The organism is Streptomyces sp. NPDC005955 (assembly GCF_042871255.1).
Taxonomy (GTDB): Bacteria; Actinomycetota; Actinomycetes; order Streptomycetales; family Streptomycetaceae; genus Streptomyces.
In genome coordinates this window covers 114212-317454 of sequence record NZ_JBIAIF010000008.1, presented here as the reverse complement: position 1 = coordinate 317454, position 203243 = coordinate 114212, and the positions used below count along the sequence as shown (strand labels likewise).

At 72.6% G+C, this 203243-nt stretch carries 178 protein-coding genes (1 of these 178 cut by a window edge); 101 read left to right on the top strand and 77 right to left on the bottom strand.

The genetic code is table 11. From position 1 onward, the window contains the following. Nucleotides 1-124: 124 nt before the first annotated feature. A complete protein-coding gene (locus tag ACFYOU_RS21630; RefSeq protein ID WP_391307648.1) occupies nt 125-1819 on the bottom strand; it encodes an ATP-binding cassette domain-containing protein in 1695 nt (564 codons plus the stop codon). Beyond that, nucleotides 1809-3494, bottom strand: coding sequence for an ATP-binding cassette domain-containing protein (locus ACFYOU_RS21625; RefSeq protein ID WP_391307647.1), 1686 nt, complete (start codon nt 3492-3494; stop codon nt 1809-1811). The genes ACFYOU_RS21630 and ACFYOU_RS21625 overlap by 11 nt, the downstream gene beginning before the upstream one ends. 407 nt (nt 3495-3901) lie before the next feature. Here ACFYOU_RS21625 and ACFYOU_RS21620 point away from each other — a divergent pair, with 407 nt between their 5' ends. Next, nucleotides 3902-5821 carry an SIP domain-containing protein gene (locus tag ACFYOU_RS21620; protein WP_391307645.1) on the top strand — a complete coding sequence of 640 codons (1920 nt, stop codon included), beginning with the start codon at nt 3902-3904 and terminating at the stop codon, nt 5819-5821. A gap of 39 nt (nt 5822-5860) precedes the next feature. On the opposite strand, the gene ACFYOU_RS21615 is transcribed toward ACFYOU_RS21620, so the two are convergent. Beyond that, nucleotides 5861-7165: an erythromycin esterase family protein gene (locus tag ACFYOU_RS21615; RefSeq protein ID WP_391307643.1), complete on the bottom strand. Its 1305-nt coding sequence runs from the start codon at nt 7163-7165 to the stop codon at nt 5861-5863. Between the two features lie 107 nt (nt 7166-7272). Then, nucleotides 7273-7839: a DUF1062 domain-containing protein gene (locus tag ACFYOU_RS21610; RefSeq protein WP_391307641.1), complete on the bottom strand. Its 567-nt coding sequence runs from the start codon at nt 7837-7839 to the stop codon at nt 7273-7275. Nucleotides 7840-8396: 557 nt separating this feature from the next. On the opposite strand from ACFYOU_RS21610, the gene ACFYOU_RS21605 reads away from it, so the two are divergent. The 7 genes from ACFYOU_RS21605 to ACFYOU_RS21575 all read left to right on the top strand — a co-directional run bounded on the left by ACFYOU_RS21605 (nt 8397) and on the right by ACFYOU_RS21575 (nt 13304). Beyond that, nucleotides 8397-8546 (top strand): hypothetical protein, encoded by a 150-nt coding sequence (locus ACFYOU_RS21605; protein ID WP_389763670.1) that lies wholly within the window; start codon nt 8397-8399, stop codon nt 8544-8546. A 41-nt stretch (nt 8547-8587) separates the two neighbouring features. Then, nucleotides 8588-9121 carry a sigma-70 family RNA polymerase sigma factor gene (locus tag ACFYOU_RS21600; protein WP_391307638.1) on the top strand — a complete coding sequence of 178 codons (534 nt, stop codon included), beginning with the start codon at nt 8588-8590 and terminating at the stop codon, nt 9119-9121. After that, nucleotides 9114-9947, top strand: coding sequence for a hypothetical protein (locus ACFYOU_RS21595; RefSeq protein WP_391307636.1), 834 nt, complete (start codon nt 9114-9116; stop codon nt 9945-9947). Before ACFYOU_RS21600 ends, ACFYOU_RS21595 begins: the two co-directional genes overlap by 8 nt. 275 nt (nt 9948-10222) lie before the next feature. Further along, nucleotides 10223-10597, top strand: coding sequence for a hypothetical protein (locus ACFYOU_RS21590; RefSeq protein ID WP_391307634.1), 375 nt, complete (start codon nt 10223-10225; stop codon nt 10595-10597). 85 nt (nt 10598-10682) lie between these two features. Beyond that, complete coding sequence (locus tag ACFYOU_RS21585) at nt 10683-11141, top strand: MarR family transcriptional regulator (protein WP_391307632.1); 459 nt, start codon at nt 10683-10685, stop codon at nt 11139-11141. Nucleotides 11142-11386: 245 nt separating this feature from the next. Continuing rightward, nucleotides 11387-12034, top strand: a complete 648-nt coding sequence (locus ACFYOU_RS21580) for an isochorismatase family protein (protein WP_391307630.1) — start codon at nt 11387-11389, stop codon at nt 12032-12034. Between the two features lie 160 nt (nt 12035-12194). Beyond that, on the top strand, nt 12195-13304 hold the full coding sequence (locus ACFYOU_RS21575) for a WD40 repeat domain-containing protein (protein ID WP_391307628.1): 1110 nt from the start codon (nt 12195-12197) through the stop codon (nt 13302-13304). 77 nt (nt 13305-13381) lie between these two features. On the opposite strand, the gene ACFYOU_RS21570 is transcribed toward ACFYOU_RS21575, so the two are convergent. Next, the gene (locus ACFYOU_RS21570) at nt 13382-13816 is read right to left on the bottom strand and encodes a cold shock domain-containing protein (RefSeq protein WP_391307626.1); all 435 of its coding nucleotides are present in this window, start codon (nt 13814-13816) and stop codon (nt 13382-13384) included. A 273-nt stretch (nt 13817-14089) separates the two neighbouring features. Between ACFYOU_RS21570 and ACFYOU_RS21565 the strand changes: the two genes are divergently transcribed. Further along, a complete protein-coding gene (locus ACFYOU_RS21565; protein WP_391307668.1) occupies nt 14090-15793 on the top strand; it encodes a transporter substrate-binding domain-containing protein in 1704 nt (567 codons plus the stop codon). 16 nt (nt 15794-15809) lie between these two features. Here the strand turns inward: ACFYOU_RS21565 and ACFYOU_RS21560 are convergent, their stop codons facing one another. The 3 genes from ACFYOU_RS21560 to ACFYOU_RS21550 all read right to left on the bottom strand — a co-directional run bounded on the left by ACFYOU_RS21560 (nt 15810) and on the right by ACFYOU_RS21550 (nt 18572). Further along, nucleotides 15810-16421, bottom strand: coding sequence for a disulfide bond formation protein DsbA (locus ACFYOU_RS21560; RefSeq protein ID WP_391307624.1), 612 nt, complete (start codon nt 16419-16421; stop codon nt 15810-15812). A gap of 88 nt (nt 16422-16509) precedes the next feature. Then, nucleotides 16510-17157, bottom strand: coding sequence for a nitroreductase family protein (locus ACFYOU_RS21555; RefSeq protein WP_389763654.1), 648 nt, complete (start codon nt 17155-17157; stop codon nt 16510-16512). 53 nt (nt 17158-17210) lie between these two features. Then, entirely contained in the window at nt 17211-18572 is a 1362-nt protein-coding gene (locus ACFYOU_RS21550; RefSeq protein WP_391307622.1) for an MFS transporter, read from the bottom strand. Between the two features lie 143 nt (nt 18573-18715). Here ACFYOU_RS21550 and ACFYOU_RS21545 point away from each other — a divergent pair, with 143 nt between their 5' ends. Beyond that, entirely contained in the window at nt 18716-19180 is a 465-nt protein-coding gene (locus ACFYOU_RS21545) for a MarR family transcriptional regulator (RefSeq protein WP_391307620.1), read from the top strand. A gap of 33 nt (nt 19181-19213) precedes the next feature. Here ACFYOU_RS21545 and ACFYOU_RS21540 read toward each other — a convergent pair whose 3' ends face one another. Beyond that, on the bottom strand, nt 19214-20035 hold the full coding sequence (locus tag ACFYOU_RS21540; RefSeq protein ID WP_391307618.1) for an NmrA family NAD(P)-binding protein: 822 nt from the start codon (nt 20033-20035) through the stop codon (nt 19214-19216). A gap of 164 nt (nt 20036-20199) precedes the next feature. Here ACFYOU_RS21540 and ACFYOU_RS21535 point away from each other — a divergent pair, with 164 nt between their 5' ends. The 6 genes from ACFYOU_RS21535 to ACFYOU_RS21510 all read left to right on the top strand — a co-directional run bounded on the left by ACFYOU_RS21535 (nt 20200) and on the right by ACFYOU_RS21510 (nt 25604). After that, nucleotides 20200-21042 carry an aldo/keto reductase gene (locus ACFYOU_RS21535; RefSeq protein ID WP_391307616.1) on the top strand — a complete coding sequence of 281 codons (843 nt, stop codon included), beginning with the start codon at nt 20200-20202 and terminating at the stop codon, nt 21040-21042. Between the two features lie 124 nt (nt 21043-21166). Continuing rightward, nucleotides 21167-21568 carry a hypothetical protein gene (locus ACFYOU_RS21530; protein WP_391307614.1) on the top strand — a complete coding sequence of 134 codons (402 nt, stop codon included), beginning with the start codon at nt 21167-21169 and terminating at the stop codon, nt 21566-21568. A gap of 228 nt (nt 21569-21796) precedes the next feature. Beyond that, on the top strand, nt 21797-22777 hold the full coding sequence (locus tag ACFYOU_RS21525; RefSeq protein ID WP_391307666.1) for an ABC transporter substrate-binding protein: 981 nt from the start codon (nt 21797-21799) through the stop codon (nt 22775-22777). A 79-nt stretch (nt 22778-22856) separates the two neighbouring features. Next, entirely contained in the window at nt 22857-23819 is a 963-nt protein-coding gene (locus tag ACFYOU_RS21520; RefSeq protein WP_391307612.1) for an iron chelate uptake ABC transporter family permease subunit, read from the top strand. Next, nucleotides 23812-24849: an iron chelate uptake ABC transporter family permease subunit gene (locus ACFYOU_RS21515; RefSeq protein WP_391307610.1), complete on the top strand. Its 1038-nt coding sequence runs from the start codon at nt 23812-23814 to the stop codon at nt 24847-24849. The genes ACFYOU_RS21520 and ACFYOU_RS21515 overlap by 8 nt, the downstream gene beginning before the upstream one ends. After that, nucleotides 24846-25604 carry an ABC transporter ATP-binding protein gene (locus ACFYOU_RS21510; RefSeq protein ID WP_385493273.1) on the top strand — a complete coding sequence of 253 codons (759 nt, stop codon included), beginning with the start codon at nt 24846-24848 and terminating at the stop codon, nt 25602-25604. The genes ACFYOU_RS21515 and ACFYOU_RS21510 overlap by 4 nt, the downstream gene beginning before the upstream one ends. On the opposite strand, the gene ACFYOU_RS21505 is transcribed toward ACFYOU_RS21510, so the two are convergent. Then, nucleotides 25595-26512, bottom strand: coding sequence for a helix-turn-helix domain-containing protein (locus ACFYOU_RS21505; RefSeq protein ID WP_391307608.1), 918 nt, complete (start codon nt 26510-26512; stop codon nt 25595-25597). The two genes, ACFYOU_RS21510 and ACFYOU_RS21505, sit on opposite strands and share 10 nt — an antisense overlap. A 164-nt stretch (nt 26513-26676) precedes the next feature. On the opposite strand from ACFYOU_RS21505, the gene ACFYOU_RS21500 reads away from it, so the two are divergent. Then, nucleotides 26677-27318: an NAD(P)H-binding protein gene (locus tag ACFYOU_RS21500; protein ID WP_391307606.1), complete on the top strand. Its 642-nt coding sequence runs from the start codon at nt 26677-26679 to the stop codon at nt 27316-27318. Nucleotides 27319-27402: 84 nt separating this feature from the next. On the opposite strand, the gene ACFYOU_RS21495 is transcribed toward ACFYOU_RS21500, so the two are convergent. The 5 genes from ACFYOU_RS21495 to ACFYOU_RS21475 form a co-directional block, all read right to left on the bottom strand. After that, entirely contained in the window at nt 27403-29268 is a 1866-nt protein-coding gene (locus ACFYOU_RS21495) for an SIP domain-containing protein (RefSeq protein ID WP_391307604.1), read from the bottom strand. 6 nt (nt 29269-29274) lie between these two features. Further along, complete coding sequence (locus ACFYOU_RS21490) at nt 29275-30180, bottom strand: ATP-binding cassette domain-containing protein (protein ID WP_391307602.1); 906 nt, start codon at nt 30178-30180, stop codon at nt 29275-29277. Between the two features lie 23 nt (nt 30181-30203). After that, entirely contained in the window at nt 30204-31262 is a 1059-nt protein-coding gene (locus tag ACFYOU_RS21485) for an iron chelate uptake ABC transporter family permease subunit (RefSeq protein ID WP_391307664.1), read from the bottom strand. A gap of 65 nt (nt 31263-31327) precedes the next feature. Beyond that, the gene (locus ACFYOU_RS21480; protein WP_391307599.1) at nt 31328-32416 is read right to left on the bottom strand and encodes an iron chelate uptake ABC transporter family permease subunit; all 1089 of its coding nucleotides are present in this window, start codon (nt 32414-32416) and stop codon (nt 31328-31330) included. Nucleotides 32417-32519: 103 nt separating this feature from the next. Further along, nucleotides 32520-33563, bottom strand: coding sequence for an ABC transporter substrate-binding protein (locus ACFYOU_RS21475; RefSeq protein ID WP_391307598.1), 1044 nt, complete (start codon nt 33561-33563; stop codon nt 32520-32522). Between the two features lie 166 nt (nt 33564-33729). Here ACFYOU_RS21475 and ACFYOU_RS21470 point away from each other — a divergent pair, with 166 nt between their 5' ends. Then, nucleotides 33730-34491 (top strand): helix-turn-helix domain-containing protein, encoded by a 762-nt coding sequence (locus ACFYOU_RS21470; RefSeq protein ID WP_391307596.1) that lies wholly within the window; start codon nt 33730-33732, stop codon nt 34489-34491. 70 nt (nt 34492-34561) lie between these two features. Here the strand turns inward: ACFYOU_RS21470 and ACFYOU_RS21465 are convergent, their stop codons facing one another. Continuing rightward, on the bottom strand, nt 34562-35302 hold the full coding sequence (locus tag ACFYOU_RS21465; protein ID WP_391307594.1) for a MerR family transcriptional regulator: 741 nt from the start codon (nt 35300-35302) through the stop codon (nt 34562-34564). Nucleotides 35303-35458: 156 nt separating this feature from the next. On the opposite strand from ACFYOU_RS21465, the gene ACFYOU_RS21460 reads away from it, so the two are divergent. The 3 genes from ACFYOU_RS21460 (at nt 35459) to ACFYOU_RS21450 (ending at nt 38838) form a co-directional block, all read left to right on the top strand. Further along, nucleotides 35459-37840, top strand: a complete 2382-nt coding sequence (locus ACFYOU_RS21460) for an ATP-binding cassette domain-containing protein (protein ID WP_391307592.1) — start codon at nt 35459-35461, stop codon at nt 37838-37840. Nucleotides 37841-38031: 191 nt separating this feature from the next. Further along, a complete protein-coding gene (locus ACFYOU_RS21455) occupies nt 38032-38511 on the top strand; it encodes a winged helix-turn-helix transcriptional regulator (protein ID WP_391307590.1) in 480 nt (159 codons plus the stop codon). A gap of 135 nt (nt 38512-38646) precedes the next feature. Next, entirely contained in the window at nt 38647-38838 is a 192-nt protein-coding gene (locus tag ACFYOU_RS21450) for a hypothetical protein (RefSeq protein ID WP_385493258.1), read from the top strand. 178 nt (nt 38839-39016) lie between these two features. Here the strand turns inward: ACFYOU_RS21450 and ACFYOU_RS21445 are convergent, their stop codons facing one another. Both ACFYOU_RS21445 and ACFYOU_RS21440 read right to left on the bottom strand, forming a co-directional pair. Beyond that, nucleotides 39017-39676: a DsbA family protein gene (locus tag ACFYOU_RS21445; protein ID WP_391307588.1), complete on the bottom strand. Its 660-nt coding sequence runs from the start codon at nt 39674-39676 to the stop codon at nt 39017-39019. Between the two features lie 86 nt (nt 39677-39762). Continuing rightward, nucleotides 39763-40845: an FAD-dependent oxidoreductase gene (locus tag ACFYOU_RS21440; RefSeq protein ID WP_391307587.1), complete on the bottom strand. Its 1083-nt coding sequence runs from the start codon at nt 40843-40845 to the stop codon at nt 39763-39765. A 264-nt stretch (nt 40846-41109) separates the two neighbouring features. Here ACFYOU_RS21440 and ACFYOU_RS21435 point away from each other — a divergent pair, with 264 nt between their 5' ends. Next, nucleotides 41110-42009: a LysR family transcriptional regulator gene (locus ACFYOU_RS21435; RefSeq protein WP_389763612.1), complete on the top strand. Its 900-nt coding sequence runs from the start codon at nt 41110-41112 to the stop codon at nt 42007-42009. 31 nt (nt 42010-42040) lie between these two features. Here the strand turns inward: ACFYOU_RS21435 and ACFYOU_RS21430 are convergent, their stop codons facing one another. The 6 genes from ACFYOU_RS21430 to leuA form a co-directional block, all read right to left on the bottom strand. After that, nucleotides 42041-43501 (bottom strand): AMP-binding protein, encoded by a 1461-nt coding sequence (locus ACFYOU_RS21430; RefSeq protein ID WP_391307586.1) that lies wholly within the window; start codon nt 43499-43501, stop codon nt 42041-42043. Nucleotides 43502-43565: 64 nt separating this feature from the next. Beyond that, on the bottom strand, nt 43566-44504 hold the full coding sequence (locus ACFYOU_RS21425) for a DUF6282 family protein (RefSeq protein ID WP_391307584.1): 939 nt from the start codon (nt 44502-44504) through the stop codon (nt 43566-43568). Further along, the gene (gene leuD, locus ACFYOU_RS21420) at nt 44477-45079 is read right to left on the bottom strand and encodes a 3-isopropylmalate dehydratase small subunit (RefSeq protein WP_391307582.1); all 603 of its coding nucleotides are present in this window, start codon (nt 45077-45079) and stop codon (nt 44477-44479) included. Before leuD ends, ACFYOU_RS21425 begins: the two co-directional genes overlap by 28 nt. Further along, entirely contained in the window at nt 45076-46521 is a 1446-nt protein-coding gene (gene leuC / locus ACFYOU_RS21415) for a 3-isopropylmalate dehydratase large subunit (RefSeq protein WP_391307580.1), read from the bottom strand. The genes leuD and leuC overlap by 4 nt, the downstream gene beginning before the upstream one ends. 67 nt (nt 46522-46588) lie before the next feature. Continuing rightward, nucleotides 46589-47278 (bottom strand): methyltransferase domain-containing protein, encoded by a 690-nt coding sequence (locus tag ACFYOU_RS21410; protein WP_391307578.1) that lies wholly within the window; start codon nt 47276-47278, stop codon nt 46589-46591. A 68-nt stretch (nt 47279-47346) separates the two neighbouring features. Then, a complete protein-coding gene (gene leuA / locus ACFYOU_RS21405; protein WP_391307576.1) occupies nt 47347-49140 on the bottom strand; it encodes a 2-isopropylmalate synthase in 1794 nt (597 codons plus the stop codon). Nucleotides 49141-49448: 308 nt separating this feature from the next. On the opposite strand from leuA, the gene ACFYOU_RS21400 reads away from it, so the two are divergent. Continuing rightward, entirely contained in the window at nt 49449-50705 is a 1257-nt protein-coding gene (locus ACFYOU_RS21400; RefSeq protein ID WP_391307575.1) for a DNA glycosylase AlkZ-like family protein, read from the top strand. Between the two features lie 21 nt (nt 50706-50726). Here ACFYOU_RS21400 and ACFYOU_RS21395 read toward each other — a convergent pair whose 3' ends face one another. Beyond that, on the bottom strand, nt 50727-51587 hold the full coding sequence (locus ACFYOU_RS21395) for a response regulator transcription factor (protein ID WP_389763597.1): 861 nt from the start codon (nt 51585-51587) through the stop codon (nt 50727-50729). A 175-nt stretch (nt 51588-51762) separates the two neighbouring features. Between ACFYOU_RS21395 and ACFYOU_RS21390 the strand changes: the two genes are divergently transcribed. Further along, nucleotides 51763-53439 (top strand): AMP-binding protein, encoded by a 1677-nt coding sequence (locus tag ACFYOU_RS21390; RefSeq protein ID WP_391307573.1) that lies wholly within the window; start codon nt 51763-51765, stop codon nt 53437-53439. Continuing rightward, nucleotides 53436-55079 (top strand): AMP-binding protein, encoded by a 1644-nt coding sequence (locus ACFYOU_RS21385; protein WP_391307572.1) that lies wholly within the window; start codon nt 53436-53438, stop codon nt 55077-55079. Before ACFYOU_RS21390 ends, ACFYOU_RS21385 begins: the two co-directional genes overlap by 4 nt. A gap of 88 nt (nt 55080-55167) precedes the next feature. On the opposite strand, the gene ACFYOU_RS21380 is transcribed toward ACFYOU_RS21385, so the two are convergent. The 6 genes from ACFYOU_RS21380 to ACFYOU_RS21355 all read right to left on the bottom strand — a co-directional run bounded on the left by ACFYOU_RS21380 (nt 55168) and on the right by ACFYOU_RS21355 (nt 62912). Next, nucleotides 55168-55980, bottom strand: a complete 813-nt coding sequence (locus ACFYOU_RS21380; protein WP_391307570.1) for a hypothetical protein — start codon at nt 55978-55980, stop codon at nt 55168-55170. A 390-nt stretch (nt 55981-56370) separates the two neighbouring features. Continuing rightward, entirely contained in the window at nt 56371-57816 is a 1446-nt protein-coding gene (locus ACFYOU_RS21375) for a glyceraldehyde-3-phosphate dehydrogenase (RefSeq protein ID WP_391307569.1), read from the bottom strand. A gap of 159 nt (nt 57817-57975) precedes the next feature. Next, nucleotides 57976-60204, bottom strand: coding sequence for an alpha-N-acetylglucosaminidase TIM-barrel domain-containing protein (locus ACFYOU_RS21370; protein ID WP_391307567.1), 2229 nt, complete (start codon nt 60202-60204; stop codon nt 57976-57978). A 151-nt stretch (nt 60205-60355) separates the two neighbouring features. After that, nucleotides 60356-61003: a hypothetical protein gene (locus tag ACFYOU_RS21365; RefSeq protein ID WP_391307565.1), complete on the bottom strand. Its 648-nt coding sequence runs from the start codon at nt 61001-61003 to the stop codon at nt 60356-60358. A 57-nt stretch (nt 61004-61060) separates the two neighbouring features. After that, nucleotides 61061-61660, bottom strand: coding sequence for a histidine phosphatase family protein (locus ACFYOU_RS21360; protein WP_391307563.1), 600 nt, complete (start codon nt 61658-61660; stop codon nt 61061-61063). A 43-nt stretch (nt 61661-61703) separates the two neighbouring features. Continuing rightward, nucleotides 61704-62912: a pyridoxal phosphate-dependent aminotransferase gene (locus ACFYOU_RS21355; protein WP_385490639.1), complete on the bottom strand. Its 1209-nt coding sequence runs from the start codon at nt 62910-62912 to the stop codon at nt 61704-61706. A gap of 128 nt (nt 62913-63040) precedes the next feature. Between ACFYOU_RS21355 and ACFYOU_RS21350 the strand changes: the two genes are divergently transcribed. From ACFYOU_RS21350 to ACFYOU_RS21340, 3 genes are all read left to right on the top strand, one after another. After that, a complete protein-coding gene (locus ACFYOU_RS21350) occupies nt 63041-63721 on the top strand; it encodes a winged helix-turn-helix transcriptional regulator (RefSeq protein ID WP_391307561.1) in 681 nt (226 codons plus the stop codon). 97 nt (nt 63722-63818) lie between these two features. After that, entirely contained in the window at nt 63819-64481 is a 663-nt protein-coding gene (locus tag ACFYOU_RS21345) for a TetR family transcriptional regulator (RefSeq protein ID WP_391307559.1), read from the top strand. A gap of 202 nt (nt 64482-64683) precedes the next feature. After that, on the top strand, nt 64684-65541 hold the full coding sequence (locus tag ACFYOU_RS21340; RefSeq protein ID WP_391307557.1) for a lipase family alpha/beta hydrolase: 858 nt from the start codon (nt 64684-64686) through the stop codon (nt 65539-65541). Between the two features lie 30 nt (nt 65542-65571). Here ACFYOU_RS21340 and ACFYOU_RS21335 read toward each other — a convergent pair whose 3' ends face one another. Further along, nucleotides 65572-66735 carry an agmatine deiminase family protein gene (locus ACFYOU_RS21335; protein ID WP_391307555.1) on the bottom strand — a complete coding sequence of 388 codons (1164 nt, stop codon included), beginning with the start codon at nt 66733-66735 and terminating at the stop codon, nt 65572-65574. Between the two features lie 204 nt (nt 66736-66939). On the opposite strand from ACFYOU_RS21335, the gene ACFYOU_RS21330 reads away from it, so the two are divergent. Together ACFYOU_RS21330 and ACFYOU_RS21325 are read left to right on the top strand one after the other, a co-directional pair. Further along, nucleotides 66940-67521, top strand: a complete 582-nt coding sequence (locus tag ACFYOU_RS21330) for a TetR family transcriptional regulator (RefSeq protein WP_391307553.1) — start codon at nt 66940-66942, stop codon at nt 67519-67521. A gap of 51 nt (nt 67522-67572) precedes the next feature. Next, nucleotides 67573-68004, top strand: coding sequence for a DUF3995 domain-containing protein (locus ACFYOU_RS21325; protein WP_391307551.1), 432 nt, complete (start codon nt 67573-67575; stop codon nt 68002-68004). Between the two features lie 42 nt (nt 68005-68046). Here the strand turns inward: ACFYOU_RS21325 and ACFYOU_RS21320 are convergent, their stop codons facing one another. The 3 genes from ACFYOU_RS21320 to ACFYOU_RS21310 form a co-directional block, all read right to left on the bottom strand. Next, complete coding sequence (locus ACFYOU_RS21320) at nt 68047-68616, bottom strand: hypothetical protein (protein ID WP_391307549.1); 570 nt, start codon at nt 68614-68616, stop codon at nt 68047-68049. 90 nt (nt 68617-68706) lie between these two features. After that, nucleotides 68707-73392 carry a hypothetical protein gene (locus tag ACFYOU_RS21315; RefSeq protein ID WP_391307548.1) on the bottom strand — a complete coding sequence of 1562 codons (4686 nt, stop codon included), beginning with the start codon at nt 73390-73392 and terminating at the stop codon, nt 68707-68709. A gap of 32 nt (nt 73393-73424) precedes the next feature. Beyond that, complete coding sequence (locus ACFYOU_RS21310) at nt 73425-73730, bottom strand: trypco2 family protein (protein WP_391307547.1); 306 nt, start codon at nt 73728-73730, stop codon at nt 73425-73427. Nucleotides 73731-73813: 83 nt separating this feature from the next. Here ACFYOU_RS21310 and ACFYOU_RS21305 point away from each other — a divergent pair, with 83 nt between their 5' ends. Beyond that, entirely contained in the window at nt 73814-74263 is a 450-nt protein-coding gene (locus ACFYOU_RS21305; protein ID WP_391307545.1) for an NUDIX domain-containing protein, read from the top strand. 70 nt (nt 74264-74333) lie between these two features. Here the strand turns inward: ACFYOU_RS21305 and ACFYOU_RS21300 are convergent, their stop codons facing one another. Together ACFYOU_RS21300 and ACFYOU_RS21295 are read right to left on the bottom strand one after the other, a co-directional pair. Beyond that, nucleotides 74334-76241 carry a KedN5 family methylcobalamin-dependent radical SAM C-methyltransferase gene (locus ACFYOU_RS21300; RefSeq protein WP_391307543.1) on the bottom strand — a complete coding sequence of 636 codons (1908 nt, stop codon included), beginning with the start codon at nt 76239-76241 and terminating at the stop codon, nt 74334-74336. A gap of 218 nt (nt 76242-76459) precedes the next feature. Further along, a complete protein-coding gene (locus ACFYOU_RS21295; RefSeq protein ID WP_389763562.1) occupies nt 76460-76687 on the bottom strand; it encodes an MbtH family protein in 228 nt (75 codons plus the stop codon). A 105-nt stretch (nt 76688-76792) separates the two neighbouring features. On the opposite strand from ACFYOU_RS21295, the gene ACFYOU_RS21290 reads away from it, so the two are divergent. After that, complete coding sequence (locus tag ACFYOU_RS21290) at nt 76793-77200, top strand: adenylyl-sulfate kinase (RefSeq protein ID WP_391307541.1); 408 nt, start codon at nt 76793-76795, stop codon at nt 77198-77200. Here the strand turns inward: ACFYOU_RS21290 and ACFYOU_RS21285 are convergent. Continuing rightward, nucleotides 77188-77319 (bottom strand): hypothetical protein, encoded by a 132-nt coding sequence (locus ACFYOU_RS21285; RefSeq protein ID WP_389763560.1) that lies wholly within the window; start codon nt 77317-77319, stop codon nt 77188-77190. The two genes, ACFYOU_RS21290 and ACFYOU_RS21285, sit on opposite strands and share 13 nt — an antisense overlap. A 75-nt stretch (nt 77320-77394) precedes the next feature. Here ACFYOU_RS21285 and ACFYOU_RS21280 point away from each other — a divergent pair, with 75 nt between their 5' ends. Further along, the gene (locus ACFYOU_RS21280) at nt 77395-77805 is read left to right on the top strand and encodes a DUF6027 family protein (RefSeq protein WP_389763558.1); all 411 of its coding nucleotides are present in this window, start codon (nt 77395-77397) and stop codon (nt 77803-77805) included. Nucleotides 77806-77824: 19 nt separating this feature from the next. Here ACFYOU_RS21280 and ACFYOU_RS21275 read toward each other — a convergent pair whose 3' ends face one another. Genes ACFYOU_RS21275 through ACFYOU_RS21245 form a run of 7 tightly spaced genes read right to left on the bottom strand, consistent with a single transcriptional unit; the run spans nt 77825 to nt 85808 of the window. Beyond that, the gene (locus ACFYOU_RS21275; RefSeq protein WP_391307538.1) at nt 77825-78778 is read right to left on the bottom strand and encodes an arginine deiminase family protein; all 954 of its coding nucleotides are present in this window, start codon (nt 78776-78778) and stop codon (nt 77825-77827) included. Next, nucleotides 78753-80006 (bottom strand): sulfotransferase, encoded by a 1254-nt coding sequence (locus tag ACFYOU_RS21270; protein WP_389763554.1) that lies wholly within the window; start codon nt 80004-80006, stop codon nt 78753-78755. The genes ACFYOU_RS21275 and ACFYOU_RS21270 overlap by 26 nt, the downstream gene beginning before the upstream one ends. Further along, nucleotides 79999-81930 (bottom strand): methyltransferase domain-containing protein, encoded by a 1932-nt coding sequence (locus ACFYOU_RS21265; RefSeq protein WP_391307536.1) that lies wholly within the window; start codon nt 81928-81930, stop codon nt 79999-80001. The genes ACFYOU_RS21270 and ACFYOU_RS21265 overlap by 8 nt, the downstream gene beginning before the upstream one ends. Then, nucleotides 81927-82379 (bottom strand): rubrerythrin family protein, encoded by a 453-nt coding sequence (locus tag ACFYOU_RS21260; protein WP_389763550.1) that lies wholly within the window; start codon nt 82377-82379, stop codon nt 81927-81929. Before ACFYOU_RS21260 ends, ACFYOU_RS21265 begins: the two co-directional genes overlap by 4 nt. Nucleotide 82380: 1 nt before the next feature. Then, nucleotides 82381-83124 carry a methyltransferase domain-containing protein gene (locus ACFYOU_RS21255; RefSeq protein WP_391307535.1) on the bottom strand — a complete coding sequence of 248 codons (744 nt, stop codon included), beginning with the start codon at nt 83122-83124 and terminating at the stop codon, nt 82381-82383. Continuing rightward, nucleotides 83121-84140, bottom strand: a complete 1020-nt coding sequence (locus ACFYOU_RS21250) for a sulfotransferase (protein ID WP_391307533.1) — start codon at nt 84138-84140, stop codon at nt 83121-83123. Before ACFYOU_RS21250 ends, ACFYOU_RS21255 begins: the two co-directional genes overlap by 4 nt. A gap of 3 nt (nt 84141-84143) precedes the next feature. Next, nucleotides 84144-85808, bottom strand: coding sequence for a radical SAM protein (locus ACFYOU_RS21245; protein ID WP_391307531.1), 1665 nt, complete (start codon nt 85806-85808; stop codon nt 84144-84146). Between the two features lie 177 nt (nt 85809-85985). On the opposite strand from ACFYOU_RS21245, the gene ACFYOU_RS21240 reads away from it, so the two are divergent. Then, nucleotides 85986-87140: a sulfatase gene (locus ACFYOU_RS21240; RefSeq protein WP_389763541.1), complete on the top strand. Its 1155-nt coding sequence runs from the start codon at nt 85986-85988 to the stop codon at nt 87138-87140. Beyond that, nucleotides 87137-88492, top strand: coding sequence for an MFS transporter (locus ACFYOU_RS21235; RefSeq protein ID WP_391307528.1), 1356 nt, complete (start codon nt 87137-87139; stop codon nt 88490-88492). Before ACFYOU_RS21240 ends, ACFYOU_RS21235 begins: the two co-directional genes overlap by 4 nt. Here the strand turns inward: ACFYOU_RS21235 and ACFYOU_RS21230 are convergent. Then, nucleotides 88400-89389 carry a ParB N-terminal domain-containing protein gene (locus ACFYOU_RS21230; protein WP_391307527.1) on the bottom strand — a complete coding sequence of 330 codons (990 nt, stop codon included), beginning with the start codon at nt 89387-89389 and terminating at the stop codon, nt 88400-88402. The genes ACFYOU_RS21235 and ACFYOU_RS21230 overlap by 93 nt on opposite strands. A 355-nt stretch (nt 89390-89744) precedes the next feature. Between ACFYOU_RS21230 and ACFYOU_RS21225 the strand changes: the two genes are divergently transcribed. Genes ACFYOU_RS21225 through ACFYOU_RS21200 form a run of 6 tightly spaced genes read left to right on the top strand, consistent with a single transcriptional unit; the run spans nt 89745 to nt 102687 of the window. Further along, the gene (locus ACFYOU_RS21225; protein WP_391307662.1) at nt 89745-91415 is read left to right on the top strand and encodes an amino acid adenylation domain-containing protein; all 1671 of its coding nucleotides are present in this window, start codon (nt 89745-89747) and stop codon (nt 91413-91415) included. Further along, nucleotides 91412-92680 (top strand): FAD-dependent oxidoreductase, encoded by a 1269-nt coding sequence (locus tag ACFYOU_RS21220; protein ID WP_391307525.1) that lies wholly within the window; start codon nt 91412-91414, stop codon nt 92678-92680. The genes ACFYOU_RS21225 and ACFYOU_RS21220 overlap by 4 nt, the downstream gene beginning before the upstream one ends. Beyond that, nucleotides 92674-93246, top strand: coding sequence for a DUF6875 domain-containing protein (locus ACFYOU_RS21215; protein WP_391307523.1), 573 nt, complete (start codon nt 92674-92676; stop codon nt 93244-93246). The genes ACFYOU_RS21220 and ACFYOU_RS21215 overlap by 7 nt, the downstream gene beginning before the upstream one ends. Next, nucleotides 93243-100583 carry an amino acid adenylation domain-containing protein gene (locus ACFYOU_RS21210; protein ID WP_391307522.1) on the top strand — a complete coding sequence of 2447 codons (7341 nt, stop codon included), beginning with the start codon at nt 93243-93245 and terminating at the stop codon, nt 100581-100583. The genes ACFYOU_RS21215 and ACFYOU_RS21210 overlap by 4 nt, the downstream gene beginning before the upstream one ends. A gap of 2 nt (nt 100584-100585) precedes the next feature. Beyond that, a complete protein-coding gene (locus tag ACFYOU_RS21205) occupies nt 100586-101569 on the top strand; it encodes a methyltransferase (protein WP_391307520.1) in 984 nt (327 codons plus the stop codon). Beyond that, complete coding sequence (locus ACFYOU_RS21200; RefSeq protein ID WP_391307519.1) at nt 101566-102687, top strand: cytochrome P450; 1122 nt, start codon at nt 101566-101568, stop codon at nt 102685-102687. The genes ACFYOU_RS21205 and ACFYOU_RS21200 overlap by 4 nt, the downstream gene beginning before the upstream one ends. Before the next feature lie 63 nt (nt 102688-102750). Here the strand turns inward: ACFYOU_RS21200 and ACFYOU_RS21195 are convergent, their stop codons facing one another. Genes ACFYOU_RS21195 through ACFYOU_RS21185 form a run of 3 tightly spaced genes read right to left on the bottom strand, consistent with a single transcriptional unit; the run spans nt 102751 to nt 104236 of the window. Continuing rightward, nucleotides 102751-103584 carry an SDR family NAD(P)-dependent oxidoreductase gene (locus tag ACFYOU_RS21195; RefSeq protein ID WP_391307517.1) on the bottom strand — a complete coding sequence of 278 codons (834 nt, stop codon included), beginning with the start codon at nt 103582-103584 and terminating at the stop codon, nt 102751-102753. Continuing rightward, the gene (locus ACFYOU_RS21190) at nt 103581-103829 is read right to left on the bottom strand and encodes a hypothetical protein (RefSeq protein WP_391307515.1); all 249 of its coding nucleotides are present in this window, start codon (nt 103827-103829) and stop codon (nt 103581-103583) included. Before ACFYOU_RS21190 ends, ACFYOU_RS21195 begins: the two co-directional genes overlap by 4 nt. Before the next feature lie 8 nt (nt 103830-103837). Beyond that, nucleotides 103838-104236, bottom strand: coding sequence for a VOC family protein (locus ACFYOU_RS21185; protein ID WP_391307513.1), 399 nt, complete (start codon nt 104234-104236; stop codon nt 103838-103840). Between the two features lie 125 nt (nt 104237-104361). Here ACFYOU_RS21185 and ACFYOU_RS21180 point away from each other — a divergent pair, with 125 nt between their 5' ends. Further along, nucleotides 104362-105252 (top strand): LysR substrate-binding domain-containing protein, encoded by an 891-nt coding sequence (locus ACFYOU_RS21180; RefSeq protein ID WP_391307511.1) that lies wholly within the window; start codon nt 104362-104364, stop codon nt 105250-105252. Between the two features lie 140 nt (nt 105253-105392). Here ACFYOU_RS21180 and ACFYOU_RS21175 read toward each other — a convergent pair whose 3' ends face one another. The 5 genes from ACFYOU_RS21175 to ispH all read right to left on the bottom strand — a co-directional run bounded on the left by ACFYOU_RS21175 (nt 105393) and on the right by ispH (nt 112490). Then, a complete protein-coding gene (locus ACFYOU_RS21175; protein WP_391307509.1) occupies nt 105393-106871 on the bottom strand; it encodes a prenyltransferase/squalene oxidase repeat-containing protein in 1479 nt (492 codons plus the stop codon). A gap of 222 nt (nt 106872-107093) precedes the next feature. After that, the gene (locus ACFYOU_RS21170) at nt 107094-108182 is read right to left on the bottom strand and encodes a polyprenyl synthetase family protein (RefSeq protein ID WP_391307507.1); all 1089 of its coding nucleotides are present in this window, start codon (nt 108180-108182) and stop codon (nt 107094-107096) included. Next, a complete protein-coding gene (ispG, locus tag ACFYOU_RS21165) occupies nt 108179-109321 on the bottom strand; it encodes a flavodoxin-dependent (E)-4-hydroxy-3-methylbut-2-enyl-diphosphate synthase (protein WP_391307505.1) in 1143 nt (380 codons plus the stop codon). The genes ACFYOU_RS21170 and ispG overlap by 4 nt, the downstream gene beginning before the upstream one ends. After that, nucleotides 109318-111177, bottom strand: coding sequence for a 1-deoxy-D-xylulose-5-phosphate synthase (locus ACFYOU_RS21160; RefSeq protein ID WP_391307504.1), 1860 nt, complete (start codon nt 111175-111177; stop codon nt 109318-109320). Before ACFYOU_RS21160 ends, ispG begins: the two co-directional genes overlap by 4 nt. Beyond that, nucleotides 111174-112490, bottom strand: a complete 1317-nt coding sequence (ispH, locus tag ACFYOU_RS21155; RefSeq protein ID WP_391307502.1) for a 4-hydroxy-3-methylbut-2-enyl diphosphate reductase — start codon at nt 112488-112490, stop codon at nt 111174-111176. The genes ACFYOU_RS21160 and ispH overlap by 4 nt, the downstream gene beginning before the upstream one ends. A gap of 270 nt (nt 112491-112760) precedes the next feature. On the opposite strand from ispH, the gene ACFYOU_RS21150 reads away from it, so the two are divergent. The 4 genes from ACFYOU_RS21150 (at nt 112761) to ACFYOU_RS21135 (ending at nt 116907) form a co-directional block, all read left to right on the top strand. Beyond that, complete coding sequence (locus ACFYOU_RS21150) at nt 112761-114101, top strand: hypothetical protein (protein ID WP_391307500.1); 1341 nt, start codon at nt 112761-112763, stop codon at nt 114099-114101. A gap of 894 nt (nt 114102-114995) precedes the next feature. Next, nucleotides 114996-115934, top strand: a complete 939-nt coding sequence (locus tag ACFYOU_RS21145; RefSeq protein WP_391307498.1) for a HipA family kinase — start codon at nt 114996-114998, stop codon at nt 115932-115934. Nucleotides 115935-116007: 73 nt separating this feature from the next. Continuing rightward, on the top strand, nt 116008-116313 hold the full coding sequence (locus ACFYOU_RS21140; RefSeq protein ID WP_391307496.1) for a SelT/SelW/SelH family protein: 306 nt from the start codon (nt 116008-116010) through the stop codon (nt 116311-116313). Nucleotides 116314-116589: 276 nt separating this feature from the next. Then, nucleotides 116590-116907, top strand: a complete 318-nt coding sequence (locus ACFYOU_RS21135) for a DUF5955 family protein (protein WP_389763499.1) — start codon at nt 116590-116592, stop codon at nt 116905-116907. A 41-nt stretch (nt 116908-116948) separates the two neighbouring features. On the opposite strand, the gene ACFYOU_RS21130 is transcribed toward ACFYOU_RS21135, so the two are convergent. Then, a complete protein-coding gene (locus ACFYOU_RS21130) occupies nt 116949-117761 on the bottom strand; it encodes an IclR family transcriptional regulator C-terminal domain-containing protein (RefSeq protein ID WP_391307495.1) in 813 nt (270 codons plus the stop codon). 159 nt (nt 117762-117920) lie between these two features. Then, nucleotides 117921-118127 (bottom strand): hypothetical protein, encoded by a 207-nt coding sequence (locus ACFYOU_RS21125; RefSeq protein WP_391307493.1) that lies wholly within the window; start codon nt 118125-118127, stop codon nt 117921-117923. 179 nt (nt 118128-118306) lie between these two features. Here ACFYOU_RS21125 and ACFYOU_RS21120 point away from each other — a divergent pair, with 179 nt between their 5' ends. Beyond that, nucleotides 118307-119563 carry a histidine kinase gene (locus ACFYOU_RS21120; RefSeq protein ID WP_391307492.1) on the top strand — a complete coding sequence of 419 codons (1257 nt, stop codon included), beginning with the start codon at nt 118307-118309 and terminating at the stop codon, nt 119561-119563. Continuing rightward, nucleotides 119560-120231: a response regulator gene (locus ACFYOU_RS21115; RefSeq protein WP_391307490.1), complete on the top strand. Its 672-nt coding sequence runs from the start codon at nt 119560-119562 to the stop codon at nt 120229-120231. The genes ACFYOU_RS21120 and ACFYOU_RS21115 overlap by 4 nt, the downstream gene beginning before the upstream one ends. 15 nt (nt 120232-120246) lie before the next feature. Here the strand turns inward: ACFYOU_RS21115 and ACFYOU_RS21110 are convergent, their stop codons facing one another. Then, nucleotides 120247-121251, bottom strand: a complete 1005-nt coding sequence (locus ACFYOU_RS21110) for a Gfo/Idh/MocA family oxidoreductase (protein ID WP_391307488.1) — start codon at nt 121249-121251, stop codon at nt 120247-120249. Between the two features lie 102 nt (nt 121252-121353). Here ACFYOU_RS21110 and ACFYOU_RS21105 point away from each other — a divergent pair, with 102 nt between their 5' ends. From ACFYOU_RS21105 to ACFYOU_RS21065, 9 genes are all read left to right on the top strand, one after another. Then, entirely contained in the window at nt 121354-122118 is a 765-nt protein-coding gene (locus ACFYOU_RS21105; protein ID WP_391307486.1) for a UTRA domain-containing protein, read from the top strand. Between the two features lie 360 nt (nt 122119-122478). Then, on the top strand, nt 122479-123492 hold the full coding sequence (locus tag ACFYOU_RS21100) for a substrate-binding domain-containing protein (RefSeq protein ID WP_391307485.1): 1014 nt from the start codon (nt 122479-122481) through the stop codon (nt 123490-123492). Further along, complete coding sequence (locus ACFYOU_RS21095) at nt 123489-124547, top strand: ABC transporter permease (protein WP_389763483.1); 1059 nt, start codon at nt 123489-123491, stop codon at nt 124545-124547. The genes ACFYOU_RS21100 and ACFYOU_RS21095 overlap by 4 nt, the downstream gene beginning before the upstream one ends. Then, complete coding sequence (locus ACFYOU_RS21090; RefSeq protein WP_391307482.1) at nt 124544-125428, top strand: ATP-binding cassette domain-containing protein; 885 nt, start codon at nt 124544-124546, stop codon at nt 125426-125428. The genes ACFYOU_RS21095 and ACFYOU_RS21090 overlap by 4 nt, the downstream gene beginning before the upstream one ends. Nucleotides 125429-125559: 131 nt before the next feature. Then, nucleotides 125560-126702 carry an ROK family glucokinase gene (locus ACFYOU_RS21085; protein ID WP_385490781.1) on the top strand — a complete coding sequence of 381 codons (1143 nt, stop codon included), beginning with the start codon at nt 125560-125562 and terminating at the stop codon, nt 126700-126702. Between the two features lie 2 nt (nt 126703-126704). After that, nucleotides 126705-127280, top strand: a complete 576-nt coding sequence (locus tag ACFYOU_RS21080; protein WP_389763477.1) for a sugar kinase — start codon at nt 126705-126707, stop codon at nt 127278-127280. Nucleotides 127281-127385: 105 nt separating this feature from the next. Next, a complete protein-coding gene (locus tag ACFYOU_RS21075; protein ID WP_391307480.1) occupies nt 127386-130367 on the top strand; it encodes an SNF2-related protein in 2982 nt (993 codons plus the stop codon). Beyond that, a complete protein-coding gene (locus tag ACFYOU_RS21070; RefSeq protein WP_391307478.1) occupies nt 130364-132022 on the top strand; it encodes an SWIM zinc finger family protein in 1659 nt (552 codons plus the stop codon). The genes ACFYOU_RS21075 and ACFYOU_RS21070 overlap by 4 nt, the downstream gene beginning before the upstream one ends. Before the next feature lie 240 nt (nt 132023-132262). Continuing rightward, complete coding sequence (locus ACFYOU_RS21065; RefSeq protein ID WP_391307476.1) at nt 132263-136018, top strand: DUF11 domain-containing protein; 3756 nt, start codon at nt 132263-132265, stop codon at nt 136016-136018. 86 nt (nt 136019-136104) lie between these two features. Here the strand turns inward: ACFYOU_RS21065 and ACFYOU_RS21060 are convergent, their stop codons facing one another. Next, complete coding sequence (locus tag ACFYOU_RS21060) at nt 136105-136812, bottom strand: L,D-transpeptidase family protein (protein WP_391307475.1); 708 nt, start codon at nt 136810-136812, stop codon at nt 136105-136107. Between the two features lie 387 nt (nt 136813-137199). Between ACFYOU_RS21060 and ACFYOU_RS21055 the strand changes: the two genes are divergently transcribed. Both ACFYOU_RS21055 and ACFYOU_RS21050 read left to right on the top strand, forming a co-directional pair. Then, nucleotides 137200-137973: a methyltransferase domain-containing protein gene (locus ACFYOU_RS21055; protein WP_391307473.1), complete on the top strand. Its 774-nt coding sequence runs from the start codon at nt 137200-137202 to the stop codon at nt 137971-137973. A gap of 312 nt (nt 137974-138285) precedes the next feature. Further along, the gene (locus ACFYOU_RS21050; protein WP_391307471.1) at nt 138286-139554 is read left to right on the top strand and encodes a molybdopterin-dependent oxidoreductase; all 1269 of its coding nucleotides are present in this window, start codon (nt 138286-138288) and stop codon (nt 139552-139554) included. A gap of 46 nt (nt 139555-139600) precedes the next feature. Here ACFYOU_RS21050 and ACFYOU_RS21045 read toward each other — a convergent pair whose 3' ends face one another. Beyond that, complete coding sequence (locus tag ACFYOU_RS21045; RefSeq protein WP_391307470.1) at nt 139601-140575, bottom strand: zinc-binding dehydrogenase; 975 nt, start codon at nt 140573-140575, stop codon at nt 139601-139603. A 93-nt stretch (nt 140576-140668) separates the two neighbouring features. Between ACFYOU_RS21045 and ACFYOU_RS21040 the strand changes: the two genes are divergently transcribed. From ACFYOU_RS21040 to ACFYOU_RS20985, 12 genes are all read left to right on the top strand, one after another. Then, nucleotides 140669-141310, top strand: a complete 642-nt coding sequence (locus ACFYOU_RS21040; RefSeq protein ID WP_389763459.1) for a TetR/AcrR family transcriptional regulator — start codon at nt 140669-140671, stop codon at nt 141308-141310. Nucleotides 141311-141478: 168 nt separating this feature from the next. Continuing rightward, entirely contained in the window at nt 141479-142327 is an 849-nt protein-coding gene (locus ACFYOU_RS21035; protein WP_391307469.1) for an IclR family transcriptional regulator C-terminal domain-containing protein, read from the top strand. Between the two features lie 392 nt (nt 142328-142719). Next, on the top strand, nt 142720-143439 hold the full coding sequence (locus ACFYOU_RS21030) for an aspartate/glutamate racemase family protein (RefSeq protein WP_385490808.1): 720 nt from the start codon (nt 142720-142722) through the stop codon (nt 143437-143439). 49 nt (nt 143440-143488) lie between these two features. Beyond that, nucleotides 143489-144472, top strand: coding sequence for a membrane dipeptidase (locus ACFYOU_RS21025; RefSeq protein WP_389763453.1), 984 nt, complete (start codon nt 143489-143491; stop codon nt 144470-144472). 87 nt (nt 144473-144559) lie between these two features. Continuing rightward, the gene (locus tag ACFYOU_RS21020) at nt 144560-146167 is read left to right on the top strand and encodes an FAD-dependent oxidoreductase (protein ID WP_391307466.1); all 1608 of its coding nucleotides are present in this window, start codon (nt 144560-144562) and stop codon (nt 146165-146167) included. Continuing rightward, complete coding sequence (locus ACFYOU_RS21015; RefSeq protein WP_391307464.1) at nt 146164-147810, top strand: ABC transporter substrate-binding protein; 1647 nt, start codon at nt 146164-146166, stop codon at nt 147808-147810. Before ACFYOU_RS21020 ends, ACFYOU_RS21015 begins: the two co-directional genes overlap by 4 nt. A gap of 13 nt (nt 147811-147823) precedes the next feature. After that, nucleotides 147824-148774: an ABC transporter permease subunit gene (locus ACFYOU_RS21010; RefSeq protein ID WP_391307462.1), complete on the top strand. Its 951-nt coding sequence runs from the start codon at nt 147824-147826 to the stop codon at nt 148772-148774. Between the two features lie 19 nt (nt 148775-148793). Continuing rightward, on the top strand, nt 148794-149741 hold the full coding sequence (locus tag ACFYOU_RS21005) for an ABC transporter permease (RefSeq protein ID WP_389763445.1): 948 nt from the start codon (nt 148794-148796) through the stop codon (nt 149739-149741). A 15-nt stretch (nt 149742-149756) separates the two neighbouring features. Continuing rightward, a complete protein-coding gene (locus ACFYOU_RS21000) occupies nt 149757-150797 on the top strand; it encodes an ABC transporter ATP-binding protein (protein WP_389763442.1) in 1041 nt (346 codons plus the stop codon). Next, nucleotides 150794-151849: an oligopeptide/dipeptide ABC transporter ATP-binding protein gene (locus ACFYOU_RS20995; RefSeq protein WP_391307459.1), complete on the top strand. Its 1056-nt coding sequence runs from the start codon at nt 150794-150796 to the stop codon at nt 151847-151849. Before ACFYOU_RS21000 ends, ACFYOU_RS20995 begins: the two co-directional genes overlap by 4 nt. After that, complete coding sequence (locus tag ACFYOU_RS20990; protein ID WP_391307458.1) at nt 151846-153324, top strand: aldehyde dehydrogenase family protein; 1479 nt, start codon at nt 151846-151848, stop codon at nt 153322-153324. Before ACFYOU_RS20995 ends, ACFYOU_RS20990 begins: the two co-directional genes overlap by 4 nt. 45 nt (nt 153325-153369) lie before the next feature. Further along, nucleotides 153370-153687, top strand: a complete 318-nt coding sequence (locus tag ACFYOU_RS20985; RefSeq protein WP_389763435.1) for a muconolactone Delta-isomerase — start codon at nt 153370-153372, stop codon at nt 153685-153687. Between the two features lie 22 nt (nt 153688-153709). On the opposite strand, the gene ACFYOU_RS20980 is transcribed toward ACFYOU_RS20985, so the two are convergent. After that, nucleotides 153710-154594: an ANTAR domain-containing protein gene (locus tag ACFYOU_RS20980; protein WP_391307456.1), complete on the bottom strand. Its 885-nt coding sequence runs from the start codon at nt 154592-154594 to the stop codon at nt 153710-153712. 334 nt (nt 154595-154928) lie between these two features. On the opposite strand from ACFYOU_RS20980, the gene ACFYOU_RS20975 reads away from it, so the two are divergent. Next, complete coding sequence (locus ACFYOU_RS20975; protein ID WP_391307454.1) at nt 154929-155414, top strand: STAS domain-containing protein; 486 nt, start codon at nt 154929-154931, stop codon at nt 155412-155414. A gap of 226 nt (nt 155415-155640) precedes the next feature. Here ACFYOU_RS20975 and ACFYOU_RS20970 read toward each other — a convergent pair whose 3' ends face one another. Beyond that, the gene (locus ACFYOU_RS20970; RefSeq protein WP_391307452.1) at nt 155641-156834 is read right to left on the bottom strand and encodes an alpha/beta hydrolase family protein; all 1194 of its coding nucleotides are present in this window, start codon (nt 156832-156834) and stop codon (nt 155641-155643) included. 368 nt (nt 156835-157202) lie between these two features. Here ACFYOU_RS20970 and ACFYOU_RS20965 point away from each other — a divergent pair, with 368 nt between their 5' ends. From ACFYOU_RS20965 to ACFYOU_RS20945, 5 genes are all read left to right on the top strand, one after another. Continuing rightward, nucleotides 157203-158945, top strand: a complete 1743-nt coding sequence (locus tag ACFYOU_RS20965) for a dihydroxyacetone kinase subunit DhaK (RefSeq protein ID WP_391307451.1) — start codon at nt 157203-157205, stop codon at nt 158943-158945. A gap of 122 nt (nt 158946-159067) precedes the next feature. Continuing rightward, nucleotides 159068-159316: a DUF5133 domain-containing protein gene (locus ACFYOU_RS20960; RefSeq protein ID WP_391307450.1), complete on the top strand. Its 249-nt coding sequence runs from the start codon at nt 159068-159070 to the stop codon at nt 159314-159316. Nucleotides 159317-159463: 147 nt separating this feature from the next. Further along, complete coding sequence (gene pcaC / locus ACFYOU_RS20955) at nt 159464-160756, top strand: 4-carboxymuconolactone decarboxylase (protein ID WP_389763423.1); 1293 nt, start codon at nt 159464-159466, stop codon at nt 160754-160756. A 47-nt stretch (nt 160757-160803) separates the two neighbouring features. After that, the gene (locus ACFYOU_RS20950; protein WP_391307448.1) at nt 160804-161436 is read left to right on the top strand and encodes an MBL fold metallo-hydrolase; all 633 of its coding nucleotides are present in this window, start codon (nt 160804-160806) and stop codon (nt 161434-161436) included. Between the two features lie 39 nt (nt 161437-161475). Next, entirely contained in the window at nt 161476-162255 is a 780-nt protein-coding gene (locus ACFYOU_RS20945) for an exodeoxyribonuclease III (protein WP_391307446.1), read from the top strand. Nucleotides 162256-162312: 57 nt separating this feature from the next. On the opposite strand, the gene ACFYOU_RS20940 is transcribed toward ACFYOU_RS20945, so the two are convergent. Next, nucleotides 162313-164118, bottom strand: a complete 1806-nt coding sequence (locus ACFYOU_RS20940; RefSeq protein WP_391307660.1) for a GDSL-type esterase/lipase family protein — start codon at nt 164116-164118, stop codon at nt 162313-162315. Between the two features lie 239 nt (nt 164119-164357). Between ACFYOU_RS20940 and ACFYOU_RS20935 the strand changes: the two genes are divergently transcribed. From ACFYOU_RS20935 to ACFYOU_RS20915, 5 genes are all read left to right on the top strand, one after another. Further along, a complete protein-coding gene (locus ACFYOU_RS20935; protein ID WP_391307444.1) occupies nt 164358-164798 on the top strand; it encodes a DUF6278 family protein in 441 nt (146 codons plus the stop codon). A gap of 139 nt (nt 164799-164937) precedes the next feature. After that, nucleotides 164938-165681, top strand: a complete 744-nt coding sequence (locus ACFYOU_RS20930) for an amino acid ABC transporter ATP-binding protein (RefSeq protein ID WP_387011128.1) — start codon at nt 164938-164940, stop codon at nt 165679-165681. Nucleotides 165682-165692: 11 nt separating this feature from the next. Beyond that, nucleotides 165693-166628 (top strand): transporter substrate-binding domain-containing protein, encoded by a 936-nt coding sequence (locus ACFYOU_RS20925; protein WP_391307441.1) that lies wholly within the window; start codon nt 165693-165695, stop codon nt 166626-166628. A gap of 11 nt (nt 166629-166639) precedes the next feature. Further along, a complete protein-coding gene (locus tag ACFYOU_RS20920) occupies nt 166640-167284 on the top strand; it encodes an amino acid ABC transporter permease (RefSeq protein WP_389763413.1) in 645 nt (214 codons plus the stop codon). Further along, entirely contained in the window at nt 167281-168195 is a 915-nt protein-coding gene (locus ACFYOU_RS20915) for an amino acid ABC transporter permease (protein ID WP_389763411.1), read from the top strand. The genes ACFYOU_RS20920 and ACFYOU_RS20915 overlap by 4 nt, the downstream gene beginning before the upstream one ends. 280 nt (nt 168196-168475) lie before the next feature. Here the strand turns inward: ACFYOU_RS20915 and ACFYOU_RS20910 are convergent, their stop codons facing one another. From ACFYOU_RS20910 to ACFYOU_RS20890, 5 genes are all read right to left on the bottom strand, one after another. Beyond that, a complete protein-coding gene (locus ACFYOU_RS20910) occupies nt 168476-171010 on the bottom strand; it encodes an AAA family ATPase (protein WP_391307439.1) in 2535 nt (844 codons plus the stop codon). A 121-nt stretch (nt 171011-171131) separates the two neighbouring features. After that, complete coding sequence (locus ACFYOU_RS20905) at nt 171132-172388, bottom strand: Ig-like domain-containing protein (protein WP_391307437.1); 1257 nt, start codon at nt 172386-172388, stop codon at nt 171132-171134. Between the two features lie 156 nt (nt 172389-172544). Beyond that, nucleotides 172545-172865, bottom strand: coding sequence for a hypothetical protein (locus ACFYOU_RS20900; protein ID WP_391307435.1), 321 nt, complete (start codon nt 172863-172865; stop codon nt 172545-172547). Between the two features lie 119 nt (nt 172866-172984). Further along, a complete protein-coding gene (locus ACFYOU_RS20895) occupies nt 172985-173173 on the bottom strand; it encodes a hypothetical protein (RefSeq protein WP_391307433.1) in 189 nt (62 codons plus the stop codon). Further along, nucleotides 173170-173598, bottom strand: a complete 429-nt coding sequence (locus ACFYOU_RS20890; RefSeq protein ID WP_391307431.1) for a hypothetical protein — start codon at nt 173596-173598, stop codon at nt 173170-173172. Before ACFYOU_RS20890 ends, ACFYOU_RS20895 begins: the two co-directional genes overlap by 4 nt. 157 nt (nt 173599-173755) lie before the next feature. Between ACFYOU_RS20890 and ACFYOU_RS20885 the strand changes: the two genes are divergently transcribed. The 3 genes from ACFYOU_RS20885 to ACFYOU_RS20875 all read left to right on the top strand — a co-directional run bounded on the left by ACFYOU_RS20885 (nt 173756) and on the right by ACFYOU_RS20875 (nt 176501). Beyond that, a complete protein-coding gene (locus ACFYOU_RS20885; RefSeq protein ID WP_391307430.1) occupies nt 173756-175015 on the top strand; it encodes a hypothetical protein in 1260 nt (419 codons plus the stop codon). A 29-nt stretch (nt 175016-175044) separates the two neighbouring features. Next, a complete protein-coding gene (locus ACFYOU_RS20880; RefSeq protein ID WP_391307658.1) occupies nt 175045-175575 on the top strand; it encodes a GNAT family N-acetyltransferase in 531 nt (176 codons plus the stop codon). Nucleotides 175576-175709: 134 nt separating this feature from the next. Next, the gene (locus tag ACFYOU_RS20875) at nt 175710-176501 is read left to right on the top strand and encodes a methyltransferase domain-containing protein (protein ID WP_391307428.1); all 792 of its coding nucleotides are present in this window, start codon (nt 175710-175712) and stop codon (nt 176499-176501) included. A 51-nt stretch (nt 176502-176552) separates the two neighbouring features. Here ACFYOU_RS20875 and ACFYOU_RS20870 read toward each other — a convergent pair whose 3' ends face one another. Further along, nucleotides 176553-177311 (bottom strand): hypothetical protein, encoded by a 759-nt coding sequence (locus ACFYOU_RS20870; RefSeq protein WP_391307426.1) that lies wholly within the window; start codon nt 177309-177311, stop codon nt 176553-176555. Between the two features lie 142 nt (nt 177312-177453). Here ACFYOU_RS20870 and ggt point away from each other — a divergent pair, with 142 nt between their 5' ends. Continuing rightward, a complete protein-coding gene (gene ggt, locus ACFYOU_RS20865) occupies nt 177454-179283 on the top strand; it encodes a gamma-glutamyltransferase (protein WP_391307424.1) in 1830 nt (609 codons plus the stop codon). 99 nt (nt 179284-179382) lie between these two features. On the opposite strand, the gene map is transcribed toward ggt, so the two are convergent. Further along, nucleotides 179383-180150, bottom strand: coding sequence for a type I methionyl aminopeptidase (map, locus tag ACFYOU_RS20860; RefSeq protein ID WP_391307422.1), 768 nt, complete (start codon nt 180148-180150; stop codon nt 179383-179385). Between the two features lie 32 nt (nt 180151-180182). Between map and ACFYOU_RS20855 the strand changes: the two genes are divergently transcribed. From ACFYOU_RS20855 to ACFYOU_RS20830, 6 genes are all read left to right on the top strand, one after another. Then, nucleotides 180183-180434 carry a helix-turn-helix domain-containing protein gene (locus ACFYOU_RS20855; protein ID WP_391307420.1) on the top strand — a complete coding sequence of 84 codons (252 nt, stop codon included), beginning with the start codon at nt 180183-180185 and terminating at the stop codon, nt 180432-180434. 464 nt (nt 180435-180898) lie between these two features. Then, nucleotides 180899-182797, top strand: coding sequence for a hypothetical protein (locus ACFYOU_RS20850; protein WP_391307418.1), 1899 nt, complete (start codon nt 180899-180901; stop codon nt 182795-182797). Nucleotides 182798-183047: 250 nt separating this feature from the next. Beyond that, on the top strand, nt 183048-183890 hold the full coding sequence (locus tag ACFYOU_RS20845; protein ID WP_389763387.1) for a nitrilase-related carbon-nitrogen hydrolase: 843 nt from the start codon (nt 183048-183050) through the stop codon (nt 183888-183890). Then, complete coding sequence (locus ACFYOU_RS20840) at nt 183887-185170, top strand: aminotransferase class III-fold pyridoxal phosphate-dependent enzyme (RefSeq protein WP_391307416.1); 1284 nt, start codon at nt 183887-183889, stop codon at nt 185168-185170. The genes ACFYOU_RS20845 and ACFYOU_RS20840 overlap by 4 nt, the downstream gene beginning before the upstream one ends. Nucleotides 185171-185183: 13 nt before the next feature. Beyond that, nucleotides 185184-186584 (top strand): dihydropyrimidinase, encoded by a 1401-nt coding sequence (gene hydA, locus ACFYOU_RS20835; RefSeq protein WP_391307414.1) that lies wholly within the window; start codon nt 185184-185186, stop codon nt 186582-186584. Between the two features lie 27 nt (nt 186585-186611). Beyond that, entirely contained in the window at nt 186612-187613 is a 1002-nt protein-coding gene (locus ACFYOU_RS20830) for a TIGR03842 family LLM class F420-dependent oxidoreductase (RefSeq protein ID WP_389763381.1), read from the top strand. Between the two features lie 16 nt (nt 187614-187629). Here ACFYOU_RS20830 and ACFYOU_RS20825 read toward each other — a convergent pair whose 3' ends face one another. The 7 genes from ACFYOU_RS20825 to ACFYOU_RS20795 all read right to left on the bottom strand — a co-directional run bounded on the left by ACFYOU_RS20825 (nt 187630) and on the right by ACFYOU_RS20795 (nt 193635). Beyond that, nucleotides 187630-188700, bottom strand: coding sequence for an LLM class flavin-dependent oxidoreductase (locus tag ACFYOU_RS20825; protein WP_389763378.1), 1071 nt, complete (start codon nt 188698-188700; stop codon nt 187630-187632). A 3-nt stretch (nt 188701-188703) separates the two neighbouring features. Next, the gene (locus ACFYOU_RS20820) at nt 188704-189570 is read right to left on the bottom strand and encodes an ABC transporter substrate-binding protein (protein ID WP_389763376.1); all 867 of its coding nucleotides are present in this window, start codon (nt 189568-189570) and stop codon (nt 188704-188706) included. After that, entirely contained in the window at nt 189567-190364 is a 798-nt protein-coding gene (locus ACFYOU_RS20815; RefSeq protein ID WP_391307411.1) for an ATP-binding cassette domain-containing protein, read from the bottom strand. The genes ACFYOU_RS20820 and ACFYOU_RS20815 overlap by 4 nt, the downstream gene beginning before the upstream one ends. Then, nucleotides 190361-191191 (bottom strand): ABC transporter permease, encoded by an 831-nt coding sequence (locus ACFYOU_RS20810; protein ID WP_389763372.1) that lies wholly within the window; start codon nt 191189-191191, stop codon nt 190361-190363. Before ACFYOU_RS20810 ends, ACFYOU_RS20815 begins: the two co-directional genes overlap by 4 nt. Further along, nucleotides 191188-192198 carry an ABC transporter substrate-binding protein gene (locus ACFYOU_RS20805; protein ID WP_391307409.1) on the bottom strand — a complete coding sequence of 337 codons (1011 nt, stop codon included), beginning with the start codon at nt 192196-192198 and terminating at the stop codon, nt 191188-191190. The genes ACFYOU_RS20810 and ACFYOU_RS20805 overlap by 4 nt, the downstream gene beginning before the upstream one ends. After that, nucleotides 192195-193214, bottom strand: coding sequence for an ABC transporter substrate-binding protein (locus ACFYOU_RS20800; protein ID WP_391307407.1), 1020 nt, complete (start codon nt 193212-193214; stop codon nt 192195-192197). Before ACFYOU_RS20800 ends, ACFYOU_RS20805 begins: the two co-directional genes overlap by 4 nt. Nucleotides 193215-193527: 313 nt before the next feature. Continuing rightward, complete coding sequence (locus ACFYOU_RS20795) at nt 193528-193635, bottom strand: putative leader peptide (protein WP_389763366.1); 108 nt, start codon at nt 193633-193635, stop codon at nt 193528-193530. 344 nt (nt 193636-193979) lie between these two features. Here ACFYOU_RS20795 and ACFYOU_RS20790 point away from each other — a divergent pair, with 344 nt between their 5' ends. After that, a complete protein-coding gene (locus ACFYOU_RS20790; RefSeq protein WP_389763364.1) occupies nt 193980-194726 on the top strand; it encodes an IclR family transcriptional regulator in 747 nt (248 codons plus the stop codon). A 383-nt stretch (nt 194727-195109) separates the two neighbouring features. Here ACFYOU_RS20790 and ACFYOU_RS20785 read toward each other — a convergent pair whose 3' ends face one another. Continuing rightward, nucleotides 195110-195844 (bottom strand): alpha/beta fold hydrolase, encoded by a 735-nt coding sequence (locus ACFYOU_RS20785; RefSeq protein ID WP_391307405.1) that lies wholly within the window; start codon nt 195842-195844, stop codon nt 195110-195112. Nucleotides 195845-196060: 216 nt separating this feature from the next. On the opposite strand from ACFYOU_RS20785, the gene ACFYOU_RS20780 reads away from it, so the two are divergent. From ACFYOU_RS20780 to ACFYOU_RS20745, 8 genes are all read left to right on the top strand, one after another. Then, the gene (locus tag ACFYOU_RS20780; RefSeq protein ID WP_391307403.1) at nt 196061-196741 is read left to right on the top strand and encodes a DUF4232 domain-containing protein; all 681 of its coding nucleotides are present in this window, start codon (nt 196061-196063) and stop codon (nt 196739-196741) included. Between the two features lie 156 nt (nt 196742-196897). Next, nucleotides 196898-197725, top strand: a complete 828-nt coding sequence (locus ACFYOU_RS20775; protein ID WP_391307402.1) for an inositol monophosphatase family protein — start codon at nt 196898-196900, stop codon at nt 197723-197725. A gap of 71 nt (nt 197726-197796) precedes the next feature. Continuing rightward, the gene (locus ACFYOU_RS20770) at nt 197797-199218 is read left to right on the top strand and encodes an FAD-dependent oxidoreductase (protein WP_391307400.1); all 1422 of its coding nucleotides are present in this window, start codon (nt 197797-197799) and stop codon (nt 199216-199218) included. Nucleotides 199219-199412: 194 nt separating this feature from the next. Further along, on the top strand, nt 199413-199568 hold the full coding sequence (locus ACFYOU_RS20765) for a hypothetical protein (protein WP_391307399.1): 156 nt from the start codon (nt 199413-199415) through the stop codon (nt 199566-199568). A gap of 140 nt (nt 199569-199708) precedes the next feature. Next, nucleotides 199709-200968 (top strand): hypothetical protein, encoded by a 1260-nt coding sequence (locus ACFYOU_RS20760; protein ID WP_391307398.1) that lies wholly within the window; start codon nt 199709-199711, stop codon nt 200966-200968. Beyond that, complete coding sequence (locus ACFYOU_RS20755) at nt 200965-201477, top strand: hypothetical protein (RefSeq protein WP_391307396.1); 513 nt, start codon at nt 200965-200967, stop codon at nt 201475-201477. Before ACFYOU_RS20760 ends, ACFYOU_RS20755 begins: the two co-directional genes overlap by 4 nt. A 56-nt stretch (nt 201478-201533) precedes the next feature. Beyond that, nucleotides 201534-202829, top strand: a complete 1296-nt coding sequence (locus tag ACFYOU_RS20750) for an MFS transporter (protein WP_391307394.1) — start codon at nt 201534-201536, stop codon at nt 202827-202829. Nucleotides 202830-202926: 97 nt separating this feature from the next. Next, on the top strand, nt 202927-203243 hold the start of the coding sequence (locus ACFYOU_RS20745) for an AlkA N-terminal domain-containing protein (protein ID WP_391307656.1). 1162 nt of this gene lie beyond the right edge of the window; 317 of the gene's 1479 nt are visible here — the first part of the coding sequence; it begins with the start codon at nt 202927-202929; the stop codon falls past the right edge of the window.

Genomic DNA, 203243 nt, shown 5'->3' with positions numbered 1-203243 from the left:
GGCGTCGGCCGCCGACGCCAGCAACTCCCCCCCCCCCCCCCGGGGCGCGCCCCCCCCGGGGCGCGCCCCCCCCCCGGGGGGCGCCGCCCCCCCCCCCCCCCGGGGGCTCCCGCCGCCCCCGCCGTCAGCGGTCCGCCACCGTACCCGCGGGCATCGTCAGCACCCGGCGGCCCCGGGCGATCGTCTCCGCCCGGTGCGCGATCACCACCAGCGCCCGGTCCCCCGCGGCGGCGGCCAACGCCGACTCGATCCGCCCGGCCGTCTCCCGGTCCACCCCCGCCGTGGCCTCGTCCAGCACCAGCACCGCCGGATCGGCCAGCACCGCCCGGGCCAGCGCCACCAACTGCCGCTCCCCGCCGGACAGCGAGCCCGGCCCGACCGCGGTGTCCAGGCCCTCGGGCAGCGCATCGACCCACTCCACGAGCCCCAACTCGGCCAGCACGGCACGGACCCGCTGCGGGTCCGGCCGCCCCGGGACCATCGCCAGGTTCTCGCCCACCGTCCCCGCGACCAGGGCCACGTCCTGCGGCACGAGCGCCACCGCCGCCCGGAGCGCCACCGGGTCCAGCACGGCCAACTCCTGCCCGGCGAACGTCACATCACCGCGGTCCGGTGCGTACAGTCCGGCGAGCAGTTTGCCCACCGTCGACTTGCCCGCCCCGGTCGGTCCGACCACCACCAAGCGCTCCCCGGGCGCCACGGTCAGCGACAGCCCGTCCACCACCGCCGCCCCGGTCCCGTAGCCGAACGTGACCTCCGACAGCACCAGCGCCCCGCGGGCGACGGGCTCCGATCGCGGCCGGGGCAGCGCGACCCGCTCGCCCCGGGGCGCGGTCGCCCGCAGCAGGTCCAGCAGCCGCGCCAGCCGCACATGGGCCTCCCTGCCCTCGCCCACCGACCCCGCGAGGTCCTCGAAACGGCCCAGCAGCTCCCGGGTGGCGAGCACGAACACGACGGCGACCCCCACGCTCAGTCGCCCCTGACCCACCAGGACCGCACCCGCCACCAGCAGCCCCGCGAGACAGACCGCTTGGATCAACGCCAGGTAGTCCAGGACCAGTTCGGTGCGCACCTGGTGCTCCCGGGCGGCCCGCAGCCGCTCGTTGTCGGCCCGGAAGCGCTCCAGCCACCGGGGCACCGCCCCCGTGATCCGTAGCTGCTCCTGGGCGGGCAGCGACTCCGAGAACCGGGCCGAGACCTCCGTCTCCGCCTCCGCCACCGCCGCGTAGGCGGGTCCGGCCCGACGGTGGAACCGCCGCACGATCAGCACCGCCGGCGGCAGGAAGGCCACCAGCAGCAGGGCCGTCAGCACCAGCGAGTGCGCCGCCAGCATCACCACCGTGAACAGCAGCACCAGCGCCGCGGACACCAGGTCCGGCAGCGTCCCCCCGACGAACGACGCCAAGCCGTTCAGCTCCCCGGTGAGGCGGCGCAGCAACTCGCCCCCGCGGTGCGCCTCCACGAACCTGAGCGGCGCCCCGGCCACCACCGCCGTGGCCCGCTCCCGCAGTCCCGCCAGCACCGCCTCACCGACGCGGATCAGCCAGAGGCGGGACGCCCAGGTCAGCAGCCCGGTCGCCAGCACCAGCACCAACAGCAGCAGCACCCGCGCGGTCAGCGACCCCCGGTCACCGGACCCGGCGGCGTCCACGACCCGACCGATCACCGCGGTCACCGCGACGGCCAGCGCCGCAGTGGCCAGATGGAGGACCACGGCCACCGCGAGCGCCCGGCGGTGGCCCCGCAGGAAGGGTGCGGCCCGCCGGAACACCCGCTGCTGGTCCGGAAGTTCGCTCAGCAGGAAGGGGTCAGTGGGCACGGGTGGATTCCTCGGCGTCGGGTGCGGACGCGCCGGCGACCGGCCCGGACGACAACCGGACCTCCCGGTCGGCGAGCGCCCGCACGGCGGGGGAGTGGGTGGCGAACACGACGACGGAGCCCTCGGTCGCCCGGCGCAACCGGGCCAGGACCTCCTGCTCGGTGGCCCCGTCCAGGGCGGAGGTCACGTCGTCGAGCAGCAGGACCGGGCCGGGGCGCAGCAGCGCCCGGGTCAGTGCCACCAGTTGGCGCTGGCCTCCCGACAGGCCCCGGCCCCGTTCGCCGACCTCGGTGTCCCACCCGTCGCGGAGACGGTCGAGCACCCGGTCGAGACCGGAGTCGTGGGCGGCCGCGTCGAGGGCGGACCGCGGGTGGTCGCCGCCCAGCAGCAGGTTGTCCAGGACGGTGCCGTGCAGCAGCAGCGGCCCCTCCGGCACCAGAGCGACCGTGGCGTACAGGTCGTCCGGGTCCGCGTCGTCCAGCGGGACCCCGGCGAGTTCCACCGTGCCGTCGGCGGGGACCAGCCGGGCCAGCGCGCGCAGCAGGGTGCTCTTGCCGCAGCCGGTGGGCCCGGTCAGCGCGATCCACTCGCCGGGCACCGCCGTGAGGTCCAGCGGCCCGATCGGTGCCCGCCCGGGGTGCCGGACCGTCAGCCCGCGCACCCGCAGCCCGCCGGAGCGGGGCAGCGCCGGGCACGGGCGCGGCCGGGGCGGCAGGGCGAGGACCTCCCCGATGCGTCCCGCCGCGACGAGCGCTTCGGCGCGCTCGCCCAGCCGTGCGGTCATCACGGTGACGGCCAGGGACACCGTGCCCATCCACAGGACGAAGGTCGTCAGCGCGCCGACAGTGAGCCGGCCGTCCTGGACCGCCAGGCCGCCCGCCCACAGTCCGGCCGCCACCGCGAACAACGGCACCACGGTCGCCGCCGCCTCCCACGGCGCGCCGACCGCGGCCAGCCGCCGGGTGCGCCGGGTGACCTCCGCACTGTGCCGGTGGTGCCGGTCCACCAACTGCCCCTCCGCGCCGACCCCGCGCAGCGGCAGCAGCGACGACAACAGCTCCTCGGCCGCCGATGACCTCCGCCCGTGCGCTGCGGCGAGGGCCCGCGCGCGGCGCGCGTAGCGGGGCGGGAACACCCGGTTGAGCAACAGCAGCACCGGCACGGTCAGGGCGGCCACCACCAGCAGCAGCGGGTCGAGCCCGGCGATCGCCGGCACCAGGACGACCCCGGTGATCCCGATCACCACCCAGGCGGTCAGTCCGTGCACCCACGTCAGGACGGTGTCCACGTCCCGGGTGGCCCGGTCCGTCAGATCACCGAAGCCGTCCGTGCGGCGCCGCACGGTGTCCGTGTCGAGGGAGAGGATCGCCCCCAGCAGCCGCACCCGCAGCCAGGTCCCGGCCCGGGCCTCGGCGAGGTTGGTCCACAGCTGCCAGCCCCGCATCCCCGCGTACTCCACGCCGGCGGCGGCGACGAACGCGGCGGCCCACCAGGCCGCGGTCCCCACCGCTCCTTCGACTCCGGCGTCGAGGGAGCGGCCCAGCAGCCAGGGCAGGGCCAGGAAGGCGCACTGGCGCAGCGCCGCCCAGCAGACGGATCGCACGAGGTCGCCGCGGACCCGTGACAGGCACTGCCGCAACAGTCGGGGCGGGGGCACGGCGGGACGCTGGCTCACGTGGCGGATCATCCTCGGGGCGCGGGAACGGGGTACGGGTGGCCCCGGCGGTGTCACGGGCCGGGGCCACCGCCGTTCACCGTAGGAGCGGGCCGTCCGCCGTGGTCCAAGGGACAGCGCCGACCCGTCGAAGCGGGCGGCCGACTCGTGGCCCGGGCCCGGCGGAGGCTTCCGGGTGGCACGGACCGGACCCGCCGGTTGGATCGGCCGGCCCTCGCTGCGCCTAGCCTGGTCGGCGGGTCGGACGGCCCGCGTCGCCCCGGTGCCCTGCGGTCACCGTGCGGCGGGGGCCGTCCGTCACGGGACACCGGCCCGCCCGTCCCGCGCAGGTGGCCGGCCCCGGGCCGCACCGGTACCGCGGCGACCCCCGTTCGACAGCGCCCCACCCCCAGGCCAAGGAGCCCCGAATGCCAGCGCGCAGCCCCCGTCCGGTCGCCACCTTCCCCATCGTGCTCAGGGAACTGACCGTGCTGCGGGTCAGGGACCTCACCCCCGGGATGCGCCGGGTGACGCTGGGCGGCCCGCAGCTCGGCGCGTTCCGCAGCGGCGACATCGAACTGCCCGCGCTGCGCACGGAGGGCTTCGACGACCACGTGAAGTTCTTCTTCGGCGAGCCCGGCGAGCCCGGTGGGCCCCACGCGCGGCCGGTGCTGCCCCGGCAGAAGGTCGGCAGCCTCGACTGGCCCGAGGACGAGCGGCCGATCGCCAAGGACTACACACCGGTCCGGTTCGACCCGGAGGCGGGGGAGATCGACTTCGACTTCGTCCGCCACGAGGGCGGCATCGCCTCCACCTGGGCGGAGCAGGTCGAGCCCGGCGCCGTCACCTGGATCGCGGGCCCCAAGATGTCCCACGGTCACCCCGAGAACAGCGACTGGCTGCTGGCGATCGGTGACGAGACCGCGCTCCCCGCGATCGGCCGCTGGCTCGCGGAGATGCCGGCGGGGACCCGCGCCCGGGTCCTGGTGGAGGTGGGCGAGGACAGCCACCGTCAGGAGCTGCCCACCCGGGCGGACGCCGAGATCACCTGGCTGTCCCGCGGGGGCGCCCCGGCCGGCAGCACCGACCTCCTGGAACGGGCGCTGCGGGACCTGGAGTGGCTGCCGGGCACCGTGTTCGTCTGGGTGGCGGGGGAGACGCTGACGCTCAAGGGCATCCGCCGCCACCTCACCCTGGAGCGGCAGGTCCCCCGGGAGCAGCTGGACATCACCGGTTACTGGCGCCGGACCGCCCCCGTACCCGCGCCGGACGGGGCCCCGGACGCCGTCGGTGACGCGGAGCCGGCCGACGCCGCCGCGGAACCCGACGAGTCCGCGGCGCACGAGCGGCTGCACGAACTCACCGACCTGGCCCCGGGGTACGCGATCCGCGCGGCGGTGACCCTCGGACTGTTCGACCTGGTGCACCACGGGCTGCGGGACCCCGCCGAACTGGCCCGCCGCTGCGGGGCCGATCCGGAGGTGTTCGCTGCGCTGCTCGCCTATCTGGTGGGCATCGACGTCCTCGACTCCGGCCCGGACGGCGTGCGCCTCACGGAGGTCGGCGAGGAACTCGTCGAGGACGACCACTCGGCCGACGAGTACCGGCTCGACGGGGCGCAGGCCGCGTTGGACCTCTCGCTGTCCGGTCTGCTCGACGCCGTCCGGGGGCGGGGCGGGCGGCAGTTGACGGCGTCCGGTGTCCCGCTGGCCGAGGCGATGCGCGAGGACGAACGCCTCGGCGGCTCCGCGCGGACCCTCATCGAGGAGGAGGCGCTGTGGTTCGCACCCGGAGTGGTCACCGCGCATGACTGGGCCGCGGCGGGCACCCTCACGGCCGCCGGTCACGGAGTCGGTTCCCTGGCGAACGCGTTGCTCAAGGCGGTGCCGGGGCTGCGGATGCGGATCGCGGCGCTGCCCTCCGCGCTGCGCGTGCTGAGGGAGCAGGTCCTCGACACGGACGCCCTGCCCCGGATCGACCTCGTCCCGCAGACCGGGCCGGTGCCCGGCGGCAGCGACACGGTCCTGCTGTCGCGGCTGCTGGACTGGTTGCCCGACGAGGACGCCGTGCACGCCTTGCGGGAGGCCGCCGAGGGGTTGCGGGAGGGCGGCACCCTGGTTCTGGTCGAGCAGGTCAGGCCCGAGGGCACGGCGGGCGACCCGGCGGCCTTCTCCGATCTGGACACGGCCCTGCACCACCTCCGGCTCACCTGTGCCTTCGGCTCGGGCGTGCGCACGGCCAGCGCCCTGTCCGCGCTCGCGGCCCGCGCCGGGCTCGGCGTCCGCGCGAGTCACGACGTGGGCTGGGACCACCGTCTGCTGGTCCTGGACCCGGTCGGCGGGGCGTAGGACGCCGCTGCCCGGGCGCCGGGCGCCGGGCGCCGGTCGTCACGGGCGCGTCGTCGCCGGTGGCTCCCGGTGGCCGAGGAGGCGGGCGGGCGTCACGTGCCGTCGGTGGACCAGGACGTCGAACCACTCCGCCAGCGAACCGCCGGTCATGTGGTGCCCGCTGTCGTCGTCGGGGTCGTACGCCGGGCCGACGGTCCGCAAGGTCGCGGTCCCGGCCAGCCAGTCGGCGACCGGCTGCGGAGCGTCCGCGTGAAGGTCCAGCAGGTAGTCACCCGTGGAGTCGTCGTCCAGCACCGACTCCGCCAGCGACGGTGCGGGCCCGGGCACCCGGTGGGGCGGGGCGTCGGTGTACGTGGCGAGTTCGCCGCGACCGAAGGTGAACCCGATCGACAGGTACCGGTCTCCGAGTCCGTCCTGGAGGTGGCTGCCCGCGTTGCGGGACGCGCTCGCCGGGTTCGGCGGGAAGCTGATGGTCCGCGTGGGTGCCTTGGCGGCGTGCGAGCCGGAGGTCCAGAACAGCGTGCGGTGCCCCGTGTGCCGGTGCCACCATGCGACGTTCTCGGCGAACGCCCGTTCGTAGGCGGCCATGTTGTGCGGGTCCAGCGGATCGTCGTCGTGGTCGTGGAGTTCGTAGTACTGGACGATCACCCGGGCGTGTTGCAGGGCCCACGCATGGCCGTCGTGGCCCGGCGCCCCGGCCACCAGGGCGTGCGCGGCTCGGGCCAGGTCGACCCACCGCCGCCGGTCCGGCAGCGCCCGGAACCGTCGGGTGTGGGCCGACACCTCGCCCCGCGGGCGGAGGTCCGCGTAACAGGCCGCCAACTCGTCCAGCAGTTCCGGGGCGGCCCGTTGTACGTAGTCGGTCACCGTGTCGTAGGTCGAGGGCCCCGTTTCGTGCGGGCTGACCCCGACGAAGCGGACGGGGGCGGCCCGCCCGAGAGGGGGACGGGTCTCGTTGAACGCGCGCATCCATCGGACGAGGGCGAGCACCTCCTCGGTACGGGAGAACGGCTCCGCGGCGCTCAGCAGTGCCTCGGGGTCCCCGGCTCCGGTGCGCACGTAGGCGTCGAGTCGGACGCCGAGCGTCCAGTCCTGGTCGAAGGCGACGGCACGGAACCCGGCCGTACCGATCAGCAGGGCGGCGATGCGCGCCTGGAGCGCGAAGACCTCGTGCGCCCCGCGGGTCCCCGCGCCGTATCCCACCACGGCCGTCCGTTCGGTGAGCACGTCCAGGAGCGGTCGCAGGTCGTCCAGGGGTGCCAAGGGGTCCACGGTGGTCAGGGGGCGCGCCGTGTCCCTGATCCAGTTCCGCACCGCGGTGCGTCGTTCCGGCGGGGTCGTCATGGGGCCACTCTCGGACCTCAAGATCGGTTGAGGTCAACCCCGTCGGGCGCGCGGCGGGGCCCGCCCGGCGGTTCGGTACCGTCGGACGGGCCCCGGGGCGGAACGGCTCAGTGTTTGAGCAGGAAGGTGAAGTCGTGGGCGAGCTTGCCGCTCAGGCGAACCGCCGACACGAGCTTCCCCCGGACGATCAGCCGCTCGACCTCGGCTCGCGGAAGGCGGAAGCCCTCGGCGATCAGGCGTACCGGCCGCACGGGTATCCGTGCGGCGAAGCGCACCGCGACCTCGATCGCCTCGCCCGCCGGCGCCCCGCCCTCCGGTCGATCCGGCCCGCTGCTGCCGTCGAGGCGCCACGCGCCGTCCCAGTCGAGGGCGAGGCGGTTGCGGCGCCGTACGGCAGGGTCCTGGAGCAACTCGGCTGCCAGGGAGGCGTCGTTGGCGTGCAGCAGGTTCAGCAGGTCGGGGCGTACGGAACGCACGGTGACCCGTTCCAGGACGGTGATCTTGGTGGTGTCCCCGCACTCGGTGCACCGTGCGAGGAGCCACGCGTCGAGGAGCTTGTGATGGGCGTTGACACGGAACTTGCCGCTCGTCCGGAAGCGCCCGGAGGGGCACCGGTGGCAACGGCGGAGGACGATCGGTGGGCAGGTGGGTACGACCACCCAGTTCTTGGACACAGAGATGCACCGGTTCCGGTGAGAAGACCGCAGCGAAAAGGAGCACGGCGCACTGGTGCACCGCGCGACGGATCAGCGCTCGGGGGTTCTCACTTGGTGTACAACGGCACGTCCTTGACGGGGGGACCACGGGCGGCAGCACGGTAACGGCTCACGAGGGCGCGGTTCCACGGGTTTTCCGGCGGGCGGCGCAGCCCCACGGGCGGAACGGCCGCCTCCCCCGACTGTGATTCAGATCACTCTCTGTTCGGAGGGGGGAGTGGGTGAACGTTGCGCAAACGGGCCGGAGTTGCCCGGGGTGTCCGCCGACCGGCTGGTCGGAGCCCGGGCGTCCGAGGGGCAACGAAGATCAACGTTGCAGGGCAAACCCCGGATGCCGATCAGTAATGGGCAAAACCTGGAAGATCCCCATGGCAAAGTCGAATTGCCTTTGCACACCTCGCTGTTCAGATCAGTCCTGCATGGTGACGTGCGCAGTGCAGCGCACCTCCGACGGGCGACTCCAGGGCGAACAGGGAGCGACCGCCGGTCGACAGGTGAGGGGAACAGAACCGTTCATGACCACGAGACTTGCCGCGGACACCAGCAGGGCGGCCGACCCGGTCGGGGTGCCGCGACGACGCACCACGGCCCCGCTCCACGAGGCCGCACCGGCCGGCGGCGTGACCCGCGCCGGCCGTGACCGGGACGGAGGGGAAGGCCGGTGATACAGAACCACGGCCCCCGCACCCCTCGCCGCGTCACGCCGATGCCCCAGCCGCCGCCGATCGACTTCTCGGCGTTCCACCAGATGCACCGCCCGTCCTACCTCCGCTACGCACGCGCCTTCCTGCGCAACCACGCGGACGCGGAGGAGGTCGTCGACGCCACCTTCGAACGGCTGCTGACCAAATGGGCCCAGGTCCTGAGCAGCGACAACCCCGACCGGTACGCCTGGGCCGTGCTGCGCAACCACGTCGCCGACCACCTGCGGCGCGGACACCGGAACGTCCAGCCCCTCGACGAGGCGGCCTTCGACACGGTCGCCCTGCGCACCAGCATCGACCGCTTCGCCCAACTGGAGGAATCCCTCACCCTCATGGGGGCCGTCCGCCAACTGCCCGAACGGCAACAGGACGTCACCGTCCTGCGCTACCTCCTCGACCTGCCCACCGACCGCATCGCCTACGAACTCGGCATCTCCCAGGCCGCCGTGCGCTCCAGCGACCGGCACGCCCGGCGTAGGTTGCGGGAGATACTGGGCCCCGACCGCTCCACCATGGGGGGAGGCTCCGATGCGTGACGACCTGCTGGACCGCTTGTCCCGGGCCCGTCTCGTCGACGACGGACCCTGCACCCGTGCGGACATCGCCGCCGCCGAGGCGCGGATCGTGGCCCGCGCCCTCGACCGGTCCGGTACCGCGGCGGCGGAGACGTGCGCCGCCCGCCCGGACGAGGACCGGCGGGCCGCTTCCGGCCAGTTGACCACCCTGTGCGAGACGGTCGTCACCCATGCCGCGTTCGACCGACTGGAGGAGTTCCTCGCCCAGGCGATGCCCGAACCGGACGGGGCGCTGCTCCTCGGGTGCTTGCTGCAACTGACCGACGGCGACGAGGCCGCCCGCTTCTGGTGGCAGTACGCGGCCGGTGCGGGGGAGCGCACCGCCGGGTACTGCCTCTACCTGCACCACCTGTCCCTCGGCGAGGTCGCGCCGGCCAGCTGGTGGTACGTCCAGCAGAAGGCTCCGGCCCGGTCGGCGGAACCGGTCCGCGAGCCGGCCGCCCGGCTGCCGACCGAACTGTCCGAGGTGCTGCGCGGCCTCGGGGCGGCGGACGCCAGCTTGGACACCACCCTCCGTGTCCTGAACGCGCTGCGGGTCAGGGCGGGCTGGCGGGTTCCGGCAGTGGTCTGCGCGGTGTTGGACTACATACCCGCCGCGGTGGCGTGGGTCGACGAGGACGTCGAACTCCCCTTGCCGGAGCCGGGGTTCACCGAACGCATCCGCAGGCTGACCGAAGAGCCGCCGCGGTCCGACGACGCCACCCGCGGGGAATCCGACCTACCGGCCCGGCCCCGTTCCCTACCCGGTGGCATCGCCTCCGCGGCCCGTCGGCGGTGCGCCCGGTAGCCCCGGCGCCCGGCGCGAACGGGGCGCCTGCCCCCCAGTCCGCCGACGGCCCCGCCCCCGTGACGGACGCGGACTCCTCGCGGTCGACGGGTCGGGGCGGGGGCGGGTCCGGCCGGGGCTGGTCCGGACGGGCGGCGGCCAGTCGACTGATCACCCGGCCGACGTCGTGCCACTGGTCCTGCACGGGTCCGTCGTGGCAGCGTGGTCGGGTCAACTCGCCGAGGACGGCGGGAGGTCCCCGGCCGCGGCCGGTTACGGAAGGGACGGAACGCCCGATGGCGGCAGGTACCGAGACGGCGTACTTCAGTGCGACGCACACGGAGCGTGATCTCCCGCCCGGCCACCCCTGTGCGGGCGTGGCGCACAGTCACCTGTGGACCGTCACCCTGGAGACCGTGCCCCCGAACGGCGCCGCCGAGGACCCGGGCGACCGGGGCCGGGTCGGGTGCGCCGAGTTCGCCGCATGGGCCCAGCGACGTCTGGACGGCACCCACCTCAACGCCGTCGCCGTCGAGCTGTGCCACCGGGCGGGCCCCGAGGAGCTGGCCCGCTGGGTGTACCGGCAGTGGTCGCCCCGGCTGCCGGTGCGGGAGGTCCGGGTCCAGGGCCCGTACAGCGGGAGCTACGGCCCGGCGGTCCTCGCCTCCTGACCGCGCGGGCCCCCTGGACGCCCAGGAGCCCCCCCGGCCTCCCGTCTGCGAGGATGATGCGTACGCAAGCAAGGAGGAGGCAGCGGTGTCGGGTGCGGAGCCGGTGGTGTCCCGGGGGTTCAAGGTCGGCGTGTGGCGGGCCTACATGGAGGTCCACCACGAGGTGCTGACCGCCATCGAACGGGAGCTGGCGCAGCGGCACCGGCTGTCCGTCAGCGAGTTCGACGTCCTGGTGAACATCCCGCTGGACGGGACCCGGCTCAAGGACCTCAAGCAGCGGGTCGTCCTCACCCAGAGCGCGATCAGCCGTCTCTTCGACCGCCTCGCCGAACGGGGGCTGGTGGTCCGCAGCCCGCTGGCCGAGGACCAGCGCGGTGCGGTGGTCAAGCTGACGGAGGAGGGGCGCAAGGTGCTGCGCGCCGCCGTCCGCACCAACACCGAGGTGGTGGAGCGGACCTTCGCCGGCAAGCTGTCCACCGAGGAGCTGCGTGCGCTGCACGGCATCGTGACCCGACTGAAGGGGGCGGACGCCCCCGACGCCTGACGCCCCCCGACGCCTGCCCCCCGACCTCGGGCACGTCCGGTGCGTGAATGGCCCGACGCCTGACAGGTCCGCCGGGTGACGCGTCCGGCGCGTGACGCGGCGGACGCGCGTGACCCAGATCACCCGTCGATGTCGACGGACCGCGGGAATGACTCCCCACCCTTCAGGGTTATGGTGCTTGCGCAAGCAACAAAAAGCGCCAAGCCGGGACCGCCTCGACGGCCCCACCCAAGGAACGGGACACCATGAGCAGCAACAGCTACCTCACCCACCGCCTGACCCCCGAGAACACCGGGATCCTGCTGGTCGACCACCAGGCGGGCTTGATCCTCGGCGTGCAGGACCACGACCAGAACGAGGTCCGCCGCAACGCCCAGGCCCTCGCCCGCACGGCCAAGGTCTTCGGCCTCCCCGTCGTCGCCACCACCTCCGCCCCACGGGGACCCAACGGCCCCCTCCTGCCCGAACTGGTCGCCGAGCTGCCCGAGGGCGCCCCGATCATCCACCGCAGCGGCGAGGTCGACGCCTTCGACGACCCGAGGTTCGACGAGGCCGTTCGTGCCATGAACCGGCCCAACCTCGTCATCGCGGGTGTGATCACGGACGTCTGCTTGATGTTCGCCTCGCTGTCCGCCCTCGGCCGCGGCTACCAGGTCCACTCGGTGACGGACGCCTCCGGCACCACGAACAAGCTGGCCCGTGAGACCTCGCTGCTCCGCCTCCAGAACGCGGGCGCGACCCTCAACAGCACGGTCGGGGTCATCTCCGAGCTGCTGCGCGACTGGAAGAACCCCGGCGGCCCCGGCACCGCCGACATCTTCAGCAGCCTGGCCATGCCGTTCTACGGCGCGGTGATGGCCAGCCACTCCTCCGCGAGCGGCAACCAGGGCTGAACCCGGCGCCCGGCGCTTCCCGCACGGCCGACGAAGTCCGTGCGGGAAGCGCCGGGCCCGCCCGTCGTCGCAGCCACTGTGCATCGACGGGTTGCCCAAATCCCTCCAGGGGCACTACACATGACGTGACGTCAGACCTGCCGAGGGAGCAACGACCGTAGTGGCCAACCCGAATCTGCTGCAAGGGGCCCACGTACTGGCCTTCCGGATCTTCCGGGTACGCCTGCTCTGGGCCCTGATCCTGGCGCTGGCCCTGTTCCGGGTGCTCACCGTGGCCCAGGCCGTGCTCGGCGCGCTGGGTGTTGCGGTCGCGCTGATGGTCGTCCGGTGGCGCATCCGGAAGGCCCTGGCGCCGAAGTTCAGCGCGGTGTGCCGGGTCCCGACACCCGGCCGGACCCTCCTCGCCTACGCCGGCGCACAGCGGGTGATCCGGGTCGGCGACCCGGCGACCGGGAACGTTCACCGGATGCTGTGGGGCCACCGGGGATGGGTGAACGCCCTGTGCACGGTCGAGATCGACGACCGGACCCTCCTGGCCTCCGGCGGGAACGACCGCACGGTACGCCTGTGGGACCCGGACACCGGGGAACAGGTCGCCGTCCTCCAGGGCGCCCGAGCCGCAGTGGTCGGCGTGTGCGGCACCCGGTCCGGCGGCCGGCCCCTGGTGGTGGGCGGCGCCCAGGACGGCACCCTCCACGTGTGGCGAGCGGACACGGGTGAGGCCGTCCACTCCCTGCCGTCCGGGGCGGGCGAGATCCTGGCCGTCTGCGCGGTCGAATCCGAGGGGCGGGAACTCTTCGCCTCCGCCCATGCGGACGGCACGGTACGCCTGTGGGACCCCGATGGGGGTCAGCAGATCCGGGTCCTCACCGGACACGAGGGTTGGCCCAACGACCTGTGCCCGATCCGGACCGCCGACGGCGTCCTGCTCGCCTCGGCCGGCGCCGACCAGACGGTAAGGCTCTGGAACCCCGCCACCGGCGAACACGTGCGCTCGATGCGGGACGACTTCGGCTGGCTGCACGCGCTGTGCGAGGTCACCGTCGACGGCCGTCCCCTCCTTGCCTCCGGCGGCGACGGCCCCGGGGTGAAGCTCTGGGACCCGGACACCGGGGAACACCTCAGCACGATCGGCGGGGCGGCCCACCTCTTCGGACCGTTCGGCTGCGGCTGGGTCCGCACGCTCTGCCAGATCGAGGTCGACGGCGTCCCCCGGATCGCCACCGGCGGGTACGACAAGCGGGTGGAGACCTGGCACCTCACGACCTGACGGTGCCCGGCCGGCGGTACGACGCACGTCGGGCCGGGTACGGAGAACCGCACCCGGCCCGACGGTACGGCGATCGATCAGCCCTCGGTCCAGCCGTGGTTCTTGCCGAACTGGAGCAGGCCGCGCCGGATCTGGAGGATCTGGTCCCCGGTCAACGAGGGCGCCGAGGACAGCAGCACCTCGGTGACGTCATGGACGAACTCCTCAGCCGTGAGCACGTCGCACAGCGTGTCGTCGTCCACCTGGACCTGACGGGTGACGCCCGAACCGGACGCCCCCGCACCGCGCAGGGGGGCCGGGACGACCGCTCCCTCGGCGAGCCGCACGTCCGAGGCCTTCGGACCGCGCTCCCCCTCCTCGATCACGAACTCGACCGTGAGCCCCGGGCGCATCTGCTGCTCCGGGATCAGTAGGTCATTGACGTGTACGAAAACGTCCTCGCCGCCGTTGTCGGGCGCGATGAACCCGTACCCGCGCAAACCGTCGAAACGCACCACATTACCGGCAACCATGCCGTCACCCCCACAGAAGACCGGGCCACGTGCCCGGGCGAACACCACAGGTGAGGGAGCGTACGCGAGTGGCGGCGGCGTGTACACACAGCGCGGGAGAACCGGCTGTGCGCACCCCCACCCGTGTGGCAGAGTCGGGCGCGGCGCCGACCGGGCCCGCCCGGCACGGCGCCGACCCGGTCCGGAGGCGTTCCGCGGGGGCGATGAGGGGGCCATGTGGCGCGGGTGATCGACGACCGCTTCGAACTGCTCGACCGGCTCGGTGGCGGCGGCATGGGTTTGGTGTGGCGGGCGCGTGACCTGGCCCTGCACCGCGAGGTGGCACTCAAGGAGGTGCGTCCGCCCGACCCCGCGCTCGCCGCCCACGACCCGGACATCGCCCGCATCCGGCGCGCCCGGGTGCTCCGCGAGGCCCGGGCGCTCGCCCGCATCGTGCACCCGCACGTGGTGACCATCCACCACATCGTGGACGGCGGCGAGGACACGTATCCGTGGCTCGTCATGGAACTCGTCACCGGCGGTTCGCTCCAGGACCGCTTCGACCGCGGCCCCCTGACCCCCGCCGAGGCGGCCGGCATCGGTCGCGGCGTCCTGGCGGGACTGCGGGCGGCGCACGCGGCGGACATCCAGCACCGGGACATCAAGCCGCCCAACATCCTGCTGCGGCCCGACGGGAGCCCGGTCCTCACCGACTTCGGCATCGCGGCCGTCACCGGCGCCACCGTGCTCACCGCCGCCGACTCCTTCATCGGCACCCCCGACTACATGGCGCCCGAACGGGTCGCGGGCGAGGACGGCGGCCCCGCCGCCGACCTGTGGTCGCTCGCCATGACCCTGTACGTCGCCGTCGAAGGGCACCATCCGCTGCGGCGCGGCAGTACCCTGGCCACCCTCGCTGCGGTGCTCAGCGAGGACGTACCGCCGCCGCGCTCCGCCGGAGCGCTGACCGGGGCCCTGACCTCCGTCCTGGTGCGGGACCCGTCGCAGCGACCCGATGCGGCAGCGCTGGACCGGATGTTGGCCACGGCGCAGCACGCTCCTCCGACGGCCCCCGCAGCGGACCGCGCGACGTGCCAACTGGTCCCGCCCCGACCGACCGCACACCCTTCGGCGCCGCCCACGGAGCAGGTGCCGCCGCCCGCGGTCCGGCGCAGGCCGGCGCTGCTCTACGCCTCGGCGCTCGGCGCCGCCGCACTGGCCGGCGCCCTGTTGTGGGCGCAGTTACCCCTGGGCGGGGGCGGGACGGAGGGCGGGAAGTCATCCGATTCCAGCCGCCGGCAGATCAACATCGGCATCAAGACGGACCTGCCGGGCGTCGGATTCAGTGAGCCGGACGCAGACCCCACCGGCTTCGATGTGGACACGGCCAAGTACGTCGCCGAGGAACTGGGCTACGCGCCGAACGAGATCACGTGGGTGAGCGTGTCCGGCGCCGAGCGTGAAGAGTCGCTCCAGGACCGCTCGGTCGACCTGGTCGTCGCCGCATTCACCATCAGCGAGAAGCGGGAGGAGGTCGTCGACTTCGCGGGGCCCTACCTGATCGCCCATCAGGACGTGCTGACCCGCGCCGACGACCTCTCCATCTCCTCGGCGTCGGCCCTCAACGGCAAGAAGATCTGCTCGGTGACCGGTTCCACTTCCGCGCGGAACATGGAGACGCAGATCGCCCCCGGGGCGCAGGTCGTGACCCGCCCGGACTACGACGACTGCCTCACGGACCTGGCGCAGGGGATCGTGGACGCGGTCACCTCCGACGACGTGCTCCTCGCCGGATACGCTGCCGAGACACCGGACGCCTTCCGGCTCGGCGGCTTCCGGCTGACCGAGGAGCGTTACGGCGTCGGCCTCCCGAAGGACAGCCCCCACAAGCCCAGGGTCCAGGCCGCGTTGAAGGAGATGGTGAACGACGGACACTGGGAGAAGTCGCTGAAGAGGAACCTCCCGCTGTTGACGACGGCCACCCGGCCGTCCCTCTGAGCGGGACCGCGCCCGCTCAGCCGAACCGGGGCCCGTCGGGGTACGCGCGCTTCAACTCGTGGAACCCGGGAACCCCCGCCAACAGCAGGTAGCCGTCCCACAGGCGTCCCGCAGCCTCTCCGGTGGGGGCCGGCGAGACGACCGGGCCGAAGAACCCGGTGCGTCGACCGTCCGCCCCGGTGACCGCCAGCACCGGGGTGCCCACGTCGGGACCGACCAGCGCCATGGCCTCGGCGTGCGAGGAGCGGACGCTCCCGTCGTACGCCGTGGACCAGGCGGCCTCGGCGAGCTCCGGGGGCAGACCGGCATCGGTGAGGGCACCCACCAGGTTCCCCCAGTCCCCGTGCAGATGGAACCGGGTGCCCATCGCGGTGAACAACGCGCCGAGCGCCTGCGGACCGTACTGCTGCTCGGTCGCGGCGCACACCCGTACGGACGCCCACAGGTAGTCCCCCCAGTCGCCCTCCGGGTCGTCCTCCCGGTGTTCGTTGAGCACCGACAGGCTCATCACCCGCCAGCGGACGGTCACCGGGCGCACCCGGCCCACCTCCACCAGCCAACGCGAGGTGATCCAGGTGTAGGGACAGACCGGGTCGAACCAGAAGTCGACGGTGCGCGGTTCGGTCATCCGAGCGGCTCCTCGTGTTCCGGGACGGCCCCCGCGGCCCCCTGCCGAGGCTACCTCCGCGCCGCCCGCCCCACCGTGCCGGGCGCGGTCACCACCGGTCCCAGTGCAGGACCTGGTCGCGGGGGACCCGACGGGCCGGTTTGAAGTCGGTTCCCAGGGTGAAGGCGAGCGGAATGAACGCGGCCAGCATCACCTCCTCGTACGGCACCCCGAGGGCGTCGGCGAGTTCTTCCTCCAGCGGCCCCTGCGCCGTGGTCCAGACGGTGCCGAGCCCGCGCGCCCGTGCGGCGAGCATGAAGCTCCACACCGCGGGCAGGATCGACCCCCAGGTGCCGGACTGGTCGAGGACGGAGGCGTGGTCGGTGCGCCCCTCGATCGCCGGGATGACGAACGCGGGTACCCGGTGGACGTTCTCGTAGAGGTGCCGCAGGCCGTCCGAGATCCGTTCCATGGAGCCGGGGTGGGCGTACATGCGTTGCACGTCCCGTTCGGTGAGCGGTTGCCCGCTCGCGGTCGTCAGCGCCCGGCGGAAGACGTCCCCGACCACGCGACGCCGCTGCGGATCGGTGACGACGACGAAGTGCCAGCGCTGGCGGTTGCGGCCGGTCGGTGCCTGCGTCGCCAGGTCCACGCACTCCTCGATCAGGGTGCGCGGGACCGGGCGGTCCAGATCGAGCCGCTTGCGCACGGCGCGGGTGGTCGACAGCAGCTCGTCGGGGGTGAGTTCCAGGGTCACGGTGGTCTCCTCGGTGATCGGCCGGTCGGTGCCGGCGCGGGTGGTGGCGTCGGTCAGCCGGCGGCCCGGGCCCCGGTGGGAGTGGTGCGGGCCCGCAGGCCGAAGTGCGCCACTGCCGCTCCGAGCAGGGAGAAGCCGCCGGCGACGAGGAAGGCGAGCCGGTAGCCGTCGGGGCCCGGACCGCCCGTGGCGAGCAACGAGGCCAGCACGGCGACCCCGATGCCGGCGCCGATCTGGACGGACGAGGTGATCAACCCGGACGCCAGGCCCTGTTGTCCGTCGGGCAGGGCGCCGACGGCCGCGATGTTGAGGCTGGGGAAGGAGAGCCCGTTGCCCACCCCGTGCACCAGCAGCGCCGGGAGGAGCACGGAGGCGTAGTCGGCCGCGGCGTCCGCCCGGAGGAAGAGCAGGATGCCGGCGGCCTGCACCAGCATCCCCACCGCCGCCGTCCGTCCGAGTCCCCAACGGTCGATCGGTCGTCCGGCGAAGCGGGCGGTCACCACGATGGCCAGCCCCATCGGGACGATGCCCAGACCGGTCGACAGGGCTCCGTAGCCCTGCACTTGTTGCAGGTGCAGGACGGCGGCGAACTGCCAGCCGATCGTTGCGCAGGCCCAGGCCACCGCGGCCAGGTTGGCGGTGGCCAGGGTGCGCGACCGGAACACCCGCAACGGGACCAGGGGGAGTCGCTGCCGGTGCTCGACCGCCACGAAGGCGATCAGGAACAGGGCGGCGAGCACGCCCGCCCCGCCACTGGTCTCGGTCAGCGCGTACACCAGGAGCAGCACTCCGGCGGTGACGGTGGCCGCCCCCGCCACGTCGAAGCGTCGGGCCTCGGCGGGCAGCGGTCCGTCCTTCGGCAGCACCCTCGGTGCGAGGAGCAGGACCAGCAGGGCGATCGGCACCGGGACGAAGAACACCAGCCGCCAACTGACCTCGGTCAGCAGTCCGGAGGCCACGAGCCCGCCGCTGTACCCGGTGGCGCCGGCCAACGCGTAGACGCCCAGCGCGCGGTTGCGCCCGGCGCCCTCGGTGAACGTGGTGGTGATCAGGGACAGGGCTGCGGGGGCGGTCAGCGCGGCGGCCAGCCCCTTGACCACCCGCGTGACGACCAGTGACCACCCCTCGGAGAGGAGCCCCCCGACCAGGCTCGCGCCCGCGAAGACCGCCAGGGACAGCAGGAACACCCGGCGACGGCCCAGGAGGTCCGCCACCCGGCCGCCCAGCAGCAGGAAGCCGCCGTAGGTGACCGCGTACCCGGACACGAGCCATTGCAGCGTCCCCTCGGACAGGGACAGGTCCCGTCCCACGGCGGGCAGGGCCACCCCCATCAGCGACAGGTCCATGGCGTCCAGGAACACCGCGGTACAGAGCAGCGCCAGGACCGCCCGCTCGTTGCCGCCGGGTCCGTTCATGGTCGACCTCCATCTGATCGCCAATCATCTGCGGGAAGATGATTGGCGATCATACGAAGATGACGGGTGGTGTGCAAACGATCTGTGGGCAGACGGTTCCTGATAGGGTCGCCGCGAACGAGGAGCACAGGAGGAGGGGCCGCATGGCGTCCAGGACCGCGGACCGCGCACAGGTCGCCTATTTCCCGAGGCTCGCCGCCCAGCGGTTGGACATCGCGCTGTGCCGGGCCTCCGCAGCGGTGGCCCGGGCCGCCGACGCCCGGACGGACGAACTCGGCCTCGGCGTCGGGCACCACCTGGTGCTCAAGATGCTCGCGGAGGTCGGCCCCTGTTCACAGCGCGTCCTCAGCGACGAACTGCGCATCGACCGCAGCGTCATGGTCGGCCTCTGCGACGCCCTGGAGCAGGCCGGCCACGTACGGCGCGAGCGGGACGCCGAGGACCGTCGCGCCTACGCCGTCACCCTCACCGACCCGGGGCGCGAGGTGCTGGCCCGCGCCGAAGGCGCCCTTCCCGGATTCCTGGACGGCACCTTCCAGGCGCTCGTTCCCGAGGAGCGCGAGCAACTGTCCTTCCTGCTGCGCAAGTTGCTTCAGGTCCACCCCTGATCGGGTGCGCCGCGGCGGTGCGGGGGCTCGTCGTCAACCGCCGAAGGCGGCCCGGTTCTCCCGGACCCACTCGGCGAAGGTGCGGGCCGGCTTTCCGGTGACCTCCTCCACGGTGGGCAGCACGGTGCGACCGGCCGCCGGCGGCCGGGTCCGCATCGTCACGAAGAACTCGACGTCCTCCTCGGAGAACCCCTGTGCGCGCCAGCCGGTGACGATCTCGTCCCGGCTCAACTCGACGTACCGGACCTCGCGCCCCAGCACCTCGGAGATCACCCGCACCTTCTCCGGTGCCGTCAACGCCTCGGGGCCGGTCAGCCAGTACTCCTTCCCGCTGTGTCCCCCGGTGGTCAGGGCCGTGGCCGCCACCGCAGCGATGTCCGCCTCGTGCACCAGCGAACTCGCGACGTCCGGGAACCCCTCGCGGACGACGCCCTCCGTCCGCACCGACTCGCCCCACTCCAGGGCGTTCGACATGAACTCCACCGGCGCGAGGTACGTGTACTCCATGCCGCTGGCCTCGACGGCCGCGTCCAGCTCCGTCTTCTCCGTGCCGCCCTTGAGGACGGTCACCCGGCGCACACCGGCCCGCACCGCGGCGTCCACGATCCGCGGCCCGTTGTCCAACGGGGCGTAGTCGTCCCCGAAACTGATCAGGTGGGCCGCCGCCACCCCGGCGAAGAGCGCGGGCAGCGCGGCCGTGACGGACAGGTTCCCGGCCGCCACCTCCGCGCCGTCCGGGAGGTTCGCCCGCCGGGGGTCACGGGTCAGGGCGCGGACCCGGTGGCCGGCGGTGAGCAGCCGTTCCACCAGGGGTCGGCCGACATGGCCGGTGGCGCCGGAGACGAAGAGGGTCATGAGGATCTCCTTAGGTCGTGGCGCTCACGCTAGAGGCAGTTGCGGACAGGTTGTGTCCGCAATCGGCGCCGGAGTCCACGGGACCCGATCCGCACTCACCCGCACCCGTTCCCGTCAACTCCGTTGATAGCGTGGGCTCTTGACCGAAAGGACCAACGCGGCACATGACATCCACCACGTATCGCATCGGCGGGGACCTGGACGTGCGACGCCTCGGGTTCGGGGCCATGCACCTGTCGACGGAGCCGGGCCCGGACCGGGACGCCTCGCTCGCCGTCGCCCGCAGGGCCGTCGAACTCGGCGTCACCCTGATCGACACCGCGCACCTGTACGGCGAAGGGGCCAACGAGGAACTGTTGGCCGAGGCCCTGCACCCGTACCCGGACGGACTGCTCCTCACCACCAAGATCGGTATCGCCCGGACCGGGCCCGGCGGGGACTGGAAGTACGACGGACGCCCCGCCGTCCTGCGCGGGCAGGTCGAGCAGGCGCTGCGCCGACTGCGCGTCGAACGGATCGAACTGCTCCAACTGCACCGCATCGACCCGGATACACCGCTCGCCGAGCAGGTCGGCACCCTGCGCGAGCTACGGACCGAGGGCAAGGTCGGCCGCATCGGGCTGTCCGAGGTGACGGTCGCCGAGCTCGACGGGGCGCGGGAGGTCGTCGACATCGCGAGCGTGCAGAACCGCTACAACCTGCTCGACCGCGCGCACGAGCCCGTGCTCACCGCCTGCGAGGCGGCGGGCATCGCGTTCCTGCCCTGGCGCACGGTCGCCTGGGGCGACTCCGGGAAGCACGCCGAGGTCGCCGCGGTGGCGGCCGAACTCGACGCCACGCCCACCCAGGTGGCACTGGCCTGGCTGCTCGGCCGCTCCCCGGTCGTCCTCCCGATCCCGGGCACCTCGAAGATCGCCCACCTGGAGGAGAACCTCGCCGCGGAACGGCTCGTGCTGTCCCCGGCCCACCGCACCCGCCTCGACCGACTGGCCGCCCCGACCGGCTGAGGTCGCGAACGAGGACACCGGGACGCCGCAGCACCCGAGCACCGGAGCCGTGACCCGAAGCCGGCGTCCCGGCGCGGCGGTCGACGCCCGTGCCGGTGTCAGTGGCGGCTGCGACCGTGGCGGCATGAACCCGTTGACCCTGCTCGACCTCGACCGGGCCCTGCGCGAGAGTTGGGCCGCCGACACCTGCTCGCCCGACGACCTGGCCGACTGGCAGCCGGAGAATCCGGCCTGCGGCCACTGCGACATCACGTCCCTGATCGTCAACGACGTCTTCGGCGGTGACCTCCTCTGCGGCGAGGTCGCCCTCGAAGAGGGCACCCCGCGCGGCCACCACTGGTGGAACCGGCTGCCCAGCGGGGTGGAACTCGACCTGACGCGCGAGCAGTTCCGCAACGGCCAGACCATCACCGTCCCCCGCGTCATCGTCCGTCCGCCGGGCCCGCTGCCCCGCCGCTGGGACGACTACCTCCTGCTGCGCGAGCGCGTCGGCAGGCACCTCGGTCCGCTGCCCGAACCCGTCTGAGCCGAGGCCCGGCGAGTCGAGATCGCCACCACCTCGGAGTCGGGTCGCCTTCACCCGATTTCCCGCTCTTTATGGGGACGTAGCTGGTCGTGGTGCGCCTTAGGGGGGAGGTGGGGGAGAAGGGGGATGAGGTTAGGTTAGGCTAAGTGAAGTTTTGAATCTTCGCAGCCGCACCGCCGGGCGGTGCGGCTGCCTATGTGGTCCTGGGAGTCGTTCGTCGTGCGTTCCATGCGTTTCCGCCAGTCCATCGTGGTGACCAGTGCGGTCCTGTGTGCAGGTGTGGTGCTGAGCGCCTGTGGAGAGTCCGGCGGGGGCTCCGACTCGGGCAAGAGCGAGGGTGACGTCACCGTCACGACCGCGAAGGGCGAGCTGAAGGTTCCCCTGAAGCCCACCAAGGTCGCCGCGCTCGACAACACCTCGTTCGCGACGCTCAAGGCGTTCGGTGTGAAGCCCGTCGCGGTGCCGAAGGCGCTGCTGCCGAACGAGGGCTTCGAGGACTGGAAAAACGATTCTTCTATCAAGGACGTGGGCACCCACCGCGAGCCCAAGTTCGAGGAGCTGAACGCCGCCGAGCCGAACCTGATCATCGGCGGCTACCGGTTCACCGACCACCACGACAAGCTGTCCAAGATCGCCAAGACGGTGGACATCGCCCCGTCCGACGAGGCGAAGGGCGGCTACGTCGCCTCGCTGAAGACCCAGACCGAGACCCTCGGCAAGATCTTCGGCCAGGAGGCCAAGGCCAAGGAGATCGTCGCGGCCCTGAACAAGGCCGAGAAGTCGGCCGCCGACGCCACCAAGGGCGAGACCGTGTTCCTCGCGGTCGCCAGCGCCGGCAAGATCGACAACGGTGCCAGCCGCATCGGCCGCCTCGCCGAGCCGCTGAACCTCAAGAACGTGATCAGCGCCGAGGGCGAGGACAGCACCTCCGTGCACAACGACTCCGGGCTCGCCCCCGAGACGGTCGCCAAGCTGAACCCCGACTGGGTCATCATGCTGGACCGGGACGCGGCCGTGGGCACCGAGGACGGCTCCGAGGCCGTCGCCGCGAAGAAGGTCGTGGACGGCATGGAGGCGTGGGACAAGACCACCTTCCGCAAGCAGGACCAGGTCGTCTACCTGGCGAGCGACTTCTACGTGACCGAGGGCGCCCAGGCGTACACCGAGGCGTTCGACATGGTGGCGACCGCGTTCAACGCGGCCGGCTGACACTCCACCTCGACGCGGCCCCGGCCTCCCCCGGGGCCGCGTCGTCCCCTTCCCCCGGACCATTCATCCCGGAAGCCCCATGCGCCGACTTCCCCTGCTCCTGGCCACGCTCTGCGTGCTCGCCCTGATCACGGCCTCGCTGTTCATCGGCGGGTACGACATCGACCTGCGCGCCCTGTTCACCGACCCCGAAGCCCGGCGGATGTTCCTGATCTCCCGGGTCCCGCGCACGCTCGCCCTGGTACTCGCCGCCGCCGCGATGGCGGTCTCCGGCGTGATCATGCAGATGCTTGTGCAGAATCGTTTCGTCGAGCCCACGACCACGGGCACCAGCGAATGGGCGGCCCTGGGCGTCCTGCTGCTCACGATCACCGTGCCGGCCGCGTCACCGATGGTGAAGATGGGCGCCGCCAGTGCCTTCGCCTTCGTCGGTGCGGTCGTCTTCTTGTTCGTCCTCGGCCGGATCGCGCTCAAATCGCAGGTCATCGTGCCGATCGTCGGCATCATGCTGGGTGCCCTGGTGAGCGCGGTGACGCTGTACATCGCCTCGTCCACCAATCTGCTCCAGATGCTCGCCACCTGGCGCTCGGGCGGATTCAGCTCGGTGGTGCGCGGCACCTACGAGCCGTTGTGGGTGGTCGGCGCCATCGTCGTCGGCCTGTACCTGGCGGCCGACCGCTTCACCATCGCCGGACTCGGCCGGGACACCGCCACCAGCCTGGGCCTGCCCTACCGGCGCATCATGTTCATCGGGCTCGTCATGGTCGCCCTCGCCACCGGCGTGACCACGGTCGTCGTCGGGTTCATCCCCTTCCTGGGGCTGATCGTGCCGAACCTGGTCTCCATGGCACGCGGCGACGACGTCCGCAGCAACCTGCCGTGGGTGGTGCTCAGCAGCGTCGCCCTGATGATCGCCTGCGATCTCGTCGGGCGGGTCGTCGTCTTCCCCCTGGAGATCCCGGCGACGGTGGTGCTCGGGGCCGTCGGTGCGGTCGTCTTCGTCGCGATGATCCTGCGTCAGCGAGGGAAGGTCCATGTCTGAGAGTCCCGCACGGACCGCGCCCCCGCTGGGCGCCGCCGGCGACCGTCACCCGGCGAAGCCCGCCCCGCCCGCCCGGCCGAAGCTGCCCGCCGCGGCCCGGCTGGCCATCGCGGGCGTGCTCGCCGCTGTCGCGGTGTTCTGCTTCCTCTTCCTCTTCATCAAGGGGTCCTTCGACTTCGCCTTCGAGCGGCGCCTGACCATGCTGGGCACGATGGCGGTGGTCGCGTTCGCGCAGGCGGTGGGCACGGTGGTGTTCCAGACCATCACCCACAACCGCATCCTCACCCCCTCGATCATGGGCTTCGACGCCGTCTACATCCTGATGCAGACCCTGCTGGTGTCGGTCTTCGGGGGAAGCGTGCTCGCCGCGACGGACGGCATGCCGAAGCTGATCACCCAGACCCTGTTGATGGTCGGCTTCACGATGCTGCTGTTCGGCTGGCTGTTCAACGGACGCAAGGGCAGCATCCACGTCCTGCTGCTGGTCGGCGTGGTGCTGGGGCTCGCCTTCCGGAGCCTGTCGGACTTCCTCCAACGGCTGCTGTCACCCGCCGAGTACGACGTGCTGTCGGCGCGGTTGTTCGGCCGGCTCAGCAGCGCCGAGGCGGAGTACCTGCCCCTGGCGGGCGGCGTGTGCCTGATCGTCGGCGCCGTCGTCTGGCAGCGCCGCTACCGGCTCGACACCCTGCTGCTGGGTCGGGACGCCGCCACGAACCTCGGCATCGCGCACAAGCGTGAGCTCTCGTTGATGCTGCTGTTGATCTCCCTGCTGGTCGCGATGTCGACCGCGCTCGCGGGGCCCATGACCTTCTTCGGCTTCGTCACGGCGATGCTCGCCTACCAGATGTCGGGCACCCACCGGCACGTCATCGTGCTGCCGATGGCGTTCCTGATCGGGCTGATCACCCTGGCGGGCGGGCAGTTCATCATGGAACACGTCTTCTACGCCTCCGGCATGCTCACCGTCGTCATCGAGTTCCTCGGCGGGGCGATCTTCCTCGTCCACCTGCTCAGGAAGGGCACCCTGTGATCGAGTTCACCGACATCCGCAAGACGTACGGTGACGACACCGTGCTCGGTCCGGTCTCCGGGCAGATCCCGGCGGGCGGCATCACCTCGCTGGTCGGCCCCAACGGGGCCGGCAAGTCCACCCTGCTGACCATCATCGGCCGGCTCGCCGAGCCGACCTCGGGCACGGTGACCGTCGACGGCCTCGACGTGCACCGCGCCAAGTCGCAGGACGTGGCCCGGACCCTGTCCATCCTCCGCCAGGAGAACCACTTCACCGCCCGGGTGACGGTACGGGAACTGGTCTCCTTCGGACGCTTCCCGCACAGCCGCGGCCGGCTGACCCCCGAGTGCGTCGCCCAGGTGGACGACGCCTTGGACTTCCTGCACCTCGGCGACCTCCAGCACCGCTACCTCGACCAGCTCTCCGGCGGCCAGCGCCAGCGTGCCTACGTGGCGATGGTGCTGGCCCAGGACACCCGGTACGTGCTGCTCGACGAGCCGCTCAACAACCTCGACATGAAGCACTCCGTGCGGATGATGAGCCAGTTGCGGCGCGCGGCGGACGAGCTCGGCAAGACCGTGGTCCTGATCGTGCACGACATCAACTTCGCCGCCACCTACTCCGATCGGATCATCGCCCTGCGCGACGGTCGGATCGCGGCCTCCGACACCGTGGACGCGATGATGCGGGCCGAGGTGCTGACCGAGGTGTTCGACACTCCCGTGCAGGTCCACGAGGTCGACGGGAAGCGGACCGCCGTCTACTACCGCTGAGACGCCGACCCCCGGGTCCCACCGCTGCGGACGGCGGCCCGGAAGTCGCCCGGGGTCCGCCCGGTGCGGTGGTGGAAGAACTTGCTGAAGTGCGTGGGGCTGGGGAAGCCCAACCGGTCGGCGATGCGGGACGCGGGGTCGTCGCTGTGGGCGAGGAGGCGCTTGGCCTCCAGGACGACCCGACGGTCGATGAACTCCTTGGCGCCGGTTCCGGTGGCGGCGAGGGCGGCCCGGGACAGGGTGCGGGGCGAGTAGCCGAGCAGGCCCGCGTAGTCCGCCACCCGCCGGGTGCGCGCGAAGTGCTCCTCGACCGCGTTCCGGAACCGCAGATGGGTCTCGTCGGGTCCGGGGGAGGGGGCGTCGTCGGCTCCGGCGAGGTGGGACAGCCGCAGCACGAGGACGGCCAGGAGATGGCGCAGCGTCGCCGTGTGCGCCGCCAGCGGCAGGTGCCCGAAGGCACGGAACTCCTGGTCGAGGTGGGCCACCGCCAGGTCCAGGGCCGGTGCGTCCGCGGCGTCGGGGGTGCGGACGGCGGGGCCGTGGACGTCGTCCAGCCGGGCACCGACCGCGGTGGCCCCGTCCAGGAAGTCCTGCTGGAAGAGGACGAGGGTGCCTTCGGCGGCGGTGAGGTCACCCCACTGCTGGACCTGACCCGGGCGCACCCACAGCCAGGACCCGCGGCGCAGGGTGTGCGCGGCGAAGTCGACGGTGTGCCGCAGGGTGCCCGAGGCGACGGTGAGCAGATGGTGGAAGCCGACGCGTTGCGGCGCCGTGAAACGGTCCGGACCGGCGCGGGCGCGCAGCTCGGCCAGGGACAGGACCTCGATGCCGGGGGGCGTCCCGGCGGGCGCGGCGAAGGACACCTCCGCAATGTCGGCTGTGCCGTCCTGTCGGTTTTTGGCCATCATGAGTCCCCAGCGTACCCAGAAGGTCCCAGCTGGCGGGCCTAGCGTGGAGACATCGGCTCGATCCGCTCGAACGTGATGACGGAAAACGGCGGGCCGAAGCCAAGGCCGACCGGGTGCCGGCTCGGGCCCGGGCGGTCGAGGACCGGAATCTGGAGGAGCTCGTCATGAAGATCGTTCTGTTCGGTGCCACCGGCATGATCGGAAGCCGGATAGCCGCCGAGGCCGTCCGCCGGGGACACCGGGTCGTCGCCGTGTCCCGTTCCGGGCGGGCCCCGCTCGACGACCCGCAGCTGAACGCCGTCGCTGCGGACGCCGGCTCGGCCGGGACGGTCGCCGGCCTGGTCAGGGGGGCCGACGCGGTGGCCTCCGCACTGGTCCCGCTCCGCGACGGCTCCGATCCGCGCGCGCCGTTCACCGCGCTGTACGACGCCTTCCTCGACGGGGTGCGCTCCGGAGGGGTCACCCGGGTGGTGATCGTCGGCGGAGCGGGGTCGCTCCGGGTGGCCGGGGACACCGCGCTGAAGGACACTCCCGACTTCCCCGTCGCGTACCGGCCCGAGGCCGGCGCCCACAGTGCGCTGCTGGACGGCCTGCGCACGGTCGAGGACCTGGAGTGGACCTCCGTGTCGCCCGCCGCGCTCATCGCCCCCGGCGAGCGGACGGGTGACTTCCGCGTCGGCGGCGACGGCCTCCTCACGGACGCCGAGGGCAACAGCCACATCAGCGCGGAGGACTTCGCCGCCGCCTTCGTCGACGAGATCGAGAAGGCCGAGCACCCCAGGGCCCGCATCAGCGTCGCCTACTGACCCGGCACGGTCCGCGCCCCCGGCAGCCGGCTGCCCGGGTCCCCGTCCGGCCGTGCGGGCGACCGTCCCGGGCGGACCGCCGGATCAGTCCCGCGGGCCGAGGGCGTGGAGGGTGTAGCCCCAGCCGATCGTGGTGCGCTCCACCAGGCGCAGGCCCGCGGCGTCGAACAGGGCACGGTGCCCCTCGCGGTCCCGTGCACCGCCGCCGTGCAGCGCGAAGTCGATCAGGTCGTCCTCGTAGTCGTGCTCGTCCGCCACCGCCGGGTCGAGCACGTCGCCGAACACCAGGACCCGGCCGCCCGGGTGCAGCCCGGCCGCCGCCTGGCGCAGTACGTGGACCGCGTCGACGTCGGTGAGGGAGCGCAGCGCATCGGCCAGCAGCACCGCGTCGGTGGGCACCGGGCGGGCGCCGAACAGGCTGCCCGCCTCGTACGCGATGCGCTCGTGCGCCGGGTACGCCCGACGGAAGGCATCGATCTCCGAGGGGGCGGCGACCACCGTGGCCCGCAGCGCGGGGTGGACCTTGACCAGGGCGGCGGCGAAGCTGCCGGGGGCCGGACCCGAGACGGTCACCGTGGACAGCCCGGCGAACGCGGAGGCGGCGGCGAGGGCGCCCGCGACGTACACGGCTTCCCGTGCCTCGTGCGCGGTGCGGGCGGCGAGCAGCGCGGGGTCGTCCTGGACGTGCCGGGCGTAGTCGGCGCCGAACCAGCGGGCGTGGTCGCCCCGCCCGGTGCGCACCGCGGACAGCAGCGACAGGGCGCCGCCGAGTTCACGCCGGGCGGGCAGTCCGTCGAGGTCCAGGGCGTCGATGACGTGTTCGTCCTCCAGTGCGCGCCCCAGGTCGGTGAGCCGGTAGCGGCCGTCGTCGAGCCGTTCGGTCAGGTCGACGGAGGCCAGGAAGCGCACCAGTTTGCCGAGCCCGACCGGGTCGGTGCCGGTGGCCGCGGCCAGTTCGGCGACGGTGCGCGCTCGTTCGCCGAACGCGGTCGCCAGCCCGACGGTCACCGCGGTCCGGGCGGCGAACGCGGGGAGCACCTCGGTGAGTTCGTGGAACCGCTGCGCCTCGTTCCCGCCCCCTTCGGCGTCCACCGGTGAGGCGCCGGGCTGCACGGAGCCGGGGTCGTCGACGGTGACCTGCCGGCGGCGCCAGTAGCCGGTGACGTCGACCTGCTCCTTGGCCAGTGCCTTCTCGTTCCTCAGCCACCGTCTGATCGGGGTGAGGGTGAGCGATTCGCCGGCGACCCAGGCGAACACCGTCCCGTCCCACCACGGGGCCTGCCGGACGGCGTCGAACAGCAGGGTGGTCGTGCCCGGTTCGGCGCCGTCGCGGCTGAGCCAGGTCACCGTCACCCCGTCCGGGAGGGGGAGGTCCTGCCGGTGGTCGGGGTGGCCGACCTCGATGAACACCTGACCGCGGGCGCCGGTCGGCCACTGCTCCAGCCAGCGGCCGATCGCCGGCAGCGCGGTCTCGTCACCCGCCACCAACGTCCAGTCGGCCCCCTCGGGGTGCAGCGAGGAGGACTTGGGTCCGGCGATCTGCACCCGTTCACCGGGCCGCACCCGGGAGGCCCAGGTCGAAGCCGGTCCGACGCCGTGGTTGACGAAGTCGACGTCCAGTTCACCGGCGACGGGGTCCCAGCGCCGCACGGTGTACGTGCGGGACACCAGGTGGGCGTCGTCGCGGGGCCAGTGCAGCAGCCCGTCGGCCTGGGTCGGTCCGACGACCGTCTCGGCGTCGGGGTGGGGGAGCAGGACCTTGAACTCGTCGTCGAACCCGTCCGAGCGGAACGCCGCCACCGGGTAGCCGTTCGCCGCGGTGTGGGCGGCCAGTTCGGGGCCGCCCAGGGTGACCCGGCGCATCCCGGGCGTCACGTCCGTCACGCGCAGGACGTCCAGGGTGCGGGTGGTGATGGGGAAGACCTCTAGCTGCCTCAGGCTCTGTGCCACGGGTTCTCACTTCTCCGGACGGGTGTCGGCGGCGGTGGCGCCGGACCCGGCGGGTCCGGTCGGGTGGAGGGGCGCGGTGCGCGGGTCGAGCGGCACCACGGTCGGGGTGCCGGTGACGGGGTCGGGAACGACGAGGCAGCGCAGTCCGAAGACCCGCTCGACCAGTTCCTCGGTGATGACCTCGTCCGGGGTGCCGGTGGTGACGACGACGCCGTCACGCAGGACGACGAGGTGATCGGCGTAGCGGGCGGCCTGGTTCAGGTCGTGCAGCACCGCCACGATCGTCTTGCCCTCGTCGTGGAAGGTGCGGAACAACTCCATCAGCTCGTACTGGTGGGCGATGTCCAGGAACGTGGTCGGTTCGTCCAGCAGCACGATCGGCGTCTGCTGGGCGAGGAGCATCGCCACCCAGACCCGCTGGCGCTGCCCGCCCGACAACTCGTCGACCAACCGCCCCGACAGTTCCGTCAGTCGGGTCGCCCGCAGCGCCGCTTCGACGGCCTCCTCGTCGGACCGGCGCCAGTGCTGCACCAGGCCCTGGTGGGGTGCGCGCCCCCGGGCCACGAGGTCCGCGACCCGGATCCCGTCGGGCACCAGGGAGGTCTGCGGCAGCAGGCCCATCCGACGGGCGACCTCCTTGGACCGGTAGGTGCTGATCGCCTTCCCGTCCAGCAGCACGCGCCCCGCCGAGGGCGTCAGCACCCGGGCGAGGGTGCGCAGCAGGGTGGACTTGCCGCAGCCGTTCGGACCGATGACCGCGGTGAACGATCCGTCCGGGATGCGCACCGAGAGGCCTTCGGAGACCACGGCCCCGTCATAGCCGGTCGTCGCCTCGTCGACGACGAGCCTGGACCGGGTCGGGGCCGTACCGGCGGAGCCGTCGGCGCGTTCGTGGTCGGGTGTGGGGGTCATGTGCTCGTTCTCTTCGGGTGGGGTCATCGGGGTGCGCCGTACTGACGCCGGGACTCGTGGACCAGGAGGCGGATCAGGTACAGCCCGCCCAGGCACACGGTGATCAGACCGACCGGGACGGGCCGGTAGGACCGGGCCACGAGCAGCGCCAGGACGTGGGCCGCGCTGAGCAGGGCCGCCCCCATCGCGGCTGCCGGGAGCAGCCGCACCCCGGGCGAGCGGGTGAGCCGCCGGGCCAACTGCGGGGCGACCAGGGCGATGAAGCCGATCGGCCCGGCGGCGGCGGTCACCAGTGCCGTCGTCGCGACGCCGACCACCAGCAGGGCCGGTCGGACGGCTCCGACCCGGACGCCCTGGGTGACGGCCGCGTCGTCGCCGAGCTCCAGGTGGCGCAGCGACGGGGCGAGGAGCGCCGCGGCCAGCACGATCAGTGCGGTGACGACCAGCGAGAGGGACATGCCGTTCCACGTCACACGGGTGAGGGACCCGGCGCCCCAGAACCCGACGGTCATGGCGTCGGCGAGGTCGGCCCGGGAGATCAGATAGGCGTTGACCGAGCCGAGCAGCGCCGACACCCCGATGCCCACGATGATCAGCCGGAAGCCCTGCACCCCGCGCCGGTGGGCCAGGACGTACACCAGGAGGGCGGTGGCCAGTCCGCCCGCCACCGCAGCGCCGGCGACGGACCAGTAGGCCCCGCCGCCGAACACCAGGAGGGACAGGAGCACGGCGGTGTAGGAGCCGGCGTCGAAACCGATCACGTCCGGCGAGCCCAGGGGGTTGCGGGTCAGCGACTGGAAGACCGCCCCGCCGACGCCCAGCAGGGCACCGAACACGAGGGCCGCGGTGACCACCGGCAACCGCCACTCCACCACGACGGTCCGGGGGAACTCCGCACCGGAACCGGTGAGCGCGGCGACGACCTCGCCGATCGTCAACTCGTAGTCGCCGAAGCGCAGCGCCACCACGGCCAGCACCAGTGCGACGAGGAACAGGGTCGCGGTCACCGCGGTCTGCCGCACCCCGAGGCGCGCCGAGAACCACCGGCACCGCACGCTCCGGTTCGCGTACCCGAAGTCCACGCGTCCCGAGCCGCGCGCGCCGGCCCCCGGGGTCGTTCCGGCGGGGTCCCGTACGGTGTGCGTGTTCACAGCCCGCTCGCCTTCCGCCGCCGTACCAGGGCGATCAGCGCGGGCGCGCCGATCACCGAGGTGAGGATGCCGGCCTCGATCTCCCCGGGGCGGGCGATCACCCGCCCGAGGACGTCCGCGGCGAGCACCAGGGCCGGGCCGGCCAGTGCGCAGTACGCGGTGATCCACCGCTGGTCGGGTCCGACGAACCACCGCACCACGTGCGGCACCATCAGGCCCACGAAGGCGATGCCCCCGGTCAACGCCGTTGCACCGCCCGCCAGCAGGGTCACCGCGAGGACGCCCAGCACCCGGGTGCGCAGCACCTTCGCGCCCAGCGAGAGCGCGAGGTCGTCGCCGAGGGCCATCGAGTTCAGCGCACCCGAGACCGCCACCGCGACCAGCAGGCCGAGGACGAGGAACGGGGCGACCGCCACCGTGTCGTCCAGGCCGGTGCGGGCGAGGGAGCCGAGCCCCCAGTTGCGGATCGAACGGAAGGTCTCCGGGTCGATCAGGGTCAGGAAGGTGCTGAACCCGTTCAGCACCGCGCCCAGTGCGACTCCCGCCAGCACAAGGGTCACGGGCGAGGCGGTGCCCCGCCCTGCCGAGCCGATCAGGTACACCAGGACCGTCCCGGCCGCCGCCCCCAGGAACGCGAACCAGACGTACCCGGTGATCCCGGACAGCCCGAAGAACCCCACCCCGAGGGTGACGGCGAACCCCGCACCCGCGTTGACGCCCAGGATGCCGGGGTCGGCCAGCGGATTGCGGGTCAGCGCCTGGATCGCGGCGCCCGCCACGGCCAGTGCCGCGCCCGCCGCGATGCCGGCGACCGTGCGCGGGATCCGGAGGGACCAGACGACGACCGATGCCTCGGACCCGTCGCGGTGCCGGAGCCCCCGCCACACCTGTTCCACGGAGAGGGGGTTGGCGCCGATGGTCAGGCTCGCCAGCACCGTCACCGCCAGGACCAGCAGGAGCAGGACGAGACCGGGGACGCGGCGGGAGGTGTCGGCCTGCGGTGCGGGGCGCAGGGGGGTGCCGGGCGGGTGGGCCCGGGCCCGGCCGGCGGTGGCGCGGGGGGTGGGCCGGTGGACGGTCGTCATGCGGGCGGAACCGCCGGACGGCGCCCGCGCACTGCGGTGCCGCGGCGTCCTGGGCGTCCGGGGAGGCCGGTCTCCGTCGACCGGCCGCCCGCCACGGCCTGCCTCAACGGATCGCCTTTCCACCGAACTCGGCCAGCTGCTCGATCAGCCAGGGCACGCTCAGCACGCTCTGCACGTTGAGGCCCCAGGCGAAGTGGTTGGTGCCCGCCTCCTTGTCCTGCGGGTTGATCACGGCACGTCCGTCGGCCACCGCGGGCACCGCCTTGACCAGGGGCGCGTCGACGAAGTACGCGGGGTCGGCAGAGGTGCTGAGCAGCAGGAAGTCGGCGTCGATGAGCCCGACGAGTTCGTCGCTGATCGTGCCGTCCTTGGTGAACTTCGCGGCGGCCCCGGGCAGGACGAAGCCCAGTTGTTCGAAGAGCCGGGCGGTGTCGGAGCCGGGGGAGCTGGCGTAGTACGGGCCGTACTTCTCGTCGTAGACGATGATGTGCGTGGCGCTCTTGCCCCGGAACTCGGGGTGTTCGGCACGGGTCTTCGCCACGCTCCGCTCCGCCGTCTCGACGGCCTTGACCGCCGCGTCGCTCAGGTCCAGGGTGTCGCCCAGTTTCCGGGTGAGCTCCTGCCAGGTCAGCTCGCCCTGGGGTGCGTAGAGCACGGGGGCGATCGCGCTGAGCTTGTCGAACCGCGCCTGGTCGAAGGTCTCGTAGGCGGCGAGGGCGACGATGAGGTCCGGCGAGGCGGCGGCCACCGACTCGGCCGACACCTCCGTACCCGCTTCGGCGTCCCAGAGCTTCGCGATGCCGGTGACGGCGTCGTCGTCGAGCCAGGGGTTGCGGTCCACGGTCGAGGGCGCGAAGACGGGCGTGCCGCCGAGCGCGATCAGCGCATCGGTGTCGAGGGTGTTCGCGGTGACGATCGCGATGCGTTCGGGGCGCCGGTCGAGCGTGGTGTCACCGAACGGCGTCTTCAGGGTGAGCGGGTACGCGGTCGCGCCTTCGGCGGCGGGGAGGTCGGTGGCGGCGGCGCCCGAGCTCCCGGGGGTCCGGTCGGCGCCCCGGTCGTCCGGGGCCGCGCACCCCGTGACCAGGACCAGGCCGGCGATCACGGCGCCGATCAGGCGGGAGGTGCGGGTACGGGGCGTGCGCATGACTTTCATGGGGCCTTTCAGATGCGGGTGCCCCGGGTCGGATCGGTGCGACGGCCGGCCGGACAGGGCGGCGGGGGCTGCCAACTATGGTTAGCCTTACCTATGTGATGGCTCCAGTGCGAAAAGCGACAACCTCGATGCGGATCCTGACAAGCGGGGTGGACGGGTGACGGTGCGCAGGAGGGGGACGGGGGGTCGTGCGAGCCTCTCCTCGCTCGACTTCCCCTTGCACATCCCGGGCGTCGACATCCCCGAGCAGGTCCACCACGACGAGCACATGGCGCTGTGGCAGATCCGGGGCAGCACCCTCGTGCAGTGCGGGGAGACCACCGTCGAGATCACCGAGGGCGAGGTCATCTGGTTGCCCGCGGGCACCCGACACGCACTGGAGGTCCGGGCGAACTCCGTGCTGTTCCCGCTCTCCATCTCGATGGACGAGATCGCGACCGTGCTCACCGACATCACCGTGGTGTCGATCCGCAACGACGAGAAGATCTACTTCCTCGCCCTCCACCAGAGCCAGAGCACGATCATCCAACCGTCCGCGAACATCCAGCGGCAGGTGCTGTCGATCCTCGAACGCCGGGTGCTGGCCCCCGACGACCTGCCGCTGCCGACCAGCCCCGGCGCCGCGGCCGTGGCGGGCGCCCTGCTGTTCAACCCGGGTGACGACCGGCGCATCCTCGACTGGGCCCGCGAAGTGCGGACCAGCGGTCGCAGCCTGGAACGGGCCTTCGTCGCGGAGACCGGGCTGACGTTCGGGCAGTGGCGCACCCGGAGCCGGATGTACGCCGCGGCCCGGCTGCTGCGCGCCGGCTCGTCGGTGGTCTCGGTGAGCCAACGCGTGGGCTACGAGGACCCCAGCAGCTTCGCCCGCGCCTTCCGCGACTTCTACGACATGAGCCCCACCGAGTACACCGCACGGTGAGGGCCGGGCGGCACGCCCCCGGACGGGGCGGCACGCCCCCGGACGCGACCACCGCTGCGGGGCGGCCGGTTCAGTCCGTCGCCGGACCGGCCGCCGGGGCGAGGTCGAGGAGGTCCACGTACCCGGCGAGCCGGGTGGCCGCGTGGAGCATCGACACGCCCCGGCCGGTCAGCCGGTCCCGCCAGTCGTCGAGGGCGGCCGACAGCGCCCGGGTCCCACCGGCCGTGCGGACCTGCTGGACCACGGTGGCGATGTGGCCCAACGGGTAGCCGCCCCGTCTCAGGAGGTGGGCGAGCTCGGCGTCCCGGACGTCGGGGGCGCCGTAGGTGCGGTGCCCGGTGATCGGCTCGCGCTCGGGCGCCAGGACGCCCGCCGCCTCCCAGTTGCGCAGGGTCGCCGCGGTGACCCCCAGCCGGTGGGCGAGCGCACCGACGCTGAAGGGCTCGCGGTGCGCGGGCGCGGGCGGAGCGTCACCGGAGGTGGAGGTCAGGTGTTTCACCGCCGCGCCGACCGCGTCCAGCGTCGCCCGGTCGCGGAGCAGTTGGGCGTGGCCGCGGTCCACGGCCGTCAGCGCCGCGTCGAGGTCACCCGCGTGGAGCGAGCACATGATCTGCCCGGCCACGGTGTGACCGTGCGCCGCGACGAGTGCCAGATAGGCCCGGAGGGCCGCGGCGTGCACCGCCGTGTAGGTCCGGTAGCCGGTCGGGGTGCGGGCGGCCAGCGGGAGGAATCCGTCCCGCTCGTAGTTGCGGACCGCCTGGGTCGAGATCCCGTGCTCACGGGCCAGGTCGGACGGGCGCAGATAGTCCATGGTTGGAGACTCTCACGAATCCTTCCAGCGGCTTTCTCCGCAAAGTCTCAACCGTTCTTGCAGGTCTACGCTTGAGGTCACGAGCAGGGCAGATCAGGACAGCGCCGCCCTCCCCGTGCGACCGGGGCGCGCCGCGCGACTCACCGGGGAGGGACCATGACGGTCGGCAGGATCGACCCACAGCCGCCCGCGTTGCACATCGCGGACGGCCACGACCTGATCCGCGTGCAGGGCGCACGTGAGAACAACCTCAAGAACGTCAGCGTGGAGATCCCGAAGCGCCGACTGACGGTGTTCACCGGGGTCTCCGGCTCGGGCAAGAGCTCCTTGGTCTTCCGCACGATCGCCGCGGAGTCGCAACGGCTGATCAACGAGACCTACAGCGCCTTCGTCCAGGGCTTCATGCCGACCCAGGGCCGGCCCGACGTCGACCACCTCGACGGACTGACGACCGCGATCGTCGTCGACCAGCAGCCGATGGGCTCCAGCCCCCGCTCCACGATCGGCACCGCCACCGACGCGGGCGCCCTGCTGCGCATCCTGTTCAGTCGGATCGCCCAGCCGCACATCGGCTCCCAACGGGCGTTCGCCTTCAACATCGCCTCCGCCGAGGCGACGGGCACGCTGGTGGTGAACGGCAAGAAGACCGAAAGGGGCTTCAGCGTCGTCGGCGGCATGTGCCCGGCTTGCGAGGGCCTGGGCACCGTCACCGACATCGACCCCACCGGGCTCTACGACGACGCGCTGTCGCTCGCCGACGGCGCGATCACCGTCCCCGGCTGGAAGGCGGACGGCTGGGTGGTCCGGTCGTTCACCGAATCCGGCTTCCTCGACCCGCACCGTCCGATCCGCGACTACACCGCCGACCAACTCCACGACTTCCTCCACCGCGACCCCGTCAAGATCAAGGTGAACGGGCTCACCACCACCTACGAGGGGCTGCTCGCCCGGGTGCGGAAGTCGTTCCTCACCAAGGACAAGGACACGCTGCGACCCCACGTACGCGCCTTCGTCGACCGCGCGGTGACGTTCTCCGCCTGTCCCGCCTGCCACGGCACCCGGCTCAGCGAGACCACCCGTTCGGCGAGGATCGACGGCGTCAACATCGCCGACGCCTGCGCCCTCCAGATCAGCGAGCTGGCCGCCTGGGTCCGCGGCATCGACGAGCCGTCCGTCGCGACCCTGTTGGAAGTGCTCGGCGCGACGCTCGACTCCTTCGTCGGCATCGGGCTGGGTTACCTCTCGCTCGACCGGGCGTCGAGCAGCCTGTCGGGCGGCGAGGCCCAGCGCACCAAGATGGTGCGCCACCTGGGTTCGGCACTCACCGAGGTCACCTACGTCTTCGACGAACCCACCGTCGGTCTGCACCCGCACGACGTCCAGCGGATGAACGACCTGCTCGTCCGACTGCGGAACAAGGGCAACACCGTTCTGGTCGTGGAGCACGAGCCGGAGACGATCCTGATCGCCGACCACGTGGTCGACGTCGGACCGGGGGCCGGCGCGGCGGGCGGCGAGGTGGTCTTCGAGGGCGCCGTCGAGGAACTGCGCACCAGCGGCACGCTGACGGGACGACACCTGGACGACCGGGGCTCACTCAAGCCGTCGGTGCGCACGCCCGACGGGGTGCTGGAGGTGCGCGGCGCGAACTCCCACAACCTGCGTGACGTCGACGTCGACATCCCGCTCGGCGTGCTCACGGTGGTCACCGGCGTCGCGGGCTCCGGCAAGAGTTCACTGATCAGCGGTTCGGTGGCCGGTCGGGACGGGGTGGTGACGGTGGGCCAGGGGCCCATCAAGGGCTCCCGGCGCAGCAACCCGGCGACCTACACCGGCATGCTCGACCCGATCCGCACGTCCTTCGCCCGGGCCAACGGGGTGAAGCCGGCACTCTTCAGCCCCAACTCCGAGGGCGCCTGCCCCGGTTGCAAGGGCGCCGGCCTCGTCTACACCGACCTGGCGATCATGGCCGGGGTCGCCACCACCTGCGAGGACTGCGAGGGGAAGCGGTTCCCGCCGTCGGTGCTGGGGCACCGCCTCGGCGGTCGCGACATCAGCGAGGTGTTCGCGATGACGGTGGTCGAGGCCGAGGAGTTCTTCGGCGCGGGCGAGGCCCGCACACCGGCCGCCCGGGCGGTCCTCACCCGGCTCGTCGACGTGGGGCTGGGCTACCTCAGCCTCGGCCAGCCGCTCACCACCCTGTCCGGGGGCGAGCGACAGCGCCTCAAACTGGCCGCTCACCTGTCGGGCGCGGGCCGGGACCGGGTCTACGTACTCGACGAGCCGACCAGTGGGCTGCACCTCGCCGATGTCGAACGACTGCTTGGCCTGCTGGACCGGCTGGTCGACTCGGGCAGGTCGGTCATCGTCGTCGAGCACCACCAGGCCGTCATGGCGCACGCCGACTGGATCATCGACCTCGGCCCCGGCGCCGGCCGCGACGGCGGCCGGATCGTCTTCGAGGGCACCCCGGCCGCGCTGGTGGCCGCCCGCTCCACCCTCACCGGCGCACACCTCGCGGACTACGTCGCCGGCTGAGAGCGCGCCGCGGTGCTCGACCACCCCGGTTCCGGGACCCGTCCGGCCCGCGCCCCGGGTCTCCCCGTGTGGGAGGACGCGGCGAGGGCCGAGGGGTGTTGCTCCGAAACGGCGGCCAGGGGGACAGTGGAGACATGAATCCAACGGGTGTTCGACTCGATGCTCATGCCGACAGTGAACCCGGCCCCGGCGTGGCTCACCAAACGGAAACCCACGCCCGACCCCCCTCGGCGGACCGGCCCGCGCGGCCCCGGGACGGCGACGGGGACTGGGACGAGGAGTTGGTGCCGGACGAGCGGGGGCGCACCGAGGCCCCGGAAGCGGACTGTCCGGTCGAGGTGGCCCTCGCCGCGATCGCGGGCCGCTGGACCACGCTCATCCTGCGCGAGCTGATGCACGGTCCGCACTCCTTCGGTGACCTGCGCGACCGGTTACCCAGCATCAGCCCCAAGGTGCTCGCCGAACGACTGCGGGTGCTCGGAGAGCGGGAGCTCCTGGTCCAGGACCGGCTGCTCGGCTTCCCGGTCCGCACCCGCTACCACCTCACCCCGGCGGGCAGGGCCCTGCGCCCCCTGCTCGTCGAGCTGTACAGCACCGGGACCAACGTCCAGGCGCTGCGCGCGCAACGGGCCGACGGAGCGACGGAGCCGGCCGGGCCGAGCGGATCGTGACCCGGTGCCAGGAGCCGGCCCGGGCCACCGTGAATCAGGTCAACCCGCGTGGAACCTGGACGGTCTTCTCGTCGTCAGGGGCGAGTGAGGGGGCCGCCCTAACGGAATTCCGACGGACGGGGGAAGATCGGCGTCATGAACACCGCAGAGACATCCGGCCATCCACCGATCTACGAGCGCTTGGTTCAGGAACGTGGTGACGTCCTGTTAGAGACCCGGAAGGCCGCCGAGGAGGCCCAGCGCACGGCGCGGCAGGCCTTGGACTGGAGCGGACTGCGGCGCTCCCAGGCAGAGAGGGAGGAGCGCGCGTTTTCCCCGTTCGGCTGAGTGGAGCCGACCGGTCGGCACCGCGTCCCCGGGCCGTCCCACCAGCCAGGGCCCACCGTGTGACGCACGGGTCGAACGGCCCCGCCCGGCACGATCTGCGCGGGCGGGGCCGTACCCGTCGGAACCGGTCACCGTGGCGGACCGGCGGCGGGCACCCGCCGCGGTTCCCCGGTGCCGGTCACCGGTCGGCGTCCGCGCGGGCCCGCGCCAGCGCATCGAGCAGCGCGGCGCCCTCCTGCGCCCCCTCCACCACGTGCCGGCCGTCGATGACGAGGGTCGGCACCGAACGGATTCCGCCCGCCCGCGCCGCGTCCAACTGCGCCGTCACCTCCGGTACGCCCTCGGGGCCCGCCAACATGCCGAGCACCCGCTCGGCGTCCAGCTCCGGTGCGGCCGCCGCGGCGAGCACCTCGGGCCGGGTGAGGTCGCGGCCGTCGGTGAAGTAGGCCGCGAACAGACGTTCCTTGACCGCCGCCTGGGCCCCTTCGGTCCCGGCCAGCCACAGCACCCGGTGGGCGTCGAAGGTGTTGCCGATCAGCGCGCGGTCGAAGTCCATCGTGATGCCCTCGTCCGCGGCCACCCGCGTGGTGTGGGTCAGGACGGCTTCGGCCCGCGGCCCCAACCGCTCCCCGAGGTAGTCGCGGGTCGGGGTGCCGCTGCGCGGGGCACCGGGGTCGAGCTGGAACGCCCGGTGGACGACCCGGACCTGGTCGGCCCCCGGGAAGGAGTCCAGCGCCCGGTCCAGACGACGCTTGCCGATGTAGCACCAGGGGCAGACGAGGTCGGCGTAGACCTCGACGGTGATCGTTCCGTCGGACGGGCGGGGCTGCGTGCTCATCGTGTTCCTCGGGTCTCTCATGTGCTTCGTGCGCTTCGTGCGCTTCGTGCGCTTCGTGTGCGTGGTGTGCTGGGTGTGGGTCGTGCTCACTCCCCGAGCCCGAAGGTCTCGGAGAAGCGGCCGAGCATCAGGTCCGCGCCCTTGTACTGGGCGGTCGTCTCGGGCCCCAGCAGTTCCCCGCCGGGCATCTCGGTCGCGCCGCCGTCCGGGCCGAGCGGCAGGAGGAGGACCGGCGGACCGGGTTCGTAGCGTGTCAGGTCCGTACCGCCCCCGATCAGGGTGGTGATGTTCTGCGCGATCACTTCGGCGTGCCGCATCGCGGCGCCGGCCCGCTTGGGCTCGGCCACGTCGGTGATGTCACCGAGGGCGAAGACCGTGCGCTGGCCCTTCACCTGGAGGGTGGGCGTCACCTCCACCTGGCCGCCGACGAGCCGTGCGTCGGCGAGCGCCCCGGCGAGGTACCCGGTGGCGGGGGTGACCCCGTGGGTCCGGAACCAGATCTGAGCGGTCACCTCGGTGCCCGCCCGGGTGGTGACGGTGAACTCCTCCGCCGTGCCCGCCGCGGTCGGCGGTTCCTGGGCGAGCGCGTCCCCGAGCAGCAGCTCGACCCCGAGCTCGTCGAGCTGGCGCAGGATCTCCGCGCGGAACGGTGCGGAGTAGCCGCCGAGGACGGCCGGTGCCGGGTCGATGAGGACGACCCGCTTCTCCGGCCACTTCGCCTTGATCTCGCCGGCGAACTCCAGGCCGACGGGCCCCGCCCCGAGGAGCAGCACCCGGTCCGCCCGCGCGAGGCGTGCCCGGGTGGCGTCGAACTTCGCCAGGGTGGCGGAGGAGTCGTCCAGGTCGCTCTTGGCGGGGAAGGGGTAGCCGGAGCCGGTGGCCAAGACGAGGTAGTCGGCGTCCAGGGTCGTGCCGGAGGCCAGTGCGACCCGCCCGGGCTCGACGCGCACGGCACGGTCCCGCACGATGCGTCCCCTGTTCAGGAGCTTGTCGTACGGCAGGAAGATCCGTGGCGCGAAATCGGCGTCGACCGCGGCGCGCAGGGCGCCCACGTTGTGCAGGAAGGCGTCCTTGGACTCGACGAGGGTCACATCGGTGACCCCGTCCAGTGCCTTGGCCGCGGCGCTGCCGCCGTATCCGCCGCCGATGATCACGACTCTGGGGGACATGGGGTCTCCAGTACGGGGTTCGAGGGTGTTCGCTCGGAGGGATAAAACTCTACGGCTGTTGAGTTTTATTCCATTCCGGTGCCGGCCCTTCGACTGCTGGCCCCTTCGGTGCCGCTCCGCTGTGTCCCGGTCCGGTGCGTGGGGGTGCGCGCGGGGCGCCCCCGCCGTGCGCGGGCGCGGGCGCCGGGTGGTGCCCGGGGTGCGCGTGGGCGCAGTACGGGAAGACCCCGGTTACCACGAGCGAGGGGTTGTTAACGTTGCGCAGTGGAGTTGCGCACGCTTGAGTACTTCGTCGCCGTCGCGGAAGAAGGCTCCTTCACCAAGGCCGCCGCGCGCTGCCACGTGGTCCAGCCCGCGATCAGCCAGCAGATCCAGGGTTTGGAGAAGGAACTGGGCGAGCTGCTCTTCGAGCGGCTGCACCGACGCGTCGTCCTCACCAGCGGCGGGCTCGCCCTGCTGCCGCACGCCCGGGCCTGTCTGGCTGCCGCGGCGGCAGCCGCCGTGGAGTTCTCCGGTCGCGCGGGTCTCCTCGGCGGCTCCCTCGTCCTGGGGACCGTCGGAGGGCTGGAAGGCACCTGCGTCCCGGAGCTGCTGGGGGAGTACTACCGGCGCCATCCGGCCGTGGCCGTGAACCTCGTGGGGGCGTCGAGCCCGTCCCTGTTGGCCGGGCTGCGCAACGGAACCCTGGACGCGGCAGTCATGGCGGCCCCGAGGAACGATCCGTCGCAGACCATCGGAACCCGGGTGCTGTTGCGGGACCGGATCGTCGCGGTGCTGCCGGCCGGGAGCCGGGCGCCCGGTGAGGCGATGACCCTCCACGAGGTCTCCGAGGCGCCGATCATCACCTACGGCCCCGACAGCGGCGTCCGTGGATTCATCGGCGATGCCTTCGCCGCGCACGGGCTGCGGCTGAACGTGGTCTGTGCGACGAACAGCGTCGCCCTCCAACTCGCCCTGGTCACCCAGCACATCGGCATCGCCCTGGCCCCCTGTTCCAGCCCCGTGCTCGCGGCCGACCGACGTGTCGTCGTGGTGCCGTTGACCCCCGCCATCTCCTTCGACAAGGTCTTCGCCTGGCGGTTGGACCGGCCCCCGAGCGTGCCGTTGAGCGCCTTCTTCGACCTGTGGGCCGAACTGCCCGGGTGCCGCACCGAGGTGCCTTGAGGCCGGAGCCGAGCGCACCGCCGGGATCGGTTCACGGTGTGCGTTGCGCGGCCCAGCTCCGTCGGACGAGGGGCTTGTCCGGTTTGCCGACGACGGTGCGCGGCACCGATTCCACCTCCCGGACCACACCGTTCACGCCCAACTCCCGCAGGACCGCCCGCACCTGGGCGACCGCGGCGCCGGCCGCGGCAGCCGTCGAGGCCCGCACCGCGACGAGGACGTCCGGCCCGTAGACCTCCGGTTCGGGCAGGACGCTCACGGATTCGGCGACTGCCGGGCAGCGTTCGGCGATGAGCGCGTCCAGCACCGGAGCGGCGAGCGGGCCGTGCGCGGACTTGACGGCGTCGGTCGTCCTTCCCAGGATGCGGTACGAGCCGTCCGCGGCGCGCTGGGCGATGTCGCCGGTCCAGAACTCCCCGTCCCGGAAGGTGACGGCATGGGCCGCGTCGTCGTGGAGGTACCCCTCACTGGTGCAGTCGGAGGACAGCACCAGGACGCCCAGGTCCGGTGCCGGGTCCGCGCCGAGGGGGGCGAGCCGGGCCGTCACCCCGTCGACGGGGTGCATGCCCGTCGCGCTCTGCACGACGTCGTCCATGTTGCCCAGGGCGAGGCCGAACTCGGTGGAGCCGTAGACCTGCCTGAGGTGGATGTGCAGGGTCTGCGCGCAGGACTCCATCAGGGCGGGACTGACGTACGCGCCACCGCACAGGGGCCTGCGCAGGGCCGGCAGTTCGACGGGGCGCGTCCGCGCCGCCTCGATCAACTCCGCGTAGTGGTGGGGGAGCGCACTCATCAGGGTGACGCGGTGTCGCGCGAGGTGTGCGAGCAGTTCGCCCGGGGGCGTCCGGGGGTCGGCCAGGATCAGGCGGGCGCCCGCCAGGAGGGCGGCGAAGACGTGCAGGTCCGTGGCGTGCGCCACGTCCAGGGTGTGCCGGCACAGGACGACGTCCGACTCCGTGATCCCGACGTCGGCCACCCACCGCAGTCGCTCGCGGACGAACGGCCCCTGTTTCCACGACACCAGCTTGGGGAGCCCGGTGGAACCGGAGGTCCACAGCCGGCGGAAGACCCGGTCCGGGTGCCCGGTCGCCAGCGGCGCGGAAGCCGGGTCGGCCGTCACCAGGTCGGCGAGGTCGACCCGCGGCGCAGCCGTCCCGTCGGCGTCCGGGTGAGGGGGGCCGACCCAGAGCACCGGTCGGGTGAGGGCGAGCGCACGGTCGAGGGCCGGGCGGTCGACATCGGCCAACACGGGTACGTAGCAGGCGCGTAGGGCGGCCACGGCCAGGATGAACGCCACGTGGTCGGGGGTCTGGGGCAACCGGTGGCTGACCACGGTGTCCCCGGGGCCGACCCCTCGGGCGCTCAGCCCCGCTCCCATGGCGGCGGTGCGTGCGATCAACTGGGCGTAGGTGCAGGTCTCTCCGTCGGTGGTCTCCACCGCCGGCGCGTCGGGGCGGCCGGCGGCGATGCCCCGGATGGTCTCGAACAGCATGGGCGTTCCGTTTCCTCAGCGGTGGTCCGGTCTGGTCGACGAGGTCGTGGGACGGTGCCGCAGGTCAGGGCAGCAACAGGTCCCGGGTGGTGGTGGTCATCAGGGTGGCTGCGGCCCGCGCCCCGACGTTTCGCTCCAACTCCCGCAGCCAGGGGGCGACGGCCTCGGCCGGTGCCGGGAACCCGCGGTGTCCCAGGTCCCCGCCGAAGACGAGCAGCGGCAGCGGATAACAGCGCGTCAGCCCGAGGCTGGAGTCCTCCGGAGGGCCGAGCAGGTCGGGCACCACGCCCAGTTCGCAGTGGGCGCCGAGCGCGCGGAACGCGTCGGCGGTCTCCTCCCGCCAGCGCAGGAACGCCAGTTTGGGATGGTTGACCAGCAGCCGTCGCACGCCGCGCCGCCGGGCCTCGGCGAACACCACCAAGGTGTCGGCGGTGCTCAGATGGCCGCTGGCCAGCACCAGGTCGTGAGCGGCCACGGCATCGAGCACCTCGTACCACTGCGCCCGCAGCCGCCCGTCCTCGGTGACGTCGACGGGGCGCAGTTCGACGTGCCGGTGGACGGCCAGTTCCGGGGCCGCCGCTGCCGCCCGGTGGGCGCGGGACGACAGGGTGGGCAGCCACACCATCCGACCGCCGAGCGCCGCGGCCACCCGGACCGCGTCGGGATTGGCCCCGCCGACGCAGCTGTTGAGCACCACCCCGCCGTACGTGCCCGGGCCGGCCGCCGCGGCCCTCGCGGCCGTACCGCCCTCGTGCGCCTTGAGGACGAGGGTGCTGAACCCCAGGGCCCGCATCGCGGCGACGGTCTCGCGGTCGTCGCCGTGACGGGGCATCAGGCTGGGGGCGGAGTGCACGTGCAGGTCCGCCATGCCCTGTGCCCAGTCGGGCATCGTCGGCGTCCCGCTGCGCACCCGGTCGCCCTCGGTGTCGGTGTCGGTGTCGGTCGGGGTGGCCGGGACTCCGGGCCGGCGGCGGTTCACCCGGTCCGACCGGTGGGGAGCCACGGCGGGCGCCCCCGTTCGTACGCACGGATGTCGGGGTCGAGCAGCAGGGCGAGGTCGAGGAGTCCCAGGCCGTTGACGAGTCGGTGGTGGGCGCAGTCGTCGAGGCGGAACGGCGCACCGCTCACCCCGGCCGCCGCGCAGTCGACGGTCCGGTCGACGACGCTGACGGTGATCTCGGCCCGTGCGTCCTCGGTCGTCGCCCGCAGCAGCGCGTCGGCGACGGCGGCGGACACGTGGACGGGTACCAGACCGGCGTTGGGCAGGTTGTTGCGGAAGATGTCCCCGAACCCGGGGGCGACGACGGCGGTGAAGCCGAAGTCGCGCAGGGCCCAGGCGGCGTGTTCGCGGGAGGAGCCGCAGCCGAAGTTCGGCCCGGCGACCAGGACGCTGGCCCCCCGGCGTTCGGGCCGGTTGGTGATGAAGGACGGGTCCTGCCGCCAGTGTGAGAACAGCGCGTCGCCGTACCCCGTGCGGGTGGTCCGCTTGAGCCAGGCGGCCGGGACGATCTGGTCCGTGTCGACGTCGGACCTCGGCAGCGGCATGGCCCGGCCGGTCAGGGTGGTCAGCGGCTTCATCGAGCACCTCCGAGCGGTCGGCCACCCCGGGGGTCGAGGTCGGCGGCGGCGGACAGGCGTCCCGTCAGGGCGGTCGCCGCCGCGGTCTCGGGGGAGACCAGATGGGTGCGGGCACCCGGCCCCTGACGGCCTTCGAAGTTGCGGTTCGAGGTGGAGGCGCTGCGCAGTCCCGGCGCGACGGTGTCCCCGTTGATGCCGACGCACATGGAGCAGCCCGGTGAGCGCCACTCGAATCCGGCGGCCGTGAAGACCCGGTCGAGGCCCTCCGCCTCCGCCTGTCGTTTGACCGCCGCGGACCCCGGCACGACCAGCGCGCGCACCGAGGGGGCGACCCGGCGGTCCCGCAGCACCGCCGCGGCGGCGCGCAGGTCCTCGATGCGACCGTTGGTGCAGGACCCGATGAAGACGACGTCGACGGGTATGTCACGCATCGCCGTGCCCGGGCGCAGCCCCATGAACTCCAGTGCCCGCTCGGCGGCGCCGCGCTCCACCGGGTCCGCCATGCCGGCGGGGTCGGGCACATGCGCGTCGATCGACGTGGTCTGGCCCGGGTTGGTGCCCCAACTCACCTGCGGGGCGATCGCCGAGACGTCGACGCCCACCTCCCGGTCGAAGCGGGCGTCGTCATCGCTGCGCAGCGTCCGCCAGTGGTCCAGGGCCCGTTCCCACAGCCGTCCGCGGGGGGAGCGTTCACGCCCTTCGAGGTAGTGGAAGGTGGTGTCGTCGGGAGCGATCAGCCCGCTGCGGGCGCCGGCTTCGACCGCCATGTTGCAGACGGTCATCCGGCCCTCCATGGAGAGCGCCCGGATCGCCGGGCCGCGGAACTCGATGAGCGTGCCGACCCCGGCCCGGGTGCCGGTGCGGGCGATGAGGGCGAGGACCAGGTCCTTGGCCGAGACCCCGACGGGCGGGGTGCCCTCGACGGTCACCGCCATCGTGCGCGGCCGGGCCGTGCGCAGTGTCTGCGTGGCCAGGACGTGTTCGACCTCGCTCGTTCCGATGCCGAACGCGACCGCTCCGAAGGCCCCGTGCGTGGCCGTGTGGCTGTCCCCGCACACGATGGTCATCCCGGGCTGGGTCAACCCCATCTGCGGGCCGATGACATGGACGATGCCCTGCCCGGGGGAGCCGAAGGGGTGCAGTTCGATGCCGGCCCCGCGGCAGTTGTCCGTCTGGAGCTGCAACTGTCGGCGTCCACCGGCGTCCACCGGCGACCCCTCGCCCCCGGCGGTGGACGTCGGCACCTGGTGGTCGGCGGTGGCCACGCAGAGGTCGGGCCGTCGCACCCGGCGCCCGGCGAGCCTCAGTCCTTCGAACGCCTGGGGCGAGCTGACCTCGTGGAGGAGGTGCAGATCGACGTAGAGCAGATCGTCCAGACCGTCCGTACCGCGCTCGACGAGGTGCTGCTCCCAGATCCTGTCGACCAGTGTGCTGCCTTGCACGCCGTTCCTCGCTTTCCGGAGGGTCGGAGGGTCCACGGACTGCGCGGCGTACCCGTCACCCGGAGGTTCACGGGGTCACCCAGCCCGCATAGGTCACGAAGCGCCAGTCCTTGGCGAGGCAGTCGACCTCGGTGAAGCCGGCGTCCCTCAGCCACCCCAACTGGGTGTCGAGGTCGACGGGGACGTCGAACTTCATGCGTTCCCGGCCCGCGGCCCACTCCGCGTCGGGCGTACCGGAACGGAGCACATGGGCCTCGTGCATCCGGTCGTACATCTCCTCCAGCCACGGCTGCGCCCCCAACAACTGCTCGACGTGGACGAAGACGCCCCCGGGGCCCAGGTGCTGCCGGATGCGGGCGAACAGCCGTCGCTTCTCCTCGTGGGGGAGGTGGTGGATCGCGAGCCCCGAGACGATCGCGTCGTACCGTCCCTGCGGCAGCGGGTCCACCAGGTCCCGTACCAGCACCGTGACCCGTTGCTCCGGCGCGAACCTGCCGCGTGCCTGGGCGAGCATCGCGTCGGACCGGTCCATCAGCGTCACGTCGGCGTCCGGGAGCCGCTCCAGCAGTCGGGCGCTGAGCAGTCCGGTGCCCGCTCCCAGGTCGAGCACGCGCGGTCGGTCCCCGACGGTCATGGCCACGGCCTGGACGGCGCTGTCGTACAACAGGTCGAAGGACGGGATCAACTGGCGGCGCAGCGAGTCGAAGGTGGTGGGGTCCCAGAGGTCGTTCCCCCGGATGGCGAAGTTCTGCGACACGGTGTCTTCCGTTCTGTGGGGGCGGGCCGTGCACCGGCTGCCCGGCGGGGTACGGGGGGCGGCTCGGATCAGGCGGGGTGGGCGCGGTTGAGGGCGGCGAAGGCGGCTTGGAGGTCCGCGGCGTCCGGGTCCGACGCCATGCCCACGCCCCAGTACCGCTCGGGCACCGGGTGCTCCCGGTCCTCCCGGGCGACCGAGACGTCCAGATAGACGACGGCCCGCCCCGCTCGGCGGCCCGGTGTCGCGTCCTCGACGCGGTCCACCACCCGTAGGTGCGTGCCGACGGTGGCCAGGGCGCCCACGAGGGCGTCGAGGGGGGAGTTCCCCTCGGCCACGAGTTCCGTCTTGTCGCCGTCCAGGCTGACGCGGAAGAGGTGCGCACCGCCGGGACCGTCGGCGGGGCCGTGGTGGCGCAGCAGGCTCAGCGGCCCGTCCGGTTCCACGTACGCCCCGTGGAACAGGTCCCGCAGCCGTTCGGGCGGGACCTCGCCGCCGGTCCGATCGGTGTACGCCTGCACCAGTCGGGAGAACTCCGCCCGGAGGCCGAGGGGCAGGGTCAGCCCGTGCTCCTCCTTCATCACGTGGGCCGTGCCGCCCTTGCCGGACTGGGAGTTGACCCGGACCACCGCCCGGTAGCTGCGGCCCACGTCCTTCGGGTCGACGGGCAGATAGGGGACCTGCCAGGGCACCGGTGCCGTCGGGTCGTCCCCCGTCCCGGCGGCGGCCTGGGCCTGAAGCCCCTTGCTGATGGCGTCCTGGTGACCGCCGGAGAAGGCCGTGAACACCAGGTCCCCCGCATAGGGGTGCCGTTCGTGCACCGGCAGGCCGGTGCACTGCTCCATGGTCCGGCGGACGTCGTCGATGTCGGAGAAGTCGAGTTCGGGGTCGACGCCCCGGCTGAACAGGTTCATGCCCAGCGTGACCAGACAGACGTTGCCGGTGCGTTCCCCGTTGCCGAAGAGGCAGCCCTCGATCCGGTCCGCTCCCGCCAGGTGTCCCAGTTCGGCCGCGGCCACCGCCGTGCCCCGGTCGTTGTGCGGGTGCAGGGAGAGGACCACGCAGTCGCGTCGGACCAGGTTGCGGCTCATCCACTCCACCGAGTCCGCGTACACGTTCGGCGTCGCCATCTCCACCGTGGCGGGCAGACACACGGTGGCCGGGCGCTCCGGCGTGGGCCGCCAGATGTCCAGCACCTCGTTGCACACCTCGGCGGCGAACCCCAACTCGGTGGCGGTGTACGACTCCGGTGAGTACTGGAGCCGGAGGTCGGCCGACCCGCGCTCGGCGTGCTCCGCGACGCGCCGCGCCGCCGAGGTCGCCAGGGCCTTCACCCCCTCGCGGCCCTGCCGGAACACCACCCGCCGTTGCAGCGCCGAGGTCGGGTTGTAGATGTGGACGGTCGCCTTCGGGGCGCCGGCGACGGCCGCGAAGGTGAGGTCGATGAGTTCGGGACGGCAGGGGGACAGCACCTGGATGCGCACGTCCTCCGGAATCGCCCCCTCCTCGATGATCGACCTGATGAAGGTCCGATCCGCCCTGCTGGCCGCGGGGAACCCGACTTCGATCTCCTTGAACCCCATGCGCACCAACAGGTCGAAGACGCGCCTCTTGCGCGCGGGCGACATGGGATCGGCGAGGGCCTGGTTCCCGTCGCGCAGATCCACCGCGCACCACATGGGGGCGCGCACGGCGACCGCTTCGGGCCAGGTCCGGTCGGGCAGCGAGATCGGCTCCACCTCGTCGAAGTAGGGCCGGTACCGGTGCACGGGCATTCCGCTCGCCCGCTGGGTGTTCCACCGGGCCGACCGGTGTGCGGGGGAACCCCCGGAGCGGGGTGGTGACATCAACTGCTCTGCTTCCATGGACACTCCATGCCGTGTTGGCGCGCATCCCGGCCGAACCGTCGAGCCCGGCCGAGGGGCCGACGACTCGAACGGAGAAGGGGGGACGGGAGGTGCGGGGGCATCTGCGCTGGGCCCAGGCCGACCGGGGCCCTTGTGGGGCCTGAGGACGATTCTCCTCGCCCGGGGACGGCCGGACCAATACATTCCGGTACTCGCAGCGCTCAGGGAAACTGATGCGTGACGCCCCCGGACACCGCACGGCCACCGATCGGCGAAGCGTCCCCTCTAGGACAGTGGCTGTCCGCAAGTCGCGTTAGCGTGCTGCCATGACGACGAAGAGGAACAGCGACGGCCCGGGCGGCGCGGCGGGAGCACCCCGACGGACACCCGCCGGCACGGACCGCGGCGGCGCACCCGCGACGGCGTCCGCAGCGCCCCGACGCCCCCGCCCCACCGGCCGCCGCCGCACGGTGGACGCCCCCCTGCTGAGCGATCGCGCGCTCAACCGGGCCACCCTCGCCCGTCAGCACCTCCTGACCCCGGCGGCCCCCGGCACCCTCGGCACCGCCGACGCCCTGTCCCACCTCCTCGGTCTCCAGGCCCAGAACGTCAAGCCGCCCTACTACGGCCTCGCCGCCCGGATCGACGGCTTCGACCCCGCGGACCTGTCCGCCCTGATGGCCGACCGCGCGGCCGTCCGGATGGTCACCCTGCGCTCGACCGTCCACACCCACACCGCGGCCGACGCGCTCGCGCTGCGCCCCTTCGCCCAGGGCGCCCTCGACCGGGAACTGACCGCCTTCCGCAAGGGGCTCGTCGGGGTCGACCTCGACCGGCTGACCGCACTGAGCCGGGAACTCGTCGAGGCGGAGCCCCGCACCCCGGCCCAACTGCGGGCGGAACTCCTGGTGCACTGGCCGGACGCCGACCCCTTGGCGCTCACGATCGCCGCGCGCTGCCGACTGCCCCTCGTCCAGGTCACCCCGCGCGGCCTGTGGCGCCGCAGCGGCCGGGTCGCGCTCACCACCGTCGAACGGTGGCTCGGCCGCGCCACCGGGCCCGCGCCGGTCGAGGAGGTCGTCCGCCGCTACCTCGCCGCCTTCGGGCCCGCCTCGGTCAAGGACATGCAGACCTGGGCCGGGGTGACCCGACTGCGGGACGCCTTCGAACGGCTCCGCCCCGCGTTGCTGACCTTCCGCGACGCCCGGGGCACCGAACTCTTCGACCTGCCCGACGCGCCCCGCCCCGACGAGGACGTCGAGGCCCCGCCCCGGCTGCTGCCCGAGTACGACAACCTGCTGCTCTCGCACGCCGACCGCACCCGACTGGTGCCCGCCGAGGTCAAGGGCCTGACCTGGCGGGGCAACCACTCCTACTGCGTGCTCCTGGCCGACGGACTGGTGGCGGGCGTGTGGAAGCTGGAGGAGACGGGGGCCGCGGCGGTGCTCACCGTCGAACCCTTCGCCCCGCTGACCGACGTGCAGCGCGCGGGCGTGCTCGCCGAGGGGGCGCGCCTGCTGAGGCTGCTCGCCGAACCCTCCGCCGACCAGGACGTGCGCTTCGGGACGGTACGACACCCCTGACGCCCCGCCCGGGGCGCGGCCTCAGGGCAGCAGCCCGGCCCGCCGCGCCTCGACCACCGCCTCCAGCCGCGTGGCCGCCCCGAGCTTGCGCATCGCCGAACGCAGGTACGCCTTCACCGTCTCCGGTCGCAGCCCGAGACGTTCCCCGGCGACCGCATTGGTCACCCCCGACGCCACGCAGGTGAGCACGTCCACCTCCCGCGGAGTCAGCGCCACCGGGGCGCTCGCCGCGGGCGTCTTGGTGGCGGCGGCGCCCGGCGCACCGGCGAGCAGCCCGCACGCGGCGAGCAGTTCGGCGCGCAGCACGGGATCACCGATGCGCGGGGCCAGCGCGCGCAAGGCGCCGTGCGCCTCCCTGACCTGCTCCCACGCCGCCGCCCTGGCGCCCTCGTCACCCGTTCGGGGTTCCGCCGAGGCCAACAGCGCCCGGGCCTCGTCCCGCACCACCAGCGCCTGTTCCACGTCGCGCGCCGCCGCGACCGCCGCTCCCAGCGTCCGGTCGCCCAACGGCTGGGCGGCCCGCAACGCCCCGTAGAGCACCCCCCGCACCCGGCGCCGCACCACGATCGGCACCGCCAGCACCGACCGCAGCCCCTCCACCCGGACCGGCTCGTCGTACTCGTGGCTGATCTGCCGGGAGGAGCGGTAGTCGGTCACCGCGCACGGGTGGGACCTGGCCAGCGCCTTGCCGCCGAGGCCGTTGCCCAGCGACACCACCAGCGCCCGCAGCGAGGCCGTCGACGTCCCCGACAACTGCTGGATGCGGACCTGCCGCCCGCCCGCCTCGATCAGCCCGCCGAACGCCACCGGCAGCCCGGTCGTCCGACGCAGCCTCAGCAACGCCGCCCCGATCTCGGCCGCGTCCGTCCTCTCCGACGTCACCGGTCCGCCTCCCGCCCAGCCGCTCACGCGCGTAGCCCGCCGCTACCCCCGTTCGGGGGTAGTGAGACCTGTATCACGGATTCCACGATGGTAGGCAGGGGTCCGCACGCAGCGGTGGAGCCCGCGGCGAGCCAGTACGCCCGCGACGCCCGAGAACCGTGACCGAGGAGGCCGAATGACCCCGACCAGCGCCACCGGGGAGTTCCGTGCCGCGCGGGACTTCCTCCTGCGGCACCGCACGGACCTGGCCGCCGCCCGTGACGGCTTCCGCTGGCCCCGGCCGCGACGCTTCAACTGGGCCCTCGACTGGTTCGACGTGATCGCCCGGGACAACGACCGGGTCGCCCTGCACCTGGCCCGGGAGGACGGCGGCCAGGAGCTGACCACCTTCGCCGAGATGTCCCGCCGCTCCGCCCGGACCGCCAACTGGCTGCGGTCCCAGGGGGTCGCCGCCGGTGACCGGGTCCTCGTCATGCTCGGCAACCAGACCGAGTTGTGGGAGGTCGCGCTCGCCGCGATGAAGCTGCGCGCCGTCGTCATCCCCGCCACGGTGCTGCTGGGCCCCGCGGACCTCGCGGACCGGGTGGCCAGGGGACGGGTCCGCCACGTCATCGCCCGATCGGACGACACCGCGAAGTTCACCGACGTACCCGGCGCGTTCACCCGGATCGCGGTCGGCGACCCGGTGCCGGGCTGGTCGTCGTACGGGGACGGCCGGGCGGCGCCCGCGGACTTCGTCCCCGACGGGGAGACGCTGGCCGACGACCCGCTGATGCTGTACTTCACCTCGGGGACGACGGCCCGCCCCAAACTCGTCGAACACACCCACGTCTCGTACCCGGTCGGCCATCTGACGACCATGTACTGGATCGGGCTGCGCCCCGGCGACGTCCATCTGAACATCTCCTCGCCCGGGTGGGCCAAGCACGCCTGGTCCCACCTCTTCGCCCCGTGGAACGCCGAGGCGACCGTCTTCGTCCACCAGTACGCACGCTTCGACGCCGCCCGGCTGCTGGCCGAGATGGACGCCGCGGGGGTCACCACCTTCTGTGCGCCGCCGACGGTGTGGCGCATGCTCATCCAGGCGGACCTGGGCGCCCTGCGGACCCCGCCGCGCGAGGTGGTCGCCGCGGGGGAGCCGTTGAACCCGGAGGTCATCGAGCGGGTGCGGCGGGCCTGGGGGGTCACCGTCCGCGACGGGTTCGGGCAGACCGAGACCGCCGTACAGGTGGCCAACAGCCCCGGTCAGCCCGTCAAGCCGGGGTCCATGGGCCGGCCCGCCCCCGGGTACCGGATCGTCCTGCTGGACCCGGCGACCGGTGAACCCGGGGCCACCGAGGGGGAGATCGCCGTCGACCTCGCCGACCGACCCGTCGGGATCATGGCCGGCTACCACGGCGACCCGGAGCGCACCGCCGCGGCGATGGCCGGCGGCTACTACCGCACCGGGGACATCGGCTCCGTCGACGCCGAGGGCGACCTCACCTACGTGGGCCGCAGCGACGACGTCTTCAAGGCGTCCGACTACAAGATCAGCCCCTTCGAGCTGGAGAGCGCGCTGTTGGAACACGAAGCGGTCGCCGAGGCGGCGGTCGTCCCGGCGCCCGACCCGCTGCGGCTCGCCGTCCCCAAGGCGTACGTGGTCCTCGCCGAGGGGTACGCGCCGGGACCCGACACCGCGGCCCTGCTGTTCGCGCACTCCCGGTCGGTCCTCGCCCCCTACAAGCGGGTGCGCCGGCTGGAGTTCGCGGAGCTGCCCAAGACGGTGTCCGGCAAGATCCGCCGCGTCGCCCTGCGGGAGGCCACTGCGAAGGGCTCCACCGCGGAGTACCGGGAGGAGGACTGCCGATGAGCACCCCCACCCCCGCCCGGGACACCACGGACGGGCCCGAGCCCTCCTACGCGCACGGCACCAGTACGACCCCGCTGCTCGGGGACACCATCGGCGAGAACCTGGACCGCACCGTGGCCGCCTTCCCGGACCGGGAGGCAGTGGTCGACGTGCCCTCGGGCCGGCGCTGGACCTACGCGGGCTTCGCGGCCGAGGTGGACCGGGTGGCCCGCGGGCTGCTCGCCCGGGGCGTCCTCAAGGGCGACCGGGTGGGCATCTGGGCCGTCAACTGCCCCGAGTGGCTGCTCGTCCAGTACGCCACGGCCCGGATCGGCGCGGTCATGGTGAACATCAACCCCGCCTACCGCGCCCACGAGTTGGAGTACGTGCTGCGCCAGGCCGGGGTGTCGGTGCTGGTGGCGTCCACGGGACACCGGACCAGCGACTACCGGGAGTTGGTCACCCAGGTCCGCGAGCGCTGCCCGGAGCTGCGGCAGGCGGTGTTCATCGGCGAAGCCTCCTGGGAGGACCTGCTGACCGCCGGGCATCCGGACCTCCAGGACCGGCTGCGCGCCCGGGCGGCGGAGCTGAGCTGCGACGACCCGGTCAACATCCAGTACACCTCGGGGACCACCGGCTTCCCCAAGGGCGCCACCCTCTCGCACCACAACATCCTCAACAACGGCTACTGGGTGGGCCGTACGGTCGGCTACGACGAGCAGGACCGCATCTGTCTGCCCGTCCCCTTCTACCACTGCTTCGGCATGGTGCTGGGCAACCTCGCGGCCACCACCCACGGCGCCTGCGTGGTCATCCCGGCGCCCTCCTTCGACCCGGTGGCCACCCTCCAGGCCGTCGAACGGGAGCGCTGCACCTCGCTGTACGGGGTGCCCACGATGTTCATCGCCGAGCTGAACCTCGCGGACTTCGCGCTGTACGACCTCTCCTCGCTGCGCACCGGGATCATGGCCGGCTCGCCGTGCCCCGTGGAGGTGATGAAGCGGGTCGTCGCCGAGATGAACATGGCCGGCGTGTCGATCTGTTACGGGATGACCGAGACCTCGCCCGTCTCCACCCAGACCCGCAGCGACGACGACCTCGAACGGCGCACCGGCACCGTCGGCCGGGCGTTGCCGCACATCGAGGTCAAGGTCGTCGACCCGGTGAGCGGGGTGACCCTGCCGCGCGGCGAGGCCGGGGAACTGTGCACCCGGGGGTACAGCGTGATGCTGGGGTACTGGGACGACGCCGCGCGCACCGCGGAGGTCATCGACCCCGGGCGGTGGATGCACACGGGGGACCTCGCGGTCATGGGGCCGGACGGGTACGTGCGCATCGTCGGCCGCATCAAGGACATGATCATCCGTGGTGGCGAGAACATCTACCCGCGGGAGATCGAGGAGTTCCTCCACCGGCATCCGAAGATCGCGGACATCCAGGTCGTCGGCGTCCCCGACGAGCGGTACGGCGAGGAGGTCCTCGCCTGCGTCATCCCGCGGGACCCGGACGACCCCCTCACCCTGGACGAGTTGCGCGCCTACTGCCACGAGCGGCTCGCCCACTACAAGATCCCGAGCCGGCTGCGCATCCTCGACGCCTTCCCCATGACGGTCAGCGGCAAGGTCCGCAAGATCGAACTCCGCGAGCGCTACGCGGACTGACACACGTCCGGGCCCCGTGTCGGCGCGGGGCCCGGACCCTCCTCGGTGAACGGGGCGGGGCAGGGCGGGGCGGCGCTGGTGCGCCGGGTCACGCGCCGGTGGACACCAGTTCCTCGGCGACGCCGTTGACCGGCTGGGGCACCCCCGCGAGGTCCACCACGAACAGCGGTACGCCCAGGGCGTCGGCCCCTTCGCGCACCCCGTCCTCGTAGCCGGCGAGGGCGAAGTACGCGCAACGCTCCGCCCCGGTGAGGGAGACCAGCCACAGGCACTCCACGTCCTTGAGGGAGGTCACCCGTACGGTCGGTTCGACCGCGGCGACGAGTCCGTCCGCGGCGAGCCCGACCCCGGAGGCCAGGGGTTGTTCGGCCCGGCGGATCTCCCCGTACCCCAGCCAGCGCAGGTACAGCGCGGTCACCGTGACGGCGTCCCGGGGGGTGCGGATCACCGTGGGGCGGAACGCGGGCCGGGGCACGGACGCGGTCGCGGGCAGCGGGATGTGCGCGGGGAACGCGGGCGCCCCCGGGCGCCCGGCGGGGTCCCCGCCCTCCCGGGCGGTCGGCCGGGGCGCGTCGGGTGCCGTGCCACCCGCTGCCGCGCCGTCGGATGCCTCGTCGGGTGCGGCGGCGTCGTTGTCGGGGGCGGCGGCGAGCGGCACCCGTAACACCGCCCCGCAGCTACAGCCCAGTTCGGGCCGCGGCCAGGGGTCGGCCCGCCCGCAGGAGGGGCAGGAGACCGTCACCCAGTCCGCGGACCAGGCGCGGTCGGTCACGTTCTCGGGCGTCCCGTGCGCAGCCACCGTCGGGGCGACGGGCCGTCCGCACGGACAGGGGTAGGAGGTCGGGGTGAACTGGTGATCGCGGCGGCAGACCGGGCACCGCACCGGCACGCTCTCGGACATGACCTCTCCAGGACTGGGCTCGGTGGTCCGTGAACGGCGCCGTCGGGCCGCACCGGGGGCGGGACCGGGCCCGGACGGCTCGTGGACGGCGCCTCGACAGCACGTCCATCGTCCTCCAACCGCCCCCGCTCGCGCAGCCGTTCTGCTTATGCCAGCGGCCTATCAACTGCGCCGGTGTACGCCCCGGTACGCCGGGCGGCGCAGCCGGGGCGGACGGGCCGTGAGTCCTGTGGCCCGTGGGGTGACGGCGCACCCCGCTGCCTCATGACCGCGTCGAGCGGCCGGGCGCCGGTGACCGCCCCGCGGCCCCAAAAAAGGGGACGGGGTGGTAGGACGCCGCACAGCGTCCTACCACCCCGTCCAGCGGGAACCTGGTCGGGGACCCGCGGTCTAGGCCGCCGGAGCGGGGAAGGTCGGGTACTCCACGCCGGAGACGTGCTGGACCACCCGGATGACCTGGCACGAGTAACCGAACTCGTTGTCGTACCAGAGGTAGAGGATCGCGTTGTCGCCGTCGGCCCTGGTGGCCCCGGCGTCCACGATCGAGGCGTGACGCGAACCGATGAAGTCGCTGGAGACCGCGTCGGGCGCGTTGGTGAAGTCGATCTGGCGCTTGAGCGGCGAGGTCAGCGACACGTCGCGGAGGTGGTCGAGGACCTCCTCGCGGGTGGTCTCCCGGCCGAGCCGCAGGCTGAGGATCGCGATGGAGACGTTCGGCACGGGGACGCGGATCGAGCTGCCGGTGATGGTCGCGTCGAGGTCGGGCAGCGCCTTGGCGACGGCGGAGGCGGCACCGGTCTCGGTGATGACCATGTTGAGCGGCGCGGACCGGCCGCGACGGTCGGACGCGTGGTAGTTGTCCAGCAGGTTCTGGTCGTTGGTGAACGAGTGGACGGTCTCCACGTGGCCGCGCAGCACGCCGAACTCGTCCGCCATCGCCTTGAGCGGCGGCACGATGGCATTGGTGGTGCAGGACGCGCAGGACAGGATCTGCTCGTCCGGCTTGATCATGTCGTGGTTCACGCCGTGCACGACGTTGAGGACGTCGCCCTTGCCGGGGGCGGTCAGCACGACCTTGGCGATGCCGGGCCGCAGGTGCTTCGACAGCCCCTCGCGGTCGCGCCACCGGCCGGTGTTGTCGATGAGGATGGCGTCCTTGATGCCGTGCTCCGTGTAGTCGACCGTGGTCGGGTCGTCGGAGTAGATCACCTTGATCTCGTTGCCGTTGGCGATGATCGTGCCGTTCGCCTCGTCGACGGTGATCGTGCCCTGGAACTGTCCGTGGATCGAGTCGCGGCGCAGCAGCGAGGCGCGCTTGACGATGTCCTGGCCGGCGCCCTTGCGGACCACGATGGCGCGCAGCCGCAGACCGTTGCCCGAACCGGCCTTCTCCACCAGCAGCCGGGCCAGCAACCGACCGATGCGGCCGAAGCCGTAGAGCACGACGTCGCGCGGCGCGCTGCGCTCGATCTTGTTGGCGCCGGTGGCGCCGGCCACCGCCTCCGCGGTGAACTCCTCCACCGACAGGCCGCGGTCATCGGCCTGGTACGTCGCGGCCAGCATGCCGAGGTCGATCTGCGAGGGCCCGAGGTCGAGCGTGGTGAGCGCCCGCAGGAACGGCATCGTCTCGGTGACCGACAGCTCCTCGCCCGTGATCTGCCGGGTGAAGCGGTGGGTCTTGAGGATGCTGACCACCGACTTGTTCACCAGCGAGCGGCTGTGCAGCAGGATCGTGACGTCCCGCTCGCGGTGCATCTTCCCGATCATCGGAATCATCGACTCCGCGATCTCCTCGCGGGTCTTCCAGTTGGTGAACGAGTCCTCGTTGACAGTCACAGATTTATCTTTCGAGCTAGGCGGCGCTCATATGTAACCCTGCCGGGCTTTGATCGATCAAGCCATATCGGGGGGTGAAATGCCGTGACTAGGGTCACGATCCGCCGGTGGGCATCCGGATAGTGACCTTTTTGTGGTGATTCGAGGTGATGTGCGCCGTCAGGTGAGCGACGACGCTTGCGCGCGCAGCAGGTCGCGGACCTCGATCGCCACCGTGCGGGTCTTGCCCCGCGGGGTGGTGGCGAGCCGCCCGGGTGCGCGGGTCCAGGCGTCCTCCACGGCGAACCAGTCGATCCGCTCCGGCGCACCACCGGTGCGCAGCGCCTCGCCCAGCACCTCGAAGTACCGCGACCAACGACGTCGGTACAGCCCGCCCACGAGCCCGGCCCACTCCCGGTTGCCGTAGTCGCGCAGTCCCGCATCGGCCCCCTTGCGGGTGCCCCAGACGGTGAGCAGCGACAGCGCGTCGTACGCCAGCCGCTCCCGCTCCGCGGCGTCGGCGCCCCACGAACGGGCGTCCGCGAGATGGCGCCCCAGCAGATGGGCGCCGTCCGTCGCCAGGAGCCGTTCCAGCACGTCCATCAGGTCGAGCCAGTGCGCGGTCAGCCGGTGGAACCGGCCGGCGTCCCCGGAGTCGTAGGCGGCCTTGATGCGGGGCAGCAGGACCCGGCTGCGGTTGGAGAGCGCCTGGCGCGCCACGTCCAGCAGGTCGTGCCGGTACGCCGACGAGGACCGCAGCCGCGGGCCGACCGCGAGGAGCTCGTCGAGCGCGGGCTCGAACTCCGCCGGGTCGTAGCGGAGCGACTTGGGGGACCAGCGGGCCGCCCGCACCGCGGTCAGTGCGGGACGGGCCCCGAACAGCCCGTCGGCACCCTCGCTCCAGCCGTCCTCACGCGTCGTCCCGTACACCGTCCTGCGCAGCCGGTCCCAGGCCGCCGCCGCGTGCGCGTCCCGTGCGCCGTAGCGGGCGTGCGCCCAGCGCGCGAACCAGTCGGCGAGGTCGAGCGGCCCCTCCGACCAGGCGAGTTCGGAGAACAACTCGAAGGCCGCGGGGTTGTTGTCGGCGGCCTCCGGCAGCAACGCGATGCCGCGCAGTGCACTGCCCGGCCGCGACCGGCGGTCCGGGAACGCGCGCGCCCACTCCCGGGCGTTCGCACCGAGCGCGGTGTGCCCGCCGAAGTTCCAGATCGAACCGTAGGCGTACGGCGTGCCGAGCCAGTCGCCCTCCCGGTCGTCGGCCCCGGCAGCACGGTCGGCGATCCCGTCGAGGATCAGCATCCGGTCCCGGTCGACGGCTTCGACGAGCTTCCGCGGCGGGTTCGTCCGCCAGCCCAGGGTCACCCACACCGCCGTCGGGTGCGCCCTGCGCAGCGCCCGCTCCACGGCCCGGGCCGCGTCCTCCACCGGGACGTCCCCCGCGCTGCCGCCCTCGTGCAACAGGTCCATCTTGTACAGCGTGGTCGCGCCGAACACCTCCTGCTGGACCTCGTAGTACGCCGCGGCCACCCGGGCGAACACCGCGCTGCGCGGGTCGAGCCAGTCCGGCCGGTCGAAGCCGTACCACTCGCCCTGGGGCACCGTCCGGGCGCCGGCGTTGCGGTCCGCGAACCCGGGCGGGACCATGCCGAACCAGCCCGGCAGCACGGGGGTCATGCCCAGCTCGCGGAGCCGTCCGCAGATCCGCCGACCCAGCGCCGCACGTGCCGCGATCAACCGGCCGGACGGGGGCGCCGGGAACCCGGAGAGGTTCTGGAGCAGCCACCAGGGCTGGTGCGCGGGACCCGGCACCCAGCGCCGCACCTCCTCCTCGGCGTAACCGAACGCCTGGAAGACCCGGTGGTGCACCGCCTCGGCGCCCACCTGGACGAACACCCGGTTGTAGCCGTGCAGGGCGAGCACGTCCAGCTCGCGTTCCCAGGAGGCCCAGGTGCGGTAGGCGCCCGTGTAGCCGTCGTTGGTGTCGTTGAGGGCGAAGCGGTGGGGCACCGAAGCGGTGCGCACCGTCTCGGCGGCGGGCGCGGGGAGGGTGGCGGGCAGGGCGAGTTGTGCGCCGGCCCAGGTGAGGTTGGCGTGCGCGGTGTGCTTCAGGTACCAGCGGAGCGCGGTGAGTTGGACCGCGGGGGTGGTGCCGGTGAGGACGATCCGGCCCCGGGCGCCCGACACGGTGAAGGAGTCCGGAGCCCCGGGCGCCGACCGGAAGCGGAGTTGGTCCGCGTGCCGGGGGAGCAGCCGCCGGGCCGCGCGCGCGGCGGCCCCGGCGGCCCCGGCGTGCGGGGTGTCGTCGGCGGCCGTTCGGTGCGCCCCCGGGGCTGCGGCGGCCCGGACGGACACGGACGCGCCCGCCGAACCGGCGACGGCGGCGAGCAGGGTGCGGCGGGGCAGCGGCATGGCGCCTCCAAGGGGTGGGGCCCGGTGGGCGGTCCGAGACGGCGGGACCATGTCTAGCCGGTGCGACCCCATGGAGGAGGACCATACGGTTTCGTGTGACTGATCGTGTCGCGAAGACGCGGGTGCGCCGTCCCGTGCGGGTGGGGCGCGGTCAGTCGCGGCGGGGGGAGGCGAGGAGGTGGCGACGGCCGCCGACCCGGGGTTCGGTGTGCTCGCCGACCTGCCAGCCCGCCCGGCCCAGAGCGTCGGCGCAGGCCCGCAGCCCGGCCGCGTCCGCCGCGTACACGCCGACCGCCTCGGGCTGGGCGGACTCCACCACCCGGTACCCGGGCCCCTCCCCGGTCTCGGGCACGCACCCCGCCGCCTCCAGTGCGAGCGCCGCCGCCGCGAGGAGGTGCGTGCGCTCCCAGCCGCAGGGGCGGTCCGTCGCCGCGTCCGTACGGGTCATCCGCCGTAGCTCCAGCAGCCCCGTCCAGGCACTGGCCACCTCACGGGCCCGACGGGGGCCGCCCCGCTCCGCCGCGTCACCGCCGAGGCGGGCGGCGAACACCCGGCCGGCGGGCGCGGGCTCGGCCACGGCGGTCCGGGGCCGCTCGCCGTCCTCCGGGGCGTCCGCCTCGGAGCGGAGCCGGTGGCCCGCCGGGGTGAGGAACCAGTCGTGCGGGGGACGCGGATGGCGGAACGCCAATCCGAGCCGTCCGAGCGCGGCGAGTTGCACGGGCGTGCCGCGCAGCCGTCCCGTCACGGGCTCGGCTGCCGCGACGACGCGTCGCTGGGCGGCGGTCGGTGGTCGGGCCATGCGGCGCTCTCCCCTCGGCGAGCGGGGAGCCCCCGTGCGCTCCCCGCTGTCCGCAGCCTAGGGCGAGGGTCTGACATTCCACCCGGCGACCACGGGCCGACCGTGCTCGGTGCTGAGCCGGCACACCGTTCCGGTGGCGAGTTGGAACAGCGCCCCGTGCGACGGCGGGAGTCCGAGCCGTCGCGCCGTCAGCACCCGCAGGAAGTGCCCGTGGGCCACCAGCACGACGCTGCCCTCGTGGTTGGCCAGGGCGGCATCGGCCTTGGCCAACATCCGGTCGGCCCGGGCGCCCACCTCCTCGGGACTCTCCCCGGGGTGCTCCGGCGGTCCCGCGGCCACCCCGTCGTCGAACAGGAACCAGCCGGGGCGCGAGCGGTGGATCTCCACGGTGGTGATCCCCTCGTAGCCGCCGTAGTCCCACTCGTGCAGGTCCGGGTCGATGCGGACGTCCGTGAGCCCGGCCAGTTCGGCGGTTTCCCGGGCCCGCTTCAGCGGGCTGCTGATGGCGCACGCGATCCGGTGCGAGGTGAGCAGCGGTGCCAGCGAGCGGGCCTGTGCGCGGCCGTTGTCGGTGAGCGGGATGTCCGTCCAACTCGTGTGCTGTCCGGAGAGGGACCATTCGGTCTCCCCGTGCCGGACCAGAAGAAGATCACCCATGGGTCCTTGATATCACCGAGGTGATCAAGGACCCGCTGCGGTGTCACTGCCGGTACCCGCCGAGGAAGCGTCCGATCCGGCTGATCGCCGCGTCCAGGTCGTCGGCGTGCGGCAGGGTGAGGATGCGGAAGTGGTCGGGGCGCGGCCAGTTGAAGCCGGTGCCCTGGACCACCTGGATCTTCTCCCGCAGCAGCAGGTCCAGGACGAACTTCTCGTCGTCGTGGATCGGGTGCACGGCCGGGTCGATGCGCGGGAACGCGTAGAGGGCGCCCTTGGGCTTCACGCAGGAGACGCCGGGGATCTCGTTGAGCTTCTCCCAGGCGCGGTCCCGCTGTTCGTACAGCCGACCGCCGGGCGCCGTCAGCTCGTGGATGGACTGCCGTCCGCCCAGCGCGGCCTGGATCGCGTACTGGGCGGGCGCATTGGCGCACAGCCGCATGGAGGCCAGCATGGTCAGGCCCTCCAGATAGCTGCGGGCGTGCTGCCGGGGGCCGGTGACGACCAGCCAGCCGGAACGGAACCCCGCGACCCGGTACGTCTTGGACAGTCCGCAGAAGGTCAGGACGACCAGGTCGGGTGCGAGGGCCGCGGCCGAGTGGTGCACGGCGTCGTCGTAGAGGATCTGGTCGTAGATCTCGTCGGCGAACACCATCAGGTGGTGCCGGCGGGCGAGGTCGAGGATGCCCTCGACGACCTCCTTCGGGTACACCGCGCCGGTCGGGTTGTTCGGGTTGATGATGACCACGGCCCGGGTCCGGTCGGTGATCTTCGCCGCCATGTCCGCCAGATCCGGGTACCACTCGGCCTGTTCGTCGCAGAGGTAGTGCACGGCCTTGCCGCCCGCGAGGGTCGTGACGGCGGTCCACAACGGGAAGTCGGGCGCCGGGATGAGGACTTCGTCGCCGTCCTCCAACAGGGTCTGCACCGCCATGGACACCAGCTCCGAGACGCCGTTGCCGAGGAACACGTCGTCGACGTCGACCTCCAGGCCGAGCGCCTGGTACCGCTGGGCGACCGCCCGCCGGGCCGACAGCACGCCCCGCGAGTCGGTGTACCCGTGGGCGCGCGGCAGCATCCGGATCATGTCCTGGACGATCTCCTCGGGGGCCTCGAACCCGAACAGCGCGGGGTTGCCGGTGTTGAGGCGCAGCACGCTGTGGCCCGCCTCCTCCAGCGCGTTGGCCTGCTCGATCACCGGGCCCCGGATCTCGTAGCAGACCTCGTTCAGCTTGCTCGACTGCCGGAACTCCATGTGCGGCCTCCCAGACCTGTGGGGCGGACGGCCTCCCGTGCGGCGGACCCGGCGCCCTGCGTGGCGTGATGCTTGGTTTTACCAAGTGGGAGCTTGGAAAGTCCAACAACATCGCTAGACTGCGGCGCATGCCACGTCAGCCGCATGCCGCGCCGGGCCGTTCCCGCCGCAGCTACGACCAGTACTGCGCCGCCGCCCGCGCCCTCGACTCCGTGGGTGACCGCTGGACCCTGCTGATCGCGAGGGAACTGCTCGCGGGGCCCCGCCGGTACACCGACCTGCACACCGATCTCCCGGGCGTCAGCACCGACATGCTGGCCTCCCGACTGAAGGACATGGAACGCGACGGCATCGCCGAACGCCGCCGGCTCCCCGCGCCCGCCGCCGCGACCGTGTACACCCTGACCGCACGCGGCCAAGAACTCCTCCCCGTCCTCGACGCACTCGCCGAGTGGGGCGCCGGCGAACTCGCCGGCCCCGGACCCACGGACGCCGTCCGCGCCCACTGGTTCGCCCTGCCGCTGCGCCGCCGCCTGGCCGCGCTCGGCGGTACGGGGACGGTCGAGGCGTACGTGGACGAGGGCGCGTTCCACGTACGGGTCGGGCAGCGGCCGGTCGCGGGGCAGGACCACCCCGAGCCCTACGGTGACGGTCCGGCACCCGACGGCTCCGACACCCGGCTCACCCTCTCCACCGACACCTGCGCCGCGCTCGTCCGCGGTGACTTCACCCTCACGGACGCCGTGCGCGACGGGCGGGTGCGGGTGGACGGCGAAGGGGAGATCGCCGAGTTGCTGCGCAAGCGCTGAGCCGTCCTCCGGTCCGCCCCGACACGCGCTCGGACCTGGCCCGACCTGTGCGACGGCTCCCGTCCGTCGACGGCGCGACGGCCTGTATGTTGGGCGCGTGGCCGGTGCGGTGGTGGACGAGGAAGGCGCCAAGGGGCGACGGATCCGCGGTCTGGACGCCGCCCAGCGGCGGGCCAGGCGGCGCGAGGACCTGTTGGACGCGGCGTTGGAGCTGTTCTCCGCCCAGGGGTACCAGGACACCTCGATCGAACAGATCTGCAAGCGGGCGTACGTCGGCACCAAGAGCTTCTACGAGGTCTTCACCGGCAAGGAGGCCCTGTACCTGGCGCTGCTCGACCGCATCGTCGCGGACATCACCGCACGTCTGCGCGCGGCGCTGGAGGAGTTGGGCGGCGACCGGGACGAGGGCGAGTCCGCGCGGGCCCTCATCCGGCACTTCGCGGACGCCTTCGTGGACGACGTACGGGTGGCGCGCGTGACCTTCGGCGAGGGCCGGGCCGTCACCCCGCTGGTCGAGGCGCACCGCCGGGCCAACCGTCGGTGGGCGGCCTCCTTCGTGGAGACGGCGTGGCAGCGGCTCGGCGTCGAAGCGGGCCCGCACGCACGCACGGTGGCCATGGGCCTGATCGGCGGCCTCTTCGACATCATCGCCGATTGGCTGCTGGACGCCGGTACCGCGCGGGCCGCCGAACGTGCGTCCCTCCAGGCCGGGCTCGACCGCTTCTACACGGTGATCAGCTCCGGACTCCGCCCCTCCTGACGCCCCGCCCCGCCCGACGCCCGGCCCCTCCTGATGCACCGTCCTGCCCGACGCACCGCCCCCTGACGCCCCGTCGCCCCCTCGTGCACCGTCCCGCCCGGTGCGTCGGACCGGTGCGCGCTCTTTGGAAACGATGCCTTGTTCCCAACAAGGGTACGTGCTCTACTTCCGAGTAACCTACCCGCGAGCAAGGAGTTGCCGCATGGCCAAGCTCCGCACGTTCCTGGCAGCGCTCGTGCTGTCCGTACTCGCTTCCACCACCCTGGTGACGACGGCCTCGGCCGGGGCGCCGCCGCAGTCCGGGTGGAACGACTGGTCCTGCCGGCCCAGTGCCGCCCACCCCGAACCGGTGGTCCTCGTCCACGGGCTCGGCGCCAACGGCTGGGACAACTTCCTGACCCTGGCGCCCACGCTCCGCTCGGCCGGCTACTGCGTCTTCTCCGAGACCTACGGCAAGACCGTGCTCGGCGGACTGGCCGGCGGGCTCGCCCCGATGGCGAAGAGCGCCGTCGAGGTCGGTGCGTTCATCGACCGCGTGCGCGCCGCGACGGGAGCCGCGAAGGTCGACGTCGTCGGCCACTCCGAGGGCACCACCGTCCCCGCGTACTACCTCAAGTACCTGGGCGGAGCCACCAAGGTCGACGACTTCGTCGGTTTCGGCTCCAACTTCCGCGGCACCACGCTGAACGGCCTGGCGAGCCTGGCCGCCGCCCTCGAACTCCAAGGTCCGCTGACCGCCGTCGGCTGCGGCGCCTGTACGGACTACCTGCCCGGCTCGGCGTTCCTCGCCAAGCTCAACGACGGTCCCGTCGCCGTGCCCGGACCCACGTACACCAGCATCGTCACCCGCTACGACACCGTGGTCACCCCGTACACGAGCGGTCTGCTCACGGGGGCCGGCGTCACCAACATCGTGCTCCAGGACAAGTGCCGCCTGGACTCGGCCGGCCACCTCGGCCTGGCCGTGGACCCGAACGTCGCCCAACTCGTCCTCCAGCGGCTCGACCCCGAGCACGCCCCGCGGTTCCGCTGCCGCCCCTTCACCACGCTCGGCATCTGACGCACGACGCGCACCGAGGCCCCGGTCCGCTCACGCGGCGGGTTCGCCCGGCTGGTCGTGGGTCGCGCAGTGGATGCCGCCGCCGCCCGAGGCGATCGTGTCGATCCCGATCGGCACGACGTCCCGGTCGGGGAAGTGCTCCTGGAGGATGCCGCGGGCGCGTCCGTCGGCCTTCCGGTCGCCGAACCGGGGCAGGAAGACGGCGTCGTTGGCGATGAAGAAGTTGGCGTAGCTCGCCAGGAACTCGTCCCCCTCGCCCGTGATCCGGGCCAGGTCGGGCTGCGGGAGGTCGATGACCTCGAAGCGCCGCCCGCGGGCGTCCGTCGCCTTCGACAACACCGACTTCGCCTGGTCCGCGGAGCGCGACCAGGAGTCCGGCGGGGTGTCGGGGTGGGCCCGGTCCAGCAGGACCACGCCGGGTTCGGTGAACCGCACCAGGCTGTCCACATGGGCGTCGGTGATGTCCTCGCCGCGCACGCCCGCCAGCCAGATCACCTTCTCGACGCCCAGGGTCCGCTTGAGTTCCGCCTCGACGGTGTCCCGGCTCTTCCCCGGGTTGCGGTTGGCGTTGACGATCGAACTCTCGGTGATCAGCAAGGTGCCCTCGCCGTCCGGCTCGAAGGAGCCGCCCTCCGAGACCAGCGGGGCCCGGACCCGGGGAATCCGGTACTCGTGCAGCAGGGTGCGCCCGACCCGGGCGTCGTTCGCGTGCTCCTGCTTGTCGCCCCAGCCGTTGAAGTTGAAGTCGACGCCGATGACCTCGCCGTCCTCCTCGACGAACACGGGCACGGTGTCGCGGGCCCACAGGTCGTCGACGGCCAGCGGGATCACCTCGACCTGGGAGCCGCACGCCCGCTGCGCCGCCTTCACCTGCGCGGGCCGGGCCATCATGACGACCGCCTCGTACGCGCCGACGGCCCGGGCGATCCGGGCGATGTCCTCACGCACGTAGGGCAGGTCCGCTCCCCAGACCGAGGACAGGGCCGGCCAGGACATGAAGGTGCGGGCGTGGCTCTCCCACTCGGCGCCGAGTCGCCGCCCCGCACCGGGCGCGACCTGCCGGGGGGAATCGACGGGGGTGCTGGAGCGCGGCGCGGTGCCGGCGGGGCCGCAGGCCACGGCACCGAAGGCAGCGGCGCCGAACCCGGCGAGGGCGCGCAGGGTGGTCCGACGGGTGGGGAAGAGGGGTGACACGGAGGAATCCAATCGTGGAACCGGAGCGAGCGCATCCGGTGGGGCGGCGGGGCCGCCCTGGTTGCCACTGTGACACTGACTGAAAATTCAGTCAAACGACGGTCGAGCGACGGGGCCGGTCGTCGGCCGGTCGTCCGCCCTCCTCCGCACACCCGGTCACGGGGCCGCACGGACCCGCTCCGGACCCCCGGTAGGCTGCGGATCATGGCGTCTCGCAGCACTCAGATCCTCGAAGCGGCCGCCCGGGTGATCGCCCGGCGCGGGGTCCGAGGACTGCGCGTGGAGGAACTGGCGGCCGAGGCCGGCGTCTCCACCGCCCTGATCTACTACCACTTCAAGGACCGCACGGGGGTCCTGCGCCAGACCCTCGAATTCATCAGCGACCGCGCCGAGCGCTACACCACCGACCGCGACCCGGACGGCCCGCCGCCCGCCCCCCGCCAGGAGTTGGAGGAGTCCCTCCTGCTCGAACTCCAGGACAGCGCGGAGGTCCGGGAGAACAGCACGGCCTGGGGCGAACTGCGGGCGAGCGCCGTCTTCGACGAGGCGCTGCGCGCGGACCTCGCCCGGGCCACCCTGGTCTGGGTGCGGGAGGTCGCCGCGCTGCTGGGCCGGGTCCGACCCGCGGCGTCGGCCGCCTCGCTCACCGCCGCCGCCGAACGGCTCACCGCCGTGCTGGAGGGGCTCAGCACGCGGTGGCTCAGCGGCGGCATCGAGGTCGGGCACGCGCGGGAACTCATGCGCGGCGCCATCGCTACCGAACTCGCCGCACTCCGCGCGGACTGACCGACCCGGCCGCCTGTCCCGTGGTACAGGCAGCTTGTTAGGTTGACCTGCATGAACGTCGAACGCGTTGCCAGCCGGACTTCCGCCTCGGCCCTGACCGTTCTCGCAGGTCTGCACGTCGCGTGGGGGCTGGGGTCGACCTGGCCGCTGCCCGATCGGGAGACCTTCTCCGACCTGGTGGTCGGGGGCGCGGGCTTCCCCCCTCCCGCCGCGTGCTTCGCCGTCGCGGGGGCACTGGGGACGGCGGCCGCGCTGGTCGCGGGCCGCCCCCGGACGCACCCCGCACTCTCCCGGCTGGGCACGGCCGGGACGGCCGCCGTCCTCGGCGCACGTGCCGCGGCCGGGCTCGCGGGACGAACCGATCTGCTGTCCCCGGGGTCCTCGTCGCCCCGCTTCCGACGCCTCGACCGCATCGCGTACGCACCGCTGTGCCTCGCCCTCGCCGCCTCGACCGCGCTCGCCGCCGCCGCACGCCGGCGGTAGCCGCTTCAGGGCCCGGGACCGGCACGACGCGGAGTGCTCGCGTCAGCGGTGGCGAAGGTGCGCCAACAGCCGTGCCTTCCCGGCCGGTGCCGTTCGTGCGACGTGGTGTACGGGCCTGCCCGTCGCCTCGCCCGAGGTGGCCGCCAGGGACGCCTCGATCCTGGTGCTGGACTGCAGGACCTGCGGCGCGCTCCAGTCCTGCGGCCATGCCTGGATCAGGTATCGCTCGACGGGTTCCACGTCGACACCGTCGGGACGGAGGCCGCGTCCGTGGGCGTGGACCCTGAGCCGGTACCAGCCCGGGCCCCGGCTGGTGAGATACGGAACTTCGCCGACGACGTGTCCCGGGTCGACCGCCATCGCTCCCGTGGGGGAGTGGACGCTGGCTTCGACGATCTCCTCCCAGCGCCCGGGGCCCCCGGGCGGCGCCTTCGGACGGATCTCGGTCCGCACGGTCACGACGCCGGTGTGGATGCCGGTCTTGATCCACGCTCCGTGGTCCATCGGCGCCAGCAGCCCGTTGGACCACCGCGTCGACTCGACCCTGAGGTCTTCGCCGTCCGAAACGCAGAAGAGTCCGCCGTTCACGTGTATGACAAGTGACTTGCCCATGCCACAGAGCCTAGTGCGGCCGAACGGGGACCCGGGGGCGCTGTGCGGTTCTTCCAGGGCAGCGACGGTGTGGTGGTTGCCTTGATCGTCCTACTGAGCCGAGGGCAACTCGGCTACTCGCCGGGCCTCTTCCGGCGTGAGGTCGCTGCGGGACTGGAGGGACTTGAGGACGAGTCCGGCGTCGTGGGACACGGCGTGGCGCCCTAGCCAGGTGAGTGCCGAGGCGACCGTCTGACGAACCTCGTCCGGGCGGAGGTCCCGCCGGGACAGCAGGGTGCGCAGGATGAACCGAGCCTGATTCTCCGTGGCGTGGACCGTGAGCCAGGTGAGTGCGGAGGCGATTGCTTGGTGTGCGTCGTCCGGCGGGACGTCTCGCCGGGAGAGCAGCGGCGCCAGGACGAAACTGCCTTCGGTGACGGTGGTGTGGGTTCTGAGCCAGGTGAGGGTCCTGGCGAGTGTCTGACGTACCTCGTCCGGTGGGACGTCCCGTCGGGAGAGCAGCGGGGCCAGGACGAAACTGCCTTCGGCCCTGGTGGTGTGGAGTCTGATCCAGGTGAGTGCGGAGGCGATTGCGTGTTGTGCGTCGTCCGGTGGCAGGTCTTGCCGAGCGAGGAGGGGGCGCAGGACGAAGCAGGCCTCGGCGCTCGCAGCGTGGGGTTCGAGCCAGGTGAGTGCGGAGGCGATTGCCTGACGTGCCTCGTCTCGTGGGACGTCCCGTCGGGAGAGCAGCGGGGCCAGGATGAAGCGGGCCTCGGCGGCGGTGGGGTGGGCTGTGAGCCAGGTGAGTGCGGAGGTGATGGCTTGGTGTGCGTCGTCTGGTGGGAGGTCTCGCCGGGCCAGCAGGGGGCGCAGGGCGAAGCGGGCCTCGGCGCTCGCGGCGTGGAGTCCGAGCCAGGGCAGCGCAGAGGTGATTGCCTGACGTGCTTGGTCTGGTGGGAGGTCTCGTCGGGCCAGCAGCGGGGCCAGGACGAACTGGGCCTCGGCCCTGGTGGTGTGGGGTCCGAGCCAGGTGAGTGCGGAGGTGATTGCCTGCTGTGCGTCGTCCGAGCAGAGGTCTCGTCGGGAGAGTAGGGGGGCCAGGACGAAGCGGGCCTCGGTGATGGTGGGGTGGAGTGCGAGCCAGGTGAGTGCGGAGGTGATGGCTTGGTGTGCGTCGTTCGGTGGGAGGTCGCCGCGGGAGAGCAGGGAGCGCAGCACGAAGTCGGCCTCGGCGCTCGTCGTATGGACTCTGAGCCAGGTGAGGGTCCTGGTGATTGCTTGCTGTGCGTCGTCCGAGCGGAGGTCTCGTCGGGAGAGTAGGGGGGCCAGGACGAACTGGGCCTCGGTGATGGTGGGGTGGGCTGTGAGCCAGGTGAGTGCGGAGGTGATGGCTTGGTGTGCGTCGTTCGGTGGGAGGTCGCCGCGGGAGAGCAGGGAGCGCAGCACGAACGGGGCCTCGGCGCTCGCCGTGTGGACTTCGAGCCAAGCGAGCGCAGAGGTGGTTGTCTGGCGTGCGTCGTCCGAGCGGAGGTCTCGTCGGGAGAGTAGGGGGGCCAGGACGAACTGGGCCTCGGTGATGGTGGGGTGGGCTGTGAGCCAGGTGAGTGCGGAGGTGATGGCTTGGTGTGCGTCGTTCGGTGGGAGGTCGCCGCGGGAGAGCAGGGAGCGCAGCACGAAGTCGGCCTCGGCGCTCGCCGTATGGAGTCCGAGCCAAGCGAGCGCGGAGGTGATTGCCTGCTGTGCGTCGTTCGGTGGGAGGTCGCTGCGGGAGAGGAGGGGGCGCAGCACGAAGTCGGCCTCGGCGCTCGCAGCGTGGAGTCCGAGCCAGGTGAGGGTCCTGGCGAGTGTGTGACGTGCCTGGTCTGGTGGGAGGTCTCGTCGGGAGAGTAGGGGGGCCAGGACGAACTGGGCCTCGGTGATGGTGGGGTGGGCTGTGAGCCAGGTGAGTGCGGAGGTGATGGCTTGGTGTGCTTCGTCTGGTGGGAGGTCGCTGCGGGAGAGGAGGGAGCGCAGGACGAAGCCGTCCTCGGCGGCGGTGGGGTGGGCTGTGAGCCAGGTGAGTGCGGAGGTGATGGCTTGGTGTGCGTCGTTCGGTGGGAGGTCGCTGCGGGAGAGGAGGGAGCGCAGGACGAAGCGGGCCTCGGTGGCGGTGGGGTGGGCTGTGAGCCAGGTGAGTGCGGAGGTGATGGCTTGGTGTGCTTCGTCTGGTGGGAGGTCCCGCCGGGCCAGCAGGGGGGTCAGGACGAAGCGGGCCTCGGTGATGGTGGGGTGGGCTGTGAGCCAGGTGAGTGCGGAGGTGATGGCTTGGTGTGCGTCGTCCGGTGGGAGGTCCCGCCGGGCCAGCAGGGGGGCCAGGACGAAGCCGTCCTCGGTGATGGTGGGGTGGGCTGTGAGCCAGGTGAGTGCGGAGGTGATGGCTTGGTGTGCTTCGTCTGGTGGGAGGTCCCGCCGGGCCAGCAGGGAGCGCAGGACGAACTGGGCCTCGGCGACGGTGGCGTGGTCTTCGAGCCAGGAAAGCGTGCAGCCGATCGTCTGTTCCAGAGCCTGCGGCGGCAGGTCCGTTCGGTAGAGCAGGGTACCGAGCACGTAGCTGGTGTCCCGTCTCCGCAGGTGACTCCTGAGCCATTCGAGAGCGGTGGGTACGAGGAGCAGCGCCCCGTCCGGGGGGAGGTGGCGCAGGCCACGATAGAGGAGATGCCGAGCGTTGACGCTGACACCGAACTCCGTTAACCAGGGGTTGACGACCTCTTCCCAGCAGCGGACGGCGACGGCGTTCCAGGGTGGCCCGGAACAGACCGCACCGAGGGCGTAACTGCCCACGTCGGCGTCCTGACGCGTGACGCGGCCGACGGAGGCCGCGTTGTCCGAGAACCACTCGTCGAGCACCGGGGCCACCGGATCCGCACGGTCGGCGAGCGAGAGGTCGTTGACGAGACGGCCGACGTTGGCGGCGTAGCGGCCGATGGTCCGCGGGTTGGTGAGGCAGCCGGCCAAGAGGGCACGGGTACGGATCTTGTCCGGGACGTCGTTGCGTTCGGGCAGGACGACGGATTCGATGAGCTGGTCGGCCACCAGATCGTGAGCGACCGACAACATGTCGTTCTCCGGCTCCAGCCAGCCGAGGGAGATGAGCGTGGTGACGATGTCCTCGGGGTCCGGGATCCCGGTCGCTGCGACGTCGTCGGCCGCTCGGGCGAGAGCGGCGCGGGCGGCCGACGTCACGTCTGCGCGCGGTTGCGGGCAGGCGGCCGCGGCTGCGGCCGCGCCCACCAGACCGTACGAGGCGTGAACGGGCGTGAAGGTGTCCTTGCGGCCGGGGACGGACAGGCTGTCCTCGTTGAGTCGCCGTTCCAGCCAGCCGGGAAGCTCCCCACTGGACCGGAGGCCGGAGGTGAGAGGTGCCGGAAGCCCGGCTTCGACCCGGCGTTCGATCTCACGGGCGACCAGCAGAGCGACGATCGGCCGGTTCCCGCAGATCGCCATCATGCGGTCCTCTCCCATCTCGTGGAGAGCCCTGGGCGCCAGTCTGGTCAACGCGTTGCTGGTGATACGCCGCCGGAAGTCGTCGTCCTGCCGCAGTTCCACCTCGTCGAACAGTTCGTGCAGCAGCGCACGGTCCGTCTTCTGCAACCACCCGGGCCGAACCGAGGCGAGGAGAGCCATCGGAACGCCCTTGCGGTGAGCCGCGGGGATGAGGCGGTGTCGCAACGCTGGCAGATCGAGCTGAGATGCGTTGAGATAGTCGATCACCACGAGCACGGGGCCGGGTTTCGCGAGCACCTGCTCGGCAACCTGGTCGGTGAGTGCCAGGTCCTCACCGGGCAGAACGTGGAGCACCCGCCAGCCCGCTTCCAACGCCAGCCGCCCCACCTCCAGGCCGGTGCGGGTCTTGCCCGTGCCCGCAGCCCCTACCAGCAGGATGCCCCGGTCGGCGGACGTGACCAGGCTCATGAAGAGGTTCTGCGGATCGGCCTCGTGGCTGCTGCCGGGGGAGACGAACGGCAGGTGTGTGGGCGTGAGGTTCTTCTTGAAGTCCCCGAATCCCTCGATGAGTTCCTGCTGCGAGACCACCGAGGGCAGCGGTATGTTTCGATCGGCCCCGGGAAGTTCGACCGTCACCGCCTGTGGCCGTACGCCGTCTCGTGCGAGAAGGCCCATGAACTCCGGGTCCTCCAGCACGGCGGTGATCGGTTCGGCCTCGGCGCTGCCGGTGCCCGCCGCAGGCAGCCGCTGCGACTGCACTCCGATGAGCAGCGTGCCGTCTTCGGTGAAGAGCGCCGTACCGGAGATTCCCTGCCACGAATCCTGTCCGCCGGGGCCGTGGTCCTTGGGCGGTGCCGTGGTGAAACTCAAGTCCAGATGACCGGACTTCACATTGGAACCCAGGTGGACGAACCCGCCGATCTGTCTGCTGTCCCGCCGGCGGAGCCCGCGTACGCGATCCGACTCGGCCCGCTGCGCGTACGCCGGAAATCCGATCCCGGTGAACAGCACGCTGCCGGTGCCGTCCGGCAGGCGACCCAGCGCAACCGGCGGCACGACCACCGGATCTTCGCCGGCCGTGTCCGTCTCCGCCGGGTGGGTGAGCCGCAGCAGTGCCAGATCTCGCCCGGTGGCTGCCCGCCACACCGGTGAGACGGGATGCTCGGCGTTGCTACCGCCGAGGAGAACGGTGCAGGTGGGGTCTTCTCCGCGGGGCCCGAGGAGATGCGCCACGGTGAGGACCAGGTTGCGGCTGATCCGGTAGCCGGACCCGTACTCCGTGCGGCCTCCGTGCTTGACGAGCACCTCGGCCACGCGTGCTTTGTCGAACGGCTTCACGTGGGCGGTCAGTCCGTGGCGAGCAGGCCCGAGACGTCATCACCGGTCAGAACGGGATCGCCAGCACTCGTTCTGGCGTCGAGGCTGAGCCTGAGCGTGTGCGTCCGTGCCGACCTCGTGCTGCCCCCGCCGCCCAGTGAGGCGACCCAGAAGCGCACACCCGCGTTGGCTTCGGCGGACTTCTCCACCGCGACCTGGAGTTCCAGGTCGATGGAGTTGATGCGGAACCGTACGTCCTGGTCGGCGGCGTCGAGTTGAGCCCGGCCGATCTCGGTGCGCAACGACGCGAGCAGATCTGCCAGTTCGATGTCCATGGGTCCCCCACGCAGGAGCAGCGCTCGACCAGCGCTCTGGTGTACGACGTATGGTCGTCAGTGTGACAGACGGTGCGCCGCTCGTGACCGATGACCGTGGAAATGCCCTGGTCTCCTTCACGAGGGGAGACGAGGAGACGCCGCCGGGGGACGCGCCCCTGCCGGCGGCGTTGGTCGCCCTCTGGCGGGACGGCCGGGTCCTCATGGTCTTCGATCGGTACCGCCGGTCCTGGGAACTTCCCGGCGGGTGCATCGAAGAAGGCGAATCGCCACGTCAGGCGGCCGCGCGTGAGCTGTTGGAGGAGAGCGGACAGGTGCCCGACGAGCCGTTGCGGTTCGCCGGGTACGCGGGGTTCGTCCTGGCGCCCGACCGGCGGGCCGAGTACCTGGCCGTGTTCACCGGCCACTGTTCCGTAGCCCGCGACTTCGAGGCCAACGAGGAGACCACGGCCATCGCCTGGTGGGACCTGCTCGAAGTCCTCCCCGGACACGTTCAGCCTCTGGACGCCCATCTCGCCCTGCTCACGCGCTAGCGAGCTCGGTCAGGGGGACGCCGTTCGCGGCTCACCGGTCGGCATCGAGCCGGGGTACGAGAAGGCAGGATCAGCGGGTGGAAGCGTTGCCGTACGGAGTGTTCGTCCGTCGTGCTGTCAGATCCCGGACATCGAGGCAACGACCGGCGTAGTAGGTCGCGAGTTCGTGGTTGTCGAGGTAGTCGTCGAACCCGACGCGATGCGCGAGCGTCAGTTCCACCGGCGAGGGCTCGTCGTCGAACGGCCGGCCCGCGCGGATGGCGTCGAGAACCTGCGGCATCGCGTACTGGAACCGCAGGCCGCCGCGGACGTAGTGCGGCAGGCCGTCGATGCTGCGCACCTCGGCGCCCTCCGCACCCGCACCGGCGTAGATCGGGCGGGTCGCACGGTCGTAGCGGAAGATCTCGTTCAGCAGCGGCCGGTGGCGCCCGGGCACCTTCGGCAGGATCGCTTCCTCCCACCACTGCTGGAAGACCGGCGCGAACCGCGGGTCGGCGTAGAGCTTGTGCAGCGACGCGACGACCAGGCCGGAGTCGGTGAACTCGCGGCCGTGGCCGAGCAACTCGACGACGGCGGGATCGGTCGAGTCCTGGAACCAGTCCGACAGGATCAGCAGCACGGCGCTCTGGGTGAGGCCGGCGAACTCCCGCAGCGGCACCCAGATGTGCCGGAAGTACATGTTCTCGCTCATCATCCGGGCCCAGAACATGAACCGCTGCATCGTCGTGTTCTCCGCGACCGTGACGGTGCGGTTGGCGAGAACGTACTCGAAGTCGTCGTTGTCGCCGCGCACGGTGACGAAACCGTGCTCCTCGCGGTTCTCCGTGTAGTTCGTGTTGGGCAGCAGCAACAGGGGGTAGACGGCGATGCGGGACACGTGTTCGGACAGCCGGTCGTAGCCCGTCAGGAAGGAGTCGACGGTCTCACCCGGCGCGCCCCAGATCAGCTCGGCGTAGGCGTCGAGTCCCTCCGCCGCGAGCCATGCCGCCAGGTCCTTCCACTGGTTGAGCCGCATGTTGCTCCGGCCCATGTCACGCAACGCCGTGTCGTCCAGTGTCTGTAGCGCCACGGTGAACGAGCTCTGGAACCCCTCGGCCTTCATCCGGCGGATGATGTGGTGGAACGTCTTGGACTTGTTCTTCGCCCATGACGTCTCCAACGACTGCGGGAACCCGTACTTCTCGCGCGTCCTGACGAGGTCCTCGACGAACTCCGCGTCCGGCTGTCGCATGCCGAAGTTCGAGTCGCACAACACCACCGTCGGAATCCGGTGGTAACCGAAGACGTCGAGTTCCGCGCGCAGCCGCTCGCGGGAGAAGTCGCGCATCTTCTGACCGACCGCGCCACCCCAGTAACAGAACGAGCACTTGTACGGACAGCCACGGTTGGTCTCCATCAGGGCGACGTCGTAGGGGAACCGACCGTGGTGGTCGAGCAGCGGGATGGCCCCGGTGAGGAACGGCGACGGGATGCTGTCCAGGTCGTTGATGCGCGGTGCCTCGGCAGTGGTGTGGAGCGTGCCTTCCTCGTCGCGGTAGGAGATCCCCGGCACCTGCGCGAGGTCGTGCGGCGACTTCTCTTCGAGGACGGCGAGCAGCAGGTCGCGGAAGGTGAACTCGCCCTCGCCGTTGGCGACGACGTCGACCTCGGGGAAGCGTCGGAAGACGCGTTCCGCCTGGTGGGCGACGTGCGTTCCGCCGAAGACGACCCAGCCGTCCGGGCGCACCGACTTGTAGGTCTCGGCGAGCGCGCCGAACTGGTTGAAGTTCCAGCCGAAGACCGAGAACGCCAGCACGTCCGGCACGACCCCGGAGAAGAGGGTGCGCGCCATCGAGCCGAGCGACTCTCCTCCGCGGAAGTTCTGTATCCCCACGTCGAACTCGGGTCCCACCACGGGATCGGCCCGTGCTGCGGCGGTGAGATAGCCGGCGGCGAGCGGCATCGATTCCTTGGGCATGTCCCAGGCGCCCTGTTGCACGATCAGCGCGCGCCCGCGCTTCTCCCGTGAACGTGAACGTGGTCGTGGTAACGGAAGCGTGGACTGAGTCACTGTTCTGCCCCTATGCCGTCAGGCCGCCAGGTTCCCGCGGGCGATGTGCACGCCGTGCACCGTGCAAGGTGACGTGGAGTGCGATGCAGGTGACGAAGCGGTCCACCGCCGTCGTCACGGTGAAGACCGGGTGTCCGTCCGGTGGCTCACCCGGACGAGTCGTCCATGGCGCGGCGCAGGGAGGCCGGACGCAGATCGGTCCAGTTCTCCTCGACGTGGGCCAGGCACGCCGCCCGGCCGTCCGGGCCGTGCACCACGTGCCACCCGGTGGGCACCGGAGCGAACTCCGGCCACAGCGAGTGCTGGTCCTCGTCGTTGCGCAGCACCCAGAACACTCCGTTCTCGTCGTCGAACGGGTTGGTCGTCTCAGCCATGCCGCCTCCCGGTCGCCGCACCCTACAACGCGCCTTCGGGTGGTCAACACTCCTGCTCGCCCGCCCCGGTGACCTCCGACGGAGGGGGGTTCCGGGGCGTCAGGGGTGAGGCCGGCCGGGCACGGAGCCAGGGTGGGGGTACCGGCGGCCGCGCCGTACCGGGCAGCCCGCGAAGGGGCGCGCGTCATCCGCGCGGCGGCCGTGATCGGCTACCGGGAAGCGGGGGAGAGGGCACCGCTGGAGGTGTGCGTGCGGCGCGACGCGAAGGGAGCGCACGCCGAGGCGAACGCCGTTCAGATCACCGGGACGACCGGGACGGTCGGGATCACCGGAACGGACCGGGACGACGGGGGGCGGACGACCCCTGCGAGCCGCCCGGGGCACCCCGGTTGCGGCTGCGTGTCGACCGTCACGGTCGCGGTACGTGCGTGGCGGGCCTGCTCGGCCTTCTTCGTGGGGACGCCCCGGCCCGCCCGTGCGGGAGGACCGGGGCGGTTGGGTCAGATGCGGTAGCCGAGGCTGCGCAGCTGCTGACGGATCGCCTCGTCGTCGGCCGTAGCGGTGCCGCTGATCGCGGCGCCCGAGTCGGTCGGAACGAGGGCGACTTGCTCCTCACGAAGGTTGTCGTTCACTGGTTCTCCTTTCCTGACTTCGGTGTTCATCCCTGCCCGGTCGGACAAGCTCGGTGCCGCCCTTAGGGTGGCGGCATGGATGGCGACATGGAGGACCTGGCCTACGACGCGACCGGTACGCCGGAGGTTCGGCTGCGCCAGTGGGAACGGTGCTGGCCACCGGACGACCCGCATGCCAACTTCAAGGCCGAGGTGGTCGACTACGGGCTCCTCGACCCGCTGGAGACCGTGCGCGGGATGTCCCGGAACCTGGACATCCCGGTCGGCGCGATCGTCCGGTACGTGCTGGCGAAGTGGGCCACCGGCGGCAGCGGCGGCCTGCTCGAACTCGGGCCGGTGATGGTGCCGCGCCTGTGGGAGCCGATCGCGGCCGCGGAGGAGGCCGATTCCGACGAGCAGCGGCTCGCGGCGTACCACCAGCTCCGGCAGATGATCTCTTGGCTGAAGGTGCCGTTGGACGACCCCACGGTGTACCCGGCTCAGTGAGCGGCCAGGTGGGCGGCCCTCAGTGTGCACGGCGCACCACCCCGGTCACGCAGCCGATCCCGCCGGCCGCCCGCAGGTACTCGCCGATGTCGATCTCGTCGACGGCCATGCCGGCCCGCTCCAGCGTCCGCCGGATTCCCGGGCAGCCCGCGGGCATGAGCACCCGCCCCGGCGCGAGCACCAGCAGGTTCATCCCGCGCCGCACCAGCAGTTCCTCGTCCGGCGGCAGCGCGATCACCCGATAGCCGTGCTCGGCGAGCAGCGCCAGCAACTCCGGTGGGCTCGCCGCCCGGTGGATGACGGCGGTGGACGGGTCGAGGAACACCACCGTGCCCAGCAGGTGCTGTACGCCCGGCGCCAGCGGCACCGTCACCACCCGCGCCCCCAGTTCCGCGACCGCCGAGGCGACCTCGGCCGCGCCGGCCGCGTTCGTGCGGAACCCGGTGCCGACGATCACCGTCGACGGGTCGATCCACAGCGCGTCGGCGCCCTCGAACACGGCGGTCCCGGACACCGTGCGCAGGATCGGGAACCCGGCCCCGGCCAGTGCGAGCGCGGCATGCCGTTCCTCGCCGGCCCGCTGCGCCGACGCCATCCGCGCCAGCACCGCCCCGGCCGGGGTCATCCAGAACAGGTCCCGCGCGAACACCGCGTTCGGCCCCGCTTCGGGGGACGTCAGGTGTACCTCGACGCCTTCGTCCCGCAGGCGGTCCGCCAGCGCGTCGCACTGCGCCCGCATCGCCGGGAGGTCCACCGGCCCGAGCATGAGCGAGGCCCCCGGCCGTCGTACCGCGGCGATGCTGTCCGGCGGGCGGACCAGCAGCACCGACCGCAGCGCGGCCGTCTCCGACCGGTACCCGCACGGTGCCCACACGTCGCCGGCCGCGACGTCGTCCACGTGGGACGCCGTCCGGGGCACCCATCCCGGGCCGCCGTGGGTGCTCAGCTCAGATCCAGTGGTCGTCACGGGCATAACCAAGCCTCTCCGCCATCGCGAGCACGTCGGCGCTGAGCACGGACCGGATCTCCTCCTCCCGCGCCCGCCACCGGCCGGGGCGTGGTGCGGCGGTGGCCACGGTGGCGGCGATGCCGTCGGTCGCGGCCCGCTTCAGCGGCCCGTCGAACGGGACCCCCAGCCAGTCCGCGATCCGCTCGACGGCGTCCGCACGGGCGTGCGGGCCGCTGATCAGGTCCTCGAACCGCACCGTGTGGTCCGGCCCGTGCGCGAGCGCCGCACGGTGACTCGACCACCACTGGTGGGCGCAGACCCGGGGCAGGGCGGCGGCGGTGTACGCGGGCCAGCGGGGCGGTAGGTCGAACTTCCACCAGTGCCGGTCGGCCGGTCGCACGTCGGCGTATCCGGCGATGCGCAGCGGTTCGTCCAGCCGGTACGCGTGGAACCCGTGGTGCAGCCATCCGTCGACCAGGCCGTTGATCGACGCGGCCGGGTTCCTGGTCAGGTGCAGCACCCGTAGGCGCGCGTGGGGGAACACCGCCCGTAGGAAGCCGAGTCGGTAGGCGTTGCCCGGCGTCTTGATCACCAGTGGCTTGGTGGCGAGGTCGTGTTCGTCCGCGGGCCGCCACGGGCGGGGGAGGACGAAGGGCGGCTCTTCGAGCAGTACGTCACCGGGCGGCCCGGCCGGCCGTGGCCCCGGTGACCGTCCGGGAAGGTCGTAGTACCACGGGTTCACGCCGGCCATGTCGATCAGCGCCCGGGCGAACCGGGGGAGATCACGGTCCAGTAGCGCCTCGGCGGTCCGCACCAGGTCGACGGGGTCGAGGTCCAGCCCCGGCCACTGCACGACCAGCCGCCACGCCGCGTCCGCCGCGAGGTTCTCCACGCCGGTGCCGGGAGAGCCCGCGTCCAGTGCCAGTTCCGCCTCGAACAACGCTCGGGAGCCCGGCGGGAGCCGGTGCCAGTGCGCCGCGTCCAGCACGTCGGACCCGGTGCCGCTGTGCGGGTGGTCGAGGCCGACCAGCCGCAGCAACGGACCCAGCTCACCGCGCAGGTGCAGCAGGTGCGGCGAGGACCGCAGCAGCTCGGCGAGCATGCTCGACCCGCCCCGCGAACTCGACGCGACGACGACGAGGTCCCGTACCTTCGCCCGGAAGTGCGGCACCGGCGTGCCCCGTAGCGGCCGCAGCACCTCCAGCCCGCGTACGACCTCGGCGACCGGGCGGTCCACGGTGCGGCTAGGCATGGTCGGGTTTCCGCACCGAGTACACACACCAACGCCACCGGTCGCGCACCGAGCCGTCCGGCAACACTTCGAACGGGTGTGCGTCGCGTACCTCGCGCGGCGCGTCGTAGTAGAGGCGGTAGATCTCCTGCCGGTTCGCCGGTGTCGTCTCGTGGGTGTCGATCCACCGGTCGATCGACTCCCACAGGAAGTACTCCTCCATCCGTACGTCGGTGAACCCGCCGCCGGTGAGCAACGCCCGGAAGTCCTCCTCGCGGAACATCTGGTACAGCAGTGGCTGCTTCTTCTTGAACACGCGGAACATCCAGAACGCGTCCACGTCCGCGTACGGCACGATCTGCCCGACGATGAACTGCCCGCCCGGCCGCAGCACCCGGAAGATCTCCGACACCGGCCGCTCCGGCTGGGGCAGCAGGTGCAGCACCTCCCGGGTGACCACCAGGTCGAAACTGGCGTCGGGGAACGGCAGGTCGTAGACGGTGCCCTGGTGCACGACGTCCAGCCGGGTCGCGGCGAGCGCGGCCATCTCCGGAGTGAGGTCCAGCCCGACCATCTCGCCGACCCGGCCGCGGAACGCGCCGCCGACGACACCGCTGCCGCAGCACACGTCCAGCATCCGCGCGTCCGGCGGCACCGCGCACAGCTCCGCGTGCTTGCCGAGCAGGTCGTCGTCGGTGAGCCAGGCGCACGAGTCGTGCCAGTCCTTCGAGCGGATCCCGAACTGCCGCTGGTAGACCGCGTAGTCGACCTCGACGGCCCGGGTCCGGGAGCGGGCCGTCCGCCCGGCCAGCCGCGCGGCGAGCCGGGCCCGACTCGCGTCGACGGCCCGTTCGACGATGCGGCGGGCCAGCTCCGGGTCGGCCGCCAGCGCCTGCCGCGCCTGCTCGGTGACGACGTCGAACACCCGGTCGCCTGCGTCGTCGTTGCGCAGGGTGCGTTTGGTCTGGCCGTCGAAGCGCGCGTCCGGGATCCGGATCGCGATCACCGCGGTCAGCCCCTCCAGGATGTCGACCACGGTCATCTTGTCCGCGGACGGGCCGAGGTGCTCGGCCACCACCCCGGCCAACGCGGCGCGCAGGGCGTCCACGTGCGAGCCGCCCAGGTCGGTGCGGATGGTGTTGACGTAGCTGAAGATCTGCTCCGCGTACCCCTCGGTCCACTGGACGGCGGCGTCGATCACGCACCCGTCCCCGGCCCAGGTGATCGTGGCCGGCTCGGCGTGCACCTTCTCGGCGTCCCGGGCGCGGTACGCGAGCAGGCCCCGCACCCCGGTCGTCTCGCACAGCGACTCGTGCCGCCCGGTGCGGTGGTCGGTGAGGTCGACCCGCAGTCCCGGGTGCAGGTACGCGATGTCGAGCAGCCGGGCGTGCACCAGGTCCGCGTCGAGCACGCACGAGGAGAAGATCTCCGGGTCCGGACGGAACCACACCCGGGTGCCGCGGCGGTCGCTGTCGCCGACCCGCTTGAGCGGGGTCTCGATCGCGCCCCGGGCGAACGACTGGCTGTGGTGCGCGCCGTCGCGCCACACGTCCAGCCGCAACCACTGCGACAGTGCGTTCACGCAGGCCAGGCCGACGCCGTGCAGCCCGGCCGAGGTCGCGTACGAGGAGCGGTCGAACTTGCCCCCCGAGTGCAGCGTGGTGAGCACGAGCTCACACGCCGGGATCCCGGCCTCCGGGTGCGGGTCGGTGGGGACGCCCCGGCCGTCGTCGGTGACCGAGCAGGAGCCGTCGGCGTGCAGTTCCACCGAGATCGTGCCGCAGTGCCCGGCGGCGGCCTCGTCCACGGCGTTGTCGACCAGTTCGAGTACGAGGTGGTGGGCGCCGTCCGAGCCGGTCGACCCGATGTACATCGACGGGTTGCGGCGCACCGCCTCCAGCCCGGAGTAGACGGTGATCGCCTCGGCGGTGTAGTCGGTGGTCATGGCGCTCCGTTCCCGGCGAACCGCGGCTCGGTCAGCCCGGTGAGGGCCTGTTCCAGCCGGTCCACGTGCGTCTTCTTCAACGTGCACAGGGTCTCCAGCCAGCTCGCCAGATCGGCCACGCCGTCGGTGTGCGCCCGCCCCGCCAGTCCGGGGTAGCGTTCGGTGGCCTCCCCGAGGTCGCCGCTGATCGCCGCGGCGAGGTGGCGACGGGTGTCGCCGAGCGCGTGGCCGGTGCCCGGATCGTCGCCGCCCAACAGGTCGCGCAGCACGTCCAGGTGCCCGTGGGCGGCGCACACCACGCTCTCGGCGAGCTCGCCGAACACCCGGGCGGCCTCGGTGTGACCCTCGATCTCGGCGACCCGTGCGAAGTAGGTGTACCGTGCCGCGGTGGCCGCCTCGGCGAGGAACGCGGCCTGCACGCCGTCGGCGAGGGACTGGTCCGGTTCCATGTCAGACCCTCGTTCCCGAGGCGACGACGAACAGCATGTGGTCGGTGATCCGCCCGTCCGCCTCGGCCACCGCGTGCCGTGCCCGGAACGCGGGGGACGCCTTCCGGTAGCGGTCCCGGATGGCCTCCCGCGCGTCCTCGCCGATCGCGCCGTTGTCCGACCACACGTCCACGTCCTCCACCGACACGTACCGCTGCGACCGCACCGGGTCGCAGCCCGCGCCGGAGAGCAGGTCCTCGACGTCGCCGGGCCGGAAGAAGTGCCGCCGGGCCGGGTTGCGCAGCCGCAGGATCTCGAAGTACTCGTCGCGGTCCTCTTCCCCGTAGGCGCACAGATGGGTCAGCACGACCCGCCCACCCGGCCGGGTCACCCGCACCATCTCCCGCACCGCGTCCGGCAGCGTCATGAACTGGATCCCCTGACGGCACACCACGAGGTCGAACGTGCCGTCGTCGAACGGCAGCTCCTCCGCCGGGGCGATCACCAGTTCGTCGAGCACGTCGCGCGCCTGCTCGGCCATCTCCGGCGTGATGTCCACGCCGACCAGCCGCCGCACCCGCCCGGCGAACGACCTCGACACCAGTCCGGTGCCGCACGCCACGTCCAGGACCGCATCGCCCGGCCGGGGCGCGGCCGTGGACAGCACCAGCGTGCCGAGCGCGTCGTCGGTGCACCACGAACTGGACCGGTCGTAGGTGCTCGCGCGGTCGGCGAAGTGCGTGCGGACGCTTCCCGTTTCGTTCATCTGCCCTCTCCTGCCAGGACCGGGGCGCGGCCCGGTGTCGCGCGGCGGCGCAGTCGGCGGACGGTGGCGTCGCGCCGCCAGCGCCGGAAGTGGTTGCGGTCGGTGCGCAGCGATCGCGCCTCCACCGCCAGTCGCATCGCGAAGCCGCGCAGTGCGACGCCGAGCGGACCGGGAGCCGGTTCGTCCAGCGAGGTCTCGTCGAACGGGTAGCCGAGCGTCTCCATCACCCGCGCGGTCACGCTCTCCACCTGCCGGCGCTCCCGGTCGGACAGCCCCCGTCGGTGGGCGCCGATCCGGGCCGTGGTGATCGGGTCGCCCGCCGTGCGCCAGGACGCCGACAGCGACGCGGTCACCCGGGCGTTGCCACTGAGGTGGTGCGCCAGCATCGCGGGTTCGACCGCCTCGCCGAGGAAGTCGCAGATCGCCCGGATCTCCCGGTCGGGCGCGGACACCAGGTCCTCGTACCGCACCAGGTGCACCACGGTCGGCCCCCACCGCTCCAGGGCCGCGCGGGCGAGCTCCTGTTCGGCCGTCCACCGCAGCGCCATGCGGTACGGGTGGCAGTAACCGAACACGGCCCGCTTCGCCGACGCGACCACGTCGCGGGGATCGCGCACCAGCCACAGGAACCGCGCGTGAGGGAGTTCGGCGAGCACCTCGTCGACGTGCTCGACCATGAACGTGCTCTTGCACCCCCACCGGGCGGCGCCCTCCGCGATGCGGTACTGGTCGTAGATCGCCGACACCACCCCGAACAGCGACGGGCCGGCGGCCGCGGTCACCGCGGCCCGGTCGATCGCGTGCGGCCACGGATGGATGTGGTGGCGCAGCAACTTCATCGCGTCGCCCACCATCGCGTCGACGTCACCGTCGTACGGGATGCCGGACAGGTACCGCATGAAGTGCGGCGGGTGCGGGACCGCGATCCGCGCGTGCGCGTCGAGCACCAGCCGCAGCAGGTTCGACCCGGAGCGCTCGGTCCCGATGATCAGGATCGGGCCGTCCTGAGGGGACACCGGTCAGGCCCTGACCGAGAGCTTCTTCGCGCCGCAGTCCATCAGCGTGCTCCCGACCGCGGCCACCTCCGCGTCGGCCACCTGGTCCAAGGTGTACCGCTCGGAACCGGGAACCAGGGGCGCGGCGGCGGAACTCCACTGGGTGCGCCAGCCGGTCCCGGCGTACGACGTCGACCGCTCGGTGCCGTCGGCCGGCTGCGGGTGGAAGTACTGGAAGTGCTCCGGCCAGTGCTGGAAGTCCATCACCGGACCGGGCTGGTAGGCGTCGTACACCCGCTTGTACGCGTCCCGGCACACCCGCTCGGGCAGCCCGCTCACGTTCAGGAACTCGTCCTCGTGCAGCGCCTGTTCGACCGACAGCCAGTTCAGGTGGTCGATCTCGGTGCGGATCATCTTGTTCCGCACCGCGTCCTGGTACACCGTCGTACCGGGCATGGCCGACAGGTACTTCACCCGGGTCACGTGGTTGTACTGCTCGGCGAACTGCACCATGTCCGACAGGGACTCCTCGGTCTCGTTCGGCAGACCGACGATGAGCAGCGAGCCGAACCGCACGCCGCCGTCGAACGTGGTGCGCATCGCGCGGACGGTCAGGTTCTCGCTGCTGCCCTTGCGGGCCTCGCGCAACACCTCGCGGCCCAGCGACTCGACGCCGTACAGGATGATGTCCGCACCCGCGTCCCGCATCGCGTCGATGCGCGGCACGTCCATGTCGGCGCACCGGGTCAGACAGGTCCACCGCAGGTCGTGCTGGGAGATCACGTCGCACATCTCGATGGTCTGGCCGCGGTGCGAGCTGAACGTGAGGTCGACGAAGAAGCAGAACTCCACGCCGTACTGGGTCTTCAGCCAGTCGAGGTCGCGGTCCATCTTCTCCGGCGACTTCGCCCGCACCTGCGGGGTGGTGCGGTAGCAGAACGAACAGTCCATCTTGCAGCCGCGGCTGTAGGAGGAGATCACCTGCGGCTGCATGCCGAGCGGCGACCGCGACTGGGGCCACAGGTCGAGCCGCATCCTGGGCAGCGCGTCGAGGTCCATCATCTGGCCCCGCGGCGGCGTGCGGCGCGCCTTGCCCTTCTCGTCCCGGTAGCAGATGCCCTTGATGGTCGGGAGGTCCTGCTTCCACGAGCCGCGGGCGTAACTCTCCATCAGCTCCAGGATGGTGATCTCGCCCTCGCTGATCACCGCGATGTCGCAGTCGGTGTCCGACATGAACACCGCCGGAACGGAAGTGACCAGCGAGCCGCCGCAGATGATCGGTATCTCCGGGTGCGACTCGCGGACCATCGCCATCAGCGCACGGCAGAACGGGAAGTTGTCCTCGAACGTGCACACACCGAGCACGTCGGTGCCTTCGATGATCTGCTCGTACGCCGCCTGGAGCGGGTTCGGGGTGTAGCGGACGTCGACGATGCGCACCGGGTACCCGGCGTTGTGCAGCACGGTCGAGATGTACGTCGCACCCTCGTAGGGTGAGGTGAGGAAGAACTCCCACCCGCGCGGCATGGTGAACGGCGAGGGCCCGACGATGAGGGTGAACCTCGGCAGCGTGGGATCGACAGGCACCGGTTCGGCGTCCTGGTTGCGCATCTGCTCGATGTAGCGCTGGTCGACGCCGCCGTTCGCGTCGGCGTACAGCTCCAGTGCCAGGGACAACTTGCGCGCCATGTGAATTCTCCCTCGTTTCACGGGGGTGGACGCTCCGCCAGGTGACTGTAATGGCGGGGTGCGCCGTTCGGCACGGGTGTTCATTCACGCCGCACTGTTCGTCCTTGTCGTACGCGGGGAGCCCGTTGTTAGCCTTCGGTCCCGCTGGCGTCGACCGACGAAAACAGAGGAATCCCGGTGACCACACAGCCGAACATCCTGTTCATCTCCCTGGACACCGTGCGCGCCGACGTGGCCTATTCGGGGAAGTACCCCGGCGTGGAGCGGCTGCGCGCGAGCGGGGTCAGCTTCATGCAGGCGATCTCGTCGTGCCCCCTGACGCCGGTCAGCCACGCCACCGTGTTCACCGGGCTCCAACCGCCCCGCCACGGGGTCAGACACCTCTTCCGCGAAGCGCTGGACAAGCAGGTGCCGACGCTGGCGGAGTGCCTGTCGGCGGCCGGGTACACGACCGGCGCGGTGGTGTCCTGCCCCGGCCTGAACCAGTGGTACGGGATCGACCGCGGGTTCGACTTCTACGACGACGAGATCCCGCTGCTGCCGGACGGCCGGGACCCGCTGTCGGTCGGCGACGTGAAGCTGCGCGGGCTGGCGCTCAAGCGCGCGCCGGTGGTGGTCGACCGCGCCACCCGCTGGCTCCAGTCGCTGGACGGCACCGGCCCGTTCTTCCTGTTCGCGCACTTCTTCGACGCCCACTGGCCGTACGAGCCGCCGGAGGACGTCGGCGTCGAGGTGGCGAACCCGTACGAGGGCGAGATCGCCTACACCGACCACTACGTCCAACTGTTGCTGCGCCGCATCGCCGAGATGGGCCACGACGTCGATTCGATGCTGGTGGTGTGCTTCTCCGATCACGGCGAGGACCTGGCCGGGTGGTACCCCAACGACCACGCCGGCGACCTCGGCCACCCGTACGAGGAGGGCCACGGCTGTCTGCTGTTCGACGCGACCCAGCACGTGCCGCTGATCATCAGCGGCCCCGGGGTGCCGGCGGGGATGAGCGTGGACAGCCAGGTGCGGTTGGTCGACATCATGCCGACGGTGCTCGACCACCTCGGGCTGGACCCGCGGTCGTCGGACGGCGCCCCGTTGACCGAGTTCTTCGCGGGCGGCACCGGGGCGTCCCGCGAGGCGTACTCGGAGACCTACTTCCCGCAGGAGCGGGCCGCCGCCTCGGACGACTACCCGGACCTGAAGGCGCTGCACGCGGTGCGGGCGGACGGGCGGAAGGTGATCTGGGAGGCGGACGGGCGGCAGGTGTGGGCCTACGACCTCGCCGCCGACCCCCATGAGCTCGGCGGGCGGGTCCTCGTGTCCGATGAGGACGCGTGAAGACGGGGGCGACCCCGACGCCTCGTTCGGCCCGCCGGGTGCTCGTCGCGAGCACGATCGGCACCGCCATCGAGTGGTACGACTTCTACCTGTACGCGACGGCCTCCGCGTTGGTGTTCGGCCCACTGTTCTTCCCGGGAACGTCGACCGCCGGCGGTGTGCTCGCGTCGTTCGCCACCTACGCGGCCGGGTTCGTCGCGCGCCCGCTGGGCGGCCTGCTGTTCGGCCACTTCGGCGACCGGGTGGGCCGCAAGGCGATGATGGTGTGGACGCTGCTCGTCATGGGCATCGCCACGTTCGGCATCGGCCTGCTGCCCACGTACGACACGGCCGGGGTCCTCGCACCGGTCCTGTTGGTGACGTTGCGCGTCGCGCAGGGCATCGGCATCGGCGGCGAATGGGGAAGCGCGGTGCTGCTCAGCACCGAACACGGCCCGCCCGGACGCCGGGGCTTCTTCAGCAGCTGGCCCGCGATGGGCTTCGCGGTGGCGTTGTTCGGCAGCAACCTGACCTTCGTGCTGATCTCCAAACTGCCCGAGGAGGACTTCCTGACCTGGGGGTGGCGACTGCCGTTCCTGGCATCGAGCGTCCTGGTCGGCATCGGCATCTGGGTCCGGCTGGGGGTCGAGGAGACACCGGAGTTCCTGCGTGCCCGGGCGCAGAACCGCGCCGCCCGGGTGCCGGTGCTCATGGTGCTGCGGCGGTGGCCGCGCCGTGTGGTGATCGGCATCCTCGCTTCGCTCGGCACCGGGTCGGTCATCGCGATGTTCACCGTGTTCCTGGTGGCGCACGCGGCGGAGGCCGGGCCTCAGGTGCGGTCGACCGTGCTGACCGGGCTGATGATCGCGGCCCTGGCCGAGTGCGTGACGCTGCCGGTGTTCGGCGCGCTGTCCGATCGGTACGGCCGCCGGCGGGTCATGGTCTTCGGCTATCTGGTCGCGGTGGTGGCGATGATCCCGGCGGGCGCCTGGCTGTCCTCGGGCGACCCGGTGCTGGTCGCCCTGGTGTTCATCCCCGCGCTGACCCTCGCGCACGGCGCGATCTACGGTGCCCTGGCGGCGTTCCTGGTGGACCTGTTCCCGACCATGGTGCGGTTCTCCGCGATCGCCGTGACCTACCAGGTGGGCGTCACCATCTCCAGCTTCTTGCCGCTGATCGCGGTCGCGATCACCGGCGACTCCTCGACGCTGCTCCCGGTGGTCGCGCTGTTCGCCGTGGTCGAACTGGCGGCGGCGATCGCCGTGGCGTGCGCGCCGGACTCACGCGCTGACGGGGACCTGAGCACGGACCCGGCAGGCGAGCGCCGACCAGTCGGCCGCGCAGTCCAGGGCGAGGTCAGCAACGACCGGTGACCAGCGCTGGGGGACGGCTGCGGCGAGGCGGTCCCACTGTGCGGCGTCGAGGGTGTTGGCGTCGAGCAGCCGCAGGAGCGCGCGGCCGATCTCGGAGAACCGCAACGACGGATCGGTGCGCAGCGAGAGCAGGAAGCGGCCCCGTTCGGCGCGGGGCGTGCTGTGGGCGCCGGTGTCACCGCCGGTGTTGTCGCCCGGTGCGTTCTTTTCCGCGCGCTGTCCTGCGGAAAGGCGATGCCGCGACGGAATGGGATCCTCGCCGCGGCGCATTCTTTCCCGGACATCCCGGGCAGTGCCGACCGATATTCCAGCGATCCGGGCGATCTCCCGCAAGGAGAGATCCGGGTTTTTCATAATCGCCTGACTCGCCATCGTGCGTCCGTGAGAGGCATCGAGCGGTCGCACTTTCCCATCGCGGCCGAGGCGGGCGTTCAACTGAGTCATTTCCCCGGTTGAACCCTGCCGGATCGCGGCCACCGTCTTGGTGGACACCCCGGCCGTCGACGCGATCAGACGGTCCGATAAGTGCGGGTGCGACGAGAGGATCCGGGAGGCGGCGGCGGTGCGGTCGGCCAGCGTCAACGGCAACCCCTGGGTCACGTTGATGCTCACGGCCAACACGAACGCGTCCTCCTCGGTGCCGTCGACGAACCGCACCCCGATGGTGGCGTCCCCGCGCAGTTTGGCCGCGCGCAGACGGTGCACGCCGTCGATCACCTGCATGGTCGGCCGGTGCACGAGGATCGGCGGGAGGTCGTCCGGACACTGCGCGAGCGCGCTGACGTGGTCGGGACAGGAGCCGGCGACCCGCACGAGGCGCGTTTCGGCCACCTGGTCGACCGGCACGAACGTCGGTGACGTGTCCCTCGATCGCGTACCCGGCGATGTCCCGATCATCCGAACTCCTCCAGCTGGGCCAACCCATTTCCGGGCACGACGTGGGCACGCTCGGCAGCGTGTGACTGATGAGATCTCGGGAAGCGGCTACAAGATACTGGCCAGGCCATGGAACCGAACAGACCGGCGGGACAGGATTTTTGTTAGCAAGTTCTCACGCACGTTCTCACAATTGCCGCTGTGGTCGGCGCATCGGAGGAACGCCGATGTAAGCACCTCGTCGACCTCGTTGACACCGATCCGCGTCATGGGACAGAGTTCCCCTCGTTCCCCTAATTGATTTCCGTGGGTCACGGAGTGTGAAACCGCAGTGGACGCGCGATTAGAAAAGGTGAATCCCTTACCGGTCGAGACGATGGTGGGGATGTTCCGGCGCCAGGTCGCCCGGGCCCCGGAGTCGATCGCGGTGGTCACCGCTGACGACACGCTCTCCTACGGTGAGCTCGACGCCCGCGCCCGGGCGGTGGCGGGCGGGCTGCGCGACCGTGGGGTCGGCCCTGACGACGTCGTCGCCGTCGCGATCCCGCGCGGCGCGGACATGGTGGTGGCCGTCGTCGCCGTGCTCGCCGCGGGAGCCGCGTACCTGCCGGTCGACCCCGCCCAACCGCCGGACCGGCTGCTCGCCGTGCTCGGCGACGCCCGGCCCGCCCTGGTGCTGACGCCGGGGGAGCTGCGGGCGCTGGAGGCCGCGGCGGTGTCCGCCGCCCCGGTGACGGATCCCGATCCGGCGTGCGCCGCCTACGTCATCTACACCTCCGGCTCGACCGGAAAGCCCAAGGGCGTGGTCGTTCCCCATGCGGGGATCGCCCCTCTCGTCGCGGCGCAGCGGGAACGTTTCGGTGCCGGACCGGGCGCCCGGGTGTTGCAGTACGCCTCGGTCGGCTTCGACGTGGCCGTCGCCGACCTGTGCATGGCGCTGCTCACCGGGGCCACCCTCGTCCTCGCGCCGCCCGAGGGCCTTCCGCCGGGTGAACCGTTCGCCCGGTTCGTCGCCGAACACGGCGTCACCCATGTGTGCATGCCGCCGAGCGCGCTCGCCGCCCAGCCGGACCTGGCGCTGCCTTCGGTCGCCTGCCTGATCGTCGCGGGGGAGGCACCGGGCCCGGACCTCGTCGCCCGTTGGTCCGCCGGCCGCCGGATGATCAATGCCTACGGCCCGACCGAGACGACCGCGTGCGCCACCATGAGCGCGCCGCTCACCGGCGGCCCGGTGGTGCCGATCGGGGCGGCGGTCCCCGGCACCGCACTACGGGTGCTGGACGAGAAGTGCGCCCCGGCCGCCGAGGGCGAGCTGTACATCGGCGGCGCCGGGGTCGCGCGCGGCTATCTGGGCCGCCCGGGGCCGACCGCGCAGCGGTTCGTCGCCGACCCGTGGGGTCCGCCCGGGGCGCGCATGTTCCGCACCGGCGACCTGGTCCGCGTGCTGCCGGACGGTGACCTGCTGTTCCTCGGCCGGGCCGACGACCAGGTGAAGATCCGCGGCCACCGGGTCGAACCGGCCGAGGTGGAGGCCGCGCTCGGCGCCCACCCGGCGGTGGCACGGGCGGCGGTCGTCGCCCACCCCGGACCGCTCGGCGCCTATCTGGTGGGCTACGTGGTGCCGCGCGGGGCGAGCGTGCCGGACCTGCGCGCGCACCTCGCCGAACGGCTGCCGGCCCACCTCGTCCCGGACCTGATCGAGGTGGTCGCGCACTTCCCGTTGACCCCCAACGGAAAACTGGACCGGGCCGCGTTCGCCGAGCCCGCGCCGCGGGCGTCGGGCGCGCTCGTCGACGACCTCGCCCGGTTGTTCGCCGAGGTGCTGTCGGCGGACGCGGTCCAGCCGGACGACGACTTCTTCGCCCTCGGCGGCACCTCGCTCATGGCCACCGCGCTGGTCAGCCGGATCCGGGTCGAACTGGCCGTGGAGGCATCCGTGGCCACCGTGTTCGACGCCTCCACCCCCGCCGATCTCGCTGAAGTCCTGTCCCCGACGGACGCGGTGGCCCCGGTGGCCCCGGTGGGCTCGGCCGGGGGCCGGACATGAACGTCGTCATCGTCGGGGCGGGCATGGCCGGAACGATGCTGGCGATCCGGCTGGCCCGCCGCGGCCACCGGGTGGACGTGGTGGAGCGGCGCGCCGACCCGCGCGGCACGAACGGCCCGGAGGCCGCGTCGATCAGCGTCGGGCTGTCCGAACGCGGGCGGGCGGCGCTGCGCGACATCGGCCTCCTGGAGGAGGCCCTGGCCACGGCGGTTCCCATGCGCGGGCGGATCGTCCACCACGGCGGCCGGGTCACCTACCAGCCCTACGGCGCGGACGACACCGAGGTGCTGCACGCGGTCCGCCGCCACGACCTCAACATCGCCCTGCTCGACGCCGCCGCATCGCTCCCCCGGGTGCGGCTGTGGTTCGGGCACCGGGTCACCGGCCTGACCGGTACCGAGGTGCGCACCCCGACCCGGACGTTCCCGGCTGATCTCGTCGTGGGCGCGGACGGCGCGTACTCGACCGTGCGCACGCATCTGCACCGCCGGGTGCGCGCCGAGTTCCACCAGACGCACCTGGACTGGGGCTACCGGGAGTTCACCATCCCGGCCGTCGACCGACCGGAGGCGTTGCACGTGTGGCCGAGCAGCCGCGGACTGGTGGTGGCGCACCCCAACCCGGACGGATCGCTGACCGGCACCGTGTTCCTGCCGTTCGACGGCGACACCGGGTTCTCGGGGCTGCGCGACCCGGCGCGGGCCGGAGCGTTCCTGGCCGAGGAGTTCGGCGACCTGACCGATCTGGTGCCGGACCTGGTCACGCAGTTCCTCGCGCACGAGCCGGGCAGCCTGGTGTCGGTGCGCACCGCGCCGTGGCAGCACGACCGCGTCGTCCTCGTCGGTGACGCCGCACACGCCGTGTTCCCGTTCTACGGCCAGGGGATGAACGCCGCGTTCGAGGACTGCGCGGTGCTCGACGCGTGTCTCGCCGAGCACGCCCCGGGCGAGGCGCTCGCCGCGTTCGAGGCCCGCCGCCGCCCGCACACCGACGTGCTCGCCGAGTTGTCCGCGCAGAACTTCGTGGAACTGCGCGACCGGGTGCGCTCACCGGTGTTCCTGGCCCGCAAGCGGATCGACTTCGCGCTCGGCCGCCTGGTACCGGGGTGGCGGACGCTGTACGCGATGATCAGCCACAGCAGCCTCCCGTACGGCGACGCACTCGCCCGGGCCCGCCGCCAGGACCGCCTCCTCGGTGGCCTCGCCGCGCTCGGCACGGTCACGTTGCTCGCTGCGGCGCGGTGGAAGCGGAGCGGGACATGCTGAGCCACCCGGAAGGCGACGTCGCGCTGTTCGAGCCGGACCACCCGGACCTGCCCGCCGCCGGCGAGGTGGTGCTGGCGTGGGCGCGGTCCTACCTGTGCCGACCGCACCCCGATCTGGGGCGGAGCGGCGACGTCTGCCCGTACACGGCCGTCTCGCTGGAACGGGGCGGGTTCTTCCTCGCCGTACACCCCGGACGGCCGGACCTGCCGGCGGTGATGACCGCCTACCGCGACTGGTTCCCCGACCTGCCGCCGCGTGAGGGGCCGCAGGCCCGGTACCGGACGGTCCTGGTGGTGCTGCCGGACGTCACGCCCGAGGAGATCGACCGCACGCAGCGGGAGCTGAAGCCCGGCTTCGTGGAACGCGGCCTGATGGTCGGTGAGTTCCACCCGGGACCGCCGCCCGCGCGCGGTCTGTGGAACGCGGACTTCCGGCCGATGCGCAGCCCGCTGCCGTTGCTTGCGGTGCGGCACATGGTGGCCGCCGACGCGCCGTTCCTGCGGGCGGACCCGGAACACCTGGCCGCGTACCGGCGCCGGTTCGGAGATAGGGGAGCCTACCGATGACGGTCCCGCTCCCGCCCGGGGCCCGGCGCCTGTGGTTCCTCGAAGCGTTCGCCGATGGCGCACCCCTGCACAACAACCCGGCGGTGTTCCGGTTGGCCGGCCCCGTGTCGGTGGACGCGCTCCGGCGCGCGGCGGACCTGGTGCTCGCCCGGCACCCGGTGCTGCGCACCACCCTCGACGAGGTCGACGGCGAGCCGGTGGGACGGGTGGGCCCGGTGGGCGCGGCGGACGTCGTGGTCCGGACGGTGCCAGCCACAGGGACTTCCACAGCCGCAGCCGCAGCGACAGCCACAGCCACTGACGCAGACGCTGCCGCTGAAGCGTTCGCGGCGCAGGCCGCACGGGAGCCGTTCGACCTGCGCACCGGGCCGCTGTTCCGGATCCGGCTGGGCCGGATCACGCCGACCGACCACGTACTGGTGATCAACACGCACCACGCGGTCGTCGACGGTGCGTCCCTGTCGGTGCTGTGCCGGGAGATCAGTGCCCTGTACGCCGACCCCGCCCGGCCGCTGCCGGATCCTGGAGCGCCGCCGGACGCCATCGACGAGGACCCCTCCCGCCGGGTGGCCGATCTGGACGGTGTGCCGGACCTGCTCACCCTGCCCACCGACCGGCCCCGTCCGCGGATGCGCGCCTTCCGGGGGGAGTTGCGCCGCCACGCCGTCCCCGCGGGGCTCACCGCGCGGGTCGACGCGCTCGCCCGCGCCACCCGCGCCACCCGGTTCGTCGTGCTCCAGGCCGCGTACGCCGCCACGTTGGGCACGACGGCGGGTCAGGACGACGTCGTGGTCGCCACCCTGTGGTCCGGGCGGCCGGGGCCGGAGTTCGACGGCGTCGTCGGAATGTTCGTGAACCCGGTGCCGTTGCGGGTGGGGATCGGCGGCGATCCGACCTTCCGCGAGCTGGTGGCCAGGGCCCGCCGCGCGGTCGCGGCGGGACTGGGCGGCGCGGCAGTCCCGTTCGACCGGATCGTCGAGGCGGTCGGCGCCTCCCGCGACCCGAGCCACGCGCCGCTGTGCCAGGCGCACCTCGTGATGCAGGACCCGCCCGAGGTGGTCCTCCCCGGCGTGCGGGCCGACCGGATGCTGCCGGACACGGGCACGGCCGACGTCGACCTCACCGTGATGGTGGAGTCCGGCGGCACGGAGATGGCCGTGGTCACCGAGCACGACACGGACCTGTTCGACGGGGCGACGGTCGACGGTGTCGCCGGGCGGCTGCTGGCCTTGCTGGACCGTGCGTGCACCGACCCCGACCGCCGGTTGTCGGCGTTGACGGCGGGCCCTTCGACGGTGGCCGCTCCGGTCGCCGGGCCGACCGGTGCTCCGGCGCCGTCGACCGTGCTGGAGCTGGTCCGGTTCGACGCGGACGGCCTCGCGGTGGGCGGGGTGTCCTACGCCGAGTTGGACCGCCGTTCGGCGGCGCTGGCCTCGGTGCTGCGGGCGAAGGGCGCCGGGCCGGAGGCGTGGGTCGCGGTGGACCTGCCGCGCGGTACGGACCTGGTGGTGGCCGTCCTCGGGATCTGGCGGGCAGGCGCGGTGTACGTGCCGGTGGAACCGTCGTGGCCCGAGCCCAGGCGCCGGGCCGTCACCGGGGCCGCCCGCGTGGTGCTGACCGAGATCCCGGACCTGCCGGAGGAGTTCGAGCGCGTCGATCCGCGCATCGCACCCGAGTCACTGGCGTACGTGCTCCACACGTCCGGATCGACCGGCCGCCCGAAGGCGGTGGGCGTGCCGCACCGCGCGCTGGCCGGGATGCTGGCCCGGTCGACGGCGTTGGTGGGGCTGCGCGCCGGGGACGCGGTGGCGGCCATGACCTCCCCGGCGTTCGACATCTCGGTGTGGGAACTGGTGGGGCCGCTGACGGTGGGCGCCCGGGTGGTGGCGGTCCCGCCGGAGGTCGTGGTGGACGGTCCCGCGCTGGCGCGGCGGCTGAGGGCCGAGGCGGTCACGGTCGTCCAGGTCACCCCGTCGGTGTGGGCGGTGCTGGTGGCGGCCGGGGGCGTGCCGGAGTGCGTGCGGGTCCGGGTGTCGATCGGGGAGGTGCTGACGCCGGAGCTGGCCGGGTCGCTGGGCGGGGCCGAGCTGTGGAACACGTACGGCCCGACCGAGACGACGATCTGGTCGACCGCCGAACGGGTGCACCGAGGCGGCCGGTTCGGCATCGGCGACCCGCTCGACGGCGTGGCCGGGTACCTGCTGAACGCGGGCCTGCGACCGGTTGACGACGACGTGGTCGGCGAGGTGTACCTGGGGGGTTTCCCGCTGGCGCGCGGCTATCTCGGCGCGCCCGGCCGGACCGCGACGAGGTTCGTCGCCGACCCGTTCTCGCCGGTCCCCGGTGCGCGCATGTACGCGACGGGCGACCTGGCGCGGCGCCGGCCGAGCGGTGTCGTGGAGTTCGTCGGGCGGGTGGACGCGCAGCTCAAGGTGCGTGGCCACCGGGTGGAACCGGGCGAGGTGGAAGCGGCGCTGCGGGCGGACCCGGAGGTCGCCGACGCCCGCGTGGCCGGTGACGGTGACCGACTGGTGGCCTATGTGATCTGGGCTGCCGGGCAGGCCCGTTGGCCCGGGGTGCGGGAGCGGCTGGGCCGTGTCCTTCCCGCCTACCTGGTGCCGTCGGCAGTGGTGTCCGTGGACGCGTTCCCGCTGACCAGCTCCGGAAAGTTGAACGTCCGCGCGCTGCCCCCGCCGGCGGAGGAGACCGCCGCCGCTGATCCCCACCCGGGTCTGGAGACCACGATCGCGGAGGTCTTCGCAGGTCTGCTGGCCCGCCCGGTGCAGCGCGACGACGACTTCTTCCTGTCCGGCGGCCACTCCCTGGCGGCAGCGAAGGCCGTCGCCAAGATCCGGGCGTCGGTCGGCGTGGAGGTGACGATCAGAACCCTGTTCGCCCACCCCACCGTCGCCGCCCTGGCCGCCGCGATCGAAGCCGGCCGGAGCCAACCCGACACCCCGCAGCCCCCGCAGCCCCCGCAGACCCCGGAGAGCCCGGAGACGGTGCCCGCTCCACCGGGACGGCTGTCCGGCCCGCAGCACGGACTGTGGATCATCCACCAGGCGGGCCAGGACGACGGCGCCTACGTCGTGCACGCCGCGTTCCGGTTGCAGGGTGCGCTCGACGAGGCGGACCTGCGCGCCGGGTTCGCCCACACCCTGGCCACCCATCCCGTCCTGCGATCGGCGGTCGTCGGCCCCGACGACGCCCCGCAGCTGAGCGCGGCGCCCTACACCGACGCGCTGTTGGCGAGGGCCTGGCGCACCACCGACCTGAGCGCCCACGCGGACCCGTGGCCGGAGGCCGAACGCCTGGCCGCCCGGGACGCCGACCGCCCCTTCGACCTGACCCGGCGCCCGTTGGTGCGGGCCCACCTGATCAGAACCTCCCCCTCGACCCATCTCCTGACGATCACCGCTCACCACCTCATCTGCGACGACACGTCGATGTCGATCCTGCTGACGACCCTGACCACCGTGCATCCGGCCTCCTCGCCCCGGTCCGGTGCCACGGACGTCCCGGCGCCGGGGGCCGCGCTCCACACGAAGGCCCGCGCACCGGGACCACCGGTCACCGCGCCGGCAGCCGTGGGTCCACGGCAACGGACCATCGAGTTCTGGGCGGAAACCCTCCGCGACGCCCCGCCTGTCTCCGGACCCTCGCCGGACCACCCGTACGGCACGGCCCCGACCCCCGCAGCGGGCGGATCGCCGCATTCGGAATCCGGCCCGGGCCCGGCTCACGCCCGCGGCGGGGGCGCCGGTCCCGGTGCCACCCACCGGTTCACCGTGCCGGCCGGGCTCGCCCGCCGCTTCGCCACCTGGTGCCGGGGCGAGCGGGCCACCGCCTTCGCCGGTCTCCTCGCCGTCTTCGCCCTCGTCTCCGCCACCCGGGACGGTGGTGACGACCTCGTCGTCGGCGCCCCCGTCAGCACCCGCCCGGCCGGGTGGGACGACGCGATCGGCATGTTCGTCACGACCCTCCCGCTCCGGCTCCGCACGGACCGTCGAGCCACCCCCCGCGACCTGCTCGCCGACGCCACCGGGGTGGTGGCCGATGCGATGGACCACGCCGACGTCTCCCTGGCCGACATCCTCACCACGGTCCCCGCCCCACGGGACGACCACCCCCTCTTCCGGACGATGCTGGTCCTCAACCGCGAGACGGCCCCCGTCACCTTCACCGGCCTGACCACCACCCCGCTGCCGGTCGACCGCGCCACCAGCCGTTTCGACCTCACCCTCCACATCAGGGAACGCGCGGGCGACTGGCCCGCCCTCATCGACTACCGCACCGACCGGTACGAGGCGGACACGATCACCGGGATCGCCGACCAGGTGCTGGCGGTCATGGAGGCCGTGGTCCGCCACCCCGGTCGTCCCCTGTCCCACCTGGACCTGTTGTCCCCGGCCGACAGTGCCGTCCACGCCGCCCTCCACACCCGGTCCGGTCCGACCTCCCCCGCCGGACCGGACACCCGCCCGGCCGCCAGGACCGTGGTGGACCTGATCACGGCCCGCGCCGCCCGGACCCCTGACGCCACCGCCGTCCTTGACCTCGCCGCCGCTCCCCTCACCTACCGCGACCTGGACCGCAGGTCCTCAGCCGTCGCCCGCCACCTGCGCGGGGCCGGCATCCGCAGCGAGGACCCGGTCGCGATCACCATCCCGTCCAGCGCCGACGCGATCGTCGCGATCCTCGGCGTGCTCAAGGCGGGCGGCTGTTTCGTCCCCGTCGACCCCGCCCAGCCGCCCTCCCGCCAACACGCCCTGATCACCGCCAGTGGTGCGAGGACGGTCCTGACCCGCGACGCCCTCCCCACCACCGGCCACCACGAACCCGTGCCCCTCCACCCGTCCCAACTCGCCTACGTCGTCCACACCTCCGGCTCCACCGGCGCACCCAAGGGCGTCGAGGTGCAGCACGACACCCTCCTCAACCTCACCGCCGCGTTCATCGCCGAACACGGCCTCACCGCCGCGCACCGCCTCCTGATGGTCCCGCCCCCGCACTTCGACGCCGCGTTCGGCGACGTCTTCCCGGTCCTCGCGGTCGGGGCCACCCTGGTCATCCACCCCGACCCGGGCAGTCTCACGGGACCGGACCTCCTCAAGCTCTGCGTAGAGCACCGCCTGTCCGCGGTGGACACGGCGGCTCCCCTCTGGCAGCGCTGGGTGGCCGATCTCGCCGGGGAACGTCTCCCGTTGGAGTTCATGACGGTCGGCGGCGACATCGTCCCGGCGGCGACCGTCCGCGCGTGGGCGGAGCACGGCATCCCCCTCCACAACCACTACGGCCCGACGGAAGCCACCGTCTGCGCGACCAGCCACCGCACCGTCGACGGCCGTGAGCACCCCACCCGCCTGCCGATCGGCCGCCCGCTGCCGAACGTCCGCGTCCACCTCCTCGACCGGGCCCTGCGCCGGGTGCCCGTCGGCGTGGTCGGCGAGGTCTACATCGGAGGCACGGCGCCCGCCCGGGGGTACCGGGGGAACCCGGTCGCGACCGCCGCGGCGTTCTTCGCCGACCCGTACGGCGCCCGCCCCGGCGCCCGGATGTACCGGACCGGCGACCTCGCGCGGCTGAACCGGCACGGCACGCTCGAATTCGTCGGCCGGGCCGACGACCAGGTCAAGATCCGCGGCAACCGGGTGGAGCCGGGGGAGGTGGCGGCCGTGCTCGCCGCGCACCCGGCCGTCGCGGAGGCCGTGGTGGTCGCCAGGGGCGACCGGCTCATCGGCTACGTCGGCGCCCCGACCTCGACCGCGCCCACCTCGACCGCGCCCGATCCGGCCACCCCCGACCCGCGGGTAGCCGTCCCGGACGTTCCCGGCCTGCGCGCCTTCTGCGCCGACCGCCTGCCCGCGCACCTCGTGCCGGACACCGTGGTCGTGCTCGACGCCCTGCCCACCACGAGCACCGGCAAGGTCGACAACGCCGCCCTCCCCGAACCCCCCACCCGCCCCCGCGCCCCGGCCGATCCGCCCCGGACCGCCACCGAACGGGCCGTCGCCGCCATCTGGGCCACCGTTCTCGACCAGCCCGACGTGGACCGCACCGCGGACTTCTTCGCCATCGGCGGGCACTCGCTCATCGCCGCCCACGTCCTCGCCGCCGTCCGCGACCGCCTCGGCGTCACGGTGCCGATGCGCACCCTGTTCACCGCCCCCACCGTGGCGGCGTTCGCAGCAGCCGTCGACGACGGCGCCCCGGCGGACCTGCCCACGGTCGACCGGTTGCGCGCCGACGCCGTCCCCCCACCCGACATCCGTCTCCGCACCGTGCGCCCACCCGGCGTCCCCCCGGCCGGCACGCCGCGCCGGATCCTGCTCACCGGCGCCACCGGCTTCCTCGGCCGCCACCTCCTCGACCAGCTCCTGACCCGGACCGACGCCCGGATCCACTGCCTCGTCCGCCAGGGCTCGATCGACCGGCTGCCGGTCACCGACCGCGTGGTCCCGGTCCCCGGCGACCTGTCCGCACCCGGTCTCGGTCTGTCCACGGCGGACCACGCGACCCTCACGACCGTGGACGCGATCTACCACAACGCCGCCGTGCCGCACTTCGCCGCGCCCTACGACGCCCTCAAACCCGCCCACGTCGACGCCACCGCCGCGATCCTGCGCCTGGCCGGCGACAGCGGGGCCCCGCTGCACCTGATCTCCACCCTCGGCGTCTTCCTCGGTGACGCCTACGACGACCGCGTCGTCACCGAAGCCGACGCCCCCACCGACCCGAGCGGCCTCAGCAGCGGCTACGACCTCAGCAAATGGGTGGCCGACGCGATGGCCGCCGCCGCCCGCGGCCACGGCCTGCCCGTTTCGATCCACCGCATCGCGGCCATCGTCGGCGCCACCGCCACCGGCGCCGCCGACCCGCGCTCCGCCTTCAGCCGCTGGCTCACCGGATGCGTCGCCGCGGGCGCCGTCCCGGACACCGCCGAGGTGCTGGACATGGTGCCCGTGGACACGGTGGCCGCGGCGGTCGTCGCCCTCTCCCTGGCCCCGGAGCACCGCTGCCGGGACCACCACTACCACGGTGACGGCGGCCTCACCCGGGCCGCCCTCGCCGCCGCCCTCACCTCGGCCGGTCACCCGACCGAGGTGGTGCCGTACCACCGATGGCGGGAGCGGATGCTCGCCGACCCGGCCGGGCCCTTCGCCCCGCTCGCCTTCTCCCTGCCCGAACGCCCCCGCCCGCACCCGCGGTTCGACTGCTCCCGCACCTGGGCCGCCGCGGCCGGGGCGGGGGTGGGGTTCCCCCCGGCCGACGAGCGAATGCTGCGCAGGCACCTGGACTTCCTCACGGGTGCCGGCGCGCTTTCCGGAAGTGGATGATCATGCCATTGCCCCAAGGATCCTCTGGTGTCCCGGCCCCGGTGCTGGACCGGCTCGGCGCGGCCGGGTACCGGGCCATGATCGCCGGTGTGCGGCTCGGGGTGTTCACCGCGCTGGAAGCCGGCCCGTTGTCCGTCGAGGAACTGGCCACCGCCATCGACGGCGACCCGGCCGGAGTGCGCAGCCTGGTGCACGTCCTGGTGACCTTCGGCTACCTGCGGCGTGACGGCGACTCCGACGGGGTCACGACCGCCGCGACACCCGGCCCGGTGGACGCCGAACTGTTCTGGCACGAGGTCCTGTTCGAGCACTGGGCCGACGTCGAGGACACCATCCGTACCGGCACGCCCCGCCGCGGCTTCTACACCTGGCTGAGCGAACGCCCCGCCTCCGGGGCCCGCCTGCGCCGGATGCTCGCCGGCGCCGCCGTGGACCTGGCCGATGACATCGCCGCCGCACTGCCCCCCGCGGCGACCGTCCTGGACATCGGGGGCGGCCACGGCGACCACGCCGTGGAACTGTGCCGCCGTCGCCCGGACGTGCGGATCACCGTCTTCGACCTGCCCGAGACGATCACGGCCCTGCGCGAGGACGCCCCGCCGGACCGGGTGACGGCGCAGGCGGGCGACTACCTCACCGACGATCTGGGCTCCGGGCACGACCTGGTACTGCTGTTCAACGTCCTGCACGGCCACCGCCCCGAGGAGTGCCGCGAGCTGTTCCGCCGCGCGGCGAAATCGCTGTCCCCCACGGGAAGCATCGCCATCCTCGACCACGACCGGGAACCACCGGCCGGGCTCGGCCCCGCCGCGGCCGGGTACCTCAGCATGTTCGACCTGACCCTGTGGCAGGGCCACGCCGGCGGCGTGCACCGCTACGCCGACCTCGCGGCATGGCTGGGCGAGGCCGGGCTCACCGAGTCGCGGGTCGTGCCGCTCGCCGCGTCCCCGCTGGAGAAGCTGCTGATCGCCGGCCGGCCGTCGTGACCGCTGACCCGTACCCGGGCTACGCCTGGTTGCGCGAGCACGACCCGGTCTGCCCCGTCGACGACCCCCACGCCCCGGGCCGGACGTGGCTGGTGACCCGGTACGACGACGTCCGCGCCTGCCTGGCGGACCGCCGCCTGGGCAGCGGCGCCCCCGTCAACCCCGACCCGCACCCGCCCGGTCTGTCCCAGCTGGACGATCCCGGACACGCCAGGTTGCGCCGGCTCGTTGCCGCGGCGTTCACCCCCGCCGCCGTGTCCCGCCTGCGCGAGCGCACCGCCCGGACCTGCGCACGCGCCATCGAGTCGTTCGCCGGGCGGGGTCGCGCGGACCTCGTCGCCGAATACACCCGGGAGGTCCCGGTCGCCGTCGTGCACGACCTGCTGGGCGTCCCGGAAACCGAGCGCGCGCCCGCCGCCGACGTGCTGGACATGTGGTACCGCGCGAAGTTCCAGCAGCCGCGTGACGAGGCGAAGTTGACCGAGGTGCTGGGCTACGTCCGGAAGCTGGTGGCCTACAAACGCGCGCACCCGGGGGACGACCTGCCCACGCGGTTGATCGAGTCGGGCGCGCTGACCGGTGACGAACTGGAGGTCATGGTCATGACGGTGATCGGCGCCGGTCACATCACCATGATCCAGTTCCTCGGCACCACCATCCTGCGCCTGCTCGACCACCCCGGCCAACGAGCCGCCCTGCTCGGTGGCGACATCGACTGGTCCCGGGCGATCAACGAACTGCTGCGCCTGGACCCGCCGGACCACGTGGCGGAGTACCGGTACGCGGGCGAGGACCTGACGATCGCGGACGCCCGCGTGGCGAAGGGCGACGTGGTGCTGCTGTCGCTGGCGGCGGCGAACCGCGACCCGAACCGATTCCCCGACCCCGGCGCCCTGGACCTCACCCGTGACGCCCGCCCGCACCTGGCGCTCGGCCACGGCGCGCACACCTGCCTGGGCAGCCATCTGGTGAGGCTGGAGACGGAGATCGCGATCACCACGTTGTTCGGCCGCCTGCCGGACCTGACCCTGGACGTCCCGAGCGGCGAGGTCGACTGGGGCTACGCCCCGACGTTCCGCGGCCCCCGGGCCCTCCCAGTCACCTTCACCCCTCCGTGAGCCGGTGACCTGGTCACCACGGGAGGACGCGCCGTCCTGCGCCGGTAGAACGGGCGCGGAGGTTCAGGCAGGTGCGGGCGTTGCCTCCTCGGCCGCACGGCTGACCCGTTCCCATGCCGCCCAGGTGTCCATCCGCTTCCGCGAGAGGTCGAAGGCGAGGTCGTAGACCATGCTGCCGAACAGCAGGCGCAGCGGAGGGTCGTCGCTGCCCACGAGTTCCAGCAGGGCCCGGGCCGCCAGTCGTGGCGCGCTGTCGACCGAACCGTCCGCCCACTGCTGCTCCAGTTCGGCGCGCAGCCCGGCGTACTCGGGGCGGGGTTCGGTGGACAGGACGCTGGTGTACAGGTCCGTCCAGTACCCACCCGGCTGCGCGATGCTCACCTTGACGCCGAACCGTGCGGCCTCGTGGGCGAGTGCCTCGCTCAGGCCCTCCAGTGCGAACTTGCTCGCGCTGTACAGGCCGGTCGAGGGAAAACCGCCGAGTGCGGCGATGCTGGAGATCTGCACGATGTGCCCGGAACCCTGCCGTCTCAGGAACGGCAGCGCGGCCTGGCTGACCCAGAGCGCGCCGAAGAAGTTCACGTCGAACTGGGCCCGTGCCTGGGCCTCGGTGAACTCCTCGATCATGCCGTTGGACATGAACCCCGCGTTGTTCACCACCACGTCAAGCCTGCCGTAGTGCTCGACGGCGGTGGCGACGCCGGCGAAGACCGCCGCACGGTCGGTGACGTCCACGGGCAGGGTGAGGAGCCGGCCGGGGTGGGCCGCGACCAGGTCTTCGAGCCCCTCGGTGCTCCTGGAGGCGGTGGTCACCGAGTCTCCGGATTCCAGCGCCGCCTGGGTGAAGGCCCTGCCCAGACCGCGGCTGCCTCCGGTGATGAACCAGACTCGGCTCATGAGGTGTGTCCTTCCTTCAGATGGTCCGCTGTCAGGTGGTCCGCGATCAGGTGGTCCGCGATGCGGTGCCGCACCTCGGCCCGTCCTGCGCGCAGTTCGGTGGCGGACGCCGTCCACGCGAACACCGGGTCGTGCGTGACCGCGTGCTTGCGGTGGACGGTCAACGGGTGCGGATCGCTCGTGGCGCGGGTGGGCACGGCGTCCCTTTCGGTCCATGCGAAGACCGTCCACGTGACCCACGGCATGGCGTGCATCAGACGTCGGCCTCGGTGATCCATTCGACGAGCTGGACCACCACTCCGTTGGGGTCGGTGAGTTGCAGGAGCTTCTCGCCCCACGGCTCGGTGCGCAGCGGCATGGTGATGTTGGCCCCTTCCGCACGCAGTCGTTGCTCCTCAGCGGCGATGTCCTCCACGGTGAACGCCACGATGATTCCGCTCGCCCGCTGGTGCCGCTGGTCCTCGGGGAGCACCTCGGTGCCGCGGCGCAGCAGGACGAGATCGGCTGCGGCATACTGCCCGGTCGAGGACGTCAAAGAGGCGAAGTCGGTGGTGGCCAAGATCTGGCCGAAACCTAGATGAGCGGTGAAGAAGTCTTTGGAGGCGGCCACGTCCTCGACGGTCAGTGACACGGTGGACTTGGTGATCTTCATGGGGTTCCTGTCTCGCACTATCATCGGCGCTCTGACCTGCGAAGCCTCGCATTCTGGGGTCTCCCGGAACAACGGCAAAGGCTGCAACGGTGCGTTAACACAGAGGTTCACGATCAGGGGGCAAGGTGGAGACCCGAGACATCGAGATATTCCTGACCCTCGCGGACGAGCTCCATTTCGGCAGGACGGCAGAGCGGCTGAGGGTGTCGGTGGCACGAGTCAGCCAGGCGATCAAGAAGCAGGAGCGCGGGGTCGGCGCGAAGCTCTTCGAGAGGACCAGCCGGTCCGTGCGGCTGACGGCGGTCGGCGAGCAGTTGAAGGCGGACCTCGGGCCGATCTACCAGGGCTTGAGCGAGAGTCTGGAGCGGGCCAGGCTGGCCGCACAGGGGAAAACGGGCGTTCTCCGTATCGGCATGCTGCCCAGCAACGCCTATGACCTGCGGCCCTATTGGGAAGCCTTCCGTGCGCGGTGTCCCGAGTGGGGGCTCCAGATCCGGAACGTGCCGTTCCAAAGACCGTTCGAGCCGCTCCGTTCCGGGGAGGTCGACGTCATGGTGTCGTGGCTTCCTGTCGAGGAGCCCGATCTGACCGTCGGGCCGGTCCTGTTCACGGAGCCTCGGGTGATGGTGGTGAGCCCCGACCACGAACTGGCGGACAGGCGTTCGGTGTCCGCTGAGGCGTTCGGTGACCACGGTGTCCTCAAGGGCCCGGACAACCTGCCGGACTACTGGGAGGACGCCTTCTCCCCCTTCCGTACTCCCCGTGGACGCCCCATCGAGCGACACATAGTCGTGCCGAACTTGGACAACCTGTTCACCATCGTCAGCACGAGCCAGGTCACCCACGTCCTCGGCGCCCACGTCCTTCGGTTTCACGTCCGCCCGGACATCGTGTACCTGCCCGTCCACGACGGACCTCGGCTGAGCTGGGGCCTGGTCTGGTCAAGTGACAGGGAATCCGCCCCGGTCCGAACCCTTGCCCAGGTGGTTCGCGACCTGGGCGGCTGGACCGCCTGAAGCCGCCTGCCCTTCCCCCGTGTCCCAGCCGATGACCTGGGCGGGGACGGTGCCGTTCTGGCCGGTCGGGCCGCCGGTCACGGCGGCCCCGCTTCCGAGTGCACGTCGACGGCGAAGCGTTCGGGTGGGCCGAGGGCGCCCTACAGGTGCGCGGTTGCCAGATGAAGGGCCGAAATGATCGCGGACCGCGTCAGGTGGGGTGCGGTGAAGAGTCCTCGGCCGTTCCACATCTCGCCGTACTGCGTGTCGTTGTCGTCGAGGTGGTGGCAGAGGTAGGCGAACGCCCGCGTCAGGGGCGAGGTGTCCGTCGTGAGCCCGGCCCGTACGAGGGCATCCAGGGCGAGGACGGCGTACGCGGTTTCCTCGGGCTGTCCTTGAGCGGCTCCCCAGGAACCGTTGGGATGCTGGGTTTCCCGCAGCCACCGTGCCGTCCTCTCCAGGAGTTTCGGTGCGGTGGAAGCCAGGCCGAAGGCGACGTGCGCTGTCGCGTAGTACGGGGAGGTGTGCCACTTGTCGTACCAGTAGGCGCCGTCGATGCGTTGGTCGGCGATGTATCCGGCGGCCTTCTCGATCTGGGGTGCATAGCGCCGCGGCTCGGTACCGAATGCTTCGGCGACCCGGGCATTGACGGCCACCGAACCGTCCCGTTCGAACTCGTAGCAGGTGAAGTAGCTGTCCCGCTCGAAGGTCAACAGGTGGGGCAGGTAGGGCGTGACGTCGGTGCCCGCCCGGTGGAGGATGGTCATCGCCATGGCCGTGTCGTCGGCGTCGGGGAGCGGGAAGGTCGCGCTCATGGTGACGACACCGTCGGTGTCGAGGACGGCGCGCAACGTCGCCAGGTGCTGGTCGATGCCGGCGGGGCGCAGTCCGGCCCGGACGATCGGGTAGAGGGCCCAGCCGAGGATGAAGATCTCGATGGGGGCGAGTTCGGGGAAGCCGCCGTCGGGGGACCGTGCGGCGAGGCGGCGCAGGAAGCTCTCGGCGGCGGCGTTCTCGCCGTGGCGGCACAGCGCCGCGGTGGCCGCCGGTGAGCAGCCGATGCTTCCGTCTTCCGCCTGGAAGCGCTCGGCCTGCCGGGCGAGGAGCTGCGGGCTGACGAGTTCGGCCGAGTACAGCAGGGGGGAAGGCGCGTCGCTGGGCAGTACTGCGGGGAGCCGGCCGAGTTTGGCGGTGCGGAGTTGCTCGATGTCGGCGAAGCGCTCGGCCGGCAGGTTCAGGCCCGCGCGGCGGCCCTGGTCCAGCAGGTACGGCACGGCCAGTTCGAAGGCGGACGTCTGGTGGGGGGAGGTGCGCCAGTCCTCGGAGTGTCCCCACAGGTAGTGCACGCCGGCCTGGACCGCGCTCTTGGCCCACGGCTCGCCGCACCGGCCCAGGGAGGCCACTGCGGCGAGGGTCGAGACCAGGCGGTCGACCGGCACGGGGAGCGTGCCGCCCCAGGAACCGTCGGCGTGCTGATGGTGGCGCAGCCAGTCCAGGGCCTGGGGAAACCAGGGGGTTCCGGCGGCGTCGCGCAGGCCGGCGACGAACGCGGTGTTGTAGGTGTTCGAGCTGGTGGGGTTGGAGTCCAGCGTGGCGAGAAGGTGTGCCGCGCGCTGGGTGAGACCGGGCGGTGGGATCATGGTGCGGCCCTCACTGGTCGTGAACTCGCTGTGGGCACCGACGGAGCCGGACCCCGTGCGCGGTCCGGGCCGAGTGCCTGTGGCTTCTGTCGTGCGCCGGACGGCCCGTCCGTGGTCCCTGCGCGGCTCTTCGGGAAGGGCGGCGGCGAAGCACTCGTCCGTCGTCCCGACGTCCCGGTGGCCGAGTTCGGCGAGCCGGTCCGCGCCGTCCGGGGGCGGTCGTCATGCGGACCTCCGGACGGCGCTGTCCGCGAACTCCTCCAGAAGGCGTGCGGACCCCGCCTCCAGCGGTGCGGCGCGGAGGTGTGTCAGGGCCTGTCCGTACCGTTCGGTGATCATGGTTTCGACCCGTTGGACGGCACCGGTGGCGGCGATGATGCTGCGGGCGGTGGCGGCCTGGTGCTGGGTGAGGCCACGGTGGCCGAGGAGGGGGCGGAGCCGGTCGGCCTGGGCGCGGGTGGCGTGACGCAGGGCGAGGGCGATGAGGACGGTGGCTTTGCCTTCGCGCAGGTCGTCGAGTGCGGGTTTGCCGGTACGGCTGGGGTCGCCGAAGACGCCGAGGAGGTCGTCGCGGAGCTGGAAGGCTTCGCCCAGGGGGATGGCGAACGCGGACAGCGCGTCGAGCAGGCTCCGTTCGGCGCCGGCGAGGGCGGCGCCGATGTGCAGGGGGCGTTCGATGGTGTACTTGGCGGTCTTGTAGCGGCAGATCGCCAGTGCCCGGCTGACGTCGACGCTGCCGGTGCTGGTGGCAGTGACGTCGAGGTACTGGCCGTACATGACCTCGGTGCGCATGGCGTCGAGCAGGGGCAGGACGCGGGTGAGCTGCCGGTCGCTGAGGCCGGCGGTGTGCAGGAGTTCGTCGGACCAGGTGAGCGCGAGGTCGCCGATGAGGACGGCGGCGCTGGCGCCGAGTCGGTTGGCCGTGGCGGCGGTGCGGCCGGGGGCGTGTCGGGTGGCGAGGGCGCGGTGGAGGGTGGGGTGTCCACGGCGGAAGTCCGAGCGGTCCATGACGTCGTCGTGGATCAGGCAGAAGGCGTGGAACATCTCCAGGCTGGCGGCGGTCCTGACGACCGGGAGCGGGCGGCCGCGCCCTCCGGCGACCTGCCAGCCCGTCAGACAGAGGAGGGGGCGGACGCGTTTGCCGCCGGCGGCCAGGAAGTCCGCCAGGAGTGCGGTCACTTCCCCCGGCAGGTGCTGTCCGGCCGCGGCGCTCGCTTTGTCGGTGAGGAAGGCGTCGAGGGCGGCGTCGATCCTGGCGCGGGCCCGGTCCAGGCCGGCGCCGTCGGGTTGGGCCGGGGCCGTGGTGGTCATGAGGGGTCCTGTGGCGGTGCCGGGGTGTCCTGGGGAACCGGTTCGTCGGTGAGGCGGAGCGCTTCGTCGAGGAGGGCTTCGACGATCTTGTTCTCAGGGACGGTGCGGATGATCCGGCCCCGGCGGAAGATGCGGCCCTTGCCGTTGCCGCAGGAGACGCCGAGGTCGGCTTCCCGGGCCTCGCCGGGTCCGTTGACGACGCAGCCCATGACGGCGATGCGCAGGGGGTGGGGGAAGTCGTCGAAGGCGGCTTCGACCTGGGTGGCGAGGCGGTGGATGTCGACCTGGAGGCGGCCGCAGCCGGGGCAGGAGACGATCTCCAGCTTGCGGGGGCGCAGTCCGAGGGAGGAGAGGATGTGGCAGCCCGCCTTCACCTGTTCCACGGGTGGGGCGGAGAGGGAGACCCGGAGGGTGTCGCCGATGCCCTCGCCGAGGAGGATGCCGAAGGCGACGGCGGTCTTGATGGAGCCCTGGAAGGCGGGTCCGGCTTCGGTGACACCGAGGTGGAGCGGGTAGTCGCAGGCGTCGGCGAGGAGGCGGTTCGCGGCGATCACCGTGCCCGGGTCATGGTGCTTGACCGCTATCTTCAGCTGGGTGAAGCCGTGTTCCTCGAAGAGGGAACACTCCCAGAGGGCGGATTCCACCAGGGCTTCGGGGGTGGCCCGGCCGTGTTTGGCCAGGAGGCGGGGGTCGAGGGAGCCTGCGTTGACGCCGATCCGGATGGGAACCCCCGCCGCTGCGGCGGCCTTGGCGATCTCGGCGACCCGGTCGTCGAACGCGCGGATGTTGCCGGGGTTCACCCGTACGGCGGCGCAGCCGGCGTCGATGGCGGCGAAGACGTAGCGGGGCTGGAAGTGGATGTCGGCGATCACCGGCAGCGTCGACCGGGCGACGATGAGGGGAAGGGCGTCGGCGTCGTCCTGGGAGGGTACGGCGACGCGGACGATGTCGCAGCCCGCTGCGGTGATCTCGGCGATCTGCTGGAGAGTGGCGTCCACGTCCGCGGTGGGGGTGGTGGTCATGGTCTGGACGGAGACCGGGGCGCCGCCGCCCACCAGGACGTCGCCGACGTGGAGTTGGCGGGTGCGGCGCCGCTGCGGAGCGCGGGGGCGCGCGGGCAGGCCGAGGTCGGTGGTCATCGTGTCCTGCCTTCTCGCTCGGGCTGCTGGGTGTGGTGCGGGAGCCCGGCGCGGGCCCGGAGCACGGCGTGGACGATGCCTCGGCTGTCGAGGCCCGCCGCGCCGAGGAGACCAGCGCGGGTCGCATGGGGGAGGAAGCGGTGCGGCAGCCCCAGGGCGCGCGTGGGCACGGTGTTCCCCGTGTCGGTGAGTGCCTGGGCGACGGCCGTTCCCATGCCGCCGGAGCGGATGCCGTCCTCGACGGTGACCACCAGGCGGTGGCGCGCGGCGAGTTCGGTGAGCTGGTGGGGGACGGGCAGGGCCCAGCGGGGGTCGGCGACGGTGCATCCGACCCCCCGGCGGTCGAGCTCGGCGGCGGCTTCGACGGCCGCCGCGGCGAGCGGGCCCGCGGCGACGAGCAGGACGTCCCGGACTCCGGAACGGAACAGGACGTCGACGGGGCCGTGCCGTTCCAGGGCCTCGACATCGCCTGCGGCTTGGGCCTTGGGGAAGCGCAGGGCGGTGGGTCCGGCCTGGTGGCTGACGGCCTCGGTGAGGAGCTCCCGCAGTTGTGCGGCGTCGCGGGGAACGGCCACCCGTAACCCGGGGACGGCGCTGAGGAGTGCCAGGTCCCATATGCCGTGGTGCGAGGGGCCGTCGGGACCGGTGATCCCCGCGCGGTCCAGGACGAAGGTCACCGGCAGACCGTGCAGGGCCACATCCATCAGGACCTGGTCGAACGCGCGGCCCAGGAACGTCGCGTAGACGGCCACGACGGGGTGGAAGCCGTCCATCGCCAGCCCGGCCGCCGACGTGGCCGCGTGCGCCTCCGCTATCCCCACGTCGAAGACCCGGTCGGGAAACTTCTCCCGCATCAGGTGCAGTCCGGTGGGCCGCAGCATCGACGCGGTGATCGCCACCATGCGCGGGTGTTCCGCCGCCACGGACACGAGTTCGTGCGCGAAGACACTCGTCCACGACCGACCCGGGGCCTTGGCGGCAGCGGTGGGGCGGCCGGTGGAGGGATCGACGACACCGACCGCGTGCAGGCAGTCCGCCTCGTCCGCCTCCGCGAGCGGATATCCCCGGCCCTTGACCGTCACCACGTGTACGAGGACCGGACGGGCCAGCGACCGCGCCCGGCGCAGCGCCTTCTCGACCGCGGCCGTGTCATGACCGTCGACCGGTCCGACGTAGCAGAAACCCAGATCGGTGAACACGTTCCGGTGTCCCGGGCGGTCCGCTGTCCCGGTTCCCGGCCGCTTCAGTGTGCCCAGCTGGTCGGCGAGGGCACCGGCGGTGGGGGCGTAGGAGCGGCCGTTGTCGTTGAGCACCACGATCACCGGACGTGAGGGGGCGGCGCCGAGGTTGTTCAGGCCCTCCCAGGCCGGCCCGCCCGTGAGGGCGCCGTCGCCGATGACGGCCACCACCGCGCGGCCCCTCTCACCGCTGAGGGCCCGCGCCTTGGCGAGGCCGTCCGCGTAGGAGAGGGCGGTCGAGGCGTGGGAGTTCTCCACCAGGTCGTGGGGCGACTCTGCCCGCGACGGATACCCCGACATGCCGTCGGCCTGCCGAAGCGATCCGAAATCCCTGCCGCGGTCGGTCAGCAGCTTGTGGACGTAGGTCTGGTGCCCGGTGTCGAAGACGAGCGTGTCGCTGGGCGAGTCGAACACCCGGTGCAGCGCGAGGGTGAGCTCCACCACCCCCAGGTTCGGGCCCAGATGACCGCCCGTCGCGCACACCGTCTCCACCAGGAACGCCCTGATCTCCGCCGCCAGCTCGCCCAGCCGTTCCCCGGGCAGGGCCCGCAGCGCCGCCGGGGTTTCGGCCTTCGCCAGCAGCGGGAAACGGGCGGCGTACGTGCTGGTCGTGCTCATCGGGTCGTCCTGACCGCGGCGGGCGGTGCGAAGTAGGTGTCCTCGGTCGTGGTGATCCGTTCCTGCACGGTGAGCGGCCCCAGCCCGGCCAGCGCGGAAAGGGTCTGCCGGACCAGGTCATGCGGGGCGGACGCCCCGGCGCTGAGCCCGACCGTGGCCGCGTTGCGCAGCCAGTCCGGCCGGATGCGGGAGCAGTCCTCGATCAGATGGGCCGGCGTGCCCGCTGTGCGGGCCAGCTCCACGAGCCGAACGGAGTTGGAGGAGTTCTCCGAGCCCAGGACCAGGACGAGGTCCGCCTCGGCGGTGACGGCCTGCAAGGCGTGCTGGCGGTTGGTGGTGGCGTAGCAGATGTCCTCGGAGCCCGGGCCGCGCGCCTGGGGAAAACGTTCCTTGAGCGCGTCGATGGTCGCCCGCGTCTCGTCCACGCCGAGCGTGGTCTGCGTCAGGTACGTGATCTTCGAGGGGTCCGGCAGGTCCAGGCCGGCGATGTCCCGCGCACTGCCGACGACCACGGTGGCGTCGGGGGCCTCGCCCCGGGTGCCCTCGACCTCCTCGTGGCCCGCGTGCCCGATGAGCACGATGCTGTTGCCGCGCTCGGCGTAACGGCGTGCCTCCGCGTGGACCTTGGTCACCAGCGGGCACGTCGCATCGACCACCGTCAGGCTCCTGCGGGCCGCCTCCGCACGGACCTGAGGGGAGACACCGTGGGCGGAGAACACCACCAAGGACCCCGGGGGGACCTCGTCCAGTTCCTCCACGAAGACCGCCCCGCGCTCCGTCAGATCGGCGATGACGTGGGTGTTGTGGACGATCTGCTTGCGCACGAACACCCGCCGGCCACCGGGTCCGTGCTGCTGTTCGAGGAGGGCCTCGACGACGTCGATCGCTCGTTCCACCCCCGCGCAGAACGATCGCGGGGACGCCAGCAGTACCGTCCTGGGCCCCATGACCCGTACCCATGAGTCCACGGCTGCCTCCGCCACCGGCCGTAGGCCCGCCTCGGCGTCCGACACCACCACGGCCACACCACCGGAGCCCTCCGCGTCCAGGGCGTCCCCGGCCCAGTGAGCGCTCGCGGTGGTACGTGCGACGGCGCCCCGGAGACCACGGCCCGGTCCTTCCTCCAGCAGTTGGACCGTCCCCGTGACCACCCGGTGCCCCGCCGCGCTGAGCGCCCCCGCGACCATCGGTGCGGCCGAACAGGAAAGGACCCGCCCGTCGGGCCGTTGCAGGTGGTCCGCAACCAGCATCTGACCGGCGGGCAGTGCTGCTGCCGGGGCGGCGACGTACCAGGACCCAGATGACCGCGACATGTCTGTCCACTCGCATTCAGCACGGGAGATCGGCACCGGCAGGTCTTCACTGCCGAGGAGGACCGCGCGGCGAAGCGGCCACCACCCACGGTGGTGCGCCGGGATTGAGTGACCGATCCAGGCGGGTACCTCCCTTGCAGTACATCCGCCGGAATCCAGTCTGTGCAGGGGTGTCGGGGCGCGAACGTGCTGCGCGTGCTGCGCTCGTGCGCCCTTGTGAAAGCCCCTGTGTCCGGATCATCTTTGGCTAGGGCTGAGAACGGGGAAGCGATGTCTTCTCAGCAACCGAACGCACGGCTCGGGCGACTTCTCACGGAGGCGGGATGGAACGCGACCCTGCTCGCGCGCGCCGTCTCCTCGGTCGCCTCCGAACGCGGCCACGACCTGACCGTGAACCGCTCGACTGCGACGCGCTGGCTCGCCGGAGCGCATCCCCGTCCGCCCGCGCCCACCTACATCCTGGAGGCGCTTTCCCGGCGCCTGGGCAGGCCTCTGGCCGCTGCCGACGCCGGTCTCACCCGAGCCCCTGGCCGCATACCGGACTGGTCCTGGAAGGCAGACCCCGTGCACCATCTGTCCAAGCTCACCCACAGCCAACTCGACCCCCGCAGGGGAGAGGTACTGGGCGTGGACGTCTACAGCCTCGCAGCGCTGGAGGTCCCTGACTGGGAGGACCTGCTCTCACGGACCGTGGCCCGCCGCGCCGGCGTCCTGGCCGGACGCCGCGTGGGCCGCGCGGAAGTGGAGGCGCTCCAGAGCATGACCGTGGTCTTCGCGGCCTCCGCCGGAAGCTTCGGCGGCGGGCACGCCCGCACCGCGCTCACCACCTACCTCGCCGACGACGTCACCCCGTGGCTCCTTTCCGTCGCCACCGAGCAGGTGCACCGACAACTCCTCACCCACACGGCACAGCTCACCATCCTCCTGGGCAACATGTGCGCCGACGACGGCGACAACGTCCTGGCCCAGCACTACCACCGCACGGCCGCCCACCTGGCCGCAGAAGCCGAAGACCCCCACACCTACACCATCGCCCTCAGGGCCCTCGCCTCCCACGCCCTGGACCTCGGCCACCGGCAGCCCTCCCTCGTCCTGACCGAACAGGCGGTCGCCACCGCGACCCGCCACTCCTCACCCCTGGCCCAGTCGTTCACCCAGTCCCAGCTCGCCCTGGCCCACGCACGGGCCAACAACCGTTCCCGAGCCCTCCTCGCGCTGCACAACGCGGAAGTCCTCCACGGCCAGGCGGACCAGAACCTCACCGACCCCTTCGACAGTTACCCGACCGCAGCCCTGCACTATCAGCGCGCCCGAACGCTGACCGCGCTCAGAGACCATCAGGCAGCCGACCGGGCCTACAACGCCTCGCTCCGCGCCCGCGCCCCGCAGGCACGCCGTGCCAGGGCGCTGACCACGGCACTCCTGGCCGAGTCGCAACTGCTCCAGGGCAACCTCGAATCCCTCACCACCTGGAAACGCTTCCTCATCGACTACCCGGGCCTGCGGTCGACCCGCGCCACCGCCTCCCTCACCACCATGCGCCAGGTACTGCGCCCCTACGGCACCCACCCCGAGGTGGCACTCCTGACCGAGGAAGCCGCAGCCCTGTGACACCACGACCCACGCTCTGCACGGGGGCACCACACGTCAGCACCGACGGGAACGACTTCACCCCGGGCTTTCGGGGGCCCGGGCGCACGGTCGGAATCCCGCGCCAACCGGAAACTCTCGTATGCGTCAATCATTCTCGGTCGGCGTTCTCCGATTCTTCGTGAGTGCTTCGAATCGGTGTGAAATTCCCCCGGGGGAGTGGCGCGAATATCCTTCGAGGGTCGTTCTCGTATTTCCGAATGTTGCCTGGTCCGGTGCTGCGGCGGGGCGGGCAGGGGGGATCGCGGCGTGCCGAGATTTCTCGCGCAGGGCGTGCACCGATGGCCGGATGGTCGGAAGTGTTCCGGCGGTGGTCAGGCGTTCCTCCGCCATGTCCGGGCAGATGGCGTAGACGCAAATCGATTCTGCGGGTGGAGTGGCCGGAATCCGGACCGATGCTCCGCAGGTGATTTGCGGTACGCGGGATAAAGATCAAGGATGGATGATCCTTTTTCTTTCAGTCCGCTGGGAGAGCCGGGGGAAACCTCGACGCACGTGCCGGAGGCCGGAGAGCAGACGGGGCTCCCGGGCATGCCGTGCCCCTGGGGTACGGCATGCCCGGGAGCCACACCGTCCGCGCACACGGACCGGGTCCGGCGTCCGGGGCGGGGTGACGACGAAGTGCCCCCGCGGCCCGGCCCGCTCAGCGAGGCTTCGCACGGCTGACACCTCGTGCGCGGTGAAGAGAACGGCCGCAGCCGGCTGGCGCCGGAATCCCCGCAGGGACGCGTGCAGATGCCGCAGAGCCTGGTCCACTGCGGCCCGCTTCGGATGATCCGGGTTCGGCGGGGCACGCCGGTCCCCACGTACCACCGCCGCGGATTCGCCCGGAGCCACGCCGTATAACCTGGGGAAATGCTGACCGAGGTCACCGTCACCCACTACGTGGCGCCCCTGCACGAGGGCGGTTCCGTGCCCGGCATCGTCGAGGCCGACGACCTCGGCACCTATGTCGTCAAGTTCACCGGAGCAGCCCAGGGCCGCCGGGCACTGGTCGCCGAGGTGATCGTCGGGGAGTTGGCGCGCGCCCTCGGGCTCCGCGTACCGGCACTCGTGCGCGCCCACTTCGATCCGGCCGTCGCCGCCCATGAACCGCACCAGGAGGTCCGGGACCTGCTGGCGGCCAGCGCGGGGCTCAACCTCGGGATGGACTACCTCCCGGGAGCCGTGGACTTCGTCCCGGACGCCCCGCCCGCCGCCCTGCGGGTCGACCCGGTGGAGGCCGGGCGGATCATCTGGCTCGACGCGCTCACCGCCAACGTCGACCGCACCCTGCACAGCTCCAACCTGATGGTCTGGCCCACCTTCGGCGGCCCTTCCGTCAACGTCCCCCGGCTGTGGCTGATCGACCACGGGGCGGCCCTCGTCTTCCACCACCGCTGGGAGAGCGCCGACCGGGCCGTGACCAAACGGTACGACTTCCGCCGCCATGCGCTCGGCGGTTACGCCCCCGACACCGCTGCCGCCGATGCCGAACTCGCGCCGCGCGTCACCCGGGACCTGATGCGGGAGATCACCGCCCTGGTGCCCGAGGCCTGGCTGACCGGCGAAGCCGGATTCCCGGACGCCGACGCCGTCCGGGACGCCTACGCGGACCACCTCACCGCCCGCGCCCGGGCGTCCGAGCACTGGCTGCCCACCGACTTCCCCACCCGCGCCCACCTCGCCGAGGAGGACGCCCGTCGCGCGGCGGCCACCGAAGCCGGCCGCCCGGCCTGGCTCAAGCGCGTCCCGGACCTGCACGGCAAGCCCCCGGCGGAGCAGGACTGGTCCGTGCACCTGGACCGAGGCTGACCACCTGCACCGAAGAGCACCTGTACCGAAGAGCACCTGCACCGAAGCTGTACCGAAGCTGAGAGGCCGCACCATGACCGCGCCGCCGACCGACGACACGCCCGCGACCGCGCACCGCGTGCAGATCGAGTACTGCACCCAGTGCCGCTGGCTGCCCCGGGCCGCCTGGCTCGCCCAGGAACTGCTCACCACCTTCGAGGCGGAGTTGAGCGAGTTGTCCCTCGCGCCGGGCACGGGCGGGGTGTTCGTCGTCCGGGTCGACGGCGAGGAGGTCTGGGACCGCAAACGGGACGGGTTCCCGGAGCCGACGGCCGTCAAGCGCCGGGTCCGGGACCGGGTGGCCCCGGGACGCACCCTCGGGCACACGGACCGCCCCTGACCGTGCTGCCGGCAGGTGCAGGACCGATTCAGCACGGTGCCACACCACCCCCCGGAGCGCGCCGGCGCTCCGCGCGCTCCCACGATCGCCAACGCGCCGTCAGATTCGACCGCGCGAAGGACTGTTGGGCAAACGCGAGGGGAAATTCCGTCCGCTCAGTGGCGGGCACCCCGTCCGGTGGCGTTTACTGGCCCGACCCCACGGATCCGACCGGTCCGGACGGGGACGGCGAGCCTTGAGCAAAATGCGCACAACGTAGTGCGCGGGGGGAGAGCTGTGTTGCGGAGCGTGGGACAGAAGCCAGTGACCGGCAGCGACGACGACCCGCGGGTTCTGGAGCTGCGCGCCGCGGTTTCCCGGCTCCGTCGCGAACTCGCGGTGCACCCGGCCGAGTTCCCCGACCGGACGATCGCCGAGGACGAGCTCGCCGCCCTCGACGCGATGACCGTCGACGGCGCCCCCGAGACCCCCCGGTTGCGTCGCTCCCTGCTGCTGATCGCGGGCTCCATCGGCTCGGTGAGCGCGCTGGCCGTGAGCCTGGCCCGGGTCCGCAACGCGGTCGACCTCTTCGGCGGTCCTCCGACGCTGCGCTGACGCACCGTCACGTGCGACGGGACCCCGGTCACCGGTGGGGGTCAGGTCGACGAACCCGCGGTGGCCAACTCGGCGGACAGCTCCCCCGCGACCTGCTGGAGCACCGGGACGATCCGTCGCGTCGCGGCCTCGGTGACCCGCCCCGTGGGACCGGAGATGGAGATCGCCGCGGTGGTCGGCGAGTCGGGCACCCGGACGGCGAGGCACCGCACCCCGAGCTCCTGCTCGTCGTCGTCGACCGCGTAGCCGCGGCGCCGTACGTCCTCCAGCGCGCTGAGGAGCCCCTCCACCGTGGTGATGGTGCGTTCGGTCGCCGGCGGCATCCCCGTACGGCCCAGCAGGGCGCGCACCTCGTCGGGCGGGAGTTGGGCGAGCAGGGCCTTGCCGACACCGGTCGAGTGGGGGAGCGCCCGCCGTCCCACCTCGGTGAACATCCGCACCGAATGCCTGGACGGCACCTGCGCCACGTAGACGATCTCGTCCCCGTCCAACAGGGCCAGGTTCGCGGTCTCGCCGGTCTCCTCGACCAGCCGGGCGAGGTGCGGCCGGGCCCAGGTGCCGAGCAGTCGCGACGCCGACTCCCCGAGGCGGATCAGCCGCGGGCCCAACGCGTAGCGCCGGTTCGCCTGCTGGCGCACGTAGCCGCAGGACACCAGCGTCCGCATCAACCGGTGGATGGTCGGCAGCGGGAGCCCGCTGCTCGCGGACAGCTCGCTCAGGCCGACCTCGCCCCCGGCGTCCGCCATCCGCTCCAGCAGGTCGAAGGCCCGCTCCAGGGACTGCACTCCGCCGCTCGTGGCGGGGGACACCGGGGGTGCGGCGGCGTCGGTGGGGCGGGCGCTGGGCGTCGGCACGGCGCGGTCCTTTCGGGGCGGGCGGGCGAGGGAGCAGCCTACCGGGGGGCCGTCCCCCGCCCCCGGGCACGGCTGCCGTGTTGCCCCGCGGCCCGCGGGGTCTCCGCGACGGGCCGCGGCGCCCCTTCGGCCGCTGCGCGGCGGCCCTCGGAGTTCTGGCTACTTCTCCTGGTTCCGCATGCTCTCCGAGACCCCGAACAGCGCGAACGCGAACAGCAACAGCGCGATGCTGGCGAACAGTTCGTACCCGTCGAGGAATGCCACGTGCCTCAGCAGGCCCCCGTCGCCCCAGCCGAACTCGTTCGTGATCCCCAGGGCGCCCTGCACCAGGGCGACGAAACCAAGAAACCCGCACAGATGCCTCATGGAGGTGATCCTCCTCGGCGCGGACCCCCGTGGGAATCGGCCACCGGACGGTGCCCGCCGGCCGGAAGTCGCGGGTCCGCCCGGGGTCGTCCGCCGATGGTCGAGGGCACGTCAACTTTGGTCGGGGAGCGTGTCGCACGGTACGGGTACACCCGTACGGGTGCGTAGATTTGTCGGTCATGAACGGCCAAGAACTCCCCGTGCCGGCGGAGTCGGTCCCCGCCTTCCGGCTGCGCTGGCTGCTGCCCTCTGCGGTGGCCGCCGAGTTGTACCCGGAACGGGTCAAGGGTCGGTACCCCCGGCGGACCCTGCGCGACTGGATCGTCGACTTCCTGTGCTTCCTGATCGCCGTCACGATCGGGCTGCTCGTGGCGGACAGCATGGTCCAAGACCCGGACGTGCCCGAGCCCTTGATCGTGGCGGACCAGGTGCTGGGCGCCCTCGCCTGCGGTGCGGTGTGGCTGCGCCGCCGCTGGCCGGTCGGGCTCGCGGCGGCCCTGGTCCCGGTGGGGGTGCTGTCCACGACCGCCGCCGGAGCCGCCCTCGTCCTGCTGTTCTCGCTGGCCGTGCACCGACGCTTCGCGTACGTGGCCTGGATCGCGGGCGCCTCCCTCGCGCTCGCCCCGCTGCTCTTCTGGTGGCGCCCGGACCCCGAACTCTCGTACGGCGTGTCCGTCATGTTCACGGTGCTGATGACGGCCACCGTCGTCGGCTGGGGGATGTTCGTCCGCTCGCACCGCGAACTGCTGCTGTCCCTCCGCGACCGGGCCCGGCGTGCCGAGACCGAGGCGGAACTGCGCGCGGAACAGGCCCAACGGCTCGCCCGGGAGTCCATCGCCCGGGAGATGCACGACGTGCTCGCCCACCGGTTGACCCTGCTCAGCGTGCACGCGGGCGCCCTGGAGTTCCGCCCGGACGCCCCCCGGGAGGAGATCGCACGGGCCGCCGGGGTGATCCGGGAGAGTTCCCACGAGGCGCTCCAGGACCTGCGCGAGATCATCGGAGTGCTGCGCACGGGGGAGGGGGAGGAATCCGGCCGCCCGCAACCCACCCTCGCCGCCCTCGACACCCTGGTCGACGAGTCCCGTGCGGCCGGCGCCACGGTACGGCTCGCCAACCGGGTCACCGACCCCCGTGCCGCCCCCGCCTCCGTGGGCCGCACCGCCTACCGCATCGCCCAGGAGGGGCTGACCAACGCCCGCAAGCACGCCCCCGGGGCCGAGGTCACGGTGTGCCTGACCGGCGGCCCCGGGGAGGGGCTGACGGTCACCGTGCACAACCCGGCACCGGCCGGGAAGGTCCCCGCCGTGCCCGGCTCCGGTCAGGGCCTCATCGGCCTCACCGAACGGGCCACCCTCGCCGGTGGCCGGATCGAGCACGGGCCGGACGGCGCCGGGGGCTTCCGGGTCACCGCCTGGCTACCGTGGCCCTCATGACTGCGATCAAGGTGCTGCTGGTGGACGACGACCCGTTGGTCCGCGCGGGTCTGTCCCTGATGCTCGGCGGCGCCGATGACATCGAGATCCTGGGGCAGGCCGGCGACGGCTGCGAGGTCCTCGCCCTGGTGGACCGGCTGGCTCCGGACGTCGTCCTGATGGACATCAGGATGCCCACCGTGGACGGCCTCACCGCCACCGAACTGCTGCGCGCCCGGGCGGGCGCCCCCGAGGTCATCCTGCTGACCACGTTCCACGCCGACGAACAGGTCCTACGGGCGCTGCGGGCGGGGGCCGCCGGCTTCGTGCTCAAGGACACCCAGCCGGCCGAGATCGTGGAAGCGGTGCGCAAGGTCGCCGCCGGGGTGCCCGTCCTGTCGCCGACGGTGACCCGTCAACTCATCAGCAGGGTCGCGGGCGACGACTCCCGGCAGGACCGCAGCCGGCGTGCCCGGGAACGGCTGGCGGCGCTCGGCGAACGGGAGCGGGAGGTCGCCGTGGCCGTCGGGCGCGGGAAGTCGAACGCGGACATCGCCGCCGACCTGTACATGAGCGTCGCCACCGTCAAGACGCACGTGTCCCGCGTCCTGGCCAAGCTCGAACTCAACAACCGGGTGCAGATAGCCCTGTTGACCCATGACGCGGGGTGGCTGCTCGACGACGAGTGACCCGGTGCGGCCCGTTCACGCCCCCGGGACCTCGTCGATCCGCACCGCCCGCCGTTCCCGCCGGGACCGTTCGCAGGCTTCGGCGATGCGCAGCGCCGCCAGCGCCTCGCGCCCGTCACAGGGGTTCGCCCGTTCCCCGCGCACCACGTCCACGAAGGCCGCCAACTCCGCCTCGTACGCGGGGGCGAAGCGTTCGAGGAAGCCGGGCCACGGTTTGTCGGCGGGCGGTGGGCCGGCGGCTTCCGTGGACGCGATCGGGGTGCGGTCGTCCAGCCCGACGGCCACCTGGTCGGCCTCCCCGGCGAGCTCCATCCGGACGTCGTAGCCGGCGCCGTTCAGCCGGGTCGCCGTCGCGGTGGCGAGGATCCCGTCGTCCAGGGTCAGCACCACCGCCGCGGTGTCCACGTCCCCGGCCTCCCGGAACATCGCGGGCCCCGCGTCGGACCCGGCGGCGTACACCTCCACCACCTCCCGTCCGGTCACCCAGCGCAGCGCGTCGAAGTCGTGGACCAGGCAGTCCCGGTAGAGGCCGCCGGACAGCGGGAGGTACGCGGCGGGCGGCGGAGCCGGATCGGAGGTCATCGCCCGTACGGTGTGCAGCCGTCCGAGGCGGCCCTCGCGCACCGCTTCCCTGGCCCGGACGTACCCGAAGTCGAAACGGCGCTGGAAGCCCATCTGGAGGACGGTGCCCGCCGCCTCCACGTCCCGCAGCGCGGACAGGGTGCCCGACAGGTCCAGGGCGATGGGCTTCTCGCAGAAGACCGGCAGCCCGGCCCGGGCCGCCCGGGAGATCAGCTCGGCGTGCGCGGCGGTGGCGGTGGTGATCACCACCGCGTCGACGCCCCAGGTGAAGATCTCGTCCACCCCGGGCGCGGTGGTGGCCCCGATCCGCTGGGCCAGCGCCTGGGCCCGCGCGAGGTCGGCGTCCGTGACGACGAGGGAACCCACCTCGCGGTTGCGGCACAGGGAGGCCGCGTGGAACGTCCCGATGCGGCCCGTCCCGATGAGTCCGATGCGCATGGGTACAAGGTGGAGCCGCCCGCACCCCCTGTCAATGGTTTGTCCGGACAATCGAACCGCATGGCTTCCCGTCCTTGGGCCGGACGGCTACGCTCGCCAACCGTGTCCAGACCAGCAGCCGAACCGCCCGTGACGCTCCACCTCGGTGTGGACCGGAGCAGCCCGGTCCCGCTGTACTTCCAGCTGGCCCAGCAACTCGAAGCGGCGATCGAACGCGGGACGCTCACCCCGGGCAGTCTGCTGGGCAACGAGATAGAACTCGCGGGACGCCTCGGTCTGTCCCGTCCCACCGTCCGCCAGGCGATCCAGTCGCTGGTCGACAAGGGGCTCCTGGTGCGCCGCCGGGGCGTCGGCACCCAGGTGGTCCACAGCCAGGTCAAGCGGCCGCTGGAGCTGAGCAGCCTGTACGACGACCTGGCGGCGGCCGGCCAGCGGCCCGCCACCCGGGTCACCGTCAACGGTCTCGTCCCGGCGACCGCGGAGGTCGCCGTCGCGCTCGGGGTCGCCGAGGGGGCCGAGGTGCACCGCATCGAACGGCTCCGACTGGCCCACGGCGCGCCCCTGGCGTACCTGTGCAACCACCTCCCGGCCGGGCTGCTCGCCCTGGAGACGGCACGGTTGGAGTCCACCGGGCTGTACCGGATGCTGCGGGCCGCCGGGATCACCCTCCACAGCGCCCGCCAGTCGGTGGGCGCCCGGGCCGCCACCGCAGGGGAGGCGGAGCTGTTGGCGGAACCCGAAGGCGCGCCCCTGCTCACCATGGGCCGCACCACCTTCGACGACACCGGGCGCGCCGTGGAGCACGGGGCGCACACCTACCGCGCGTCCCGCTACTCGTTCGAGTTCCACCTGCTCGTCCGCCCCTGAGGCCCCGCTCCGCGCCGGACGCCCCCGCGCACCCGTCCGGCGCAACGCCCGGGCGGGCCGTTCGGCGGCCGACGGGGGTCGGGCCCGGCCGCGTCAGAATGTTCTGACACATCCATTGACGCCCCCCGGGCCCGCCGCTAGAACTCCCCCAGCCGCAATCGCGCGGCCGGGAGGAGAGGTGGTCCCCGCATGCGCAGAGCAGGCACCGGAGACGGGCGAGCGGGCCGCGGACGGCACCCGATGCACACCCGCACCGGTTCCGTGGCCGATACTGGAGCGTTCCGGGTCGCAAAATCGACCCCCGGGTCCGGTCCGCCGGTACCGGCGCACCGGGGAGCACGGCAAGAAGGGCACGGGTTCGTGGCAAGGGTACGGACAGGGGTACGGGTGGCGACAGCCGCGCTGGTGGTGACGCTGGCCGTAGCGCTCGCGGGGTGCTCCAGCACCGGCGGCAAGCGCGCCGAGGACGCCCGCGAGGCCGCCGCCGCCCGGGGGAAGGCCGCCGTCACCACCCCGCGCTGGACCTTCGCGATGGTGACCCACTCGGGCGACGGCGACACCTTCTGGGACATCGTGCAGAAGGGCGCCGAGGAAGCCGCGGCCAAGGACAACATCAAGTTCCTGTACTCGCACCACGACGAGGCCCAGCAGCAGGCCCAGCTCGTCGACGCCGCGGTCGACAAGCAGGTCGACGGGCTGATCGTCACCCTCGCCAAGCCCGCCGCCATGAAGGCCGCCGTGGAACGCGCCCGCAAGGCCGGCATCCCGGTGATCACGATCAACTCCGGCTCCGTCGAGTCCAAGGAGTTCGGCGCCCTCACCCACGTCGGCCAGGACGAGACCGTGGCCGGCGAAGCGGTCGGCACCGAGCTGAACGAACGCGGCCACGAGACGGCCGTCTGCGTCCTGCACGAACAGGGCAACGTGGGCCACGAACAGCGCTGCGCCGGCGCCGCGAAGACGTTCGACGGGAAGATGGAGAACCTGTACGTCGACGGCACCAACATGCCCGACGTCCAGGCGTCGATCGTCTCCAAGCTCCAGGCCGACCGGGGCCTCGACGCGGTCGTCACCCTCGGCGCGCCCTTCGCCGCCACCGCAGTCAAGGCCAAGCAGGACGCGGGCAGCAAGGCCGAGATCGACACCTTCGACCTGAACGGGTCGGTGGCCGCGGGACTCAAGGACGGCTCCTTGGGGTTCGCCGTCGACCAGCAGCCCTACCTCCAGGGCTACGAGGCCGTCGACCTGCTGTGGCTGTACAAGTACAACGCCGACGTGCTCGGCGGCGGCGGTCCCGTCCTCACCGGCCCGCAGATCGTCACCAAGGACCAGGCCGCCGAGCTGGAGGAGTACACGAAGCGGGGGACCCGATGACCGCCACCGCTCCGGCGCCCGCCCCGGGCGGCACCGGGGCCGACGAGCGCCTGTTGCGGACCTCGCCGCTGCGCAGGCTGCTCGGCCGCCCCGAGCTGGGTTCCGTCGTCGGCGCGGTCGCGGTGTTCCTCTTCTTCGCGGTCGCCGCCGACAGCTTCCTGCGCGCCTCCAGCCTCAGCACCGTCCTGTACGCGGCGTCCGTGATCGGCATCATGGCGGTGCCCGTGGCGCTGCTGATGATCGGCGGCGAGTTCGACCTGTCGGCCGGTGTCCTGGTCACCAGCTCCGCACTCGTGTCCTCGATGTTCAGCTACCAGATGACCGCCAACGTCTGGGTCGGCGTCGGCGTGTCCCTGCTGGTCACCCTGGGGATCGGCGTGTTCAACGGGGTCTTGTTGACCCGTACCGGACTCCCCAGTTTCATCATCACGCTCGGCACCTTCCTGATGCTGACCGGACTGAACCTCGGCTTCACCAAGCTGATCAGCGGCACCGTCTCCACCAAGTCCATCGCCGACATGGAGGGCTTCGCCTCCGCCCGGAGCGTGTTCGCCTCGACCCTCACCGTCGGCGGGGTCAACTTCAAGATCACCATCCTGTGGTGGTTCGCCCTCGTCGCCGTCGCCACCTGGATCCTGCTGCGCACCCGCGCGGGCAACTGGATCTTCGCGGTCGGCGGCGGCAAGGACGCCGCCCGCGCGGTGGGGGTCCCGGTCACCCGGACGAAGATCGGCCTCTACATGGGCGTCGCCTTCGGCGCCTGGATCGCCGGACAGCACCTGCTGTTCTCGTTCGACTCCGTCCAGTCGGGCGAGGGCGTCGGCAACGAACTCATCTACATCATCGCGGCCGTCATCGGCGGCTGCCTGATCACCGGCGGCTACGGTTCGGCGATCGGCTCGGCGGTGGGCGCCCTCATCTTCGGCATGACCAGCAAGGGCATCGTCTTCGCCGAATGGAACCCCGACTGGTTCAAGTTCTTCCTGGGAGCGATGCTCCTCCTGGCGACCCTGCTGAACGCCTGGGTCCGCAAGCGCGCGGAGGCCTCGACATGACGGACACCACCCCCGGCGCCGACGGCGCCGCCCCGGGGACGGACGGCCCGGCGGAGCGTCCCGGCGACGGCACCGCACCGCTGGTCCAGCTGGACGGGGTCAGCAAGTACTACGGCAACGTGCGCGCCCTCGAAAGCGTCACCCTGGAGGTGCACGCCGGTGAGATCACCTGCGTCCTGGGCGACAACGGAGCCGGCAAGTCCACCCTGATCAAGATCATCGCGGGGCTGCACCAGCACGACGCGGGAACCCTCCGGATCGCCGGCGACGAGCGCCGCCTCTCCTCCCCGCGGCAGGCCCTGGACCTGGGCATCGCCACCGTCTACCAGGACCTCGCCGTCGTCCCGCTGATGCCCGTCTGGCGCAACTTCTTCCTCGGCTCCGAGCCCACCCGGGGCGCCGGCCCCTTCCGGCGGCTCGACGTCGACCTGATGCGCCGAACCGCCCACGCCGAACTGTTGCGCATGGGCATCGACCTGCGGGACGTCGACCAGCCCATCGGCACCCTCTCCGGCGGCGAACGCCAGTGCGTCGCCATCGCCCGGGCCGTGTACTTCGGGGCCAAGGTCCTCGTCCTCGACGAACCGACCGCCGCCCTCGGCGTCAAGCAGTCCGGCGTCGTCCTCAAGTACGTGGCCGCCGCCCGGGACGCCGGACTGGGCGTGGTCCTGATCACCCACAACCCCCACCACGCCTACCTCGTCGGTGACCGCTTCGTGCTGCTGAAGCGCGGCGCCATGGCCGGCAGCCACACCCGGGACGCGATCAGCCTGGACGCCCTCACCCGGCAGATGGCCGGCGGCAGCGAGCTCGACGACCTCCGCCACGAGCTGGAGCGCGCCCCCGCCCCCACCCACCTGGGTGGTCACCCCACCCACTGACGGCAGCCGCCCCGCCGCCCCCACCCCCGGGTGGGGGCCGCCCCGGCCCACCGTCCCGACCGCGCCCCGACGTCACCCGCCCCACCGGCGACGTGTGCACCGCGGGGCGCCCGTGAGGCAGAATCGGCCTGATGAGCACTTACCGCGACCTCGCGCACCGCGGCACCGCGCGGGCCACCGTCCTGCGGACCGTCGGCACCCGGGAGCGCCGCTCCCTGCTGACCGCGCCCCGCGTACCGACCGTCGGCATCGACATCGGCGGGACCAAGGTCATGGCGGGCGTCGTGGACGCCGACGGCACCATCCTGGAGAAGGTCCGCACCGAGACCCCCGACAAGTCCAAGAGCCCCAAGGTGGTCGAGGACACCATCGTCGAACTGGTCCTCGACCTCTCCGACCGGCACGACGTGCACGCCGTGGGCATCGGCGCCGCGGGCTGGGTCGACGCCGACCGCAACCGGGTCCTCTTCGCCCCCCACCTCTCCTGGCGCAACGAGCCCCTGCGCGACCGGATCTCCGAACGCCTCGCGGTCCCCGTGATGGTCGACAACGACGCCAACACGGCCGCCTGGGCCGAGTGGCGGTTCGGCGCCGGCCGCGGCGAGGACCACCTCGTCATGATCACCCTCGGCACCGGCATCGGCGGCGCCATCCTGGAGGACGGCCAGGTCAAGCGGGGCAAGTACGGCGTGGCCGGCGAGTTCGGCCATATGCAGGTCGTCCCCGGCGGACACCGCTGCGCCTGCGGCAACCGGGGCTGCTGGGAGCAGTACAGCTCCGGCAACGCCCTGGTGCGCGAGGCCCGTGAACTGGCCACCGCCGAGTCCCCGGTCGCCCACACCATCATCGACCGCGTCCAGGGCAACGTCCTCGACATCACCGGGCCCCTGATCACCGAGCTGGCCCGCGAGGGCGACCCGATGTGCGTCGAACTCCTCCAGGACATCGGCCAGTGGCTCGGCGTCGGCATCGCCAACCTCGCCGCCGCCCTCGACCCGTCCTGCTTCGTCATCGGCGGCGGCGTCAGCGCCGCCGACGACCTGCTCATCGGCCCCGCCCGCAAGGCGTTCAGCCGCCACCTCACCGGCCGCGGCTACCGGCCCGAGGCCCGCATCGCCCGCGCCCAGCTCGGCCCCGAGGCCGGCATGGTCGGCGCCGCCGACCTCGCCCGACTGGTCGCCCGGCGCTTCCGGCGCGCCAACCGCCGCCGGGTCGAGCGCCAGGAACGCTACGAGCGGTACGCGCAGGCCCGCCGCGCCGCCCAGGGAACCTGACCATGCCGACCGTGCCGCGCCAGCTCCCGCCACCCGACCGGGAACCACGCCCCGGGCGAGGCCCCTGGGTGGTGCGCCGCCGGGCCCTGACCCTGCTGACCATCCTGCTGCTCATCGGCGTCCCCGCCGGATACCTGGTGATCTCCGCCAACCAGAGCCGCGACAGCGGTCGGGACAAGGCCGCCAAGTACGCGGCGACCGGCCTCACCGAGGGCTGGCCCTCGAAGGTGCAGCGCCGCCTGTACGAGGTGCCCGTCCCGCCCTACTCCGCGGACGTGGCCCACTACGAGACCAACAACTGGAAGACCAGCCGGCTCTACGTGCAGTTCCTCACCAGCAACGAGGGCCTCGACCGGTTCCTGACGGAGCTCGGGTACAGCGTCGACGCGCTGCACGCGGACGAACTCCCGATCAGCGCCCGGGACCGCGGCATCGTCGGCTGGGACTTCTCCGGGGAGGGCCCGTGGCTGGGCCTGGACCGCGACCAGGAGGACCCGCGCCCCTCCCACGACATCGTCGTGAACCGCGCCGACCCCGACCACCCCATGGTGTACGTGGTCGCCTCGTCCACCCCCTGACCCCGCCACCGGCCGCCGCCGCGTCGGCCCCGGTCGGTTGTCACACCCCGCCCGTACAGTCGAAGACGACCGGTCGGTGCGACGAACGAGGAGGTGGAGCCCAGGATGCGCACGTCACGACTGGCTGCGGTGTTCCTGCCGGCCCAGCCCCCGCGCGAAGGCCGACTGGCGTTCTGGGACCCGACGGGACAGCTCCTCGTCCCCGGACAGCCGGCCTCCGCCGAGCAGCCCGGCGAGCCCGGCGAGCTGACCGTGGTGCGCCCCCACGGCCGCGGCGTCCGCAGCGCCACCGTCCCTGCCCGGCTGCTCCCCCTCACCGACGCCCTGCCGCTGCTCGTCCACGCCCGGGGCGAGGCCGGCGCCCACGCCGCCACGGCCTGCTGGGGCGCCGCCGCGCTCCTCGCCCTGCGCCTGGTCGCCCGCGGCCGGATCCTGCCCGGGCTCACCCCGGACGCCCACGACGCCTGGCGGGCCGGCCCCCTGGAGGCCGACGACCTCGCCCATCTGCGGGCCATCGCCGCGGCCCTGCCCCCCGAGGGCTACGCCACCCCGCTGCCCGGCCGCACCCCGCTGGAACTGCCCCGACCCGAAGACCTGGTCCGGGCGTTCCTCGACGCCGTGGCCGACACCCTCCCGCGCACGCCCGCCGCCCCGCACGCCGTCGGCGCGCCCTACGCCGCCCGGGAGCCCCAGCACCTGCCCCGGGCGCGGGACTGGGCCGCCGAGGTCGCCGCCGGTGCCGACGCGGGCGTGCGCATCTCGCTGCGCCTCGACCTCTCCCCGTTCACCGTCTTCGACTCGGACGCCGGCGCCAGCGGCGCTCACGGTGCCGATGGTTCCGGAAGGCCGCAGGACCCGGCCGCCGGGCGTCGCGCGGGCGCCGCCGTCGTGCAGGTGCACAGCCTCGCCGACCCCACCCTGGTGGTGGACGCGGCGACGCTGTGGGCGGGCGGCGCCGACGAGGCGTTCGGCCCCCGGGCCCGGGTCGACGCGGCCCTCGCGGTACGCCGTGCGGCCCGGATCTGGCCGCCACTGGACCGGCTCGGCGACCAGGAGGTCCCCGCCGTCCTCGCCCTCTCTGAGGACGAGCTGACGGACCTCCTCGGCGTGGCCGCCCAGCGCCTCGCCGCCGCCGGCGTCGCCGTGCACTGGCCGCGCGACCTCGCCCAGGACCTCACCGCCAGCGCCGTCATCCGCCCCGCCCCCGGCTCGGCCACGGACGGCACGCCCCTCTTCGACAGCGAACAGCTCCTCCAGTTCCGCTGGCAGCTCGCCCTCGGCGGCGATCCGCTCAGCGAAGCCGAGATGGACGCCCTCGCCGAGGCCCACCGCCCGGTGGTCCGGCTGCGGGACCAGTGGGTCGTCGTCGACCCGGCGCTCGTCCGCAAGGCCCGCAAACGCGAGCTGGGCCTCCTCGACCCGATCGACGCGCTCGCCGTCGCCCTCACCGGCACCGCCGAGGTGGACGGCGAGGAGGTGCCCGCCGTGCCCGTCGGCGCCCTCGCCGCGCTCCGCGACCGGCTCGCCGAAGGCGTGCCCCCCGTCGAGCCGCCCCCCGGTCTGCGCGCCCGCCTGCGCGACTACCAGCGCGAGGGCCTGGCCTGGCTGGACCTCATGACCTCCCTCGGCCTCGGCGGCTGCCTCGCCGACGACATGGGCCTCGGCAAGACGGTCACCCTGATCGCCCTGCACCTGCGGCGGGACCGCCCCGAACCCACCCTGGTCATCTGCCCGGCCTCCCTGCTCGGCAACTGGCAGCGGGAGATCGCCCGCTTCGCCCCTGGCGTGCCGGTCCGCCGCTTCCACGGCAGCGCCCGCAGCCTCGACGAGCCGGACACCCTCACCGGCGGCTTCGTCCTCACCACGTACGGCACCATGCGCTCCACCGCCGCCCAACTCGCCGAGCGCCCCTGGGGCATGGTCGTCGCCGACGAGGCGCAGCACGTCAAGAACCCGTACTCCGCCACCGCCAAGGCCCTGCGCACCATCCCCGCCCCCGCGCGCGTCGCGCTGACCGGCACCCCCGTCGAGAACAACCTCTCCGAGCTCTGGGCCCTCCTCGACTGGACGACCCCCGGACTGCTGGGCCCGCTGAAGTCCTTCCGCGCCCGCCACGCCCGCACGGTGGAGAACGCCACCAGCGCGACGGTCGCGATGCACGCGCTACGCACCGCCCGCGCCCCCGACGGCACCACCGTTGCCCCCGCCGTCGCCGAACCGGGGGACACCGAGGCGGTCGAACGGCTCGCCCGACTGGTCCGCCCCTTCCTGCTGCGCCGCCGGAAGTCCGACCCCGGCATCGTCCCCGAACTCCCGCCGAAGACCGAGACGGACCACCCCGTCCCGCTCACCCGCGAACAGGCCGCACTGTACGAGGCCGTCGTCCGGGAGTCCCTGGCGGCCATCACGGCCTCGGAGGGCATCGCCCGGCGCGGACTGGTCCTCAGCCTGCTCACCTCGCTGAAGCAGGTCTGCGACCACCCGGCCCTGTACCTCAAGGAGCAGCTCCCCACCCCCGCCGCGCGCACCCCGCACCCCCGCCTCGCCGGACGCTCCGGCAAGCTGACCCTGCTGGACGAGTTGCTGGACACCGTCCTCGCGGAGGAGGGCTCCGCGCTGGTCTTCACCCAGTACGCGACGATGGCCCGACTCATCGGCGCCCACCTCACCGACCGCGCGGTACCCGTCGAACTGCTGCACGGCGGCACGCCCGTGCCCGAGCGGGAACGCCTCGTCGACCGGTTCCAAGCGGGCGCGACCCCCGTCCTGGTGCTCTCCCTGAAGGCCGCCGGCACGGGCCTGAACCTCACCCGGGCCGGTCACGTGGTCCACTTCGACCGCTGGTGGAACCCGGCCGTCGAGGAACAGGCCACGGACCGCGCCTACCGCATCGGCCAGACCCAGCCCGTCCAGGTGCACCGCCTGATCGCGGAGGGCACCGTCGAGGACCGCATCGCCGACCTGCTGGTGGCCAAGCGCGCCCTCGCCGATGCCGTGCTGGGCTCCGGCGGGACCCCCCTGACCCAACTCACCGAGCTGACCGACCGGGAGCTGACCGACCTGGTCTCGCTCAGGAGGCCCGCATGACCGAGACGACGAGGATCCGGGCCGCCGATCCGGCGACCGAACCCGAACACGAACGTGCGGCCGACCTCCCGCGCCCCTCCGAGGCGGCCCGCCGGGCGCTCCACGCGGCCCGCCGGTCCCGCCCCACCGCCCCGCCGACCGCACCGACCGGCGCGCCCACCGCACCGACCGGGGAACCCGCGCCCCCCACCCCGGTGGCCCCCCACGCCACCGACCGCCCGGGTGACGTCGCCCGGCGGGCGCTGCGCACGGCCCGGGCCCGCCGCGCCGTCGAGCGCAGCGAGGACTCCCCGGCCGGCGGCCCGCCCGAAGCGACCTCCGCGGACGCGGCCGAAGGCACCGCCGGCGACGCGCCGAAGCCGACCCCGAAGCCCACCCCGACCCCGGCCACTCCGCCCCCGCCCACCCCGACCCCGTCACCCCCGGCCCTCTCCGCTCCGGTGCCCGCCGACCCCGCTCCCGCCGACCCGCCGGCGGACGTTCCGATCGCCGCCACCTGGTGGGGCGGCGCCTGGGTCCGCGCACTGGAGGAGGGCGGCCTCGACGCGGGCCGACTACGGCGCGGCCGGGAGTACGCCGCCACCGGCCGCGTGGGCGCGGTCAGCGTGGCACCGGGACGGATCCTCGCCTACGTGCACGGCAGCCGTCCGCGGCCCTACCGCACCCAACTGCGGCTGCGCACCCTCACCGACGAGCAGTGGGACGCCTTCCTCGACGCGGCGGTCGAGCACCCCGGCCACCTCGCCGCGCTGCTCGACAAGGACATGCCGCACTCCCTCGCCGAGTGCGCCGACCTGCTGCCCGGCCCCGGCGACCTCGACCCCTCGTGCGGCTGCCCCGACTCCGGCAGCCCCTGCAAGCACGCCGCCGCCCTCTGCTACGAGACGGCCCGACTCCTGGACGCGGACCCGTTCGTCCTCCTGCACCTGCGCGGCCGGGCCGAGGACGACCTGCTGTCCGAGCTGTCCCGACGCAGCGCCGCCCGCAGCGCCCGTGACGACACCGGCCCGGCCCCCTTCCCCGGGGTCCGCGCCCGTACCGCGCTCGCCCCGCGCACCCTGCCCGCGCTGCCGCCGCCGCTGCCGGTCCCCGCGCACCCCGAACAGCCGCCGGCCCACCCCGCCGCCGCGGACGGCCCCGACCCCTTCGCGCTGGACCAGTTGGCGACGGACGCCGCCGCCCGCGCCCACGCCCTGCTGACCACCGGCCGCGATCCGGTCGCCGGGCTGACCCTGTGGCAGGACGCGGTACGGGTCGCCGCCGCCCGGCCCGGCTCCGGCCTCACCGCCACGACCCGCACCCTGTACGCCTCGCTGGCCGCCGCGACCGGCCGGACCCCCACGGAACTCGGCCGCGCGGTCGCCGCCTGGCGACAGGGCGGCCCGGCGGCGCTCACCGTCCTCGAAGAGCCCTGGGACCCGCCGGCCGGCCGTTTCGACCGGGCCCGCCCCGCCCTCCTCGCCGCCGGCCTGCCCGCCTTCCGTCCGGCCCGCAACCACCTCACGCACCCCCGCGGTCACCTCCAACTCCGGCTGGGGCAGGGCGGCCTCTGGTACGCCTACGAATCGGAGCCGGGCCACGACGACTGGTGGCCCCGCGGCAACGCGGCGCCCGACCCCGTCGGTGCGCTCGCCGGTCTGGTCGGCACCGGGTAGCTGCGCGCGCTCCCCGTTCCCGATCCGTTCCCGGTCGTGTCGGCCCGACCCCGGCGGGGCGGGCTTCGCCGCCTTCGCGCGCGCGGCGGCTCCCGCACCACGCCCGCTGGGCCATCCGGTGTCAGGCGTCGGTCCACAGGGTGACACCGGGTCCCATCACGTCTGAGGACCGGGTCCGGTGGGGGAGGTTCACTGCGCTGACCGGGGGGAACTTCCCGACCGAACGGAGTGTCCGAAGCAATGCGAAGATCCCGTCCCGGTAGACGGCGTCTGCGGCTGCTGGCCGCCGCCGTCTCCACCACCGCGATCCTGGGCAGCCAGCAGGCCGTCGTGGCCGCCGCCCCCTCGGCGGAACGTCCGGCCACGACGAACGAGGAGGCGGCCCCCGCGGCCGCTCCGCGGACGGTCCCCGGTTCGCCGGGGCTGCCGCAGCCGCCGACCGTCGTCTACTCGGAGGACTTCGAGAACGGCACCGGGCAGACCCCGATCCTGCTGCCCGCCTACACGGGCGCCCCGCCCGTCAACGCGAAGTACACCGCGGCCTCCCAGTGGATCGACGCCGCGCACTGCAACGGCATCATCCTCAACCAGTCCGGGGCCAACCAGCCGGCGTGCCAGAGCGAAAGCAGCACCGCGATGGCGGAGCTCAAGTTCATGGCCAACACCCTCGGACGGGTGAACGGCGCGGCGACCCCGTCCTCGAACCACGCGGTGTCGGCGTACACGGACGGTGCCAACCCGGGGGCGAACCGGGTCGAGTTCCAGACCGTCAACCCGATCTCGTTGCCGACGACCAACCGGTACATCACCTTCTCGGTGGACGTGGCGGCGGTCAACTGCAACGTGTCCGGCCCGCAACTCCAGTTCTTCCTGACCGGGGCGGGACCGGACATCCCGGCGTCGACGCAGGCGATCAACCCCTGCACGGACCCGCGGGCCCAGACGTACAACGTCGGTCCGCGACCCATCGAGGCCGGCTCCTTCCCCAGTGACGCTTCGGTCCTGTTCAGCGGGGCGTCCCTCGGCATCAAGATGACCAACGCGAACGGCAGCGGCCTCGGCAACGACCACGCCTACGACACCATCAAGGTCCTGGACGTCACCCCGCAGCTCGACAAGGCGTTCGTGCCCGCCTCGATCACCCAGGGCAGCACCTCCACGGCGACCTTCACGGTGACCAACACCACCGAGCTGGCGGCGAAGGACGGCTTCGGCTTCAGCGACACCCTGCCGGCCGGGGTGACGGTCGCCGCCACGCCCAACGCGGCCACCACCTGTGGTGCCGGCACCGTCGCCGCGACCGCCGGCGGCAGCACGATCGCCCTGACCAACGGTTCCCTCGCCACGGGGGCGGCGTCCTGCACCATCACCGTGGACGTCACCTCCAACACCCCGGGCACCTACGTCAACCAGCCCTCCGACCTGACGCCGACGGGGGTCAACCCGCCCGACCCGGCGACCCTGACCGTCACGGTGCCCGGCGCCCCCTCGATCACCAAGGCGGCGACCGAGTCCACGTTCACGCCCGGCCAGACGGTCCACTACACCTACACGGTCACCAACAACTCCGACCAGACCCTCAGCAACATCGCGGTCACGGACGACGGACCGGGAACGCCGACCGTCAGCTGTCCCTCGACCACCCTCGCGGCAGGCGCCTCGTTCGACTGCACGGCGACGTACACCGCGACCCAGGACGACGCCAACAACGGCACGATCACCAACACGGCGACGATCACCGGCACCAACCCGTCGGGTACGGAACTGACGGGCGCGAGCAACCAGGTCGTCATTCCGCTGCGTTCGCTGACGGTGACCAAGGCCGCCGAGGAGAGCCAGTTCAGCGCGGCGGGCCAGACCCTCCACTACACCTTCACCGTCACCAACAACGGCCGGGTCCCGCTGTCCGGTGTCACCGTGGTGGACGTGGGCCCGGGCGATCCGCCGGTCACCTGTCCGACCACGGACATCGCGCCCGGAGCCACCATCAGTTGCACCGCCAGCTACACCACCACAGCGGCCGACGTCCAGGCGGGTGAGGTGCAGGACAGCTCCGTCGCCACCGGCACGGCCGAGGGCGGGGAGACGGTGAGCGCCGACAGCAACACCGTGACGGTCCCGTTCGTGGCTCCGCCCGAGGTGGACCTGTCCGTGGTGAAGACGGGCCCGGCCACGATCGCACCCGGAGGCCAGGTCTCCTACACGATCACGGTCACCAACAACGGTCCGCAGGATTCGACCGGCTGGACGCTGACCGACACGATCCCGGCGGGACTGACGAACGTCACCACGGACACTCCGGGGTGCGGCATCGGCGACGGGGTGCTGACCTGCACGGGTGACGCCCTGGCAGATGGCGACAGCGTCACGATCGAAGTGACCGGAACGGCTGTCGAGGGTGCCACGTCGGTGACGAACACGGCGAGGGTCACGGGCAAGGAGGACGACCCGGACCCGAACAACAACACCAGCACGACCACGACGGACGTGGTCGCTCCTGAGGTGGATCTCGCGGTGGCGAAGACCGGTCCGGATTCTGTTGCTCCGGGTGGTCAGTTGACGTATTCGATCACGGTGACGAACAACGGTCCGCAGGATTCGACGGGTTGGACGTTGACGGACACGATTCCGGCGGGGTTGACGGGTGTCACTACGGATACTCCGGGTTGTGGCATCGGTGGTGGGGTGTTGACCTGCACGGGCGGTGCTCTGGCGAGTGGTGACAGTGTGACGATCGAGGTGACCGGGACGGTTGCTTCGGATGCCACGGGCATCACCAACACCGCGAAGGTGACGGGCAAGGAGGACGACCCGGATCCGGGCAACAACACCAGCACGAAGACGACGGACGTGGTCGCTCCTGAGGTGGATCTCGCGGTGGCGAAGACCGGTCCGGATTCTGTTGCTCCGGGTGGTCAGTTGACGTATTCGATCACGGTGACGAACAACGGTCCGCAGGATTCGACGGGTTGGACGTTGACCGACTCGATTCCGGCGGGGTTGACGGGTGTCACTACGGATACTCCGGGTTGTGGCATCGGTGGTGGGGTGTTGACCTGCACGGGCGGTGCTCTGGCGAGTGGTGACAGTGTGACGATCGAGGTGACCGGGACGGTTGCTTCGGATGCCACGGGCATCACCAACACCGCGAAGGTGACGGGCAAGGAGGATGACCCGGATCCGGGCAACAACACCAGCACGAAGACGACGGACGTGGTCGCTCCTGAGGTGGATCTCGCGGTGGCGAAGACCGGCCCGGCCACGGTGACCGCCGGTGGTCAGTTGACGTATTCGATCACGGTGACGAACAACGGTCCGCAGGATTCGACGGGTTGGACGTTGACCGACTCGATTCCGGCGGGGTTGACGGGTGTCACCACGGATACTCCGGGTTGTGGCATCGGTGGTGGGGTGTTGACCTGCACCGGCGGTGCTCTGGCCAACGGTGACAGTGTGACGATCGAGGTGACCGGGACGGTCGCTTCGGGCGCCACGAGCATTACCAACACCGCCAGGGTGACGGGCAAGGAGGACGACCCCGACCCGGGCAACAACACCAGCACCACCACGACCACGGTCGGCGCGGTGGAGGTCGTCAAGAAGCAGAACGGCCCCGCCACCGTCCGCCCCGGTGACACGGTGTCCTACACCATCACCGTCAAGAACACCGGAGGCTCGACCACCGAGGCGTCCTTCACGGACGACCTCAGTGATCTGCTCGACGACGCCGACTACGACGGCGACGCCACCGCCTCCACGGGAACCGTCACCTACGACGAACCCGTTCTGAGCTGGGAGGGTCAGCTCGCCCCGGACGAGACCGCGACCATCACGTTCTCGGTCACTATCCACGACCGTCCGTTCGGCGACCTGAAGCTGGACAACACGGTCGTGTCCCCGACGCCGGGCAGCAACTGCCCGGCGGACAGCACCGATCCGCGCTGCACGACGCACGGCACGGTCACCGTCAAGGACAAGGACAAGCGCGCGGCCTGACCGCTCGCCCACGAGAACGGCTCCCCCCGGCATCGCGCCGGGGGGAGCCGTTCGTGTCCGCGGTGCACGCTGCCCGGATGCTGGGCTCAGCTGCCGCGCGCACCCCAGATCCGTACGGTGTCCCCGATCCTCAGGGACCGCCACAGCCGTTGGGCGTCCGCGTAGCGCAGGTTCACGCAACCCTGGGACCCGGGCTCCTCCCAGATGTCGCGGTAACTCCCGTGCAGGGCCTGCCCGCCGCTGAAGTACTGACTGAACGGCATCGGCGAGTCGTACAGGTCGGACCACTCCTCCTCGACCCGCTCGTAGATCGCGAACCGCCCGGTCCGCGTCGCGTACCCGCGCACGCCCGATCGCGCCGGCACCGGACCGTAGACCACTCGCCCGCCGTTCGTGACCCAGAGGATCTGGCGGGTGAGGTCGACGCACACCACCACCCCCTTCTCCGGCGCACAGCCCTTCAGGCTCGACCGGTCCGCGGCGGCCCGCTCGAACTGGATCATCCGCCACGTCTCCACCCCGGCGAAGCCGTTCGCCGTCTCCATGCCGTTGCCGAACTGGAAGCGTTGGATCCCGGCGCAGTCGGCGGCCGACTGGAGACCGTCGCGGGGGAGACCGAGGTGTTCCTCGGCCTCCTCCTGGTACGGGCCGGTGCGCAGGTCGCACTCGGCGAGCCGGAGCGAGGGGTCGGGCGTCCGCCCCACCGGTCGCGGCGCGGCGGAGGCCGGACCGGCGAGCAGGGCCAGCGCGGACAGCACCGACACCACGGACAGGACGCCGCACGCGGTCGCCACCGCGCCTGCGCGCCCGTCGGCGGGACCGGCGGGGGACCGCCCGCGCCACCCCGGACCACGCCGTGGACGCCGCCTACGCAGGTGGTGCTGGGACATCGGCACAGGTCCTCTCCTCGGGCCCCGACGTACGGTCCAGCGACTGTGCGTCGGGGCCCGCAGCGGGCCCGACGCCTTCCCCAGCCTCCGTGCCCCCCGCCGGCCACGCACCTGCCGTTACGCCATGCGGGCGACGCCGGGTCCGTACAGGGCTCGGCGGACGAATGCCCCCATACCCGTCGGGGAGGGCGAACCTCGCTGGACGGAAAGGCAGTTGAAGCGGAGGTCGGCCGGGCGCGTACGCGGAAAATGCAGTCGATCCGTGGGCGGTCGTCCGCCTACCGTCGTCGCATGGCCGACCAAGACTTCGATGCCGCCGCCCTGTACGACGAGGACTACCTGCACTTCTACGCCGGGCCCGGAATCCCGGCGGACCACGAACGTCAGGTCGGTGACGACCGCAGCGAAGCCGACGCGGACCTCATCGTGCGACTTCTGGAACTCCGCCCCGGCGCCCGGGTCCTCGACCTGGCGTGCGGGCACGGCCGCATCGCCAGCCGCCTCGCGGCCCGGGGCCACGCCGTCACCGGAACCGACTCCTCGCCGGCCTTCCTCACCCGGGCCCGCGCCGACGCGTCCGCACGGGGCGTCCACGTCGACTACCGGCAGGGTGACATGCGCGACCTGCCGTGGGACGGGGAGTTCGACGCGGTCGTCAACTGGTTCACCGCGTACGGGTACTTCGACGACGACACCAACCGCGCGGTGCTGCGGGGCGTCGCCCGGGCGCTGCGGCCGGGCGGCCGGGTGATCCTGGACCTGAACAACCTCACCTCCGCCCTGCGCGGACACCGGCCCGCCCGGGTCGCCGTCCACGACGACGGAGACCTGTTCGCGGACCGGCACCACCTCGATCCGCTCACCTCCCGTCTGCACGCGGAACGGACCGTGGTGCGCGACGGTCGGGCCCGCACGTTCTCCTTCCACGTACGACTGTTCGCCTTCCCCGAACTGCGGGACTGGCTCCACGCCGCCGGGTTCACCGACGTCAGCGGACACGGCGAGGACGGCGGGCCGCTGCGCGCCGACCACGACCGCATGGTCGTCGTCGCCCGCCGGGCCTGACCGCGGCCCCCCACCGGGCGGGTCCGCTCCCGACGGAACGGTTCCGCCCGGTTCGGTGAAGTCCCGGTGCGTCCCGGCTCACCGTCGTACCATCACCGTCATGGCCCGTCGCCACGGACACTCGGACCCGGCCCGCTGCGCCCGCCCCGCGCACGGCTGTTGTTGACCCGAGCCCCACGCCGACCCCGAGCCCCAGGCCGATTCCGCGCGCTGCCCGCATCCGCCCGACCGGGTCACCGCCGTGCACCCGTCGGTCCGCGCGCCGCTCCGTCGCCGCCCGTCCCGCTCCGTTCCGACCGTGAGGGAACCGCCGTGCCCGTCACCCCCGAACACCGCTACGACCAGCTCCGACTGCGCCAGTGGCTCGACGGTCGGGCCCGCGCCGACGGCGTCGCCCGTCGGGACCTGTTCCGACTGCTCGGCGCCAGTGCCGCCCTGAGCGCCCTGCCCACCGCACTCCAGAGCGCCCTGCCGGGTGCCGCGGCCCCGGCGCACGCCGCCGCCGGCATCCGCAAGCCGCTGCCGCCCGAGTGGTTCACCGTGCGCGGCACCAACGCCGAGACGAAGTTCGACGCACTGGCGGGCACCGGCTACCACACCCCCAACGAGCGGTTCTTCGTCCGCAACCACACCAGCACCCCCGCGCTCGACCCGGCCGACTGGACCCTGACCGTGTGGGGCAGCGGACTGCGCGGTGACCCTGCCGTCTTCGGGCTGGACGACCTACGGGCCCTGCCCACCGTCACCCGCAGCGCGGTCGTCGAGTGCGCGGGCAACGGGCGCAGCCTGTTCGCGAGCCAGCAGGGGCAGTCCGTCTCCGGCACCGCCTGGACGTTGGGCGCGATCGGTGCCGCCCGGTGGCGCGGGGTACGGCTGGCGGACGTGCTGCGCCGGGCCGGAATCCGACGCGACGCCGTGGACGTGATGCCCCGGGGCCTCGACGCCGAGTACGTCACGCCCGACGGGGCGTCCCTGGGGCGGGTGCGCCGCCCGTTGCCCGTCGCCAAGGCCCTGGACGACGTCGTCCTCGCGTACGAGATGAACGGCGAAGCCCTCCCGCCCGACCACGGCAGCCCGGTGCGCGTCGTCGTTCCCTCGTGGGTCGGCATCGCCTCCGTCAAGTGGGTCGGTGACGTCGAGGTCTCCGCCGAGCCGCTCTACTCGCCCTGGAACACCGCCTTCTACCGGCTCTGGGGCCCCACCCACCCGGCCGAGGGCAGCCCGCCGCTCACCCGGCAGACCCTCAAGACGGCCATCGAACTGCCCTGGAACGCCAGTCTCCCGGCGGGGGAGCGGCACCGGGTGACGGGCCGTTCCTGGTCCGGCGCCGGTGGGGTCGTCCGGGTCGAGACCAGCGTCGACGGAGGCCACCACTGGCGATCCGCGCGGCTCCTCGACCCGCCCCGGCGCGCCGGATGGGTCCGCTGGCACGCCGACTGGCGTCCCGCGGTGCCCGGGCCCGCCGTGTTGCTGGCCCGCGCCACCGACACCACCGGCCGCACCCAGCCGCTCAGCACCGCGCACAACACCCAGGGTTATCTGTTCGACGCGGTGGTCCGCCACCCGGTCACGGTGACCTGACCGACCTCCCCGCCGGCGGGCGCACCGCAAGGGGGCGCCCGCCCCCTCACCGGTCGACGTCCCCGACGACGAGCAGGGTCTTGCCCATGGTGGCCCGGGCCTCGATGGCCGCGTGCGCTGCTGCCGCCGAGGCGAGGGGGAAGGTCTGGCCGATCACGGGCCGCATGGTGCCGTGCACCGCGAGCCGCAGGGCGTCGCCGATCAGCGCACGGGTCTCGGCGGGCGTCGGAGCCGCAGTCAGTACGAGGGCCCGGACGCCCCGGGCGGCGAGGGCCGCCTCGTCGGGTGCGGCGTCCGCGCCGCTCGCCATGCCGTACCGGCTGATCCGGCCACCGGGGCGCAGCGTGTCGGTCGCCTGGGTGCCGATCGTGCCGCCCACCCCGTCGAAGACGAGGTCGACGGGGCCGCCGGCCGCCTCCCGGACCCGGTCGAGCCAGCCGTCCTCGGAGTAGTCGACGGGACGGGCGCCGAGCGAGGCGATGAGCTCGGCCTTCCGGTCGCCGCGCGCCGCACCCACCACGCGCGCCCCGGCATGCACCGCCAACTGCACCAGGAGACTGCCGACACCGCCCGCGGCGGCCTCCACCAGGACCTTCTCGCCCGGCTCGACGGCCGCCTGGCGGTGGAGCAGCAGCGCCGTCCGGCCGTCCGCGAGGAGCGCGACCGCATCGCGCAGATCGAGGCCCGGGGGGACCGGCACCACGTCGTCGGCCCGGGCCAGGGCGCGTTCGGCGTACCCTCCGGTGCCGCCGGTCGTGGTGACGACGGTGGCGCCCCGCAGGGCGGGGTCCACCCCCGGGCCGAGGGCGGTGACGCGTCCGCCCACGCCGTTGCCCGGCACCCGGGGCAGCGGCGGCCGACCGAAGGGACCGGTGCCGGAACGCACCTGGGTCTCGACGAACGTGACGCTGGCGTAGGCCACGTCGACGCGTACCTGACCGGGTCCCGGCTCCGGCTCCGCGACCCGGCGCGCCTCCAGGACCTGCGGCGCTCCGAACTCCTGCATCACCACGGCCAGCACGGCGACCCTCCAGACCCATCCAAACGGATAACTTCACTTCGTTTGGAAACGTATAACGGAGTGATTCGCTTCGCAAGCCGTTAGGGTGAGGCCATGGCCCGACGAGCTCCCCGGTACGCAGAAGCCGAACGCAACGACCGTGCGCTGCTGGAGGCGGCCAAGAAGGTCCTCGCGGCGGACGGCGCCCATGCCTCCGTGGCGACGATCGCGGCCCGCGCCGGGGTGGGGATCGCCAGCCTGTACCGGCGCTACCGCACCAAGGAGGAGCTGTTCCAGCACCTGTGCACGCTCTCGCTCGGTCAGTGGATCGAAGCCGCGGAACACGGGCTGGAACACGAGGACCCCTGGGCCGGGCTCGTCCACTACGTGAGCGCCGCCGTCGAGTTCAGCGGCGGCGCGCTCGGGTCGCTGGCCGGCACCATCTCCGTCACCGACGAGATGGCGGAGCGGTTCACCCGGTCCGAGGAGCTGATGCTGGCCCTGGTGGCGCGTGCCCATGAGGCCGGGGTGTTGCGGGCCGACGCCACCGCGGTGGACGTCGCGCTGCTCATCGAACAGCTCGGGAAGTCCTCCCTGGTCGAGCAGTTCGAGCAGCAGGAGCGGGCGGACCTCCTCGAAGCGGCCGTCAGCGCCCGTCGGCGCACCCTCGCGATCGCCCTGGACGGACTGCGGGCGGGGCACCCCCCGCTGCCGGGTCGGCCGCCGGGCCCGGACCTGCTCACCGAGCGCTGGTGACCCGTCGGGCCGACTCACTCGTACGGCCCACGGAGAGGGTGACTCCGTGTGGCCCCTGTGTGATAATCGCGAACGATCACGTCATCCAGCACTGACCGACGGCGGAGACCCCTCCGCGCAAGGGCCCGGAACGGGCTTCCGTCGGGCACAGGGAGAGGACCGGCCGCCATGGCGACCGAGTACGGGGCGGAGCCTGCGGAGTCGGCCCCGTCGGGTCGTGCGAGCGGGCCCGCCTCCGCCGCGGACGAGCCCGTCGCCCCGGCCGGTGGCGCCACGGTGCAGATCGTGGACCACGCCCTGGCCGTCCTCAAGGCGATCGCCGAGGCCGACCGGCCGCGCGGAGTGCGCGAATTGAGCCGCGACCTGGCCATCAGCAAGAGTTCGACGCAGCGCATCCTCGTCTCCCTGGAGCGCGTGGGGCTGGCGGTCCTGGAGGAGCACTCCCGCAAGTACGTCATCGGCCCGGCCGCGCTCACCCTCGCCTGGAAGCACGCCGCGAACAGCGACCTGGTGGGCGCGGCGGCGGAGGCCACCACCCGGATCGCCGCGGTCACCGGGGAGACGGCGTGCGTGTCCACCGTGGTCGACGGTCGACGCGTGACCGTCTTCGAGGCGGAGAGCGCGCAACCGCTGCGCTTGATCACCGGCGTCGGGCGGCCCTACTCCCTGTTCTCCGGGGCCACCGGCCGGGTGCTGCTCGCGATGGTGCCCGAGGCGGAGCTGGAACGGCTGGTGCGCGCCCGCGAGTCGGGTGACGGCGGCCCGCCGGTCGACTCCCGGGACGTCGTCGAGCGCATCGCCGACGCCCGGCGGCGCGGCTACGCGGTGAGCCGGGGGGAGTGGATCACCGGTGGTTGCGGAGTCGCCGTCCCCATCGGCACCCAGGGGAGCATCACCGCCGCGCTGAGCATCTACGGGCCCGAGGCGCGGCTCAGCGACGAGCGGATGACGGACCTGGTCCCGGCGCTGCGGTCGGCCGCCGCGCAGATCGCCGACCGGTGGCGCCTGCCCGCCTAGCCCCCCGGGGGTCGGTCCCGCCGGACCGCCGTCGCCCCGCCCCCGCGCCGTTCCTGTGAACCAGCCGCACCGAGCACTCGGTGCGGCTTCTTCGTGCCCGTCGTGTCCTGCGCGCTCGTCACGTCCTTCGTGCGGCCTGTGGCCGAACTGTTCGTTTTTCGCCTGTGCACACCCCATTGACCTGGCTTGAAGCCGTCGGTACGTTGTGCCGAACGAGATCTGGTCCACTGTCCCAGATCATCGGTGGCCGTTCTGGGGGCGGCCGGATCCCCCCGTGTAGTTCCCTCCCGGGCCCGTGGCCCGGGTCCCTCCGTACCCCGGGTCCTCGGGCGAAACCCGACCCGGAGTCACGACCGTTCCCCACACCGTCAGTTGTCGAGGAGAAGTCGCACATGTTGCTCGGTTGGCGTGCACGAATAGGTCAGATCCGTCCGGCCACGGCCATCGAAGGCGCCGAGGAGTGGCGCTCCGTGGCCCCCACGGGCGTCGCGTTCGCCGATGCGCGGACCATCGTCCCCCGCGTGGACGCGGAAGGGCTCAAGGAGATGATGAGCCAGGTACTGGAGGCCTCGCGGCAGCTGGCGACCGCCAAGGTCGACCTGATCGTGCAGTGCGGCGCCCCGGGCACCTTCATCCCGGGACCCGGCACCGACGAGAAGGTCACCGACGAGATCACGGCCGAGACCGGCATCCCCGCCATCACCATGATGCAGGCGACCGTGGACGCCCTGCGGGCGGTCGGCGCCACCTCCGTCGCCGTCGGCAGCATCTACACCGACGAGGTCAACGACGCCCTACGGGACTACCTCACCGCGCTCGGCTTCGAGGTGCCGGTGATGGAGGGCCTCCAGATGACCGACCCCTACGAGGCCAGCGTGCACGACGCGGACAGCGCCTACCGGTTGGGCCGACGCCTGCACCGGGCGGCCCCCGACGCGGACGCCCTCCTGATCTCCTGCGGCACCTACCGCACCTTCGACGTCCTGCCCTACCTGGAGATGGACACCGGTCTGCCGGTGGTGACCAGCAACCAGGCGTCGCTGTGGAAGGCGCTGCGCCACCTCGGGCTGCGCGACGAGATCGCGACCCTCGGCCGACTCGGCCGGCTCTGAGCCGGTCCCGTTCACCCCGCCGCCGCCCCACCAGTAGAGGAAGTCAACCGTGCTCGTAGACGCACTCCAGTTCGTCAAGCCCTCCCGTGAACGCTTCGAGGAGTGGCACGCCGCCCGGATCACCGCGGTGCACGCCACCGTGGCGATCTGGGAGGACTCCACCGAGACCCTGCGGGAGGTCGGCCGCTGGCAGCGGCTGCTCGCCGAGAACGCCGATCTGCTGGGTGAGGGCCGCTCCGGCGACGACCTCCGGGCGGCCGAGCGGGACGGGCGCACCGCGATCGTCCTCGGGTTCCAGAACAGCAGCCCGTTCGAGGACGACCTCGACCTCGTCGGCGCCTTCCACCAGGCCGGCGTGCGCATCGCCCAGCTGACGTACAACACCCAGAACTCCGCGGGAGCGGGCTGCTGGGAGGGCGACGACGCCGGGCTCTCCCGGACCTACGGCGTCAATCTGGTCCGCGAGATGAACCAGGTCGGCATGTTGATCGACATATCCCACTGCAACGAGCGGACGTCACTCGAAGCCCTGGAGGCGTCGGAACGTCCGGTCGCCGTCACCCACGCCAACCCCCGGGAATTCGTCGGCGAGAACGTGGAACTGCGCTTCCGCAACAAGTCGGACACGGTCCTGAAGAAGGCCGCCGAAAAGGGCGGTGTGGTGGGCCTGAGCATGTATCCCCGCATCGCCCCCAACGGAGTCGACTGCACCGTCGACGAATTCTGCGACATGATCGCCTACACCGTCGAACTGATCGGCGTCGACCACGTCGGACTCGGTTCCGACTACTACGCGGGGCAGGGCGACGAAGAGCTGCACTGGTGGCGGCAGGGTCGTTGGAGCCGCAAGCCGATGGTCCCCATTTCCGGACCGGTCGAATTCCCCGAATGGTTCGCCGCGGGCCGTGGCTACGCCCAGGTCCTGGAACGGTTGCGCACCCGCGGATTCAGCGCCGCGGAGGTCGAGAAGATCTCCGGCGGGAACTGGCTCCGGATGTTCGACGACGGATTCTCGGCCGTCCCGCAGAACTGACCCGCACGGCGAAGAACACGAACAACTCGAACACGAACAACACGAACACGGCTCACACGACGGTGCGACGAAGGGGCTGGGCGAGTCATGAACCGGTTTGACGCGGTGGTCGTCGGAGGCGGTCACAACGGGCTGGTGACGGCGGCCTATCTGGGCCGGGCCGGACTCAGCGTCGCCGTGGTCGAATCCCGCCCGGCGCTCGGCGGGCCCTGCGGCGGCTACGAGTTCCTGCCGGGACGCCGACTCGCCTTCACCAACTCACCCGGCTCCCTCGATCCCGCCGTGGTGCAGGAACTGGCGCTCGCCGAACACGGCCTCAGGTTCGTCAGGGCGGACCCCACGGTCGTCCAACAATTCGACGGCCGGTGCTTCCTCGGCTGGCGCGACCCGACCCTGGTCGACCGCCAACTCGACGGGTTCGCCCCGGGCGAGGCCCGCCGCTACCGGGGACTGATCCGTTCCCTGGAACGACTCGGCGCGCGCCTCGGAGTCCGACTGGACGAGCCGCCGCCGACCCTGGACGCCCTGCGGGAACGCCTGACCGACCGGGACGAACGGGAGTTGTTCGCCGCCGTCTTCGACGGCAGCCTCACCGAGCTGCTCCACGCCCATCTGCGGTCCGACCAGGCCAAGGCGCTGCTCGGGATGCTCGCCCTGAACGCGCACCTCGTCCCGCCCTCGGCCCCCGGCACGGCCGTCGGACTGATGATGCGCCCGTTCGCCCTCGCCGCCACCGCGGGCGGGCCCCCGGGCCAGGCGGCCGAGCGGGTGGCGCTCCGCGGCTCCACCGGACTGCCCGTGGGGTCCATGAGCGCGATCGTCGACGCCCTGGAGAGCAGCTGCCGCCGCCACAGCGTGGAGATCCGCACCGGAACACCGGTGGCGCGCATCCTCCACGACGGGGAGTCCGCCCTCGGCGTGGTCACCGCCACCGGCGAGGAGATCACCGCCGACCGGGTGGTGGCGGCCGTCAACCCGGTGCACCTCTTCCGCGACCTGCTGGACGACGCGGCGATGGGGGCGTCCGTCCGGTCCGCCGTGACCGGGACCGAGATGCGGGGCTCCGCGTTCAAACTGGTCCTCGAAGTCGACGCGCTGCCCGCCTACGCCGGACTCGACCCCGAGGTCGACCCCGACCGGGTGCGGGCCTGCCAGTTCCGGGTCGGCTCGTCCCTGGGCCAGATCGAGGAGTCCGTCCGCGAAGCCCGCGCCGGACGCCCGTCGCCCCGGCCCCTGATGTGGGGACTGATCCCCACCCTCACCTCCCCCGGACTCACCCCCGGGAACACCCACCTCCTCAGCGTGAACGCCTGGCACGCCCCCTACCGCCCGCACGACGGGCAGTGGGACGCCCGGCGGACCGAGGAGTTCGGCAGGACCTGCATCGAAGCGCTCTCACAGCTGATGCCGGGCCTGGCGGACCGCATCGTCGACCACCGGCTGATGAACCCGGTGGAGATCGAAAGCGAACTGGGTCTCGTCGAAAGCAACATCACCCACGGCGACATGCTCCCCCACAGCCTCTTCGGCAATCGCCCCCATCCGGCCCTGGCGGGCTACCGCACCCCGCTCGACGGCTTCTACGTCACCGGTGCGGGGACCTGGCCCGGCGGTTACGTCACCGGCACACCCGGCAGGAACGCGGCCACCGCGATCCTCCACGACCTCTCCGACGAACGAAGGCGACCAGCATGAGGCTTTCGCACCGCAGAGTGCGCGCGCACCCACGAAGAAGAAGGCTGCGTACCGGAATCGGCTGTGCGGTCGCCGCCGTGCTCCTCACCGGATGCAGCACCAATCCCGGATTCGGCCGCGACGCCCACACGGTGGTCATCGGAGCCGAGGGCGAGATACCGGCCCTGGACCCGCACCGACTCTCCGGAACCGTGGGCCTGCGACTGGTCGACGCGTTGTTCGACCCCCTCATCCGGGAGGAGCTGGGCACCAAGACCGACCGGGCACCCGCCCTGCGTCCCGCGTTGGCCGAGTCCTGGAAGGTCTCCCCGGACGCCCGCACCTACACCTTCGCCCTCCGCAAGGGCGTGGAGTTCGCCGACGGAACGGCCTTCGACGCGACCGCCGTCAAGGTCAACTTCGACCGCATCACGGACGAGACGGCGGACGTCTACGACGCGACGGCCAGCGGGAACATGAAGTTCCTGACCCGCTGGATCGAAGCCGTCCGGGTGGTGGACGCGCACACCCTGTCCCTGAGGCTCACCCAGCCGTACGCCGGACTCCCGCGCCTGCTCACCGACCGCCGGATGTCCATCGTCAGCCCCCGGGCGCTGCGCGAGCACCGCCCCGACGACATCGGACTGCACCCCGTCGGCACCGGCCCCTTCGCCCAGGAGGAGGCCGACCACGGCAAACGGATCAAGATGAAGCGCAACACCGCCTACTGGGGCGGCGCGCCCGCGGCCCCCTCCCTCATCGTGGAGTCGGTCACCGACCCCACCACCCTGGCCATCGCCGCCCAGACCGGTGAGGTGGACGCCATCCTGAGCGCCGGAGCCCAACAGGTCCAACAGCTCACCCACGACGACGTCATGTCCGTCCAGTACCCGGAACCGGCGAACCAGTACTTCCTCCGACTGAACACCAAGATCGCGCCCACCGACAACACGGCCTTCCGGCAGGCCCTGAACCACGCCGTGGACCGCGCGGCCATCGCCACCCTCACCGGCGGCCAGGTGTCCCCGTCCACGGGCCCCCTGCCCCGCGGCAACGAGGCGTACCCGGACGACGGGACCCGGGCCGCCGGCGGGAACGCCCCGTACGCCCACGATCCCGACCGGGCCCGGCAACTGCTGCGCGAGAGCGGGGTGAAGACGCCGGTGCGGCTGAAGCTGCTCGCCCCCGACAGCGGACCGGGATTCTCCCAGGCCACCGAGATCATGTCCCTGGTCCAACAGGACCTCAAGGCGGTCGGCGTCCACCTGGACCTCCAGTACATGGAGTTCGCCTCCCTGGTCGCCGTGGAGGGCAAGGGGTACGACGACCGCACCCACGGCTCCTTCAACGGCTGGACCACCGGCGCCGACGCCGCGGACTTCCTCGAACGCATGTTCAGCGGCGCCCTGCATCCCCCCAACGGGGTGAACCGCGGCTGGTACCGCAACCCGGACGTCGACGCGCTCTTCGACCGGGCCCGCGGCGAACGGGACGACCGCCGCCGCATGACGCTCTACCAGGACGCCGCGACCACCATCGCCTCCGACGCCCCCTGGCTCTTCCTGTACCAGGACCGACTGCCGCGGGTCCTCAGCCACCAGGTCCGGGGCGTCACCCCCGCCGCGTCGGTCTACGTCGACTACACCACCATCCGCCGCCGGTAGGGAGGCACCAGACATGCACACCACCGCGGCACCTGACACCGCCCCGGCCCCGCGCCCCCGCTGGCGCGCCCGACTGCGCCCCCTCGCCGGCGGCAACACGACCGCCGTCATCGGGGGCACGATCGTCGCCGCCACCGTCCTCGTGGCGGTCCTGGCACCGGTCATCGCCCCCTACGACCCGCTCGCCACCAACCCCTCGTCCGTCGGACTCGGCCCGCTCAGCGAAGGCCATCTGCTCGGCACCGACGAGGTCGGCCGCGACATCCTCAGCCGGCTGATGCACGGAGCCCGCCTCGCCCTCCTCGTCGCGGTCCTGCCCACCCTGCTCGCCCTGCTGGTCGGCGGCTGTCTGGGACTGCTCTCCGGCTACGTCGGCGGCTGGCTCGACAGCACCCTCATGCGGATCTTCGACGTGATGTTCTCGTTCCCGGGCATCCTGCTCGCGCTCGGCATCAGCGTGGCGCTCGGCCCCGGCACCACCTCGATGATCATCGCCATGGTGGTGGTGACGGTCCCCGAATTCGGACGGATCGTCCGCGGGTACGTCGTCTCCCTGCGGCAGGAACAGTACGTGGAGGCCGCCGGCGCCCTCGGGTACGGCCACCTGCGCATCGCGTTCCGCCACATCGCCCCCAACCTGCTCGGTGGCGTGGTCGTCTTCGCCACCCTCCAGACCGGCCGCAACGTCATCCTCAGCTCCAGCCTCGCCTTCCTCGGCCTGGGCGCCCAACCGCCCGCCCCCGACTGGGGCCAGATGCTCAGCGGCGGGCGCGCCCTGCTGGTGACGGCGCAGCACGTCGCCACCATCCCCGGGCTCGCGATCGTGGTGCTCGCCGTCGGCTTCAACCTGCTGGGGGACGGGATCCGCGACCGCCTCGACCCGCGCACCCGGCAGTCACGCGCCGCCCGCGGCGCCCGGGGGCCCGCCAAGACCTCGCTACGGACCCGGTGGAGCCGGTCATGAACAGTCCTGGAGAAACGGCATGCTGACCTTCACCCTGCGCCGCGCCCTACAGATGCTCCCGGTCATCCTCGGGGTGACCGTCGCCACCTTCGGCCTCGGCCAGATCATCCCCGGCGACCAGGCCAGCGCACTGCTGGGCCCGACCTCCTCGGAGGAGGACCGCCAGGCCCTGCGCGAGGACCTGGGCCTGGACGAACCCGCCCTCGCCCGCTACTTCAGCTATCTGGGCAACCTCCTCGGCGGGGACCTGGGCCGCTCGCTCTCCTTCGGCCGCCCCGTCTCCGAAGTCCTGTCCGAACGGCTGCTCAACACGGTGCTGCTCTCCGGCACCGCCATCGTGGTGGCCGCCGTGGTCGGGGTGGCGATCGGGACCTGGGCCGCGCAGAAACCGGGTTCGGCCCGCGACCGCGGACTGACCGTGGGCGTCCTCTTCTTCAACTCCGTGCCCTCGTTCTGGTTCGGACTGGTGCTGATCGTCGTCTTCTCGCTCCAACTGCGCGTGCTGCCGGCGACCGGGATGACCTCCATCGGCGGGGGCGGCGCCCTGGACGTCGCCGCGCACATGGTGCTCCCCGTGACCACGCTCGCCGCCTGGTCGCTCGCCGTGATCGCCCGGATGACCCGCTCCTCCGTGCTGGAAGTGATCGGCAACGACTACGTGCGCACCGCACGCTCGCGCGGCGTCAGCGAGTTCCGGGTCACCGTCCGCCACGTCCTGCCCAATGCGATGCCGTCGGTCGTCACGGTGATCGGCCTCCAGGCGGGCTTCCTGCTGAGCGGAGCGGTCCTCACCGAGACGGTCTTCTCCTGGCCGGGCATCGGACTCGCCCTCCACCAGGCCATCTCCACCCGGGACATCCCCCTCGTCCAGGGCGGAATCCTGGTGATCGCCATCGCCTTCGTACTGATCAACTTCCTGGTGGACGTGGTCCAGGCGTACTTCAACCCCAAGATCAAACTGGCTTAGCGGGAGGGAACCACCATGACCATCCTGGACGTAGCACACCTCAAGGTCACCCACCGGGGCCGGAACGCGGGCCACGGCGAGCCCCTGGAGACCGTCCGCGACGTCTCGTTCAGCGTCGCGGCGGGCGAATCGCTGGGCGTCGTCGGCGAATCGGGGTGCGGAAAGAGCCAGACCATGCTCGCGGTCCTGCGGATGCTGGGCGACGACGGGGTCGACATCTCGGGCCGGGTGGACTTCGACGGCACGGACCTCACCCGACTCACCCCCCGACAGATGCGCACCGTCCGCGGCTCCGGCATCGGCCTGATCTCCCAGGACGCGCTGTCCGCACTCAACCCCGCCATGACCGTCGGCGCACAGATGGCCGAACCCCTCATCCACTACGACGGTCTCAGCCGGCGCGCCGCCGCCGACCGGTGCGCCGAACTCCTCGACCTCGTCGGCCTCCCCTCGGCCCGGGAACGCCTGCGCAACCATCCGCACGAACTGTCCGGAGGCATGCGCCAACGCGTCCTCATCGCCATGGCGATCAGCCGCGACCCCCAGGTCCTCATCGCCGACGAACCGACCACCGCCCTCGACGTCACCATCCAGTCGCAGGTGCTCCAACTCATCGACCGGCTCCGCAAGGAACTCCGGATGGCCCTGGTCCTGATCACCCACGACCTGGGCGTGGTCGCCGGCATCACCGACCGCATCGCGGTCATGTACGCGGGACGGATCGTGGAGACGGCGCCCACCACCGCACTGTTCGACGCGCCCGGACACCCCTACACCCGAGCCCTGATGGAGTCGATCCCCCGGATGGACCGGGACCGCGTCGACCGACTGCCCGCCATCCCCGGCTTCCCGCCCGACCCCGCCGCACCACCACCGGGCTGCGCCTTCCAACCCCGCTGCACCACCGCCCACGCGGAGTGCGAGCGTTCCGTTCCCGACCTGATCCAGGTGACCGCGAACGACCCCGGGCACCTCGTCCGCTGCCCGTTCACCACCCCGACCGGTGACCGCGCCACGGCGTCGACCGGCGGCCGTGCGACAGGAGACGGCGCATGAGCGTCGAAGCAGCAGGAGCCACCGGGACCACAGCACCCGACGCCGTGGTCGTCGACGACCTCGCGGTCCGCTTCCCGATCCGCAGCGGCGTGCTGCGCCGGGTGACCGGGACCGCGCACGCCGTCGACGGGGTCTCCTTCACGGTGCCGGCCCGCAGCATCGTGACCATCGTCGGCGAGAGCGGCAGCGGCAAGACCACCACGGGCCGGGCCCTCGTCGGACTCTCGCCCGTCGCGTCCGGAAGCGTCCGGGTCCAGGGCGGTGAGCTGGACCGACTCCGACGGGACGGACACCTGCCCCGGCTCGCCCAGATCGTCTACCAGGACCCCTACGCGAGCCTCAACCCCCGGATGACGATCCGGGCGACGATCCGCGAGGTCGTCACCGTGCACCGGACCGTGCCCCGCGAAGAGGTCGCGGAGCGGGTCGAGGAACTGCTCGGCCAGGTCGGGCTCCGCCCGGAGCTCGCCGACCGCTACCCGCACGAACTCTCCGGCGGCCAGCGCCAACGAGCGGCGATCGCCCGCGCCCTCGCGGTGGAACCCCGCTTCATCGTCTGCGACGAGATCGTCTCGGCCCTCGACGTCAGCATCCAGGGCCAGATCGTCAACCTCCTGAAGGACCTGCGCCGCGACCGCGACGTGAGCTTCCTCTTCATCTCCCACGACATGAGCGTGGTGCGCCACCTCTCCGACCGGGTGATCGTGATGTACGGCGGGAAGATCATGGAGAGCGCGCCGTGCGAGGAGTTGTTCGCCGCGCCGCGCCACCCCTACACCCACGCCCTGCTCAGCGCCGTCCCGGTGCCGGACCCCAGGGCGCCGGGCCCGGGCAGCGCCGTGCGCACCCGGGCCGAACCACCCGACCCGGCGGCCCCGTTGCCGGGCTGCCGCTTCCAACGCTCCTGCCCCTTCGCCACGCAGGTGTGCCGGGAGGGCGACGCACCGCCCCAGACACCCACCGGAACCGAAGGACACACCGTGGCCTGCCACCACTTCGACACCCCCGCCGTGCGCGACGCCCTGTCCGCGGAAAGGACCCAGGCCCCATGAACCCCTCACCCACGGCCGACGACTTCACCTCCCACACCGGGGGCCGGCGCCGGCCGCCCGCCGGTACGCCGGTGCCCCTGGTCGACCCGGCCACCGGCCGGACCTGGGCCCGGGCGCACCTGGACCCGGACGCGGTGGAGGACGCCGTGCGCGGCGCCCGTGCCGCCTTCCTCGATCCGACCTGGGCCGGGCTGCCCGCGCACGCCCGCGCCGATCTGCTGTACCGGCTCGGGGACGCCCTGGTCGCCCACACCGAGGAACTCGCCGCGTGGGAGACGCTGGCGAACGGCAAACCGCTGACGGCCACCCGGGGGGAGGTGGCGGCCCTGGCCCGCTGGTACCGCTACTTCGCCGCGGTGGCCGAAACGCTGGAGAGCCGTTCCCGTCCGCTGAGCGGCACCGCGGACGCCCTGGTCACCCGGGAACCGCTGGGCGTGGTCGCCGCGCTGACCCCCTTCAACGGGGCGCTCTCGCTGGGCTCGTGGAAACTCGCGCCGGCCCTGGCCGCCGGCAACACGGTGATCCTCAAACCGCCGCCGCAGGCCCCCGCGTCCTCCGTGCGCCTCGCCGAACTGGCCATCGAGGTGGGGTTCCCGCCCGGGGCGGTCAGCGTGCTGATCGGCGGCGCCGAGGAGGGCCAACGGCTGGTGGAGCACGGGGACGTCGCCATGGTGACCTTCACCGGGAGCACGACGGTCGCCCGGACCCTCGGAGCCCGGGCCGCAGCGCAGATGAAACGTTACGTCTGTGAGGCGGGCGGCAAGTCCGCGCACCTCGTCTTCGCCGACGGCGACCTCGACGCGGCCGTCGCCGCCGCCCGCCAGGGCGCCTTCTCGGCCGCCGGACAGACCTGTGTCGCCGGCTCCCGGATCCTCGTCCAACGCGAGGTGTACGCCGAGTTCGTCGACCGGTACGCGAGCGCGGTGCGCGCACTGCGCGTCGGCGACCCCCGCGATCCGCGCACCCACATCGGCCCGGTGGCCTCCGCCACCGCGCTCGCCCGCATCGAGTCCTTCGTGGACGACGCGCTCGGCCACGGCGCGAAGGCCGTGACGGGCGGCCGGCGCGCCCAGGTCGCCGGCGCCGAGCACGGCTTCTGGTACGAGCCGACGGTGCTGGTCGACGCCGACGCCGAGCTCGCGGTCTGCCGCGAGGAGGTGTTCGGCCCGGTGGTCACCGTCCACCCCTTCGACACCGAGGACGAAGCGGTGGAGCGCGCGAACTCCCTGGAGTTCGGCCTGGCCGCCGGCTTCTGGACCCGCGACGGCGCCCGCGCCCACCGGGTGGCCCGCCGCCTCCAGGCCGGCGTGGTCTGGGTGAACACGTACCGGCTGCTGCACTGGAGCGTGCCGTTCGGCGGCTACAAGCAGTCCGGCAGCGGACGGGAGAACGGCGTCGAAGCGGTCGCCGAGTTCCTCCAGACCAAGTCGATCGTCACCGAGCACGGCACCCCGGCCGACCCCTTCGCCCACTGACCCCGCTGTTCCGCCGCGCGTCCGCGCACCACCCGAAGGAAGACCGTGGAATTCCTCGTCAACATCCAGATCTCATGGCCCGAGGGCATGGACCCCGCCCGCAAGGAGGCCGTTTCCGAAGCGGAACGCCTGCGCGCGGCCGACCTCGTCGCCGCCGGTCACCTCGTCCGCATGTGGCGCGTACCCGGCCGCACCGAGAACTGGGGCCTGTGGCGGGCCGCCGACCCCACCGAGATGCACACCATCATCTCCTCGCTACCGGTGTGGCCCTGGATGGACGTCACCGTCCACGCCATGGCCAGCCACCCGGTCGACCCCGGCCCCGGCACGCCACCGGCCCGCCGCGAGACCGACGGGGCCTGAGGAGTCCGGCGCCCGGGCGGCGTCACCGCCCGGGCGCCGGACGCTCCGGGGCCGGCGCGCCGGTCGCCCCCGCATGCAGGTGTTCGAGGGCGTCCAGGACGGTGGTGCGTCGGTACCACGACAGCCAACGCCCCACGGCGGTACCGGTCTCCTGGAGGGCACCGAGCTGCCCGGGGGACGGGCCGGCCAACGGCCGGGAGTGGTGCGAGGAGACCATGCCCACGAGCGCGCCGAGCGGGCTCACCAGCGGGACGCTGTGACAGGCACGACTCCCGGCCCGCAGGATGACCCGCCGGGAGTCCTCGTCGAACAACTCCTCCGTGCCCACCTCGCGGACGGTGACCTGTCGCCGCTCCCGGGCCGCGTGCGCACAGGAGGTGGTGGGGCCCTCCACGAAGGCGAAGTAGTCGGTGAACTGCCGGTCCAGACCGGTGTGCGCCGCCATCCTGAGGACACCGCCCTCCGCCAACTGGACGTTCCCCATGTCCGTCCCCGTGATCTCCAGGACGCGGTGCAGCGCACCCCTGAGGACGGCGGGCAGCTTCACCTGACCGTCCCCGTCGATCCGCCAGGGCAGCGGCGGCGGGACGTTGCGCGCCCGGCCGGGGAACCACACCTGCGCCCCGGGAGCGGGCCCGGGCACGCGCACCACGGCGTCGGCGAGGGTGTGCAGCTTGACGTTGTGGCGCTGCGACGCCGCGCGCAGCAACGCGAACGCCTCCTGCGGGGAGGCGAGGCGATAGCGCTCCAGCAGGACGTCCTCGGCCGCCGCGACCGCACCGCGCGCCAGGGTGCGGTTCCGCAGCTCGGCACGCTGCTCCTCGGAGGGGACGGTTCCGTTCCGTCGGTCTTCCTCGCGCTCGTGCGGGGGTTCACGGTCCGGTCTCTTCGGGGCTTCCTGGTGCATCGCTCGTCACTCCACGGGAGGCTGGGTTTGCGAGGGCGGTGCGGGGGCAGGTGCGCAGCAGGTGCTTCGGAAAGCAGGCACAACCGTGGGGCCCGGGGTCCACCCGGTGCGTGGGTGAGCCCTCGTTCGCGATCGGCCCCCCACGATACCGCCCCAGCCATGTGGTTCCGTGTGCCTGGAGTTGGCTCATGAGTACGTCGTCCGCTGTCCGCCCCACCCATCCCCACCAGGGGAAACGGCAGGTCCGGGGCCGGTGCCCCGAACCGGTCGCGGCCGGCGGGCCCGCCCTGTCGGTGGCCCCGGCCCAACCGCTGCGACCCACACCGGCCCCGGCGTGAGCGGGAGCCCGGCCTTCGTGCACCGCACGACCTTCGCCCCGCGGCCGGCGTCGGACCCGGTGTGGGCCACCCTCCGCATCGGGGGCGAGCTGGACGTCGAATCGGGTCCCGAGTTCGACCTCGTGGTCGAGCTCGTCCTGGCGTGCGGGCCGGCCGGCATCCGCATCGACCTGACCGACCTCCAACTCCTCGACTGCGCCGGTCTGCGACACCTGGAGGGGGCGGCCGTCACGGCGGCCCGCCGCAAGGTGGCCTTCTCCCTCTGCGGAAGCCGTCAGCCCCTCGTCGACCGGCTGCTCCGTCTCACGGGGTCCCCGCTGCTGCCTCCGCCGCCGGGCACCAGGGGCATCGACGGGGGCCCGGGCCTGACCGGCACCCTGTACGGCTACTGGGAACGCGTCCTGAAGCGGCCCGTGCTCACCCTCGCCGGTGGCACGGTCCTCGGCTCGCTCCTCGTGGCGGCGCTGGTCCAGGCGGACTGAGCGGGACCTGGCGCGCCGACGTGCCGTGGACCGCCGGCGCGGCGGGCGGACGAGGGATGCCGCCGACCGGCTCGTCCCGGCGGACACGGGCCGCAACCGGAACCGGCCGGGCGACCGGTTCCGGTTGCGGGACCGGCCGGGCGCCCGCCCGCGGGGCCCGGGTCGCGGTGAGCCCGCCCGCACCCGGCGCGGGCCCTCGCGCCCGCACGGGCCGCGGCGCCCGGGCTCAGCGGGGCGCGTGGAAGACGACCTCCGGGTTCGCCCGGGTCGGCCCGTCCAGGACGGGCCGGTGCGCGGCCCGCAGGTGCCGGTCGAGGAAGGCCGCGACATAGGTGCGGGTGAGCTCCACAGCCCGGTGACCCGGGAGGGCGCCGGGCGCGACGGGCCACCCGGGGACCTGAGCGGCGAGCACGGGCTCGTCGCTGAAGGTCGAGTGCTGGGTGCCGGTCACGGTGAGCCACCGCTTCCAGCCGTCCAGCCGCTGCCACGCCTCGTCCCAACTGGCGTCACCGCTGCCCGGCCCGGAGCCCTCGGCGCCCAGCAGCAGGAACGGCCGGCCGCCCAGCCCCTCCCGGGGGAGCGGCGTGAAGAACGTGCCGTCCATGTTCGCACCGGCGTCCACCCTCGGGTCCCGGGCCATCGTGCTCGCGGCCGAGGCCCCGCCGATGGAGTGCCCGACCATGCCGATCCGCGAAGCGTCGATCATCGCCGCGTACTTCCGGACGGCACCCGGGCCGGTCAGCCGGTCGAGGACGAACGACACGTCGCGGGCGCGCCCTTCGGTCACGGACGCGTGGGGGACCTCCCCGCTCTCCGTCTTCTGACAGGCGACGCACGGCAGCAGGCCCCGGCGGGGGAACTCGGTGGCCACCGACTCGTACGCGTGGTCCACGGAAGCCACGACGTACCCCCGGGAGGCCAGGTCCTCGGCGAGCATCGTCTGGGTCTTGCGCGTCGTTCCGAAGCCGGGGGAGAGGACCACGAGGGGGAACCGCCCCTTGGCCGGCTGCGCGTCCTGACGCGCCCAGCTGCGGGTACCGGCCAGCAGGTCCGCGCTGCCCGACGGCAGGCCGCTGCCCTCGGTCAGCGCCTGCGCCTCGGCGGTGCTCAGATACCGCTGTGCCCGGCCGCCGGTGTGCGCGCGGGCGGGGTGGTGCACGGACACCAGCAACTCCCGTGCCCCGGCACCCGGCACCCACGGGTCGTTACGGGACGGGTCGGTCAAGTGCAGGGTCGACACGCCCACGGAGTGGGGACCGGTGGGTCGGGAGAGCGTGACGGGCGCGGCCTTGCGGGCCGCGGCCGTCACGGCGGTGGTGTCGGCGCCGGACGGTGCGGCGGCCGCGGCCGCCTGGACGAGGGGCAGGGTCATGGACAGGGCGAGCAGCGCGGCCCCCGCACCGCGTCGGGTTCTGGTCATGCGGTCGACGCTAGACGGGAGCGGGGTGAGTGATCGTCAACTCCACAGCTGAAGCGCGGTCGTTCACAGGTCGGGCCCCGACCCCTGCCGCTCTCCTCCCTGGGGCCCACCCCCGGTCCACCTCCAGGCTGACCCGGAGGCGGCGCCGGACGCCGGCCCGGCGGTGCGCACCACGCGCCACCGTCAGTCGCCCGGGTGGAGCGCAGCGGGTGCCGGCCCCGTTCGCGTTGCGCTCGCCCCGCCACAGGTGACAATGAGGTTCCGGGCGGAGTCCCCCCGGGCGGACCGTACGGCCCGGTTGCGCCGGGTGCCGCCCCGCGGTAGCCCCGGGGGCCGCTCCTGCGCGGCCCCCGCCCCTGGAGGTCCCGATGAGCTTCTTCCTACCCGATCGCGAGGCCGTCCTGACGGCGTGCCGGGGGCTGGCGCTGTCCCACCCCGGGATCGGGGTGTGCCCGGACCCGCTGTACCTCCTGGCGACGCGGCCGGACCCGCGACGCAGGGTGGCGCTGGTCGCCGGGGGCGGCGCCGGACACGAGCCGCTGGACGTGGGGCTGTTGGGACGCGGCGGGCTGGACGCCGTGGTGCCGGGCCCGGTGTTCACCTCCCCGACGGGCGCTCAGGCGCAGGCGGCGGCCCGGGCCGCCGCCGAACTCGGCGGACGGGAACACGTCCTGCTGATCGTGAAGAACTACACCGGGGACCGGATCAACTTCGCCCTCGCGGCGGAGCGGCTCCGGGCCGCCGGGACCGGGGTCGCCGAGGTGGTGGTGGACGACGACCTCGCCACCGCCGGCACGGCCGAGGGCCGACGCGGAACGGCCGGCGTCCTGGTCGTGGAGAAGGTGCTGGGGGCGATGGCCGACCGGGGCGCCGGCCCACGGGCACTGGCCGACCTCGGTGCCCGGGTGGTGGCGGCCACGCGCAGCCTCGCGGTCTGCGCCCGCGCCCACACCTCCCCGGCCCTCGGATCGCCCGCGTTCGCCCTGCCGCAGGGCACCCTGGACTACGGCGTCGGCATCCACGGCGAGCGGGCGGCCCGCACCGCCCCGGCGTCCCGGCCCGTCGAGGACACCGTCCGTCACATGCTCGACGAACTGCTGGCCGGCCTCCCGCACCCCGGGACCGGGCCCGCGGAAGGGGTGATCGCGGTGGTGTCGGGGCTGGGCGGCACCGGTGAGCTGGAACTGAGGGCGGTCAGCGCGCTGGTCCACGAGGACCTGACCGCCCGCGGCGTACGGGTGCGCTCCCTGGCCGCGGGCGTCTACGCCACCGCACTGGACATGGCGGGGTTCAGCATCACCCTCACCCGACTGGCCCCCGGGTGGCTGGAGCTGTGGACGGCTCCCACGGACACCCCGCTGCGCCTGCCCCGCGCGGTGGACCCCGGGAGCACCCTGCTCACGCCCCCGACGGAGTTCCGCGGTGCTCCGCCCGACGCGCCGCCCTCCGGCGGACCCCGGGCGGTGGGCGCCTTCCTGGAGGAACTGCACCGGATGTGCCGGGCGGCGCACGCCGACCTCACCGCCCTCGACCAGGCCTCGGGGGACGGCGACTTCGGCGACAACTTCTGCGGCGGCGTCACGGCCGCCGCACGCCGGGCCCGGGAGCACCGCATCGCGGGGCCGGCCGCGCTCGCCGACACGTTCCGTGACCGGGTGGGGGGCTCCAGCGGCCCGCTGTTCGGCGTCCTGTTCACCGCCCTGGAGCCCGTCGCCGACCGCACACCACCCGACGTCCGCCGGCTCGCCGCCGCCCTCGGCCAGGCACTCGCCCGGATCAGCGCCGTCGGCGGCGCCGTGCCCGGTGACCGCACCCTGCTCGACGCCCTCGCCCCGGCCGTGCGGTCCCTGGTCGCCGCGGCACCCAACACCCACGACCGGGCGGTGACCGCTGCGGCGCGCGCCGCCGTCGACGGCGCCCTCGCCAGCGCCGCGCTCCCCGCCCGCCGGGGCAGGGCCAGTTACACCGGCGCACACGGCACCGGCCTGCCCGATCCCGGCGCGGTCGCGGTCGCCCTGGTCCTCATCGCACTGGCACGCGTCCACGAACCGGGTCCGGCCGCCCTGCTGCCCGACCCCGCCCGGGTCACCCGGGCCGAGGTCCCCGGCTGACCCCGCACCGGGCGACGCCTCCGCCGGCCCGGGTGCCCGCCGCACCCCTGAGGTGGCGGGGTCCGGTCCCGCGCCGCACCATCGGAGGGACGACCGGGGGAACGCCGACCCGAGGAGGGCCCATGGCGCCCGAGGCCGACCCCGACGTCCTGCGCGCGCTGGTGGACCGCTACGACCGGCTCCGGAGCCGCGACGCCCTGATGGACTTCACGGCCCGCCCCGGGATCGAGGGCGCCGTCTACACGCTCTGCGTCCTGACCGGTGTCCGCGACGAGACGAAGGCCCTGGCCACGGCCCGCCGGCTGCTCACGCACCCGGACCCGTCCCGCTCCGCACACGCTCCCCGCGGTCCGGGCCCGGGCACGGCCTAGGACGCCCGGCCCCGGACCGCCGCCCGCCTGCCACCCGCCTCCCGCCGAGCCCGCCGGATTCCGGGCTCGATGCCCGGGGGAGCAGCCGGAGCCGATAGGTTCGACTCGGCGATGTAAGAGATTGTGAGAGACGAGAGGGGGTAGCGGGTGAGTGTGACACCGACGAACTCCCTGCAATACCGCGTGGACGGGCCGGACGACGCACCAACCCTGGTGATCGGCCCCTCCCTCGGTACCACGTGGCACATGTGGGATCGCCAGGTGCCGGAACTCTCCGGTCAACTGCGGGTGCTCCGCTTCGACCTGCCCGGACACGGAGGCGCGCCCGCCCGCCCCGCCGGCTCGGTGGGCGAGCTGTCCGACCGGCTGCTCGCCCTCCTCGACGAACTGGGCGTCCAGCGCTTCGGGTTCGCCGGCTGTGCGTTCGCCGGCGCGGTGGGCCTCGACCTCGCGCTGCGCCACCCGCACCGGGTGGCCTCGCTGGCGCTGATCGCCTCGTCCCCGAGGTTCGGCACCCCCGACGAGTTCCGTCAGCGCGGCGTCGTCGTCCGGACGAACGGCCTGGACCCGATCGCGCGTTCCTCGCCCGACCGCTGGTTCACCCCCGGGTTCGCGGCGGCGCAGCCCGCGATCACCGAGTGGGCCGTGCAGATGGTCCGCACCACCGACCCGGGCTGCTACATCGCCGCGTGCGAGGCGCTGGCCACGTTCGACGTTCGGGCCGCCCTCAGCCGGATAGGGGTGCCCACCCTGGTCCTCGTGGGCTCCGAGGACAAGGTCACCGGCCCCGCCGAGGCCCGGACCCTGGTCGCCGGGATCCCGGACGCCCGACTCGCCGTCGTCCCCGGCGCCTCGCACCTCGCCCCGGTCGAGCAGCCCGCGGCGGTCACCGACCTGTTGGTGCGGCACTTCGCCACCCCCTGGGGCGCCGCCACCGACGCGACCGGTCAGCACCGCGTGGTCAGCCAGGCGGCGCCCCCGGTCGCGGTCCCGCCGCCCGCCGCCGCACCGGTCGCCGCCATAGCTCCCGCCGCGGAACAGTCCGGCGGCCACCGGCTCGGCGACCGTTACGACGTGGGTCTGAAGGTGCGTCGGGAAGTGCTCGGCGACGCCCATGTGGACCGGACGCTCGCCGCCGCCGACGAGTTCTCCGAGGACTTCCAGCGCTTCGTGACCCGGTACGCCTGGGGCGACGTCTGGGACCGCCCGGGCCTCGACCGCAGGATGCGCAGCACGGTCGCGTTGACGGCGCTGGTGGCGGGCGGCCACCCCGACGAACTCGGCACCCACATCCGGGCCGCCCTGCGCAACGGGCTCACCCCCCGGGAGATCAAGGAGGTCCTCCTCCAGACCGCCGTCTACTGCGGGGTGCCCGCCGCCAACCGGGCCTTCAGGGTGGCGCAGGAGGTCATCCGGGAGGAGACCACGCCCCAGGAGTGAGCGGGCGTACCCGGCCGGGTGCCCGGGGCTGGGCCAGGATGGTCCCCATGAAGCTCACCAAGCAGACGCATTCCTGTGTCCGGCTCGACAAGGACGGCCAGCGCCTGGTCATCGACCCGGGTGGGTTCACCGAGGCGGACGCGGCGGTCGGCGCCACGGCGATCCTGGTCACGCACGAACACCCCGACCACTTCAGCGAGGAGCACCTGCGGGCCGCCCTGGACGCCGACCCGGCCACCACCGTGTGGACGCTGCGGTCGGTCGCCGACCAGCTCGCCGCGGCCTATCCGGGGCGGATCCGCACGGTCGGGCACGGTGACGCCTTCACGGCCGCCGGCTTCGACGTCCAGGTGCACGGGGAGTGGCACGCGGTGATCCACCCGGACATCCCGCGGGTCACCAACATCGGGTTCCTGGTCGACGGTGCGCTGTTCCACCCGGGGGACGCACTGACGGTGCCGGACCGGCCGGTGGACACGCTGATGCTTCCGGTGCACGCCCCCTGGAACAAGATCTCCGAGGTCATCGACTACGTCCGGGAGGTCGGTCCGCGCCGCGCGTACGACGTCCACGACGCCCTGCTCACCGAGCTGGCTCACCCCATCTACGACCGTCAGATCGGCGCGCTCGGGGGCGCCGAGCACCTGCGGCTGGCGCCCGGCGGCACGGTGGAGCTGTAGCGCACGGCGCTGTCACACCCGCCCGGTAGGTTGGGGGTCATGCGCATCGCCACCTGGAACGTGAACTCGATCACCGCACGGACCCCCCGCCTGCTGGCCTGGCTGGAGAGCACGGGGACGGACGTGCTGTGCCTCCAGGAGGCCAAGACCACCGAGGAGCAGTTCCCCACGGCCCCGCTGCGCGAGCTGGGCTACGAGGCGGCGGTCCACGCCACCGGCCGCTGGAACGGCGTCGCGGTGATCTCCCGGGTGGGCCTGACGGACGTGGTCAAGGGCCTCCCCGGCGATCCGGGGTACGAGGGCGTCCAGGAGCCCCGCGCCGTCGCGGCGACCTGCGGCCCGGTCCGGGTCTGGTCGGTGTACGTGCCCAACGGCCGTGAGGTCGACCACGCCCACTACGCCTACAAGATCCAGTGGTTCGAGGCGCTGAAGGCGGCCGTCGCGGGGGACGCCGGGGGCAGCCGCCCGTTCGCCGTCCTCGGTGACTACAACGTCGCCCCGGCCGACGAGGACGTGTGGGACATCGGTGCCTTCGCGGGGGCCACCCATGTGACCCCCGCCGAGCGCGCCGCCCTCGCCGCGCTGCGCGGGACGGGCCTGTCCGACGTGGTCCCGCGCCCCCTGAAGTACGACCACCCGTACACGTACTGGGACTACCGCCAGCTCTCGTTCCCGAAGAACAGGGGCATGCGCATCGACCTGGTGTACGGCAACGAACCCTTCGCGAAGGCCGTCTCCGACGCCTACGTCGACCGTGAGGAGCGCAAGGGCAAGGGCGCGTCCGACCACGCCCCCGTCGTCGTGGACCTCGACCTCTGAGGGCGACCTGACGGCGACCTGACCGGGCCCGACCGCCGGTGCGCCGGCGAGCCGGGCTCAGGGGCCGAGCGTCCGCAGGTCCACCGAGTCCGCCATCGCGACCAGCCCCGGATCGTTGGGGTGCAGATGGTCGCCGCTGTCGTACGCGGGGAGCAGCCGCTCGGGGCGTTCGGGGTCCCGCAGCACCCGGTCGAGGTCGAGCAGTGCGTCGAAGCGTCCCGGGTCGGCGCGCAGCGCCGCGTTGGCGGCCCGGCGCCGGGCGTCGACGGCGGGGGTGCAACGGTCCTCGCCGCCGCACGGCGCTATCGTCGACACGACCGTCCGCAGACCCCGCTCCCGTGCCCGCGCGGCGATCTCCCGCAGCCCGGCGACGACCTCGTCCGTGGTGGCTCCCCACCGCAGGTCGTTGACCCCCTGGAAGACCAGCACGGTCCGTGCCGAGGTCTGCGCGAAGGCGTCCCGGTCCAGTCGGTTGAGGACGCTCACCCCCGACGAGTCGCCTGACTCCCCGTCCCCCGGATAGCGGTCGGAGACCACGCGGTTGGCGGAGATCGCCTGGTTGAGCACGCCGTACCGGGGGACCGCGCGCTGCCGCTGCAAGCGCGCCGAGAGCAGGTCCGTCCAGCGGCGCTGGGTGTCCCGGGTCCGTCGGGAGCCGTCGGTGACCGAGTCCCCGATCACCACCACCGACCCGGGGCCGCCGCTCACGTCGACCCCGGTCAGCAGCGGCCAGAACGTGATCGTCTTCGGGTACGCGGTGCCCCGTGCCGTACGGGTGCGGTCACCGGGTTCGCTGACGTAGGAGGTCTGCGCGGCCTCCCGGTGCAGGGGGGCCGCGCGGACCGTGCCGGGCAGGTGGAAGCTGACCAGCAACTCGGTCTGCGGCCGGACGTCGAGCTCCACGGGGTCGCTGAAGACCTGGGCCCCGGCCGGGACCTCGACCCCGCCGCGCCCGCCGAAGGTCACCGGCACCGGACGCCCCCGCGCCGCGGCACCGGTCGCCCGCGGGGCCACGCTCGCCGCTCCGATCCGGACCGGTGCCCGGGCGAAGGTGTTGTCGAACCGCAGGCGGAGCCGGGGCCCGCCCACCGTGGTCCGCGTCACCAGCCGCAGGGTGCGGTCGGTCCAGGGGCCCACCGGGGCGTAGGTGCCGGTGGCGGCCGACCAACTGCCGGTCCAGCCGTCCGCGGTGGGCCGCACCCCGAGGGCGAACACGTGCAGATCGGGTCCGGACGGGTCGTCGCGCGGCAGCGTCACCGAGGCGATCGCGGCTCCGCTGCGGAGCGGAACGCTGACGGCGTACAGCCGGGACCGCTCCTCGACCTGCCCGGCCGGCTTGTTCACCCGGGGGAGCGCCAGGGCCTTCGCCGCGAGGGACCCGCGCCGCCAGTCGGGTGCGCTCAGCCGGAAGGGGGCGCTCACCCCGTCCCGGTAGTGCACGGTGCCGGTGCCCGTCGCGGTGCCCCGGGTGCCGGCGACCAGCAGGACCAGCGCCTCGCCCGCCCCGTCGACCAGCACCGACTGCCCGTCCGCCCGTACGTTGTCGAAGCCCTCCGGGGTGGGGTGCGGCCAGGTCAGCGGGGTGCCCGCCAGGGTCAGGGTCCGTCCCGGGGTCCACCCCGCGGCTGCCAGGTCGCCGGCGGACAGGGAGGAGCCGGAGCCGTCGAAGTCGGCGTACTGACGGCGCGCGTCGTGACTGACGCCCCGGTTGTCGAGCAGTCGCGCCAGGGGGAGCGGTGCCCCGGCGGCGCGGGTGCCCGGTGTGCCGCCCGCCGAGGCCGCGGCCCCCGGTCCCGGGACGGTGCCCACCACGGCCGGCGTCATCGCCGACACGACGGCGAAGAACACGGTCGCCGTCCGCATCGGCCACCGTCTGGCGGTGGCGTGATGGGTGGACCACACGAGGGGGCGGGCTCCTTCACTCTCGACGGCGTCGGGAAGCCGCAGGTGAACGCCGCACCCGGGCCCGTCACGGTCCCGTTGACGCTAGGCAGCCCCCTCCGATGCGTCAACTTGCGACGCGCCGTCACCCGGTGAACACGTGATGACACGGCCGTGCGCGCCTGTGGTGCGATAGCCGGAACGAATGTCAGGCTGTGGGTATGAAAATTCACTTCCTGGACAAATGGCGCATCCGGCGGCCCGATCGGTCGACCGCCGTGCTCGCGTCCGCGTTCGAGAGTGACCCCGAAGGGGTGGGGGAGCTGTTCGGGGAGTGCGATCTGCTGCGCTCGCAGGCGGGCGATGCGGGTCTCGAACTCGACGACACGGTGGCGTCGTTGAGCGGTCTCGACCAGCTCCTGCCGCGCTGGCGGGACGATCCCGAGCTGCTGCCCTGGCTCGGCAACGACGCCGGCCTCTACCTCGGTACGGTCGTCGTCCGGACGGTGTCGGGCGCCGCGTGGCGGCTGCGGTCGGACGGGGTGCCGCTGGTGCGGCTGGCGTCGGGTCGGGAGATCGCCGTGGTGCAGGCGGGGTTGGAGTGGGCGGCGAACGGTGCGCCCGGTCTGTCCCAGGTGTACGCGGAGGCGGCGGAGGATTGACGGAACGGGCCCGATCGTCAGCCGGGTCGCTTGGCTTCAAATACGGTTAATGCCCATACGTGCGTGTCGTCTGTTAAGTCCCGTATTGCCGTGGATAGTTTGCGCGGACCGAGACCGCCGACAGTGGGCAGGGCAGGGCATGGCCGTCGATCCGTTGATCGAACTGCGTGACGTGAACAAGTACTACGGGAAACTGCATGTCCTCCAGGACATCAACCTCACCGTCGGCAAGGGGGAGGTGGTCGTCGTCATCGGCCCGTCGGGGTCCGGCAAGTCCACGCTGTGCCGCACCATCAACCGACTGGAGACGGTCGAGTCCGGTGCGATCTTCCTCGACGGACAGCCACTGCCCGAGGAGGGCAAGGCCCTGGCGAAGCTCCGGGCGGAGGTCGGCATGGTCTTCCAGTCGTTCAACCTCTTCGCCCACAAGACCGTCCTCCAGAACATCTCCCTCGCCCAGGTCAAGGTCAGACGGCGGGGCAAGACGGAAGCGGAGCACCGCGCCCGGGAACTCCTCGACCGGGTCGGACTCGTCGGGCAGGCCGACAAGTTCCCCGCCCAACTCTCCGGCGGTCAGCAGCAGCGCGTCGCCATCGCCCGCGCGCTCGCCATGGACCCCAAGGCCCTGCTCTTCGACGAGCCCACCTCGGCCCTCGACCCGGAGATGATCAACGAGGTCCTGGAGGTCATGCGTCAACTCGCCCGGGACGGCATGACCATGGTCGTCGTCACCCACGAGATGGGCTTCGCCCGCTCCGCGGCCAACCGCGTGGTCTTCATGGCCGACGGCCGGGTCGTCGAGGACCGCACGCCCGAGGACTTCTTCACCCACCCGGAGAGCGAACGCGCCAAGGACTTCCTCTCCAAGATCCTCAAGCACTGAGGGGTGACCGCATGATCCGCAGCCTGCCCCGGCGGACCCCCGCGCCGCGGCTGACCACCGTCCTCCTGCTGGTCGCCCTCGCCGTCCTCGGCTCCGCCTGCGGCAAGGACGGCAGCCCGCCCGTGAAGGGCCCCGCCGCCGGCGCACTGCCCCGGTACACGGTGAACGAGGGCTTCCAGCTCCCCGACTCGCCCACCTGGGAACGCGCCGAACGCCGCGGCCACCTCACCGTCGGCGCCAAGGAGGACCAGCCCTACCTCGGCGAGAAGGACCCGGCGACCGGCGCGTACTCCGGGTTCGACATCGAGATCGCCCGGATGATGGCCGCCTCCCTCGGATTCCAGCCCGACACCATCCACTTCCGCACCATCGCCTCCGCCAACCGGGAGACCGCCCTCCAGAACGGTCAGATCGACTACTACGTCGGCACCTACACCATCAACACCAACCGCAAGAAGCTCGTCGGCTTCGCCGGCCCCTACTACCTCGCCGGCCAGGGCCTGCTGGTCCGCACCGACGAGAACGACATCAAGGGCCCCCAGGACCTCGCGGGCAAACGCGTCTGCTCCGCGGCGGGCTCCACCCCCTACCAGCGCATCCAGCGGGACTACCCCAAGGCCACGCTCGTCGCGTACGACACCTACTCGGTGTGCGTGGACAACCTGCTGACGTACCAGGTCGACGCCGTCACCACCGATGACGCCATCCTCATCGGATACGCCGCCAAGGTCCCGGAGGAACTGAAGGTGGTCGGCAAGCCCTTCTCCCAGGAGCCCTACGGCATCGGCGTCCCCCGGAGCGACAACGCCCTGCGCTTCGCCCTCGACGACGCACTCGCGGCCCGCGAGAAGGACGGCGACTGGAAGAAGGCGTACGAGGCGACCCTCGGCCTGTCCGGGGTCCCCGCGCCGAACCCGCCCGCCATCGACCGCTATCCGGCGAGCTGAACGAGGCCCCCTTGAACGTACTGATCGACAACTTCGACACCTACGCCCAGGGATTCCTCGGCACCGTCGAACTCACCGTGTACTCCTCCGTGCTCGCCCTGGTGCTCGGCTTCGTCATGGCGTCCTTCCGGGTGGCGCCCATCGGCTCGCTGCGGATGTTCGGCACCGCCTGGGTCACCGTCCTGCGCAACACCCCGCTGACCCTGCTGTTCTTCGCGGTCCTCCTCGGGCTGCCGCGCTTCGGGCTGGTGCTGCCGTTCGAGGTCTTCGCGGTCCTCGCGCTCGGCTGCTACACCTCCGCGTTCATCTGCGAGGCGCTGCGCTCCGGCATCAACACCGTGCCCAAGGGCCAGGGCGAGGCCGCCCGCAGCCTCGGCATGACCTTCGGACAGTCACTGTCCCTGGTGGTGCTGCCCCAGGCGTTCCGCTCGGTCATCCCGCCGGTCGGCTCCACGCTCATCGCGCTCGCCAAGAACTCCGCGATCGCCGGCGCCTTCAGCGTCACCGAACTGCTCGGCACCTACAAGACCCTCAGCGAACTCGGCTACAACATCGTCTGGACGTTCGTCTGGATCGCGGTCGGCTACCTCATCATCACCCTGAGCATCAGCGCCCTCTTCCACCTGATGGAACGCCACTGGGGGGTGGCCCGATGACCACGGCGTCCCCGGTCGTCCACGCCGGCTCCGCCGAGGAGTCGACCGCCCTCTACGACATCCCCGGCCCCAAGGCCCGCCGCCGTCACCGCACCTACGGCCTGATCGCCACCGGACTGCTCCTCGCCCTGTTCGGCTGGATCCTGTACCTCCTCTTCGACACCGACCAGTTCACCGCCACCAAGTGGACGCCCTTCGAGTACAAGGGCATCCAGGAACTCCTGCTGGAGGGCCTCGCCAACACGCTCAAGGCCTTCGGGATGGCCGCCGTGCTGTCCCTGGTGCTCGGCGCGCTCCTCGCCACCGGCCGGCTCTCCGACCACGCACCGGTGCGCTGGGTCTCCACCCTGATCGTGGAGTTCTTCCGCGCGATGCCGGTCCTGGTCATGATCTTCTTCATCTTCGTGGCGCTGAAGGTGCAGCCGCTGCCCGCACTGGTCGCCGGACTCACCCTCTACAACGGCAGCGTCCTCGCCGAGGTCTTCCGCTCCGGGGTCAACGCCGTCGAACGCGGTCAGCACGAAGCGGCGTTCGCCCTCGGCATGCGCAAGACCCAGGTGATGACGTACGTGCTCGTGCCGCAGGCCGCACGGGCGATGCTGCCCGCCATCATCAGCCAACTCGTGGTGGCCCTCAAGGACACCTCGCTCGGATACCTGATCACCTACGAGGAGTTCCTGCACGCCGGGAAACTGATCGCGTCGAACCTCGACTACGATCTGCCTTTCATCCCCGTCGTGATGGTGATCTCACCGATCTACATCGGGATGTGCATGCTGCTGTCGTGGTTCGCCCATTGGGTGGCCCGTCGCCAGCGCCGCAATCCCAGGACGGAGGCCGTCGAAATCGCACCGGCCGAACCAGGGACGCTGCTGCCGGGCGGGGGACCCCCCGCGGCCCCGAGGCGGTAAACGGGGGGCAGCGGCTCACCGGGCCATGCTCGACCGGCGGCGGCCGGAGATCACTGCCCGCGCGGCGGTACGGCACACGACGTGTGCCGCACCCCGGGCGGGACGAAGGTCAGCCGTGCGCCGGACGGGTCCGCTCCGAGCGGAACGGCCGTGCCGTGGACCGGGGCGTCACCGCGCCCCGGGGACGCGGCGCCGCCGGACCGCAGCCGGAACCGGGCGGCCTGCGTGGTGGAACCCACCACGCAGGCCGCCCGGTTCCGTACCCGGCCCCCACCATCGCTTACGCCTCGGCGCCGGCCTCCGCCGGGACCTCCTCCGGCTTGCGCACCGAACACACCAGCGAGTCGTTGACGACATCGGCGACGACCGTGTCACCCGGATCCGCCTCCCCGCCGAGCAACAGCGAGGCCAACCGGTTGTCCAACTCGGACTGGATCGTCCGACGCAACGGCCGCGCCCCGAACTCCGGCTTCGTCCCGTGCGCCACCAACAGGCGCTTCGCCGCGTCCGTGACCTCCAGATGCAGCCCCTGGGCCCGCACCCGGCGCTCGCTGCGGTCCAACAACAGGTCCAGGATGCGCGTCAGATCGTCCGGACCCAGACCGTGGAACACGATGATCTCGTCGATCCGGTTCAGGAACTCCGGCAGGAAACGCTCCCGCAGGTCCTCCATCAGCTCGTCCTTGAGCTGACCGCTCAGCACCCCGCTGCCGTCGTCCACCTCCCCGCGCCGGGCCAGGATGCGCTGGGCGCCGATGTTGCTGGTCATGATGACCACCGTGTGCCGGAAGTCCACCGTCCGGCCCCGCGCGTCCGTCAGCCGCCCGTCGTCCAAGACCTGGAGCAGCGCGTTGAAGACGTCCCGGTGCGCCTTCTCGATCTCGTCGAAGAGCAGCACGCTGTACGGCTGTCTACGCACCTTCTCGGTGAGCTGACCCGCGTCCTCGTGACCCACGTAACCGGGCGGCGCCCCGACCAGCCGGGACACCGTGTGCCGTTCCTGGAACTCGCTCATGTCGAACCGCGTCATCCGGCTCTCGTCCCCGAACAGCAACTCGGCGAGCGCCTTCGCCAACTCCGTCTTGCCCACCCCCGTCGGACCGAGGAACAGGAACGAGCCGACCGGCCGGTCCGGGTCGCCCATGCCCGCCCGGTTGCGGCGCACCGCCTCCGCGACCGCGACCACCGCCTCGTCCTGCCCCACCACCCGCGAGTGCAGGGCGTCCTCCAGCTTCAGCAGCTTCTCCTTCTCGCTCTGCGTCAGCTGCGAGACCGGGATGCCGGTACGCCGGGACAGCACGTCCGCGATGTCGTCCTCGGTGACCCGCATGACCCCCTCACGGCGCTCCGCGACCCCCGCGATCTCGTCCTGCGCCGCCGCGATCCGCCGCTTCACCTCGGACGCCCGCTCGAAGTCCTCCGCCGCGACCGCCTGGTCCTTCTCCCGCTGGAGCCGGGCGATCAGGTCCTCCCGCTCCACCACCTCCGTCGAGCGGCCCAGGGAACGCAGCCGGACCCTGGCCCCCGCCGTGTCCATCAGGTCGATCGCCTTGTCCGGCAGGAACCGGTCGGTGACGTACCGGTCGGACAGCTCGGCGGCGGCCACCAACGCCGCGTCGGTGAAGCGGACCTGATGGTGCGCCTCGTAGGAGTCCCGTAGCCCCTGGAGGATCTCCACGGTCTCGGCCACCGTCGGCTCCGGCACCGTCACCGGCTGGAACCGGCGCTCCAACGCCGCGTCCTTCTCGATGTGCTTGCGGTACTCGTCGATCGTCGTCGCCCCCACGACGTGCAGCTCACCGCGGGCGAGCGCCGGCTTCAGGATGTTGCCCGCGTCCATCGCGCCCTCGCCGCCCGAACCCGCCCCCACCACCGTGTGCAACTCGTCGATGAACAACACCGTCGACTCCGAGGCGCCCCGCACCTCGTCGATCACGTTCTTCAGCCGTTCCTCGAACTCGCCCCGGTACTTCGAACCCGCCACCAGCCCCGACAGGTCCAGGGCCACCACCCGGCGGTCCTTGAGGGTGTCCGGAACCTCCCCGGCGACGATCCGCTGCGCCAACCCCTCCACGATCGCCGTCTTGCCCACACCGGGGTCACCGATCAGCACGGGGTTGTTCTTCGTCCGACGCGAGAGCACCTCGACGGTCTGCTCGATCTCGTCGGCGCGGCCCACCACCGGGTCCAGCCGGCCCGCCCGCGCCTCCTCGGTGAGGTCATGGCCGTACTCGTCCAGAGTGGGGGTGCCGCTCTCCTGCTCGGGTGCGGTGCCCCGGCGGGCCGGCGCGTCCGCGGCCCGCCGCAGTCGGGCGGCGTCCGGGACGTGCCGGGCCAGGGCCCGGGCGGCGCCGGAGCTCTGGTCGTCCAGCAGCGCCCCGAGGACGTGCTCCGGGCCGATGTACGAGGAGCCCGCGGCCTGCGACCGGGTGTGCGCCCCGATCAGCACCCGTTTGGCGGCGGGCGTGAGACCCGGCTCCGCGGAGGGCGAGGCTGACTCGCCCGGCAGGGCGTCGGCGATCTCCCGCCCCAGCTCGTCCGGATCGGCGCCCGCCCGGGCGATCAGCGCACGGGTGGGCTCCGTCCGGGTGGCCGCCCAGAGCAGGTGCTCGGTGTCCAGGTCGGCGCTGCCGTCCTTCTCGGCCCGGGCCGAGGCGGTGGCCAGCAGTTCCCGTGCCGACTCGCTCAGCAGCCGCCCGATCGGCACCCGCTGCACGGCCGGCGGCGCCGTTCCCGGGGACATCCCGAAGAACCGGTTCAACAGTTCGGAGAAGGGGTCCGGGCCGCCGGGCGACCCGAAGGAGGACAGCGACATGGCACGCTCCGAAGGTGTGCGTAGGGGAACACACCCACACAAACACCGCGTGACCCGCCCCGCAATCGGGCTCCGCACCCGGAGCCCGACCGCCCGTCCCGCACCCCGTCCGGCAGCCGGATCAGCGCAGCGCGCTGCGCTGCTGCCACTCGGCCCACGACAGGTTCCACTCGCCGTACCCGTTGCCCGGCGCGGGCACGCCCTTGTGACCCTCACCGGAGACCTCGAAGGGGTCACCGGCGCGGACCTGCCCGTACAGCCAGCCGGCATCGGCGTCGCTCATGCCGATGCAGCCCGAGCTGCGGTTGGCGTTGCCGAAGTACGCGGCGTTCCACGGAGCGGCGTGCGCGTACATTCCCGACCAGGTCAGCCGCATCGAGTAGTCGACCATCTTGTCGTAGGCGTCGCCGAGGCCCACGGTCTCGGAGTTCATCCGGATGGTGCCCTCCTTCGACATCAGCACGGTGGTGCCGCCCCACGAGCGCTTCTTGCCGCCGGGCGTGCCCGCCGACATCGGCAGGGTGCGCACCGTCTTGCCGTCCCGCTCCAGCCGCAGCTGCTTGGTGTTGAGGTCCACCTTGACGACCTGCGCCGCGCCGATGGTGAAGGAGGTGTCGTAGTCCCGGACGAAGAAGCCGCCCGCGGTGCCCGAGTCGACGCCGTTGAGGTTCGCCCGCAGCTGCACCTTGGTGCCCGGCTTCCAGTACTCCTCGGGCCGCCAGTCGATGCGGTCCTTCCCGTCGTAGTGCTCGATCCAGCCCCAGGACCCGGTGGTGTCGTTGGAGGTGGTGACCTTCAGCGCGCGCTCGACGGCCGCCTTGTTCTTCACCGGGTGGTCGAAGGTGATCGATAGGGGCTGGGCGATGCCCACGGTGGTGCCCTTGCCGGGGGCGAGGGTCAGCTTGTTGACCTTGTCGGCGGCGACCGTCGTGAACGCGGCCGTCGCCGAGCCGCCCTCCTTGGTCGTCGCGCGCACCTGGTACGCGGTGCCCGGCGCGGCGACCCGCTCCGAGGTCCAGGTGCGGCCGTCCGCGGAGACCTTGCCCGTCAGCGGGGCGCCCGCCTTCGCTTCCTTCTTCGAGGTGACCGTCACCCCGCGCAGTTCCCCTTCGGCGAGGCGCACCGTCACGGGCTTGCCCGCGGCGGCGCGCTCGCCCTTCAGGTTCACCGATATCTCGGCCCGCGCGGGGGCGCCGGCCGCGGTGCTCCCGCCCCCCTTGCCGTCGTCGTCCGACCCGCCGGAGCAGGCGGTGAGCAGGACGGTGAGTCCGAGGGCTCCGGCCCCGACGGTCAGGTGTCGTCCGCGGCGGCCACGGACGGGCGCCACGCCGGCCTGCGTGCTCGGACGCGGTGCGGACGGGAGCGGGGAACTGAACATGGGGTCGTACCTCCGTGCGATCGGAATCGACCGGAGAGAGGGTGCGTACGGCCGCGGGGTTCCTGCGGAACGGCCCCGTTCCCCCGTTGTCACAGAATCGGGACATACGTCTTGGGACGGACACATTCCGAAGGGCCCGCGCCCCCGCCCGTGCGCTCAGGCCCGCGCCCGGGTCCGGCAGGTGCACGGGCAGGGCCGCGGGCGGTTACGCAGGCTCAGCTCCAGCGTCGCCCGCCGGCGGTGGACCTGGTGGGTGCCCGGGGCCCACATGCGGCAGTGGTGGTGGTCGGTGCCGAAGATGCGGGCCTTGACGCACGGTGCGCAGGGCACGCCCTCGGGGAGGCAGCGGCGGTGGAGGTGCAGGGTCGTGCCGGGCCCGGACGGGGAGAAGCGCAGCTTGCTGACCTGGCGTTGCCACCACCGGATGGGCTCGGTGCAGCGCGCGCAGTACGCGCGGGCGGTACGGGTGTGGGTCATCGGTGTCCTCGTGGAGGGAGGGGGAGGGGTGGTTCAGCGGGTTGTGGCGATGCCGTACGCGAGGGAGCCGAGCAACGCGGCGAGCGTGAGGACGTACAGGAGCTGTTCGGTCCGGGGGCTCACGGTGCGGCCTGCCGGACCTCGGTGTCGCCGTGGTCCGCGGCCGAGGTGACCCGGGTGGCTGCCGGGGCGGTGCACTCCAGGTGGACGTACGCGGTGTACAGGGCGCCGACCGTGGACCGACGCAGTTGCGAGTCGTGAGGCTGTGTCTCGTCGACGGCCAGCAGGCACCGTACGCAGAGCCTCACCACGCCCGTGTGCCCACCGCGATCGTGTCGCACCCGGCCAGCGCCGCCAGCGCCCGCAGGATGATCGCGAGTCGCCGCTCGCCCAGGTTCTCCACCTGCCACAACGGCACGAGCCGTGGGAACCCCACCGCCACGACGAGGTCCAGGAACGCACGCTCACTCGTGTCCAGGACGAGGGCCGTACGGTACTGGGCCTCGAACCGCGGCCAGTCGCAGTACGCACGCTTCCCGGTGTCGACCACGAGCAGGTCCCGCACATCGCCCCGTGCCAGGACGTCACCTTCCTGGAGCAGCGCGGCAACCGCCGCCCGCTCGCCGAGGTCCCGAGTCCGCGCCCATCCGCTGAGGCGGTCGGACAGTAGAGGCGACTCCTTCTGGTCCGATGTACTGGGCTCCTCTGTGGGACCCGATGCTGAGCTGACCATGTACCGCTTCCTCCGGTGGTTTTGGTGGGCGATCAGTTCACCGTTTCGAAGAGGCACGGAGCGCCGGGACAGCCGGACTTTTGGGCGGACTTTTTTATGTGCCTCCCATGCGGAACCACTACCGTTGAACCCGGCTAGTCAATACGAGGGGACCGGCATGTCTGGGGCAGAGATCGGCAAGCTGGCAAGGCTGCGTCGAGACGCCGGGTACACACAGAAGTCGTTCGTCGCCGCGTTCATCAAAGAGGCGGCTCGGCTGGGGATTGCGGCCTCAACCGGAATCCGTCAGCTGCGTCGATGGGAGACCGAGAGTCCACCGCCTCTGCCTCATCCGAACCAACAGATCGTACTGGAAGCCATGTTCGGCTTCCCACTCAGCGATCTGGGGTTCCAAGTTCCGACTCACCGCACATCGGTAGGCGACGGAGAGGTTAGGCGTCGAGCTTTCGTCACCCGATCGGGGGCGATTGCTGCTGCGTCGATCCTTCCGGAACGCCAAGGCATCCGGATCGGAGCCAACGAGGCGGCTGCACTCCGCGCCCGATTGGAGGGTCTGTACACCGTCGACCACACATCCGGGGGCATCCCTGCGAGTGCACGGGCCCAACAGTTGGAGCACCAGATCACGAAGGTGCTGAGCAATAGCGTCTACACCGACAAGGTCGGCCGAGATCTCCAGACCACACTGTGCGAACTCTCCTGTCACCAAGCGTGGTTCGGGTACGACGGTGGTCCACCTCAGGCAGCACGTGTCGCATGCATGGAAGCGATGACCGCCGCGCAACTCGTAGACAATCCACTCCTCCAAGTACGCGCTCTGAACACCCTGTCGCTTCTATCTGTCGACGCGGGTCGGATGTGGGAAGCCGCCTCGGCTGTGGAGAACGCCTACTCACTGGCCCAACACGCCGGCGCCGGCGCCACCGTTCACTTGGTCATCTCCTTGCGTGAGGCCAATGCCTCGACCAGCGCTGGCGATCTATTGAGGGCCCGTCGGGCTTTGAACCGTGCGGTGTCCTACCAGTCACGCGCTGACGATGATGATGAGGTACCCCGCTGGGCGCGTTTCGCCGGCCCGGTCGAAGTGGACTATGCCACCGCTGCCTACCATGCGAAGGCCGGGAAGGCAGCACGCGCCGTTCCCTTCCTGCGCGCCGCGGTCGCCGGCCTGGGCGGGGGGTACACCCGCAACGCAGCCTGGTATCGGGCTCGGCTTGCGCAAACCCTGCTTCTCGCCGGCGAGGTCGAAGAAGCTTGTCATGAGGTGACGGGCGTCCTCCGCGCGTGTGGAGGTGTGTCCTCGGTCCGCCTACGACGCAGACTGGGCACGTTCGAGCGTGCAGTCATGACTATTGATAGTCCCGCCGCGCGTGAAGCGGTCGATCGCATCAGGGAGGCTGAGGTGGGCAACGGGTGAAGAGCGCAGAGGGGATCACCGTAGAACGCATGGACGGCGCGGCGGCGGCGCAGGCGCAGGGTGCGTTCGCGCTGGTCTACGCAGAGGCGTTCGCCGAACCGCCCTATCTGAAGACTGCGGGCGAAGTGAGCGCCAACAGCACACGGCTCCTGTCCCAGGTACGCAAACCCACCTTCCGGGCGGCCCTCGCCCGCACGGCTGACGGCACTCCCGTGGGCATCGCCTACGGGTACCCCCTCAGCGCCGCCACGGGCTGGTGGGACCGCCTCACCACGCCGGCATCGGCGGAGCTGCGGCGCGAGGACGGCACCCGTACGTTCGGGCTGATCGAACTGGCCGTCCGGGCACCCTGGCGTCGTCGTGGCGTAGCCCGGAGGCTGCACGAGGCGGTTCTCACCGGCGCCACCGAGGAACGCGTACTGCTGAACGCGCGGCCGGACGTCGAGGCCGCGCAAGCCGCCTACCGTTCATGGGGATACCACAAGGTGGGGGAAGCGCACCCCTGGGCGGGAGCCGCCCTCCACGACGTGATGGTCCTCGCCCTGCGCGAACGGAGCTGAGCGTGGCGGCTGAGGCCCGCGGACGCCTCGGTGTCCGCAAATTCCGTTGAGCCCGCACCCTGCGATCGTGTTGACTAGCGGCGCCGAACTGTCAGTACCGCAGGTGTCCGCTCGGCCGTAGCAGGGAGTTGAACGTGCAGGACCTTGGTGTCGACCCCGTGGCCCACAACCGCGCAGCCTGGGACAAGTACGTCCAGGAGGGCGACGAGTGGACGAGGCCGGTCAGTACGGAGGACGTCGAGCGTGCCCGCAGGGGCGACTGGTCGATCGTTCTCATCGGGCACGAGCCGGTGAACCGCTCCTGGCTGCCGGAGGAGCTGACCGGCAAGGACGTGCTGTGTCTGGCCGCCGGCGGCGGCCAGCAGGGTCCGATCCTCGCCGCCGCGGGGGCGCGGGTCACCGTGTTCGACAACTCACCCGGCCAGCTCGGCCAGGACCAGATGGTGGCGGAGCGCGACGGGCTCGACCTGCGCACCGCCCTGGGCGACATGCGCGACCTCAGCGCCTTCGGCGACGCGACGTTCGACGTCGTGTTCCATCCGGTCTCCAACCTCTTCGTACCGGACCTGGCGCCGGTGTGGCGTGAGTGCTTCCGCGTCCTGCGACCGGGCGGGACCCTGCTCGTGGGCTTCCTCAACCCTGATGTGTACTTGTTCGACCACGAGGCGCTCGACGAGCGCGGCGAGCTGAACGTCGTGCACAAGCTGCCCTACAGCGACGTCACGCACTACTCCGCCGAGGAACGCGCCACGAAGTTCGGCGCGGACGCCGCTCTGGAGTACAGCCACACCCTCACCGACCAGATCGGCGGGCAACTCGCCGCGGGGTTCCTCGTCACCGGCTTCGAGGAAGCGCCGGACCGGTCCAACGCGGCCGGTCACTACATGTCGAACTACTTTGCGACGGCGGCGGTCAAGCCGGGCTGACCCGGCCGTGGGACCGGCCGTGACGGTTGGGTCACGGAGGCGGGACGCACCTCAGGACGCCCGGTGCGAGGTGCGGGTCACCGCGGTGGGCACCGGTTCCTGCGCCGCGGCCGTCACGTCCGCCACGAGTTCCACGACGTCCGGCCCGTACGCCTGGGAGTTCACCACCTTCAGCAGCAGCACCAGGGACGACCCGGCGCCGTGCTTGCGGGCCAGCCTCTCGTGGTGGCGGGCCAGGTAACGGCTCGCCGCCTGGTTGGTGATGGCCCGCTGTCCGCAGAACAGGAACACCGGCCGGGCGTCCTGCCCCTGTCCCGCCGTCAGCCGCGCCAGCAGCACGTACTCGGTGCGGCCGGCCTCCAGCCGGTACCGTTCGCTGCCCACCTGGAAGGCGCCCCGGTCCGGTCCGGCCTCCGGATCGGCGTTGACCCGCACCCCGGGCAGCAGGCTCGCCATGTGGGCGGCCATCCGGCGGTTGACGGCCGGATTGCCCACGCAGAACTCGGTCCGCTCGCCGAACCCCTGGCGGGCCGCGTCGTGCGCGACGACCTGGGCGTGCGCCCCGCAGTCCTGGACGAGCGCGGAGAGTTCCAGCAGCGCGGACATGTCGAACCGGTTCACCGACAGATCGGGTCCGCCCGGGTCGCGGCTGACGACGAGCAGCGACTCCGCGTGCTCGGGCAGCCCGAAGAACGCCTGCTTGCGGCGGAGCTTGCGCCGCCACGACTGGGTGCGGGCGGTCCAGCCGAGTGCGAAGCCGAGCACGGTGGCGGCCGAACCGAACACGATCAGGGGTACGACATCGGTCATGGGCGCGCATGTTAGCGGGCGTCCGCACGGAAGTTCGAGTCGGGCCGTACGGCTGGTTCCCGTGCAGGTGGCGAGAAGAGGTCCTGTCGGGGGGCCGGTGGCGAAGCTACGCTGCGCGGACGCCCGTTGACCGGAGGTACGCATGCGCCGTTCCGTCAGGCGGAACCTGTTCTCGCTGGCCGTGGCCGTCGCCACCGTGGTCAGCGCCGGTGCCGCAGCCCCGACCTCCACGGAAGCAGCCGCGACCGGGGCCGCCCGGGGCGCCGGTGGCGCGCAGAAGGTCCCGGTGGCCGTCGGTCACGGCGGCGCGGTGTCCAGCGTCGACGCGGACGCCTCCGCGGCAGGCATCGAGGTCCTGCGCAAGGGGGGCAATGCGGTGGACGCGGCCGTCGCCACGGCGGCGGCCCTCGGCGTCACCGAACCGTACTCGGCGGGCATCGGCGGCGGCGGCTACTTCGTCTACTACGACGCCGAGTCCCGTACCGTGCGCACCCTGGACGGCCGGGAGACCGCCCCGCGCTCCGCGGGCTCCGGACTGTTCCTGGAGGACGGGCGGCCGATCCCCTTCGCGGAGGCGGTCACCAGCGGGCTCGCCGTCGGGGTGCCCGGTACCCCCGCCACCTGGCGGTCCGCCCTCGACGCCTGGGGCAGCCGTAGCCTCGCCACCCTGCTGCGGCCCGCCGAGCGGCTGGCCAGGGAGGGCTTCACCGTCGACGAGACGTTCCGCGCCCAGACCGCGGCCAACGAGGCCCGGTTCCGGGACTTCCCCGACTCCGCCGAACTGTTCCTGCCGGGTGGTGAGTTGCCCGTCGTCGGCTCTACCCTCAAGAACCCCGACCTCGCCCGCACCTACGCGGAGTTGGCGCGCAAGGGCGTCGGCACCCTGTACCGGGGCGACCTCGCGAAGGACATCCTGCGTACGGTCAACGAACCGCCCGTCGACCCGACCTCCGCACGGGTGGTGCGCCCCGGCGACCTGACCGGGCGCGACCTGCGTTCCTACCGGGCCGAGTTCCAGGCACCGACCCGGACCTCGTACCGGGGCCTGGGCGTCTACTCCATGGCGCCCTCGTCCTCCGGCGGGACGACGGTCGGGGAGGCCCTCAACATCCTGGAGGGCACGGACCTGACCGCTGCCGGCCGGGCCGCGTACCTCCACCGCTACATCGAGGCGAGCCGGATCGCGTTCGCGGACCGGGGCCGCTGGGTCGGTGACCCCGCCTTCGAGGACGTGCCGCAGCGCGAACTGCTCTCCCAGCGGTACGCCGACTCGCGCGCCTGCCTGATCAAGGACGACGCCGTCCTGCGCAGTCCGCTGGCACCCGGTGACCCGCGGCGGCCGGTGCCGTGCGCGGCGGGCGACAAGGCGGCCCCGACGACGTACGAGGGCGAGAGCACCACCCATCTGACGACGGCCGACAAGTGGGGCAACGTCGTTGCCTACACCCTCACCATCGAGCAGACCGGCGGCAGCGCGATCACCGTGCCGGGTCGGGGCTTCCTGCTGAACAACGAACTCACCGACTTCTCGTTCGCCCCCGCCGACCCGGCCGTGCACGACCCCAACCTGCCGGGGCCGGGCAAGCGTCCGCGGTCCTCCATGGCCCCGACGATCGTCCTGGACGGCAAGGCGCGGCCCGTGCTCGCCCTGGGGTCGCCGGGTGGCGCGACGATCATCACCACCGTCCTCCAGACCCTGACCGGGGTCATCGACCGGGGGCTGCCGCTCGTCGACGCGATCGCCGCGCCGCGCGCCAGCCAGCGCAACCAGACCACCACCGAGTTGGAACCGGGTCTGTGGGACAGCCCGCTGCGGGCGGAGCTTGAGGCCATCGGCCACGGGTTCCGGCAGAACCCGGAGATCGGTGCGGCGACCGCCGTCCAGTTGCTGCCGGACGGGCGGGTGCTCGCGGCGGCGGAACGGGTCCGCCGGGGCGGCGGTTCGGCGATGGTGGTCCGTCCCACCGGATAGTCCGACCCACCGGATAGTCCGACCCACTGGATGGTGCGTCCCGCCGGACAGCGGTCTCATCGGGCGGCGCGCACCGGCCGGGCCACCCCGGACGGCGGCCTACAGGCTCGTCAGCACCCGGGGCCCGTCGTGGGTGACGGCCACCGTGTGTTCGGCATGGGCGGCGCGGCTGCCGTCGGTGGTGCACAGGGTCCAGCCGTCGGCCGTGGTGACGTAGTCGTCCGTGCCGCCGCCGATCACCATGGGCTCGATCGCGAGGACCATGCCGTGCCGCAGGGGCACCCCGCGGCGCGGGCGGCCCTCGTTGGGCACCGACGGGTCCTCGTGCATCTGGCGGCCGATGCCGTGACCGCCGAAGCCGTGCGGGATGCCGTACCCGGCCTCCCGGCACACCGTGCCGATCGCATGGGCGATGTCGCCGATCCGGTTGCCGACGACCGCCGCCTCGATGCCGGCGGCGAGCGCGCGTTCGGCGGTCGCGATGAGCCGCAGGTCCGCCGGCCGGGGCGTGCCCACGGTGAAGCTGACGGCCGCGTCCCCCGCCCAGCCGCCGAGCAGGGCGCCGAAGTCGGCGGAGACGAGGTCCCCGTCCCGGAGCGGCCGGCTCGTGGGGATGCCGTGCACGATCGCGTGGTTCACGGAGACGCAGAGCACCGCCGGGAACGGCACCGGGGCGAACGAGGGGCGGTACCCGAGGAACGGGGAAGTGGCGCCCGCCTCGCGCAGCACCCCGTGGGCCACGGCGTCGAGGTCCTGCGGGGTGACGCCCGGTTTCGCCGCCTCGCGCACCGCCGCCAGGGCCTCGGCCACCACGCGTCCGGGCAGCCGCATCGCGTCCATGGACGCATCGGTCTTGAGTTCCATCATGCCAATTACTATACCGGTATTAGAATGGGGTCATGGTGCGAACCCCCCTGACCCCCGAAGAGCGCGAGCGCGGCGAGCGGCTCGGCCGTCTGCTGCGCGAGGCGCGCGGCGCGCGCAGCATGGCGGAGGTGGCCGCCGAGGCGGGCCTCTCCGCCGAGACGCTGCGCAAGATCGAGACCGGCCGGGCCCCCACTCCGGCCCTGTTCACCGTGGCCGCGCTGGCGCGGGTGCTCGGCCTCTCGCTGGACGAATTGGTGCTCAGCTGCGCATTGGTGCCGGTTTGACGGCGCGGCCGGTCGGTGTGTGGCGGAGGTGGCCGGGCGGTACTCTCCCGGCCCTCCGTGACGTGCGGTTCGTGCGCTCGGAGGGCTCCGCAGATCGTTGGCCTGGGCATCTTCCCTTTCGTGTCGTCTTTCCTACGTAGTCGTGCATCCGTAGTCATGCGTAGGCGAGGTGCGACGGATGATGTGTGTGTGCAAAAGATGGAGGCGTGTTTTCCGTGCGCGTCCGGTGGTGCGGGAGCGCTCCCGCACCCGGACGGAGTCAAGGGTGCTGTCCGCTCTGTAGTGCTTCGTCTGGAGTTTCGGGTCTGGCGCGAAAACCACGCGTAGTCATGCTGTAACACCGTGGGTGTTGGCTACCGGACTGGGGGACTCCAGTCGTACGGGGGCGGGCTTCGATGACATTGCATCAACTCCCGGAACACATAAGGGAGTTCGCTTCATATTTCAAAGGCCTTCTGGCGCGCGTGGACCAGGGCGCCGGTTGGTGCGGGGTGTTCTGGCAACGGGACCCCGAAGGGATGCGCGCCTGCCTGGACGGGCGGGAGGTGCCGCCCTGGGACGTCCTGGAGGCCCTCCTCCAGGACCTGGCGGCCGACCAGGGCGCCCGGGTGGCCCGGATGGAGGTCGCCCGCGCCCGGGCGCTGCACGCCGCCGCGCTGGCCGCCTTCGACGCGCGCCCCGGCGGGCGCGAGATCCTCGGCGACCGGCTCGACGCCATGCTCGGCGAACAGCGCTACGCGGCCGATCGGCGACTCGAACTGAGCCGACTGTTGGACGCCGCCGAGGTCCCCGAGGAGGCCGAGGGGTACCGTCGCGACCTCGCCTGGGCCCAGGACGACCACGAACGGGCCACCGCGCGCTGCGCGGAGCTACGGGCGCGGATGGTGGCCTACGACCGACTGGCGGGCCCGGTGCGCACCGCCCCCTCCGGATGGGAGGGCGGTCGGATGTCCTCGGGAGGCCGACCGGGGCAGCTCGGCCGACCCGCCCCCGGACGCCCCGCGCCCCGCGACGGTCAGCGGGGGCCCGGGGACGCGGTCGAGCCGGCTGCTCCCGGCGCGCGCGCCGCCCGGGTCGGTCGCCAGGGTCGGGAACACGCCGCGCCGGCCGCGACCGGGGCGGCCGGTGGCGTCCCGGAGCACCCGTACGCCGCGCGGCCGGCCCGTGCGTACCGTTCCGGGCCGGACGGCGAGCGCACGCCCGCCGACGCGGATTCCGGGCGTCAACTCCGGTCCGGAGCGCGTCCCGCCGCCAGCCCCTACGCGCCCGGGACGCCCGGGGGCACCCCGCTGTACGACCCCCGGGGCCACACCGCCCCGGCCCCCGGCGGCCCGCACGCCACGCCCGGCAGCGCGAACGGCGACCCGAACAGCGACCCGAACAGCGGCCCGTACGGCGACCCGAGCGGCGGCCAGTACCGCAGCCCGAACGGCGACCCGTACGGCAGTCCGGGCGGGCCGCCCGCCGCACAGTCCGCCCCGGCCCCGGACGCTCCGAACCTGGCGGCCCCCCGCCCCGGCCCGGCCCTCCCGGCGCCCGAGCCACCCGGCGCCGCCGCCGACCCCGGTCCCGCAACCGACCCCGGTCCCGCAACCGACGCGCCCGGAGCCGACGAGCCGACCGCCGACGAGCCGCCCCCCGCCCCGAGCCCCCGGCGAGGGCTGCTCCAGCGCTCCCGCCGGCTGCGCGGCGCCCGCTCGGCCGGGGCCGACGACACCGGCGAGCCCACCGGCGGGATGGCCCTGCCGCAGGGCGGTGGCAAGGCGCCGCGCGGTGCGCGGTTCGCCGGCGCCGCGCCCCGACGGACGCCCGAAGCGGCGCCCGATCCCGAAGCGGAGGCCCGGCAGGCCACCGTCGCGGCCGTCGAGTCCTTGGTGCGGCTGCGGGCCGAGGGGCGCGGCGGCGAGGCGCACGGGGTGCTGGTGGAAGCCGCCTACGGGCCCGCCGACCGCTTCCCGCTGCTGGCCGTGGAGCTCCACCGCGCCGGACTCGCCGCGGACTGGGCCACCCTGCTGTGGGAGGCGGCCTCCCTGCCGGTCGAGCGACTGGTCTCGATCGCGGACAGCCTCGCCACGGCCGGGCGCACCGACGACGGCGCACTGCTGTTGCGGCAGGGCGTCGGGCGCCCGCCGGCCGAGATCGGCGAGGTGATCACCGACCTGATCGGTGAGGGGCGGCGACGCGAGGCACGGGCCCTGGTCGACGCGTACGTACGGGTGCGCACCCCCGAGGAGATCGCCCGGTGCGCGGGGACCGACCCCGGCCGTCTGGTGCCGTTGCTGCTCGACGCCGCGGGCCGGGTGTCCGAGCAGCGGCGTTGGGACCTGGTCCACGCCTTGCGCGTGGCCGGTCTCGACACCTGACCCGCCCGCCCGCGCGGCCCCGCGCGCGGGCCCGGCGGTGCCGCCCCTCCCGGCACCGCCGACCGTCGCGCTCCTCCTGGCAGCGGGGCGCGGCGCGGGGGTCTCGCCCACCCGGGTGCGAATCGCGGTCGACTCGGCCGGTTCGCGGCGATGGCCTTGCTCCACCCGATCGACGGGCTTACGTTCGTCCCCCTACGTCCCGTTTGTGCAGGCGTAGAGGCTCTCTGACGTCCCGTCGAAGGAGCAGCCCATGGCCGCCGTCGTCCGCGCCGCACTCGTCCAGGCCACCTGGACCGGCGACACCGAATCCATGATCGCCAAGCATGAGGAGCACGCCCGCGCGGCCGCCCGGCAGGGGGCGCAGGTCATCGGCTTCCAGGAGGTCTTCAACGCCCCGTACTTCTGCCAGGTCCAGGAGCCCGAGCACTACCGGTGGGCGGAGCCGGTGCCGGACGGACCCACGGTCACCCGGATGACGGCGCTCGCCGCCGAACTGGGCCTGGTGGTCGTCGTCCCGGTCTTCGAGATCGAGGGGCCCGGCCTCTACTACAACACCGCCGCCGTGATCGACGCCGACGGCCGCTACCTCGGCAAGTACCGCAAGCACCACATCCCGCAGGTCAAGGGGTTCTGGGAGAAGTACTACTTCAAGCCGGGCAACCTGGGCTGGCCCGTCTTCGACACGGCCGCCGGTCGGATCGGCGTGTACATCTGCTACGACCGGCACTTCCCGGAGGGCTGGCGCGAACTCGGGCTGAACGGGGCGCAGCTCGTGTACAACCCGTCCGCCACCTCGCGCGGACTGTCGGCCTACCTGTGGCAGCTGGAACAGCCCGCCGCGGCCGTCGCCAACGAGTACTTCGTCGCCGCGATCAACCGCGTCGGCCGCGAGGAGTACGGCACCAACGACTTCTACGGGACCAGCTACTTCGTGGATCCGCGCGGTCAGTTCGTCGGCGAACCCGCGGCGGACGACGCGGAGGAACTGCTCGTGCGGGACCTCGACTTCGGACTCATCGACGAGGTCCGCACGCAGTGGGCGTTCTACCGGGACCGCCGGCCCGACGCGTACGAGGGGCTGGTGCGGCCGTGAGCGGTCTGCACGCCCGGCACCGGGCCGTCCTACCGGACTGGCTGGCCCTCTACTACCGTCAGCCGATCGAGTTGGTCCGGGGCGAGGGCCGGCACGTCTGGGACGCCGACGGCACGCGGTACCTCGACTTCTTCGGCGGCATCCTGACCACGATGACTGCGCACGCACTGCCCGCGGTCACCCGGGCCGTCGCGGAACAGGCCGGGCGGCTCCTGCACTCCTCGACCCTGTACCTCGACCGGCCGATGGTCGAACTCGCCGAACGCGTGGCGGTGCTCTCGGGCATCCCCGACGCACGGGTGTTCTTCACCACCTCCGGCACGGAGGCCAATGACACGGCCCTGCTGCTGGCCACCGCGTACCGGCGCTCCCACCAGGTCCTGGCGATGCGCAACGGCTACCACGGCCGTTCGTTCAGCACGGTCGGCGTCACGGGCAACCGCGCCTGGTCCCCGACGGGCCTGTCCCCCCTCCGGACCCTCTACGTGCACGGCGGCGTCCGCACCCGCGGCCCGTACGCGCACCTGTCCGACGTCGAGTTCACCGCGGCGTGCGTCGCCGACCTGGAAGACCTGCTCGGTCAGGTCTCCGGGTCCGTCGCCGCGCTCATCGCCGAACCCGTGCAGGGCGTCGGCGGTTTCACCTCGCCCCCCGACGGGCTGTACGCGGCCTTCCGCGAGGTGCTGGACCGGCACGGCATCCTGTGGATCAGCGACGAGGTGCAGACGGGTTGGGGCCGCACCGGCGACCACTTCTGGGGCTGGCAGGCCCACGGCGCCAACGGCCCGCCGGACCTGCTCACCTTCGCCAAGGGCATCGGCAACGGCATGTCCATCGGCGGTGTCGTCGCCCGTGCGGAGGTCATGAACTGTCTGGACGCGAACTCCATCTCCACCTTCGGCGGTTCGCCCGTCACCATGGCCGCGGGCCTGGCCAACCTCGGCCACCTCCTCGACCACGACCTCCCGGGCAACGCCCGCCGGGTCGGCGGACTGCTGCTCGAACGGCTGCGGGCCGCAGCCGCCCGGGTGCCCGCGGTCCGGGAGGTGCGGGGGCGGGGGCTGATGATCGGGGTGGAACTGGTCCGGCCGGGCACCGACGAGGCCGACCCGGACGCCACGTCCAGGGTCCTCGAAGCGGCCCGGGAGGGCGGCCTGCTGATCGGCAAGGGCGGCGGCCACGCCACCAGCGTGCTGCGGATCGCCCCGCCGCTGTCCCTGACGGTGGCCGAGGCCGAAGAGGGCGCCGCGATCCTGGAAGCCGCCCTGCACGCCCGCTGAAACGGAGCGCACCATGAGCACCCGCACCCTGATCCAGGGCGGACTGGTCGTCACCGCGACCGACGAGGTCCACGCGGACGTCCTGATCGAGAACGGCCAGGTCGCCGCGCTCGCCGGCCACCTCACGGACACCGCCCGCTCCTGGACCGCCGACCGGGTCATCGACGCCCGCGACCGGTACGTGATCCCGGGCGGCGTCGACGCCCACACCCACATGGAACTGCCGTTCGGCGGCACCGCCGCGTCCGACACCTTCGAGACCGGGACGCGGGCCGCCGCCTGGGGCGGGACGACGACGATCGTCGACTTCGCGGTGCAGTCGCCCGGACGGTCGCTGCGGGCGGGCCTGGACGCCTGGTTCGCGAAGGCCGACGGGAACTGCGCGATCGACTACGCGTTCCACCTGATCGTCTCGGACGTCAACGAGCACACCCTGCGGGAGATGGACCGACTCGTCGCGGAGGGGGTCAGTTCGTTCAAGTTGTTCATGGCCTACCCGGGGGTCTTCTACTCGGACGACGGGCAGATCCTGCGCGCCATGCAACGGGCCTCCGGCAACGGCGGGCTGATCATGATGCACGCGGAGAACGGCCTCGCGATCGACGTCCTGGTCGAACAGGCCCTGGCCCGCGGGCACACCGAGCCCCGGTACCACGGCGAGGTCCGCAAGGTGCTGTTGGAGGCCGAGGCCACCCACCGGGCGATCCAGCTCGCCCGGGTCGCCGGCGCCCCGCTGTACGTCGTGCACGTCTCCGCGCAGGAGGCGCTGGCCGAAGTGGCCGCCGCCCGCGCCCGGGACCTGCCGGTCTTCGGCGAGACGTGCCCGCAGTACCTGTTCCTGTCCACCGACGACCTCGCGCAGCCGGACTTCCAGGGCGCCAAGTACGTCTGCTCCACCCCGCTGCGGCCCGCGGAGCACCAGGCGGCGCTGTGGCGGGGACTGCGGACCAACGCCCTCCAGGTGGTCTCCACCGACCACTGCCCGTTCTGCTTCCGCGGCCAGAAGGAACTGGGCCGCGGGGACTTCTCCAAGATCCCCAACGGGCTACCGGGGGTGGAGAACCGGATGGACCTGCTCCACCAGGCGGTGCTGGACGGGCACCTCAGCCGCCGCCGCTGGATCGAGATCGCCTGCGCGAGCCCGGCCCGGATGTTCGGCCTCTACCCCCAGAAGGGCACGATCGCGCCGGGCTCGGACGCCGACATCGTGCTCTACGACCCGCACGCCGAACAGACCCTCTCCGCCGGGACGCACCACATGAACGTGGACTACTCGGCGTACGAGGGCCGACGGATCACCGGGCGCGTCGACACCGTGCTCTCCCGCGGCCACCTCGTGCTCGACCGCCGCGAGTACACCGGCCGGGCCGGCCACGGGACCTTCGTCCCCCGCTCCACCTGCCAGTACCTGTAAGCCCCGCACGCAGCAAGGAGCCGCCCCGTGGACTTCGGCCTCGTCCTCCAGACCGACCCGCCCGCCTCCCGGGTCGTCAGCCTCATGCAGCGCGCGGAGCGCAACGGCTTCCGCTACGGCTGGACCTTCGACTCGGCGGTGCTCTGGCAGGAGCCCTTCGTCATCCACAGCCGCGTCCTGGCCCACACGCAGCAACTCCGGGTGGGCCCGATGGTCACCAACCCGTCCACCCGCACCTGGGAGGTGACCGCCTCCACCTTCGCCACCCTCAACGACATGTACGGCAACCGCACGGTGTGCGGCATCGGCCGCGGGGACTCCGCGATGCGGGTGGTCGGCAGGCCGCCCAACACCCTGGCCCGCCTCGGCGAGGCCATCGACGTCATCCGCGACCTCGCCGAGGGGCGCGAGGCGCGGATCGACGGCCACCCGATCCGCATCCCCTGGATCCGCGACGGCGCCCTGCCGGTCTGGATGGCCGCGTACGGACCCAAGGCCCTGGCCCTGGCCGGCCGCAAGGCGGACGGGTTCATCCTCCAGCTCGCGGACCCCTACCTCACCGAGTGGATGGTCAAGTCGGTCCGCGAGGCCGCCGCGACCGCCGGACGCGACCCGGACGCGATCACCATCTGCGTCGCGGCCCCCGCCTACGTGGGCGACGACCTCGCCCATGCGCGCGACCAGTGCCGGTGGTTCGGCGGGATGGTCGGCAACCACGTCGCCGACCTGGTCGCCCGCTACGGCGAACACTCCTCGCTGGTCCCCGAGGAACTGACCTCGTACGTCAAGTCCCGCCACGGCTACGACTACGGGCACCACGGCCGGGCCGGGAACCCGTCCGCCGACTTCGTCCCGGACGAGATCGTCGACCGCTTCTGCCTGCTGGGCCCCGCGCAGGCCCACATCGCGAAACTCCGCACCCTGCGCGACCTCGGCGTGGACCAGTTCGCCGTCTACGCCATGCACGACGCCCGGGAACACGTCATCGACACCTACGGACAGCAGATCATCCCGGCGGTCAACGGCTGACCCCGCCGACCGGGCGTCAGCGACGCACGCCCAACGCCGGCAGGACCGTCTCCGCCACCCGGTACGCCTCCTCCAACAGGGGGTTGCCCGACAGGATGAACGTGTCGACGCCGAGGGACTCGTACTCCGCCAACCGCTCCACCACCTGGGCCGTGGAGCCCACGACCGCCGTACCGGGGCCCGGCCGGAAGAGGCTCATGCCCGGCCAGATGTTGCGGTGCTCCTCCAGATCGCGGGCGCGGGCCGGAACCCGTCCGCCGTGCCGGAACTGACGCTGCCAGCCGACCCCGTCCTCCGTGGCCTTCACCCCGAGCTGTCGGGCGTAGGTGGCCTCGCTGGTGACGTCCAGCAGCCGGTCGGCCGCCGCCCACGCCGCGTCCTCCGTGTCCCGGACGATCAGATGGACCCGCAGCCCGATCCGCAGGACCCGCCCGTGCGCCGCGGCCCGTTCCCGTACCCGGTCCAGCTTCTCCTTCAGCAGGTGCGGCGGCTCGGCCCAGGTGAGGTACACGTCCACGTGTTCGGCGGCCATCTCGATGCCGGCCGCGGACGAACCGCCGAACCACAGCGGGACGTGCGGCTCCTGGACGGGGGGCAGCTCGCGCAGCGACGCCCCCGCGTCCCGCAGGTCGTAGTACTGCCCCCGGTGGTCGAACACCTCGCCCGCGGTCAGCCGCTTCACGATCGACCAGTACTCGGCGCTCAACGCGTACCGCTCGTCGTGCTCCACGTGGAGGCCGAACTCCCGCAGGGACGCGGTGGAACCGTTGACCACGTTGAACCGCAGCCGGCCGCCGAACAGGTGGTCGAACGTCAGCGCCATCTTGGCCAGCAGCGTCGGTGCGATCAGCCCGGGGTGCACGGCCAGCAACGGCTTGAACCCGGGACCCGTCGACGCGGCGAGCGCACTGCCCAGCGGCCACACGTCGTACAGGTCGGTGGCCAACAACGCACCGCTGTACCCGAGGCGGTCCACCGTCCCGGCGAGCTGTTGGAGGTACCCCAGGTCCACGGGGCGACGCCCCTCGGGCTCCCAGGGATAGGCCCCTTCCCGGGGGATGACGTACCAGAGGAACTCGGAGGCCACGGCTCAGCCCGCCGTACGCGCGACGGCGTGCGCGGTGGTCACCGGGCGGGACAGGAAACCGGCGCCGTGCAGGATGTCGGCGGCCTCCTGCTGCTCCGCGAGGAACGCCCCGGTGACCGGCTCGACGCGCCAGGGCAGCGCGGTCAGGGCGGTCTCCCAGTCCTCGGCGGTGCCACCCAACTCCTCGGCGGCGATCAGGGCCGCCTCACGGGGGTGCTCGGCGGCCCAGTCGTCGGCCTGCTGGAGCGCGGTGACCAGGGCGGCGACGACCTCGGGGCGCTGCTCGGCGAAGTCGCGACGGGCGAAGAACACGGAGCGGTCGGTGATCACGTCGCCGGAGCGCCGCAGGACCCGGGCCCGGCCGCTGCGCAGCGCGGCGGCGAGGTCGGCGCCCTGGGTGATCCAGCCGGTGATCGTGCCGTCGGCGAGGAGCCGTGCACTGTCCGCTCCGGCGGCGGCGGGGGTGACGTCCGTGCCGTAGGAGAGTCCGACGGAGTGCAGCGCCTTGGCGAGCAGATGCGTCTGCCAGGAGCCGATGCCGAGGTGGACGGTGCCGCCCTTCAGGTCCGCGAGGTCGTGGACCGGCCCGTCGGCGGCGACGAGGAGGGCGCCGTGCTCGGGGCGGGGCGCGGAGACGGCGGTGTAGACGATGTCGTGGCCGTCGGCCTGGGCGCTGATCGGCGGGGTGGAGCCGGTGCCGCCGAAGTCGAAGGTCCCCGCGCTCAGCAGGGCGCCCGTGGTGACCCCGTTGGTGTAGCGGTGGAAGACGACGGTCTCGCCCAGGGGCGCGAGGGCCTGCGCGGCGTGGTCGAGCCGGGAGAGGTAGGTCAGGGTCGGGTTGTTGGCGTGGACGCCGATGGTGACGGTCATGACAGGGTCGCTCCAGTGGGTGCGGGTGCTTCGCTGTGGGGTCGGGATTGGGGTTGGGGGGACGGTGGGTCCTGAGGGGCGTCCCGGGGTGCGTCCTGGTGCACCCCGAGGTCGCCGAGGAGTCGGCGGCGCAGTGCCGCGAACGCGGGGTGCGCGGGGTCCCGGGGGTGGTCGATGCCGACCGGCGCATCGGTGACGAGGCGCCCGTCGCGCAGTACCGCGACCCGGTCCGCGAGCCGGACGGCCTCGTCGACGTCATGGGTGACCAGCAGCACGGCGGGTCGGTGCCGGCGGCACAACTCGCCCACGAGGTCCTGCATCCGCAACCGGGTCAGCGCGTCGAGCGCGGCGAACGGCTCGTCCAGCAACAGGAGTTCCGGTTGGCGCACCAGGGCGCGGGCGAGGGCGACCCGCTGGGCCTCGCCGCCGGAGAGGGTGCCGGGCCAGGCGTCGGCGTGGGAGGCGAGCCCGACCTCGCGCAGGGCCCGTAGCCCGGTCTCCCGGGTGGCGGCGCCCCGCGGCATGGCCACGACGGTGTTGGCGAGCACCTTCTTGGACGGGACCAGCCGGGGTTCCTGGAAGACGATGGTGCGTGCCTCGGGCACCAGGACCTGTCCGCCGTCGGAGCGGTCGAGGGCGCCGAGGATGCGCAACAGGGTGGTCTTGCCGCTGCCACTGGCACCGAGCAGGGCCACGAACTCCCCGCGGGCGATGCTCAGATCGAGTCCGTCGAGCACGGCCCGCTCGCCGAACACCCGGCGCAGTCCGCGGACCCGGACGGCGGTGTCGGTCATCGGACCGCCCCCAGCGTGCGCCACGGCATCAGGAACCGCTCCAGCAGCCGGACGATGCCGTCGGCGGTGAGCCCGAGCAGGGCGTACACGAGGATGCACACCGCGAGGACGTCGGTACGGGCGTACGCCTGGGCCTGGGCCATCAAGTAGCCGATGCCCGCGGTGGCGTTGATCTCCTCGGCGGCGACCAGGGCGATCACGCTGAGGGTCATAGACAGTCGCAGTCCGGAGAGCAGCGACGGCAGCGCGCCGGGCAGCACGACCTCCCGGACGAGGGCCAGCCGGCCCATCCCGAAGGACCGCATCGCCTCCAACAGCTTGCGGTCGACGCCCCGTACCCCGCCGGCGGTGCTGACGTACATGGGGAACGTCGTCGCGAAGGCGATCAGCAGGATCTTCGCCGTCTCGGTGATCCCGAACCAGACCATGAACAGCGGGACCAGGGCGAGGAACGGGATCGTGCGCATGGCCTGGAGGGAGGAGTCGAGCAGTTCGTCGCCGGGTCGGCTGAATCCGGTGACGACTCCGAGGACGACGCCGGCGACCAGGCCCAGGAGCAGTCCGGTGCCGGAGCGGGTCAGCGAGGCGGCGAGCGCGTCGGGCAGTTCGCCGTTGCCCCACAGTTCGCCGACCGCGCGCACCACGTCGGGCGGTCCGGCGAGCACGTCGGGGGTGAGCACTCCGGTGGCGGACGCGGTCCACCAGGTGCCGATCAGCAGCAGCGGACCCAGGGCGCGCACGGTGAGGGAGACGGCCCGCGGTCGCTCGCGGGGCAGTCGGGGTCGCGGGGCGACCAGCTTGCCGGGGGGCGGGCTCGTGGTGCTCATCCCAGGGCCTCGACGTCGAGCACGTGGGGCTTGATGTCGACCGGCTGCCTGAGCACCTTCTGGTCGAGGTAGAAACGGGCCACCGACTCGAAGCGCTCGATGTCCTCGGCCCCGATCGGCTCGACGGTGCCGCCCTCGCGCAGGATGCGGAGTTGCAGTTCCTTGGCCGCGCCGGTCACGGCGGTCGGGCCGCGGTCGGTGAAGACGTTGACGTACTTCTCCGGGTCGGCCTTCTGCGCGGCGCTGCCGGTGCGCAGGTACGCGTAGAGGGCCCGCACCACCTGCGGGTGCTGCTCGGCGAAGCCGGTGCGCACGGCGTGGAAGCTGTAGTTGTCCGAGCCGACGGCGGCCCCGTCGGCGACGAAGCGGGAGTCGCCGCTGCCGAGTTCCGCGACGGAGTAGGCGGCCCAGGACGCCCAGGCGTCCACCTGGCCCGTCTTGTAGACGGAGGCGGTCTGGTCGGGGCGCAGATAGACGCGTTCGACGTCCTTCGCCGGGACGCCGTGCCGGGCCAACGCCTTGAGGAGCAGGTACTCGCCGGTGCCGCCCTGGTTGACGGCGACCTTCCGCCCGGCGAGGTCCTTGACGGTCTTGATCCCGGAGTCCTTGCGGACCAGGATGCCCTCGCCGGAGCCGTCCGGGGTGGTGGCACTGAAGAGCTTGAACCCGGGTTTCTGGGTGAGGGCGGTGACTCCGGAGGTGATGGAGCCGGTGGCCACGTCGAGTTGTCCGGCGTTGAGGGCCTGCGCGGCGGGGGCGAACGGCCCGCTGCTGCCGGTCCACTCGACTCTGGCCCCGACCTTCGCGAGTGCCTTGCCGAGACTGCCGTCCTTCTTGCCGAGGGCGAGGACGCCCGAGTTCTTCGGGTCGGGGATGCGGACGACGACGGTGTCCCCGTCGCCCGCCGAGTCGCCCTCGGCGGTACCGCAGGCGGCGAGCGGGAACAGGGCGGCGGTGGCGGCGAGGGCGGCGGCGGTGCGCACGGCCCGGCGGTTCAGGGGGTTCACTGGTGGTCCTCTGCGGTGGTGGTGGGTCGGTGGGTGCGGGCGGCTGCCCGGCGGAGCGGTTCGGGGGCCGCCCAGTCCCGTACGTCGACGGGGCCGGCGAGGAATCCCCGGGCCCGCAGCGCGTGTTCCTGTTGGGCGAGCAGGTCGAGGCGTTCCTCGGACAGGTCGATGCGCAGGTCGTCGTGGCCCCGGGCGCGGTAGGCGCCGGCCACGCCGGTGGCGCCGGCGCCGGTCTCCCGACTCAGCACCCGGGAGAGTTCGTCGGGGTGGTCAGCGGCCCAGCCGGCGGCCCGGACCAGGACGGCGAGGAACCGGTCGACCAACTCGGGGTGGTCCTCCAAAAGGCTCTCCCGGACGGTGATCGGGCGCGGGGTGCCGTTGTTGACCCGGGTGCGCCGGTCGGGGTGGTCGTCGAGCTCGACCGCGATCCGTGCCCCGTACCGTGCGGCGGCCTCGACGGCGGTGGCCCCCTTGGCGTACACCGCGTCGACGGTTCCGGCGCGCAGGGCGGCCAGTTCGGTGGCCCACTGGTCGGCCCCGGCGTCCACGGGCACGTCGACCGGGACGGCGTCGTCGAGGGTGAGCCCCGCACCGGACAGCGCGCCCTCGAAACCGCGCAGCGCCATCGCCCGCCAGAAGTCGATCGGCAGCGGATGCCGGGGCACGGCGAGCCGCCTGCCCTTCAGGTCCCCGGCCTCGTGCACGGGGGAGTCGGCCGCCACCAGGACGACTTGGCGTTCCTCGATCCAGGTGAGGCCGATGAGCCGGGTGGGTTCGCCGTGCGACCGTGTCCACAGGGCGGGGACGTTGCCGCCCTCGCGGAACAGGCCCTCCAACGCATGGGTGTAGTGGTGGTCCCGGGCGGTGGCGGCGGACACGGTCTGGAGGGAGGAGACGGTGATCCCGTCGGGGGAGAACTCGTCGTCCAACCAGCCGAGATCGGCGGCGATCCCGGTGGCGGTGGGCACCGGGCAGCGGGTGAACCACAGGGTGGTGGGCGGCGTGGAGTGCGTCATGGGCCCTTCTCGGCCGGAGGAACGGAACGGGGGTGAACACCCCCGGGACCGCTGGACGGATCGCAGGAGAGGTCGCGGGAGGGGGTGCAGGCGGGGTCGACGGACGTGCACCCGGGAGCCGGGGCGTCCGGAGGGCTTGCGGGAGCCGGCGGGGCGCGCAGCAGGGGGCGCGGGTCAGCCGACTGCCACCCGGTCCGGTGCGCGCGCCGGTTCGGCGAACGTCACGGGACGAACGTCACGAGGTGGGCGTCACACGGTGGACGTCACGGGGTGGACGAGCGGGGCGGGTACGGCACGGGGCCGTGGTCCGGGGTCAGCGACAGCCGGAACTGGCAACCCGGACCAGGTCGATGTGGCGACGGCTGCTGAGCGCAGGCGTGACCGAGGGCGCCAGCGTGACGAAGGTCCGGCGGACGGTCATGGCGGCACTCCTCTCGACGAGCGACGGGGTCGGTGCGCAGACTCTGTCACGGGCTTTGCCACAGAGACAAGCCACTTCCCACGATGTGGGACATCCGGTCTCGTCGGCGCCTCCCGTGAACGTGTCGCCGGCCCGGTGGGCACTACGGCCCTCCGGGCAGGGCGAGTTGACCCGACGCGCAAGTCAGGGAAGGCTGCCACATCATGGGAAGCTCAATCGATGACGCCCCGACCGTCCCACGCTCCCCCCGGCGGCCCGGGGCCACCGTGCCACCGTCGGACCCCGTCCGCGGGTCCCGACGTCCGGCCGCGAAGACCCCGGCCGCCCCCACCGGATCGCAGGCTGTGAGCCGGGCCCTGGGCGTCCTGCACTGTTTCCGCGACAACGGCACCCCGCTGAGCGCTTCGGACCTCGCGCGCCGCACGTCCCTGTCGGTCTCGACGGCCCACCGACTGGCCCGGACCCTGGTGGCCGCCGGATTCCTCGAACAGGACGCCCACACCGCCCGCTACCGGCTGGGTCCCGCCGTCACCGAACTCGGCCAACTCTCGTACCACCAACGCGGACTGCACCTCACCGTCCCCGAACTCGCCGACCTCGCGGCGCGCACCGGGGCCACCGCCGACCTCGCCCTGCGGGACGGCGTCCACGCGTTGATCCTCGTCGGCGGTTCGGTGCGCCACGACACCGGCATCGGGCTGCGCCGACCGCTGCACTCCACCGCGCTCGGCAAGGTGCTGCTCGCCTGGCCGGGCGACGATCCCGACCCGGTCGGTGCGCTCCCCGGGCTGGCCGCCTTCACGGAACGCACCATCGTCGACCCGGACGCCCTGCGCACCGAACTCGCCCGGGTGCGCGAGCGGGGTCACGCCGTCAACGACGGCGAGTCGGCGCACGGCATCCGTACGGTGGCCGTGCCGGTGTTCGACCACACCGAACGGGCCCGCTTCGCCCTCGCGCTCCGGGCGACCCCGGCCGTGCTCAGCGATGACCGGCTGCCCTGGTTCGCCGACCAGGCCCGGGCCTGCGCCGCGGCTCTGGAGGTCCTGCTGCTCCCACCGGTCGAGCGCCGCCCCGCCGTCGGTCCGTAACCGCACGGACCGCGCCCGGCCGTCCGCGCTCCGACGGCGAGGACGCGGACCACCCCGCTCACGCGGGGAACACAGGAGGACCTGCTCCATTTCGCCAACCAGGTACGGACCATCCCCGCTCGTGCGGGGAGCACGACTGCCGACCCTGCCGCATCATCGACCGCGTCGGACCACCCCCGCTCGTGCGGGGAGCACACTCTCAGCCGTGCGGGTCTCGGCCCGTGGACCGGACCACCCCCGCTCGTGCGGGGAGCACCCTTTTTGACCTGGGGTTTCGGAGGGGCTTTGCCACTCGTTGACCATGGCGCACGCCCAGGGGAGTTCATGATGCCAGAGCTCGGCCATAGAGGAGTGCTGACGGCGCCCCGGACGGGTGGTCGGCCTCAGCGGCGCGTCGACTGCGGCGCGCTGGACCGCAAGGTGTGGGGTCGCCCGTTCCACGGCGGCGCGGAGGGAAGGGGAGCGAGTCCGACGAGGGCCGCGGCGAGTCGGGCGGTCGTGCGGTGCCACTCGCGGGCGTGGCGGATCATCGCGTGGCCGCCGTGGGGCATGGAGATGCCCATGGACCGGGCGCCGTCGTGCTGGGCGCGGGTGAGGTAGGACCAGGTGTCCGCCGCCGAGGTGACGCGGTCACGCTCGTCGTGGAGGGCGATGACGGTGCGGCCTTCGAGGTGGGCGGTGGGTTCGTCGGGTGGACACCAGGGCGCGAGGGCGACGACCCCGGCGATCTGGGGGTCGTCCGCAGCGCGGAGCGCCGCGCGGGCACCCATCGAGTGCCCGACGAGGACGACGGGTACCGGCCCGGTCAGGGCGCGGAGTTCGGCGAGGGCGCGGTGGGTGTCGGCCACGGGGTCGGCGCGATCCCCGTTCCATCCGCGGTGGCGGTAGCGGACCCGGGCGACGAGGACGTGGGCCCGTGCGGTGGCGCGTGCGATGGCAAGGGCGAAGGGCCGCATCCGCAGGGCGGGCGGGTCGAGGCGGGCGGGCGGCTTGAGGGAGTGTTCGCGGCCGCCGGGGAGGAGGAGGACCGCGGCCGTCGCCCCCTGCGGGGGACGGTGTCCGTGGACGGGGAGCAGGGCGGGACTGCGGCCGTCGGGCAGGGTGCCGTGGGCGTTCACGTGCCGTCTCCTCGTGGTCGGGGCGGCTGGGGGACGAAGCCGCTGGTGGGGGGAAGCGTATGCGGCCCGGCCGGGGCGGTCGGCCAAGCGGGTTCGAGGAGTCCTCCGCCGTCGCCGACGGTGCGCAGCAGGGGCATGGCGACGGGGCGGGAGGGGAGGCCGGCGGTCCGTCAGGTGTGACACGTCCAAGACACGGCGCGTGCCATGATCGGGCGGATGAGCGCGATACGCGGGCGATCCGCCCCTCGGTGCCTGGCCGTCACCCTGTTGACCCTGGTGGCGCTGTCCGGCTGCGGGCTGTCGGCGGAGTTGGAGCGGGAGCGCCACCCGAGCGGACGCCCCACGGAGCCCGGGTCCCGGGTCGACCCACCGGCGCCGCCCAGCACCCTCGCGCCGCTGCCGGGGAGCCGTCCGTCCGGCCCCAGCGCCCTCGACGACGTCACCGACGGTACCTCCGCAGCGCCGGACGGGGCGCCGGGCGGCGCCCCCTGCGACCGCCCGGGCATCCACCTGCGGGCCGAGCACGCGGGCGCGGCCATGGGGCTGCGGGCCATGTCGGTGACCCTCACCAACTGCGACTCCGAGCCGTACGCGCTCGACGGCCACCCCCTCGTCCAACTGGTCGACGAGCACGGCGCGCAGCCCCCGGGCATCCGGGTCGTAGGCGACCTGGACGCCGTGCCCATGGCGCCCTCCGCGGCGCCCGCCACCGCGTTCACGCTGGAGCGCGGCGAGAGCGCGGTGGCCGACGTGATGTGGCGCGCCAACGCCGAGCACGTCCCCGCCCTGCGCATCCGGGCCAGGTCCGACGCGCCCGGGGTGGTGGTGACCCCTGACGACCCCCTGGACGTGGGCCCGCGCAACGTGGTCGGCGTCTCCCCGTGGCGCCCCCACTGAGCCCGGAATCCCGCGCCCCCGCGGTCCCGCCCCGTCCCCAGCGCCCCGCCGTGGCCGGAATTCGACGGTCGGTCGGGCACCCGGAGTTCACCGGGCGTCCACCCAGCGTGCGGAAACGGGGTACGGAATGTCAGCGGCGCGTGCTTCGATGGACACATGATCAACGAATTCCTCGCCCATGACCTCCCCCAGGTGGAAGCCGCGGTCCGCGAGGCCGCCGCGGTCGAGATCATGCCCCGCTTCCGCCGCCTCGCCCTCGACGAGATCGTGGAGAAGGCGGGCCCGCACGATCTGGTCACGGTCGCCGACCGACTCGCCGAGAAGCACCTGACGGCCGCGCTCACCGCCCTGCTCCCGGGCTCCGTGGTGGTCGGTGAGGAGGCCGTTTCCGAAGACCCCTCGACGTACGAGGCGCTCCAGGGCGACGCCCCGGTCTGGATAGTGGACCCGGTCGACGGCACCCAACAGTTCGTCCACGGCGACCCCGGCTTCTGCACCCTGGTGGCCCTGGCGCACCGCGGCGAACTGCTCGCCTCGTGGACGTACGCGCCGGTCGCCGGGGAGTTGGCGGTCGCGGTCCGCGGCGGCGGCGCCCACCTCAACGGCGCCCGACTGACCGCCGGTTCCCCCGAGCCCGGCGCGGACCTCCGGGTCGCCAAGTCCCACCCCGACTACACCACCCCGGAGGAGAAGCGGGCCCTGCTCGGTCTGAACACCCGGGGAGTGGCCTCGCGCGACTGCGGCTCCGCGGGGCTGGAGTACCTCCGCATCGCCCGGGGCGCGCTGGACGCCGTCGCGTTCTCCTGGGAGAACGCCTGGGACCACGCGGCGGGGCTGCTGCTGGTCGCGGAGGCCGGTGGCGGCCACGCCACCTTGGACGGCACCCCGTTCCGACTGGCCGGCGGCAACGCCCTGCCCTTCACGGCGGCTCGTGACGCCGCCACCGTCACCCGGGTCCTGGAGCTGCTGCGGGCGGGCGCCTGAGCGCCGTCCGGCCCGCACGGCCGGGCCTATCCTGGTCTTCCCTGGCCAACGGCTGACGAAGGAGTCCCCAGATGCCGTCGATGCTCGACGTGGTCGTCGTGGGTGCGGGGCCGAACGGGTTGACCGCGGCCGTCGAACTGGCCCGGCGCGGCTCCTCCGTAGCCGTGTTCGAGGCCCGGGACACGGTGGGCGGTGGTGCCCGCACCGAGGAGTTGACGCTCCCCGGCTTCCGGCACGACCCCTGTTCGGCCGTGCACCCCCTGGGGCTCGCCTCCCCGGCCTTCGGGGCGATGCCCCTGGGGCGGTACGGGCTGGAGTGGCTGCACGCGCCGCTGCCCATGGCCCACCCCTTCCTCGACGGCACGGCGGCCGTGCTGTCCCGCTCCGTCGCCGAGACCGCCGCCTCCTTCGGCCCCCGGGACGCCGGCGCCTACCGGCGTCTGGTCACCCCGTTCGCGGCCCGCTGGGACACCCTCGTCCGGGACTTCATGGCGCTGCCGCTGACCGCGCTGCCCCGCGACCCGATCACCCTGGCCCGATTCGGCCTCGCCGGACTGCCGCCCTCCACCTGGCTGATGCGGCGCTTCAAGGACGACCGGGCCAAGGCCCTGTTCGCCGGGCTCGTCGCCCATGTCATCGCCCCGCTGGAGGGCCTCGCCACCAGCGCCGTCGGCCTGGTCTTCGCGCTCGCCGCGCACACCGCCGGCTGGCCGCTCGCCCGCGGCGGCTCCCAGAGCATCTCCGACGCCCTCGCGGCGTATCTGGAGGACCTCGGCGGTCAGATCCACACCGACTTCGAGGTGAAGCGGCTGGACGACCTGCCGCCCGCCCGCGCCTACGTCTTCGACACCTCCCCGCTCGCCCTGGCCCGGATCGCCGGCCTCGGCCGCTACTACGACGGCTACCGGTACGGCGCCGCCGCCTTCAAGATCGATTACGCGTTGGACGGACCGGTGCCCTGGACCGCCGAGGCGCCGCGCCGCGCCGGGACCGTCCAGATCGGTGCGAGCAGCGCGGAGATCGGTGCCGCCCTGCGCGCCGCGTCCCGGGAGGGCCGCGCCCCCGAGGCGCCCTTCCTGATCACCGCGCAGCCGTCCCTCGTGGACCCGGGCCGGGCACCCGAGGGCAAACACGTCTTCTGGGCGTACGGGCACGTCCCCAGCGGCTGGGACGGTGACCTCACCGACGCCGTCGAGCGGCAGTTGGAGCGGTTCGCCCCCGGGTTCCGTGACCGGATCCTCGCCCGCGCCACGGCGGGTCCGCCGCAACTCGCCGCCCGCAACGCCAACTACATCGGCGGGGACATCGCCTGCGGCGCGGCCGACGGACTGCAACTGCTGCTGCGCCCCCGACCCGGTCTGCGACCGTACCGCACCCCCCACCCCGCCGTGTTCCTCTGCTCGTCCGCGACCCCGCCCGGGCCGGGCGTGCACGGCATGTCCGGACACAACGCCGCCAAGGCCGTCTGGCGGCGACTGAACGCGACCGGATGAGCCCCTGCCCCCGCCCGGCCGACCGTGCTGGCCGAAAGCTGTCGGAGCAGGTCACATTCCCCTTCCGGGGCCCGATGACCATGAGTGTTTTCTCATTCCAGTTTCCATTGACACGCATACCTGCGGACTTCTAGCTTCCAGTCATCGAAAGCACGGCCCAGCCAGGTCGTGTCCGCCCCCCACGGGAGGTCGAAATGGAACAGCTCATCAAGAAGATGGCCCAGGACGAGAACTGGCAGGCGTGGAACGCGCTCAACTCCGCGACGGCCGGCGACAAGACCGGTTGCATCAGCGCCACGCCGAAGAGCGGCTGCATCAGCGCGGCGCCCAAGACGGGCTGTATTTCCTGACGTCGGCCCTCTTCGGGCGCTGACGTGAAAACCGAGGACCCGGGCGGCAGCAGCCGGTCGTCGTCCGGGCTTCTTTCTGGCTTGCCGTCCATTCGACAGCCACATTCTGTTGCCCTGTTCCGCACCCCACGAAGGTGAACATGGACAGCCAGCCCGCCCCTGAGGTGATCGACTGCATCAGGGACATTCCGATCTATCAGGAATCCTTTGCGCGCGGCCACTTCCCCGTCCTGGAGAAACCGGAAATAGCCCAGGGGTTCCCGGAGAACTGGATGACCCCCCGGCTGGCCACCGCACTGGACCGCGGCGAAGCCGAGTTCGTCCTGTCGACGGGCACCAACCACGCCCGCATGCAGATCATCAGGCCGCCGTACTTCCTCCTCAAGAGCTACTACCGGCTGTGGAGCGACCACCCCGACCTCGCCAGGACCTGGCGCGAGGGGTGCCGCCGGGTGTCCCTGACGACCGTGCTCGCCACGGAACACGTGGCCCGGGTCAACGCCAGGAAGCGCGGCACGTCACCCGACCCCGCGCCCGGCCTCGAAGACCGCCGCCTCGACGACCGCACGGTCTACCTGAACCAGCGGCTCGACCCCGACCTGTGGGACCGCGCCGACGTCGCGCGCATGGTCGGCGAGATCCAGGACGAACGCAGCACCCACCCCGCGGGCTGGTACCACCTGGACTGCTCCGGCTACCACCTCGCCCACCTGGTGCGCAAAGCCGTCCAGTGGGACCTCATGGACGCGTTCCCCCGACCGGAAACCGTGATCACGGCCTACGAGTACACCCCGCTGAACGTCCGGCGCTTCCTCGAAAGCCGCCTCGGACGCCCCGTGATCGACCTGTTCGGCAGCACCGAACTCGGCTACCTCTACTACAGCGACCGGGCCGGGCGGTACCACCCGTACCTCGACCGGATGAGCCTCGAACTCCTCCCGATCGCTCCCGGGAGCACCCTGTTCAGCCTCATCGTCACGAGCGTGCGCAACCCGTACATGCCGCTGGTCCGCTACCGCTCGGGCGACTGCGTGCGCACCCTCGACGGGACCCCGGACCCGGAGAAGGTCGTCCGCATCTGCGGCCGTGAGAAAGAGCTCCTGCATTCCCCGACCGGTCTGGTGGCCCAAGGCGACCTGGACGAATGCGTGGCCGCTGCGTCACCCCGCGTCTTCCTCTACCAGCTACGCACCAGAGGCCCGGAAGGCGCACAACTCCTCTTCACCACGTTCGACGACGCCCCCCTCGAACCGTCCGAAACGTCGGCACTGGAAAAACTCGTCGGGGACCTGACCGGAATGCACTGCAACGCCGTGCACCGCACCCACATTCCGGTGGGCCCCTCGGGAAAGTGCGCCTGGCTGGTGACGGAACCCCTCATCCGTACGGGAGAACGATGAAGACGCAGCAGCGCATCACGGAAGCAGATCTCATCAGCCTGCTCGGCGAGCCCCTGCACGAAGAAGTCGTCACCTATTTCATGAAGGACACAGGAACGACCCGGCAGGACGTCGAACGGCAGGTCACCGAATGCCTGCGGTACCTGTTCCTCGTTTCCCGCTACCGCTCGGAACTCGCCGGTCTCTTCCTGCCCGTGGAACAGCACATAGACGAGATATGGCACTACCTCATCCTCCAGACCCGGGAGTACCGGGCGTTGTGCGAGGAGCGCCTGCCGGGCCGGGTCTTCATCGACCACCGCAGCATCGGCTACGAGGAGTACGCCGAGGAACCCGGGCGCGAGCGGACCATCGAGGAAGCGCTCCGCTGGATCCCGCTGTACTGCGCGGAGTTCGGCCCCTTCGAGGAGGAGGCCGTCGCGCACTGGACCATCGTCCGCTTCCTCCGCGACCGCATGAACCTGTCCCTGACCGACATCGCCGCGTTGCGCTCGGCGCGCGCCGCGTAGCCGATCAGGACCGGGGCGCGTCCACCGCCCTCCCGCACCGGACGAGGAGCGAGCCAGTGGCGTCCCCCACCACATCGAACGTCACCACGGACCACGAAGAGCACCCCGCGCAACGGCGGGTCCTCGCGGTCCTGGTGACCACCCAGATCCTGAACGGCGCGGCCCTCGCGGCCGGAATCACCGTCGGTGCTCTGCTCGCCGAGGAGATGCTCGGCTCCACCGGCCTCGCCGGGGTGCCGAGCGCGCTGTTCACCATAGGCGCGGCAGTGGGGGCCGCGGGGATCGGCCGGGCCTGTCAGCGCTGGGGCAGACGGCCCGGCCTCACCCTCGGCTACGGCATAGGCGCCCTCGGGAGCCTCGTCGTGGTCGCCGCCACCGCCTGGGACAGCGTGCCGCTGCTCTTCCTGGGCCTGCTCGTCTACGGAGCCGGCACCGCCTCGGTCATGCTCGCCCGGTACGCGGGCGCCGACCTCGCCGCGCCGGCCCGGCGCGGCCGTGCGGTCAGCACCGTGCTGTTCGCCACCGCCGCCGGGGCGATCGCCGGCCCGGGACTCGTCGGAGTCACGGGAGACCTCGCCCGCTCCTGGGACCTGCCCCGTCTGTCCGGGCCCTTCCTGCTGGCGTTCGTCGCCTTCCTGGCCGCCGCGCTGGTGCTCTGGGCCCTGCTACGCCCCGATCCGCTGCTCCTGGCCCGTGCTGCGGCCGGCGGCCCGGCCCCGGACGCGACCACGGGAACCCGCGCCGGCCGAACGACGCTCGGCGGGCTCCCGCGCGAGGACCTGCGGCGGATGGCGGCCGGAGCGGCGGTGATGGTGCTCAGCCAGGTCGTGATGATCGCGATCATGACGATGACCCCCGTCCACATGACCGACCACGGCCACGCCACGGGCACCGCGGGGCTCGTCATCGGACTGCACATGGGGGCGATGTACCTCTCCTCACCGCTCTCCGGGTACCTGGTCGACCGGACCGGCCGGACCCCCACCGCCGCCCTCGGCGCCGTGGTGCTGTGCGGGGCCGCACTCCTCGCCCACGCCGCCCCGCCCGGTTCGGCGCCCGCCCTGGCGCTCGCCCTGGTCCTGCTCGGCATCGGCTGGAACCTCGGCTTCGTCAGCGGGACGACGATGGTGACCGACGCCGCCCCGCCCGACCGCCGGGCCGCCTACCAGGGCTTCATGGACGTCGGGGTGCTGGTCGCCGGTGCCTCCGGCGGACTGGCCTCCGGGATGCTGGTCGCCGCCGGCGGCTTCGGGCTGCTCACCGGGGCCGGAGCGGTGCTGGCGCTCCTGTTCACCCTGTACCTCGTGGCCCGCGGCGGTCTGCCCGGCAGACGGGTGCGCGGCGACGGATAGACCGGCACCGGCGCAGCCGCCCCGCGCAACGTCCATGTCGAATTCTCGCTAGCCGCCGTGGGTGCGCCTCCCGGATGCTGGAGGCATGCACAGCGCGATGCACGCCGACACCGAGCGGTGCGTGAGAGCGGTCCAGTCCAAGGACGGCCGTTTCGACGGTTGGTTCTACACGGCCGTGCTCACCACCCGGATCTACTGCCGCCCGAGCTGCCCCGTGGTGCCGCCCAAGCCGGAGAACATGGTGTTCTACCCGAGTGCGGCCGCCTGCCAACAGGAGGGCTTCCGGGCGTGCAAGCGGTGCCGTCCCGACACCAGCCCCGGATCACCCGAGTGGAACCAGCGGGCGGACCTCGTCGCACGGGCCATGCGACTGATCGCCGACGGCCTGGTGGACCGCGAGGGCGTCCCCGGACT

Coding starts and splice junctions, on each gene's coding strand:
- ACFYOU_RS21160 (WP_391307504.1), bottom strand. CDS start 111,177: ATGAGCACGACCAGCACGTACGCCGCCCGTTTCCCGCTGCTGGCGAAG.
- ACFYOU_RS20930 (WP_387011128.1), top strand. CDS start 164,938: ATGGCCGTCGATCCGTTGATCGAACTGCGTGACGTGAACAAGTACTAC.
- ACFYOU_RS20915 (WP_389763411.1), top strand. CDS start 167,281: ATGACCACGGCGTCCCCGGTCGTCCACGCCGGCTCCGCCGAGGAGTCG.
- ACFYOU_RS21255 (WP_391307535.1), bottom strand. CDS start 83,124: ATGAACGAAACGGGAAGCGTCCGCACGCACTTCGCCGACCGCGCGAGC.
- ACFYOU_RS20945 (WP_391307446.1), top strand. CDS start 161,476: ATGCGCATCGCCACCTGGAACGTGAACTCGATCACCGCACGGACCCCC.
- ACFYOU_RS21615 (WP_391307643.1), bottom strand. CDS start 7,165: ATGACGACCCCGCCGGAACGACGCACCGCGGTGCGGAACTGGATCAGG.
- ACFYOU_RS21070 (WP_391307478.1), top strand. CDS start 130,364: ATGACCGAGACGACGAGGATCCGGGCCGCCGATCCGGCGACCGAACCC.
- ACFYOU_RS21140 (WP_391307496.1), top strand. CDS start 116,008: ATGACCGCGCCGCCGACCGACGACACGCCCGCGACCGCGCACCGCGTG.
- ACFYOU_RS21550 (WP_391307622.1), bottom strand. CDS start 18,572: ATGAACGGACCCGGCGGCAACGAGCGGGCGGTCCTGGCGCTGCTCTGT.
- ACFYOU_RS21490 (WP_391307602.1), bottom strand. CDS start 30,180: ATGACCCCCACACCCGACCACGAACGCGCCGACGGCTCCGCCGGTACG.
- ACFYOU_RS21310 (WP_391307547.1), bottom strand. CDS start 73,730: ATGGACATCGAACTGGCAGATCTGCTCGCGTCGTTGCGCACCGAGATC.
- ACFYOU_RS21340 (WP_391307557.1), top strand. CDS start 64,684: ATGGCCAAGCTCCGCACGTTCCTGGCAGCGCTCGTGCTGTCCGTACTC.
- leuD (WP_391307582.1), bottom strand. CDS start 45,079: ATGAAGCCGCTGACCACCCTGACCGGCCGGGCCATGCCGCTGCCGAGG.
- ACFYOU_RS21220 (WP_391307525.1), top strand. CDS start 91,412: ATGAACGTCGTCATCGTCGGGGCGGGCATGGCCGGAACGATGCTGGCG.
- ACFYOU_RS21545 (WP_391307620.1), top strand. CDS start 18,716: ATGGCGTCCAGGACCGCGGACCGCGCACAGGTCGCCTATTTCCCGAGG.
- ACFYOU_RS20795 (WP_389763366.1), bottom strand. CDS start 193,635: ATGACCGTCCGCCGGACCTTCGTCACGCTGGCGCCCTCGGTCACGCCT.
- ACFYOU_RS20950 (WP_391307448.1), top strand. CDS start 160,804: ATGAAGCTCACCAAGCAGACGCATTCCTGTGTCCGGCTCGACAAGGAC.
- ACFYOU_RS21385 (WP_391307572.1), top strand. CDS start 53,436: ATGAGCACCCCCACCCCCGCCCGGGACACCACGGACGGGCCCGAGCCC.
- ACFYOU_RS20815 (WP_391307411.1), bottom strand. CDS start 190,364: ATGACCGACACCGCCGTCCGGGTCCGCGGACTGCGCCGGGTGTTCGGC.
- ACFYOU_RS21230 (WP_391307527.1), bottom strand. CDS start 89,389: ATGATCGGGACATCGCCGGGTACGCGATCGAGGGACACGTCACCGACG.
- ACFYOU_RS21390 (WP_391307573.1), top strand. CDS start 51,763: ATGACCCCGACCAGCGCCACCGGGGAGTTCCGTGCCGCGCGGGACTTC.
- ACFYOU_RS21210 (WP_391307522.1), top strand. CDS start 93,243: ATGACGGTCCCGCTCCCGCCCGGGGCCCGGCGCCTGTGGTTCCTCGAA.
- ACFYOU_RS21055 (WP_391307473.1), top strand. CDS start 137,200: ATGGCCGACCAAGACTTCGATGCCGCCGCCCTGTACGACGAGGACTAC.
- ACFYOU_RS20765 (WP_391307399.1), top strand. CDS start 199,413: ATGGAACAGCTCATCAAGAAGATGGCCCAGGACGAGAACTGGCAGGCG.
- ACFYOU_RS21010 (WP_391307462.1), top strand. CDS start 147,824: ATGCACACCACCGCGGCACCTGACACCGCCCCGGCCCCGCGCCCCCGC.
- ACFYOU_RS21480 (WP_391307599.1), bottom strand. CDS start 32,416: ATGACGACCGTCCACCGGCCCACCCCCCGCGCCACCGCCGGCCGGGCC.
- ACFYOU_RS21280 (WP_389763558.1), top strand. CDS start 77,395: ATGGATGGCGACATGGAGGACCTGGCCTACGACGCGACCGGTACGCCG.
- ACFYOU_RS21030 (WP_385490808.1), top strand. CDS start 142,720: ATGTTGCTCGGTTGGCGTGCACGAATAGGTCAGATCCGTCCGGCCACG.
- ACFYOU_RS21320 (WP_391307549.1), bottom strand. CDS start 68,616: ATGGGCAAGTCACTTGTCATACACGTGAACGGCGGACTCTTCTGCGTT.
- ACFYOU_RS20940 (WP_391307660.1), bottom strand. CDS start 164,118: ATGCGGACGGCGACCGTGTTCTTCGCCGTCGTGTCGGCGATGACGCCG.
- ACFYOU_RS20845 (WP_389763387.1), top strand. CDS start 183,048: ATGGCCGCCGTCGTCCGCGCCGCACTCGTCCAGGCCACCTGGACCGGC.
- ACFYOU_RS21120 (WP_391307492.1), top strand. CDS start 118,307: ATGAACGGCCAAGAACTCCCCGTGCCGGCGGAGTCGGTCCCCGCCTTC.
- ACFYOU_RS21590 (WP_391307634.1), top strand. CDS start 10,223: ATGGCGGCAGGTACCGAGACGGCGTACTTCAGTGCGACGCACACGGAG.
- ACFYOU_RS21370 (WP_391307567.1), bottom strand. CDS start 60,204: ATGCCGCTGCCCCGCCGCACCCTGCTCGCCGCCGTCGCCGGTTCGGCG.
- ACFYOU_RS21515 (WP_391307610.1), top strand. CDS start 23,812: ATGTCTGAGAGTCCCGCACGGACCGCGCCCCCGCTGGGCGCCGCCGGC.
- ACFYOU_RS21225 (WP_391307662.1), top strand. CDS start 89,745: ATGGTGGGGATGTTCCGGCGCCAGGTCGCCCGGGCCCCGGAGTCGATC.
- ACFYOU_RS21400 (WP_391307575.1), top strand. CDS start 49,449: ATGACGACGAAGAGGAACAGCGACGGCCCGGGCGGCGCGGCGGGAGCA.
- map (WP_391307422.1), bottom strand. CDS start 180,150: ATGATGGAACTCAAGACCGATGCGTCCATGGACGCGATGCGGCTGCCC.
- ACFYOU_RS21540 (WP_391307618.1), bottom strand. CDS start 20,035: ATGACCCTCTTCGTCTCCGGCGCCACCGGCCATGTCGGCCGACCCCTG.
- ACFYOU_RS20760 (WP_391307398.1), top strand. CDS start 199,709: ATGGACAGCCAGCCCGCCCCTGAGGTGATCGACTGCATCAGGGACATT.
- ACFYOU_RS21000 (WP_389763442.1), top strand. CDS start 149,757: ATGACCATCCTGGACGTAGCACACCTCAAGGTCACCCACCGGGGCCGG.
- ACFYOU_RS21560 (WP_391307624.1), bottom strand. CDS start 16,421: ATGACCGAACCGCGCACCGTCGACTTCTGGTTCGACCCGGTCTGTCCC.
- ACFYOU_RS21020 (WP_391307466.1), top strand. CDS start 144,560: ATGAACCGGTTTGACGCGGTGGTCGTCGGAGGCGGTCACAACGGGCTG.
- ACFYOU_RS20980 (WP_391307456.1), bottom strand. CDS start 154,594: ATGCACCAGGAAGCCCCGAAGAGACCGGACCGTGAACCCCCGCACGAG.
- ACFYOU_RS21040 (WP_389763459.1), top strand. CDS start 140,669: ATGGCCCGACGAGCTCCCCGGTACGCAGAAGCCGAACGCAACGACCGT.
- ACFYOU_RS21270 (WP_389763554.1), bottom strand. CDS start 80,006: ATGCCTAGCCGCACCGTGGACCGCCCGGTCGCCGAGGTCGTACGCGGG.
- ACFYOU_RS21005 (WP_389763445.1), top strand. CDS start 148,794: ATGCTGACCTTCACCCTGCGCCGCGCCCTACAGATGCTCCCGGTCATC.
- ACFYOU_RS21080 (WP_389763477.1), top strand. CDS start 126,705: ATGCCGACCGTGCCGCGCCAGCTCCCGCCACCCGACCGGGAACCACGC.
- ACFYOU_RS21215 (WP_391307523.1), top strand. CDS start 92,674: ATGCTGAGCCACCCGGAAGGCGACGTCGCGCTGTTCGAGCCGGACCAC.
- ACFYOU_RS21620 (WP_391307645.1), top strand. CDS start 3,902: ATGCCAGCGCGCAGCCCCCGTCCGGTCGCCACCTTCCCCATCGTGCTC.
- ACFYOU_RS20935 (WP_391307444.1), top strand. CDS start 164,358: ATGAAAATTCACTTCCTGGACAAATGGCGCATCCGGCGGCCCGATCGG.
- ispH (WP_391307502.1), bottom strand. CDS start 112,490: ATGTCGCGGTCATCTGGGTCCTGGTACGTCGCCGCCCCGGCAGCAGCA.
- ACFYOU_RS20905 (WP_391307437.1), bottom strand. CDS start 172,388: ATGTTCAGTTCCCCGCTCCCGTCCGCACCGCGTCCGAGCACGCAGGCC.
- ACFYOU_RS21570 (WP_391307626.1), bottom strand. CDS start 13,816: ATGGTTGCCGGTAATGTGGTGCGTTTCGACGGTTTGCGCGGGTACGGG.
- ACFYOU_RS21265 (WP_391307536.1), bottom strand. CDS start 81,930: ATGACCACCGACTACACCGCCGAGGCGATCACCGTCTACTCCGGGCTG.
- ACFYOU_RS21465 (WP_391307594.1), bottom strand. CDS start 35,302: ATGGACTATCTGCGCCCGTCCGACCTGGCCCGTGAGCACGGGATCTCG.
- ACFYOU_RS21500 (WP_391307606.1), top strand. CDS start 26,677: ATGAAGATCGTTCTGTTCGGTGCCACCGGCATGATCGGAAGCCGGATA.
- ACFYOU_RS20810 (WP_389763372.1), bottom strand. CDS start 191,191: ATGAGCACCACGAGCCCGCCCCCCGGCAAGCTGGTCGCCCCGCGACCC.
- ACFYOU_RS20925 (WP_391307441.1), top strand. CDS start 165,693: ATGATCCGCAGCCTGCCCCGGCGGACCCCCGCGCCGCGGCTGACCACC.
- ACFYOU_RS20855 (WP_391307420.1), top strand. CDS start 180,183: ATGGTGCGAACCCCCCTGACCCCCGAAGAGCGCGAGCGCGGCGAGCGG.
- ACFYOU_RS20890 (WP_391307431.1), bottom strand. CDS start 173,598: ATGGTCAGCTCAGCATCGGGTCCCACAGAGGAGCCCAGTACATCGGAC.
- ACFYOU_RS21195 (WP_391307517.1), bottom strand. CDS start 103,584: ATGAGCCGAGTCTGGTTCATCACCGGAGGCAGCCGCGGTCTGGGCAGG.
- ACFYOU_RS21505 (WP_391307608.1), bottom strand. CDS start 26,512: ATGATGGCCAAAAACCGACAGGACGGCACAGCCGACATTGCGGAGGTG.
- ispG (WP_391307505.1), bottom strand. CDS start 109,321: ATGACCACCGACCTCGGCCTGCCCGCGCGCCCCCGCGCTCCGCAGCGG.
- ACFYOU_RS21535 (WP_391307616.1), top strand. CDS start 20,200: ATGACATCCACCACGTATCGCATCGGCGGGGACCTGGACGTGCGACGC.
- ACFYOU_RS21430 (WP_391307586.1), bottom strand. CDS start 43,501: ATGCTGTTCGAGACCATCCGGGGCATCGCCGCCGGCCGCCCCGACGCG.
- ACFYOU_RS21145 (WP_391307498.1), top strand. CDS start 114,996: ATGCTGACCGAGGTCACCGTCACCCACTACGTGGCGCCCCTGCACGAG.
- ACFYOU_RS21245 (WP_391307531.1), bottom strand. CDS start 85,808: ATGGCGCGCAAGTTGTCCCTGGCACTGGAGCTGTACGCCGACGCGAAC.
- ACFYOU_RS20965 (WP_391307451.1), top strand. CDS start 157,203: ATGAGCTTCTTCCTACCCGATCGCGAGGCCGTCCTGACGGCGTGCCGG.
- ACFYOU_RS21530 (WP_391307614.1), top strand. CDS start 21,167: ATGAACCCGTTGACCCTGCTCGACCTCGACCGGGCCCTGCGCGAGAGT.
- ACFYOU_RS21565 (WP_391307668.1), top strand. CDS start 14,090: ATGGGTTTGGTGTGGCGGGCGCGTGACCTGGCCCTGCACCGCGAGGTG.
- ACFYOU_RS20780 (WP_391307403.1), top strand. CDS start 196,061: ATGAGCGCGATACGCGGGCGATCCGCCCCTCGGTGCCTGGCCGTCACC.
- ACFYOU_RS21605 (WP_389763670.1), top strand. CDS start 8,397: ATGACCACGAGACTTGCCGCGGACACCAGCAGGGCGGCCGACCCGGTC.
- ACFYOU_RS21075 (WP_391307480.1), top strand. CDS start 127,386: ATGCGCACGTCACGACTGGCTGCGGTGTTCCTGCCGGCCCAGCCCCCG.
- ACFYOU_RS21065 (WP_391307476.1), top strand. CDS start 132,263: ATGCGAAGATCCCGTCCCGGTAGACGGCGTCTGCGGCTGCTGGCCGCC.
- ACFYOU_RS21205 (WP_391307520.1), top strand. CDS start 100,586: ATGCCATTGCCCCAAGGATCCTCTGGTGTCCCGGCCCCGGTGCTGGAC.
- ACFYOU_RS20885 (WP_391307430.1), top strand. CDS start 173,756: ATGTCTGGGGCAGAGATCGGCAAGCTGGCAAGGCTGCGTCGAGACGCC.
- ACFYOU_RS20775 (WP_391307402.1), top strand. CDS start 196,898: ATGATCAACGAATTCCTCGCCCATGACCTCCCCCAGGTGGAAGCCGCG.
- ACFYOU_RS21475 (WP_391307598.1), bottom strand. CDS start 33,563: ATGCGCACGCCCCGTACCCGCACCTCCCGCCTGATCGGCGCCGTGATC.
- hydA (WP_391307414.1), top strand. CDS start 185,184: ATGAGCACCCGCACCCTGATCCAGGGCGGACTGGTCGTCACCGCGACC.
- ACFYOU_RS20880 (WP_391307658.1), top strand. CDS start 175,045: ATGGACGGCGCGGCGGCGGCGCAGGCGCAGGGTGCGTTCGCGCTGGTC.
- ACFYOU_RS21600 (WP_391307638.1), top strand. CDS start 8,588: ATGCCCCAGCCGCCGCCGATCGACTTCTCGGCGTTCCACCAGATGCAC.
- ACFYOU_RS20900 (WP_391307435.1), bottom strand. CDS start 172,865: ATGACCCACACCCGTACCGCCCGCGCGTACTGCGCGCGCTGCACCGAG.
- ACFYOU_RS21520 (WP_391307612.1), top strand. CDS start 22,857: ATGCGCCGACTTCCCCTGCTCCTGGCCACGCTCTGCGTGCTCGCCCTG.
- ACFYOU_RS21090 (WP_391307482.1), top strand. CDS start 124,544: ATGACGGACACCACCCCCGGCGCCGACGGCGCCGCCCCGGGGACGGAC.
- ACFYOU_RS21015 (WP_391307464.1), top strand. CDS start 146,164: ATGAGGCTTTCGCACCGCAGAGTGCGCGCGCACCCACGAAGAAGAAGG.
- ACFYOU_RS21035 (WP_391307469.1), top strand. CDS start 141,479: ATGGCGACCGAGTACGGGGCGGAGCCTGCGGAGTCGGCCCCGTCGGGT.
- ACFYOU_RS21115 (WP_391307490.1), top strand. CDS start 119,560: ATGACTGCGATCAAGGTGCTGCTGGTGGACGACGACCCGTTGGTCCGC.
- ACFYOU_RS20990 (WP_391307458.1), top strand. CDS start 151,846: ATGAACCCCTCACCCACGGCCGACGACTTCACCTCCCACACCGGGGGC.
- ACFYOU_RS20820 (WP_389763376.1), bottom strand. CDS start 189,570: ATGACCGTCACCATCGGCGTCCACGCCAACAACCCGACCCTGACCTAC.
- ACFYOU_RS21445 (WP_391307588.1), bottom strand. CDS start 39,676: ATGAGCACGCAGCCCCGCCCGTCCGACGGAACGATCACCGTCGAGGTC.
- ACFYOU_RS20995 (WP_391307459.1), top strand. CDS start 150,794: ATGAGCGTCGAAGCAGCAGGAGCCACCGGGACCACAGCACCCGACGCC.
- ACFYOU_RS21175 (WP_391307509.1), bottom strand. CDS start 106,871: ATGATCCCACCGCCCGGTCTCACCCAGCGCGCGGCACACCTTCTCGCC.
- ACFYOU_RS21525 (WP_391307666.1), top strand. CDS start 21,797: ATGCGTTTCCGCCAGTCCATCGTGGTGACCAGTGCGGTCCTGTGTGCA.
- ACFYOU_RS21325 (WP_391307551.1), top strand. CDS start 67,573: ATGAACGTCGAACGCGTTGCCAGCCGGACTTCCGCCTCGGCCCTGACC.
- ACFYOU_RS21150 (WP_391307500.1), top strand. CDS start 112,761: ATGTCTTCTCAGCAACCGAACGCACGGCTCGGGCGACTTCTCACGGAG.
- ACFYOU_RS20870 (WP_391307426.1), bottom strand. CDS start 177,311: ATGACCGATGTCGTACCCCTGATCGTGTTCGGTTCGGCCGCCACCGTG.
- ACFYOU_RS21360 (WP_391307563.1), bottom strand. CDS start 61,660: ATGGGTGATCTTCTTCTGGTCCGGCACGGGGAGACCGAATGGTCCCTC.
- ACFYOU_RS20770 (WP_391307400.1), top strand. CDS start 197,797: ATGCCGTCGATGCTCGACGTGGTCGTCGTGGGTGCGGGGCCGAACGGG.
- ACFYOU_RS21355 (WP_385490639.1), bottom strand. CDS start 62,912: ATGGAGTTCCGGCAGTCGAGCAAGCTGAACGAGGTCTGCTACGAGATC.
- ACFYOU_RS20910 (WP_391307439.1), bottom strand. CDS start 171,010: ATGTCGCTGTCCTCCTTCGGGTCGCCCGGCGGCCCGGACCCCTTCTCC.
- ACFYOU_RS20960 (WP_391307450.1), top strand. CDS start 159,068: ATGGCGCCCGAGGCCGACCCCGACGTCCTGCGCGCGCTGGTGGACCGC.
- ACFYOU_RS21595 (WP_391307636.1), top strand. CDS start 9,114: ATGCGTGACGACCTGCTGGACCGCTTGTCCCGGGCCCGTCTCGTCGAC.
- ACFYOU_RS21365 (WP_391307565.1), bottom strand. CDS start 61,003: ATGGCCCGACCACCGACCGCCGCCCAGCGACGCGTCGTCGCGGCAGCC.
- ACFYOU_RS21580 (WP_391307630.1), top strand. CDS start 11,387: ATGAGCAGCAACAGCTACCTCACCCACCGCCTGACCCCCGAGAACACC.
- ACFYOU_RS21295 (WP_389763562.1), bottom strand. CDS start 76,687: ATGGCTGAGACGACCAACCCGTTCGACGACGAGAACGGAGTGTTCTGG.
- ACFYOU_RS20970 (WP_391307452.1), bottom strand. CDS start 156,834: ATGACCAGAACCCGACGCGGTGCGGGGGCCGCGCTGCTCGCCCTGTCC.
- ACFYOU_RS21350 (WP_391307561.1), top strand. CDS start 63,041: ATGCCACGTCAGCCGCATGCCGCGCCGGGCCGTTCCCGCCGCAGCTAC.
- ggt (WP_391307424.1), top strand. CDS start 177,454: ATGCGCCGTTCCGTCAGGCGGAACCTGTTCTCGCTGGCCGTGGCCGTC.
- ACFYOU_RS21110 (WP_391307488.1), bottom strand. CDS start 121,251: ATGCGCATCGGACTCATCGGGACGGGCCGCATCGGGACGTTCCACGCG.
- ACFYOU_RS21440 (WP_391307587.1), bottom strand. CDS start 40,845: ATGTCCCCCAGAGTCGTGATCATCGGCGGCGGATACGGCGGCAGCGCC.
- leuA (WP_391307576.1), bottom strand. CDS start 49,140: ATGGAAGCAGAGCAGTTGATGTCACCACCCCGCTCCGGGGGTTCCCCC.
- ACFYOU_RS21460 (WP_391307592.1), top strand. CDS start 35,459: ATGACGGTCGGCAGGATCGACCCACAGCCGCCCGCGTTGCACATCGCG.
- ACFYOU_RS21125 (WP_391307493.1), bottom strand. CDS start 118,127: ATGAGGCATCTGTGCGGGTTTCTTGGTTTCGTCGCCCTGGTGCAGGGC.
- ACFYOU_RS21450 (WP_385493258.1), top strand. CDS start 38,647: ATGAACACCGCAGAGACATCCGGCCATCCACCGATCTACGAGCGCTTG.
- ACFYOU_RS21260 (WP_389763550.1), bottom strand. CDS start 82,379: ATGGAACCGGACCAGTCCCTCGCCGACGGCGTGCAGGCCGCGTTCCTC.
- ACFYOU_RS21170 (WP_391307507.1), bottom strand. CDS start 108,182: ATGACCACCACGGCCCCGGCCCAACCCGACGGCGCCGGCCTGGACCGG.
- ACFYOU_RS20755 (WP_391307396.1), top strand. CDS start 200,965: ATGAAGACGCAGCAGCGCATCACGGAAGCAGATCTCATCAGCCTGCTC.
- ACFYOU_RS21190 (WP_391307515.1), bottom strand. CDS start 103,829: ATGCCGTGGGTCACGTGGACGGTCTTCGCATGGACCGAAAGGGACGCC.
- ACFYOU_RS21380 (WP_391307570.1), bottom strand. CDS start 55,980: ATGTCCGAGAGCGTGCCGGTGCGGTGCCCGGTCTGCCGCCGCGATCAC.
- ACFYOU_RS21330 (WP_391307553.1), top strand. CDS start 66,940: ATGGCGTCTCGCAGCACTCAGATCCTCGAAGCGGCCGCCCGGGTGATC.
- ACFYOU_RS21275 (WP_391307538.1), bottom strand. CDS start 78,778: ATGCCCGTGACGACCACTGGATCTGAGCTGAGCACCCACGGCGGCCCG.
- ACFYOU_RS21085 (WP_385490781.1), top strand. CDS start 125,560: ATGAGCACTTACCGCGACCTCGCGCACCGCGGCACCGCGCGGGCCACC.
- ACFYOU_RS21185 (WP_391307513.1), bottom strand. CDS start 104,236: ATGAAGATCACCAAGTCCACCGTGTCACTGACCGTCGAGGACGTGGCC.
- ACFYOU_RS20800 (WP_391307407.1), bottom strand. CDS start 193,214: ATGACGCACTCCACGCCGCCCACCACCCTGTGGTTCACCCGCTGCCCG.
- ACFYOU_RS21095 (WP_389763483.1), top strand. CDS start 123,489: ATGACCGCCACCGCTCCGGCGCCCGCCCCGGGCGGCACCGGGGCCGAC.